Below are 227,361 nucleotides of genomic sequence, written 5' to 3'. Positions count from 1 at the left end.
GGAATTGGGTAGTCCACTCAAATGTGGTCTACCCAATTCGGGATCAAGCCGCTTCCGGCGCCTGCGCGCGACGCACGTCCGGTTGCTTCCACGAGTCGGCTGCCGCTTCTTCGATCGCCTGCTGGATCGCACGACGACGGCTCTCTTCGGCGCGACGGCTGAAGAACCAGACGAGGAAGGTCACGATGGACACCGCCAGCAGGATCAGGCTGGCCACGGCGTTGATCTCGGGTTTGACCCCCAGACGGACCGCCGAGAACACTTCCATCGGCAGGGTCGTGGAGCCCGGGCCGGACACGAAGCTCGCCAGCACCAGGTCATCCAGCGACAGGGCGAACGACATCATGCCGCCCGCTGCCAGCGATGGCGCGATCATCGGGATGGTGATCAGGAAGAACACCTTCCACGGCCGTGCACCGAGGTCCATGGCCGCTTCTTCGATGGACAGGTCCAGCTCACGCAAGCGTGCCGAGACCACCACCGCCACATAGGCCGCACAGAACGTGGTGTGGGCGATCCAGATGGTAACGATGCCGCGTTCCTGCGGCCAGCCGATCATCTGCGCCATGGCCACGAACAGCAGCAACAGCGACAGACCGGTGATCACCTCAGGCATGACCAGCGGCGCGGTGACCAGGCCACCGAACAGGGTACGGCCCTTGAAGCGCGTAATGCGCGTCAGGACGAACGCCGCCAATGTACCCAGCGCCACCGCCGCGATGGCGGTGTAGCAGGCGATTTCCAGCGAGCGCACCACCGAGCCCATCAGTTGGCTGTTGTCGAGCAGGCCGACGTACCACTTGATCGACCAGCCGCCCCACACCGTTACCAGTTTGGAGGCGTTGAACGAGTAGATGACCAGGATCAGCATCGGCAGGTAGATGAACAACAGACCCAGTACCAGCATCAGGCTGGAGAAACGGAAGCGCTTCATTCTTTACCCTCCATTTCCTTGGCCTGACTGCGGTTGAACAGGATGATCGGCACAATCAGGATCGCCAGCATCACTACCGCCAGGGCAGACGCCACCGGCCAGTCACGGTTGTTGAAGAACTCTTGCCAGAGCACTTTACCGATCATCAGGGTTTCCGGACCACCGAGCAGTTCCGGGATCACGAACTCACCCACCACCGGGATGAACACCAGCATGCAGCCGGCGATGATGCCGTTTTTCGACAGCGGCACGGTGATTTTCCAGAAGCTGTTGAACGTGCTCGAACCCAGGTCCGACGCAGCTTCCAGCAGGCTCTGGTCGTGCTTCACCAGGTTGGCGTACAGCGGCAGGATCATGAACGGCAGGTAGGAATAAACCACGCCGATGTAGACCGCCAGGTTGGTGTTGAGGATCTGCAGCGGCTCGTCGATCCAGCCCATGCTCATCAGGAACCCGTTGAGCAGGCCGTTGTTGCTGAGGATGCCCATCCACGCGTAAACGCGGATCAGGATCGCGGTCCAGGTCGGCATCATGATCAGCAGCACCAGCACCGTTTGCACTTCCTTGCGGGCAACGGAGATGCCGTAGGCCATCGGGTAGCCGATCAGCAGGCAGAGGATGGTGCTGAAAAACGCCATCTTCAACGAGCCGAGGTAAGCGGCGATGTACAGCTCGTCACCGGCCAGCATCGCGTAGTTGCCCAGGTTAAGCAGCAACTGCAGCTTCTGCTCGGCGTAGCTGTAGATCTCGGTGTATGGCGGAATGGCCACGTCCGCTTCGGCGAAGCTGATCTTCAGTACGATGAAGAACGGCAGCATGAAGAACAGGAACAGCCAGATGAAGGGAACCCCGATGACCATCTGACGGCCACCGGGAATTATTCGATTGAGTCGACGCTTGAATTTGCGCATGTTCATGAGCGCAGTACCACGCCGCTGTCGTCTTCCCAGTACACGTAGACCTGATCACCCCAGGTCGGACGCTGCCCGCGACGCTCGGCGTTGGCCACGAAGGACTGCACCAGCTTGCCGCTTGGCAATTCGACGTAGAACACCGAGTGCCCACCCAGGTAGGCAATGTCGTGCACCTTGCCGCTGGACCAGTTGTACTGGCAGGTCGGCATGTCGGCGGTGACCAGCAGTTTTTCCGGACGGATCGCGTAGGTGACCGACTTGTCCTGCACCGAAGTGCTGATGCCGTGGCCGACGTAGATCTGACGATCCAGGTCTTTGCAGGTAATGATCGCGTGACCTTCGGCGTCGTCGATCACTTCGCCTTCGAAGATGTTCACGTTACCGATGAATTCGCAGACCAGGCGACTGGTCGGGGTTTCGTAGATGTCGATCGGGCTGCCGATCTGGGCGATCCAGCCCAGGTGCATGATCGCGATACGCTCGGCCATGGTCATGGCCTCTTCCTGATCGTGGGTCACCATCACGCAGGTTACGCCGACGCGCTCGATGATCTCCACCAGCTCCAACTGCATTTGCGAACGCAGTTTTTTATCCAGTGCGCCCATCGGTTCGTCGAGCAGCAGCAGCTTCGGGCGCTTGGCCAGGGAACGGGCCAGGGCCACACGCTGACGCTGACCACCGGACAACTGATGCGGTTTGCGCTTGGCGTACTGGCTCATCTGTACCAGCTTGAGCATGTCGGCCACGCGGGCGTCGATCTCTGACGCCGGCAGTTTGTCCTGCTTGAGGCCAAAGGCGATGTTCTGCGCCACGGTCATGTGCGGGAACAAGGCGTAGGACTGGAACATCATGTTGATCGGCCGCTCGTATGGCGGCATATCAGTGATGTCTACGCCATCGAGGAAAATGCGCCCCTCCGTGGGCCGTTCGAAACCTGCGAGCATGCGCAGCAAAGTGGATTTGCCCGATCCCGAACCGCCGAGCAGGGCGAAAATCTCGCCTTTCTTGATTTCCAGGGACACATCGTCCACGGCAATCGTCTCGTCGAACTTCTTCGTGACCCGGTCGATTTTGACCAGCACCTGTTTAGGTGACTGGTCGCCCTCGAGGGCTTTCTTATAGGCGCCGGAGGCAACTGCCATTTACGAAACTCCCGAAAAAAAGAGTGCAGTTCGCTCAAGGTGAGCCAACCTTGGATAGTTTGAGCCTTGAAACTATTTACCCGACTTGACCTTGGTCCAGCTGCGGGTCATCAAACGTTGAATATTCGACGGTAACTCGACCGACACGTAGGTCTTGTCGAGCACCTCTTGCGGTGGATAAACCGCTTCGTCGGTGCGAATGGACTGTTCCATCAGTTTGTCCGACCCCGGGTTAGGGTTGGCATAGCCGACGTAATCGCTGACCTGGGCAATCACCTCAGGCTTGAGCAAATAGTTGATGAAGGCGTGGGCCTGCTTGACGTTGGCCGAGTCCTTCGGAATCGCCAGCATGTCGAACCAGAGCGCACCGCCCTCTTTCGGAATCGAGTAGGCGATGTTCACGCCTTTCTTGGCTTCTTCGGCGCGGTTCTTGGCCTGGAAGATGTCGCCGGAGAAACCGATCGCCACGCAGATATCACCGTTGGCCAGATCCGCGATGTACTTGGAGGAATGGAAGTAGGTCACGTAAGGCCGCACTGCAAGCAACTTGGCGGTGGCCTTTTCGTAGTCCTTGGGGTCAGTGCTGTTAGCGTTCAGGCCCATGTAATTGAGCACTGTCGGCATCATTTCATCGGCGGAGTCGAGGAACGCGACGCCACAGCTTTGCAGCTTCTTGATGTTCTGCGGCTCGAACAGCACGCCCCACGAATCAATCGTATCGACGCCCAGCACAGCCTTGACCTTGTCGACGTTGTAACCGATGCCGTTGGTGCCCCACAGGTACGGCACGGCGTACAGGTTGCCCGGATCGTTCTGTTCCAGGCGCTTGAGCAGCACTGGATCGAGGTTCGAATAGTTCGGCAACTGCGACTTGTCGAGCTTCTGGAATGCCCCGGCCTTGATCTGCTTGCCGAGGAAGTGGTTCGACGGCACGACCACGTCGTAGCCAGTACGCCCGGCCAGCAATTTACCTTCCAGGGTTTCGTTGGAATCGAAGACGTCATAAACCGGCTTGATACCGGTCTCTTTCTGGAAATCGGCCAGGGTGGTCTCGCCGATGTAGTCGGACCAGTTATAAATATGCACGGTACCGGCGGCCTGGACACTGACAGCAACTGTCAGCCCGGCACTCACCAGCATGGCATTGCGCAACATAGAAAAAATAGGCAAGTGGAGGTCCTCTGAAATTAGTTGGGCCCAAGTTGCCCCGCGCTACATGACAACCGTGGTTGCCCGGCAACAAAACCGGCGCGCAACTTACCCTCGAAAAACCGTTCCAGCAAAACTTTCTGTCATTTAATTACACCTGCTGCCGCCACCGCGCGGGCGGCGACAACAGGTTGTTGCATCAAACCGGCTTATTTACCGGATTTGATCTTGGTCCAGCTGCGGGTCATGATCCGCTGGGTCGCGGCCGGCAAGTCGGCAATCGCGTACAGCTTGGCCAGCACGTCCGCCGGCGGGTAAACGCCCGGGTCGCTGGTGATGTCTTTATCGACCAACGCAGTTGCAGCCGCGTTACCGTTCGGGAAACGCACGGCGTTGGTGATTTCAGCCATGATTTCCGGCTTCTGCAGGAAGGTCATGAACTTGTAGGCGCCTTCGACGTTTTCGGCATCTTTAGGGATGGCGACCATGTCGTAGAAGCTGCCGGCACCTTCTTTGGGAATGTTGTAGCTGACTTTCACCTTGCCACCGGCTTCTTCCGCGCGGGACTTGGCCTGGTAAATGTCACCCGAGTAACCCACGGCCACGCAGATGTTGCCGTTGGCCAGGTCGGAGATGTACTTGGACGAGTGGAAGTAACCTACCGAAGGACGAATTTTCAGGAACAGCGCTTCGGCTTCGGCCAGTTGTTTCTTGTCCTGGCTGTCGGTTGGATAGCCCAGGTAGTGCAATGCCACCGGAATCATCTCGGTTGGCGAATCGAGGAAACTGATACCGCACGCCTTCAACTTCGCGGCGTTTTCAGGTTTGAACAGCAGGTCCCAGGAGTTGGTCGGTGCGTCGGCACCCAGCGCAGCCTTGACCTTCTCGGGGTTGAAGCCGATACCGATCGAACCCCACATGTACGGGAAGGCATGCTCGTTACCCGGGTCGCTCACGGAAACGGCCTTGAGCAGGTCGGTGTTCAGGTTCTTCCAGTTAGGCAGCTTGGACTTGTCCAGCTTCTGGTAGACGCCAGCCTTGATCTGCTTGGCCAGGAAGTTGTTCGACGGTACAACGATGTCGTAACCGGACTTGCCTGCCAGCAACTTGGCTTCAAGGGTTTCGTTGCTGTCAAAGACGTCATAGACAACCTTGATACCCGACTCGTCTTCAAACTTCTTGACGGTGTCCGGTGCGATGTAGTCGGACCAGTTGTACACGTGCAGTACTTTGTCATCGGCCTGAACCGCGCCGGCCATCAAACCCATTACGGACATGGCAAGCAGAGTCTTGCCAGCGAGCTTTTTACCTAGTGCCTTCATGCGTAATGCTCCAAATTTTTCTTTTTTGAACCACTTGTTCAGCGACCGAACCCGGGCAACTGGAACCGCGGCTAGTCTGGCAAGATCCACATCGGTCTTTCAAGGAAACGGCCACGCTTTCTGACAGTTCTGAGCGAAAGTTCCTACTTCATATGTAGAACTTTGAACCTCCGCTCAGAGCCTAGCACTTAGCCCCGCAATGCACTCAGGGTCAGGTCAAGACACTTGCGAGCCTTGGTCACCAGTTCATCGATTTCCGCCGGTGTAATCACCAGTGGCGGAGCGATGATCATGGTGTCGCCGACGGCGCGCATGATCAGGCCGTTATCGAAGCAGAACTGACGGCAGATCATGCCGACGCCCTTGCCTTCGAAACGCTTGCGTGTGGCCTTGTCCTGGACCAGTTCGATGGCCCCCAACAGACCCACCCCACGAACTTCACCCACCAGCGGGTGATCGTTCAATTCCCGCAGACGCTTTTGCAAATACGGTGCCGTTTCGGACTTCACGCGCTCGACAATTTTTTCGTCGCGCAGGATGCGGATGTTTTCCAGCCCCACAGCCGCCGCCACCGGGTGCCCGGAGTAGGTGAAACCGTGGTTGAAGTCGCCGCCCTCATTGAGCACGTCCACCACTTCGTCACGCACAATCAGACCACCCATCGGGATGTAGCCCGAGGTCAGCCCCTTGGCGATGGTCATCATGTCTGGCTTGAGGTCGTAGAAATCGCTGCCGAACCACTCGCCGGTACGACCGAAACCGCAAATCACTTCGTCAGCCACGAACAGAATGTCGTACTTGGCGAGGATTTCCTTGATGCGCGGCCAGTAGGTCTCTGGCGGAATGATCACGCCACCGGCACCCTGGATCGGCTCGGCAATAAAGGCACCGACATTGTCGACGCCGACTTCCAGAATCTTTTCTTCCAGCTGATTGGCCGCCCACACACCGAACTCTTCCGGGGTCATTTCGCCGCCTTCGCCGAACCAGTACGGCTGGGCAATGTGAACGATGCCCGGGATCGGCAAGTCGCCCTGTTCGTGCATGTACGTCATACCGCCCAGGCTCGCGCCGGCCACGGTGGAACCGTGATAGCCGTTCTTGCGGCTGATGATGACTTTCTTGTTCGGCTGACCCTTGATCGCCCAGTAGTGACGAACCATACGCAGCATGGTGTCGTTGCCTTCGGAGCCGGAACCGGTGAAGAACACGTGGTTCATGCCTTCAGGCGCGATGTCGGCGATAGCCTTGGCCAGTTCCAGTACCGGCGGATGCGCAGTCTGGAAGAACAGGTTGTAGTAAGGCAGTTCGCGCATCTGTTTACTGGCGGCATCGGCCAGTTCATCGCGACCATAACCAATTGCGACACACCACAGGCCGGCCATGCCATCGAGGATCTTGTTGCCTTCGCTGTCCCAGAGGTAAACGCCCTTGGCGTTGGTGATGATCCGCGGGCCTTTCTCTTTCAGCTGCTTGAAATCGCTGAACGGAGCCAGGTGGTGATCATTGCTCAGGGTTTGCCATTCACGGGTTTGCGGATTGTTGCTGGTCATACGAATCTCCTAAAAAAATCACGTGAAGGCGCCGCCAGGCAGCGGCGGCGCCCGGCGTATCAGACGGCAAAGAGCAGGAATTCCCTTTCCCACGAACTGATCACGCGCTTGAAGTTTTCATGCTCGGCCCGCTTGACCGCAACGTAGCCAGTGATGAAATTTTTGCCCAGGTAACGCTCGATGGTCGCGCTGTTTTCCATGCGTTCCAGCGCGTCTTCGATGGTCAGCGGCAGGCGCAGGTTGCGGCGTTCATAGCCACGCCCCACTACCGGCGCACTCGGGTTCAGGCCTTCGACCATGCCGATGTAACCGCAGAGCAGGCTCGCGGCAATCGCCAGGTACGGGTTGGCATCGGCGCCCGGCAGGCGGTTTTCCACCCGACGGTTTTGCGGCCCCGCATCCGGCACCCGCAGGCCCACGGTACGGTTCTCTTCGCCCCACTCCACGTTCACCGGCGCCGAGGTATCCGGCAGGAAGCGGCGGAATGAGTTGACGTTGGGTGCGAACAGCGGCAACAGCTCGGGAATGAGTTTCTGCAAGCCACCGATGTGGTGCAGGAACAACTGGCTCATGGTCCCGTCGTCATTGGAGAAGATGTTCTTGCCGGTCTCGATGTCGATGACGCTCTGGTGCAAGTGCATGGCGCTGCCCGGCTCGCCGGTCATCGGCTTGGCCATGAAGGTCGCGGCTACATCGTGCTTGAGCGCGGCTTCGCGCATGGTGCGCTTGAACACCAGGATCTGGTCGGCCAGGGACAGGGCATCGCCGTGACGGAAGTTGATTTCCATCTGCGCCGTGCCGTCCTCGTGGATCAGCGTATCGAGGTCCAGGTCCTGCAATTCGCACCAGTCGTAGACGTCTTCGAACAACGGATCGAATTCGTTCGCGGCTTCAATGGAGAACGACTGGCGACCGATTTCCGGGCGACCGGAACGGCCGATTGGCGGTTGCAGCGGGTAGTCCGGGTCGTCACTGCGCTTGGTCAGGTAAAACTCCATTTCCGGCGCCACGATCGGCTGCCAGCCTTTGTCGGTATAGAGTTTCAGGACTTTCTTGAGCACGTTGCGCGGCGACAGCTCGATCGGGTTGCCTTGCTTGTCGTAGGTATCATGGATGACGATGGCGGTCGGCTCGATGGCCCACGGCACCAGGTACACCGCGCTCTGGTCGGGGCGGCAGATCATGTCGATGTCGGCCGGGTCGAGCAGTTCGTAATAGATGTCGTCTTCGACGTAATCGCCGGTCACTGTCTGCAACAGAACGCTTTCTGGCAGGCGCATGCCTTTTTCGGCGATGAATTTGTTGGTCGGCGAAATCTTGCCCCGGGTAATCCCGGTCAAGTCGGCGATCATGCATTCGACTTCTGTGATCTTGTGGTTTTTCAACCAATCGGTGAGCTGGTCGAGGTTGTTACTCATAAATGCCTCTAGGCTTGAGTTGTCTGACCCTTTTGAGGTCAGGCGTTGTTTGACGCATCGGCGTCGCGTTGTAGAGCGTTTGCGCGGCAGATTATCGTGCTTGGCAACACGGCTGCAGAGGCCGGGCGTGCAGAATCGCGAGCGGTGCCCTGAACAATGGTCAGGCCGCTATTGTGAATCGGTTCTATATTGAATGGAGTAACCGTAATGGGGGTGCCATCGCGACCGTCCAGAATATCGGACGGGGACGGTTGAACCGTCACGGATGGGAGGATCACCAGAACCGCCGGGGCCACGGAACGGACGGACGTGTCATCACTGATGTGACAAGCATGCCGACCGACCTGTCTTGAGCAGTCGGTGACGCCGATTATCGGCAGGCGAGACATGAAGCACCCCGGTATTATTGCTGTTATGGGTTTGATTCGAGCTTAGCCTTGTTCATTTTTTTACACAACACCCCCGTAAAAAATACAACACGGCCCGCTCAAGCCTGCGGGCGCCATAGAGGCCAAGGGCATAAAAACGCCCCAAAGTGCCTCAAAAAAGCCACACGGGCGCTTTTTTAGGGCAAAAAAGGCCTCGCTTGACTTCGGCATGCCGTTCGGGTTGACTGGAATCTGAAAAGATCAATGATTGATATTTTTAACAACAAAGGTGTTGCATCATGTCGGTACCCCCGCGTGCCGTTCAGCTTAACGAAGCGAACGCGTTCCTTAAGGAACATCCTGAGGTTCTGTACGTTGACCTTCTGATTGCGGATATGAATGGTGTGGTGCGCGGCAAGCGCATCGAACGCACCAGCCTCCACAAGGTTTACGAGAAAGGCATCAACCTGCCGGCCTCTCTATTTGCTCTGGATATCAATGGCTCGACGGTGGAAAGCACCGGCCTGGGCCTGGACATCGGCGATGCTGACCGAATCTGCTATCCAATCCCCGATACCCTATGCAACGAGCCATGGCAGAAGCGCCCGACCGCGCAACTGTTGATGACCATGCACGAACTCGAAGGCGAACCATTCTTCGCCGACCCGCGTGAAGTGCTGGCCAATGTGGTGCGCAAGTTCGACGAAATGGGCCTGACCATCTGCGCCGCGTTCGAACTGGAGTTCTACCTGATCGACCAGGAGAACGTGAACGGTCGTCCGCAACCGCCGCGCTCGCCGGTTTCCGGCAAACGTCCGCACTCGACTCAGGTCTACCTGATCGACGACCTCGACGAATACGTCGACTGCCTCCAGGACATTCTGGAGGGTGCCAAAGAGCAAGGCATTCCGGCCGACGCCATCGTCAAGGAAAGTGCCCCGGCGCAGTTCGAAGTCAACCTGCACCACGTGGCTGACCCGATCAAGGCCTGCGACTACGCGGTCCTGCTCAAGCGCCTGATCAAGAACATCGCCTACGACCATGAAATGGACACCACCTTCATGGCCAAGCCTTACCCAGGCCAGGCGGGTAATGGTCTGCACGTCCACATCTCGATTCTCGACAAAGACGGCAAGAACATTTTTGCCAGTGAGGATCCCGAGCAGAACGCCGCACTGCGTCACGCGATCGGCGGTGTGCTCGAGACCCTACCGGCGCAGATGGCTTTCCTCTGCCCGAACGTCAACTCCTACCGTCGTTTCGGCGCACAGTTCTATGTGCCGAACTCGCCGTGCTGGGGTCTGGATAACCGCACCGTGGCGATTCGCGTACCGACCGGCTCCGCCGACGCCGTGCGCATCGAACATCGTGTAGCCGGCGCCGATGCCAACCCGTACCTGCTGATGGCTTCGGTCCTGGCAGGCGTGCACCACGGCCTGACCAACAAAATCGAGCCTGGCGCCCCGGTCGAAGGCAACAGCTACGAGCAGAACGAGCAGAGCCTGCCGAACAACCTGCGCGATGCACTGCGCGAGCTGGACGACAGCGAAGTCATGGCCAAGTACATCGATCCGAAATACATCGATATCTTCGTGGCCTGTAAAGAGAGCGAGCTGGAGGAGTTCGAACACTCCATCTCCGACCTCGAGTACAACTGGTACCTGCATACCGTGTAAGCGGTTGCAGTAGTGAAGAAACGCCGCCGGCCTCACAGCCTGCGGCGTTTTTTATGGCCAACATTGTTCCCTGTGGCGAGGGGGCTTGTCGGGACGCCGCACCGCCCCGTTGGGCTGCACAGCAGCCCCAAAAAATACACCCTCATGTGTATCAGACATACCGCGATTACCGGGTTTGGGAGTGCTTCGCCCTCCAACGGGGGCAAGCCCCCTCGCCACAGGGTATGGATCATCCTCGCGCTCTGCGTACAATGCCCGCAGCCCCGCAGGAGACTCCCATGACACGCGTAGCCACCCCCCGCAAACCCCGCGCACGCAGCCAGGCCCGGATCGATTCGATACTCGATGCGGCCCGCACGCTGCTGGCTGCCGAGGGCGTGGCCAGCCTGTCGATCTACAGCGTCGCCGAGCGCGCGGAGATTCCGCCCTCCTCGGTCTACCACTTCTTCGCCAGCGTGCCGGCGTTGCTCGAAGCCTTGACCGCCGACGTCCATGCGGCCTTCCGCGCCTGCCTGCAAGCCCCTATCGACCACCACGCCTTGAATGGCTGGCGCGATCTGTCGCGACTGGTGGAACAACGCATGCTCGACATCTATGCAGAGGACGCCGCCGCCCGCCAACTCATTCTGGCCCAGCACGGCCTGACCGAAGTCACCCAGGCCGACCGCCAGCACGACATCGAACTGGGCGACCTGATGCACAAGCTGTTCGACCATCACTTCGAGCTGCCGACCTTGCCGAGTGATGTCGATGTGTTCGCCCTGGCCATGGAGCTGGGCGACCGGGTGTATGCGCGCTCGGTACAGCAGCACGGGCAGATTACGCCGCGCATGGCCGAGGAAGGGATGCGGGTGTTTGATGCTTATGTGGGGTTGTATTTGCCACCGTATCTGCCCAAGCGGAACCTCTACTGCGCTCACTGACCTCATCGCGAGCAAGCTCGCTCCCACAAGGATCTTCAGTGAATTCAGATTCTGTGAACGACAAATAATCCTGTGGGAGCGAGCTTGCTCGCGATGGCCGCACCGCTCAGCTCAAGACAAACACACATGAAAAACCCCGAAGGGCTCAAACCCTTCGGGGTTGTTGTTTACGCATGTGGCTTACAACTTGGCGATCGACACCTCGGTGGATTTCACAAACGCGATCACTTCACTGCCGACCGCCAGTTCCAGCTCTTTCACCGAGCGTGTGGTGATCACCGAAGTGACAATGCCGGACGCGGTCTGCACGTCGATTTCCGACAGCACGTCGCCGAGGACGATTTCCTTGATGGAGCCTTTGAACTGGTTGCGAACGTTGATGGCCTTGATAGTCATGATGTTGATTCCTGTCGTTGGGTAAGACTTGAGTTATTGAGCCCAGCGCAATTGCGTAGGCAAGGGTGAAACAGGTTCCGGTTCCGGCGGTTGGCCGGGCAGCGCCAGCACGCGATTGAGGACCTCGGTTTCCAATGCCGCCAGCCGATGGGAGCCACGAACCCGAGGGCGCGGCAGTTCCACGTGCAGGTCGAGGCCGACTTCGCCGTCTTCGATCAGGATCACCCGATCGGCAATCGCCACGGCCTCACTGACGTCATGGGTCACCAGCAACACCGTGAAACCGTGCTGCTGCCAGAGCCGTTCAATCAGTTGCTGCATTTCAATTCGGGTCAGGGCATCCAGCGCACCCAAGGGCTCGTCGAGCAGCAGCAGGCGCGGCTGATGAATCAACGCACGGGCCAACGCCACGCGTTGCTTCTGTCCACCGGACAGCGCTGCCGGCCACTCGTGGGCGCGATCGGCCAGGCCCACCGCTTCCAAAGCTGCAAGCGCTTGCGGCCGCCAGTTGCCCTTGAGGCCCAGACCGACGTTGTCGATGATCTTTTTCCAGGGCAGCAAACGCGCTTCCTGGAACATCAGCCGCGTGTCTTCCCGCGCGTCGCTCAATGGCGCGGCACCGGCGAGCAACTCACCGCCGGTTGGTTGATCAAGACCGGCGAGCAAGCGCAGCAAGGTACTTTTGCCGCAGCCACTGCGACCGACCACGGCAACAAACTGGCCCGCCGGAATGTGCAGGTCGATCTCGCGCAGCACCTGCCGCGAGCCGAAGGTCTTTTGCAGCTTGCGCACCGCCAGCGGAATGCCGCGCAGCAAGCGTGGAGGTTGCTCCGCAATCATGCCGCACCTCCCTTGGCAACCTGATAGGCCGGGTGCCAGCGCAGCCAGACACGTTCAAGTCCACGGGCCGCGAGATCGGCCAGTTTGCCGAGCGCCGCGTACAGCAGAATCGCCAGCACCACCACGTCGGTCTGCAAGAACTCCCGGGCGTTCATGGCCAGATAGCCGATGCCGGAACTCGCGGAAATGGTTTCCGCCACGATCAACGTCAGCCACATGAAGCCCAGGGCGAAGCGCACGCCGACCAGAATCGAAGGCAGCGCCCCCGGCAGAATCACCTGCCAGAACAGGCTAAAACCGCTCAGGCCATAGCTACGCGCCATCTCCACCAACGCCGGGTCGACGTTGCGGATGCCGTGATAGGTGTTGAGGTAGATCGGGAACAACGTGCCCAGCGCCACCAGGAAAATCTTCGCCGACTCGTCGATGCCGAACCACAGGATCACCAGTGGAATCAGCGCCAGGTGCGGCACATTGCGGATCATCTGCACCGAACTGTCGAGCAGGCGTTCGCCCCACTTCGACAGGCCGGTGATGAAGCCAAGGGTCAGGCCGATACCACCACCGATGGTGAAGCCCAGCGCGGCACGCCAGCCACTGATCGCCAGGTGTGTCCAGATTTCGCCACTGCGCACCAGACTTACACCGGCCTCGATGACGGCGATGGGTGCCGGCAGGATCCGTGTCGACAACCAACCCGCCGACACACTCAATTGCCATACCGCCAGCAGCAACACCGGCAACGCCCAGGGCGCCAGGCTGTGGATGATTTTCTTCATGACCGCGCCTCAGCTCTGGGACGCGGCTTTGGGAAGAATGTCGTTGGCGACCATCTCGCCGAACGGGCTGACGTAACCGGCGCTCTTCGGTAGTTCAGGACGCTCGACATCGAGGTGCGGGAACAGCAACTCAGCCACCCGGTACGACTCTTCCAGGTGTGGATAACCGGAGAAGATGAAGGTATCGATGCCCAGGTCCGCGTACTCCTTCACGCGGGCGGCCACGGTCGGACCATCGCCCACCAGCGCCGTACCGGCACCGCCGCGCACCAGACCGACGCCGGCCCACAGGTTAGGGCTGACCTCCAGGTTGTCGCGATTGCCGCCGTGCAATGCGGCCATGCGTTGCTGACCGACCGAATCGAAACGCGCCAGCGAAGCCTGGGCACGAGCGATGGTCTCGTTGTCGAGATGGGAGATCAGCCGATCCGCGGCTTTCCAGGCTTCATCGTTGGTTTCGCGCACGATCACGTGCAGGCGAATGCCGAAGCGCACGGTGCGTCCGAGCTTGGCGGCCTTGGCTCGGACCTGTTCGATTTTTTCCGCGACGGCGGCCGGTGGCTCGCCCCAGGTCAGGACCATTTCCACCTGTTCGGCGGCCAGGTCTTGCGCGGCTTCAGAGGAGCCGCCGAAGTACAGCGGCGGACGCGGCTGCTGGATCGGCGGATAGAGTAACTTCGCGCCCTTCACGCTGATGTGCTGGCCGTCGTAATCGACGGTTTCACCTTCCAGTACCCGGCGCCAGATGCGGGTGAATTCCACCGAGGCCTGATAGCGTTCTTCGTGGCTGAGGAACAGACCATCGCCCGCCAACTCTTCCGGATCACCGCCCGTCACCAGGTTGAACAGCGCACGACCGCCGGACAGTCGATCCAGGGTCGCGGCCTGACGCGCCGCCACCGTCGGGGAAATGATCCCGGGGCGCAGGGCGACAAGAAACTTCAAACGCTGGGTCACAGGAATCAGCGATGCCGCCACCAACCAAGAGTCTTCGCAGGAGCGTCCGGTCGGAATCAGTACCCCGCCAAAACCCAGGCGGTCAGCGGCTTGCGCGACTTGTTGCAGGTAACCGTGATCAACGGCGCGGGCGCCTTCGGCGGTGCCAAGGTAATGGCCGTCGCCGTGGGTAGGCAGGAACCAGAAAATATTGAGGCTCATGGAGTGGTCTCCTTGGGGAATCGATTTATTGGGCTTTGGCAACGGCGGCCGGCGGCGTCCAGATCACGTCTTTGATGCTCAACGGCTTGGGAATCAACTTGAGCTGGTAGAAGCTGTCGGCAATTTTCTGCTGCGCCGCGACCACTTCCGGAGTCAGGAACAACGCGCCATAGCCCTGGCGTTTCACCGAGGTCAGGGTGATGTCGGCTGGCAGGCCGAGCAGCGGTGAAACCTGTTGGGTCACCTCTTGCGGGTTAGCCTTGGACCACTCGCCCACCGCGCGCACTTCTTCCACCAGGGTCTTGATCACCTCGGGATTTTTCTGCGCATAAGGTTTGGTCGCCAGGTAGAACTGATGGTTGTCGACAATGCCCTGGCCATCGCGCAGGGTGCGCGCTTGCAGCTGTTGTTCGGCGGCGGCCTGGTAGGGGTCCCAGATCACCCAGGCGTCGACACTGCCACGCTCGAACGCGGCGCGGGCATCGGCCGGCGGCAGGAATACGGTCTGGATGTCGGTGTATTTGAGGCCGGCGTCTTCCAGTGCACGCACCAGCAGGTAGTGCACGTTGGAGCCTTTGTTGAGGACGACTTTCTTGCCCTTGAGGTCCGCTACCGATTTGATCGCCGAGTCCTTCGGCACCAGGATCGCCTCACTGTGCGGCGCTGGCGGTTCGTAGGCGACGTAGAGCAAATCAGCACCGGCCGCCTGGGCGAACACTGGCGGAGTTTCACCGGTGACACCGAAGTCGATGGAGCCGACGTTCAAGCCTTCAAGCAGTTGCGGGCCACCGGGGAATTCAGTCCATTGCACGTCCACGCCTTGGGCGGCGAGGCGTTTTTCCAGGGTGCCTTTGGCTTTGAGCAGCACCAGGGTGCCGTATTTCTGATAGCCGATTCGTAAAGTCTCGGCCTGAGCTTGAGTAATGGCGCCGAAGGTGACAGCCGCAGCAAACAGAGCGACCAGACCACGACGCAAAATGACAGGGCGCATGGCGCTCTCCTTTTTGCAGTTGGGTTTTGGCTGCACCTGCTTGCCCGTTGGCGGGCGAGTAAGGCCAGTACTTCAATTTTCGGTGAGGCTTAAATGCTCCAGCGAGCACTCAACAAACGATCATTCAACAGGTTCGGATCGAGCGGCTTGGGCCGTCGCGCCATGGCGCTGAAAAACAGCTCAAGCGATTCATTCAGTCGTTGTTCCAGCTCCGGCGCCAACTGCGCCAGGGCGCTGCCTTCGCCGTAGGCGATCTGGCTGTCGACGGCAAAAATGCCTTGCAGCATTTCCTGAGCCTTCAATGCCGACAGCACCGGCTTGAGCGCGTAATCCACCGCCAGCATGTGGGCGATGCTGCCGCCAGTGGCCATCGGCAGAACCACCTTGTGGCTCAAGGCGCGTTCGGGCAGCAAATCCAGCACGACCTTCAGTGCTCCGGAAAACGATGCCTTGTAAACCGGTGTGGCGATCAGCAGGCCATCGGCGTTTTCAATTTGTTGCAACAAGTCGATCACCTTGGGGCTGTCGAAGCGTGCGTGCAGCAAGTCCTCGGCCGGGAAGTCCCGTACCTGATAACTCACCACTTCCACGCCCTGCCCCTGTAACCAACGCTGGGAGCGATCCAGCAGCACCCCGGATCGAGAGCGCTGACTGGGACTGCCACCGAGTGAGACAACCAACATTCAGACGATTCCTTGCACGGTGTTGGCGATTCGCGGTTTGCGATCTCGCTTCGATGGAGTGACCTTAACAGTTGATTTATATATCCATAAATCATATTTATTCATTTGGTTATACCTTAAAGAAATATAGAAAGCTGTTTCTTCCAGGCAAAAAAACAGGCCGTCGAAACGGCCTGAAATCCCCTGCTTTGTGGATGCTGTTAACTGTGAAACCTGTGGTGTCTGACCCGACGCCTTCGCGAGCAAGCTCGCTCCCACAGGGGTACGCGGACAAATGTGGGAGCGGGCTTGCTCGCGATGGCGGCATCAGTTGCGCCAAAAATGCTGAAGACTTACCGGTTCGGCTGCGGCGTCAGGCGCAAGTAAGGCTTAACCGCTCGATAGCCCTTGGGAAAACGCTGTTTGATTTCATCCTCATCTTTAAGCGACGGCACGATCACCACCTCATCACCGTCCTGCCAGTTGGCCGGTGTGGCCACCTTGTAGTTGTCGGTGAGTTGCAGCGAGTCGATCACCCGCAGGATTTCATTGAAATTGCGGCCGGTGCTCGCCGGGTAGGTAATCGTCAGCCGGACCTTTTTCTTCGGGTCGATCACGAACAGACTGCGCACGGTCAGGGTGTCGTTGGCGTTGGGGTGGATCAGATCGTAAAGGTCCGAGACTTTGCGGTCGGCGTCATCCAGGATCGGAAAGTTGACCACGGTGTCCTGGGTTTCGTTGATGTCCTCGATCCACCTGTGGTGCGAATCCACCGGGTCCACCGACAAAGCGATGGCCTTGACGCCGCGCGCTGCGAACTCATCCTTGAGCTTGGCGGTGAAGCCCAATTCAGTCGTGCACACCGGCGTGAAATCCGCTGGATGGGAAAACAGCACACCCCAACTATCGCCCAGCCACTGATGGAAACGAATGGTGCCGGCGCTGGAGTTCTGTTCGAAATCGGGGGCGATATCGCCAAGTCTGAGACCCATGGTGCTGCTCCTTGTGAGTGCTTGATGGGTTCAACTGTGCCTGTGTTTTTTATCTATTAAAAAGAATAAATATCGATTTATTTATATCATAAAGAAATATTAAATATCTATTCACTGGACGTGCCCGCACAACCGGCCGAACATCGCCCCCAAGGTTCGAGAAGGCCTTGAGTTGCTGCAAAGAGGGAAGTTCAAGGCGGGATTACGGGGGTGAACCCGTCTTGAAAATGTAAAAGCCCCGCCCGGTGCAATACCGGGCGGGGCTTTTTTTGTCTCGGTTACGCGAGCGCTATTACAACAGCGGGATCGAGTAGCTGACGATCAGGCGGTTTTCGTCCTGCGAACGCGTGTTCGGCAGGTCGGTACGCCAGGTCGCGTTTTTCCACGCCAGGCCCAGGTTTTTCAGCGGACCTTCCTGAACGACGTAAGCCACGCTCAGATCGCGCTCCCACTCGGAAGCACCATTGGCCGCCTCGCCACCCTTGGCGTTAACGGTATCGATGTTGTCGCCGTGCAGGTAAACCAGACCCGCCGTCAGGCCAGGTACGCCAACCTTGGCGAAGTCATAGGAGTAGCGTGCTTGCCAGGTACGCTCGCCGGCACGGCCGAACTTCTGGATTTGCGCATCGGTGATGGTGTAGTTCGACGAACCGTCGCCCTGGTTCAGCCAAGGGAAATCGCTGCTGCCGTTGCTGACCTGATAACCGCCACCGAAGGTGTGACCGGCAACGGTGTACAGGAACAGGCCGCTGTACAGGTTGTTGTCGACCTTGCCTTTACCGTTTGGCGCGTTGTAGTTGCCAGTGGTGAAGTACAGCGGGTCGTGACCGTTGGCACCATCATCAGAGCTGTTGAAATAACGGAAATCCGACTTCAACACGCCAGGGCCGATTGCCCAGTTGTGCACCAGACCCAGGAAGTGTTGCTTGTAGAACTCTTCCAGGTTGCCGTAGTAGTACTGGGCCGTCAGGTCCTTGGTGATCTTGTAGTCGCCACCGGCATAGATGAACTTGTTGCTGTCGCGGAATTTGGTGCCGCGAGTGTTCGCGCCGGAAATCGACATCTGCTCATTGTTGCTGGAGTTACGGCCTTTAACGGCTTCGATCTGGCCACCAACCAGGGTCAGATCCTTGATGTCGCCGGACGTGATCTGGCCACCCTGCCAGGTTTGCGGCAGCAGACGACCATCGTTGGTCACGATCACCGGGTTTTTCGGCTGCAGGGTGCCCAGCTTCAATTCGGTCTGGGAAACCTTGGCTTTGGCCGTCAGGCCCAGGCTGGAGAAATCATCAACTGCCTCGCCGTTGGATTTGCTCGGGAAAACCGTGCCGCCGTAAGAGGTCGCCGTGGCGCCGTTGGTACCGCCGCCCGAATCCAGTTTCACGCCCAACAGGCCGATCGCATCGATGCCGAAGCCGACGGTGCCCTGGGTGTAACCGGAGATGAAACGCAGATCGAAGCCTTGGCCCCACTCTTCGTTTTTGTTGGCACCGGCTCCGTCACGGTAGTCGGTGTTGATGTAGAAGTTACGCAGCCCCAATGTTGCCTTGCTGTCTTCGATAAAACCCGCGGCGCTTGCCTGCTGGGTCAAAACCCCGACGGCCACAGCCATGGCCAAGGTGGACTTGTTCATGTTTCGCTCCTCTCGTTTCTAGTTCTGATGTTCCTGGTCCCGAATCGATTGCCCGGGATCCTGAATGCATAAATTCGCGGCAAACCGTCTAGGCCGGTCATTTGGCGGGCCGCAGGATACACGGCCTTAAAGCCAAAAAGAATTTTTTGATATTTTTTAATATCGCTTTGGAATATGACTTCCCACGACAGATCCGAGGTATCGGCGGCAAGGCCGATTCCTGCACCTGAACTATTGTCGAGGGACGAAATCGCCAAATCCGGGCTCAGGGATGAGTGCCGGACAGGCGCACTTTAAGCGGGATATTTAAAAACTAAAAAGAATAATAAATAATCAGTAAAGATCTTTATGGAATATAAAAAACAGGCAAAAAAAACCTCGCCAGCAGGCGAGGCTTTTTTACAAGGCTTGTTACAGGAAGCTGTAGGTGTAGTTGAAGATCAGACGAGTCTGGTCAACATCAGGGTTGTTGGAGACTTCACTGCCGCGGTAGACACCATTACGCAGCGTTACGCCGAAGCCTTTGAGAGCGCCCTGCTGGATGGTGTAGTCGATCCGCATGTCGCGTTCCCACTCGGAGCCATCAGGGCCGCTGCCGTTGGTAGCCTTGATGTTGTCGCCATGCAGGTAGGCGATCGAAGTTTTCAGGCCCGGCACGCCCAGTCCGGCGAAGTCATAGGAGTACTGACCGAAGGTGGTGTTTTCACCGGCACGAACAAATCCGTTGATCATGGAGTCGGTGAACAGGTAGAAGCTGGCGCCGCCGTTGCCTTCCGGACGGCCATTGCCATCAACCACGTTGCCCTGGTTCAGGTAGACAAAACCACCGTCATCGCTGACGCGCTGATGACCGAGCAGGAAGGCGTTGCCACCCAGGGTATAGGTGAACATGGCGCTCCAGGTCTTGTTATCGACCTCGCCCGGGGTCTTGGCGAAACCGTTGTTATTGTTGAAACGGAAACCCGGATCACCGTTCTTGCCGTCGGAGCTGCTGTCGAAGTAGCGAATATCAGTCTTGAAGGACTGTTTGGCGTCGATCGGAAACACGTGGATCAAGCCAAGGAAGTCCTGCTTGTAGTAGTCCTTCAGATTCGAGTGGTAGTACTGCAGGGTCAGGTCCTTGGTGACCTTCCAGTCAGCACCACCGTAGTAGAACTTGTTGCTGTCCTCTGTGCCGCCAGCCACGGCAAGGCCGGTGGAGTTCGAAGAGGCGCGACCCGCCGAATGCTCCAACTGACCTGCGTTGAAGGTCACGTTGTCGATTTCTTTCGAAGTGATGGTGCCACCGTCAAAGGTCTGTGGCAGCAGACGGCTGTCATTCGCGACCAGAATTGGCAAGTTGGGTGCCAGGGCGCCACCCAGGTGGGCTTCGGTCTTCGAGAAGCGCGCCTTGACGTTAGCGGCTGCACGGCTCCATTCGGACACGGCCGAACCATCGCTGTCGCTTGGGAAGAAGGTGTTGTTGTCCGGGTGGTGACCCTTGCCGCCGTCCAGGTGGATACCCAGCAGTGCCTGGGCGTCGATACCGAAACCGACAGTGCCTTGGGTGAAACCGGACAGATAATCGAATTTCAGGCCTTCTGCGGACTCTTTCTGATCCGCACCGCCTTCACGGTTATCGTTGTTGTAATACATGGTCCGGGAACTGATGGACGCCTTGCTGTCTTCCAGGAAACCTGCGGCGCCTGCCTGCTGCGCCAAAACCCCTACGGCCACGGCCAAAGCCAAGGTGGACTTGTTCATTGTGTAGCTCCTCTCGATTCTAGTTCTTGTATTCCTGATCTCGAGTCGTCGCCCGAAATCCTAAGATGCGCGATTAGCGCCAGACCGTGACCCACAAGTCAATCGTAACCATGTGTGTCTACGACCTTTGTCTAACCCCCGATTTTTTGGTCCCTGCCGGGTCATGAATTCGTCATGAACCTGAAAAGAATTACCCGATTCTTTTCTAATACCGTTTAGGAATTTAGCGCTCAATTTCCAGCCTCCCCAGAACAAAGGGTTCGGCTCATAAGCTAATTCCTAAACGGTATTTATTTTTGCTTTTTTAGATCGATTAGTTTCTGACGCAATCCGGAAACAAATCCTTACCGAAAGGCAGCCCCATGACGATCAAGCGCGCACTATCCAGACCAATTGTTACAGTTTGTGTATCTCTCGCATTTTCTTTCACCGCCCAAGCGGCGAACCTCACCGTCGGTTATCAAACCGGAATCGACCCCAGCAAAGTCCCCCAGGCCGATGGCCTTTATGAAAAAACCATCGGCCAGCCCATCGACTGGCGACGCTTCAACAGCGGCCCGGAAGTGGTCACGGCGATTGCCTCCGGCGATGTACAAATCGGCAATCTCGGCTCCAGTCCGCTGGCCGCTGCCGCTTCGCGCAACCTGCCGATTGTCGCGTTCATCGTCTCGGCCCAGATCAATGCCGCCGAAGCGCTTGTGGTGCGCAATGGCAGCGGCATCGAAAAACCACAAGATCTGATCGGAAAGACCATCGCCACGCCTTTCGTTTCAACCTCCCACTACAGCCTGCTTGGTGCGTTGAAGCACTGGGGCCTGGACAGTTCGAAAGTCAAAGTGGTGAACCTGCAGCCGGCGGAAATCGCGGCAGCCTGGAAGCGGGGAGATATTGATGGCGCGTTTGTCTGGTCGCCCGCCCTGGGGGAAATCCGCAAGAGTGGCAAGACCCTGACCGACGCTGCACAGGTAGGCCAATGGGGAGCACCCACCTTCGAGGTCTGGGTGGCACGCAAGGACTACGCCGAGAAGCACCCGGAGGTGGTGGCCAGATTCGCCAAGGTCACCCTCGACGCCTTTGCTGATTACGCGGTGCATAAAGCCAGCTGGACTGCCGACTCGGTACCGGTGCAGAAAATCGCCAAACTGACCGGTGCCAATGCCGCCGATGTGCCGGAGTTACTGGCCGGTTCCGCATTCCCGGATGCCAAGGCGCAACAGAGCGCCGCGCTGCTGGACGGCGGCACGGCCAAGGCCATTGGCGAGACGGCGAAATTCTTGAAGGAACAAGGGAAGGTGGAGACGGTGCTGCCGGATTACTCGCCGTATGTCAGCGCGAAGTTTGTCGCCGAGTAACATCACCGACCTCTGTAGGAGCGAGCCTGCTCGCGAAAAACCCAAGGACGCCAAGGGGCATCTGGTTTTACGCGTTATCGTTCACGATTTTCGCGAGCGAGCTCGCCCCTACAAGGACCGTATCCTGATCAAAGGGCTTTTTCGAAAATCTTCGAATTACGCTGATAGTTGTACAGCGACGCCCGCGCCGACGGCAGACGATCAACGCTGCTCGGCACAAAACCACGCTCGCGGAACCAGTGAGCGGTGCGGGTAGTAAGGACGAATAATGTCTTCAAACCCTGAGTCCGGGCGCGGGTCTCGATGCGCTCCAGCAATTCATCACCGCGACCGCCATGGCGATACTCTGGATTCACCGCCAGGCACGCCAGTTCACCGGCATCCGAATCGGCAATCTGATACAGCGCCGCACAGGCGATGATCATGCCTTCGCGCTCGACCACACTGAACTGTTCGATCTCGCGCTCCAGCACCTCGCGGGAACGGCGCACCAGGATGCCCTGCTCTTCAAGCGGGCTGATCAAGTCCAGCAAACCACCGACGTCTTCAATGGCCGCTTCGCGCACCACTTCGAACTGTTCCTGGGCCACCAGCGTACCGCCACCGTCGCGGGTGAACAGCTCAGTCAGCAGTGCACCGTCTTCGGCATAACTGACGATATGGCTGCGGGCCACGCCGCCACGGCAAGCTTCAGCCGCTGCATCAAGCAATTCTGCCTGGTAGTTACTGCCCAACCGTTGCAGATGCGCCGGCACCTGCTGCGGACGCAGTTCACGCACCAGGCGCCCGTGTTCGTCGATCAGGCCCAGGTCGGCGCCGAACAGCAGCAGCTTGTCCGCGCCCAGGTCGATGGCTGCGCGGGTGGCGACGTCTTCGCAGGCCAGGTTGAAAATCTCCCCGGTCGGCGAATAGCCCAGCGGCGACAACAGCACGATGGAGCGCTCGTCCAGCAGACGGTTGATGCCCTTGCGGTCGACCCGGCGCACTTCGCCGGTGTGGTGATAGTCGACGCCTTCAAGCACGCCGATCGGTCGTGCCGTCACCAGGTTGCCGCTGGCCACCCGCAGGCGCGAACCCTGCATCGGCGACGAAGCCATGTCCATCGACAGGCGAGCCTCAATGGCAATGCGCAACTGGCCAACCGCGTCGATCACGCACTCCAGGGTCGCGGCATCGGTGATGCGCATGCCGTGGTGGTAATGCGGGGTCAGGCCACGGGCCGCGAGGCGCGCTTCGATTTGCGGGCGAGAACCGTGAACCAGCACCAGACGCACACCCAGGCTGTGCAACAGCACCAGGTCGTGGACGATATTGCCGAAATTCGGGTGTTCAACGCCGTCGCCGGGCAGCATGACGACAAAAGTGCAATCGCGGTGGGCGTTGATGTAAGGCGAAGCGTGACGAAGCCAATTGACGTATTCGGGCATGAACCTGGGCCTGTAATAAATAGCAGCCGAAAAAAGGGCGAAACTGAAAACGCACAGCGGGCTGATGGTTATCGTCGGAACAGGCTTGGCGACACGCGCGCTCTCCTCATGAATACGGGTTGGGACATCGGCAATTTAACTGCAAAACCCTGTAGGAGCGAGCTTGCTCGCGATGGATATGAGGACGCCGCGCTCATCCAGGCAGCCCTCGTCATCGTTAACGTCCATCGCGAGCAGGCTCGCTCCTACACGGGTGTCAGGCAATAGTGTTCGATCAGTTGCCTTAATAGATGCACCGTAGGCTGCAAACGTGACATTTCGAGGTATTCCCCCGGCTGATGGGCGCAGGCGATATCACCCGGGCCAAGCACCAGCGTTTCACAGCCAAGACGCTGAAGATAAGGTGCTTCGGTGCCGAACGCCACTGCTTCGGCGCTGTGGCCGGTGAGCTTTTCGGCAATGCGCACCAACTCTGCGTCCTCGGCCTGCTCGAACGGCGGCACTTCGGGGAACAACGGCGCGTAATCGATTTTGACCTGATGCCGCTCGGCAACCGGCTTGAGCTTCTGCAGGATCTCGGCGCGCAGGACCTTGGGGTCCATGCCGGGCAGCGGCCGCAAATCGAATTCCAGCGAACACTGGCCGCAGATGCGGTTGGGGTTGTCGCCGCCATGGATGCAGCCGAAATTCATCGTTGGCGTCGGCACGCCAAACTGTGGATTGCGGAATTCGCGCTGCCATAACAAGCGCAGGCCACGCAGTTCACCGATGGCATCGTGCATGGCTTCCAGGGCGCTGTGCCCCAGGCGCGGGTCGGAGGAATGACCGCTCTGACCAAGGATGTCGATGCGCTCCATCATGATGCCCTTGTGCATGCGGATCGGCTTGAGCCCTGTCGGCTCGCCGATCACCGCCGCCCGCCCCAGCGGTCGCCCCGCTTCGGCCAGCGCGCGGGCACCGGACATCGAACTTTCTTCATCGCAAGTGGCGAGAATCAGCAACGGCTGTTTGAACGGCTGATCGAGCAGCGGTATGACCGCCTCGATGGCCAGGGCGAAAAAGCCCTTCATGTCGCAACTGCCCAGGCCGACCCAACGACCGTCGACTTCAGTGAGCTTCAGCGGGTCGGTTTGCCACAGCGCACCGTCGAACGGCACGGTGTCACTGTGCCCGGCCAGTACCAGGCCGCCGGGGCCGGAGCCGAAACTGGCCAGCAGGTTGAACTTGCCGGGGCTGACTTGCTGGATATCGCAGGTAAAACCCAGCTCACCGAGCCATGTCGCCAGCAGATCGATGACCGGGCGGTTGGTTTGATCGAGACTGGGTTGGGTGCAACTGACGGACGGTGCAGCGATCAACGCAGCGAATTGTTCTTTCATCGACGGCAATGGCATCGCTGACTCCCGGCACCTGAATTGAAGTCCATCATAGAACCAACCGATGACAGGAATAAACCGTCTCGGCGCGTACTAACCTTGAGTCCTGTACACTGCACGACCTTGGCAGCCACACATTCCCCCGGCTGCGCTCCCGATCCTGGATTTTCCGGCCATGCAGAAAGAAACCGAAATCAAACTCCGCGTCAGCCGCGAAACCCTCGCCGCACTGCGCGAGCACCCGTTACTGAAAAAACGCAACAAAAGTGGCTGGGAACGCCGTGAGTTGATGAATCAGTACTTCGACACGCCCGAACGTGACCTGGCCCAGGCCAAAGTCGCCCTGCGCCTGCGCAAGGATGGCGAAGAAGTGATTCAGACCCTCAAGACCCGCGGCCAGAGCGTCGCCGGTCTGTCCGTTCGTAACGAATACGACTGGAACCTGCCCAAGGCCAAGCTCGACCTGAAGAAACTCGACGGCGAATGCTGGCCCGAGGAACTGGCCGAGCTGGACAAGAAGACCCTGAAGCCAATCTTCACCACCGACTTCGTCCGCGAACGCGCGGAACTCGCCTGGGGTCGCGGCAAGACCAAAGTGGTCATCGAAGCCGCGCTGGACCTGGGTCACGTCGTGGTCGGCAAGCAGAAAGAAGAAATCTGCGAGCTGGAACTGGAACTGCGCGAAGGCGAACCGGCAGCCCTGCTGGAACTGGCCGCCGAGCTGGCCGAGAAACTGGCCCTGATGCCATGCGATATCAGCAAGGCCGAGCGCGGTTATCGCCTGTACGACGCCCACAGCTATTCGTTGAGCCTGCCGGCACCGCAAATCACCGCTGAAACGCCGCTGGACGACGCGTTCGCCGCGCTGAGCTGGCATTTGCTGGGCAGCAGCCAGCGTCTGGCCGAGCAGTATCGCTTCAACGGTCACTGGCGCCTGTTGCAGGACTGGGTCGAGTGCCTCGCGGAAATGCGCGCGCTGATCAGCAGCCTGGGCCAGGCCGCTCCGCGTCAGTCGACCCACGATCTGCGTATCGCCCTCGATGCCTTGCTGGAAGACTGGCGCCCGCTGGTCCAGGCCGGCCTGGAAGATGAAGACGTGCGCAAAGCCGCGCCCGAGCAGTTCCTCGAAGAACTCGAAGACCCGCGCTGGGGCCTGTTCTCCCTGACCACCTCGCGCTGGCTGCTGGCCCGCACCTGGGCCGCCGACCGCAACACCCGTGGCAATCGCCAGGGCGCTGCGCAACTGGGCAGCTGGTTGCCGCGCCTGCTGGGCGAAGAAGCCACTTCGTTGCAACTGCAACGTTACCAGCAACAACCGGAAGACCTGGCCGAGCAACTGCCGCGCATCGAACGCATCCAGGTCTGGCTGCACCATGCGCGTAACGTGCTGGAGATCCCGGAAATGGATCGCCTGTACGGCGAGTTGAACAAGCTGGCGCAACTGGCCAACGAGTCGATCACCGACGAAGTCCTGGATGCACGTAAGCAGCAGGCGATTGCGGTGTATCAGAACCGCGCCTGGAAAATGTTGCTGCGCCTGTAATACCGCCATCGCGAGCAAGCTCGCTCCCACAGGATTTATGCGGTCCTTGTGGGAGCGAGCTTGCTCGCGATGAGGCCGGCACAGTCACCGCAAAATTTCAGACCGGCAAACTGGTGGTCGACTTGATCTCCGACAACGCCACGATCGAATTGACCTCCTGAATCCCCGGCACCATCGACAGCTTCTCGAAGAAGAAGCGCTCGTACGCCTCGATGTCCGCCGTGACAATCCGCAGCAAGAAATCCACCGCCCCCATCAGCACGTAACACTCCAGCACCTCCGGAAAGCCGCGAATCGCCTCGGTGAATTCGGTGAAGTTCGAACGCCCGTGGGCATTGAGTTTCACCTCCGCGAAGATCTGCGTGTTCAGGCCGATTTTCTTGCGGTCGAGCAAGGTCACCTGGCCGCGAATGATGCCCTCCTCTTTCATCCGCTGAATCCGCCGCCAGCACGGCGATTGCGAGAGCCCCACCTGCTCGGCGATCTGTGCGCTGGAAAGCGAAGCGTCCTCTTGCAGCAAGGCGAGGATCTTGCGGTCGTAGCTGTCCAGTTCGCTATGCATAAAAAAACCCTTAGCCGCGTAATAAGTGAATTGATTTATTCTTCATTCCTGCAATACAGCCAATCATAGAGAAGAAATACCCGGCACAGGATGTAAACATTTCTCCAATGATTCTGGAGCCTGACCATGCCGTATCTCGAAGCCGCGAACACCCCACCTGCCCGCGCCGATGTCTGGAACGTCGGCAACGCCCATTGCCGGGTTCGCTATCAAATGACGGCCGAGGCTGAACCGGACCTGCTGTGTCGCGCCCTCAATCTGTTCGCCCTGCAATTGCTCACGCCGGAGCAGGTCAGCGCGCAGCGCCAGGACGACTGGTTGACCATCGAAGTTGTCATCGACGGTTTGAGCTGGCACCGCGCGCAAGTGATTGCGGAAAAACTTCGCAACCTGATCAGCGTCTGCTCAGTGGAGCTGCAAGAAGCTGATGCCCCATGGACCGAAGCGGTTCAAGCGGCGGGCTGAAAAACTCCGAAACGGCTTTGTCGGGTAGTGGCCCAGCGGTCAGCCGGGCCACGGCTATCCTTTGCGCACTGTCGTTCAAAAGGAGCCCGCATGTCCGTACAAATCGCCCTTCAGGACCGCTGGCTGGATCTCAATGATCTACTGCGCGAACTCGTCGCCCAGGGCTTTATCAGCCAGGATTCGGCCGAACACGCACTCAATGCCCGCCGCCGCAACGCCTCCCTTGGGCAGATGCATCCGCTGGAGTTCATTGCCAGCCAACAGCTGGACGATCTCAGCCGCCCCGGCAAACCGCTGGACCTCGAGAGCCTGACCCTGTGGCTGTCCCGGCAGGCCGGCCAGCCTTACCTGCGCATCGACCCACTGAAAATCAACGTCGCGGCCGTGACCCCGCTGATGTCCTATGCCTTCGCCCAGCGCCACAAGATCCTCGCGGTAGCCATCGACCGCGAGGCGGTAACCGTGGCCAGCGCCCAGCCTTATGTCAGCGGCTGGGAGGCTGACCTGACCCACGTGCTCAAATTGCCGATCAAGCGTGTAGTGGCCAACCCCGTGGACATCCAGCGCTTGAGCGTCGAATTCTTCCGCCTGGCCAAGTCGGTCACCGGGGCGAACAGCGCCGACCCGCAAGTCAGTACCCTCGGCAATTTCGAACAGCTGCTCAACCTCGGCGCCAGCGACCAGGAGCCGGACGCCAACGACGCCCACATCGTCAATATCGTCGATTGGCTGTTCCAGTACGCGTTCCAGCAACGCGCCAGCGACATCCATATCGAGCCCCGGCGCGAGCAAGGCACGGTGCGCTTTCGCATCGACGGCGTGCTGCACAACGTCTATCAATTCCCGCCCCAGGTCACCATGGCCATCGTCAGTCGCCTGAAAACCCTGGGGCGCATGAACGTCGCGGAGAAACGCAAACCCCAGGACGGCCGGGTGAAAACCAAGACTCCGGACGGCGGTGAAGTCGAATTGCGTTTGTCGACACTGCCCACGGCCTTCGGCGAAAAAATGGTCATGCGGATCTTCGATCCGGAAGTATTGCTCAAGGACTTCGACCAGCTTGGTTTCTCCGCCGACGACCTGCGCCGCTGGCAAGACATGACCCGCCAGCCCCACGGCATCATCCTCGTTACCGGGCCGACGGGTTCGGGCAAGACCACCACCCTCTACACCACCCTGAAAAAACTGGCGACGCCGGAGGTCAACCTCTGCACCATCGAAGACCCGATTGAAATGGTCGAGCCGGCGTTCAACCAGATGCAGGTCCAGCACAACATCGACCTGACCTTCGCCGCCGGCGTGCGCGCACTGATGCGGCAAGACCCGGACATCATCATGATCGGCGAGATCCGCGACCTCGAAACCGCGGAGATGGCGATCCAGGCGGCGCTCACCGGGCACCTGGTGCTGTCGACCCTGCACACCAACGACGCGCCCAGCGCCATCAGCCGTCTTCTGGAGCTCGGCGTGCCGCATTACCTGATCAAGGCCACAGTGCTTGGCGTCATGGCCCAGCGACTGGTGCGAACCCTGTGCCCGCACTGCAAGGCGCCGCTGACGCTGGGCGAAGACGACTGGCAAACCCTGACCCGTCCCTGGCAAGCACCGTTGCCGGCCAATGCCCAGCGTGCCATCGGTTGCGTGGAATGCCGCGACACCGGTTATCGCGGTCGCGCCGGGGTCTACGAAATCATGCAACTGAGCGATGGCATCAAGGCGTTGATCAGTCCCGACACCGATCTGCTGGCCGTGCGGCGCCAGGCATTCAAGGAGGGCATGCGCAGCCTGCGGTTGTCAGGAGCGCAAAAGGTCGCCGCCGGGCTGACGACTATCGAGGAGATTCTGCGCGTGACTCCCCAGAGCGAGCAGAACTGAGCCTGGCTGTACTGATCCGGCATCGGCACAGCTACACTTCAGCCATTGCAACTCCACAGATCCACACATCAACAAGGAATCGTTATGCAGATCGGTAGTGTGCTTTTGCTTTTTGTCGGCCTGGTGGTCGCCATTCTGTTCATGGGTTTCAAGGTCGTGCCCCAAGGCTTTGAATGGACCGTCGAGCGTTTCGGTCGCTACACCAACACGCTCAAGCCGGGGCTGAACGTCATCATTCCGGTCATGGACCGCATCGGCCGCAAGATGAATGTGATGGAAAGCGTGCTGGATATTCCGCCACAGGAAGTCATCACCGCCGACAACGCCACGGTGCAAATCGACGCCGTGTGCTTCTTCCAGGTGGTCAACACCGCCCAGGCGGCCTACGAGGTCAACAACCTCGAACACGCCATCCGCAACCTGCTGCAAACCAATATCCGCACCGTGCTCGGCTCGATGGAGCTCGACGCCATGCTCAGCCAGCGTGACGGGATCAACGAAAAACTGCTGCGCACCGTCGACGAAGCGACCGCGCCTTGGGGCATCAAGATCACCCGGATCGAGATCAAGGACATCAGCCCGCCCGCCGACCTGATGGCGGCGATGTCGGGGCAGATGAAAGCCGAGCGAATCAAGCGTGCGCAGATCCTCGAGGCCGAGGGCCTGCGCGCCGCAGCGATCCTGACCGCCGAAGGCAAGAAGCAGGCGCAGATCCTCGAAGCCGAAGGCAGTCGCCAGGCCGCATTCCTGGAAGCCGAAGCCCGCGAGCGGCAAGCCGCGGCAGAAGCCCAGGCCACTAAAGTCGTGTCCGAAGCCATCGCCAGCGGCAACGTGCAGGCGGTGAACTACTTCGTGGCGCAGAAGTACATCGATGCGCTGGGCAAGTTGTCCTCGGCCAACAACAGCAAGGTGATCCTGATGCCGCTGGAAGCCAGTTCGATGATCGGTGCGGTGGGCGGCATTGGCGAAATCGTCAAGGCCACTTTCGATAACAAGAAAGCCTGAGGCACGCCATGTGGGCATTTTTGCAGCACCTTTCATTCTGGGACTGGTTGGCGCTGGGCACGGTGCTGTTGATTCTCGAAGTGTTCGGCGCCGGCGGTTATCTGCTGTGGATCGGTATGGCCGCGGCAACCGTGGGCGTCTTGACCTTCCTGATGCCGGACCTGTCTTGGGAATGGCAGTTTCTGTTGTTCGGCCTGCTGTCGATCACCACCGCGTTGTACTGGTGGCGGCGTCAGCGCACGGCGATGCGTCCCAGTGATCAGCCGCACCTGAATCTGCGCGGCCAGGAACTCATCGGCAAAACCTTCGTGGTGCATGAAGCGATTGTCGACGGTCGCGGCAAGATCAAGGTGGCTGACGGCGTGTGGATGGCCCGCGGGCCGGACACCGCCACTGGCAGCCGCGTGCGGGTGGTCGGCCAGCAAGGCGCCATCCTGCTGGTCGAAGCGGCGGATTAAGCGACCACGGAACTCGATTGGGGGTTGGCAATCCAACCGCGTACTCAACCCAGTGGAGTCACCTTGTCATGCGTTTCAAACTTGCTGTCGCTACCGTCGCGCTGTTGTCCCTGCCTGTCGGTTCGGCGATGGCCGATACTTTTTGGCGTAACGTTCTTACGTCCGGTGCAACCACCGGTTCGAGCTATCTGACATCCAAGGATAACAAGCTGGTCGTCGCGGCCCAGGACGATGCCAGCAGCTTCGTCGCCAGTGACGGCGGTATCCGCGGTCCGTACCTGGAAGCGGCCATGCAGAAGGTCCGCGCCGAAAACCCGGGCCTGCAAGCCACGGACATGGAACTGGCGAACGCGATCCTGGCGAAGAATGCCGTGGCTTCGGAGTAACCGTTGCGAATGAAAAATGCCGCTCAATTGAGCGGCATTTTTTTGCCTTGCGAACACAAATCTCATGTTCACCGAGCCGCCCTGTGGGAGCGAGCTTGCTCGCGATAGCGGTGGATCAGTAAAAACTTCATTGACTGTCACACCGCAATCGCGAGCAAGCTCGCTCCTACAGGGGTTATGTGTTGCCTGAGATGTCAGCGGTAATCATCCACCGGCACACACGCACAAAACAGGTTCCGGTCCCCATACACGTTGTCCACCCGGTTCACCACCGGCCAGTATTTGTGAGCCTTGGTGTGCGCGTCCGGCGTGACCGCTTGCACGATGCTGTAGGGTCGTTCCCACACGCCGGTGATATCGGCCAACGTATGCGGCGCACCTTTCAACGGGTTTTCTTCAGCCGGCCAATTACCGTTCTGCACCTCGTTGATTTCCGCGCGGATGCTCAGCATCGCCCCGATGAACCGGTCCAGCTCCGCCTTCGATTCACTTTCGGTCGGCTCGACCATCAGCGTCCCCGGCACGGGAAACGACATGGTCGGGGCATGGAAGCCGTAATCCATCAGACGCTTGGCCACGTCCTCCTCGGTAATGCCGGTCAACGCCTTGAGCGGTCGCAGGTCGAGGATGCATTCGTGGGCCACCCGTTCGTTGCGCCCGGTATAGAGCACCGGGAAAGCACCGGACAAATGCCGCGCCAGGTAATTCGCGGCCAGGATCGCCACTTCGCTGGCGTCCGCCAGTTGCGGCCCCATCATGGCGATGTACATCCAGCTGATTGGCAGAATGCTTGCGCTGCCCCAAGGCGCTGCGCTGACGGCGCCATTTTGCGGGTGCGGCCCGTCGATTGGCACCACCGGATGGTTGGCCACGAACGGCGCCAGATGCGCCCGAACACCAATCGGCCCCATGCCCGGCCCACCGCCACCATGGGGAATGCAGAAGGTCTTGTGCAGGTTCATGTGCGAGACATCGGCACCAATATCGGCCGGCCGCGCCAACCCCACCTGAGCGTTGAGGTTGGCGCCATCCATGTACACCTGCCCCCCGTGCTGGTGGATCACCTCACAGATTTCGCTGATGCCTTCCTCATACACCCCATGGGTCGAAGGATAGGTCGCCATCAGGCAGGCGAGTTTTTCGGCGGCTTGCGCGGCTTTTTCCTTGAGGTCATCCAGGTCGACGTTGCCCGCCTCGTCGCACTCGACGATCACCACGCGCATCCCGGCCATTTGCGCCGACGCGGGATTGGTGCCGTGAGCCGACGAAGGAATCAGGCAGATATCGCGGCCGCCCTGTTGCCGGCTCTCATGGTATTTGCGGATCGCCAGCAGCCCGGCGTATTCGCCCTGGGCACCGGAGTTGGGTTGCATGCAAATCGCGTCGAAACCGGTGATCGCGCACAACCAGCGCTCCAGTTCCTCGATCATCAGCCCATAACCGGCGGCCTGCTCCTTGGGCACGAACGGGTGCAGGTTGGCGAACTGCGGCCAGGTAATCGGGATCATCTCGCTGGTGGCGTTGAGCTTCATGGTGCAGGAGCCCAATGGGATCATCGATTGATTGAGCGCCAGGTCCTTGTTTTCCAGCTGCTTGAGGTAGCGCAGCATCTCGGTTTCGCTGTGATGGGCGCTGAACACGGGGTGACGCAGATAAGGTGAAGTTCGCACCAGCCCTTGGGGAATTCCGCCAGGCAAGACTTCGGCATCCAGGTCGTCGATGCTGAGCCCGTGATCGGCCCCCAGGAACACGTCGAACAGCTTCGCCACGGTGCCTTCGTCGCAGGTCTCGTCGAGACTCAAGCCCAGTTGGCCGCGCCCGAGAATGCGCAGGTTGATCTGCGCAGCCCGGGCACTTTCGATGATGGCGGTCTGGGTTCCGCCGACTTCCAGCGTCAGGGTGTCGAAGAAGTGCCGGTTGACCCGGACGATACCGTTGCGCTCAAGCCCGGCGGCAAGGATGCAGGTCAGCCGATGAACCCGCTGGGCAATTCGCTTGAGCCCTTCGGGGCCGTGGTAGACCGCATAGAAACTGGCGATATTGGCCAGCAGCACCTGGGCCGTGCAGATGTTGGAGTTGGCCTTCTCCCGGCGAATGTGTTGCTCGCGGGTTTGCAGGGCCATGCGCAGGGCGGTGTTGCCCCGCGCATCTTTCGAAACACCGATGATCCGCCCGGGAATCGCACGCTTGTATTCATCGCGGCTGGCAAAAAACGCCGCATGAGGCCCACCGTAGCCCATGGGCACACCAAATCGCTGGGACGAGCCGAACACCACATCGGCACCCAGTTCACCCGGCGGAGTCAACAACAACAGGCTCAGCAAATCCGTGGCGACACAGGCCAGGGCCTGTTGCGCGTGCAGGTGATCAATCAGCGGTCGCAGGTCGTGGATTTCACCGTGGGTGTCAGGGTATTGCAGCAGCGCGCCGAACACCTGGTGCCGCTTCAAGTTATCCACAGTGTCGACGATCAGATCGAAGCCGAAACCTTCAGCGCGGGTCTGCACCACGGAAATGGTTTGCGGGTGGCAGTTTTCGTCGACAAAGAACAGGTTGCTTTTGGACTTGGCGACCCGCTTGGCCAGGGCCATGGCCTCCGCAGCGGCGGTGGCTTCATCGAGCAGCGAGGCATTGGCCAGTTCCAGGCCGGTCAGGTCGATGGTCAGTTGCTGGAAGTTCAGCAGCGCTTCAAGTCGCCCTTGGGCGATCTCTGGCTGATAGGGGGTGTATGCGGTGTACCAGCCGGGATTTTCCAGCACATTACGCAGAATGACCGCAGGTGTGAGGGTGCCGTGGTAGCCCATGCCGATCAGGCTGGTCCAGACCTGGTTCTGCTCGGCATAACCGCGCAGCTTGGCCAGCGCGGCCTCTTCATCGAGTGCCGGGGGCAGGTCCAACGGTCGGTTGAGGCGGATGCCCGGCGGCACCGTCTGCTCGATCAAATCGACCCGACTGCCCAGGCCGAGGCTGTCGAGCATCGCCTGTTGCTCGGCGGCATCGGGCCCGAGGTGGCGGCGCAGAAAGGCATTGGGGTCGCGTAACTGGCTCAGGGACGGCAATTGGGACATGACGGGCTCTCTCTTGACTGGCGCTCAGCGTCGATGCAACACGGTCAAACCAGCATAGCAGCCACTCTGTAGGAGCGAGCTTGCTCGCGATGACCCCGAGCGCGCCGCGGGGTCTCAGGTTGCAGCGTTATCGTTAACGACCATCGCGAGCAAGCTCGCTCCTACAAGGGAAATTCGCCAGACAACAAAAAGCCCCGACGAGTCGGGGCTTTGGATGACGCTGAAGGCTTACTCGCCGATGGCGGCCTTGTAGCCGGCGGCATCCAGCAGTTTTTCCAGGTCTGCAGCGTTGCTTGGCTTGATCTTGAAGATCCACGCGCCGTACGGGTCGCTGTTGAGCAGTTCCGGCGAAGCGCTCAAGTCTTCGTTGACCGCGATCACTTCACCGGCAATCGGGGAGTAGATGTCGGAAGCGGCTTTCACCGATTCAACGACACCGGCCTGATCTTCAGCGGCAAACACGTTGCCGACTTCAGTCAGCTCGACGAACACCACATCACCCAGCGCTTCCTGCGCGTGATCGCTGATGCCCACGGTGACGGTGCCATCGGCTTCCAGACGTGCCCATTCGTGACTTTCGGCAAAACGCAGGTCGGCAGGGATATCGCTCATGTTCTGTGTCCTCAGGAAATGGTCGGCGGTCATGTCCGCCAGAAAAGATTAGATCAAGGTTTTGCCGTGGCGTACGAAGGTCGGTTTGACCACCCGGACCGGGTACCACTTGCCACGGATTTCCACTTCAGCGCGGTCGGCTGTTGCCATCGGCACGCGCGCCAGTGCAATCGACTTGCTTAGCGTAGGAGAGAAACTACCACTGGTGATCTCCCCTTCGCCAACATCGGCGATGCGGACCACCTGATGAGCACGCAAAACACCACGCTCCTCAAGGACCAGACCGACCAGTTTGTGCTGTACACCGGCGGCCTGCTCGGTTTCCAGCGCCTTGCGCCCGATGAACTGCCGGGTGGCAGGTTCCCAGGCAATGCTCCAGGCCATATTGGAGGCCAAGGGTGAAATATCCTGCTGGATGTCCTGACCGTAAAGGTTCATGCCGGCTTCGACCCGCAAGGTATCCCGCGCGCCGAGGCCGATGGGAGAAATCCCGGCTCCGACCAGATCGTTGAAAAAGCCTGGCGCCTGATCGGCCGGCAGAATGATTTCCAGGCCGTCTTCGCCGGTATAACCGGTGCGTGCGATGAACCAGTCACCATCGGACAGGCCTTCGAAAGGCTTGAGGAGCTGGATCAGGTTGCCGCGGGACTGACTGACCAATTCGGCAATTTTCAGTCGGGCGTGGGGGCCCTGGATGGCCAGCATCGCCAACTCGGAACGCTCGCGAAGTTGCACATCGAAACCGTCGAGATGCGCTTGCATCCAGGCCAAGTCCTGATCGCGGGTGGAGGCGTTGACCACCAGGCGATAACCCTCATCGAGACGGTAGACGATCATGTCGTCGACAATCCCGCCCTGCTCGTTGAGCATGGTGCTGTACAACGCACGGCCTGGGCTGTGCAGGCGTTCGACATCATTGGCCAGTAAATGCCGGAGCCAGGCTTTGGCCTGGGCGCCACCGACATCGATTACGGTCATGTGGGATACATCGAAGACACCGCAATCGCGGCGCACCTGATGGTGTTCCTCGACCTGCGATCCATAATGCAGAGGCATGTCCCAACCGCCAAAATCGACCATCTTCGCGCCGAGTGCGAGATGAAGGTCATACAGAGGCGTACGCTGTCCCATGGGTTTCTCCTTCCGGGCGTGGCGAAGGTGCGGGCAGGTGCTACACGGACTGAATGCCTTGAAACAAAGGACCTTCAGCCAATTTCAGCTACCTGGTCTGTCAGACGGACCGCACCGAATGCCGCGCATTGTAGCCGCAAGGTGTAGGACTGACACCTAGCTGTTTCGATGAGCTGAGCGTCGGATCAATCCGATGACCGGTAACAGCCCGACCAGCACCAGGGTCAATGCCGGCAAAGACGCCCGCGCCCATTCGCCTTCGCTGGTCATTTCGAAGATTCGCACCGCCAGCGTGTCCCAGCCAAACGGGCGCATCAGCAAGGTTGCGGGCATTTCCTTGAGCACATCGACGAACACCAGCAGCGCTGCGCTCAACGTGCCGGGTAGCAATAGTGGCAGATACACTTTGAAAAACAGTCGTGGCCCACTGACGCCAAGGCTACGTGCCGCTTCGGGCAAAGATGGCCGTATACGCGCCAGGCTGCTTTCCAGCGGTCCGTAAGCCACCGCAATGAAGCGCACCAGATAGGCCAGCAACAACGCCGACAGACTGCCCAGCAGCAGCGGTTTACCCGCACCACCGAGCCAGCTCGAGAGCGGGATCACCAGTTCGCGGTCCAGGTAACTGAACGCGAGCATGATCGACACCGCCAGCACCGAACCGGGCAAGGCGTAGCCCAGGTTGGCCAGACTGACCCCGGAACGAATGACCCGGGTGGGCGCCAGTCGTCGGGCAAACGCCAGTAACAAGGCGACGCTGACGGTGATCAACGCCGCCATCGCCCCCAGGTACAAGGTATGGACGATCAACCCGGTGTAGCGCTCGTCGAGATCGAAGCGCCCACGCAGCCAGAACCACACCACCAATTGCAGCAAAGGGATAACGAAAGCACAGGCGAACACCAGGCAGCACCACGTCGTGGCCGCCAGTGCCTTGACGCCTCGCAGGTGATACAGCGCCTTGACCCGTGGTCGCTCGTTACTCGCCCGGTTCGCCCCACGGGCACGCCGTTCGCCGTAGAGAACGAGCATCACCACCAGCAGCAACAAGCTGGCCAGTTGCGCGGCGGACGACAGGCTGAAAAAACCGTACCAGGTCTTGTAGATGGCCGTGGTGAAGGTATCGAAGTTGAATACCGACACTGCGCCGAAGTCCGCCAGGGTTTCCATCAGTGCCAATGCCACGCCCGCACCGATGGCTGGCCGCGCCATGGGCAATGCCACCCGCCAGAACGCTTGCCAGGGCGATTGACCAAGGACCCGCGCGGCTTCCATCAGGCCTTTGCCCTGGGCGAGGAAGGCGGTGCGCGCCAGCAGGTAAACATAGGGATAAAAGACCAGCACGAGCACGACGATCACGCCACCCGTGGAGCGCACGCGCGGCAGCCGCAGGCCACTGCCAAACCACTCGCGCAGCAGGGTTTGCACGGGCCCGGCAAAATCCAGCAGGCCGACGAAGACGAAGGCCAGCACATAGGCCGGGATCGCGAAGGGCAGCATCAATGCCCAGTCCAGCCAGCGCCGACCGGGGAATTCGCAAAGGCTGGTGAGCCAGGCCAGGCTGACACCCAGGACTGTCACGCCGACACCGACGCCTAGCACCAGGGTCAGGGTATTGCCCAGCAAACGCGGCATCTGCGTGTCCCAGAGATGAGACCAGATCTGTTGATCGATGGTTTGCCAGGACAGCAGCAACACGCTCAGGGGCAACAGGACCAGCGCAGCAATGGCGAAGACGACTGGATACCAGCGGCGTTGGGCGGGATGGGCCACAGGCTTGGTTCTCTACTATCTAATGGATGAGATCGACACTGGTAGGAGCGAGCTCGCTCGCGAAAAACGTCAACGATAACTCGGGAAGCCTGACGGTCCGCGGTGCCCTGACGTTCATCGCGAGCAAGCTCGCTCCTACAGCGTCAGGGGTGCGTAACGCAAAAACAAACGCCCCGCCTAGGCGGGGCGCAGCATAACAGCTGGCTCAGTTCCAGCCAGCCTTGTCCATCATGCGAATAGCCTCAGCCTGGCGCTTGCCGGCGATTTCCACAGGCAAGGTATCAGCGATGAACTTGCCCCATGCGGCGACTTCAGCCGATGGCTGCACGGCCGGATTCGCCGGGAACTCCTGGTTCACGTCGGCAAAGATTTTCTGCGCTTCAGGGGTGGTCATCCACTCCACCAGAGCCTTGGCCGCTTCCGGGTGTGGCGCGTGTTGTGTCAGGCCGATACCCGACAGGTTGATGTGTACGCCACGGTCAGCCTGGTTCGGCCAGAACAGTTTCACCGGCAGGTCTGGCTTCTGCTTGTGCAGGCGGCCGTAGTAGTAGGTGTTGACGATACCGACGTCACACTGGCCGGCGTTGATCGCTTCCAGCACGGCAGTGTCGTCGGAGAACACGTCAGTGGACAGGTTCCTGACCCAGCCCTTGAGGATTTCCTCGGTCTTCCCGGCGCCGTGTACTTCGATCATGGTCGCGGTCAGGGACTGGTTGTAGACCTTCTTCGCCGTGCGCAGGCACAGGCGGCCTTCCCATTGTTTGTCGGCCAGCGCTTCGTAGGTGGTCAGTTCACCCGGCTTCACCCGATCTGTGGAGTAGGCAATGGTCCGCGCCCGCAGGCTCAGGCCGGTCCAGGCGTGGGAGGCTGCCCGGTATTGCAGCGGAATATTGGTGTCGATGGTTTTCGAGGTGAACGGCTGGAGGATGCCCATCTGCTCGGCTTGCCAGAGGTTGCCGGCATCGACGGTGAGCAGCAGGTCGGCCGGCGTATTCGCGCCCTCGGCCTTGAGCCGCTGCATCAGCGGCGCTTCCTTGTCGGTGATGAACTTCACCTTCACGCCGGTCTTGGCGGTGTAGGCATCGAATACTGGCTTGATCAGCTCGTCGATTCGCGAGGAGTAGACCACCACTTCGTCAGCGGCCTGGGCGGCGGTGCTGCCGATCAGGGTCAAGGCCAGTGCAGTCAGTAGACGCTTCGGTGCCAACATGGGAGCGGTCTCTCGATTGAAAAATGAGGACAAATGATAAGGACTCACATTTAGCTTCTCAATCGAACCCGCTTGCGGAGGAGTTACCAGATGTTGCACAAGCTGGAATATTGGGTGGCCGAACTGTCGCCATCGCGAGCAAGCTCGCTCCCACAGGGTTCTCCAGCGTTCACACAAATTGCATTAACACCCGAATTCCTGTGGGAGCGAGCTTGCTCGCGATGGGGCCTTTAACCTCAACAAAAATCTCAGGCCTTGGCGAGTGCCGGTAAATCCCCGATCAACCCCAGCGCTTCACGCACAAACAACGCCTTGGCCTCCGGCATTTTCTCCACCATTTTCAACCCGGTATTACGCAACCAGCGCACCGGCAACGGATCGGCCTGGAACAACCGCTCGAAGCCTTCCATCGCCGCCATCAACGCCAGGTTGTGGGGCATGCGCCGACGCTCGTAACGGCTGAGGACTTTCACATCCGCCAGGCGTTCGCCACGTGTTGCCGCTTGCAGCAACACTTCGGCCAGCACGGCGGCATCGAGGAATCCGAGATTCACCCCCTGCCCGGCCAACGGGTGAATGGTGTGGGCCGCGTCGCCGATCAATGCCAGGCCTTCAGCCACATACCGCTTGGCATGCCGCTGACGCAGGGGCACACACAGGCGCGGATCGGCGCTCAGTACTTCGCCGAGCCGACCTTCAAAGGCCCGCTCCAATGCCTTGCAGAAACCTTGCTCATCCATCGCCATCAGACGTTCGGCTTCGCCGGGTGTGGTCGACCAGACGATCGAACACCAATCCTGTTGGCCGTCCCGCTCAAGGGGTAGAAACGCCAACGGGCCGGTGTCGGTGAAGCGCTGCCACGCCGTCATTTGATGCGGTTTGGCGCAACGCACGCTGGTGACGATGGCATGGTGCATATAATCCCATTCGCGGGTCGCCACTCCGGCCAAACGTCGCACCGCCGAGTTGGCGCCATCTGCCGCGATCACCAGCGGCGCGCGCAGGGTGCGGCCATCGGCCAGGGTCAGCAGCCAGTCATCGCCGGAGCGGCGCATCTGCTCCAGGCGAGCATTGGCCAGCAATCCCAGGTCGCAATCGTGCAAGCGCTCGAGCAAGGCATCCTGGACCACGCGGTTCTCGACGATATGCCCCAGCACCTCGGCATGCACGCTGGGCGCCGAGAAGTGGATTTGCCCGGTGCCGCTGCCATCCCAGACCTGCATGTCGGTGTAGGGGCTGCTGCGCCGCCCGGCGATGCCGTCCCACACGCCCAGGCGCTCGAGAATCCGCTGGCTGGCAGCCGACAAGGCGCTCACCCGTGGCTCAAACGCTGCCTGAGCGTTGAACGGTTTGACGCTCATGGGGCTGCCGTCCAGCAGCAGGACTTCCAGCCCGCTGTCCTGCAACGCCAGCGCCAGGGCGCTGCCGACCATTCCGGCCCCGACAATCAGCAGATCTGCGCGCATTTCCATGCTTTAAGCCTGTCTCTCTTGCGGCTTGAGCCGCACGTAAAGGGTTTTCCCGACCCGCGCCACCAAGTGGCCGGCGCTGTCATGAATGTCGAACCTGCAAGGCAGGTATTTTATCAATCGCGCCTTGCCGAATCGGCGGATCAGCCAGTTACGCATCTGGACGCGTACCCAGCCCCATCGCCTGCCGGGCAAACCAGCGTTTGGCCGGTGGCAGAAGATCGAGGCCGAGCAAGCCGATGTTGCGCCCCAGGGACACCAGCGGCTGGGTACTGCCGAACAGGCGCGTAACCTGATCGGAGAAACCCACGGTGAGGTCCTGATCGAGACGCTGGTGTTCGCGATAGGCCTGCAACGTGGCGAAGTCGCCCAATGGTTTTTCACTGGCGAGCAAGGCATTGGCCAGGGCCTGGGCATCGCGCAGGGACAGGTTGAATCCCTGGCCGGCAATCGGATGCAGGCTGTGCGCCGCGTTGCCGAGGACCGCCAGATGCGGGCGCACCTGTTCTTCGGCCTCAACCAGTGTCAGCGGATACAGATGCCGCGCACCCACCTGCTTCAATGTGCCAAGGCGATAACCGAACACACCCTGCAACTCGCTGAGGAAGCTGCGCTCGTCGAGGGCTGCCAGACGTTGCGCGTCCATGCCCAGGCGGGTCCAGACCAATGCGCAGCGATTATCCGGTAGCGGCAGCAACGCCATCGGGCCTTCGTCGGTGAAGCGCTCGAAAGCCATGCCGTTGTGGGCTTCGCTCGGGGTGATGTTGGCGATCAGCGCGCTCTGGTTGTACGGACGCTTGCGGATGCCGATCCCAAGTTGCTCGCGCAGGCCGGAGCGGCCACCATCGGCGAGCACCGCGAGGTCGCATTCCAGGGTGGTTTCATCATTGAGGGTCAGGCGGTAGCCGTCGGTCAGCGGCTCCATGCGGGTGACTTCTGCCGGGCAGTGCCATCTGATCACGTCCTTGTCCAGGCCTTGCCACAGGCATTGGCCGAGCCAGGCGTTTTCAACGACATAACCCAGCGCTGGAACACCCTCTTCCATCGCCGACAGCCGCGCCGTCGAGAATCGACCACGGTCGGAAACATGAATCTGCTTGATCGGCTCGGCGCGGCGCGAGACTTCCTGCCAGACACCCAACCGTTGATAGATTTGCCGCGAGCCGAAGGACAATGCCGAGGAGCGGGCATCGTAACTCGGTTGCCAGGTGTCGCCAGGAGCGAACGGTTCGATCAACACGATCTTCCAGCCTCGGGCCTTGGCCCCGGCCTGAAGCGCCAGTGCCAGGCTTGCACCGACCAGCCCGCCACCGATGATTGCCAGATTGACTCGACTCATGCTGCCTGTGCCCGCGCGGCGGCCATCAGGGCCTCTATCTCGGCGACGGTTTTCGGCACGCCGCTCGTCAATATTTCACAGCCGGTTTTAGTGACCACTACGTCGTCCTCGATGCGCACGCCGATGCCGCGCCATTTCTTCGCAACATTCTGGTTGTCCGGGGCGATATAGATCCCCGGTTCCACGGTCAGCGCCATGCCGACTTCCAGCACGCGCCACTCGCCGCCGACCTTGTATTCGCCGACGTCATGCACATCCATGCCCAGCCAATGGCCGGCGCGGTGCATGTAAAACGCCTTGTAGGCTTCGCTGGCGATCAGTTCGTCAACGTCACCACGCAGCAGACCCAGCTTGACCAGCCCGGCCGTGATGACCCGGACCGTGGCCTCGTGCGCCTGATTCCAGTGCTTGTTCGGGGCGATTTCGGCAAAGGCGGCTTCCTGGGAGGCCAGCACCAATTCGTAGATCGCTTTCTGTTCCGCTGAATATTTGCCGCTGACCGGAAAGGTCCGGGTGATGTCGCTGGCGTAGCAGTCGATCTCGCAACCGGCATCGATCAGCACCAGATCCCCGTCCTTGAGCAGCGCGTCATTCTGCTGGTAATGCAGGATGCAGCTGTTGCGCCCCGCCGCGACGATCGAGCCGTATGCCGGCATCTTCGCCCCGCCCTTGCGGAATTCGTAATCGAGCTCGGCTTCCAGGCTGAATTCGTGCAATCCGGCGCGACAGGCCTGCATTGCCCGTACGTGCGCCTGGGCGGAAATCCGCGCCGCCTCGCGCATCACTTTCACTTCTGCCGCCGATTTATACAGGCGCATGTCGTGCAGCAGATGATCCAGGGCAACGAATTCGTTCGGCGGCTGGGCACCGAGGTTGGCCTTGGAGCGGATCACGTTGATCCACTCCATCAGGTGGCGATCGAATTCGGGGTTGCTGCCCATGGCCGAATACACCCGGTCACGGCCTTCGATCAGGCCCGGCAGGATGTCGTCGATATCAGTGATCGGAAAGGCATCGTCGGCGCCGAAGTCGCGAATCGCGCCTTCCTGCCCGGCACGCAGGCCATCCCACAGCTCGCGCTCGGCATTGCGTTCGCGGCAGAACAGGATGTATTCGCCATGCACGCGCCCCGGCATCAATACCAGTACGGCCTGGGGCTCGGGAAAGCCGCTGAGGTACTGGAAGTCGCTGTCCTGGCGGTAAACATGCTCGACGTCGCGGTTACGAATGGCCACCGCGGCGGCGGGCAGGATGGCGATGCTGTTGGGTTCCATCTGCGCCATCAGGGCCTTGCGGCGACGGCTGTATTCCGATTTCGGGATATGGATCATGGGCAGATGGCGTTCCCTGGCAAACGATTAGTGCAGCGACGGTTTGGCGGCGGCCGGTACGTCTTTTTTGGTCTCGGAGAACAGCAGCAGCGGTGCGACGCGCAGGTACTCCATGACTTCCATGTAGTCGTTTTCGCCGTCGTCGGACTCTTCCAGGGCATCCTGCACCTGGGAAATGGCCGCCAGATCCTGCAGCACCTCGGTGGCCTCGGTACTCAGGGCGCTGCTGTCACGGCAGTTCAGGCCGAAGCCGCTGAGGAAACCCTGGCACCACTGGCCCAGTGCGACGGCACGGTCGGTGAGGGGGGCGTCATCGGTCGGCAACAGCAGAACGACGGTCACGTCATCGCCCGTTAGCTCGCCCTTGACCATCTCTTGCAAGCCGATCAAGGCGTTGCGAACGTTGTCCTGCGGCTCGCTTTCGAGCAGTTCGGCGGCGTCGATCAACCACTCTTCGGCATTGAAACCGGCGCCGGCACAGCTGCGGCCGAGCAGCAGGCCATGCAGTTCGGCAGGCGAGACGTTATGACCGCTGGAAGTCAGCAGGGTGGCGAAGGCTTGGTACGGGGAATTCTGAATGGTCATGGGCAGCTAGGCGCCAGACGGCGCTATGTCTAGAATGAAGGCCTTGTATCCTACATCGACTACCCCTGTAGGAGCGAGCTTGCTCGCGATGGTCGTCAATGATAACGCTGGGTACCTGACACCCCGCGGCGTTCTCGGGTTCATCGCGAGCAAGCTCGCTCCTTCAGTCCGACACCCATCAGACAGTGAAGACAATGGAAGACACCGACCTGCAAGCGCTGATGGCCAGACTCGAACTGCTGATTACCCGAGTCGAGCAACTTAAGAGTCAAAACGGACTCTTACTAGCTCAGGAAAAGACCTGGCGCGAGGAACGCGCGCACCTCATTGAAAAAAACGAAATCGCCCGGCGTAAGGTCGAATCGATGATTTCGCGCCTCAAGGCCCTGGAGCAAGACTCATGAGTTCAAGCAATAGCGTCACCGTGCAGATCCTCGACAAAGAGTATTCGATCATCTGCCCTCAGGAAGAGCGCAGTAATCTGATCAGCGCCGCCCGTTATCTGGACGGCAAGATGCGCGAGATCCGCAGCAGCGGCAAAGTCATCGGCGCCGACCGTATCGCCGTGATGGCCGCGCTGAACATCACCCACGACCTGTTGCACAAGGAAGAACGGCCGGATATCCAGGCCAGCGGCTCGACCCGCGAACAAGTGCGTGACCTGCTCGATCGCGTCGATCTGGCGCTCGCCACCGATCCGGATGTCACCAAAGGCTGATTCGCGCCGCCGCTTGCGGTATAATCCCCTCACTCCCTGGGGTGCTTGCCAGTTGGCGATGTCCCTGAGCCGATTTGCTATACCCTGGAGGTTGCACGTTGGGCTGGTGTGCATGTCCGCTAGACGGAAAGCCTTAAAGCCTACTGCATCTTCCACCTTGAACTTTCGGGTTCAAGGGCTAAGTCGACAGCGGCACATTCGGGGAGCCTGATTTCAGTCCAATGCCGGTTTTGATACCGGCATTGGCGTTTTTACGGGTACGCTTCACGTATCCGCATTGTTGAAGCCCGAATACATGACCGAACCTGCGCTGCTCCCCCGCCCGCAACTTCGACGCATGCTGCGCAAGGCCCGCCGCGCACTGACACCCAGTCAGCAACGCCAGGCCGCTCGCGGGCTGTACAAGCAATTGGCCCAGCAACCGCTGTTCCGCCGCGCCCGACACATCTCGCTCTATCTGCCGACCGATGGTGAAATCGATCCGCGTCTGTTGCTGCGCGCCGCGCAACGCCGGGGCAAAGCCACCTATCTACCGGTGCTGAGCGCCTGGCCGCGAACCAAAATGGTGTTCCAGCGCATCCGTCCCGGGGAAAAACTCAAACCCAACCGCTTCCGTATTCTCGAACCACGGGCCAACCTCGCCCGGCAGCGCAAGATCTGGGCGCTGGATCTGGTGCTGTTGCCATTGGTGGGTTTTGACGATGTCGGCGGACGCCTGGGAATGGGCGGTGGTTTCTACGACCGGAGCCTGGCCTACCTGGCACGACGAAATGACTGGCGCAAGCCGACGCTGTTGGGGCTGGCCCATGAATGTCAGAAAGTGGCGCGATTGGCTCAGGCGAGCTGGGATGTGCCGCTGCAAGGAACGGTGACGGACAAGGCCTGGTATTACGCAGGCTAGGCGCCACTTCGATCAGTGGCGCCGAGGCAACAGGATCAGCGCTTGAAGGCTGTCGACTGTTGCTGCAATTGGGCGAGTTCGACCGGCGCATCGGTCTTGTTGGCCCATAGGCTTTGGGCATAGCCAGTGGTCACGACGCCAAGGCCAAACAAAATGACCAAAATCCATAGTAAATCCGGTTTGCGTTTCATCGATTGCCCCCCAAAGGCACATCAACACGATGACAGCAGCGGTTTCCGTTTGTAGGCCGTGCAGCAGCGTCAAGCTTTAAAGGCCGGCATTTTGCGACAACGTGAACCGCTGCGCAAATGCTGACGTCAACCGACTGTCGGTTTGTCATAAAATCGCCGACAAGCTGCTCAATCACCACGCAAGGAGCAAAAGACATGGCCTATTGGCTGATGAAATCCGAGCCCGACGAACTCTCGATCAAAGGGCTGGAAAAGCTCGGCAAAGCGCGCTGGGACGGGGTTCGCAACTATCAGGCGCGTAATTTTTTGCGTGCCATGGCGGTGGGGGATGAGTTCTTTTTCTATCATTCCAGCTGCCCCGAGCCTGGCATCGCCGGAATCGGCAAGATTGTCGAAGCCGCGTATCCGGACCCGACGGCGCTGGAGCCAGAGAGCCATTATTTTGACCCTAAGGCCACCCCGGATAAAAACGCCTGGAGTGCGATCGACGTAGCACATGTGGAAACGTTTGCCCGGGTGCTGAAACTGGATTATCTGAAACAGCAGACGGCGCTGGCCGAGTTGCCACTGGTGCAGAAAGGCTCGCGGTTATCGGTGATGCCGGTGACGGCGGAGCAATGGGCAGCGGTGATTGCCTTAAAGCCTTGAGTCATTTGTCGCCTGGACTGGCCTCATCGCGAGCAAGCTCGCTCCCACAAGGTTCTGCGGTGGACATGTGATTGTGCTTCAACACCAATCCACTGTGGGAGCGAGCTTGCTCGCGATGACGCCAGCTCAAGCAATTGAAGTCTTACTGAATGATCAAGTTGTTGAACAACAAATCCTCAACCACCGGCTTACCGGTTTCGTCGTTCATCACCTGTTGGGTCTGTTTCAGGGCTTCCTGACGCAGCTTTTCCTTGGCCTCGACGTTGTTCATCGTCTCGGTGGTCTGCTGGGCGAACAGTGCGACCAATTGATTGCGGATCAAGGGTTCATTGGCCTTCACCGCCTTGGCAGCCTCGTCACCGGTCACCCGCAACGCCACATCGGCCTTGTAGACCTTGAGTTTCGGCGTGCCGTCCAGTCCGTAGTTACCCACGAACGGCGGGCTCAGGGTGATGTAACTGACCTTCGGAGCTGCATCTTCTTTGGCTTCTTCGGCCACCGCTGCCACAGGCAGAGACAGGGCCAGCATCAACATGATCCACGCTTTCAAAATTCGCTCCTTATCCGGTTTGCGGCCTAGCATAACGACCCGCCGCGCAAGCACAAGCTTATGGCTGACTATCAGGGCCGGGCATGCTCGTTGACCCATCGACCCACACACCTACACTTATCGGCCATCACTCCCAAAGGAATAGCCCTGATGAAAGCCGTGCTGTGCAAAGCCTTCGGCCCTGCCGAATCGCTGGTGCTGGAAGACGTCGCCAGTCCTGTCGCGAAGAAGAATGAAATCCTGCTGGACGTGCACGCCGCCGGGGTGAACTTCCCCGACACGTTGATCATCGAGGGCAAATACCAGTTCAAGCCGCCCTTCCCGTTTTCGCCGGGTGGTGAAGCGGCCGGCGTGGTCAGCGCAGTGGGTGAAAAAGTCAGCCACTTGAAAGTCGGTGACCGGGTCATGGCCCTGACCGGCTGGGGCAGCTTTGCCGAGCAGGTCGCCGTGCCGAGCTACAACGCACTGCCGATCCCGCCATCGATGGACTTCAACACCGCCGCCGCCTTCAGCATGACCTACGGCACCTCGATGCATGCCCTCAAGCAACGCGGCAACCTGCAACCGGGTGAAACCCTGCTGGTACTGGGTGCTTCCGGTGGTGTCGGCCTGGCGGCGGTGGAAATCGGCAAAGCCATGGGCGCCCGGGTGATCGCGGCGGCCAGCAGCGCAGAGAAACTCGCCGTGGCCAAGGCCGCCGGCGCCGACGAACTGATCAACTACAGCGAAACCAGCCTGAAGGACGAAATCAAGCGTCTGACCGACGGCCAGGGTGCCGACGTGATCTACGACCCGGTCGGCGGCGACCTGTTCGACCAGGCCATCCGCGCCATCGCCTGGAACGGCCGCTTGCTGGTGGTCGGCTTCGCCAGCGGTCGCATTCCCGAATTGCCGGTCAACCTGGCCTTGCTTAAAGGTGCGGCAGTGCTCGGCGTGTTCTGGGGCTCGTTCGCCCAACGCCAGCCGCAGGACAACGCGGCGAACTTCCAGCAGTTGTTTGGCTGGTTTGCCGAAGGCAAGCTCAAGCCTCTGGTGTCCCAGGTGTATCCGCTGAGCAATGCGGCGCAGGCGATCAATGACCTTGGCCAGCGTAAAGCGGTGGGGAAAGTGGTGGTGCAGGTTCGCTGAATCCCTCTGCTAAAAAGCGCGGCCATGTAGCCGCGCTTTTATTGCCGTCAAAGCAACACCCGAATCTCCTCCGGCAAAAACCGCACATACCGACTCGCCGGATGTGCGCTACACCGCTGCACAATCGAACGGACGCTGGCATTGAGCTTGGCAATCAGAGCCAGACGTTTCTCTTCCGGCAATTGAGTCGGTGAAAGCGAGTGGGTCAGGTAACTGCGAGTCCAGCTGAAAACCGAAAGCAGGTAACGCTTCCTACAACGCCCTTCACTTACATCTGAGCGACATGTTCATAAAGGAACGCGCGACTTCCAACATTTCCGCTGTTTTGCTGATGAGAACCGGTGCTATTTTCGGTAACGAAACTGTAATATTCGTATCCGCAGTCAAAACAAGAAATCTGGAGCTCTTGAATGTTTGCTTTCTTTCGTCCTGCCGCACATCAGGCTCCATTGCCTGAAGAAAAAATAGACAGCACCTACCGACGCCTTCGCTGGCAGATTTTCGCCGGCATTTTCATTGGCTATGCCGGTTACTACCTGCTGCGCAAGAACTTCTCCCTGGCCATGCCGTATCTGATCGATGAGGGCTACTCCCGTGGCCAGCTGGGTCTGGCGATGTCCGCCATCGCGATTGCCTACGGTCTGTCGAAGTTTCTCATGGGCCTGGTGTCCGACCGTTCCAACCCGCGCTTCTTCCTGCCATTCGGTCTTCTGGTATCGGCTGGGGTGATGTTCATTTTCGGTTTCGCGCCCTGGGCGACGTCCAGCGTGACCATGATGTTCATTTTGCTGTTCATCAACGGCTGGGCGCAGGGCATGGGTTGGCCGCCGAGTGGCCGGACCATGGTGCACTGGTGGTCGCAGAAGGAACGTGGCGGCGTGGTGTCCGTCTGGAACGTGGCGCACAACGTCGGCGGTGGCCTGATCGGCCCGTTGTTCCTGATCGGCATGGGGCTGTTCAATGACTGGCACGCCGCGTTCTACGTGCCGGCAGCCGTGGCGCTGGCAGTAGCGGTGTTTGCCTTTGTGACCATGCGCGACACCCCGCAATCGGTTGGCCTGCCGCCGATCGAGCAATACAAGAACGACTACCCGGAAGGCTACGACGCCAGCCACGAAGAGGAATTCAGCGCCAAGGAAATCTTCGTCAAATACGTGCTGCGCAACAAAATGCTCTGGTACATCGCCTTGGCCAACGTCTTTGTCTATCTGCTGCGTTACGGCGTGCTGGACTGGGCACCGACTTACCTCAAGGAAGCCAAGGGTTTCACTGTGGATAAAACCTCGTGGGCGTACTTCTTCTACGAGTGGGCAGGTATCCCGGGCACGCTGCTGTGCGGCTGGATGTCGGACAAGATCTTCCGTGGCAACCGTGGCCTGACCGGCATGGTGTTCATGGCGTTGGTGACGGTCGCGACGCTGGTTTACTGGCTCAACCCGGCCGGTAATCCGATGGTCGACATGATCGCGCTGCTGTCCATTGGCTTCCTGATCTACGGCCCGGTGATGCTGATCGGCCTGCAGGCGCTGGAACTGGCACCGAAGAAAGCTGCCGGTACGGCGGCGGGCTTTACCGGTCTGTTCGGTTACTTGGGTGGGTCGGTCGCGGCCAGTGCAGCGATGGGCTACACCGTGGACCATTTCGGTTGGGACGGCGGTTTCGTGCTGCTGGTCGGTGCCTGCCTGTTGGCGATGGCCTTCCTGGCCCCGACACTACGGCACAAACAAATCGCCAGTCAGGGCCGCGAAGCACTCGCTTGATCGGCCTTTGATTTACAGCGCTTGAGCCGCGCCTCCAGATTCCGGTCTGGCATGGCGTGGCTACGAAGGGCGTGCGCGGTCTGCTCGACATAATCGCGAGTGGTGCCGTAGCGCCCGCAGGCGTTTTCGAACACATGGCTCAGCACATGGTCCGGCAAGTTACCGGCATAGCTGGGCAGGTGTCGCTCCAGCACAAAGCCCAATGCCTGAACCTGGCTGCCATCGTCGAGGCGGCAGTTGAGCCAGTGCGGGCGGTAGGAAGGGAAAGGCATCTCGCGCTGCCAAAGTGCGTAGAGCGAGGCTTCGAGTTGCTCTTCGGGCAAGCGATAGGCGAAACCGCTGCAAGAACCGCCGCGATCCAGGCCAAACACCAGGCCGGGCATTTCCGGTGTGCCGCGATGTTCGTGGGACCACAGGTACAACCCGCGATGGTAGCCATGCACCCGGCCGCGAACCCGCTCAACCGCCGTGCATTCAGGGCGCCAGATCAGCGAGCCATACGCAAACAGCCACACCGGCCCGCCCTTGTGGCGCGCCATGGTCGATTGCATCGAGCTGAGCAGTTGTTCGTGAGTGAGCTGCGGCCCCAGATCGAGCCGCGGAGGGTAAGCCAGATTCAAAAAAGCAGATTCAATGGCGCTCATGGCGAATAGCGTTCAGCTCCCCGCGGGTGAAGAATTACTTAATAGAACGCACGGCTGTAACAATAAGGCACATAAGTTTTAAGGCAATTTAAATGCCATGGCACAGTTCTTAATGAATTGCCTGGACAACATATAACCTACCGATATTTATAAAAATTTATAAATGCCGATTGGCTATATGTGGAGTTATATACCTGTAGGAGCGAGCTTGCTCGCGATGGAGTCAAGAACGCTGCGGGCAGCCTGACTTCCCGCGTAATCGTTAACGACCATCGCGAGCAAGCTCGCTCCTACAGGGAGTGCAGCATCAGGATCTTGGTGCGTAGGCAAATACGTCGGCACGCATCTGGTGGGCATCCATTCCCGCTTCCACCAGCGCATCCAGCGTGCCGTAGACCATGGCCGGAGAGCCACTGGCGTACACGTGTAGCGGCTTGAGGTCAGGGAAGTCTTCACAGACCGCTTCATGCAACATGCCGCACCGCCCTTCCCAACCGCATTGATCGCTGACGACCTTGTGCAGGAACAGGTTGGGCAACTTCAGCCATTCGTCCCAATGCTCGATTTGATAAAAATCTTCAGGACGACGCACGCCCCAATACAGATGCACCGGGTGCTTGAAACCCGAGGCCCGGCAATGCTCGATCAGACTGTGGATCTGGCCCATGCCGGTACCCGCGGCGATCAGCACGAGAGAACCTTCCGGCAACTCCTCCAGGTGGGTATCGCCGAACGGCAATTCGACCCGCACCATACTGTTGCGCTGGAGCTGTTCGATCAGGCTCAGCGCACTGGATTCGCGCGCCAGTACGTGGATTTCCAGGTCGCGTCCCGCATGCGGTGCCGAGGCGAGGGAGAATGCGGACTTTTCGCCGTTCTCCCGTTCGATCATCAGGTACTGGCCAGCGTGGTAGCGCGGCGGTTTGCCGGCCGGAGCCCGCAGACGCACGCGCCAGGTGTCGCCGCCCACCTCCTTGCACTCAATGACCTGACACGACACGCTGCGCACCGGCAGTTCTCCCAGCGCGAGCACGCCATCCCACAGCACGATGCAGTCTTCCAGCGGCTCCGCTATGCAAGTGTAGAACTCGCCATGGTCACGCACATTGCCAGCCTGCTCGACCCGGCCTTCTACCAGCAGCGCCGCGCACACGTGGCAATTGCCGTTGCGGCAGCTTTGCGGGCATTCGTAGCCCAGACGTCGGGCGCCATCGAGAATCCGCTCGCCGGGCAATATCTCAAGCACTGCTCCGGAGGGCTGCAAGGTTACACGCATCAATCTATTCCTAACTGATTCCAGATGGCATCGATCCGCTGGGTCACGGCATCATCCTTGACGATGACCCGGCCCCATTCGCGAGTAGTTTCGCCCGGCCATTTATGCGTGGCATCGAGGCCCATTTTCGACCCCAGGCCGGAAACCGGCGAGGCGAAGTCGAGGTAGTCGATCGGCGTGTTGTCGATCATCACGGTGTCGCGCTTGGGGTCCATGCGCGTGGTGATGGCCCAGATCACGTCGTTCCAGTCCCGGGCGTTGATATCGTCGTCGGTGACGATAACGAACTTGGTGTACATGAACTGTCGCAAAAACGACCAGACACCCAGCATTACCCGCTTGGCGTGGCCCGGATACGACTTTTTCATGGTCACGATGGCCATGCGGTACGAGCAACCTTCGGGCGGCAGGTAGAAATCGGTGATCTCCGGGAACTGCTTCTGCAGGATCGGCACGAACACTTCGTTCAATGCCACGCCGAGGATCGCCGGCTCATCCGGCGGACGGCCGGTGTAGGTACTGTGGTAGATCGGCTTGATCCGATGGGTAATGCGCTCGACGGTGAACACCGGGAAGCTGTCGACTTCGTTGTAGTAACCGGTGTGGTCGCCGTATGGGCCTTCATCGGCCATCTCGCCCGGATGGATCACGCCTTCGAGGATGATTTCCGCGGTGGCCGGCACTTGCAGGTCGTTGCCGCGACACTTCACCAACTCAGTGCGGTTACCGCGCAAGAGGCCTGCGAAGGCGTATTCGGAAAGGCTGTCGGGCACCGGGGTCACGGCACCGAGGATGGTCGCCGGGTCAGCGCCCAGGGCCACGGAAACCGGGAACGGCTGGCCCGGATGCTTTTCGCACCACTCGCGGTAATCCAGCGCGCCGCCACGGTGGCTCAGCCAGCGCATGATGACCTTGTTGCGGCCGATCACTTGCTGACGGTAGATACCGAGGTTCTGGCGATCCTTGTTCGGGCCTTTGGTGACGGTCAGGCCCCAGGTGATCAGCGGACCGACGTCGCCCGGCCAGCAGGTCTGCACCGGCAGCATGGCCAGGTCGACGTCGTCGCCTTCGATGACCACTTCCTGGCACACCGCGTCCTTGACGACTTTCGGCGCCATCGAAATGATCTTGCGGAAGATCGGCAGCTTGGACCAGGCATCCTTCAGGCCTTTGGGCGGCTCGGGTTCCTTTAGGAACGCCAGCAGCTTGCCGATCTCGCGCAGCTCGCTGACCGACTCGGCACCCATGCCCATGGCGACCCGCTCGGGGGTACCGAACAGGTTGCCGAGCACCGGGATGTCATAGCCTGTCGGCTTTTCGAACAACAGCGCCGGGCCTTTGGCACGCAGCGTGCGATCACACACCTCGGTCATCTCCAGCACTGGAGAGACGGGGATCTGGATGCGTTTCAACTCTCCGCGCTGCTCAAGCTGCTGCACGAAATCCCGAAGATCCTTGAATTTCATTGATGATGGCACCCGAAAAATAGGCGTACATCCTACCTGCTCTGCCGGCCGCTGGCAGCTTATCGCTGCTTATCTGGATGCATTCACCTGCGGTTTCCCCGGGTTTGCCCTGGCTTGCAGGCTGACAAACAGCGGTTCGAGGATCGGCGCCACGAACCGCGCACCGACTTCCGAGAGGTGATTGTCATCGGTGTACAACGAGTAGCCGCCGCGTTCGGCGCGGCACAGGCCGCTCGCATCACACAGTCTTGGCGCCGGGTCCACCACCTGTACCGCCGGGTCCTGCGCCAATTGTGCGAACAATTGACTGATGAATGCCTGGCGCTTGTGATGCTCTGCGAGCGCCAGCCCGACATCGTCGACCGGACGGGCCAGCATTGCCAGACGGGTGAGGCGATACGGTGGGCTGAAGGCCTGCAACGGCGCCTCTTTTACCAGCCAGACCCGATGCCCACCGGCACGCAATTGCGCGACTCGGGTACGCAAGCCATCGGCCAGACGTTGTTCGGCAATTGCGCGGTCGTAATGCCCGTCAGCGCTTTTCAGAACGTGGCCCAGATCACCTTTGGCATCGCCGTAGAGGTATAGGCTCCAGTGCGCAACCAGCACCACATCGCTGACAGCTTGCGGCTTCAGGGCCTGTTCAACGCGTCGATTGAACCGCGCACAACGCGCATCGTGCTCCAGGCCTTCGACAGGCAAACAGCCAGCAGAACTGGCGAGCATCACATTGACGCCATGGGCCTTGGCACCCTCGTCGAAAACCGGAATCAACGCCGTGGCATGGCTATCGCCCCAGACAAGCGCTGGGGGCAGGCGGTTTTGCGCGCCATAACGGCAGAACAACTTGTCATCCGGCGTCTTGTCATCGGCCAGGCAGGCCATCAGCTCTGGCCGCCATTCGCGACCCTTGGCGTATTGCAGGGCCTGGTCAGACAGACGCCATGGCAAGCCGTCGGTCCATCGCAAGGCTTGTCCGGCCAGGCCGAGCACCAGGACGCCGCAGGCGCCAGCGAGCAGAATCTGCCGGCGCCCGGCGAGCAGGCGACGCTCACGAAACGGGGTCTCGACGAATTTCCAGGACAGATAACCCAGCAACAGCGTCAGTAAAATCAACCCGGCACTGTCGAAAACACTCGTTTCACCGACGCTGGCATAGCTGGAGAATACGAACACCGGCCAGTGCCACAGGTACCAGGAATATGAAATCAGACCGAGGCCGACCATTATCCGACTGCTCAAAAACTGACCAACCCAGGTTTCACGATGACCGTTGGCCAGAATCAGCAGCACCACACCTGACACCGGCAGCAACGCCGCGACACCCGGGAATGGCGTGGCCTTGTCATAACCGAACACCGCCAACAGGATCAGCAACATACCGAGCAGGCTCAGCCACTGCGCCGCCATCGGCTTGAGACGCCATGCAGACTTGGGCGCTACCGCCAGCATCGCACCGGCCAATAGCTCCCACGCACGCATAGGCAACAGGAAGAAAGCTTTTTCCGGATGATGGGCGACAGCCCACACGCTCAAACCAAAGGACAGCAGCAATACGCAGAACAGCGCCAGTCGCCAATGCTTGAGACGGCTCGACAGCAGTGTCAGCATCAACGGGAAGACGATGTAAAACTGCTCCTCCACCGCCAGCGACCAGGTGTGCAGCAGAGGCTTGAGATCGGAGGCGACATCGAAATAGCCGTCCTGGCGCATGAACAGGATGTTGGAGACGAACATCACCTGGTAACGCACCGATCGCCCCAGCTCTTCGTAATCCTTCGGTGCCAGCAAAAACCAGCCGACCGCCAGCACCGCAATGATCATCGCGAACAACGCCGGCAAAATCCGCCGCGCACGCCGGGCCCAGAAATCGACGAAGCTGAATTGCCCGGCCTGGCGCTGATTCCAGATGATCGACGTGATCAGGTAACCGGAAATCACGAAAAACACGTCCACGCCGACAAAGCCGCCGGTAAACCCAGGAACGCCAAAGTGAAACAGCACGACGGCGATCACCGCCACTGCGCGCAAGCCGTCGATATCCCTTCGATAAGCCAGTGAGCTCATAAGCATTAAACCAGTCAGATCGTTATTTTCAGCGCGCTTGAGCATCGCCCCCGGAGATGACTGCAAACGCGGCTGGTTGAAGTGCTAACCAACTGACCTTGGCCAATCAAAAACCTCCCATGGCCCAGGTAAAAAAAAGGCGCCCCACTGGGGCGCCATTCTCTTGAACTCAACGGGCGATGTTACTTGCGCTTCATCGACAGGAAGAATTCGTCGTTGGTCTTGGTCGTTTTCAGCTTGTCGACCAGGAACTCGATGGCAGCAATTTCATCCATCGGGTGCAGCAGTTTGCGCAGAATCCACATGCGCTGCAGCTCGTCGTCGGCGGTCAGCAACTCTTCGCGGCGGGTGCCGGAACGGTTGATGTTGATGGCCGGGAACACGCGTTTTTCAGCGATGCGGCGATCCAGAGGCAGCTCCATGTTGCCGGTGCCTTTGAATTCCTCGTAGATCACTTCGTCCATCTTCGAGCCGGTTTCAACCAGCGCGGTGGCGATGATGGTCAGCGAGCCGCCTTCTTCGATGTTCCGCGCGGCGCCGAAGAAACGCTTCGGTTTCTCCAGGGCGTGGGCATCGACACCACCGGTCAGTACCTTGCCGGAGCTCGGGATCACGGTGTTGTAGGCGCGAGCCAGACGAGTGATGGAGTCAAGCAGGATCACCACGTCTTTCTTGTGCTCGACCAGGCGCTTGGCCTTCTCGATCACCATTTCGGCAACCTGCACGTGACGGGTTGGCGGCTCGTCGAACGTCGAGGCAACCACTTCACCGCGCACGGTGCGCTGCATTTCGGTTACTTCTTCCGGACGTTCGTCGATCAGCAGCACGATCAGGTGAACTTCAGGGTTGTTACGCGCGATGTTCGCGGCAATGTTCTGCAGCATGATCGTCTTGCCGGCTTTCGGCGGTGCAACGATCAGACCGCGCTGGCCTTTACCGATCGGGGCGCACAGGTCGATGACACGACCGGTCAAGTCTTCGGTGGAACCGTTACCGGCTTCCATCTTCATGCGCACGGTCGGGAACAGCGGGGTCAGGTTCTCGAAGAGAATCTTGTTCTTCGCGTTTTCCGGACGGTCGAAGTTGATCGTGTCGACCTTGAGCAGCGCGAAATAACGCTCGCCTTCCTTTGGAGGGCGGATCTTGCCAACGATGGTGTCACCGGTGCGCAAGTTGAAACGGCGGATCTGGCTCGGCGAGACGTAGATATCGTCTGGACCTGCGAGATAGGAAGCATCAGCGGAGCGCAGGAAGCCGAAGCCGTCCTGGAGAATCTCCAGCACGCCATCACCGGAGATTTCCTCACCGCTTTTCGCGTGCTTCTTGAGCAGGGAGAAAATCACGTCCTGCTTGCGCGAACGGGCCATATTTTCTATGCCCATCTGTTCGGCCAATTCGAGCAGTTCGGTAATCGGCTTTTGCTTGAGTTCAGTCAGATTCATATAGGAATGACGTAATCATTTATGGAGGGGGGAAATTAAGCTTTTGGCTTAATGAGGCCGCGCCGCGGAGAAGGCGACAGGATCGCGTACTTATTCGAAAAGGAGTGCGTCGGCGACGGCTAGCAGGGGGCAATGGAGAAACCAGTGCGGGGCCGAATGTACCACCTGAGTTTAGGAGCGTCTAGCCCTGAATACGCAAAAAGCCCCGCTATTTGCGGGGCTTTTTCAGGACACTTTGCAACGACGCTTAGATGTTGGCGTCGAGGAAGGCAGCCAGTTGCGACTTCGACAGTGCGCCGACCTTGGTCGCTTCAACATTGCCGTTCTTGAACAGCATCAGGGTCGGGATACCGCGCACGCCGTGCTTGGCCGGGGTTTCCTGGTTTTCGTCGATGTTCAGCTTGGCAACGGTCAGCTTGCCTTTGTAAGTCTCGGCAATCTCGTCCAGAACAGGAGCGATCATTTTGCAAGGGCCGCACCATTCAGCCCAGTAATCGACCAGTACAGCGCCTTCGGCCTTGAGTACGTCGGCCTCGAAGCTAGCGTCGCTAACGTGTTTGATAAGATCGCTGCTCATGGAATTCTCCAGGTTGTAAGCAAAAAAACGTGGCCCATCATAGCGGTCCTTCCCCCGTTCAGGAAGGTGCAGATGATTGAGTCTCGCTATGGTGATCCATGAGTTTGGGTATAGCTCAGGTCATGAAGTGGCGGGAGCGATGAACGCGATTCCGGTGCGCAACGCGGCGTTACGTACGTGCTCTTGCATGGCCTTTTGCGCGGCGCCAGACGCTCGGCGAGCCAGCGCACGAAGGATTTTGCGGTGTTCCTGCCAGGTTTCCATGGCCCGCTCGACCCGGATGAACGGTAGCTTCTGGCTTTCCAGGAAGATGTCGGCGCTGGCGGTCAGGATGCTCAGCATCGCCTGATTGCCGCTGGCCAGCAGGATGCGGCGGTGGAATTCGAAATCCAGGCGGGCCGCGGCTTCGAAGTCGCCGGACTTCAGCTCATTGCGCATGGCGGCGACATTGTCTTCCAGCGCATCGAGTTCGTCGGTGCTCAAGGTTACGGCCGCCAACCCCGCAGCAAAACCTTCCAGCGCATAGCGCAACTGAAAGATGTCCAACGGCGAAGCCTGCGCCGCGAACGGCCAGCCCGGCGCCGCATCGCCCCGCGGCAGCTCCACGGGCGATTGCACGAATACGCCTTTGCCCGGCTGGATACTGATGACCCCCAGCGCACTCAGCGATGACAACGCCTCGCGCAACGACGCCCGACTGACTCCCAATTGCACCGCCAGGTCCCGTTGCGAGGGCAAGGCATCCCCCGGCCCGAAGCCCTGTTCGGTAATCAGTTTGCGGATGGCTTGCAGCGCCACTTCAGGTACGGCGCGGGAGATCGAGTTCATGGTTTTCCAGACGAACCAGCCAATGTGCGCTCAGTTGTAAAGCTATTCGCGACGTCCGGCAAGTCGTGCCCCATGGGGGTTCGGAGATTTTCACGGCTGCGCCATCGGGGTGCGAAAAGCAACCTGACTGTTCAGACCAGTAAGACCGTGCGACGCCAGTAAAACCGTGCCCTGGCGCCCTCAAAACCCCATGTTGGCATGGCCCATGCTCTGTCGATCCGCAGAAATCACTTCTTGCCGATCCGGAGATTTGCCATGACCCAGCGTTACAGCGCCCTCCTCGCAGCCTTGTTCGCCAGCCTGATGCTGAGCCAGGCACCCGCCCACGCCGATGGTCTGGAGGATGTGGTCAAGCGCGGCGTCCTCAAGGTGGCCGTGCCCCAGGACTTCCCGCCATTCGGCTCGGTCGGCCCGGACATGAAACCTCGTGGCCTCGATATCGACACCGCGAAACTGCTGGCCGACCAGCTCAAGGTCAAACTCGAACTGACGCCGGTCAACAGCACCAACCGCATCCCGTTCCTCACCACCGGCAAGGTCGACCTGGTGATCTCCAGCCTCGGCAAGAACCCGGAGCGCGAAAAAGTCATCGACTTCTCCCGCGCCTACGCGCCGTTCTACCTCGCCGTGTTCGGTCCGCCAGACGCCGACATCAAGGGCCTGGACGATCTCAAGGGCAAGACCATCAGCGTCACCCGTGGTGCCATCGAAGATATCGAGCTGACCAAGGTCGCCCCCGAAGGCGTGACCATCAAGCGTTTCGAAGACAACAACTCGACCATTGCCGCGTACCTGGCCGGGCAAGTCGACCTGATCGCCAGCGGCAACGTGGTGATGGTCGCCATCAGCGAGAAGAGCCCGAAACGCGTGCCGGCGCTGAAAGTGAAGCTCAAGGACTCACCGGTCTACGTCGGCGTGAACAAGAACGAGTCGGCGCTGCTGGACAAGGTCAACCAGATTCTGGTGACCGCCAAGAGCGACGGAGCGCTGGAAAAGAACGCCCTGACCTGGCTGAAAGAACCGCTGCCGGCCGATCTCTGATTCGGCGCGCTGGAGACGTTTTATGGCTTATCAGTTCAATTTCCTGCCGGTGGTGGACAACACCGATCTGTTGCTGCGCGGTGCGTTGTTCACCCTTGAGCTGACCGCCATCGGCGCTGTGCTCGGCGTGGGGCTGGGCATCGTCGGGGCGCTGGTGCGGGCGTGGAACATCCGGCCTTTCGCGGGGATTTTCGCGGTCTACGTCGAGTTGATCCGCAACACGCCATTTCTGGTGCAGTTGTTTTTCATCTTCTTCGGCTTGCCGTCCCTGGGCGTGCAGATTTCCGAATGGCAGGCGGCGGTGCTGGCGATGGTCATCAACCTCGGCGCCTATTCCACCGAGATCATCCGCGCCGGCATCCAGTCGATCCACCGGGGTCAGCTGGAAGCCGCAGCGGCACTGGCGATGACACGCTTCGAAGCGTTCCGCCATGTGGTGCTGCTGCCGGCACTGGGCAAAGTCTGGCCGGCCCTGAGCAGCCAGATCATCATCGTGATGCTCGGCTCGGCGGTGTGTTCGCAAATCGCGACGGAGGAGCTGAGCTTCGCCGCCAACTTCATTCAGTCGCGCAACTTCCGCGCCTTTGAAACCTACGCCCTGACCACACTGCTGTACCTGTGCATGGCGCTGCTGATCCGTCAGTTGCTGAACTGGCTTGGCCACCGCTTCATCGCAAGGAGCAGCCGATGAGCGACTTCACTTTCTGGGACATCGTGCGCAACCTGCTCACGGGCCTGCAGTGGACGCTGGCGCTGTCGCTGGTGGCGTTCATTGGCGGCGGACTGATTGGCTTACTGATCATGGTCATGCGCATCTCGAAAAAATCCCTGCCGCGCAGTTTCGCCCGCACTTACATCGAACTGTTCCAGGGCACACCGCTATTGATGCAACTGTTCCTGGTGTTTTTCGGCGTGGCGTTGGCCGGGATCGAGATTTCGCCGTGGATGGCCGCGGCGATTGCACTGACGTTGTTCACCAGTGCTTATCTGGCGGAGATCTGGCGCGGTTGCGTCGATTCGATTCCCAACGGTCAGTGGGAAGCCTCATCGAGCCTGGCGCTGAACCCGCTGGAACAATTGCGCCATGTGATCCTGCCCCAGGCCCTGCGCATCGCCGTGGCGCCGACAGTGGGGTTTTCGGTGCAAGTGGTCAAAGGCACCGCCGTCACCTCGATCATCGGCTTCACCGAGCTGACCAAGACCGGCGGCATGCTCGCCAACGCCACCTTCGAACCGTTCATGGTCTACGGCCTCGTCGCCCTCGGCTACTTCCTGCTCTGCTACCCCTTGTCGCTCAGTGCGCGATACCTGGAAAGGAGACTGCATGCCTCTGCTTAGAATTTCCGCCCTGCATAAATACTATGGCGATCATCATGTGCTCAAAGGCATCGACCTGAGCATCGAGGAAGGCCAGGTGGTGGCGATCATCGGCCGTAGTGGCTCGGGCAAGTCCACCTTGCTGCGCACCCTCAACGGCCTGGAGTCAATCAACGACGGTGTGATCGAAGTCGACGGCGAGTACCTCGACGCCGCCCGCGCCGACCTGCGCAGCCTGCGGCAGAAAGTCGGCATGGTGTTCCAACAGTTCAATCTGTTCCCGCACCTGACCGTGGGCGAAAACGTCATGCTCGCGCCGCAAGTGGTGCAAAAAGTGCCGAAAGCCAAGGCCGCCGAACTGGCGCGGCAGATGCTGGAAAGGGTCGGACTGGGGGAAAAGTTCGATGCCTTTCCTGATCGGCTGTCGGGCGGGCAGCAACAGCGGGTAGCGATTGCCCGGGCACTGGCGATGTCGCCGAAGGTTTTGCTATGTGACGAAATCACCTCGGCACTGGACCCGGAACTGGTCAACGAAGTGCTGAGCGTGGTCCGGCAACTGGCCAGGGAAGGCATGACGCTGATCATGGTCACCCACGAAATGCGCTTCGCCCGGGAGGTTGGGGATAAGTTGGTGTTCATGCACCAGGGCAAGGTGCATGAGGTTGGGGATCCGAAGATTCTGTTCGCGAATCCGCAGACGGCGGAGCTGGCGAATTTCATCGGGACGGTTGAGGCTGTGGGCTGACAGAGCTTCAGCACCAGCGAGACCGTCATCGCGAGCAAGCTCGCTCCCACAGAGGGCCTGCGTCGGTCGCGGGATTAGAGACACCCTGGAACCCTGTGGGAGCGAGCTTGCTCGCGATTGACCGCGAAGCGGTCACCGGTTTTCATGCACTGGATCAAGGCTTTGAACACTGCGCGTTGGCGCCAGCCTTTGATCGTGGCACGATGTCGAGGTTATCGACCGAGACCCCAGACCATGCCGCAATCCCAAGCCAAGAATCTGTCCCTGATCGCCGCAATCGACCTGGGCTCCAACAGTTTTCACATGGTCGTGGCCAAGGCCCAGAACGCTGAAATCCGCATTCTCGAGCGCCTCGGGGAGAAGGTTCAGCTGGCCGCCGGCATCGACGAAGAGCGCCATCTCAACGAAGAATCGATGCAACGCGGGCTCGATTGCCTCAAGCGCTTCGCCCAACTGATCAGCGGTATGCCCACCGGCGCCGTGCGAATCGTGGGCACCAACGCCTTGCGTGAAGCCCGCAACCGCGCCGAATTCATCCGTCGCGCCGAAGAAATTCTCGGCCACCCGGTGGAAGTCATTTCCGGTCGTGAAGAAGCGCGCCTGATCTATCTCGGCGTGTCCCACACCCTCGCCGACACCCCGGGCAAGCGCCTGGTGGCCGACATCGGTGGCGGCAGTACCGAGTTCATCATTGGCCAGCGCTTCGAACCGCTGCTGCGCGAAAGCCTGCAGATGGGTTGCGTCAGCTACACCCAGCGCTATTTCAAGGACGGCAAGATCACCCCGGCCCGTTACGCCCAGGCGTACACGGCAGCACGGCTGGAGATCATGAGCATCGAGCATGCCCTGCATCGCCTGACCTGGGATGAAGCCATCGGCTCCTCGGGCACCATCCGCGCCATCGGCCTGGCGCTGAAGGCTGGCGGCTACGGCACCGGGGAGGTCAACGCCGAGGGCCTGGCCTGGCTCAAGCGCAAACTGATCAAGCTGGGCGACGTCGAAAAAATCGATTTCGAAGGTATCAAGCCGGATCGCCGGGCGATCTTTCCGGCGGGCCTGGCGATCCTCGAAGCGATCTTCGACTCCCTGGAACTGCAACGCATGGATCACTGCGAAGGTGCCCTACGCGAAGGCGTGCTCTATGACCTGCTGGGCCGCCATCATCACGAAGACGTGCGCGAACGCACCCTCACTTCGCTGATGGAACGCTACCACGTCGACCAGGAACAGGCGGTACGGGTCGAGCGCAAGGCGCTGCATGCGTTCGATCAGGTGGCCGAGGACTGGGATCTGGAAGACGGCGTCTGGCGCGAACTGCTCGGCTGGGCGGCCAAGGTCCATGAGGTGGGCCTGGACATCGCTCACTACCAGTACCACAAGCACGGCGCCTACCTGATCGAGCACTCGGACCTCGCCGGGTTCTCCCGCGAAGACCAGTTGATGCTCGCGCTGTTGGTACGCGGCCACCGACGCAACATTCCCAAGGACAAGTTCGCCGATTTCGGCGATGACGGCATCAAGCTGATTCGCCTGTGCGTACTGCTGCGCTTTGCGATCCTGTTCCACCACATCCGTGGCACCCAGCAAATGCCCCAGGTGGAACTGAATGCCAATGGCAATAGCCTGGAAGTGGTGTTCCCGGAGAACTGGCTGGACGAAAACCAGCTGACCCAGGCCGACTTCGAAATCGAAGCGCAATGGCTGACCCGGGTCGACATCGTGTTGAGCGCTCGCTGAAATTGAAAAAAGGCCTTCTTCGGAAGGCCTTTTTTGTCTGCGATTCTGCAAACGCCACTATCCCCTGTGGGAGCGAGCTTGCTCGCGATGGCGGATGGTCAATCAACACATCGTTGCCTGACACACCGTCATCGCGAGCAAGCTCGCTCCCACAGGTTGCAGTCGTTACCGAACAGCCAGGATCGGACTGCCCAAACGCTCCAGCAATGTCGCCTGGGCGCTGCGCGGGTTCTGGTTGCCGGTCGGAGTGTTACGGATGTAACGGCCGTCCGACTGCAGGCTCCAACTGTGGGTGTTATCGGTCAGATACAACTCCAGCTCTTTCTTGACCCGCATGATCAGCTTCTTGCCCTCCACCGGGAAGCAAGTCTCGACGCGCTTGTCGAGGTTGCGCTCCATCCAGTCGGCACTGGACAGGAACATCTGCTCGTCGCCACCGTTGAGGAAATAGAAGACCCGGGTGTGTTCCAGGAAGCGGCCGATGATCGAACGCACGTGGATGTTGTGGGAAACCCCGGCGATGCCCGGTCGCAGGCAGCACATGCCACGCACCACCAGATCAATGCGCACGCCCGACTGGCTGGCCTTGTACAGTGCGCGGATGATCTTCGGATCGGTCAGCGAGTTGAACTTGGCAATGATGTGCGCCGGCTTGCCATCGAGGGCGAACTGGGTTTCGCGGGCAATCATGTCGAGCATGCCCTTTTTCAGGGTGAACGGCGCATGCAGCAGTTTTTTCATGCGCAGCGTCTTACCCATGCCGATCAACTGACTGAACAGTTTGCCGACGTCTTCGCACAAGGCGTCGTCGGAGGTCAGCAGGCTGTAGTCGGTATACAGGCGGGCGTTGCCGGCGTGGTAGTTACCCGTACCGAGGTGCGCATAACGCACGATTTCACCCGCTTCGCGCCGCAAAATCAGCATCATCTTGGCGTGGGTCTTGAAGCCGACCACACCATAGATCACCACCGCACCGGCCGCTTGCAGACGGCTGGCCAGTTGCAGGTTGGACTCTTCGTCGAACCGTGCGCGCAGTTCGATCACCGCGGTGACCTCTTTGCCGTTACGCGCCGCATCCACCAGCGCATCGACGATTTCCGAGTTCGCGCCGGAGCGGTACAGGGTCTGGCGCACAGCCAGCACATGCGGGTCCTTGGCGGCCTGGCGCAGCAGGTCGACCACCGGAGTGAACGACTCAAACGGGTGCAGCAACAGGATGTCCTGCTTGCTGATCACGCTGAAAATGTTCTCGCTGTTCTGCAGCAGTTTTGGAATCTGCGGGGTGAACGGCAGGTATTGCAGCTCGCGCTGGCTGTCCAGGCCGGTAATGCTGAACAGCCGCGTCAGGTTCACCGGACCGTTGACCTGATACAACTCCGTCTCGCTCAGGTTGAATTGCTTGAGCAGGTAGTCGGACAGGTGTTTCGGGCAGGTGTCGGCCACTTCCAGACGCACCGCATCGCCATAGCGACGGGAGAACAGTTCGCCGCGCAAGGCACGGGCCAGGTCTTCGACGTCTTCGGAGTCCAGCGCCAGGTCGGCGTTACGGGTCAGGCGGAACTGGTAGCAGCCCTTGACCTTCATCCCCTGGAACAGGTCATCGGCGTGGGCGTGGATCATCGACGACAGGAAGACATAGTTGTCGCCGGCGCCGCCGACTTCTTCCGGCACCTTGATGATGCGCGGCAACAGGCGTGGCGCCGGGATGATCGCCAGACCGGAATCGCGGCCAAAGGCGTCGATGCCTTCGAGCTCGACGATGAAGTTCAGGCTCTTGTTCACCAGCAACGGGAACGGGTGCGTCGGGTCGAGGCCGATCGGGGTGATGATCGGCGCGATCTCGTCACGGAAATAGCGACGGACCCAGGTCTTGAGCTTGGCCGTCCAGTTACGGCGACGGATGAAGCGGACCTGATGCTTTTCCAGTTCCGGCAACAGGATGTCGTTGAGGATCGCGTACTGGCGATCGACGTGACCATGGACCAGTTCGCTGATGCGGGCCAGGGCCTGATGCGGTTGCAGACCATCGGCGCCGGCCTGTTCACGGGCGAAGGTGATCTGCTTCTTCAGGCCGGCGACACGAATTTCGAAGAACTCGTCCAGGTTGCTGGAGAAGATCAACAGAAACTTCAGCCGCTCCAGCAATGGATAGGACTCGTCCAGCGCCTGCTCCAGCACACGGATGTTGAACTGCAGTTGCGAGAGCTCGCGGTGGATGTACAGGCTGCTGTCATCCAGGCCGGGAATGGCCAGCACTGGCGCCGGCGCTGTCACGGCGGTTTCGACGACCGCCGCGGGCGGAGCTGGCTCCAGCTCCGGCGGGGTCTCGTCGACTTGCTCCACCACAGGTTGAGCGTCTTTTACGGCAACTTCAGTGAGCACTTCGGTATTCATCGAATGTTCCTGGGAGGGCTATTTTTGCTCTCGTAACAATTGAGCGGCACGAACGGCGAAGTACGTCAGGATGCCATCAGCCCCTGCACGTTTGAAAGCGGTCAGGGACTCGAGGATAACCCCTTCGCCCAACCAGCCATTTTGGATCGCCGCCATGTGCATGGCGTATTCGCCGCTGACTTGATAAACAAAAGTCGGCACTTTGAATTCTTCTTTTACCCGGCACAGGATGTCCAGGTACGGCATGCCTGGCTTGACCATGACCATGTCTGCACCTTCTGACAAGTCCGCCGCCACTTCGTGCAGGGCTTCGTTGCTGTTGGCCGGGTCCATCTGATAGGAGGCCTTGTTGGCCTTGCCCAGATTCAGCGCCGAACCGACGGCATCACGGAACGGGCCGTAATAGGCACTGGCGTACTTGGCCGAGTAGGCCATGATCCGCACATTGACGTGACCGGCCACTTCGAGAGCTTCGCGGATCGCCTGGATGCGACCGTCCATCATGTCCGATGGGGCCACGACCTGAGCGCCGGCCTCAGCGTGGGACAGGGCTTGCCTGACCAGTGCGTCGACGGTGATGTCGTTCTGCACGTAGCCTTCTTCATCAAGAATGCCGTCCTGACCATGGGTAGTGAATGGGTCCAGGGCAACGTCGGTGATCACGCCCAGCTCCGGGAATTGCGCACGCAGCGCACGGGTCGCGCGCTGGGCGATGCCTTGCGGGTTCCACGCTTCGGCGGCGTCCAGGGACTTGAGTTCCGCTGGCGTCACCGGGAACAGTGCCAGCGCCGGTATCCCCAGTTCGACCCACTTGGCCGCCTCTTCCAGCAACAAATCGATGGTCAGGCGTTCGACACCCGGCATCGAAGCCACCGCTTCGCGACGGTTTTCACCGTCCAGTACGAACACCGGCAGGATCAGGTCATCGACGGTCAGGACGTTTTCACGGACCAGACGACGCGAGAAGTCGTCACGACGATTGCGGCGCAGGCGGGTTGCTGGGAACAAACGGTTGGCGGGGGTAAAGCTCACGGCAGACTCCTGAGCCCGCAGGCGTGCGAGCGTGACAGTTATAAGCGGCCATTATGACGAACGTATTACAGTTGTGTGCACCCCTGTGACAGGTAGCCGCATTCCATTGTCGTTGTAGGAAATGTTCACGTCGAGACACATTTGGACACTTTCCTGAATGTGTCCGAAGGGTTAGGCTGCGCGTTCATTTCGCCAGCACCCAGACAATGCTCCAACAATTTCTGCATGACTTCGGCTATTTTGCCCTTTTTCTAGGCACGTTCTTCGAAGGCGAAACCATCCTGGTACTCGCGGGCTTCCTCGCGTTCCGTGGATACATGGACATCAACCTGGTGGTGGTCGTGGCCTTCTTCGGCAGCTATGCCGGCGACCAACTGTGGTATTTCCTGGGACGCAAACACGGCCGCAAACTGCTGGCGCGCAAACCCCGCTGGCAAATGATGGGTGACCGGGCGCTGGAACACATTCGCAAGCATCCGGACATCTGGGTATTGAGCTTCCGCTTCGTCTACGGTTTGCGCACGGTCATGCCGGTGGCCATCGGGCTGTCGGGCTATCCGCCGGGCCGTTACCTGCTGCTCAACGGCATTGGCGCAGCGATCTGGGCCACAGCCCTGGCGGCGGCCGCGTACCATTTCGGCGCGGTGCTCGAAGGCATGCTCGGCAGTGTGAAGAAGTATGAACTCTGGGTGCTCGGTGCGCTGCTGGTCCTGGGCTTCGTGCTGTGGCTGCGTCGGCGCTTCAAGAATGCCCGCCTGGCCAAGCAGGTCTACGCCGACGAACAAGCCCTGAAGGCCGAACGAACCAAAGCCGAAGGCCCTACTACGCCAGCCGAGTGATGCGGTTTCTGCAACAGTAGAGACCGATGCCGCTCAACAGACTGTAACTGAACAGGCCGACCCAGCCCACGGCGCTGGCCGGCCACAGCCCCACCATCGGCGCCAGCCATACCAATGGCAGATTCGACGCCAGCCGCACCAGCTCCAGCTTCAACGCCCACGGGCGATTCTCCAGAGCCACGCCCAGCACAAACAGACCGAACGCCACCGCTCCCCAGCCCAACGCCAGGGCGACGACGGACAGCTTCGGCTCAAGATTCATCAAGTAACTGCCCAGCGCGATATAGACGCAGAACTGCAGGAGGACGTAGAGCTGCTGACGCCCGTCCAGCGCCACCTCGAATTTGCGAAACTGGCTCAGGTCCGGCTTGTTCATCGGGTATCTGGCAGCCACCTCCGCCGGGCGCCAGCCGGTGCGCATGAACCAGATCCGCAGCTTGTCCCAGGTGCTTTCGGCACGACGCGCATCTGCCCACAACTGCGCGTAGAACTGCACGTTCGCCCACACGGGGTTCCAGCTCGCCAGTGGCGTGGTCACGCCGAAGATCACCGGCTCGTTGTCGTCTTCTTCCTGGAACGAGCCGAACAGACGGTCCCAAATAATGAACACGCCGCCGTAGTTGCGATCCATGTAGAGAGCGTTCTGTGCATGGTGAGCCCGATGATTGGACGGCGTGACAAAGAACCATTCGAACCAGCCAAGCTTGGGAATGTGCCGCGTGTGCACCCAGAACTGGTACAGCAGGTTCAGCGCCGCGACGCTGACGAACACCAGCAGCGGCACGCCGGACACTGCCATCGGCAGATAGAAGATCCAGCCCAGCAGGAAGCCGGTACTGGACTGGCGCAAGGCCGTGGACAGGTTGTAGTCCTCGCTCTGATGATGCACCGAATGGGCGGCCCAGAGGATGTTGCGCTCGTGACCCATGCGATGCAGCCAGTAGTAGCAGAAATCGTAGAAGACAAAGGCAAACACCCAGGTCCAGATGCTGTCGGCCGACAACTCGAACAACGCCAAGTGCTTGAGGGCAAAGGCGTAGGTCACCAGCCCCACCCCCTTGGTCAACAGACCCGTCGTGGTCGACAGCACGCCGGTGCTGATGCTGTTGATCGCGTCCGCCACCCGATAATTGCTCACCCCGCGCCAACGGTCGGCCAGCAGCTCGGCGGCGATCAGCACAAAGAAAAACGGCACCGCATACAGAATGAGGTCCATGACGCGCCCTGATCGGAATCTTGAGGACAGATGCTATGTGCAGCCGTGAATTAACCCTATGGCAACGCGGGACAAATTAGTGGACATTTAACGCCATGAATCTGGAGAAAAGCCCATGAGCAAAAAAGTTGCAGTGATCCTTTCCGGTTGTGGCGTGTACGACGGCGCCGAGCTCCACGAGAGCGTCATAACCCTGCTGCGCCTGGACCAGCGCGGGGCGCAGGTGCAGTGTTTCGCACCTGACATCGTGCAGTTGCATGTGATCAACCACCTGACCGGCGAAGAAATGCCCGAATCGCGCAACGTGCTGGTGGAGTCGGCGCGGATTGCCCGAGGCAACATCAAGGATATCCGAGACGCGAACGTCGATGAGTTCGATGCGCTGATCGTGCCCGGCGGCTTCGGCTCGGCCAAGAACCTGTCCAGCTTCGCCATCGAAGGCGCCTCCTGCACCGTTCAACCGGATGTCCTGGCACTGACCGAAGCCTTTGCCGAGGCCGGCAAACCGGTGGGGTTGATGTGCATCTCCCCTGCCCTGGCGGCAAAGATCTACGGCCCTGGCGTCACCTGCACCATAGGCAACGACACCGACACGGCAGCTGCGATGAACAAGATGGGCGCGACCCATACCGATTGCGCGGTCAGTGACATCGTCGAGGACAAGGCGCGCAAACTGGTGAGCACACCGGCTTACATGCTGGCGCAATCGATCAGTGAAGCGGCTTCAGGCATCAACAAACTGGTAGACCGGGTACTGGAACTGACCCACGAAAACGACGCCTGACACCCTCCAAAACTGTGGGAGCGAGCTTGCTCGCGATGGATGTGAGAGCGCCGCGTTCATCCAGTCAGCACTCGTCATCGTTGACGACCATCGCGAGCAAGCTCGCTCCTACAGTTTGCGCGTCAGACGAGTGAGAATCCGGTCCAGCGCATTGGCAAACGCCTGCTTCTCACGGTCGCCAAACGGCGCTGGCCCTCCGCCCATTTGCCCCTGTTCGCGCAAATCGGTGAACAGGTTGCGAACCGCCAGCCGCTCGCCCATGTTCTGCGCATCAAACTCCTTGCCCCGTGGGTCGAGCGCTGCCACGCCCTTCTTCACCAGACGATCGGCCAGTGGCACATCGCTGCAGATCACCAGTTCACCAGGTACCGCGTGTTCCACCAGGTAGTCATCGGCCGCATCCGGGCCGCTCGGCACCACGATCAGCTTGACCAGTGCCAGCCCTGGTTTGGTCTGCGGCTGCCCGGCCACCAGCACCACTTCGAACTGGCGCTTGAGAGCGAACTTCACCACCAGATCCTTGACTGCCCGAGGACAGGCGTCGGCATCGATCCACACACGCATTGAATTTTCCTCTGTTGAAAAGCATCGCGGGCAAGCCACGCTCCCACAGGTTAACGCGAAACCTGTGGGAGCGTGGCTTGCCCGCGAAAGTGAGCGAAGCGAATGCCGTTTAAGAAACCTGCACCCGCTGCCTCTCAACCACCCGGCTACGACCGTACAACACGACAATCGAAATGATCGCCACAGCCTGGGCGCTCAACGAATAGGCATCGGCATGGATCCCCAGCCATTCAAAGTCAAAGAACGGTACCGGCCGCGTACCGAAGATCCCGGCTTCCTGCAGCGCTTTCACGCCATGCCCGGCAAACACCACCGACAAGGCGCACAAAAGACCGGCGTTGATGCTGAAGAACAACGCCAGCGGCAACTTCGCCGAACCGCGCAAAATCACCCAGGCCAGGCCGACCAGCAGCACCACCGCCGTGGCACCACCGGCCAGCACCGCGTTGTGCCCCGCGGGACCTGCCTGCAACCACAGGGTTTCGTAGAACAGGATCACTTCGAACAGTTCGCGATACACCGAGAAAAACGCCAGGGTCGCAAAACCGAAGCGCCCGCCACCGCCCACCAGGCTGGTCTTGATGTAATCCTGCCAGGCCGCGGCGTGACGACGGTCATGCATCCACACGCCCAGCCACAGCACCATGACGCTGGCAAACAGCGCCGTCGCACCTTCCAGCAATTCGCGTTGTGAACCGCTGACATCAATCACATAGGCTGCCAGCGCCCAGGTGCCCAGCCCTGCCACAAACGCCAGGCCCCAGCCGACGTTAACGCTGCGCACCGCCGCCTGTTGATCCGTGTTACGCAGGAAAGCAAGGATCGCCGCCAGCACCAGAATCGCTTCCAGACCTTCGCGCAGCAGAATCAGCAGGCCGGAAATGTAACTCAGCGACCAGCTCAAACCCTCGTTGCCCAACAGGCCGGCCGATGCCTTCAACTTGTCCTTGGCCACGTCCAGGCGCTGCTCGACCTCGCTCACCGGCAAGCCGTCCTGCAACGACTGACGGTAGGCCATCAGGGATTTTTCAGTGTCTTTACGCACGTTGGCGTCAATGTTATCCAGCGAGCTCTCAACCAGCTCGAAGCCTTCCAGATACGCCGCTACCGATAAGTCATAAGCCTGATCATGCTCACCGGCACGATACGCCGCGATGCTCTTGTCCAAAGTGGCCGCGGTGTAGTCGAGCAGTTGCGCCGGACCACGCTTGACCTGCGGCGGTTGCGCTCGCTGGGCACGGAAGGTCGCGGCGGCTTGCAGGCCTTCGACAGCCTGTACTTCGGCCGGGGTCTGACGAGCGAGGTCGGCGATGTTGTAGGTCTTTTCAGCCTTGGCCGTCGCCGGGTCGACACTGAAGCTGGCGATATAGGTGGCCAGGTCCCAACGCTGACGATCATCCAGTTGATCGGCAAAGGCCGGCATGTCAGTCCCTTCGACCCCCAGGCCCAGGGTGCTGTAGACCGCGTAGAGGCTCAGTCGATCCAGTCGTGTGGTATCACGCAGATTGGATGGCGGCGGCGTCATGCCGACACCTGCCGGGCCGTCGCCGGCCCCTGTATCGCCATGGCAGACCGAGCAATGCTGAGCGTACAGCGGCGCACCACGCACCGGGTCCGGCGTAATGACCGGGGCCTGGCTGACTTCATAGGCCACGGCCAGCTTCGCACCCAGTTGCCGGGCCTGGCGCGCGACGTCGGCACCGTCCTGATGGGCGTCAATGGAATTTCCCAGCGCGGCCAGGCTTTGCTCCAGAGCGGCTTTTTCCGGCTTGGCCGGCATGGCTGCAATCAGATTTCCCAGCGTCTTGACCGAGTCTTGCTGCGCGCGAAATCCGGCCTGGTCCGTGATGCTGCCCGCCTGCACCGTGTCCGGGTAATCCGCGCCGATGTAATCGAGCAAGTGCAGCGCCTGCGGCGCACCTTCGGCGGGAGCGGCCAGTAGCTGAAAACTGCACGCAGCCAACAGCGGCAGCAACAGCCAGGCCAGGAAACGGGAGGGGGCAATCATGAATGAATCTCAATTGGAAATACGAAGTTACATATTGTTAACGCCAGACGGGTTTCGCTCAAGCTTTGTTGATATCTCTTCGTAATTGCATCAGTTTCGAGAGCGGCTCCTCCAAACAAAAAAGGCGACCTCCAGGGTCGCCTTTTTTGTATATCGCCGATTTACACAGCAGCTTTGCGCAACGTCGCCATGAACGCCGCCGCCCCAATGAACAGCCCGGCAAAGGTCCGGTTCATGCGCTTTTGCTGTTTCGGTGTGCGCAACAGACGCAGCACTTTGGACGCCAGACCGGTGTAGCCGGCCATGACGATCAGGTCGACGCAAACCATGGTCACACCGATTATCAGATACTGAATCAGCAGTGGCGCATGGGGGTCGATGAACTGCGGCAACACCGCCAGCATGAACACCAGCGCCTTGGGGTTGCTGATGTTCACCAGAAAACCACGGAACACCAAGGCCATCGGCTTGCCGATCTGGCGCAGCGCCGCGTCATCGCTCATATCGCTGGGCAGCGCACGCCATTGCTTGATCGCGAGGTAAACCAGATACGCCACGCCAAACCATTTGATGGCGTAGAAGGCCGTGGCCGACGCCGTGAGAATGGCGCCGACACCGGCGCCGACGATGGCGATCTGCAAAGCCAGGCCCAGTTGCAGGCCCAGGGCGTTCCAGTAGCCGCGCCAGAAACCGTATTGCAAGCCGCTGGACATCGACGCAATGGCGCCGGCACCGGGGGACAAGCTGATCACCCAGCAGGCGGCAAAAAACGCCAGCCATGTTTGAAGCTCCATTGCACACCTCGACTCAGACTCGTGACAGATGTCTAAGCTAATGCGGCTTTGATTGGATGACTACCGATTTTTTGTAGGACATGACGACTGCTGACTTGAGGCCCCCATCGCGAGCAAGCTCGCTCCCACAGAGAAGTCTCTGGTGCTCACAAGATTTGTGCTCACTGAAGATCGACTGTGGGAGCGAGCTTGCTCGCGATGGCGATATGTCAGGCGACAAAAAACTTACTTTTCAAACCCGCTGGAAGGAAACACATCCGTCCCGCGCCAGCGCCGTACCGAACGCTGGAAGAACAAACTGTTGGGCACCTGCACCATGGCGCTGCCAGTGCCGAGTTCTTCGGCCTCGATCAGCGTGGTGTAAAGAAGATTGATCGCCACTACCCGGCCTTTGACGCCGGGCTTGTCGGTGGTGTCCACCAACTCGACCACGTCACCTATGCGAAACGGGCCGACGGTAAAGATCAGGATCGCGCACAGCAGGTTCGAGAGCACGCTCCACATGGCGAAAAACGCCACCGCCGCGACTGCGACGAATCCGGACAACGCGGTCCAGAGCACCGTGGCCGAAACACCGAGGCGCTCCAGCACGAAAATCAATGCACTGCCCATGATGAGCCAGCGCAGGCCACCGCGCAGCGGCATCAGCAACTGCGGCGGAAACGGATAGCGCTCGCCGAGACGGGTCAGGCATTTGGCGACGAAACGCTGGGCGATGTATCCGGCCAGCAGGATCAGCAGGATTTGCACGCCGAGCCAGATCGGCTCGACCCACACCGCCGGCAGCGGCAGCTTGAAGGCGTCCATCAGGACAGCTCCTCCAGCTCCGCCTGCATGTTTTCCAGCAACTCCAGGGCTTCCATCCAGGCTTCTTCCAGCTCCGCCTCACGCACCTTCAGCTTGGCCTGTTCGGCCAGCAGATCCCGCAATTCGTTCTTGCGCGCCGGCTCGTAGATGTCGCTGTCGCCGAGGCTGGCGTCGATCTTCGCCAGCTTTTCGTGGAGCTTGCCGAGTTCGGCTTCAAGCTTGTCAGCTTCGCGTTTGTGCGGCGCCAGTTGCTGACGCAACGCAGCAGCGGCCTGACGCTGGGCTTTCTTGTCGGTCTTGTCCGGGTTGACCGGCGTGTTGCTGACCGGGGCGTTGCGCTGGCGATACTCCACCAGCCAGCGGGTGTAGTCCTCCAGGTCGCCGTCGAATTCCTCGACCTTGCCGTCCGCCACCAGATAGAAATTGTCGGTGGTGCTTTTGAGCAAGTGGCGATCGTGAGAGACCACCAATACCGCACCACTGAACTCCTGCAGGGCCATGGTCAGCGCCAGACGCATTTCCAAGTCCAGGTGGTTGGTCGGTTCGTCGAGCAGCAACAGGTTCGGTCGGTCCCAGGCGATCAAGGCCAACGCCAGGCGCGCCTTTTCGCCACCGGAGAAATTCAGTACCGGCTCGTCGATTCGCGCACCACGGAAGTCGAAACCGCCGAGGAAGTCGCGCAGGGCCTGCTCACGCTCGGTCGGTGCCAGGCGTTGCAGGTGCAGCAACGGGCTGGCCTTGGAGTCCAGCGAATCCAGCTGATGCTGGGCGAAGTAACCGACAACGGTGTTCTCGCCACGGGTCAAGCGGCCGGCCAATGGCGAGAGCTCACCGGCAAGGTTCTTGATCAGGGTCGATTTACCGGCGCCATTCGGGCCGAGCAGACCGATTCGCGCACCCGGGGTCAGTTGCAGCTTGACCTTCTCCAGCACGGCCTTGTCGCCGTAACCCAGGCGGGCATCGGACAGGTCGATCAGCGGGCTGGAAATCTTCTGCGATTCACGGAAGACAAAGTCGAATGGCGAATCGACGTGGGCAGCGGTCAGCTCTTCCATCCGCTCCAGTGCCTTGATCCGGCTCTGGGCCTGGCGGGCCTTGGTTGCCTGGGCCTTGAAGCGGGCGATGTAGCTTTCCATGTGCGCACGTTGCACCTGCTGCTTCTCGTACGCCTGCTGTTGCTGGGCCAGGCGTTCGGCACGGGCACGCTCGAAAGCGCTGTAGCCACCGCGGTACAGGGTGATCTTGCGCTGATCGACGTGGGCCACGTGGTCGACCACGGCATCGAGGAAGTCCCGGTCGTGGGAAATCAGCATCAAGGTGCCGGGATAACTCTTGAGCCACTCTTCGAGCCAGATGATGGCGTCGAGGTCCAGGTGGTTGGTCGGTTCGTCGAGCAGCAGCAGGTCCGATGGGCACATCAAGGCCTGCGCCAGGTTCAGGCGCATCCGCCAGCCACCGGAGAAATCCCCGACCTGGCGATCCATCTGCTCGTTGGTGAATCCAAGCCCGGCCAGCAGCTTGCGCGCCCGGGCATCGGCGGTGTAACCGTCGGCGCTGTCGAGTTCCGAGTGCAGTCGGGCCTGAGCGGCACCGTCATGAGCCGCTTCGGCTGCCGCCAGGTCGCGTTGCACCTGGCGCAGGCGCAGGTCGCCATCGAGCACGTAGTCGACCGCCAGGCGTTCGAGGGTGTCGACCTCCTGGCGCATGTGGGCGATACGCCAGTCGGCCGGCAGGAAGCAATCACCCGAGTCCGGGTGCAGCTCACCCCGAAGCAAGGCGAACAGGCTCGATTTGCCGGCGCCGTTGGCACCGATGAGGCCGGCTTTCTGGCCGGCGTGCAGGGTCAGCTCGGCGTCTTCTAGCAGACGTTGCGGGCCACGCTGTAAAGTCAGGTTCTGAAGTCGAATCATAATGGCGGCGGAGTCTACCAGCTTCGCTCGCAACTGGCGCGAGTAGCACTATGTCCTCTGACCTGTGGAGCTTTTCCCTAAGTACTTATGCCCAGCCCGGCGTTGAACCCGCATGCCTGCAATTGCAGTCGGCGGGCATCAATGTGTGCTTGCTACTCTGCGGACTGTGGCTGGGAGAACGTGGCGTCGCCTTTAACGAACACCGATTGCAGCAACTGCGTAGCGTGGCCGAGCCATGGGACGCAGACGTGGTGCGACCGCTGCGAGCCTTGCGGGTGAATTGGAAGGTCGTTGCCGCCGACGACGGCGAACTGAATGCTTTGCGCGAGCAAGTGAAGGCACTCGAACTGGAAGCCGAGCGACATCTGTTGGTACGACTGGAACGAACGGCGTTGAGTTGGCCGCAAGGTGAGGCGACCGATCTATCGGCCTGGCTCAATGGTGTGACGGCAGGCGCCGCCCACCTGGACCGCGACGCGCTGCATCAGCTGCGCGTCGCGGTAACCGGCACTTAGGAAGCGCTGGTTGGGGTGGTTGCTGCGATCGATGCAGCGGCCGGCGTTGGCGCTGGCGTGGCTGTCGAGGTGGCTGCTGCTAAAGCAGACGTTGCTACCGGAGCCGGGTTGGCTGGCTTGGCAACTGGCGCGGCGGCCGGCTTGGCGGCAACAGGTTTCACTGCTGGTTTTGCAGCTGGCTTCGCCGCCGCTGGCTTGGCAGCGGGTTTGGCGGTGGCCGGCTTGGCAGCAGCGGCAGGTTTAGCCGCAGCAGGTTTGGCTGCCGGTTTAGCAGCTGGTTTAGCGGCCGGCTTGGCCGCTGCTTTTACAGCGGGTTTGGCCGCTGCTTTTACAGCGGGTTTGGCCGCAGTTTTCGCAGCAGGTTTTGCAGCGGGTTTAGCCGCGACAGATTTGGCGGCCGGCTTCGCAGCAGGTTTCGCTGCTGCAGTTTTGGCTGCTGGTTTTGCTGCGGGTTTAGCGGCTGGTTTTGCAGCCGGTTTCGCGGCGGCGGTTTTAGCCACGGCTGGTTTGGCAGCAGCGGCTCTTGCAGCGGTAGGTCGTGCGGCGGCTGGTTTGGCAGCCGTGGTTTTAGCCGCAGGTTTTGCAGCGCTGGCAGCAGCCGGTTTTCTCGCAGCCGGTTTGGCTGCAGGTTTGGCTGCGGCAGTTTTAGCTGCTGGCTTGGCAGCTGCAGGTTTTGCGGCAGGTTTGGCCGGTGCTTTTGCAGCAGCCGGTTTGGCAGCGGCTTTCTTCGCAGGTGCCGCAGCAGGCTTGGCCGCACGCAAGGACAACACCTTGCCGACAGCCTCTTGTACACGACCGACGCCCTGGGCCAGTTTCAGGCTTTCCTGAGCATCGCGCTTGAGTTGCAGAATGTAGCCGCGGGTTTCCGATTGACGATCCTTGAGGGCATCGAGCAGCTCCTCAAGATCGGCCACTGCGCCCTTGGCCTTGGCTTGTGCCTTGGCTTTTCCGGCCGCCGCAGCGTCCTGCAATTTGGTGCGGGATTTGTGCAGTTTTTCTTGCGCTTTTCCGCGCTGCTTTTCCAGCTTGGCGAGCAGTTTTTCAGCATCAGCCAAGGCTTCGGAACAAGCGGTTTCCAGATGCTCGAGCAGGCTGCTCGAGAGTTGTTGGAGCAAGTGCAACGGAGTGTTTACTGGCTTCTTGGTGGCCGACATGGTTTACCTCCTGGCTGAAGTGAGTGCGGCTCATACTAGACCTCTGCTGCAACCGCCGCTAGGGCATGTTGACACTATCGAAAGCGCTGTGTTGCAAAGGATTGAAAAACTTCTGCCTCGGCGCAAAAGCAGTTCACCGTTGCGCGCATTCTCGCTGGCATAATCCCCCGCAATTCAGGTCGGAGAGTGCTCATGTCGCGCTACCTTTTTTTATCGCTGTGCGTGCTTTTTTCGGTGGCCCAGGCCGGCGAAACAACGCAGGAAAATGAAGCCCACGATCTCGCTTACAGCCTGGGTGCAAGCCTTGGCGAACGCTTGCGCCAGGAGGTTCCCGACCTGCAACTCCAGGCATTGGTCGAAGGATTGCAGCAGGCCTATCAGGGCAAACCGCTGGCGCTGAAGGACGAGCAGATCCAACAGATACTGACCGAGCATGAAGCCCGCATCGCCATGCAGTCCGACGAGCCGCAAAGCGAAATGGCACTGGAAAAAGAACAGCGTTTTCTCACCACAGAAAAAGCCAGGCCCGGCGTGCGCGAACTGGCTGATGGCGTGTTGCTGACCGAGTTGACGCCAGGTACCGGCGCCAAGGCCGGACCGAACGGCAAGGTGCAGGTGCTGTATATCGGTCGATTGCCCGACGGCACTGTGTTCGATCAGAACAGTCAGCCACAGTGGTTCAGTCTCGACAGCGTGATCGCCGGATGGCGCAGTGCACTGCAAAACATGCCGGTCGGGGCGAAATGGCGACTGGTGATTCCATCGGCTCAGGCCTATGGCGCCGACGGTGCCGGTGACGTGATCGCACCATTCACACCACTGGTGTTCGAAGTCGAACTGCGCGGTGCCACCAGCTGACGATGCAAACGAAAAACGGCGTGCCTTGGCACGCCGTTTCGGGATCTTGCAGGAAGCGCTTCAGGCCTGAACCGAATCGGCTTCCTTGTGGGCGGTGTGCAGCACTTCGATCAGGCAGTCTTCCAGCTCAAAGCGCTCATGCAACAGTCCGCCGAGTGTCTTGAACTCTTCGGCGACACACTTACCTGCGTCACACAGGTCATTGAAGGCGAGCAGCTTTTCGGTGATGACGTCGATCCGCGGGTAGATGGTCTCGGCGAGCTCCAGGCCACGCTTGTCGTTGAAGGCCTTGGCCTCCCCCGTCAGCTGCTCGTAGATCTCGAAGTGCCCGGCCGATACATAATCGACCAGCACGCCGCAGAATTCCTGCAAGGGCTTGCGGTGCTCACCCAGCGCCTCAGGCTTTGCGCCGAGAGCGTCATAGGCCCCGATCAGTTCGTGTCGTTCCTGCAACCAGCGATCGATCAGCAGGTGCACTCCGCCCCAGCGTTCCTGAGCATTCTGACAACTTTCGAGCATGGTGATCTCTCTTCCCTTGTGGGTCAGCTGCTCTATGCCCGCTCGCCTCTTGTAACGTCGGTGGGCGGTCAGGCAGAGCGTCATCGAGCAACATAATTCCAATGACACGTGCGGGCCAGATTATGCCCGCACGACACTGGCTTCAAGGTACGCAGGCGATAAAGTTCATACAAGTGTTTAATCACCCGCAAAGGCCCGGTGCGACGACTCGCCGCTGAGTGGTCGCTGATAGCCGGTCCAGACCAGTCGCAGCGACTGGTAAACGGCCAGAATCATCATCGCGACGAAGAGCAGCAGGCTCCACTCGGTGAGACTCAGATCGAACAGCGTCCAGGAAATTTCCACACAATCGGCAGCGCCCTTGAACATTTGCTGTACGACCGAAAGCCACGGAGAGTTGGCCAACAGGTCCGCCAGATGAGTCGAGCACGCCGCTACCTGTTCCGCAGGAAGGCTTTGCAGCAGGACCTGTCGCCATGCAGTTACAGTGCCGGCCAGGCTGCAACAAAGACTGAACAGCCAATAGAGAACGTTTCCGATGCGACCGGGGCCATGGACCGAAGCCATCAGGCAGACGCCGGTAAGGAGCGCCAGGCAAAACCGCTGCACAAGACACAAGCCACAAGGCCGCAGGCCGACTGCATATTCCAGGTAGTAGGAAACACCCATCGCCAGGGCACCCGCAATGAAAGCCATGAAAAACAAGGAGCGTGAGCAGGCCAAAGACATGGCTTTTCCGTAAAAGTAGTGACAGACCATTACGGTAGAGGAAAGCGCGACAGCCTTTCAAGGCAAGTGCCCACAGAGACTTCAGCGCAGGTGTAGGGAAATCCCGACGCAGGCGAGAGGATAAAATGTAGTCCTCTGTAGGACTTTGTCTGCGATGAAATTTCGCGACTGAATTTCAACTAATCATCGCACTGCGGCGAGGGTGATTGCCCCCTCGTCGCAGGTCATCGCGCAGGCGCCGGAGCCCGGTGCCTGCGAGTGGGTCAAGCGCCGACTGGCGTTGGCAGAGGGGCCGCGAGCAAGCGCTCATCCAACAACCCCAGGCCTTCCTGAAACAGCTGGTTGCTGCGCTCCGCATCGCCCATTTGCGCCAGCAAGCGTGCCAGCTCGGCACAGGCTTCCGGATTGCGCTGTACACGCAGGCTGCTTTCCAGATAGTCCCGGGCCTTGCCCCACAAACTGTTTTGCAGGCATAGACGACCCAGTGTCAGCAGCAGGCCCGGATCGGCCGGGTGGTCCTTGAGCCAGCCTTCGGCGGCCTGCAACTGGCGGGCCGGATCATTTCCGCGAACCAGTCCGTAGAGACGTGCCAGATGACTGTCGTAGCTGCGCTTGAGCGCGGTGCGCAGCACTTCTTCGGCCTCGACCTGAGCCCCCAGTTGCCGCAACTGCTCGGCATACGCCAGCACCAGTTGCGGCTCCTGACGCTGTGCCGAAGTCAGTTGCTGCCAGGCACGCTCCAGCGATTGCTTCCCCACTGTTCCGTCTTCTTCCCGTTGCGCCGCCAGGGACAGGTTCGCCCCCCAGGCCCGACGCTCCAGCTCGGCGAGCTCCGCCGCCGGCAGGATTTTGTCCTTACGCAGCTCCGGCAGCAGGCGAATCACTGCCGACCAGTCACCACGCTGCTGAAGCAGGCGCTGCAATTGACGCAGGGTCTGTGCGTTATGAGGATGGCGTTCACGCATGGCTTGCAGGGTGGCCAGGGCGCCTGCGGTATCACCGCGATCGGTCTGTAACTGGGCGTGGCTCAAGGCGATCGCCAACTCGGCCTGGGGCTGACGCTCGAGGGCGCGCTCCAGCAGGTTGTCGCTTTCTTCGTGATTGCCGAGTTCGTTCGCGGCACGAGCAGCGCCGAGGTAGTAAAGCAGCGGCTGACGCTCGGCTTCGGCAGCCCGATGCAAGTGACGTTGCGCGCTGGCCCAGCGACCCTCGGCCAGGTCCAGCTGACCGTGCTCGATCGCCACCTGCACTCGACGGCTGCGGTTACGCCGTGACCACGGATTGACCACGCCACTGGAAGCCATCACCAGTTCGACCAGCGACCTGATGCCCCAGATCACCAGCCAGAGCACAGCCACCAGCGCCAAAGTAGCCCACAGGCTCGACTCATAACGGAAGGTCTTGTAGGCAATCAGCACGTAGCCGGAATGCTCGGCAATCGCCAGCCCCAGCGCAGCGGCAGCGGCGATCACGAGGAACACGATCACATAGAGGCGTCTCATGGCGTGGCCTCCGGCGCGGCGCTCGCGGCAGGCTTGGCCAGTGGCTTGACCGAATCCTCGGCGTTGACGTTGCGCCGCTCCAGGTACCCCTGCACCGCGCTCAGGGTGCCGGTCATATCCGGCGTGACGACGGTGACAGGTTGCACGCTCAACTCGGCCACCTGTTCAAGCATGACTTTGCTTTGTGCGTTGTCCGGATTGAAGTTGCCCTTGAGGATGTCCCGCGCCTCGTCCAGCACTTGGGAGTAAACCGCCGGCTGGCCATTGAGTGCGGCCCACTGTGCCTGCTCCAGCGCCAGGCTCAGGGCCAGGCGTACCTGGCTCAGACTCTGGCCTGCCAGCAATGGGCGAACGTTCTTGTCGGCATTGAAGTCGATGCGGATGTAGCGCGAAATATGATCCCACCATTGCGCCCAGCGACTGGCACCGTCGCCATCGGCAGTCAGGCCCAGCAGCGAATCGCCACGGTCCTTGTACTCCGGTGCCAGCTCGGTGAGGCTGGCCACTTGATCGCGCAGCGCGCCCAGACGCAGAAACAGCCCGGTGCGATCCGGTTGTTCGGTGCTGCGCAAGGCGATCAGGGTTTTGGCTACCTGCTCGCGAGCGGCAAAGGAGCCCGGATCGTTTTGCTCACGCAGTATCTCGTCGGCACCCTGGACCAGTGCCTGGGCACTGCTGATGTCCTGCAAGGCGGACAGTCGCAGGCTGGCCAGACGCAGCAGGTGCTCGGCCTCGGCCAGACGCCAGTCTTTGCGGCTGGCACCGAGAACGGTTTCCAGCCGCTGGTTCAACCGCTGCTGATCACCTTGCAGCTGAATCACCAGACGACTGCGTGCTTCCAGTTCATCGGCTGGAGGCAATTGCGCCAGGCGTGCGCTCAGGCGCTCCTCATTGAGCTTGAGGTTTTGCGCCTGGTCATTCAGCGCCTGCACCTGGCTCAGTTGCTGCTGATTATTGGCCTGCAGGTGACGCACCTGCCAGACACCCCAACCGCCCACCGCTACACCGGCCGCGCCCAACAGCAGCGCGATGATTGCCAGACCATTGCCTCGACGCTGCTCGGCAGCAGGTGTCGGCGGCGACATTTCATCAACAGGTGCATCAACAGGTGCATCAAGCACCGGTCGCGAGTCATCTTTAGGCAAGGCTGTTTCGCTCACGTATCCATCCTTTGCATTAGAAAACGGGTACGGGATGCTCCCGTAACGCCGTCAGCAAGGCCGCGGCACTGGCGCCACGACAATCCACAACTGTTTTGGCCCCGGCGGCACGCGCCAGCTCGGCAACCCTGGGGCTCGGTACAAACAACGGCAACCGCGCCAACTGCGGCCAGGCATCGCCGGCCAGTTGATGCAGGTGCTCAAAACCTTGTCCACTGCTGACCACCAGCCCGTTCAGGCGTTCCGCCTGGATCCGTTGCGGCAGCAGTGTCGGCGGGTAAATCGGCAATCCCCGGCGGTACAGCTCCAGATACTCGACACTAGCACCAAGCTCACGCAAACGCTCAGCCAGCAACTCGCGCCCGCCCTCCCCGCGCAGGATCAGCACTCGTGCATCGGGTTGTGCGATAGCCTCGCGCAGTCGGGAAAGTTCGAGCAAGGCTTCACTGTCATCGCCTTCTGCCGGGAAGCTCACGTCCAGCCCGTGATCCCCGAGGATCTGCGCGGTCGCCGCGCCGACGCTGAACCACTTCACACCGGGCGGTGTTGGCCAATACCGCTCGAGCAGTTCGACGCCGATCCGGGCGGCCGGCTTGCTGACCACGATGACGGCGCAGAACTGATCCAGCGCCAGAATCACCTGGCGCATTGTGTCAGTGGCCTCAATGGGCATGATGTCCAAAAGCGGCAGACTGTTACTGAATATCCCCTGCTCGGCCAAAAAACTGCTCAGCGCCGCCGCTTCTTCGGCGGGACGCGTCAGCAGCAGGCGCCAGCCGATCACTCGTGACCAGCCTCGCCATAGACCGCTTTGAGGATGGCGTCGGCACCCTGGCTGAGCAGGTCTTCGGCGACTCGTACACCCAGTGCCTCGGCATCGCCGCGAGGGGCGCGGGCTTGTGCGCTGAGCAGCAGGCCACCGCCTGGATCGCCCACCAGTCCGCGCAACCAGACCTGGTCACCCTCCAGCACGGCGTAGCAGGCAATCGGCACCTGGCAGCCGCCATTGAGGTGCTTGTTGAGGGCTCGTTCGGCGGTCACGCGGGTGGCGGTGTCCTGGTGATGCAGGGGTGTCAGCAACGCATGGATTTCACTGTCGGCGCTGCGGCATTCGATACCCACCGCGCCCTGGCCACCGGCCGGAAGGCTGTCGTCGACGCTGATGGCCGAGGTGATGCGGTCTTCGAATCCCAGGCGGATCAGGCCGGCAGCGGCGAGGATGATGGCGTCGTATTCGCCGGCATCGAGCTTGGCCAGGCGGGTGTTGACGTTGCCGCGCAGGAAGCGGATTTCCAGATCCGGGCGACGGGTCAGCAATTGAGCCTGGCGGCGCAGGCTGGAGGTACCGACGATGCTGCCCTGTGGCAACTCATCCAGGTTGGTGTAAGTGTTGGAAACGAAGGCATCGCGCGGGTCTTCCCGCTCGCAGATACAGAACAGACCGAGGCCTTCGGGGAAGTCCATCGGCACGTCCTTCATGGAGTGCACGGCGATGTCGGCTTCATTTTCCAGCAGCGCGGTTTCGAGTTCCTTGACGAACAGGCCCTTGCCGCCGATTTTCGACAGCGGAGAGTCAAGCAGCTTGTCACCACGGCTGACCATGGGGACGAGGGTCACCAGCAGGCCCGGATGGGCTGCTTCAAGACGGGCCTTGACGTATTCGGCCTGCCACAGGGCGAGAGCGCTTTTGCGGGTGGCGATGCGGATCTGGCGAGAGGACATGGATCAATCCGTACTGAATAGATATGACGGATAATAACAGCTCAGCCAAATCCACTTTGACTTGTATCAGATACTACTCGGCCTCCCTGGCCCCGGATGTCCGGCAATCGGGTGTGAAATTGGCCTGCGAACAGCTTTTTAAAGCTGTTGCATCATTTTGCGTACCCCAGCCACATGACGACGGCTGACGATCAGCGCATCACCGTTGAGGCCTTTGAGGAACAGCTGAAAATGCCCCAGGGGTGTGCGTTGCAATCGCTCGATACGCTCACGGGCGACAAGTGCATTGCGATGGATACGCACGAAACGGTCACCGAATTCATCTTCGAGGGCCTTGAGCGGCTCATCGAGCAACACTTCGCCGCTTTCGTGGCGCAAGGTCACGTATTTGTGGTCGGCAATGAAATACACCACCTGATCCAGCGGAATCAGCTCGATCCCTTTACGGGTTCGGGCGCTGATATGGCTGCGCGGGCCGTTGCCGCTTTCGGCAGCAGGGCGGGTCAGGGCGGAGAGCTGGGCACGATTGGGGCGCTCGGCTCTCTTTAATGCGTCATGTAATTGTTCAGTTCTCACAGGTTTCACCAGATAGCCTACGGCGCTGGCCTGTAAGGCTTCCACGGCAAATTCATCGGGCCCGGCGCAGAACACCACGGCGGGGGGAGTTTCGCGTTCACACAACCGAGCAGCCACTTGCAGGCCATCCAGGCCGGGCATGCGGATATCGAGCAGCACGATATCCGGCTTGTGGCTGTCGATCAGTGCCAACGCCTCTTCGCCATTCGTGGCACTAGGCTCCAGGACACTGTACCCCTCGAGTTCGCCAACCATTCGGCTCAGGCGCTCGCGGGCCAAGGGTTCGTCATCAACGATCAGGACATTCATATTGCGCTGGATTCCTGCGTGAGTCTCGCACAAGGATAGCGTAGACAGGTGAAGTGACGTCCGTCACCGCGATCCACGCTAAGACTAGCGCGAGCGTCAAAAAGTGCCGCTGGTCCGGCGGCTAAATTTTCATCTACCGGGCGATTGGCGGCCCAGGCCCGCGTTGGCGATGCATCGCCACAGGGTTTGCTGATACGCAATATGAACACCCCACTCTTCTTATAGTCAGCGGCTGCACCGAGAAAATGCGCTGATCCTACTGTCCAACTGTAGACGGTTGCCGGGACGATATTGCTCAATTGGAAAATATCGTTCGGCAAAAATGCGCGGCTCTTGCCCCGGACCGGTCCTTCTCTCCCCAAAAAAACGTATCGACCAGTGTCAGCGACAGGATTGGCAACCCTGTTATTATCCGCGCCAGCGTTCCACGCCTTCTTACTTCAAGCCGATACGAGCGAATTCATGAGCACTGACAAGACCAATCAGTCCTGGGGCGGCCGCTTCAGTGAACCCGTCGACGCCTTCGTCGCCCGCTTCACCGCCTCCGTCACCTTCGACCAGCGCCTGTATCGCCACGACATCATGGGCTCGATCGCCCACGCCACCATGCTGGCCAAGGTCGGTGTGCTGACCGATGCCGAGCGCGACAGCATCATCGATGGCCTGAACACCATCCAGGGTGAAATCGAGGCCGGTCAGTTCGACTGGCGCATCGACCTCGAAGACGTCCACATGAACATCGAGGCGCGCCTGACCGACCGCATCGGCGTGACCGGTAAAAAACTGCACACCGGCCGCAGCCGTAACGATCAGGTCGCCACCGACATCCGTCTGTGGCTGCGTGACGAGATCGACCTGATCCTGGCTGAAATCACCCGCCTGCAAAAAGGCCTGCTGGAGCAGGCCGAGCGCGAAGCCGCCAGCATCATGCCGGGGTTCACCCACCTGCAGACCGCACAACCGGTGACGTTCGGGCACCACATGCTGGCCTGGTTCGAAATGCTCAGCCGCGACTACGAACGCCTGGTCGACTGCCGCAAGCGCACCAACCGCATGCCACTGGGCAGCGCGGCGCTGGCCGGCACCACCTACCCGATCGATCGCGAATACACCGCCCAACTCCTGGGTTTCGACGCGGTTGGCGGCAATTCGCTGGACAACGTCTCCGATCGTGATTTCGCCATCGAATTCTGCTCGGCGGCCAGTATCGCGATGATGCACCTGTCGCGTTTCTCCGAAGAGCTGGTGCTGTGGACCAGCGCGCAGTTCCAGTTCATCGATCTGCCCGACCGTTTCTGCACCGGCAGCTCGATCATGCCGCAAAAGAAAAACCCGGACGTGCCGGAGCTCGTGCGTGGCAAGACCGGTCGCGTGTTCGGCGCGCTGATGGGCCTGCTGACCCTGATGAAAGGCCAGCCTCTGGCCTACAACAAGGACAACCAGGAAGACAAGGAACCGCTGTTCGACGCCGCCGACACCCTGCGCGACTCGCTGCGGGCCTTTGCCGACATGGTCCCGGCGATCAAGCCCAAGCACGCGATGATGCGCGAAGCGGCCCTGCGCGGCTTCTCCACCGCCACCGACCTGGCCGACTACCTGGTGCGTCGCGGCCTGCCATTCCGTGACTGCCACGAAATCGTTGGTCATGCCGTGAAGTACGGCGTGGACAGCGGCAAGGACCTGGCGGAAATGAGCCTGGAAGAACTGCGCAAGTTCAGCGACCAGATCGACCAGGACGTGTTCGCCGTGCTGACCCTGGAAGGCTCGGTCAATGCCCGTAACCACATCGGCGGCACCGCGCCGGCGCAGGTGAAGGCTGCAGTGGCTCGCGGTCAGGCGCTCCTCGCCAGCCGCTAAAAGCTTCGCGGGCAAGCCCGCTCCTACAAGGATCCAGTACTTGCCAAAAATCCATGGCAAACAAAGAAACCTGTGGGAGCGGGCTTGCCCGCGATGACTGACTTCAGAACGCCACAGAACTACTTTTTGGCAGCAATCATCGCCATGAACGCCGGCATCGCGGCCTCCCGGTCCGCCGCCACACGCTGCACATTCGGATTCCCCCCCAAAAACTCCAGCAGCGCCTTGGCCTTTGGCATCTCGGCCAACAGATCGATGCCAAACAACTTCTTGGCGACCCCACACGCCAGCGGCACGCTGAACAGGAAATACAGATCCGCCACGCTCAAGCTGTCGCCAGCCACGTAAGGGCTGAATTTGGCATGCCGGCCCAGCGCAGCCATCCCCAGCAACAATTCGGCTTTGGTTTTTTCCTTGATCGCATCCGGCAGGGTCATGCCGAAAAAGGCTTCGGGATAGCAGGCCCGGCCTGGCAATTCGATGTACAGCTCGATTTCCTTGGCCAGTGCCAGCACCTGCGCGCGCTCGAACGGATCGCTCGGCAGCAGCGGCGTGCCTTTCTGGCTTTGCTCGATGTATTCGAGGATCACGCTGGTTTCATTGATGAAGCCCTGCTCTACCTGCAGCACCGGGACCTTTCCGCGAGGGCTGATGGCCAGTGCCTCGGGGCTGGTGCCAGCGTAAAACGGTACTTCTTCGAAGGGCAGGCCTTTTTCCAGCAGCGCCAGTTTGACCATGTTGTAGTAGTTACTGACGGAGAATCCATAAAGCTTGATCATCACAAAGCCTCCAGGCCATGCGGGGTGGGCAGTGCCTGTTTATAGAACGCTGCCGGGATTCTTGCCAGCAGCATCACGCCGCTGAATGCGGGTAAACTGGCCGCCTTTCCCTGAGGAGCCTGCCATGAGCGAGCCAACCGATATCGACAACGACGAAGAAGAGTTCGCCGAAACCACCCTGATCCAGGCCATCGAAAACCAGATCGAAAGCGACAACCCGCCGGCTGCCAAGGCGACGTTCAACAAGCTGACGCTGGTGGGTTACGAGCGGGAAGAAATCCTCAACTTGATGGCCCACGTTTTGGCGGTAGAAATCGACGCGATCCTCGAAGAAGACCGCGCGTTCAACACCGAATGGTACGAAGCTGCCCTGCGCGCCTTGCCCGAGTTGCCGCCGGAAAAGCAGTAAGCCCACACATCCCTGTAGGAGCGAGCCCGCTCGCGAAAAACCCGAGAGCGCCACGGGGCATCTGGTTTTACGCGTCATCGTTGACGACCTTCGCGAGCAAGCTCGCTCCTACAGAGTAAAAAAAACCCTGTCGCGAGCACTGGACATGCCGGACAAGCGGGTTCACCTTAGGGGCGCTGTCGTCCAATTCCTAGAAAGTCTGGAGTCCTTATGTCGCTTACCCCTGAGTTGGTTGCCGAACTGGAAGTCCTCGCACTCTTCAACCTGGACAGTTCCCAGGAAGGTCTGAAAATTCATCAGACCGCTGCCCCGAAACACATTGCCGCCGCCAAACGCCTCTTTGAAAAAGAACTGACCGACCAGCCTGATGGCGGTTACCTGACCAGCCTGGGTCGTGACGCCGCGCAAAATGTGCAAACCGTGCTGACCATTCTTAACGCCGAAGTAACAGCCTGAATTCTGCCGCATCGCCCACGGAGACCCCGACCCAGGGATTTCCGCGGGCACATCCCCCTGATTTCTGTCTGTAGCCGATAGAAATCTGACGCCAGAAAAACAAAATCAGCTTAAAAGTCCTCGCCTCAAGGCGCTAAACTGCCCCTCATCCGAAGCCCCACGTCCGAGCCCTGCGAGCCGGTTTGAGCTGACATGACGCGCACCCACGAAATCCGCCCCGATCTGGACGAGGGAATCGACCGCAAGGTTCTCAGCCAGCTGCGCGCACGGTTTCTGAAACTCAACGAAGGACGCATGGCTCGCGCCATGGAAGGGTTGTCGACCCGCCAGCAAGGGGTCCTGACCTTGCTGCCGCTGTTTTTCCACGTTAACCATCCGCTGTTGCCCGGTTACGTTTCCGGCAGTACGCCGGCCGGGCTGTCGAATTTCGAGCCGGATGCCAATGTCCTCGCTGAAGCCCAGCGCCTGACCCGCTCGTTTTCCTACAAGCCGCGCCACGGCAGCAACCCGCCGAGGCCGATTCACGGATTGTTCCTGATGGGCAGCCTCGGCACCCTGGCCCAGGCCGACCAGAGCGACATGGATGTGTGGGTCTGCCATGGACCGGACCTGACCGAAAACGAACTCGCCGAGCTGCGCAAGAAATGCCAGTTGCTGGAAGCCTGGGCCACCAGCCAGGGCGCCGAAGCGCATTTTTTCCTGATCGACCCGAGCCGTTTCGTCCGCGGTGAGCGCGATACCCAGCTGAGTTCGGAAGATTGCGGCACCACCCAGCACTACCTGTTGCTGGACGAGTTTTACCGCACCGCGATCTGGCTCGCCGGGCGCACACCGATCTGGTGGCTGGTGCCGGTCTACGAAGAGTCGAGCTACGACCGCTACACCCATGCCTTGATCTCCAAACGCTTCATCCGTGCCGATGAAACCCTCGACCTCGGCAACCTGGCCTACATCCCGCCCGGCGAATTCATCGGTGCCGGGCTCTGGCAGTTGTTCAAGGGCATCGAGTCGCCCTACAAGTCGGTGCTCAAGCTGCTGCTGACGGAGGTTTACGCCAGTGAACACCCCAGGGTCCATTGCCTGAGCCTGCGCTTCAAGCAAGCGGTGTTCGCCAACCGCCTCGACCTCGACGAACTGGATCCGTATGTCGTGGTGTATCGGCGTATCGAGGAATACCTGATCGCCCGCAACGAACCGGAACGGCTGGAACTGGTGCGGCGCGCGCTGTACCTGAAGGTCAATCGCAAACTCACCGGCAACAGCCGCGCCCAGAGCTGGCAGCGCTCCTTGCTTGAACGCCTGGCCCATGAATGGCACTGGGACCAGCGTCAACTGACCCTGCTCGACAGCCGCAGCCAGTGGAAAGTCCGCCAGGTCGGCTCCGAGCGGCGGGCACTGGTCAACGAGCTGAACTACAGCTACCGCTTCCTCACGCAGTTTGCCCGTCACGAACAAACGGTCAGCCGCATCAACAAGCGCGACCTGAGTGTCCTCGGCCGTCGCCTGTACGCCGCTTTCGAGCGCAAGGCCGGTAAAGTCGAATTCATCAATCCCGGCATCGCCCCGGACCTGGCTGAAGACACCCTGACGCTGGTGTACGCACCGAACAGGAAAGAGCCGGGGCAAAGCCAGTGGGGCTTGTACAACGGCAGCCTGACGGCACTGGAGTGGGAGCATTTCGCGCCGATCAAACGCAGCCGTCACTTGCTCGAACTGCTGACCTGGTGCCACCGCAATGGCGTGATCGACAGCAGTACCCGCCTGGCCTTGCACCCCGGCACCAGCGACTTGAGCGAATTCGAACTGTTCAACCTGCTCGGCAGCCTGCAACAGACCATCGCCCTGCCCTTGCCCACCGTCGCCGAGGAACCTCTGTTGCGCGCCAGCGTGCCGAGTGAAGTGCTGATCCTGGTGAATGTCGGCATCGATCCGCTCAAGCACCATCGCGACCTGAACATCCTCATGACCACCGAACGCACCGACTCCCTGAGCTACGCCGGTGTCCGGGAAAATCTGGTGCTGACTCTGGACCAGGTCACGCTCAATAGCTGGAACGAAGCGCTGGTTGGCCGCTACGACGGCCCCCACGCCCTGCTCGACTGCATTCGCGACTACCTCAATAACCTGCCGGCCGGACCACAACAGCCGAAGCTGCGGGTGCGTTGCTTCTGCCATAACCGCGCGCAGTTCATTGCCCGACGGGTCGAGGAAATCCTCGATACCGCACAGAACCTGCTGCTGAGCCGGCTCAATCATCGTTACCTGATCCAGGTCCAGCAGCACTACCACGTGCTGGAGTTGGTGCCGGGCCAGGTCCAGCACATCGCGCTGGCCACTCTGCCGGCACTGATCGATTACCTGGGCGAAGAAATGGCGAGCTACAGCCCGTTGCACCTCGATCCGAAGGCACTGGAAGACCACGACCTCGCGCTGTTCCTGCCAACGGGCCAACCGGACTGCATTCAAGTGTTCTATAGGGTCAACGAAGATCAGGCTGATCTGTACGTGCTCGATGAGTTCAACGCCCTGTGGCAGCAACGCCTGCCCTGGCACGATGAGCAAAGCCTGCTGGTGCCGCTGCAGCGTTTCCTGCAATCGATCCAGTACCGTCGCGATGCCTTGTTGCCGATGGACGCAGCCCACCCGCTGAACCTCGACACCCTGTACTGCCAGTTGCTGCCGTCAGGCCCTGGCCGCGCACGCCGTATCGAAGCCCGGCCAGTGCCGCAGACGCCTGTGAACAAGCCGTTCTACGACGTGCAGGCGATCGTCGGCAAAGCCGCACCGGGTCAGGTGCAGGTGACGCTGTATTGCAATCAACGGGAATTTTCCGAGCTGGAACATGGCGACCAGTTGTTCCGCGTGGTCGCCCGGGAAATCGTCGGGCAGCGCCGGGAAACCGAACGCTACCGCTGCTACATCACCGACCTCGACCTGTCAGGCCTGCTCGGTGAAGGTCAGAGTTCCACCCATCTGTACCTGCGCTACAAAGCCGACCTGGAGCACGCATTGAACGAGGCGCTCGATCAAGTCTGAGGGGAAGTCACTCCGGGAACGCGCCGCCATTGGCCGGCTGCGATTCGACTTCCAGCAGTGTCAGCTTCAGGGTCTTGCCGCCCGGAGCCGGCCAATCGATGTGCTGGCCAACCTTCAGGCCGAGCAGCGCACTGCCCACCGGCGCCAGGATCGAGACCTTGCCTTCGTCGGCATTCGCATCCTTGGGGTACACCAGGGTCAGGTGGTAGTCCTTGCCACTGCCTTCTTCGCGGCAATGCACTCGGGAATTCATGGTCACGACATCCGCCGGCACTTCATCGTGGCCGACCACGGTATCGGCGCGATCCAGTTCGGTTTGCAGCGCAATAACGCCCGGCAGCGTGTCGTCCAGGCTGTCGATCAGACGCTCCAGACGCTGGACGTCCAGACGGGTAAGGGTGATGGAAGGTGAGGTCATGATCTGGGCAGACTCCTTTCTTCTGCACGAAAAAAGCAAAACCCCGCCAGAAAAAGGCGGGGTTTTCACAAGCCTCGATGGGTTGAGGCGTTTCTGGACACTATCACAGCTCAAAAAATATACAAGTCATGGCCAAACCGACGCTATGGACTTGTAGAGAACTCCTGTGGCGAGGGGGCTTGCCCCCGTTCGGCTGCGCAGCAGCCGTAAAAACTTGGGGCCGCTACGCGACCCAACGGGGGCAAGCCCCCTCGCCACAATGACTCACTAGACTGAAGCTTTGCGGTGGGCAGCCTGCGCACAAATCACCCGCCTACGCTCGTCATCAGCCGAGCGCCACTCACGAATATCTTCGACATGGCGGAAGCAGCCCAGACACACTTTCTGCTCGTCCAGCCGGCACACACCGCTGCAGGGCGACGGTACCGCCGGGCTGACATTGCTGTAGAGCGGTTTGGGCGCACGGACAGGCGCAGGCTGGGTCACGATCTCACAGGCCTTCGAAATCGAGTTCGACACCGGCCTGCTGCTGGACGATACGCTCAAGCATTTCACCCAACTGCTCTTCGCTCTTGTCGCACATCCAGCGCTCGCTTTCTTCGTCGTAGTCGAAGTGGAAACCACCGGATACCGCCGCCAGCCACAGCTGGCGCAGCGGCTCCTGGCGACTGAAGATCAACTGGCTGGCGTTCTCGAACTTGACCGTCAGCACACCGGCCGAGCTTTCGAGGTCGATATCCAGGTCGCTTTCGTCAAAGATGTCCTCCAGGGTTTGCTGGGTGGCATCGACCAGGTCATGGAAACGCGCTTCGGACAAACTCATTACGGCAACCTCAAAAAGTGTCTGATCAGGCTCAAGCGCCGCAAGATACGACCGAGCTCCGTCGATTGCAAAGGATAACGACCTGTGGGATTGCATGATACCGACCGGCATCGGGCCGAGCCCCGCCGGACGGGCGGTCCGTTGCATAGGCAAGCTGCCGGGTGGCCGGTATACTCCGGCGCAATTAATGCATTTTCAAGGATTTCGCCATGAAGCGCCTGATCTCTTCCCTTGCTGCGCTCCTCGCGGTTGCCTGCCTTGTGTCGGCCTGCGGTCAAAAAGGCCCGCTGTACCTGCCCGATGAAGACCAGGACCCTGTGGAGCAAGCCAAGTCGTCGCAGCAGCAGCCTGCCTCCAAAGCACACAAGCACGACGTCTACCAATAATAAGGGAACCTCATGGACGCTTTTAACTACCGTGACGGTGAACTGTTCGCGGAAGGTGTTGCCCTGTCTGCCATCGCCGAGCGCTTTGGTACACCCACCTACGTTTACTCGCGCGCACACATCGAAGCCCAATACCTGGCTTACGCCGATGCGCTGGTCGGCACACCGCACCTGGTGTGCTATGCGGTCAAGGCCAACTCCAACCTGGGCGTCCTGAATGTCCTGGCGCGTCTTGGCGCCGGTTTCGACATCGTCTCCCGTGGCGAGCTGGAACGTGTACTGGCCGCTGGCGGCAGCGCCGACAAGATAGTGTTCTCCGGCGTAGGCAAGACCCGTGACGACATGCGTCGCGCCCTGGAAGTCGGCGTGCACTGCTTCAACGTCGAATCCACCGACGAGCTGGAACGCCTGCAGGTGGTCGCCGCCGAACTGGGCGTTCGCGCGCCGATTTCGCTGCGCGTGAACCCGGACGTCGATGCCGGCACCCACCCGTACATTTCCACCGGTCTCAAAGAGAACAAGTTCGGCATCGCCATCGCCGACGCCGAAGACGTGTACGTGCGTGCCGCGCAGCTGCCGAACCTGGAAGTGGTCGGCGTCGATTGCCATATCGGCTCGCAACTGACCACCCTGCCGCCTTTCATCGACGCTCTCGACCGCCTGCTGGGCCTGGTCGATCGCCTTGGCGATTGCGGTATCTACCTGCGCCACATCGATCTCGGTGGTGGCCTGGGCGTGCGATACAAGGACGAGGAGCCGCCACTGGCTGCCGACTACATCAAGGCCGTGCACGAACGTCTCGACGGTCGTGACCTGGCGCTGGTGTTCGAGCCGGGCCGCTTCATCGTCGCCAACGCCGGCGTGCTGCTGACTCAGGTCGAGTACCTCAAGCACACCGAACACAAAGACTTCGCCATCGTCGACGCCGCCATGAACGACCTGATCCGCCCGGCGCTGTATCAGGCCTGGATGGACGTCACTGCCGTGAGCCCGCGCACCTCCGCTGCCCGCGCCTACGACATCGTCGGCCCGATCTGCGAGACCGGCGACTTCCTGGCCAAGGATCGTCAGCTGGCGCTGGAGGAAGGCGACCTGCTGGCCGTGCATTCGGCCGGTGCCTACGGGTTTGTCATGAGTTCCAACTACAACACCCGCGGCCGTGCCGCAGAAGTGTTGGTGGACGGTGATCAGGCATTTGAAGTGCGTCGCCGTGAAACGGTAGCCGAGTTGTATGCTGGCGAAAGCCTGCTGCCGGAGTAAAACCATGCTGCTGCGTTTTACCAAGATGCACGGCCTGGGCAATGATTTCATGGTCCTCGACCTGGTCAGCCAGCACGCGCACATTCTGCCCAAGCATGCCAAGCAATGGGGCGACCGGCACACCGGCATCGGTTTCGACCAGTTGCTGATCGTTGAAGCGCCGAGCAACCCGGACGTGGATTTCCGCTATCGGATCTTCAACTCCGACGGTTCCGAAGTGGAACAGTGCGGCAACGGTGCGCGCTGCTTCGCCCGTTTCGTGCTCGACAAGCGCCTGACTGCAAAACGTGTGATTCGCGTCGAGACCAAAAGCGGCATCATTGAGCTGGACGTGCGTAACGACGGGCAGATCAGCGTCAACATGGGCGCCCCGCGCCTGGTGCCAGCGGATATTCCGTTCCAGGCGCCGGAGCAGGCCAAGAGTTATCAGGTCGACGTCGACGGCACCCCGGTCGATCTGGCTGCCGTGTCCATGGGCAACCCCCATGCGGTGGTACGGGTCAGCGACATCAACAACGCGCCGGTGCATGAACTGGGCCCGAAAATCGAACATCACCCGCGCTTCCCGGCACGGGTCAATGTCGGCTTTCTCCAGGTCATCGACCGGAGCCGCGCGCAGTTGCGCGTATGGGAACGCGGGGCCGGGGAAACCCAGGCTTGCGGAACCGGCGCCTGTGCCGCCGCAGTGGCCGCGATCAGCCAGGGGTGGATGGATTCGCCGCTATTGATCGACCTGCCTGGCGGGCGCTTGTCCATCGAATGGGCAGGCCCTGGCCAACCGGTGATGATGACCGGCCCGGCAGTGCGCGTATATGAAGGACAAGTGCGTCTTTGAGTGAGCGAAATCCATGACCGACAAGCCTCAGGTACCCGCACGACAAGCTGACGAATCACCGTCCGAAAGCCTCGAGGCGGCGGCTGTAGCCGCGTACCTGGAGGCTCATCCGGACTTCTTCGTCGAGCACGAAGAACTGCTCCCGTCCCTGCGTATCCCCCATCGGCGCGGCGATACCGTGTCGCTGGTCGAGCGTCAGATGACCATCCTGCGCGACCGCAACATTGAACTGCGTCATCGCCTGTCGCATTTGATGGACGTGGCCCGGGACAACGACCGCCTGTTCGAAAAGACCCGTCGCCTGATCCTGGCATTGATGGATGCTGCCAGCCTGGAAGACGTGGTGATGTGCGTCGAAGACAGCCTGCGCCAGGAATTCCAGGTGCCCTTCGTCAGCCTCATCCTGCTCGGCGACAACGCCATGCCGGTGGGCCGCTGGGTCACCCACGCCGAAGCTCAAGTAGCCATCGGCGGTTTGCTCTCGGAAGACAAAAGCGTCAGCGGCAGCCTGCGCGAGCATGAACTGGACTTCCTGTTCGGCGAAGAACAGCGCAAGCAGATCGGCTCCACCGCGGTTGTCGCCATCAGCCACCAGGGTATCCACGGCATCCTGGCCATCGCCAGCCGTGATCCGCAGCACTACAAAAGCTCGGTGGGCACCTTGTTCCTGAGCTACATCGCTGAAGTCATGGGTCGCGTGCTGCCACGGGTCAACAATTCCCTGCGCTCGGTACGCTGAACATGGAACGACAACTGGACGCTTACTGCGAACACCTGCGCAGTGAGCGGCAGGTGTCGCCGCACACACTGTCGGCCTACCGCCGCGACCTCGATAAAGTGCTGGGCTGGTGCGTCAAACAGAATATCGGCAGCTGGACGGCGCTGGACATCCAGCGCCTGCGTAGCCTGGTTGCCCGTCTGCACGCCCAAGGCCAATCGTCCCGCAGCCTGGCGCGATTACTGTCAGCCGTTCGCGGGCTCTATCACTACCTGAACCGCGAAGGCCTGTGCGACCACGATCCGGCCAATGGTTTGGCACCGCCCAAAGGCGAACGCCGCCTGCCGAAAACCCTCGACACCGACCGTGCCCTGCAACTGCTTGAAGGCGGGGTTGAAGATGACTTTCTGGCACGTCGGGACCAGGCGATCCTGGAGTTGTTCTACTCCTCCGGGCTGCGGCTTTCGGAGCTGACGGGGCTCAATCTCGATCAGCTCGATCTGGCTGACGGCATGGTCCAGGTGCTCGGCAAAGGCAGCAAGACCCGCCTGCTGCCTGTAGGAAAAAAGGCCCGCGAAGCGCTGGAGCAGTGGCTGCCATTGCGAGCCATGGCCAACCCGACGGACGATGCGGTGTTCGTCAGCCAGCAAGGCCGCCGCCTCGGCCCCCGGGCGATCCAGGTGCGGGTCAAGGCTGCCGGCGAGCGCGAACTGGGGCAGAACCTGCATCCGCACATGTTGCGACACTCCTTCGCCAGCCATTTGCTGGAATCGTCCCAGGACCTGCGCGCGGTGCAGGAACTGCTCGGACACTCGGACATCAAGACCACACAGATCTACACCCACCTGGACTTCCAGCATCTGGCAGCCGTCTACGACAGCGCCCACCCACGGGCCAAACGCATGAAAGGCGACGATTCATGAGTATTCAGTTGATCACCTTCGACCTCGACGACACCCTGTGGGACACCGCCCCGGTGATCGTCAGCGCCGAAGCCGTTTTGCGTGAATGGCTGACCGAGCACGCGCCCAACCTGGGGGCAGTGCCGGTGGAACATTTGTGGGCCATTCGTGAGCGCGTATTGAGCAACGAGCCCAGCCTCAAGCACCGCATCAGCGCCCTGCGTCGGCGGGTACTGTTCCATGCACTGGAAGAGTCCGGTTATGGGCACGACGAAGCCTCGGACCTGGCGGACAAGAGTTTTGAAGTATTCCTGCATGCCCGGCATCAGATCGAAGTGTTTCCGGAGGTCGAACCGACCCTGGAAATCCTCGCCAATCATTACGCCCTCGGCGTGGTCACCAATGGCAACGCCGATGTGCGTCGGCTGGGCCTGGCGGATTACTTCAAGTTTGCGCTTTGCGCCGAAGACATCGGCATTGCCAAACCCGATGCGCGATTGTTCCAGGAGGCCTTGCAACGCGGTGGCGCGACCGCTGAATCGGCGGTGCATATTGGCGATCATCCAGGTGATGACATTGCCGGTGCGCAGCAGGCGGGAATGCGGGCGATCTGGTTCAACCCGGCGGGCAAGGTCTGGGAAGCCGAACGGTTGCCGGATGCGGAGATTCGCAGCCTGAGCGATTTGCCGGCATTGCTGGCGCGGTGGAATTCGGTATCGACCTGACAAAAAACCCGTGGGAGCGAGCTTGCTCGCGATGAGGGCTTAACATTCAAAATAAAATGTTGCCTGACACTCCACCATCGCGAGCAAGCTCGCTCCCACAGGGATCACCACTGGTTTCATGTTTTTTGTTTCAGGCATGAAAAAGCCCGCAGCGACGGCGGGCTTTTTCAGTAAGCGGGTAGCAGGCTCAAATAGGCCGGCTGCCGTACTTGTTGTCCGGCTTCTTGGGCGGATCGGCGACCACATTGGCCTCCACTTCCTGCACCTTGCCACCCTTGGCCAAAAACTCCTCCATGGCCCGCGCGAGAGCATCGCGTTCCTTGTTCTTGGCTTCGACACTCGGCAGCTCATCGACCGATACCGCTGCCTTGGCCTTGCCTTTGGCGGTCGGAACCGGCGCATCACCACCGTCGTCTTCAGCGACGTCTTCCGCCGCTGCTTCCAGACCTTCTTCGGTTTCGTCGTCGTCGCCTACTTCGAGGTCGTCGTTTTCCAGATCATCGTCGCTCATGTTCTACCTCATGACTTGCGAAAAGCAGATTAGTTATAGCCCAGCTTTGCCCTCTGTCGAAGGCTGCCGGAAAAAAATCAACAGCCGCTGCTGACCAGCGGTTATGCCCCTTCACCGTGCACGGTGGCGAGGACTTTACGGGCACCGCCATGATCACGGTGCTCGCCCAGATAAACGCCTTGCCAGGTCCCCAACGCCAACCGGCCTGCCGCAATCGGCAAACTGAGCTGACAGCCAAGCACGCTGGCCTTGAAGTGCGCCGGGAGGTCGTCCAGGCCTTCGTCGTTATGCTCATAGCCGTCTGTTCCTTGTGGGATCAGACGATTGAAAAATCGTTCGAAGTCGCGACGTACCGCCGGATCGGCGTTCTCGTTGATAGTCAACGACGCCGAGGTATGCTGCAGCAACAAGTGCAACAGACCGACCCGACACGCCTTGAGTTCAGGCAGGCCGGCGAGTAACTCGTCCGTTACCAGATGAAAGCCCCGGGGCCTCGCCCGCAAGGTAATCAGAGTCTGTTGCCACATACAGTTCTCCGCACGTTCGGGGCGCATTCTAGCGCGCTCTGTGAAAAAACAAAGGCCCTAATATTCCTTCAATCCTGTAAGCCTTTGGCTGCACAAAAACACCCGACGTAAACATCATAAAACCTGTAGGAAAAAACCTTTCAGCTCGGCCTTCAACGACAAATTCCAGACAAAAAAATGCCCGGCAAGCCGGGCAGTTTTTTACGCGCTTGCTTACAAGTTGTAGCCGCGTTCGTTGTGAAGCGCCAGATCGATGCCGACCGCTTCTTCTTCTTCGTTGATACGCAGGCCCATGACCGCATCCAGCACCTTGAGGATGATGTATGTAGCGATCGCGGTGTAGATCACCGTGAAGCCCACGCCTTTGCACTGAATCCACACTTGTGCGGCGATGTCGGTCACGGTGCCGAAGCCACCCAGGGACGGAGCAGCGAACACACCGGTCAGGATTGCGCCGAGGATACCGCCGATACCGTGCACGCCGAAGGCGTCCAGGGAATCGTCATAGCCGAGCTTGCGCTTGAGGGTGGTGGCGCAGAAGAAGCACACCACGCCAGCCGCCAGACCGATTACCAACGCGCCCATCGGGCCAACGGTGCCGGCAGCCGGGGTGATTGCCACCAGACCGGCAACCACGCCCGAAGCGATGCCCAGTGCGCTAGGCTTGCCGTGGGTGAGCCACTCGGCAAACATCCAGCCCAGTGCAGCAGCGGCGGTAGCGATTTGCGTCACCAGCATCGCCATGCCGGCGGTGCCGTTGGCCGCAGCGGCGGAACCGGCGTTGAAACCGAACCAGCCAACCCACAGCATGGCCGCGCCCATCAGGGTGTAACCGAGGTTGTGCGGCGCCATCGGCGTGGTCGGGAAACCCTTGCGCTTGCCCAGCACCAGGCAAGCAACCAGGCCTGCTACACCGGCGTTGATGTGCACCACGGTGCCGCCGGCGAAGTCCAGAACGCCCCAGTCCCACATCAGGCCACCGTTGCCGGACCAGACCATGTGCGCAATCGGCGCATACACCAGGGTGAACCAGATACCCATGAAAATCAGCATCGCGGAGAACTTCATCCGCTCGGCGAACGCACCGACGATCAGCGCCGGGGTGATGATCGCGAAGGTCATCTGGAAGGTGATGAACACCGCCTCGGGGAACAGCGCTGCCGGGCCGGTGAGGCTCGCTGGCGTGACACCCGCAAGGAACGCCTTGCCCATGCCGCCGAAGAACGAGTTGAAGTTGACGACGCCCTGCTCCATGCCCGTGGTGTCGAACGCGATGCTGTAGCCATAAATGACCCACAGGACGCTGATCAGACCGGTAATGGCGAAGCACTGCATCATCACGGAAAGAATGTTTTTCGACCGAACCATGCCGCCGTAGAACAGCGCGAGGCCGGGAATGGTCATGAACAGCACGAGAGCTGTCGAGGTCAACATCCAGGCGGTGTCGCCGGAGTTGAGGACTGGGGCCGCCACTTCGTCTGCCGCCAGAGCAAGGCTGGGCATTACGATGGACAACAGGGCTCCTAGCCCTGCGAATTTACGCAGAGTCATATTGTTTTCTCCTGGGGCGTTGGGTTTGTGGCGGCTTAGATAGCGTCGGTATCGGTTTCGCCGGTACGGATGCGAATCGCCTGTTCCAGATTGACCACGAAGATCTTGCCGTCACCGATCTTGCCGGTGTTGGCAGCCTTGGTGATGGCCTCGATTACCCGGTCCAGATCCTTGTCGTCGATGGCGACGTCGATCTTCACCTTGGGCAGGAAATCGACCACGTATTCCGCGCCGCGATACAGCTCGGTGTGACCCTTCTGCCGACCAAAGCCTTTGACTTCGGTGACGGTAATGCCCTGCACGCCGATCTCGGACAGCGACTCGCGTACGTCGTCCAGCTTGAACGGCTTGATGATGGCAGTGACTAGCTTCATGAAAACTCTCTCCCGAATTTGGTGGACTTGCCCCAGGAAAACAAACCCGTCTCAAGTCTAAGCGCAGTGCCTGGCTTTGTAACGCATCGTCGGCCTTACCTGCCCGTCCGACGCCAGCTAACCGCTCCTCACGAAACACTCCCCCGCGTTCCGTTTGGCGCACTGCATTCGTCACAGCGACTGCATCAGTGCATGGGTCACCAGCATCTAAGCAGAAAGCTTGCCATCTCCACAAAACCGACTGTTTTCAAGCCATTACAGGTGGATGGTGGATACTTCGCGACAAGACCCCGCACGTTACGCACAACAACGGTGCAACGCCGCCTGTCCCAATGCGCGAAAAGCGTGCATCCCTTGCCCGCGCAAATGACTATAGACACTGCGTGATACACTGCCCGTCATTGTTTCCAGGACATTGCCCATGCTCGCGCCAAAAGACTTCCTCGACGCCCTCACCGGCACCGCCTCCCGCCTTTTCAGCGGTGACACGCCACTGCCGAAAGCTGAAATCGAAAGCCAGTTCAAAATGTTGCTGCAGAGCGGCTTCAGTAAACTGGATCTGGTGAGTCGGGAAGAGTTCGATAGCCAGATGGTCGTACTGGCACGCACCCGCGCCCGCCTCGAAAGCCTCGAAGCGAAAGTCGCCGAGCTGGAAGCGAAACTGAACCCACCAACCGAATAACACCGCAAATGCTCACTGTGGAACCCAATCCACTGTGGGAGCGAGCCTGCTCGCGAAATGGTCGCCACGACCTTCAGACTCACCTGTAGGAATTGCCGCAACCTGCGCTCTTCAAGCCCGCAAGAATCCCGGCAACTTCCTACGAAGATCTCACTCCCCTTCCGATTGCGCAGCAAAGCTCCGGTTCCTAAGCTCACTCCCAACTGATTAGCCAGCAATGGGTTTAGCGACTCGAACAGCACCCGACGCACCGTGACCACGTTCGAACCAGAGATTTATTCCTTTCTCGAATTACGGCCGTGCATGGAAGACCTTCGGGCCTGCCAGTATTTCCGCAGGCTTCGGTTCGCCAATTCGCTCGAAAAAGTTTAAGCCCATGTTACATGGCTTAGATAATAGTTTGTGATGAGCACAACTTTTTAAATGGAATACTGTTAGCAACACCACAAGGAGCAACATCCATGAAAATATCCAAGTCTTTAATTGCCGCTTTCGCATTGACTGCATTTCACATAAGTTCAGCGGTCGCTGGGCCGTCTGTTACAGTCACATTCAAGAACCTTGGAACACAGACTGCTACGTATACCCCCATAACAAACAACGAAGCTATAACGAAAGCAAACGCATCACCTACTCCACAAGCGTCCGTGATTGCAAATGGCTCAGATACGTACGTCATACAAAGCCAGATATCACCTGATTACAATCATGCTAATTTGCGATATCAAATTGGCAACAAGAAATGTATTTATTTAGCTACATTTGTGACGACTCCTGGCTTTGGTGCGAGTAAAACTCCAAAATGGAATAATACGGCCACGCCTAGTGGTGGGGCCACCTGCACCATCAAAGCAACTAAAACAAATCCGTCCACCTATGCATGGTCAGTAGTACTCACCATGAAATAAAGCATGTAGCGATATTTAATTGGCTTGTAAGATCTTGATAAAGCATCAACATTTATTAGGCGATGCATCATATTTTAGTCATCGAACAGGGAGCAGAAAAGAATGGTTAATTCACTAAACAATTTTGCAGCTAACAGCGGCCAAGCGCTCACTGGAACAAAAAAATTGACAGCGACTCCCGGCAAAAACCCAGGCGTCAACCAAAGCACACCCCAAGTCCCATTTGGCAACGCACGAGATAGTAGTACCGTTTCCACCCTAGCGAGCCAATTGAGCGAAGCCTCAGTACGCGCACAGGCCCGGGATGCACGCCTAACTAGAACGGAACTGAGCTCGATGGCTAATAACACATTCAACGAGTTAGTGAGTGCTAATTATACTGCCAATAAATCAACATACGACTCTGAAGCTCCTGACACAGATAATGCCACATTACTAGCGCGCGCCAAAAGTGCGACACAGTATACAAACGGACTCGGCAAAAATCCGTTTTCGGGGATGCCCATGGATCAGCTTGCCTTAATTACTTACGATGACAGCGGCACCTTTACCATCAATGAAAGACGGGCAGCACTGGAAGAGTCAGCCAAACAAGAATTTGCATGGCGACAGAAAGTGGTGGCCGAAGCAGAGTTTGAATACAACAACACTGGAAAACTCACAAACTTCTCCAAAAGTGTCCTTGACCATTACAAGGGCTTGCCCCCAGTGCAGCAAGCACAGTATCCAAACAACTACGAAGCCAAACTTAAGCACTGGATAGATTTAGACTTCAACTATTTTACGAATGTCGCAGAAGGTAAAACGAAGATGGATGCCGAGAGCTTCGCCGGCAAAATCCTGGATGGCGATAATAGTTTGTTTGACGACACAACTTCTTCAAAACAAGCCACCTCAACATAAGTTGCTTGATTTACACGCGAAATAAATGCGCAGGGGTGTGTCAGGCTGGCTTTGTCAGTAGGTTTTACGACAGCTGTGCAGCCAAACTCAGCGTTTGGCTGCTGTTACATAGCGTGGCTTTCAGCAACATTCTGCGAAAGTTTCCCTCCTCTCCGACCGGACTCCACGACTACCCTTCAAAAACCCGCAGGAAGCGGCTCCCGTCATCTCAAGGAACGACCATGTCCCTCTCCATCGTCCACAGCCGCGCCCAGATTGGCGTGGATGCGCCCGCTGTCACCGTTGAAGTCCACCTGGCCAATGGTTTGCCATCGCTGACCATGGTCGGCCTGCCCGAGGCGGCGGTCAAGGAAAGCAAGGACCGGGTGCGTAGCGCGATCATCAATTCGGGGCTGCAGTTTCCGGCGCGGCGGATCACGCTGAATCTGGCGCCAGCCGATTTACCCAAGGATGGCGGGCGGTTCGATCTGGCGATTGCCCTGGGAATTCTCTCGGCCAGTGTGCAGGTGCCTACGTTGACGCTCGATGATGCGGAATGCCTTGGGGAGTTGGCGCTATCAGGTGCCGTGCGGGCGGTTCGTGGGGTCTTGCCAGCGGCGCTGGCAGCGCGCAAGGCCGGGCGCTGGTTGATGGTGCCGCGAGCGAACGCCGAGGAAGCGTGCCTGGCCTCGGGACTGAAAGTAATTGCGGTGGATCATCTGCTTGAGGCCGTTGCGCATTTCAATGGGCATACACCGATTGAGCCTTATGTCTCCAATGGCCTGCTCTACGCCAGCAAACCCTACCCCGACTTGAATGAAGTGCAGGGGCAACTCGCGGCCAAGCGTGCGCTGCTGATCGCTGCCGCTGGTGCTCACAACCTGTTGTTCAGCGGGCCGCCGGGAACGGGAAAAACCCTGTTGGCGAGCCGCTTGCCGGGATTGCTGCCGCCCCTGGCCGAAAATGAAGCGTTGGAAGTGGCGGCGATTCAGTCGGTCGTCAGTTGCTCGCCGTTGAGCCATTGGCCGCAGCGGCCGTTTCGCCAACCGCATCACTCGGCGTCCGGCCCCGCGCTGGTGGGGGGCGGCTCGAAGCCGCAGCCCGGTGAAATCACCCTCGCCCACCACGGCGTCCTGTTCCTGGACGAACTACCGGAGTTTGATCGCAAGGTTTGGAAGGAGGTTACCCCTAGATAGTCCTAAAATCACACAATCAACTTTAACATACTAATTAATAATGGATTTTTTTAGGACTAGTTCTAGGCTAATAAAGGTCGGGCACTCCTAAATTTCGGCTCGGTGACAGGGGAATCGGCGTAAAACCGCGCAAGGACCTCGCGCATTTCTAGCATCGCTCGTGCTCTCCCCCCGGTCCAATCTGCCACATAGCGCAGTAGGGTGACGGAGCAGGAGGCCCAGCGGGACATCAGCCATTACCTGATGCATCGCTACAACTGGATCAGGCCGCATCAATTCAATGAAGGGCTACTCCCCCGCGGTGGCCGAAGCAAAACTTAACCCACTGTCCGGGATGGGTTGACTACTACAAGCTAGATTTCCCAACTTGGTCCAGATATTTCCCCCGACGACTACAATTAGTCTTGCGCAGTCCACTACGGCCATTCCAAGTGGCATCCAACGCTCAGCCTCCCTCAGGAGATCAGTTGATGTCTGCCCTCATTTCCCAACTCAACACGCTTTGGGCACCACGCCTGCTTAGTGTCCTGCGGATCATCACGGCCTTCCTGTTCCTCCAACATGGCACCGCCAAGTTATTTGGATTTCCGCATGTCGCTTTTTTCGATGAGTTGAGCCTGTTTTCCCTGATCGGCTTTGCCGGAGTGCTGGAAGTGGTTGGCGGACTGCTGCTAGTGCTCGGCCTTTTCACGCGCCCGGTGGCCTTTATCCTGTCCGGAGAAATGGCTTTCGCCTATTTCATCGGGCACGCCCCCAAAGGGCTGTTCCCGCTGCTGAATAACGGTGAGCCGGCGACCCTGTTCTGCTTCATTTTTCTATACCTGGTTGCGGCCGGTGGTGGCGCCTGGAGTCTTGACCGTCGCCTGTGCCGAGGAAAACCTGGCTGCGATTGGGTCTAGGCCAGCCGTGGCAATCGTCGCGGGACTGGATACCTTTTCCTGCGGGTTCCTCTTGGGGCGTCAGTGCCTGGATGTACGAATGCCAGTGGGGAGCTGGTCAGAAATCTTCAAAAACTGCTCGGCTTCTAAGCTTGTTTACCGTTGTTGAGGCAAAAATCAGCAACTCACCCTGAGTCAATTTTCCATCTGCACCAACACCACCTCTAAAGCTTACGTGCATATAAGGAGGATTTTGCACGAACCCATGCTGATCCCCAACTCCTGGAGGCGATGCGCAATGCAAAACCCCATCAACACGAAGGCAAGGCTCGCATTTGTGGCGTTCCTGCTTATCTCGATTGTCATCGGGGCAATCTGGTATTTCTTTTCATTAAACCAATACACAACCTATCAGATCTATACCCAAGACCCGGTCTCTGGCCTCATGATCGATGCCCCGATTGAGTTCCACGGCGTCGATGTGGGAAAGGTGAAAAGCATCAGACTGGTCAATCCGCATTCAGTGGCCATCGTGTTGAATATCGACAAGACTGTCCCGGTCAGTTCGACCAGTGTGGCGACGATTACCTCCAGAGGACTGGCAACACGAGGATTTACCGGCTACGTATACATTGCTCTCGAAGACGTCGGCACCAACTCGGTGCAACTGACCGCATGGCCGGGCGAGCCTTATCCGATCATTCCGACGGCACCCTCGAAAATCGTGACGCTCGATACGTCGATAAATCAGGTAAACGAAAGTTTCCAGGCACTGGCCAAAGTGCTGGAATCGCTATTCGACGAGAAGACTATCGTGTCGCTGAAGCAATCAGCCGACAACATGCAGCAAGTCACCAAGGCACTGGCTGAAAATACCAAGAAGCTGGACGCTATCGTTGCCAATACCGAGCGCGCCAGTCGTGGATTTGAACCGCTCCTGAAATTGAGCCATGACACCGTAAGAACGCTCCAGATGCAAATCTTGCCGGAAACGCACAAGGCCTTGTCCGACCTTGAAAATCTCTCCACTTCCTTCTCTACTCAACTCTTGCCGGAAGCGCACAAGGCCCTGTCCGACCTTGAAAATCTGTCCACTTCCCTCTCTACGATAACGGCCAAGATCAATCGAGACCCCTCGATCCTGATTCGTGGTTCCGCGCCGCCGCCACCCGGACCGGGGGAAAACAAATGAAATACTCCATGGGCAGGGCGGCTCTCATTGCATTATGCGTCGTCTTGCTATCGGGCTGCGCTTTGCTCTCCCCGGTCAAGACTGATACGAAGAAATATGTGCTGAACTCCATCCCGCTCAATCTACCCAGCGAACAGACCGACTCCGCGACCCTGCTGGTCTTGCCCCCCGAGACTGAGCCTATCTATGCCAAAACGCAGATGGCCTATTCGACAAAGGCTTATGAAATTGCATATTTCAGCCAGAACGAATGGGGGGCAACGCCATCGCAGATGATTCAACCTTTAATCGTCGAGACACTTCGGCACACCCACCATTTCAGCGAGGTTCTACCGTCCCCTCATTTCGGCCGCCACACTTTTGCGCTTCGCACCGAAATCCTGGAGCTTAAGCAGGACTTCACTTCGGACCCCGCGATGCTGCAACTCGCGATGCGCTTCTATCTGAGCCGCGAGGCAACGAATCAAGTTATCGCTACCAAGGAATTGTCGGTTCGGGAACCCATGCGGGAAAGGACCCCCTATGCGGGAGTCGTGGCGGCCAATGAGGCCATGGGAAAACTATTGCGGGAATTAGCCAGATTTGTAGTCGAGAAAGCCCATTAAGGCAGCATTCTGCGCAAGGTATCGTCCTTGAAAACAAAGTGATGCCACAGTGCTGCCCCCATATGGATCAATATGAAAAAACACAGCATGTAACCCAACCATCTGTGGATGTCGATGAATCGCTGAAACAGATAGCCGTCGTAACGAATCAAATCAGGCAGCGTATATAGACCAAAGAGCGATACTGGAATGCCAGCGGCGGAAGACATGAGCCATCCAGTCATCGGCAAGGTGAGCATCAGTGCATAAAAGGAAAGATGGACAAATTGAGCGGCGATTTTTTGCCAGTCAGGCAGGTGTGCAGCCAGTTTCGGCAGTATTTGAGTTAAACGCCATGCCAAGCGCGGTACGAGTAGCATTAGCACCAATATGCCGAACGCCTTATGGTAGAAAATCAGGTAGATCTTTTCCGTATTAAAACCGACATCAGGAAGCGTGACCATGTAGAGACCCAATATTACGAGGCCAATAACAAGAAGAGCCATCGACCAGTGGAACAGGATCGCGATCACTCCATAACTTTCCTCGGTGTTCTCGATCGGCGACATCGCTGGTGCTCCGTTCATCAAGTGCTCTACCGGCGCAAGGCTAACCCAATTTCATCTCTCGTCATCAAGCAGTTGGACAGTATTTCCACTTGCTATATCCCAGCCTCTCAGCAGGTATCCGACCCGGCCTTGGTTTGATAGCGGCAACGTGAGTCAGGTTTTATGCACCTTCCCACAGCGATTCGCGCTGTTCTCAAGGCGCTGAGCTGTGCGGTATGAAGTGCGTTTACGGCTCTGGGGTTGTGCAGGGAGAGTCGTCCATGCGCCTGCGGCGTACTAACATTGACTAAACCGGTCCGCTACCAAGTCTCTGCAAGCGGCGCGAAGATACCGGGTGTGACCAGTCGCCAGGTCGTACCTGATTGGTGAGATATCCCCCGTGATACTCGCGGGGACCCTGGCGATTCTGCGCGAGAGAGCCCTCAGCCATGTTGCGCCACAAGTACCTCCCCCTGTTGCTCGCCCTTGTCAGCTCACTGCTCGTCTCGGTTACGCAGGCGGAGGAGTTGCCAGCGCCCATCAAAGGGTTTGAGGCTCGCGGAGCGACGATCGTGGGGGAGTTCACGGCACCCGGTGGTCTGCGAGGCTATGCCGCGCGCTATAACGACCAAGGGCTGGCTCTTTACCTCACGGCCGATGGCCAGCACGTCCTGATTGGCACCCTGTTCGATGCCCAGGGTGAGGATCTGACGGGGGCAACGCTGGAGCGTCTGATCTACGAACCGATAGCCAAGGAGGTGTTGGCGCGCCTGGAAAAGAGCACCTGGATTGCCGATGGGCGCAAGGATGCCCCACGCATCGTCTACATGTTCGATGATCCGAACTGTCCCTACTGCAATAAATTCTGGCACAAGGCGCGCCCGTGGGTTGAGTCCGGCAAGGTTCAGTTGCGCCACATCATGGTGGGCCTGCTCAGTCCCGACAGTGCCGGCAAGTCCGCGGCGCTGTTGACGGACAAGCAACCAGAAGCCGCGCTGAAACAGCATGAGGTGGCCGGTGGCGGGAGCTTACTCAAGGCTCTGGAAACGGTGCCCAGCAATGTTCAAGAGCAACTCGACGCCAATCTTGCGTTGATGACTGGGCTGGGCAGCGAGGCAACGCCCACGATCGTCTATCGCGATTCAAAGGGCCGCCTGCAAATGCAGAAAGGCTTACGACCAGATCAGGTCATGTCGGAGCTTCTGGGGCCGGAATAAACCCCGGTCGGAGTTGACCTTCCCATCATGTCAAGGTCGAAGCTGCATGTGCGGCAAGAGATGTCGCTCTAGCATGAGAGGCCCGTTATGTTCGTCTTGGAAGTTTCCGGTATGGGGCGTGGTAGTTGTGTCAGCAAGATCACAAAGGCCATCCAGGCAGCAGATTCGGAGGCCAAGGTCACGGTCGATCGCGCTGCCGGTAAGGTGAGTGTTGAAAGTGTCATCGCAGCCGAATGCGTGAGTGAGATGGTACAGGCATTGGGCTATCCCACCAGGGTCAACGCAGAGTGACTCTGATTCCGGCCGGCTCCAAAAGAGGCCGGTGCTTACCCTGGCGCACATGTGCCCGGCTGGCCGCAGCAACACGGCTATCGGTTGAGTCCGTAGTCAGGTTGCTCGAACGTCGTTCAAACGGCCCGATCCATGCTTCAAGACTTAGTTTTTGTGCCATCCCCCACGGCATATCGAAGGGCTATTCGGCTTTCGCCGGCTTGTAGCTGATCCCGTTCGGGCCAGCGCCGACCTTGTATGTGCCGACGACCTTGCGGTTGTTCGTATCAATTACGGATACGGTGCCCGCTTCAATATTGCTGACAAACATATAAGCGCCATCTGTGCTGATGGCCACACCATGGGCGCCCCGGCCGGTGGTCACGGTGCCAATGCTGCTGCGCGTTTGGGGATCGACGATGGAGACTCGATCGTCCGGGTTCTGGCCACTGCCTTGGTTCGCGACATAGACCTGGCGGCCGTCAACGGTGGCCATCATCTGGATCGGCGTACGGCCCACATCAACCTTGCCGATCACCTCGCGCCTGGCTGTGTCGATGATGCCAAGCTGGTTCGCGGCACTGAGCGACACGAACGCCAGGTGGCCGTCGGGGGCAAAGCCCACTTGGACAGGACCTTTACCTACTGGAATTTGCGCAGTCTCCTTGAGTGTGGCGACGTCGATAAGCGATACGCTATCGCTGCGCATATTGGCGACGTAGAGTGTTTGGCCATCGGGGCTCAAGCGCAGCCCATGGGGGTAGCGCCCAGTCGGAATGCCAGATAGTTCAACCCGCTGTTTGAGGTCGAAGACCCGCACCCGATTGGCGGCGGAATCGGTAACAAAGGCGCGCTGCCCAGTGGCGTCGGTGACCACATGAGCCGGGTGATCGCCTGCCGGCAGGCTGAACTGCGGTCTATCCAGAGCGGTGGTACTGAATACCAGCAACTGTCCACTGGCCTTTTCACCACTCGAATGTCCGGCATGACCGGATATCCCAACAACCAAAAGCAAGCTGCCGTCGGGTGAAACCTGCACGTTGTGCGGGGAAATCGGCAAGGCGACCGTGCTGATCACACCGGCATCGAGGTCCACCTGGCTAATGGACGCCGCCCGCTCGTTGGCGGTGTAGACGCTGCCAGTCGGACTTGCCAGGGCAAGGCCCAGGTGTGCCCCTAGGGATATGCTTAAGACCAGAGAGGTAAACCGCTTAGCGATCATCGTGGTGTCTCCAACGAAGGACATGGTATTGAGCCAGGCAGGCCTAAACCGATGCTCAAGCTAAGCGCCAATCGCGAAGTAGTTTGTTGATCGCGGTCAACGATCTCTACCAGGCTCGATACTGAGTGATCGAACGCGCAAAATTTTCCAGAGGAGTACCGCTAGCTAGCCGATCCTGCCGAGGACCGGAAATATCTCCAGCAACCACCAGGCAAAGCCGGTCAATTGGCCGGTCACCATGGCGCTCCCCATGAGAATCAGAATGACACCAGCGCCTATGTGGATGGACCGGCTCCAACGGCGAAGACGCTTCATCTGGGCAAGAAAATGATTGGTGAACCAGGCCGTCAGCAGGAATGGGAGACCCAGGCCGAGCGAGTAGGTTGACAGCAATGCAACGCCACTGGCGCCGGTACGGCCGGTGGTAGCGCTCAGCGTCAGGATGCTGCCCAGGATGGGGCCGATACAGGGCGTCCAGCCAAAGGCGAAGGCCATACCCAACACATAGGCGGCCAGCGGTCCGCCTGTGGACTTGAACTGGTGGACGAAGCGCACGTCCATATTCAGCCAACGCGGGTTGATCAGATTGGTGATGAATAGGCCGAAGGCAATCACGATGATGCCGCCAACCAGGTTGGTCTCCTGCCGATAAGCAATCAGCAGCCGGCTGACGGCAGTGGCGCTGGCCCCCAGCGCAATGAAGATGGTGGAAAAGCCCAGCACGAAGCTCAGGCTCATGCCGATCACGGCAAGCCGCTCCCGGTGGCTTTCCAGGACCTGCAGTTCATCCACCGAGCGGCCGGCGATGAAGGACATATAGCCTGGTACCAAGGGCAGCACACAGGGCGACAGGAACGAGATCATGCCCGCTGCAAACGCGCTGAGGATGCCGATGTCGCTAAGGTTCATCGCAGACTATTTCCTCGCTGTGGAGGCCATTACTTCCTGCACAAACTCAATAACCTGCGGACTGTCCCACTCGGCCGCACCGACTTTGCGGCCAATTTCCCGTCCTTCGCGGTCCAGCAGCAGGGTGGCCGGCAAGCCGAAGGCGCCGAGACTTTGGAGGGTTTGCATCTGCTCGTCGAGGTAGATCTGGAGGTGCTGGATCCCGATCTCCCGGTAAAAGTCCCGTACCACCTGCAGTCCGCCTTGATCGAGCGAGAGCGCTACCATATGGAAGTCGTTGCCGCCCAGTTTTGCCTGGAGGCGATCCAAGGTCGGCATCTCCTGACGGCAAGGGACGCACCAGGTGGCCCAGAGGTTGAGCAGAACCACCTTACCCCGGAAGTCAACCAAGCTTCGTGGTTTTCCCTCTCCATCGACGAAACTCACATTGTCTACCGGTTTGGGCTCAGACCAGACGATCAACCCCGCCCGAGTGCTGGTTTCAGCAGTTGGCTCGGCGCCGAACGAGAGGCAAGCTCCGGCCAAAGGCAGGAGTAGGCACAGCGGCAGCCAGCAGGTCCGTAAATACCGGGACTGCCCAGTGCAGCCTGAGGCCCGGTGCGTGGCGCGGGGTAAAGCGCAGGTCATGGCACACCTCACGAGCAACTGTTGCTTTAAACTGTCGAAGCGGCGCTGGCTGGCCACAATTACCGGGGAGGCAAGGCTGCCATTGGGATTATAGCAGTGCCTAACCGCCGTTCATGTGGCCCATTGCCATTCCTCGTCGCGGACCTCTTTAATCGGCTCCTTGGGCAAGGGAGGCTGATATGGCACTGTTGGATGAGCCGGCGGGTTTCAAATACTGCACCTGACGGTCAAGAAGCGAATGCGTGCGACGCTGCTGGCTATTCCAGATGAGTTGAAGCGCCGACGTCATGACCCCATCCGGGCTAAAGGGCAATGGCTCACGTGGGTGGTGTGTGGTTACTTCAATTACCACGCGGTGCCAAGAAACTTGAAGCTGTTGAGTGGCTTCAGGAAGGCCATATGCCGATATTGGCGTCAGGCTCTCGGCGACATCGGCTGCAATGGTCTCGCTTCGGGTTGCTCACAGATCACTACATACCGAGCCCAAAGAATGCACACCCGTATCCTGAGGATCGCTTCGCGTCCACGCACCCGAGGCAGGAGCCGTATGCGGTAGTTCCCCACGTACGGATCTGTGCGGGGGGGGGTGGCAAGCGCAGCAAAAGTGTTGTGGATAGGAAGCACAGCAGGCTGATGCGCTGTTGCTGTTTTGATACAACAACTGCACACATCAGATGCAGGATGCTTGACCCAACACTCACAAACTGAATTTTGGCCTATCCCTTGGAGCGCTCAGTCTCAGGAGTTATTCCAACGTTTGCCCCGCCTGTGCAATGGCTTTCCAGGTCTTGCCTTCGTCTTGCGAGAGATAGACGTCACGCTTGAGGGTCGCCATAGCCCACTCCTGAGCATTAGTCGGACTCTGCGCCAAGTAAGCGACGGCATCCTGATTGAGGGGGGGCAAACCGAGGGCGCGGATCTCGTGGGTCTTCAGGTCCAAGATCGAGAGCTGCGGTACCTTGTTAAAACTGCCGAACCATAAGTTCTTTCCGTCGATGCTGAAGCTGACGCTTAGCACCTGAACGTTTTGGAGAACAGGTTGGAAGTGCTCGCCGGCATCGCTCGATAAGAACAGGCCGCTGCTCGTCGCCACGGCAACTGTTTTGCTGTCAGTAGGATGCACCGCCAAGGCACTCGGCTCTGGCCCCAACCCTTGAGCCGAAGCGTGCTGCCAAGCGGCTCCGTCATTCAGGCTGTAGTACAAACCCGAAGTGGTCATTTTCGAGTTCGGGTGCGTGTTGTAAACGTAAATGGCCCCGCTGTCGAAACCGCTGGCTAACAGATGAAAGTCCGACTCTCCTTGAAGCCCGAGCTGCTGCCAGGTGCTTCCGCCGTCACTGCTCTTGATTAGCCCGAGAGGGTTGACCAGGTCAGTGCCACTGGCGGGATGGCCACTGCTATAGATCGCCTGACGGCCGGCAGAAAAGCCCATGTAATCGTGCTCAGGCCCAGGTGCCTTGCTCCAGTGACCATCACGGTACAGGGCCAATCCGTCATGACTGGGTATGGATAGCTGTTGCCCATCCTGGCTGAAAGCGAGCCCGTGAACATGCTTCAAGGTGACCGTCGTCGCGGCGTCGGCAGTCAGGTGGGTGAGCCCCATCAACAATCCAATCGATACCGCCCGGCGTAGACGCTCTCCCAGATCCATAGTCCATTCTCCAATCGTGACTGAGCCCTTTCCAGTGGATATCTGGCTAACGGCCAACCTCATCTGCGGATGAACCACCGCAGATGAAATTAAAAGGGTGCCTTACGTCGGCACCCAAAGCCCGGCTCTCAACCAAAGGGGAACATAGAGCTGAGGCAATACAACTGTAGCTCACAGCCCCGTGATTGTTTTCAGCATCCACAAAACCCGTGGCAGTCAAAATAAACTGCGCTGTTTATGGTGGGGCAATTAGATACCGCGCACTGCTGCTTGACCTTCCCGCAATGACAAGGTGCAGCTTTACGGTTGAGAGGTACTTCAGACGTTGGCCGAGTCGCATCTGGCCAGCATTGCGATGACTCTGAGCAACCATCTGGGCCCGCTCTGAATGATGCCCCTCTCGACTTACCCGATAGGAGAGCATCATGACTCGTAATAAACCCTCAATGGTTCAGCTGGGCATCGGTGCAGCCATTATCCTGGCGGCTGCCTATGTTTTGTTTCCCGCTTTTCAAGCCTGGATCGCGGCGAATGCGCTGATCTTTCTGGTGCTGCTGTGTCCGCTGTCGATGGTGTTTTGTATGAGTAACATGCACAAGAATCCGCCAACGACCGATGACACGCAGAAGATCAAACCAACCAAGCGTGATCCAGACGATAGGCTGTGAGCGGTAACTTTTTCCATGGCTGAGCGAGTTGGGCTTGGCTGTTCAGCGACTCCTTGTACCCGAGGAGGAGCCTATTGATCCTCAAACTCTAGCCAATGGGCTCTTTCTTATGGGTTTGTAATTGTCCGGTTCGTTAGCAACGACTAGACTCCCCCGCATGAAACGCTACCTGCGGTGTTGTCTCATTTTCCTGATTAGCCTGGCGCTTCCCCTCAGCGGAATGGCGGGCATTCAGGCGCCGACAGAACCGTGCCCAATGAAAATGGCGGGCATGGCGATGATGGATGACATGGGCATGGACTGCTGCAACGATATGAAAAGTCCCTCCGAACACGGCAAACCCTGCAAGCCAGGCCAGGAATGCAAGACCGGCGGCATGCTGCAAGTCTCGATCATCAAGCCTCCTGTTACTTTATCCAGCCCCGTAGCGCTTTCCCTCTCCAGCGATTTCCTGCCTGCACAGACCCCGTCCGGGGTATGGCGACCGCCCCGCGCCTGATACCTGTACCACACTGAGTCTCATCCTGCCTTGGCGGGATGGCATTTCTGCGTGCATGTCTAAAAGGCGCGCAGTGGAACATCAAAGGAATCGTGAGCATGAACTTCCTACGTTATTGCGCAGGCTGGCCCCTCGTGGCCGGCCTGACAGCAGGCGTACTGGCATTGCCGAGCGTCGCCGCCCCGCTGACCCTCGATGAAGCCTTGCGGCTGGCCGACAACAACGCTCCATCACTGACGGCCCAAGCGGCCAAACTGCAAGCCGCCAGCAGCGCCGCCATTCCCGCCGGCGAGCTACCCGATCCGAAGTTACTGCTGGGTGTGCAGAACTATCCCATTGGTGGCCCGGATCGCTGGAGCATTGACCAGGACTTCATGACCATGCAGATGGTTGGGGTCATGCAGGAGGTGCCCAACCGCGACAAGCGCAAAGCGCGTATCGAGGTCGCCGAAGCGGCCGTTGATCGAGCCGCAGCTGAAAGTCGCGTCGAGCATCTGAAGGTCCGCCAAGCCACAGCACTGGCCTGGATCAGCAGCTACTCGGTTGAGCGTAAAGAGGCGCTGTTCCAGGACTTTTACAAAGAAAATCGTCTGTTGAGCGATACCGTGCGCGCCCAAATCGCCGGCGGTCGGGCCCAGCCTGTCGATGCGGTCACACCGAAACAAGAGGCAGCGCAGCTAGCGGAACAACAGGACGATCTGATCCGCCAGCGGGCGCAGGCCCGAGCGGCCCTCAAGCGCTGGATTGGCGTTGCTGCCAATGACCAGCCTGTAGGCCGTCTGCCCGAATGGCCCGTCGATACCTCAAGCTACTCCCATAAGTTGCAACACCACCCTGAACTGGCAGCGTACGCACCAATGACCCGCGAGGCCGAAGCCAAGGTGCGTGAAGCCGAGGCGGAAAAGCAATCCGACTGGAGCTGGGAGCTTGATTACCAGCGACGCGGACGGGAGTTCGGCGACATGGTCAGCGTGCAATTCTCATGGGATCTGCCGCTGTTCCCAGGCTCGCGACAAAATCCGAAGATCGCCGCCAAACACGCCGAACTCAATCAACTGGAAGCCGAGCGCGAAGCCCTGGTGCGCGAGCATACCGAGCAACTGGAGGCGGATCTGGCCGACTACGAGCGTCTGAACCGTGCTGTGAGCCGCAGCCAGGACAGCCTGGTCCCTCTGGCCAAGGAAAAGGTCGGACTGAGCATGGCCAGCTACCGCGCCGGTAAAGGCGACCTGGGGGCTGTTATCGCGGCCCGGCGTGAACTCATCGAGGCTCGCCTCAAACAAATCGACGTCGAAGAACAACGAGCGCTGACCAACGCACGTTTGTATTTCAACTATGGGGAAGCCAGCCAATGAGCACTCGAATCTGGAAAACGGCTGTGTTGACTGGCTTATCGGTCACCCTAGGGATTGCAGGTGGCTACTGGTTCGCTCAGCAGCGTATGAGCGCAACGCCTGGTACGCTCGCCGAGCAGAGTCCCAAGATGCAAGACGAACGCAAGGTGCTGTATTGGTACGACCCGATGGTCCCGCAGCAGAAGTTCGATAAACCGGGCAAATCGCCCTTCATGGACATGCAACTGGTACCGCAATACGCGGATGGCGCAACCAGCGGTGCCGCGATCAACATCGATCCAGGTCTGACTCAGAATCTGGGACTGCGCCTGGCGACCGTCACCCGTGGCGTCCTCGCTTCCAGTCTGGACGTTGTCGGCGTGCTGGCGTTCAACGAGCGGGACGTTGCCGTGATCCAGGCGCGTACCGCCGGTTTTGTCGAGCGGGTTTATGCCCGTGCTGCCGGCGATGTGCTCAAGGCCAATGCGCCATTGGCGGATATCCTGGTACCGGAGTGGGCTGCTGCTCAGGAAGAATTCCTTGCGCTTAAACGTAATGGCGATGCCGACTTGTTGGTGGCGGCCCGCCAACGGTTGCGCCTCACCGGGATGCCAACGGCACTGATTACCCAGGTGGAACGCAGCGGCAAGACTCAGCCGTACCTGACCCTCACCAGCCCCATCAGTGGTGTGCTGCAAGAGTTGGATGTCCGTACGGGCATGACCGTGGCGGCCGGCGAGACGCTGGCTCGCGTCAATGGCTTGAGCAGTGTCTGGCTGGCAGTGGCGGTTCCAGAGTCGGAAACTGGATCGATCGTTGTCGGGCAAACGGTCGAAGCACGCCTGCCAGCCTTCCCGGGGACTGTACTCAAGGGCACGGTCAGCGCAATTCTGCCCGAGACCAATCCGGACAGCCGCACCGTTCGCGTACGCGTCGAGCTGCCCAACCCTGACGAGCGTCTCAGACCCGGATTGACGGCGCAGGTGCGCCTGAACCACACGACCGACCAAAGTGCGTTGTGGGTGCCGAGCGAGGCGGTTATTCACACCGGCCGGCGCACGCTTGTGATGCTCGCTGAAGATGCGGGTCGCTACCGTCCGGTAGAGGTGCAACTCGGGCAGGAAAACGATGGTAAGACGGCGGTATTGAAAGGCTTGCAAGAAGGTCAACAGGTGGTCAGCTCCGGCCAGTTTCTGCTCGACTCCGAGGCCAGCCTCAAGGGCATCGTCGCCAGCACACTGGAAATACAAGCACCTCCCACCGCAGCCCCGGCCCTTCATGAGTCGGAGGGACAGGTCTTGCAGATCAATAGCAAAGACGTGACGCTCGCCCACGGACCCTTCAAGACATTGGGCATGCCCGGCATGACCATGACCTTTCCGTTAGCCAACCCTGCGCTCATGCAGGGGGTCAAGTCGGGTGACAAGGTTCGTGTATCAGTCAGTCAAACCGATGATGGTTTGCGCGTTGAGCGCCTGGAAAAACTAGGGGGCCAGCCATGATCGCGGCCCTCATACGTTGGTCAGTGGCCAACCGCTTCCTGGTTCTGCTGGCCACGCTCTTCGTCACGGCCTGGGGGATCTGGTCGGTGCAGAGCACGCCCATCGATGCACTGCCAGACCTCTCCGACGTTCAGGTGATCATCCGTACCCCCTACCCGGGACAAGCTCCACAGATCGTTGAGAACCAGGTGACCTACCCGTTGGCCACCACCATGCTCTCGGTACCCGGCGCCAAAACCGTGCGCGGCTATTCCTTTTTCGGCGACAGCTTCGTGTACGTGCTGTTCGAAAACGGTACCGATATGTATTGGGCCCGCTCGCGGGTGCTGGAGTACCTGAGCCAGATCCAAAGTCGCCTGCCCGCCAGTGCCAAACCGGCGTTGGGGCCAGATGCTACTGGGGTGGGCTGGATTTATCAGTACGCCTTGGTGGATCGCACGGGTGGACACGATCTGGCGCAGCTACGCGCGCTGCAGGACTGGTTTCTCAAGTTCGAGCTCAAGACCCTTGCCAACGTCGCCGAGGTGGCCACGGTCGGCGGCATGGTCAAGCAGTATCAGGTGCAGCTCGATCCGCTCAAACTCGCCAGCCAAGGCATCACCCAGGCGCAGGTCACCGAGGCGATTGGCAAGGCCAACCAGGAAACCGGTGGTGCGGTGCTGGAGATGGCGGAGACCGAGTTCATCGTGCGCGCTTCCGGTTACCTGAAGACCCTCAATGACTTTCGTGCAATCCCGCTGAAGCTCGGTGCCGGTGGCGTGCCAGTGACCCTTGGCGATGTGGCCACGATCCAGCTGGGGCCGGAGATGCGTCGTGGCATCACCGAACTCGACGGTGAGGGTGAAACCGTCGGCGGCGTGGTGATTCTGCGCAGCGGCAAGAATGCCAGCGAGACCATCGCAGCAGTCAAAACCAAGCTCGACGAGTTGAAGAAAAGCCTGCCGGCCGGGGTGGAAATCGTCACCACCTACGATCGCAGCAAGCTGATCGACCGCGCCGTTGAAAACCTCAGTCACAAGCTGCTCGAAGAGTTCATCGTCGTCGCCTTGGTCTGTGGGATATTTCTTTGGCATCTGCGCTCATCCCTGGTGGCTATTATCTCGCTGCCGGTCGGGGTACTGATGGCCTTCATCGTCATGCGCTACCAGGGAATTAACGCCAACATCATGTCCCTCGGTGGGATTGCCATCGCCATCGGCGCCATGGTCGATGCCGCGGTGGTGATGATCGAGAACGCTCACAAGAAGATCGAGGCCTGGCACGTGGCCCATCCAGGGGAAGAGCTCAAGGGCGAACATCACTGGCATGTAATGACCGAAGCGGCGGCCGAGGTGGGTCCGGCACTGTTCTTCTGCCTGTTGATCATCACGCTGTCGTTCATCCCGGTGTTCACTTTGGAGGCGCAAGAGGGACGGCTGTTCGGTCCGCTGGCTTTCACCAAGACCTATGCCATGGCCGCGGCGGCCGCCTTGTCGGTGACCCTGGTGCCTGTATTGATGGGTTACTGGATTCGTGGACGGATTCCCAATGAGGAACAGAACCCGCTGAACCGCTGGCTGATCAGGCTCTATCAACCCGCCCTGGACGCGGTGCTGCGTCGACCCAAAGTCACCATGCTGGCCGCACTGCTGGTATTCCTCAGCGCGCTATGGCCCATGTCCCGATTAGGGGGCGAGTTCCTGCCGCCGCTGGATGAGGGCGACCTGCTCTACATGCCTTCGGCTCTGCCAGGGTTGTCGGCGCAGAAAGCCGCGCAGCTGCTGCAACAGACTGACCGCCTGATCAAGACTGTCCCCGAAGTCGAACATGTCTTCGGCAAGGCTGGCCGCGCCGAAACCGCCACCGACCCGGCGCCACTGGAGATGTTCGAGACCACCATTCAGTTCAAGCCGCGTGAGCAATGGCGACCCGGCCTGACCCAGGAGAAGCTGGTGGAAGAACTGGATCGGGTGGTCCGCGTGCCGGGGTTGACCAATATCTGGATCCCGCCGATTCGCAACCGCATCGACATGCTCGCCACCGGGATCAAGAGCCCGATCGGGGTGAAAATTGCCGGTAGCAATCTGACGGACATCGATGCGGCCACTCAGGCGGTCGAGCGCGTGGCCAAGGACGTGCCTGGGGTCAGTTCGGCCCTGGCCGAACGCCTGACCGGGGGACGCTATATCGACGTCGATATCGACCGCAAAACTGCTGCTCGCTATGGGTTGAATATCGATGATGTGCAGTCCATCGTCGCCGGCGCCATCGGTGGTGAAAATGTCGGGGAAACCATTGAGGGGCTGGCACGCTTCCCGATCAATGTGCGATATCCGCGTGAGTGGCGTGATTCGCTCGGCGCCCTGGAGCAATTACCGATCTACACCCCACTGGGCAGCCAGATCACCCTGGGCACGGTGGCGAAGATCAAGGTCAGCGACGGTCCGCCGATGCTCAAGAGCGAGAATGCGAGGCCTTCCGGCTGGGTGTACATCGATGTACGCGGGCGGGATATAGCCTCGGTGGTTGCCGACCTGCGCCGGGTCGTCAGCGAGCAGGTCAAGTTGCAGCCAGGCATGAGCCTGAGCTACTCGGGGCAGTTCGAATTTCTTGAGCGAGCCAATGCACGGCTCAAGCTGGTGGTGCCGGCCACGCTGCTGATCATTTTCATCCTGCTCTACTTGACCTTTGCTCGCTTCGACGAGGCCTTGCTGATCATGGCCACGTTACCATTCGCTCTCACCGGCGGAGCGTGGTTCCTCTATCTGCTGGGCTTCAACTTGTCGGTGGCCACCGGTGTCGGCTTTATCGCCCTGGCCGGTGTATCAGCTGAATTTGGGGTGATCATGCTGCTCTACCTGAAGAACGCCTGGGCCGAACGTGAAGACCTTGGTGACAGCACCGAGCGCGGGCTGGTCGCCGCGATTCGCGAAGGTGCAGTGCTGCGCGTTCGACCCAAGGCGATGACTGTCGCCGTGATCATCGCCGGCCTATTGCCGATACTCTGGGGCAGTGGCACCGGTAGCGAAGTCATGAGTCGGATCGCCGCGCCCATGGTCGGTGGCATGGTCACTGCTCCCTTGTTATCCCTGTTCGTTATTCCGGCGGCCTACCGTTTGATGCGTCGTCGGCACCTCCCCGTTGTATCCACCAACCCTCAAGGAAAAGTCGTATGAAACTGACCCTGATCACCGTTGCAAGCACCGTTGTCGCTCTGTCTCTTTCCGCCCAGGCAGAGGACATGCCGGGTATGAAGATGGACGCTACGCCCATGGAAGGCATGCAGATGAAGCAGGAGACCAAACAGGCTCCAGTGGCCAAAGCGGAGGGCACGATCAAGGCCATCGACACAACGAAACATACAGTGACTATCGCCCATGGCGCCGTACCGGCTGTGCAGTGGCCAGCCATGACCATGGCATTCAACGCTACAACCAAACAACTGGCAGGCCTGAAGGCTGGGGATCAAGTAGCGTTTGAGTTTCGTGCCGAGGGCATGGGGGCCACCATCGTGTCGATCAAGACGCTCAAGTAACAATGGCATGGGTGGCTGGTTCGACCTTCGCAAGCTGATACCGGACCAGCTATCCACCATTCATGGCGGACCACACCATAAACGCCCTGTGTCACCAGCTTCCCTTCCAGACCTGTGCGGTAAACCTGCACTCCTCCAGTCACGTCAACTGTGTGGAACAACAAAACGGTAGGAGCCCCCGGAAGCAATGAGCACCATGATTAGCCCCCCAGCGCCCGTAGTGTATGGTGAAGTCACTCATGGCCGGATGTATTCTTAGACTGCCGCAGTGAAATGGCATCTCATGCTTAAAAGCCTAGGGAATCGGGATGGCGACTCTCCAAAAGCGCCACCTCCCAGGGAGCAACAGCCCATATCGCCCGGGGCGGGAAACAGAGACGGCAGACGTGAACCAGACTGCTATTGGGCCTTGCTATCGCCCTTCGGAGGCTCAGTGCCCATGTGTTGGTTCATGTTCTCCATCATGGCATTGCAGTTTTTCATCATCTTGGACATCTCCTGCATGTCCATCATCGGCATATGGTTGCCGTCCATTATGTGCATGTCCTCACCCTTTTCAGTCTCGGAACTGCCTTGGGCGGGGGCTTTGGTCTGTTCGGCAAATCCCGTGGCAACAGTTCCAAGGGCTATGAAGGTAGCAAGGGCGGTGTGGGTAATGGCGTTGCGCATGGCGGCTCTCCTCATCTACTACCTTGGTTTCTGGCAGGTGCCGGCAAGAGACTGCGGATTTGCCAGAAGGTAAGGACAGTGGCAGCTGTAGAGGGGCGTACGTAGGTTACGATTAACCTCTGACCGCCCCTTTTATTATTCTGGACCTTGCCGCTGGGGTAAGGTCAAGCGTCGTTGTGCTCATGCCCAGTTCAATAGCAATGAGCCGTTAAGCTGAAGCACCCAACACTGGCTACTTTCTCAGTCGCCTCGGCGTTCAACTTGGTGCGACGCGGTAAACATTTTACCCTCGAGGGCCCTTGTGACAAACCTACTTAATCTGTGACAAAGCTAGATATCTTGTGACAAACCTAATTGTTAAAGACACCCATATCCATCTCTGGGCTCAAGGTTCCAAGCCAAGCGACTAGACACACTATGATTATTGCCACTGAGAACTCCAGGGCCATACTGCGCCGCAAAGCATTAACGGCACCCGTGTATTCTCCACTCTGGATCGATCGCGCTAAAAGTGGGCTCAAGTGAAAACGGTTCATCGTGGCTAATACGAGCATCGCTGCAAATAGTAAAATTTTCAGACAAAGCAGCACGCCATAAGTGCTAAACACCATACCATCGAGTGTTGGGCCTACAATGAACAGATAGTTCACTACGCCGGTGAAACCTAGGCTCACTACGATCAATGCACCCGCTGACTCAAAGCCGGTAAGCACTCGAGAGAGAATTCGCACTTCTTGTTCACCATTCAGTATCTTCGTACGCAGCAATAAAGCGAATGCCGCCAGGGCGCCGAGCCAGCCTCCTGCTGCCAACAGGTGGAAGATGTCGCTGGCGAAATGCATGTAACGCTTATTGCCTTCGTCCATAGCGCCATGCCCAGTCCAAGCGAGGGTGGCTAACGCGACGGCACCGCACAAGGTAACTACCCACAAACTGAGGGTCGGAAAGCGTTTGTTTAGCGTCAAGCTGATACCCGCTAAAACAAGGGCAGCTATGCGGACCATCCACATGAGCCCGACATCGGTCCCCATAAGCACCATTTCGAAGATATGGCGCTGAAGCTCCATAAATTCGGAAACACCACTCATTGCCTTGGCAAGTAACAACATGGCCGCGAGAGACAGAAGTACACCAACAACGACTGTGCCGAAAACTAGCGACTCAAAGTTCAAGACGGCGCCGGATATTCGCTCTTTTCCCCTGAGGCTGTACAAACCAAAAATGGCCAATCCGAACAGCAGCATGAGGTCCATGTAAAGAGCGAAGCGAACGGCGATATTGATTGAGTCGCTCATGGATCATTTCACTTTAAAAACAAGGTTACCTGTTACTGGGTGAGTGTCTGAAGAGACTGCCCGCCATTCAACCTTGTAGGTACCAGTGGTGAGTGGAGCGGAGGGCGTGATGACCATCGTTTTCGGATCGTCGCTGCCGGAGACACCCGCTTTAACAGCCATTGGAGAGTTTGGCATGCCCGGCATGTCGGTCATGATCAGCTTCGCACCGGAGAACTGGGTTGCGAGGTTTTCCGAGAAATGCAGTTCAATTTTGGAAGGTGCTGCGGAGGTCGAACCTTCCGAAGGGGTAGCGGACACGAGCTTTGGATGTGCTTGGGCCATAGCGCTCAATAGCAAACCAGCGGTAAGTGCAGCAGCTACGGTAGTAGTTTTAAAGAAAGACATGCAGGGCTCCTCACAGCAGAAGCTGTTGGTTTGAGGTTTGGTGGGGAAGTTCTAGTTTTTATTTCTCGATGCTGGTTATAACCACTGGCAAATACCAAGCGAATACCGCGTCCTGGTACGCACTGAGCCCAGGTAATGGATCAAGGTAGCCACGTCATTGAGCCAGGACACGATGCCACATGACCGCCGACGGTTCGATTACAATTCAGTAAGCTTCGCGGCTGCTCTCTGGTCCAACGCTGAGGGCAGGCAATGCGGTTTTTCACGTGCACGATCAGCGTTACGTTGACTTTCTGACGGAGCTCTCAGTCCCTAGACGGCTCACTCCTTCTAGGAGAAGCAAGGGGGGGCAATCTTTGTTCCAATGAGGCGTTTTGTTTACCTGTGGTAAGTGCCTATGTCCTCTACCTATGCGTTTCCGGATTTACGCATGTTCCAGTCCGGAGCTAGGGAGCTCCATATGAAACGAGGTTTCCCCATTGAATGAAGTGCACCAGATCCTGCCTTCATGAGCTTCGATAATGGACCGAGTTATTGCTAATCCCAGCCCTGCGTTACTTGGACTTCCTTCGCGCCGTGCGGGGTCAGCGCGATAAAATCGATCGAAGAGCTTTTCAAGGTGCTCGGGGGCAATGGTCTCCCCTGGGTTTTCCACCGTCACGATTGCTTTCTTCCGTTCCTGGCGGATATCCACGCTGATGGTTTGTCCCTCCGGGGTATAGCGCAGGGCATTCGAAAGCAGGTTCGAGATGGCTCTGTGCAGCATCAGCACATCGCCTCGGACACTGCCTTGGCCTGAAACCGTGAGGCTGATACCGCGCTCATCGGCTAGCAGGCGGTAGTACTCCAGCAACTTTTCCACTACCTCCAATAGGTCTATTGGTTTGTCCTCATGCGTCATCAGGCCATTGTCAGATTTCGCCAGAAAAAGCATGTCATCGATCATTCGCGCCATACGCTTCAAGTCATCGAGATTTGAGTACAGATTGTCTTCATAGTCCTCGATGTCCCGTTTTCTGGAGAGGACCACTTCCGTATGAGTCATCAGATTGCTGACCGGTGTACGCAGTTCGTGAGCAATGTCCGCAGAAAAATTTGATAGCCGGACAAAAGCATCATCCAGTCGGGACAACATCGCGTTGAACGAAGAGACCAATTGTTGAAGCTCTTTGGGAACGGGCGCTAATGGAATGCGCTCTTTGAGTGATTTAGCCGACATCGAAGCCGCGACCCTGGTCACCTGATGAATTGGACGCATACCACTGCTTGCAACCATCCATCCCAACCCCGCACTGACGAGCGCACTGATTACCAAGCCTATCCAGAACCAGCGCTGAAGCGTCGTGAAGAAGGACATATGCTGAGTGACATCAAAGATCAAGATGACCGTAAATGGCTTTTCCTGGCCGGTAACCATCGCTTCCGCCGTCATCCCGCGGAACATTTGCTCCTGTTCCTGCCACTCCCACACATTGCTGTTTGACGTCGTGCGAAACTGTTGTGGAACGTTGATTGGTCTTGGATCAGCGAAAAGCAGCGTTCCTTCACTGTCCAGGATGATGGCTGTCAAATCACGGTGGGCCCCGAGCAAAGCCTGTAACTCGGGCTTTATCTCGTTGAATTGATCGACGCTGGTCAGATCTCCCAGGATTCGCTGAGTGGATTCGAGCTTTTCGGTCAGGGCCTGCTGATCCAGCATTTTGAAATGATGCTGGCTGAGGTGGTTGAAGCTGAGCCCGGCGACAGTGAGGACGGCCGTCACCGCAAGCATGAACATCAGGCTCATGCGTGTCGTTAGGGATAGACGGTTCATTCCGAGTCTGAATCCGGTGAGTCGATCATATAGCCCATACCACGTGCGGTGTGGATCAGCTTGACTTCAAAGTCGTCATCAATCTTCGCTCTGAGCCTTCTAACCGCGACCTCGATCACGTTGGTATCGCTGTCGAAGTTCATGTCCCAGACTTGCGAGGCGATGAGCGATTTTGGCAGCACTTCGCCCCGGCGTCGGAGCAGCAACTCCAATAGCGCAAATTCCTTGGCCGTAAGGTCTATGCGTTTACCTCCTCGAATGGCCCTGCGCTTGAGCAGGTCGACTTCAAGATCAGCCAGTTTCATGCTGGGAAGAGCGGGAGCACTATTGCCGCGACGCAACAGCGTTCTGACCCGAGCCAGCAATTCAGAAAATGCGAAGGGTTTGATCAGGTAATCATCAGCGCCGGCTTCAAGTCCCTTGACCCGATCTTCAACGCGGTCGCGAGCGGTCAGGAAAAGCACGGGGACATCTTTGCCGGAGGCGCGGACCTTCCGGAGTACTTCCCACCCGTCCATACCCGGCATCATGACGTCCAGAATCAGCAGGTCATACGCTTCGCTCAAGGCATGTTGAAGAGCCTCGGTACCATTGGTATAGCGATCCACGTTGAAGCCCGCCTCAGTGAGGCCTTGCTGCAAATAGATACCTATCTTTGGCTCGTCTTCCGCAACCAAAAGTCTCATGGGGGTGGCTCTCAAGTGATGATAGGAGTGAGTTTGCAACGAATCCGTCCAGCCAACCAGCAACTGACAGAAATGTAATATTGGGCTCAGGTAGATGTCAGCGAGCGTTGTCTAGGGTTCGAGCATGAGCACTTTGAAGTGTTCATCCGCCTCTCCGGTGAGCAAGGTCCTGTCGAGCCGGACAACATTCCTACGAAGGAGCGCCCCAATGAACTACCTCAAAACCTTGTTTTTTGCTGGCTCAATTCTGCTCTCGGCCTCGGTCTGGGCTGAAGGGGGTGGAGACCGAGTGATCGACCGCATTAGCACTATGCGAGACAAAGCCGAAGCCGTCCTGGTTCAGGCCGAAAAAGCCCCTGCTGGAAAGCGTGATGCGCACATGGCAGAGCACATAAAAATGCTCGGAGAAATTTTGGGCCAGCTGCATCAGGACCACCCCGATGCAGCAATGGCACCCGTGCAGCACCTCGCCTGGATGGAAAAGCACGACAAAGTCGTTGATGACGTTTTGAACCAAATGCAACGTGAACACAAACTCATGGTTTCAGAAAGTCAGTAATAGCGGCTCTACCTTGAAGCTTTACGCATTCAATCTAGATGAAATGGCGTTGTTTAGGCCCCGTACTTTATTTCAGGAAACTGACAGAAATGTAGTGTTCAGGTCAGTTAGCTGGCAGCTCCGTTTCCTTAACATAGCCAGCGCCTACTCATTCTCGTTCTTGAGGTCGTTATGAAAGCAAAATTTGCCACACCGCTGATTGCTGTAATGGTTCTGCTCCTGGGAACTTCAGCCATGGCCAGCGTAGGCCATGGAAAAGATGACACTGGCCAACTGGGAGCGGCCGCCGACGTGAATCGCACCATTGAAGTGAGGATGGGCGACATCTTCTTCGTATCCGAAAACATCAGTGTCAAACCAGGAGAGACGGTTCGATTTGTCCTGCGCAATGAGGGCTCGCTGCTGCATGAGTTCAACATTGGTAAAGCTGCTGCCCATGCCGCCCACCAAAAAGAAATGGCAACCATGTTTCAAAACGGCACCCTTACCCCCAGTGGGCACGGGCAAGCAATGGCCGACATGGAGCACGGCAGCGGGGGTATGAAAATGGTTGGTATGGAACACAACGACCCGAACAGCGTTCTGATCGAGCCAGGCGCAACCAAAGAACTTATCTGGACCTTTTACAAAAGCACCAGTTTGGAGTTCGCCTGTAACGTTCCGGGGCACTACCAGTTGGGAATGGTGGGTCAGCTTGAGGTGAAGTAACAGAGGCTTGATCAGTATCAAAGCCTTCAAACGAGCATTGACTACTCTCAGTTGCAGACGTCGCAGCAACGTTGTCCGGACAATGGAGACCGCACCATGCCAAACCATTCACATGTGTCTGAAAAAGTTCGTTCACCATTTTGGAGAAGTAAGGCCGGCGTGATACTGATTATGCTGGTTGCAATCGGTGCGTTCTACCTGGTTCGGGAACACTTCGGCCATGTTTCGCCTTACCTGCCGTATCTGATTCTGTTGGCCTGTCCTTTGATGCATTTTTTGGGGCATGGCCATGGTGGTCACAGCCGAGATGGTCATCCAACCGAGGCCAACAAGGATGAGAAAGGAAGCTAGTCATGCCCGACGCGACGAGTCATCACGACCATCATCATTCTCACTCTGTAAAACCCCTGGATGGAGGTTTGCGCGACCCGGTGTGCGGCATGGCCGTTACCCCACCGAGCCTGTTCAACGAGCTTTATGAGGGGCAGACGTATCAGTTTTGCAGCCTGAAGTGCCAAGAGAAGTTTCGAGCTGAGCCTGGCCGTTATGCGGGTAATTCGTCGGATGCCAAACCTGCTAGCGATCCGAAGCCGGTAAATGAGTCACTGATGGACGCAGAATTCACCTGCCCGATGCATCCGGAGATACGCCAGTCCGGGCCCGGTACCTGCCCAAAGTGCGGCATGGCATTGGAACCGGTCATGCCTGGGCTTGAGGAGGAAGAGAACCCCGAACTCAAGGACTTCGCTCGCCGCTTTTGGTGGTCGTTGCCACTCACCATTATTGTCACAGTACTGGCCATGGCGGGACACTCGCTGCAACTGGTCCATGGGGCGACACAGAACTGGATTGAGCTCATCCTTGCCACCCCGGTGACCCTGTGGGCGGGCTGGCCATTTTTTGTGAGGGGCATCGACTCTATTCGTCATCGCAGTCCAAACATGTGGACCTTGATTGGCCTGGGCACAGCGGCAGCCTATCTGTACAGCGTCACAGCCACACTATTCCCCCAGAGTTTTCCCGCTACCTTCATACAAGACGGTCGCATCGGGGTCTACTTCGAAGCCGCAGCAGTGATCATTTCACTGACGTTGTTGGGCCAGATGCTTGAGCTCAAAGCGCGATCACAAACCTCTGCCGCGATTAAGTCCCTTCTGGGGCTGTCACCCAAGACGGCACGCAGGCTCAATGCCGATGGCCAAGAGGAAGATATTCCGCTGACACATGTGCACAAGGGGGATCACCTGCGGGTAAGGCCGGGGGAAAAGGTTCCCGTTGATGGCTCCGTCCTGGAGGGTGAAAGCGCGGTCGACGAGTCGATGCTAACGGGTGAACCCGTGCCGGTGATGAAGAGGATCGGAGATAGCCTGATCGGGGCTACGCTCAATACCCATGGCAGCCTGGTGATGGAAGCGCAGAAGGTGGGTGCTGAGACCGTGTTGTCGCAGATCGTACAGATGGTTGCCCGTGCCCAGCGCTCCAAAGCGCCCATGCAACGCATGGCCGATGCCATCGCCGGCTATTTTGTGATGGGCGTCATCACCGTGGCCATCCTGACTCTTGTGGGGTGGGGGCTCTTCGGTCCTGAACCCAGTTGGGTCTTCGGTCTGATCAATGCGGTCGCCGTGCTGATCATTGCCTGTCCCTGTGCGTTGGGGTTGGCAACGCCGATGTCGATCATGGTTGCCACAGGTAACGCGGCCAGCATGGGTGTGCTGTTCAGAGATGCCAGCGCGATCGAGAACCTTTGCAAAATCGACACGCTGATCGTTGATAAAACAGGAACCCTGACGGAGGGGCGCCCGGAATTTCACAGCGTGGAGGCCACGCAGAAGTTCACTGCCCATGAAGTCCTTCAACTGGCCGCCAGCCTCGATCAGGGCAGTGAGCATCCCCTGGCTCACGCAATCGTTGATCACGCCCGAGCTGAAAAACTTGTACTGACCAAGCCTGAATCGTTCGAGTCCGGATCTGGGATTGGCGTCAGCGGAATGGTGAACGGTAAGAGAGTCCAACTGGGTAACACGGCCTTGATGGCAGATGCCGGTGTGGATATCAGCCCCCTGAGAAACTGTGCAGAGCAGTTACGGCTTGAGGGAATCAGCATCATCTACGTTGCTATCGACGGATTATTGGCAGGGTTGCTGGCAGTGTCAGACCCAATCAAACCAACCTCCAAAGAGGCTGTCACCAAGCTCAAGGCCGACGATGTGAAAATCATCATGGCTACTGGTGATGGTCTTACTACGGCCCGTGCAGTAGCCAAAGAGATGGGCATCGAGGAGGTGCACGGTGAAGTAAAACCTCAGGACAAAGAACGTCTAGTCGCAGACCTTCAGCAATACGGTCGCCGGGTTGCCATGGCTGGCGACGGTATCAATGATGCGCCGGCTCTGGCACGAGCAGATGTGGGTATCGCAATGGGGACGGGGACAGATGTCGCGATGAACAGCGCACAGCTTACCTTGGTAAAAGGCGACTTGATGGGGATTCTTCGGGCGAGAGCCCTTTCTGTCGCGACAGTAAAAAACATGCGGCAGAATTTGGCTTTCGCGTTTCTCTACAACTCGATGGGCATTCCGCTCGCCGCAGGCCTTCTTTACCCAATGACTGGACATCTGTTATCACCGATAGTCGCGGCCATCGCCATGAGTGTGAGCTCTGCATCCGTCGTCCTCAATGCATTGAGGCTGAGGAACATACATATAAAGTGAAGTCACGGCACAGCTGAAGGTGCCGCGCAGACAACGGTCAAATTCCAGCGGACCAGCGTCGATCTTACTGTTGAACGTAACCCTTCCCAATAGGGCTACTTTCAACATGCCAAGTCGGATATTCAGCAGTCTAACGCCCCGGGGCCAAGTCATGATCTCCAGACGATTGACTAGACTGACGTGAGTAGTTCGTTGACGACGAACGGAGGGAGTCATGCTTGATTACTTCGCTTTGGGCCTCTTAATTTTTGTCGGGTTAGTCTTGTTTTACGGAATCCTCGTGCTGCATGACATCCCCTATAACATCGCCGTGAGCCGCAATCACCCTCATCAGGACGCGATCCATGTGACCGGTTGGGTCAGCATGTTCACCCTGCATGCGATCTGGCCGTTCCTGTGGATCTGGGCAATGTTGTACAAGGAAGATCGAGGGTGGGGCTTCAGCGATGGAAAGTCGCCGCAAAGCCATGTCGTTCACCTAGAGCACCAGGTGGCCGAACTGCAACGGCGCATCGAGCGGCTGGAAGATGCAGCGGCGTCGCCACCAGCATCGGCGATGACTAACTCCGGTGAGGGCAACTGAACTCTACCCACTCGCCGCAGGCCTCCATACCCACTGACCGGACATCTTTTATCACCGATGAGGTCAACGTTGAAAGCGACGGAAAACCGGAGCGTGTACGTGCGGTAATTGAAGGGGGGGGCTTTCCTGCCAGCATCAGAGCCTGAGGGCGCTGATCTGCTTCAGGGGGCTCACGCTGCTCATTTGCTTGCACATCCTGAGTTTGACGACGGACCAAAATGCACCGCCCGCTTACTTCAAGGATCTCTTGTCAGCGCATGAGGAGTTGGTTCACATTACCGTTGAACTTAGCCCTTCCCAATAAGCCTGCTTCAACAGTTCAAGTCGGATATTCAGCACACTTCCACGGATTAGCGAGCACGACTTCCAGTAAGGGGGATTTGTGCGACCAATTATTAGCCGAACATGAACTGAAGCATCAAAGCGCTATCATTTTTGAGCAATTGGGAGCGGCCTGCTCTCGCTTGTTCTTTCAAAATATTGTCAGAAAATCAAAACCTTACAGAACTGTAATTTTCACCTAAGGTTCCTGACAGGGGGAGAGTCTTAAAGTTACATCGAGCTTTGAGCTCACTCCCCCCCGCGAATCATCTCTTGATGTGGGTTCAACGGGTTAAGCAAATCTTATTTGAGGATACCCCCAATGAAATCCATGAAAACACTGTTGATCGTTGCCGCTTTGACCGCCTCCTCTCTGGCTATGGCCTCAGGCGGTGGCGACCGGACATTCGCTCGTATGGAAGCAGCAAAGAAGAACGCAATGGAAGTGTACCAAGCTACCCAAAAGCGAGCTGATCAAGCACCTGTAGCTCAGAGCAACGTCAAGGCTGTCAACCAAGCCAAATACTCAGCGAATTGATGCGATCCCAAGCTGACAGAAATGTAATCACTTCGGTGGTTAAAGTGTGGCAATTTCAGCGCTCGCCTGCCGTATGAATTTTGTCATTTGCGGCGGCGGGCAAGGCTCATCTGGATTCGCGACGCACTCCTGAGAGCACGCCCCTAACCGATAAGCACAACGCTCAGTGTGTTTCGCACGGTTTCCCTTTTGACTGATTGGATATAAACGGCATGCATTCCAAAACCTCTAGGCGGACCTTCGTCAAAGGCCTGGCCGCTGGTGGCATTCTCGGCGGTCTTGGTCTGTGGCGCACTCCTGTATGGGCCGTAACCAGCCCGGGTCTGCCGAGTGTTCTCACCGGTAACGAATTTGACCTGTTCATTGGCGAAACCCCCGTAAACATCACCGGTTCGCCGCGTACAGCCATGACCATCAATGGCACTTTGCCGGGGCCTCTGCTGCGGTGGCGTGAAGGGGATACGGTCACACTGCGGGTGAAGAACCGCCTGGATCAGGACACCTCCATCCATTGGCACGGGATCATCCTGCCGGCCAATATGGATGGCGTGCCGGGCTTGAGCTTTCACGGCATCGCGCCCGATGGCATGTATGAGTACAAATTTAAGGTGCATCAGAACGGCACCTACTGGTATCACAGTCACTCGGGCATGCAGGAACAGGTCGGTGTCTACGGGCCGATCGTGATCGATGCCAAAGAGCCTGAGCCTTTCCAATACGACCGCGATTACGTGGTGATGTTGTCTGACTGGACCGATGAAGATCCTGGCCGAGTCATGGCCAAGCTCAAGAAGCAGTCGGACTACTACAACCACCACAAGCGGACCGTAGGCGACTTCATCGGCGATGTGAGCCAGAAGGGTTGGTCCGCGGCGGTGGCGGATCGGAAAATGTGGGCCGAAATGAAAATGAACCCCACCGATCTCGCCGACGTCAGTGGGGATACCTACACCTACCTAATGAACGGCCAGGCCCCTAACGGCAATTGGACCGGGATTTTCAAACCGGGGGAAAAACTTCGCCTGCGCTTCATTAACGGCTCAGCCATGAGCTACTTCGACGTCCGTATTCCAGGCTTGAAAATGACCGTCGTGGCGGCCGACGGCCAGCACGTCAAACCGGTCAGCGTCGATGAGTTTCGCATTGCCGTGGCGGAAACCTATGACGTGATCGTCGAACCTGCCAGCGCAGAGGCTTACACCATTTTCGCCCAGTCCATGGATCGCACCGGCTATGCCCGCGGCACCTTGGCCCTGCGCGAGGGGCTGAGCGCACCAGTACCGGCAACTGATCCGCGCCCGCTTTTGACCATGGATGACATGGGGATGGGGGGGATGGACCATGGCAGCATGGCCGGTATGGACCACAGCGCCATGAAGCAAGGTGACATGTCCGGTATGGCCGGCATGGATCACAGCAAGATGGCCAGCATGGACCAAGGTGACATGTCTGGCATGGCCAGTATGGATCACAGCAAGATGACTGGCATGGACCAGGGCGGCATGGCCGGGATGGCCGGTATGGACCACAGCAAGATGGCCGGTATGGGCCAAGGTGACATGTCCGGCATGGATCACAGCAAGATGGCCGGTATGGGCCAAGGTGATATGTCCGGCATGGCCGGGATGGATCACAGCAAGATGACTGGTATGGACCAGGGCGGTATGTCCGGCATGGCCGGCATGGACCACAGCAAGATGGCTGGTATGGACCATGGTGACATGTCAGGAATGGCTGGCATGGGTGGCATGGAGATGCAGTCGCACCCAGCCTCTGAGACCAATAACCCATTGGTCGATATGCAAGCCATGAGCACTACGCCGAAGCTCAACGACCCGGGTATTGGCCTACGGAACAACGGCCGTCGCGTGCTCACTTACGCGGATCTGAAGAGCACTTTCCAGGACCCTGATGGCCGCGAGCCCAATCGGACGATCGAGTTGCACCTGACTGGCCATATGGAGAAGTTTTCCTGGTCATTCAATGGCATCAAATTCTCCGACGCCGAGCCATTGCGCCTCAAGTATGGCGAGCGCCTGCGCATCACGCTGGTGAACGACACCATGATGACCCACCCCATCCACCTCCACGGCATGTGGAGCGACCTCGAGGATGAGCACGGAAAATTCATGGTGCGCAAACACACGATCGACATGCCACCCGGTACCAAACGCAGCTATCGCGTCACCGCCGATGCCCTGGGACGCTGGGCCTATCACTGCCACCTGCTGTTTCACATGGAAATGGGCATGTTCCGTGAAGTACGGGTTGATGAGTAAGGGAAACGGATTATGAGCAGATATCTGAATCGTCAGTCATTGATTGGTTGCGCCCTTGCCATCGGCATATTGAGTGGAGTGCCCTTGGTACAAGCTGGGGAAGGCAATGCCGAGCACGCTTACGCTGCTGCCGACACAGACAAGTCAGCAACAAAGCATAAGACCAAGACAAGTGAGTCCAAGTCTGATCACGGTTCTATGGGCCATGGAACGATGGACCACAGCAAAATGAATCACGAGTCGATGGATCATGACTCAAACACTAAAAAAGCGGATTGAGACCATGACCCTTAAGCTTTTACGTCCGACCCTGATGGCGTTGACGGTTTCAGTCAGCTCTGTGTTTGTTGGTATCGCTTCCGCGGCTGAAGAGATGGATCACTCCAAGATGGATCACGGTTCGATGGGAACCATGGACCATAGCAGCATGGGGGCAATGGATCACGGCAATATGAACATGGACCAAGGCCAAATGGAGGGCATGGATCACAGCACCATGAATATGGATGCTGGGGTAACCACCATGAGTCGGACGCCCATTCCTGTATTGACCGATGCTGATCGTAAGGCCGCCTTTCCGCCTGTCGCAGGTCATGGCGTGCATGACAAGAAACTCAACTCTTTCGTCCTCCTGGATAAATTTGAATATCAAGACGCGGATAACGGCAGCGCTCTGAGTTGGGATGCCAAAGGTTGGATCGGAGGCGACGTCGATCGTTTGTGGCTACGCTCGGAAGGTGAGCGTACTAATGGTGTGACGGAAGATGCCGAACTCCAGGCGCTTTGGGGCCATTCCATCGGTCCATGGTGGGATGTTGTCACCGGTGTGCGCCAGGACTTCAAACCCGGTTCACCGCAGACGTGGGGGGCTGTTGGGATCCAGGGCATGGCCCTCTACAACTTCGAAACTGAAGCAACCGCTTTCATAGGCGAGAACGGCCAGACCGCCGCTCGACTAGAAGGTGATTACGACATTCTGCTCACCAACCGCTTAATCTTGCAGCCGACCGCCGAAGTGAACTTCTACGGGAAAAACGACCCACAGCGCGGCATTGGCTCTGGATTAGCCAATACCGAAGTGGGCTTGCGGTTGCGCTATGAGATTGTTCGTGAGTTTGCCCCTTATATCGGGGTTACCTGGAATCGCTCCTACGGCAAGACCGCCGACCTGGCCAGCGATGAAGGGGAAGATACCAACGAAGCTCGCTTTGTAGCCGGTATTCGCATGTGGTTCTAAGGGGCTGACATGAAAAGAACAATAAAAACGTTGACTGCTGCCAGTGTGGTCGCCGCCATTGTAGGCGCCGGTGTCGTGTATTTCGGGGTGTTTAATGTGGGCGCCGATGACCCCCATTCGCAGGCCGTGCACTCCCTACTCTCAACCGCTCGGGATCGATCGATCGAAGTACGCTCCCGAGACATTGAAGTCCCCGACCTGACAGACGAAGCGCTCATTCGTGCAGGTGCTGGCAACTACAATGCTATGTGCATTGGTTGCCACTTGGCTCCAGAGCTCGCGCAAACCGAGTTGAGTAAGAGCCTCTATCCGGCACCTCCCAACTTGTCGAAGCTTGGTGTCGATGGAAACCCAGCAGCAGCGTTCTGGATCATCAAGCACGGTATCAAGTCCACGGGCATGCCTGCCTGGGGTAAAAGCATGTCTGATCCCTATATTTGGGGAATGGTTGCTTTTCTTCAGCAGCTTCCGGGTATGGATGCTCAGGAATACAGAGCGTTAGCCGCGAGCAGCGGTGGCCATCAGCACGGTGGGGGTGAGTCCATGATGCATAACCACGAAGGTCAGCATGATGGTCAAGAAGAAGCGACTTCTTCACATCACCATGATGCAGGCGGAGCTGAAGAACTCGCCGAAGCTGACGTTCACCACGGCGACACAAGCGGCGCCCATGCTCCTGCACCTTCAGCCGCTCAGCCAAAGACTCATACCCATGCCGATGGCAAGGAGCACACTCATGCGCAATAATTTTCGTCGTTCCGGCCGGGCACTTCGCCTCGCGACATTTGCGGTTCTGTTTATCGGCTCGGCTGCCCACGCTGCTGAACCTCTGACGATTGATGTCTATCGAGAGCTTTACTGCGGATGCTGCAAGAAGTGGATTAAGCACCTTGAAGCGAACGGCTTCACCGTCATTGATCATGTAGAAACAAACACAAACATGAGCGCGGTCAAGCAGGAGCTGGGCGTCGCTCCGCGCCTCTCGTCCTGCCACACTGCGGTGATCAATGGGAAATTTGTTGAAGGCCACGTGCCTGCCGAGCAAATAGTCGAGTTGACTAAGCGCACCGACCTTCTCGGGATTGCTGTACCCGGCATGCCGGCAGGCTCGCCCGGGATGGAGGGCGAGGGACCGCAGGAAGTCTACCAAGTCATCGGCCTGACCAAAGCAGGTACTGATGAAGTACTCGCTGAGTACCCAGCACACTAGTTTTCAAACTGCCCGTCATCCCTGCATGATCACTGCTCGTGACCATGCAGGTGAAGCGAGCCCTTACCCAAGAACGCAGAACGCTGTGTGATGGAAAGCATGAGCAAGCGTAAGGGCGCATGCCGAATGTCCGATTCTGGCCGTTTTCTGCCTCTCGCCAAGGGCAGTAATCGGCCGATTCTGTTGAAAAAGTCGACCATGGTTTCCGCAGCAGAAAAGTATGCGTCCGAGATTGAAATCTTTACTTTCGGCAGAGGCTTCCGGACTCAGATTTCACGTAGCAGTGTGTAAAAAAGGCGTTTTAACCAGTCAATGACCAGGCTGTTTGGGCGAACCGACTTTTTCAACAGAATCGGCCATTAGCGGACATCCGCCAATGATCTGATCACTTCTATGCCCAGGCGCCCAGCGCGCGAAATTCAGTTCGCCCGCACAGCCGTGCAGCTAGCTCTGGGTACTCATTCCTTTTGGCCGCAAGCTTTCTGATGCGGGCGACTGCCCAATAGACAAGGCCGCACTGCCATCTGCCAAGGGCGTAGCGCGTTAGGTGCGCCGTCCCTCAACTGCATTCTTTATTGATTTAATCTCATCGTACCAGGTGCCAAATTGATAGATGGATTTGGTGGAGTAATAGTTGCGCACATCATCATGCTCAAGCGGGCTCAGATTAGCGTATAAATCCTTGAGCCTGTCCGCCTCTACCGGAAGCAATGGCACCAACTTCACGAAGTCCTTAAAGTTGGAAACCTGCAACGTTCTGATTTTGTACTGGTGACGTTGCTCATTGAATACGTAGGAGTTCGTTAACCTCTCCACCAAGCGTCTTAGCAGAGCAGAAAGCTTGGATTTTTCATCAGGACTGATCTCGACTTGTGGGCCAATGTAGCCATCAATTTGCCCACATAGCTCCTCCCATTTCTCTACGTACTCAGATACCGTCGCACAGTCTTCCAGCACCTGCACGGAGAAGGCGCCACTCAGTCCTGAACCATTTAACGTATTCTGGAGGTTCGCAAAGAAGTCCCAATTGTGTGTCAATACGATCAGTTGCGACTGTGCATTATCCTTCGCATAGTCACGCAGGCGCTCACAAAAATTAGAGATATAGTTGTAGTCAAAGCTAGTGACTGGATCATCCAGAATCAGGACTTGGTGCGGTGCGACGCTCGCCTCACACATGAACAAGGCAAGTGCGTGAACCTTAAGCTCGCCTTCACTCAGCACGCGATGCACCAGCTCATCTCCGATTTTCGGAAGAACTATCGCATCAGCTCCTTGGTTGGCCAGGCGGACACCAATTTGTTCCAGCGAGGCACCACAGAGACGGCGATACTCTCCATCCAAATACGGTACAAACGAACCTAGAACGAGCGCTGTGTGCGCATCCTTCTTTCGTGCGGTCAGCGCGGACAGGCGTGATGTGAAGTTATAGGACTCCACCACATTGGCGACGCCAGCAAAGGAAATCGCATTTTGGCAAATCGTCTCGATTTGAGGGCGCACGGAAGATGCGGTTTCATCGATGCTCAGTACACCAATTTCTGTTGCGAGCTTTGAAATCTCCTCGTTCAGCGCTTGCAACCCATTCGACGCTAACGTCAAAGCGGAGTCAGCGTTGTTGTACTCTGTATTAACCGCTTCGATATAAGCATTCAGCTCGGCGTAACGAGAGTAAGCATCGAGCGCAGCCTGATCAATTAGAGGTGCCTGCAATGAGGCTTTGACTGAGGTGATCAGATCCGAGGCTGCGCGCAAGAAATCGGCATTCAACACATTCGAATATTGTGAGTAATTTATCTCTGCGAAGCCCTCGATCATTCTTTTCTTGGAGTGCTCAGCCTGCTGTTTAGTATTTAGGGCGTATAGCTCCGTTTGAACCGTTGAAATCAAGTGATTATGGAAGGCCAGGAAGAGTGCCTTAGCATCATTTTCTAGTGTCTGACGGCACAGCGGGCAGTTTTCAGCAGGAACAAATGGCCGCAATGCAGCAGCTGCGGAGAGAAGCTTCTGCTGGCCTGCCACATCCAGGTCTTTGGAAAATACAGCACCTGCAAGCTCAATGCTTGCAGCCTGCTTTTGCTGGATTGAAAGCAGAATCTGATTGTAGGCAGAGTATGAAAAACCTCCGCACTGCTGAACGAAATTTGCCAATGATTGTTTTACTTGGCCTAGCAGGCTTTTCCTCAGAGTGAGGGCTTGTTGCCCCTCCGCGCTCGTCGCACCCTTAAGCTGCTCAAGCCGTGCCTGCTTTTCTACCTTTTGCAGGCGCTTTTCTTCACCAAAGCTCACCGTCCCTATCCAAGAAAGCATAGGCTCGCAATTGGTTGCACTCCAATCCTTAAAAACCCCAGTATTTGTATCTATAACTGCATGAGCGCCCAGCTTAATTTCGGCAATCTTCCTATCGGCATCCTGCCGGTACTCAGCAATTTTAGATCCACCGTAAGCCTGAAACTGCTTCAAATACTCACGTGCATAATCGAAGCACTCTAATCGAAACGCACTCAACTCCACGACAGCTTCTGGTGAGATAGAGCTATTGACGTGTTTGTATGCAACTGCGGAGTCAAAATATTTCAGAGCCTGAGCCTGGCCACCAAAACCGTCCAGCTCTGTCCAATTTTGTACAGAGCCGCCCCGCAGCTTATAGCTAAAGGACGGAAGAACCTTGCTAGAAGAACGAACATTATTCAGGGGCTCTTTTGGCTTCTCAGGATTTGCCAGGATTTTAAATGCCTGGCATAGGCTCGATTTCCCTGCGCCATTCCGACCAAACACTAGTGTTATACGCTTCGATAGATCCAACCTTAGCATGCCGCCTAATTTCTTAAATCCGGAGAAGTCCGACAGACTCTCCAGATGAAACGGTTGGATTGCGTCGCGTGCATTTGCCTTCAGCGCCGGGGGAGTAGCTGCCGCAGGTGCAAAGGTTTCCAGCTCGCAAAACAGCCTCCAGAGGCGCTCAAGCTCATCTGGAGATAGGTTGCCTCCGTCTGAGTTGATTGCGGCTTCACACACCGCGTGAAACCACGCTTCGTTGACCGAATCTCGGTGAGCTAAAAGATAACCTGTTGCATCACTATGCGCTGCCATTTTGACCTCCCTTTCCTGATGACTCAGCCACTATAGAGCACATTGCCATTAGCGCTATGACTCACAGTGTAGTGGCCTGATGAAACCCGACACCCAATTAGGCGAGAGTTCTCGCCAGATAACCGCTTCGAGGGGACTATATGAATGACTGCAAAGGGTCCAGGCCGTGTGAAAACGTTTTAGAGCAGGTTTGACAGTCAGGACTGAAACGAAAATCGCGTTCCTACGCAATTTTCCGGTCTGCTGGTTAACCAAACGCTGGCAGATTTTACGTAGCAACGCAGACTTCAAAACGGTGCATGCGTTTTCACACAGCCTGGGTCGGTTGCAGCCCTTCGAGACAGGCAGCCACAGCCAAAAGCTGACATTCAAAAATATTACTGGCCAGTAGTTTCCCATCGCTGCCAGGCGCCTGCACACGATACTACGAGCGTCACCTTTTCTAGCTCTGCGACAATGGCGTGGGCGTAGTCGCTTTAATTCGGGCGTTCCTTTCCCTCGTTTTTTTCGTCACGTCTCGGTATTGGCCCTTGGCGGATCTAAGGATGAAATGCCGAGCAAACCTGTCCTCACTACTCAAAACTATCGAAATATAGTGGTTTATAGCAAAAAACACTATAACACCCTATATTATGGTAGAGATCATAGGAGGTAAGAACGATGGATCCGTACCGCAACCCTTTTGCGCCAGGCGCGGGAAGTAGGCCGCCTGAGCTCGCGGGGCGTGATGCAGTCCTTGAGACCGCGAGAATTTCATGTGGCCGAGCCATCAATGGACGGAGCGCCCGGTCGATCATGCTTCTTGGATTGAGAGGAACCGGCAAGACGGTTCTGCTTAATGAAATTGGCAGAATTGCTCAGGAAGAAGGCCTTCTCGTCTCGAAGGTTGAGTCCCCGGAAAGCGAGAGTCTTGCTCGTCTTCTCTATCCTGAAATGCGCAAAGTCATGCGCTCACTGTCGGGTGTAGCGGCTGCGAAACAAATTGCTACTCGTGGACTAAAGGGGCTGCGCGGATTCGCGTCTATTTTCAAGATCGCAATCGCGGGTGTCGAGATCGGCCTCGAACCAGAGCCTGGACTCGCTGATAGTGGAGATCTTCAATATGATCTTCCCGATCTCTTCGACGTGATCGGCCGTGCAGCAAAGGCTGCGGGCAAAGGCTGGATTCTTCTTATTGATGAAGTGCAGTACCTTTCAGAGGCTGATCTTTCTGCACTAATCGTTGCCATCCATCGTATGTCTCAAGAAGGCCACCCGATACTTCTCGTCGGTGCTGGTCTTCCGCAGGTTGCTCGGCTCGCGGGAGATGCAAAGTCATACGCCGAACGTCTTTTTCTTTACCCAAGAATTGGTGCGCTGGAGCCGGCATCTGCTACTCAGGCCATTGAAAAACCGATACTGAATGAAGGTGTATCAATCGCACCTGCTGCACTTAGCGCCATCGTTAATCAAACACAAGGGTATCCCTTCTTTCTTCAAGAATGGGCCTCAGTTGCCTGGAACAATGCCGAAGGGTCAGAAATCACCCTCGATGACGTAAGTCATTCTTATGCTGAGACATTGGCTTCACTTGATGAGGGTTTTTTCAGGGTCCGTATTGATCGACTGACCAAGGCAGAGGTTCAGTTCGTGAAGACCATGTCGGAGCTGGGCGATGGACCATATGCCATGGCTGATATCGCAAGGACAATGGGACGCGCCCTGTCATCGCTCGGTCCAACCCGGGCGAACATTATTTCTAAAGGGATGATCTACAGCACCGATCACGGCTATCTGGATTTTACCGTTCCACTTTTCGCGGGATATATGCGGCGTCAGGGGTGAGCCCCTCGTCGTGATTTTCACGCGCACTTGTCAAAGCCGCATTTCTCCACTGCCCTGTATCTGCTGTAGGTAGTAGTGATAGCAGTCTGTTTATGGATGCACGGGGACTCCTGAACAAGATGAGCATGGATCGCTCCCCGAAGTATCTGCATCTGGCCGAAAGTTATCTCTCGCAATGGGCATATGACGAGGGTCTTCAGTGGGATAGTCAGTGGCATTGGGGCATTGGACATGAGCCACATGATTCAGGGATTGCTGGAAGAGCTGCCGTAGAATACTAAGTCATCGGGCAGCGCCGCATTCAGGTGTTTTGCTATCAGTTTCGAGTCCCAAGGGGGGCATTGGGGGGGCAAACGGCTACCATGACATAACCATTAGGCCGAGCTACGGATGCGAAGCGACTGCCGAACAGCGTTGCTGTCACTTTAGGAGTAATAGAGGCGCTCCTTGACGGTAAAGTCTCGCTCTACTCCATTCCTAGCTGGCTGGTAGCCGACAATCGATCTCAATAAATCAGATTGACTGCTCTTGGCGTTCGGTAAAAATCACGCTTCGTTGGGTACACATCCGTGTCGTCAAACCGCGATCGCCATCGACGTAGGTGGTGTTATTTTTTACTACATAGAGATGAGCGACGGAGTCTTGTTCGCTCAGATGCTCTATGCGCAGCAAACGCTCCATACGCCAGTCGCCAGTCCCATTTAGTCTGCCAGGCGTGACCACGTAAATGCTCTCCACGGTGCGCCCGGAGTATGGCGCTGACAGAAGATCTTCTAAAAGCGCGACGCTATCGATCATCAGGATGCTTCTTACTTCGATAGTTTGGACCCTCTCCACAATGGTCACATAGAACCAAACATGGGGGAGCGTCAGCTCAACATACTTCCAAACTCGGTAATCCTCGCCGAATAGCTGGCCAAATAATGGCTCTTCTGCTGCGATAGGGGTTCTGAACATGACATCATTTCCTTAATATACTCTATAGAGTATAGAGATTTTTCCTTTGCAAAGGCTTCATCTTTCCTTTTGCGAGCATGGCAAATGGAACTGAAGAAGGCTTTCGGGTTAGCAGTTCGCGAAATCAGACTTAGCAAAGGTCTGCCCCAAGAGGCCATAGGGCCGAGCCAACCCTTCGTGAGCGATCTAGAGCGAGGTATGAAATCGCCGAGCCTCGAAAAAATCCATGAGTTAGCGTCTTCGCTGGGTATCCACCCCTCAACTTTATTTGTTTATTGCTGTATCAAAGCTGATGAGGCGAAAGTGCCGCAGGAGGATATTCTGGCTCGCGTTAAGGATGAGCTAAGGGCTATTGGAACGAGCCTGAAAAACAGTCGATAGAATTGGTTATAGCAAAGTTTTAAAAAGCATGTCCCATCACTACTGCTAACTCATGTGCAGGGGTTAGCCTGAAAGAAGCGCGAACTTGCTCGACCTTCCTGTGCCGAGGATGCGAAGACCGAACACTAAGTAGAAAGCCGTCACAGATGATGCTCCTGCGTCAAAGGCTTTGCAGCGCGGGGGCTATTTTGCTGGGCAACTAAGTCGCGGTGACTGCTTCGAGTGGCAGCTTCTGGCCTTTCTTTGCCGATCATGGTAACAAAGCGTGATGGTCAAATCCGATGCAAAAGACTGGTCAGATCAAATGCAAACGGGTGGTCAAGTTGAGTGCAATTCCGCAGCGGGGTCATTCTGCCGACTAATTGGCTTTTCATTTCACCTGCCCCGACAGAATTTTTTCAATGGCATCGCGGAAACCTGGTTTGTGAATTTGTCTTCCGGATGCATCAATCACTTCGCCCCGATTACCAATCGACAACCCAACAAGTCTGAGGGCCGCCGGCTCGATTGCCGCTTGCAGCGCCGCCAACTCCGCACCGTTCAGATGTTGCTGTAATGCAACGGCCTGCGCCGCCGCATTGCTCAAAATTATCGGAGCTCCACTCTGTTGGCTCTTTCGTCCTTCCTTCGACTTGAGCGCTCGCAGCTCCTTGGCCAGCAAGGTGACACTCATGCGTAGCACTGGGTCTGCAATATGCTCGATCCAGTCGTTGGGGTGGGCTTTGGTTTTACCTGGCACCGAAGCCAACTTCCATGCTTGGATGAGCTCTCGATAATGCGTGCCAGTCGAATTCACGATGGATTTTTCGCCGGGTACGGGCAACCCCCGATCCTTGCCAAGAGTAATAACCGATTTGTAAGAGAAGTCTGAAGAATTACGCTCATGCAGCAGCCTGCACGTCTCATTTAACGCTTCCAAACTACGCTTGCGCCGGCTGTCGCTAGCCTCACTCATAAGCCGCTCGTAGGTTTCAAGCGGCAATGTCAGTAGCTCACTCATGGCGTTTTAACTCGTGACTAAGCGGGTGAGTGGCGCCATGCAAAAGAAGATTTTGAATCTCCATCGAAATGCGCGTCAGCTTGGGTTCGTGCGCGTCAATGTCAAGCAGCATCAAGTCACCTGAAAACAGGTCTTCGATCCGCTCCCAGGAACCAAGACGCTCTAGGAGTAGTTTGTTCAGTTCGTTGATTACGATCAGCTTTTGCTCATCGGTGAGGCGGAACATAGCAGGTGCCAAGTTATTATTTTCCGCCATTCTGTCGATAGCCTGGGAAATAAGCGGAATCGCACGCGAAGGATTAGCCGATTGGTAGATAGTCGCGTTCTGACATATTTCGGCCAACAGGTGATACTGTGTCCTGGACTCCTCAACTGCCACGCCAATCTCCTGTAGGTCGCCAGAGATAATCAACCTAATCTCTTTGACGCGCTCACCGCTCTGATTGGTCTTCTTTATTAGCTTCAGGCAGCTTTGGACGTAGTGATTGATGGCTGCGTAGTCTGTCAGCAGGCTATCGAGTTTCCCAGCGCTTTGTTGCTCATTGGCAATCGCCTGCTTGCGTTGTGACTGTTTCATATCCGGCTTGTTCGCTTGGCAGGTGTCGTAAAATTCCTGCTCCAATGCCACGACTGCTGCCGCATAGCCTTGGAAGCGCCCGCTTTCAGTGTGAATCTCTAGTGCTATTTCGTTGGCAAGTGCCACCAGGCCTGCCAAGAAAGGAATACCAGTTATAAAGAATCGGCAACGTAGGCAATTTTTTTGCCCGAGGTAACCTGCTTCAACGGCACCATACATTTTTTGCCCCTTACTCTCGTGCAGAAGCTCACCACCCATATGGCAAGCCGCTGCCGACATTGGGCAAATTCCCCAATCGAATACTACGCATGCTGAGTTCGGCACATCGTTTTCGATCAGAGAGCGATTTCCGTCGGTGGCAATCAGGACTTGGCGAAGCGGGTGTAGCCCTTGGGTCCTGACTGTCTCGCATTGACGCTCAGTGGCTAATTGGGCGGCGCGCTTTTCAGTCTCGCCCATGGTTCGCCTCATCTGCTCGCTGTTTAGCTTGGTGTAATAGATCGTCATTACCAGAGATGAATGACCGACCAGTTTTGACATCAAGTGGATGGGGGCATCGCCGTCTACGATAAAGGCGGTAATCAAACTGACCCGCAGGCTATGCGGGGTGTAGGGGGTGATCAAACGCAGGCCGGTGACATTACGGTTTTCCGCCGCGAGATTTTCACCCTCACGCTGAATTTGATAGAGCAACGCAGGCAACGAGTAGTCGAAAGCTGTCTTGGCACTAAGCGGTCGACCCGAAGAGTCTGTACGAAAGAGAAAACACTGGGTTCCTCGCGCTTTTAGGATCTTGCTATTGGCCTTTATGCGCCCTTCCAACGACAACCACGGCGTCGGCTCCGTTAGAGGGTTGTATTTGGCTTGCCAGTTACGCAGTAGCACGAACCAGTAGACAAGTTCGTCAGGTATCCACTCAACTTCGTAGCCGCCCTCCCAGCGCCCTGTTTTGTTGGTGGTTACGTACAAATTGGGTGCACCTTTGTAGCCGCGTTGTATGACTCCCTGCGGGCGGCGCTTTTTGCTCCCTTTTCCCGCCAAGGGGCCGATGTTTTTCACCCACCGAGCATTGGCGTTCTCAGCCTCCAGAACAGCAATCTCGTCATCTGCCTCGCCGCTATCGAGCCACATGATTTGTTGGCCGCGTAGCGGCAAACGCAGCAGCGTGTAATTAGCTAAAAATCGAACGGGTGACCAAATCTGGTAAACGTCGATCTTCTGTCGTTCTCCATCGACGACTCGAAGTACACCTGTTAGGACGCGCCAGACGCAGTTCGGATCGGTCTGGTCAATTTGCGACTCATCAACTTCCATCCAGTCGGAATCAAAAAACGTTTGGAGGTGGGGTAAGTCCTTTAGTGTTGGTCGACTTTGCAAAGCTTGTTCGCCGTTCGGCACAAGGAATCGACGCGCCCGAAGAATGTACTCATAGCCAAGTACCACCTTTGTAGACTCGTTGGGCCGATAAAACTGCAAGCTATCCGCATAACCGGCAAGAATCGTCTCGAAAGGGTTGCGATAGATTGGCAGTATATTGCGCTCCTCGGCAGTTATGTCGGTGCAGTGCTCGTTCAGCACCCACTTGAAGAATGCAGTGATAGAGCTATGTACCGACCTTTTTGTAGATTCGGCCTGTGCCTCAATGAGTTGCTGATAAGCCTCTATGTTGAAGGGACTCGTTCGCAACAAGAGGTATTTTGGGTCATCAGGTATACCTTGGGGTTTGAGATAGCCACTCAAAAAGAGTTTCAAGGAAAACGTCTTCTTATCTAGGTTTGTTTCATCCTCCAACCACTTTTGAACGACAGACCATACCTTTGGGTAGTCAGGCGATATTCCGAGAGGTTTTTCGGTTCCCAAAAAATCGTACCAGCTTGCCCAGCCAACTTCAGAGTAGACAGCTTCCGGGTTGGAAGGAAGTTTTGGATCTTCCCGATACCGCTGATGGTAATCCTTCTGGCCTTTCGCGCCCAGCGCCTGGACTGCCGTCTGCGCCTCAGCATAAGTGTCATAAATTTGGTGCTTTTCAGCACCTAAAAAGTCGTGCCAGTCTTTCCAGCCCAACTCGGCATAGCACCGAAAAGGATTAGCGGGTAACTTTGAATCTTTCTGGCGGCATCTTCTATATTCATAAATGCTTTTAACGCCTAGTGCATGAACTGCCGCCTGTGCCTCGGCATAAGTTATATATAAAGATCGCTTTTCCCTGCCTAAGAATTCGTACCAGTCGGTCCAGCCAGTTTTGGCATAATGTGATGCGGGACTAACAGGCAGTCTTGGGTTTTCGCGAAAGCGCGCCAAGTAATCTCTATAGCCCTTGATGCCCAGTGCTTGAGCTGCCAATTGCGCTTCGGTATAGGTAGAGTATTTTTTCGTTTTGCCCAAGTACGTGTGCCAATCCGTCCAGCCTGTTTCGGCATAAACCCGACTCGGAGTCGCAGGCAGCATTGGATCTAGTCGATAGCGCACGTAGTAATCATGGACCCCCTTGATGCCCATCGCTTGGGCTGCCGACTCTGCCTCCGCATACGTGGGGTAAAACTCACGCTTTTCCTTGCCTAGGAAGGTGTACCAGTCCGTCCACCCCGCGTCGGCATAAAATTGCTGCGGGTTGGCAGGAAGCCTCGGGTCGGTCTGATGCCGCGTCCGATAGTCCACCCCATTTTCGACTCCCAGCACCTGGGCAGCCGCCTGCGCCTCGAGGTAGGTGGGGTAAAAAGGAGCTTTTTCATTCCCCAGAAACTTGTGCCAATCGATCCAACCAGCACCCGCATAGCACTGATTTGGATTGGAAGGCAGCCTTGGGTGTTTGAGGAAGCGCACTCGGTAATCGTCACGGCTTTTGCACCGCATAGCTTGAGCTGTCGCTTGCGCCTCATCGTAGGTGGGGTATAAATCGCGTTTTTCGTTACCCAGAAACTCATACCAGTTTTCCCAACCTGCAAAGGCATAAACAACTTCGGGATGGCGCCGTAATCGTGGGTCTCTCCGATAGTGCGCCAGGTACTCTTCTTGACCTTTGATACCCAGTGCCTGCGCAGCAGCCTGCGCCTCGGCGTAAGTGGCATAGATGGGTGTCCGGGTTTTGCCCAGAAAGTCATACCAGTCAGTCCAGCCGGCATTAGCATAGGTATGATTAGGGGTATGAGGCAGCCTTGGATCTTGTCGGTAGCGTGCCCTGTAATCACCCCGGCTCTTCAGGCACAACATTTTGGCAGCTGTCTGCGCTTCAGCGTAGGTAGTGTAGATCTGTGATTTTTCGTTACCCAGAAACTCGTACCAATCCATCCAGCCGGCATTCATATAGTGTTGAGAGGGTTGAGTAGGTAGCCTTGGGTCTTGGAAACGCCGCATGCGGTAGTCTTTCGCGCTTTTAATGTCCAAGGACTGAGCCGCCACCTGCGCCTCGTTGTAGGTGGGGTACAAGTCAGGTTTTTTATTCCCCAAGAAATCATACCAGTCCCTCCAGCCTGTTCTCGCGTAGGTGTGGTGAGGCGCGGCAGGCAATCGTGGATGGTCAGCATAATGTGCCTGGTAGTCTTTTATACTCCTGATGCCCATCGCTTGGGCTGCCGCTTGCGCCTCCTTGTAGGTGATATAGATATGCCGCTTTACTCTGCCCAAAAATTTGTGCCAGTCAGTCCAGCCCGCTTCGGCATATTCAGTTTCAGGGTGACACGGTAACTTTGGATCGTTTCGGAACTTTCTCTTGTAGTCATTCGAGCTCGTGACCCCCAGGGTTTGGGCAGCCTTCTGTGCCTCGGCGTAAGTGGCGTAGAACGGTGATTTTTCTTTGCCTAGGAAGTCATACCAATTTGTCCAGCCCGCACCAGCATAGAACTTGTGAGGTTCGTAATGCAGCCTAGGATGTTGCCGACAATTCGATAGGTAATCCCTTCGGTTTTTGAAGCCTAGTGATTGAACAGCTGACTGCGCCTCAGCATAAGTGGCATAGAAAGATGATTTTTCTTTGCCTAGGAAGTCATACCAATTTACCCAGCCTGAACCTGCATAGACGTAGTAAGGTTTTGCAGGCAGTCGGGGGTGCTCACGATAACGCGCTTGGTAGTCTTTCATGCCCCTGATGCCCAGCGTTTGGGCTGCCGCTTGCGCCTCGGTGTAGGTGGTAAATAAATGCCGCTCGTCTTTGCCCAAAAACTGGTGCCAGCCAAGCCAGCCCGCGCTGGCGTAAACCCTATCCGGGTGACTTGGTAGCCTTGGATCGTTTTGATAGTGCGCTTTGTAGTCTTTTTGATCCCTGATGCTCAATGCTTGAGCTGCCACTTGCGCCTCGGTATAGGTCGAGTAAACATCGCGCTTTTCCTTGCCGAGGAACGCGTACCAATTTGTCCAGCCAGTACCGGCATAGAACTTTTCAGGAGCAACGGGTAGCCTTGAGTAAAGCTGGCTGCTCGCTTGGTAATCCCGCCCGCATTTAATACCGAGCGCCTCGCTTACCGTCTGCGCCTCGGTGTAAGAGTAAAAATCCGTCCTTTTTCGAGGCATCACCGTCACCCCTTACTAGCATCAATCACCGAATCATCAATGTGCTGCAATTGCAGCTGCGCCTCCACGTTGCGTAGGTTTTGACGTATTTGTGTCGCGGTTGGTTGTGTATAGGTTTGGCTTGATGTGATAGATGCATGGTGCATCGCGTTTTTGATCAGCAGCGGATCTGCGCCATTTTCTGCTAAGCGTTGACCATAGGCATGTCGATGGCCATGTGGAGTCGTGCCCTGAAGCTTGGCGTACTTCAAACCTATGCGTTCAATGGCCAATTTATGAGCCTTGCGGAACATGCGGTGCGAGTAAGGCTGGCCATACTTATTAGTAACGGCATATGGATGGTTTTCACCGGCGATTGGCCCCACTCTTTGTTTTAAGTGGTAGTCACGCCACAGCTCGGCGAAGACGAGCCCGGCGTCGTGCGGGTAAAAGTACACCTCGAAGCAACGCCGGTGCGGGTCGGTGATGAGACAGTTTTTCCAGCCTAGGAAAAGTGGGTCGGTGGCCTTTACCAGCGTATTTCTGGGTTGTAGTCCGTAACGCTGCCGCAAGATTACGGAACGTTTGGTTCCGTCATCCGCTCTGCCATATTGAGGATGAAATACACGGACGATTACCTCCCCGGCTTCAATACTTACGTCATCGCTCCAAAGCGATAGCGCTTCGGACAACCTCAGCCCACCAAAGTGCATGAGGTAGGTAAGTAGGACATTGCGGAGGTCCGTCGACCCAAGCGTGTCCCGTGCCCGTCTTCGAAAACCCGCCTCTAGCAACAATTCAAATTTTTCATCGGGAAAGGTTTTGGCTGGGGTTTGGCGATCAATTGGTAGTGTCGACGCACGATTCAAACGGGAGAATTCCGTCGGAGGTTTCTCTCGCCAAAGATGAGACAGAAAAGCGTTATCCCTCCGGTGCGAGTAGGCAGCCCAGTTTAGCCGCTGCTCATGCCGAGTAGCTTGCTTCCAGGGATTGAGTTGCAGATGGGCGTCTTCATTAATTACTGACAACCAATCGGCAAAACGTGTGATATGGCCAATCAGTTTACTCGCGTCCTCAGGTTGCCGAGGCTGCCACCAAAGGCCTGACGGATCGCTGAACCTCTCAATCGTTCCAGTGAAGAGCGCATTTGAAAATGCCGAAAACAACGCCCTTGGTGCATCAAAGAAGCTTTGGTTGGCTTCCATGAACTCTAGGAGCAGTTGAACGGCGAAAGTCACTGAGTCTTGCCATGAGCGACTTTTGAGTCGATTGAGATGAATGTACCGAGCGAATTGATCCAGCACGCCATGCTCGGTGACGATGATTGGTAATACTGACCGAACGCCGGTTGCGTCAGCTACAAAGGTTCTGTATTCGCGATGGGAGCATTCAAGAATGGTTTTCATCTCGACCATCCACTGCAATTTTGGATTTATTGTCCTTTTTGGGGGTTCCTTTAGTTATAGGGAGCGCACTGCCTAACTCATCGTACTCCTGAAACGAAAATATTCGACTCTTAAAAATGAGAAGACAAAGTTTTTTTGGTGGTTAGATCGGGGTAACTAATTGGAGGTGCTCCGGGAACCACTGGAATCCGGCCACATCGTGATCTCCCGTGCCAAGGACCGCGTACGCTTCCCGGCGCGCTTTCAACTGGTCGCCGTCATGAAGTGTACTCTCGAATCATGTACCTACCGACCGAGCACATTCATGTTATTAATATTAATGATATTTCTCGGAAGGCTACTATTTTTAGCGCTAGGTCCAGGGATGAAAGCATGTCAAAAAGCGATTTCATTACGTTCTCCGTGTTGCGAACAAGATCCGGGAGTCAAAGGGAAGGCAGCAGCACGCTGGATGTTGGTCAATGGTTACAATCATCCATTGTTCGCCAAGGAATAGAGGCACTTGCGCATAACTCTATGCTTTCTCCTATAGAGTGCAATGTAATTAGTCATACCCGTCGAGCTATACAATGCTTGAGTGAATCAACCAAAAAAATACTTAATCGCTCTGCCATGCAGCTCGTAGAAAACGATATAGTGGCTCTCCTACACGCCTTTGAAACAGATTTTTTTAATACTCCCGATATAACATCCGATACAGCTTCCAAATTTTCTACTGCCGCGCGGCGCATTATCGCGCTTGGGCCTGACACGCTGGGAGATGGCAAGAGTCTCAGAGAGATCGTCCAAGAGCACTCCCCCCGCTTGAGACGTCGGAAACACTTACCAAAGAACGAACTCCCAAACGAGCTAGCGCTTCAGCCCCACATCGACTGGGACGACTTAGTACGCCATACGCACGAGAACTTACTTCAGCGGCAGATCGCTATTGAAGACGCGATAGCTGAAGAATTTTATTTCTATGAAAAAGTTATCACACTACAAGAACAATGGCTGACCACTTCCATTTCGGCAGACACTTGGCAACGGGTCATTGATTGGATTGAATCGAAGGAAAAAAGACTCAAAAATAAACCAGAGCCTAATGATCTAGCAGCGGTAATACTGCAGCAGCAAAAACAGAACAATCCGGTGTTCGATCAAACCGGATTTCCAGAGGGGATTTATCCTACCTGTTACGTAGCAACCTGCATAGAAGGATTACCCGCCTATCAGTTTCGCACCAGCTCAGCCCCTTGGTTCTATGCCCGCCACCGACTTCCTAACGCCGTACTGGTCGCCATATTTATTGCGCTTCTTATTCATACTGGCTGGAACCCAGGCGCCGTTGGCACACTCACTTTATCCGATATCCAACCTCAACCTCATGGTGGCTATCAATTGCAAGGATACAAGGGAAAAACTGATGACGACACCCCGATAGTAGATGTTTTCCAATCTTCAAGACTGATATGCAAAGCTATTGCGCTCTTACTTTGGAACCACCGTCAACTCAAAGAACAAGGGTTGATTGCTGCATCAGAATCACGCGTATGGTTTGGCTGGCAGACTGATGGGTTCAAGCATACATCCAGCTTCTCTGACACTCCGCGTATTAAAAACTTTTGCCGCCGCCATCACTTGGAAATATTCAAACCCTCGCAGCTTCGCCCCCTCAAATCAGCACTAACCTATCTTCCACAACGTGACGTTGAGGCTGTACGCGTCCTGCTGGGTCATAAACAACTGTTAGTAACGGATGGCTATCTCCAAAACACTCTATTTTTTCGCATGAATGAAGCCAATATGCTGCAATTCCAACGCCGCATAGAATCATCATTGACCTATTCTATAGGTGGTGACGATCTCGTCACGACCCGTAAGTTAAACCGCGCGGATGTGGACCCAACGCTACTATTTCCAACCGGTGATGGCGGATCCTGCGCAAACCCGTATGCCGGCCCTCCTGATGAACGATTGTCTATTGGTGAACCTTGCTCTGGAATACTCTGCCAACAAGGCCTTGGCTGCCCCAATTATCGGCTGACGGTCACAGAGCGTACGCTCGAAATGGCTTTGAGGACCCTGCGCTACTATCAGTCTCGATGGTCTGAGCTGAATCGAACAAATCCCAGGGCTTTTTCCCATCTACACATTCCTCGACTGCTCTATATACACGTCCTGCTTTCTATTATTCAGGAGCAACGCCCCGACTTGCTCCAAAAGGCAAAGGAAAAGCTCTCATGAATATTTCCGTTGCAGAACTTTTCGATTTTCCGCTGAAAGATACCGAAGCAAACTACTGTTATATACCGATTTCAAAAAAAATAGCCTACAGGGGAACAAGTATTCAGTTCCAAGACGATATCAAAGTTCACAACATTGACTTGGCGGCTCTTATCCTACCCCCAACACTAGGACAACCTTCGTTTATTCGCCTGAGTGATGAGCAGAGTTATGTAAATACGGCAATGGCGATCGCTGATCGAAAATTGCTTAACGCGAAGATGGACCGGCCTTCAGCAAGGATGATCACTCGACAATTGTACCTACTTCGTCATGTCTTAGACTGGCTTAGAGCGCGGGGCGTATACCACCTAAGTGATGCAACGAAACATGACATGGATGATTTGATGAAAACCTACGCCGAAGGTGGCTGGGTCGCAACTCTCAACATCAGTGAGCGTTGGCATCGCGCCTTAGACCTGACGACTTCGCTGGAGCTGAAATCTGCTTTTCATTACAAAACTCGTAATGGTGTGCCGCATATCGAAACAATGCGCCAACCGTTTTGGCGTGAACGTATTGGCTGGGGCGGCATTCTGCCGCTCCCTACGACTATCAAAACGCGACTGGAAAGCACGCTGAAAATACCGTTCACTCCAGGGTGGAAGGACCGTCAGACCACTGATGCGGGCCCAGTCGGCCGTCAAGTAGTGCGCAATATTTTAAGTTCGTTGAATGACTGGTGCTTGCTACCATCAGTGGTTGATCGATTGCAGCAACGCTCTGCTGTACAACCTGCAAAGACATCCAGACGCTTATCTACAAAGGCGGCAACCAGAACAGCTAACCTGAAATTGGAAGTTGCCGTTCGAGTAATCAGTGCGGCACTACGCATGCTATATGAAATTGCACCATCGCTGATCGAGTTACTAAGAGAGGCTGCTTCTGCAGAGAGTCAATTTTCTAAGCCTACGTCTCTGTCAGACTCTTGGCTAGCGGCACAGTCATCTACTCAAAAACTGAGCAATTTCCTGGAAAAGCCTCTAGTTCGATGGCTAACCTCCGGCACCTATGCTAAGAGCGAACAAAGTCACACAGTTGACCAAGTGCTAAGTGCCGTACAGTGTTCCTGCGCGATAATTTTGGCGGCCATGAACGCTCGGCGAAACCGCGAAATATGTGATGCCCACTTCGGTCTACGGGTGAACGATTTGACCGTACTCGACGACGATATTGGGATTTACCAGACACTGTTTTACATCGAAAAAACATACTTCGAACGACATGCGTTTTATATAAACCGCACCTCAGCTGATGCCATCCGCTGTCTTGAAACATTACAAATGCTCTGCCTGCCGGCTGGTAATAACATGAAGCCAGGAACCAGTATCTTTACCTGCGGCCGGCGTAGCCAACTCGGTATCCAAAGTGAAGCACACCTCAGTTTTACCAACGACACGAACCGGACCAGATCTCTTATCAGTTTTTTCCAAGTGGCCCTTGATGGCAATGCTACTGATCTAAGTTTATCGGCACATATGTTTCGTCGTTTTTACGCCATTTTGTATTTCCACCAGTACGAGCATGCGGACCTACGCGCCTTAAAGCAGCAATTACGACACATAGATATAGCGATGACGCGGATATACGTCACAGATCCGTCAACTCGGCCCTTGGCAGAACAGATTCGCACGACCCTCGGCCAAACCCGTTTTTCGGTGGCAAATGAGCATTTGCGGTCAGCTTTGGATGAAAGCCATCAAGACCTTGCGGACGCGATGGCCGAAGTGGAGCAAGAGAAACTGGTGCAAGCTCTAGAACAGATCCTATCAGGACAAGCTACAGCGGGTGGATTTAGCCGCATCGTCCGAAAACTATATCGCCAAATGCAACCCAATCTAACAATTGAGCCCAGTGGGGCGTCCTCGCCAATAGCAAAAAAGCTATTGAGCCGGGGCTATCGCGTGGAGCCCATGGCACACGGTCAATGCCATGCCCCCAGTGCAAGGCGCCACTTAAAGGCGAGGTGCGAGCGCAGTGGTGATTTGGCGCGTGAGCACGCTTGTGCTCACCTTTGCCAAGGGTGCCCTTACCATTTCAACAATGAAGCCTATCTCGAAAATCTAAGGGAGGATCTGAAGCAACTGGAGAGCGATGCCTACGACATCCTGCTACCACCTCTGCAGCAAGCCCGAGCAGCCTTTGATCATGACAACTTGATCCACTTGATTTCCATCACCGAAGAGCAAATGCGGAAAAATGTTGAACAGATAAAAAATCTCAATACTGAGCGGAAGATCGACTCGTGAGCCAAACACTGCATCAATCTCAAGTCGCAAAACAAATCGCCCAAGCAGCCATAGACCGTAAGCTGGCTCTGTTACAAGAGTGGGTTGATAAAGGCATTCCATATCGGATGGACGAGGACGGGCATGTTTTGCTTGATGCGCAGGACCGTAAGGTATTGGAGTTCTTTCCGACCAGCTTGCGCCAGTTCAAGCTCTGGGATGGTTCCCAGAACTCTCCCCGCCTGCAAGCAAATCTTCCGTCATTGACCGTAACTGGAAACGACACATTATCCAAGCGCCCAGCCAGCGCCGAGCAAGCTGCCCGCCTTATCGCTACATTACGTCAGTGTGCCAAAAACCAACAAGAGGCTGGCAGTGCGACCACCGCACGTAGACTTCAGCAAGCACTGAGGGTAGCCCAGCACACAATTGGTTTACGCGTGGCAGAGCTTCGGGAACAGCAGCGGGAACTGCGTCAGCTGAAGCGCGAACATGTGCAACTGTGTGCGAAATACGAAGGGGATAACCTCGAGCTCAGGAAAAACTTGGATCGCACATCCATTGCGCTTAGCCAGGAGCGTCAACGAAACGCCGAGCTAACAGCATTGTTGTCAAAGGTGAGCCCCCTGAGAGCCCCCCATGGTAACTAGTTCTCATGCCAAAGCCGATGCTGCCGTGAAGCGGTTACGAGCATGGCTGTCGGCCGGCAATACGATTCCCAGACGTCACGGTCGGGTCAATAAAACAGCCTTGTGCAATGCCGTGGGCATAACCCGTTCGACACTGGATTCCAACCCTAGACTACGCGCTTTGGTCGCATCTTTGGACGAGTTAAATCCCTCACGCCCACGGCGCGAGCCAACACCCGAAGCTTCGTCACTAGAGTGCGAAATTACCGCGCTGAGGGAAGAAAATGCTGCACTGAAGCGGAAATTGCGATCCGTAACGCTCCTATTGACCACCGGTCGTTGTCTTCATCCATGATCCCTGCACCGGTTGGGGAAAGTTTATTGTCTCAGCATGTCGGACTCGTGGAGAGTGTGTTCGACACGAGCGATGGCGCCGTCTCTATGCGCTGGCGGACCGCATCGGGAACATGGCGCGCCAGAATCCCTGCACACGCACTCAACTCTCGCCCGTCCCCTGGACAGGTATGGACTTTCAACGGTATGAGCCACTATCACCCTGAGGCGGGCGAGCAATGGGAAATTGTCCAAGGTGAAAGGTGTGTACCTTCAACCGCACTCATCATCCCCTTCCTTTGCTTCAACGTTCCAGGCCTCCTAGAGCATCGTGCTAACCGCTGGCTAGCACGATGGAATGATTCGCTGGTCGAGATCCTATCTATGTCCAACATCAACTCGTTGGCGGAGACGTTGGGTGGCCCCTCAGGTCATCGAATCGCTGAGAGGACGATCAGATTCTGGCAAACATATGCACATCGCTTGCCCTTGATCAAAACCATGCACATATCGAACAGAGCTGACCAACTGGCCGAGCAACTGCAAGATCATTACGGTTGCGAGGCCTACGAAAAGCTATTGGTAAACCCCTATCGATTGCTGGCATTTACGTCTTTTGAGGAGACTGATGCAATCGCAAGGAGTATGGGAATTCATAACGAAGACCCGCGGCGCCTGAAGGCCGCGGTAGAGGCAGCGATGCATCACAGCCATGACTGCGGCCTGCTTGGGTTGCAGAATGCAGAGTTGCAAAAGGCCGTAGCTGCACTGCTGAGCATTGAAGTGGACGAAACGAGTACCGCTATTCGGCTCGCAGAAGAAGCTGGCGAGATATCGCGCTTAGCCACTGACATTTGGCTGAACGATGCAACAGCAAGACAATTGGCCTTTGTGACCAGAACACTGGCGATCCTAACCAATGTCAAAGCCCCCAAAATAACAAGTCAACGACCAATGTCTGTTGGGGACGTAATCCAGTACACGTTAGGGGGTCGGATCAGTTGGGTGCGCGGTCAGTCAGCCACACTCCGTGATACCTACCTCGTATCATTAATCGACGCACTGATCATCAAAAACGAAACTGCCCAGATAATCGTTGAAAGTCCGTTACTTGCAGATCGCTTGCGTAAGAAATCGGCAAAAACTCTAATTACCACCTCCAAAGAAGGCTTATCTGGGGTTACGTCATCCGAAAACCGTACCGTCATTTGGGTTTCATCATCACAGCGTCTGGACGCACTGACTCGCGCATTAGTTTGCGCCGCTGATGCCAACCGTTTGATTGTGATTGATGACGGATTAGCATCAGCAAATAGCGCTGTGGTGGCAGCACTTTTAACGTACAGCGGATTGGCGGCCGTTCACCTGAGAGATCACTTCACCTTAAACGAACTCGAAAAGCGTCACTCCAGCGAACCGAATATTTCCGTTCTGAAGAATGCTCCGATCTATTGCTCAAAAAAATCACAACAAACCGGAATATCAGTGCTTAGAGTAAAACTAGAGGACTACGAACGCGCCCTAATAGGAGTATGTTTTCAACAATCAAAAAATGGCTCAGTCGCGGTGTTATTTGCTGACCAAAATGCATGCACTGCCTTCGAGCTGCACTGGCGAAAGGCTCGCGCGCAAGTACCAGCTATGCCCACCGATGAAACCCTCACCGTCACGACGTTAGATTCCATTGAGTCCGAGGATGTGGCGACCGTAATTCTTCCTTGGCCGATAAGCAGGCTTCCATTTCCCCTTTCGTCAGCATTACGCACGTTGGCACGTGAGCGTGTCGTAATTGTGGCTGCCGTCGACGCCTCACCGATAGATCCAGATCAAGACCCTGCATCTGTGAGCCGCGACGCTGTACTAGCACTGAGTAAACAGCTAATGACCGAGGCACATGCTCAAATTGTGAGTGATTCTGATGGCTATCAGTGACTCCCCGATTGTATTGCGTCGAGATGTCGCGGGGGATGGCAACACGTACTGGCATTTGTGTGACCTAAACGGCTACACCATTTGGCCATTTGTGGACTACATCATCGATTGTGTCGATGTCAGCGAGCTCAATCCGAAAACAATCGAAAACCGGGCATATGCATTGGTGAAGTGGTTTCGTTTTCTGCATGGCCAACGATTGGGGATGTGGGATGTAACGGATTCAACTTTAAAGCTATTTCGTAATGAACTGATGGAAAAGCGAGCGGCTAATTGCGGCAAAAGCCCTCAAGCACGGCGACGTTCGATTAACTTGGATCTACGTAATGTGTATATGTTCTACGCATGGCTGCAGCAAGATCCAGGCTATGGCGCAGATCGACACCTGTTGGGGAGCCATCATTGCCAGATCACGAGCACGTTAATGTCGGACACCAACCCTCGGGATCGTAACCGCCAGCGTTATCCTCTGACGTTTGCACATGCTGGTGAGCGCAGCAAGCATCGCTTGGGATTTGTGCCCGGTGAGTCCCATCGATCAGCACTTACTGCGTATTTTTACGACACATATCCTTCGCACCTGGCACTACGCAACTGCCTGATTTTCGAGCTCGCCTGGTCAGTTGGCTGGCGAAGAGGCTCGATACTGAGTTTAACGGTAACCGATTTCGCAGCCGCGCGTGCACAGCCCCATGAGGACTTTTCAGTGACCCCGACGCATCAGAAATTTGGCTATAGCAATAGCTTTGATTTACCTGGTCGTATGGTCGTTCGACTACTGGACTTCATCGACAAAGAGCGTGCTGATTGTGTCGTGCAGACCGGAAGCTCGCGATCCGAGATTTTCCTTAATGATCGAACTGGTCAGCCTCTTACAGCAGGGGCGGTATCAACCTTGTTCAACCGAGCCAGACATGCCTTAGGGTGGCCTTGGGGGGCGGGACTGCACGCTTGGCGCAGAGGCTTCACCAACGCTTATCTGGAACGTGATTTAGACGCTCGAATAGAACTTGGGTTGGATACCAGCGGAGAATCGCTGTCCATGTCGCTCGCGCAGGCATTGGGCCAGGAAAGTTTAGGCAGCCAGGCTGCGTATGTTCGGGATACACAACGACGCATTCGTGGCAGCGCCACTTACCGAGACAAAGAAGAACATGCACGGCTCGCCGACGAAAATAATCGCCTGCGAGCGGATGTCGCGTCCCTATTGAAAGAATTGGCCGCCCTGGATGCGAAATAGCACACCACTTTTGAGCGCACAAGAAACACACCTTGGGCCGCCTCGACTGGATCGATCTTATGATCACAGTCGCAAATTTGCCGCTATGTAATGAGCCTACAGGGTCAAATCAGCATTGGTACCAACACCCAATCCGAGCGGAGAGGTTTTGTGGCTGCCTTCCGAAGTGCTCGTTTGATGGTCTTTACTCTAGTGAGATTTGGAAACGGTGCTTCAACCGTTCTATCGTCCAGCGCCACTTAGGAGTGATCGGACGAAATACTGTGTTCTGGTTACCGAACATACCGACCTCCTTTATGGCTTGTTCGACCGGGACCGTGTGTAGCCATTCAACCGGCACGAAGTATTCGGACAGGTCTGGGTCATTGATATGCTCGAAATGGTAGTGCACGGACTTGACCACCCATTTGCATCGGACTTGACCAGCACCTTCCGTCACCATGACCGGCAGAAAACGGCCAAAAGCGGACGGTTACCCAGGTGAAACGAGGCGGGGGAATTTTAGCGCGCACAGCAGTACGCAGCGGACTGTGTAATTGCCTCGACGTGACCACCCATTTGCACTCCATTTGACCAGGCGCTTGCATCCGACCTGACCACGAGTAGGCATTCACGATGGGGCTGGTCCGGCAGGATCTAACAATTTGCAACCGATCGCGTGCCCCAGACGAAACGCTTCGTCAACACTAACAACAATCGCCGTCTCGCCGTGTTGCGACATCCATTTGTCGGCCACAGCGGCAGAGGCGAAAAAATGCACATGGCAGCAAAAGGAGCGGCGGATGTCGGACGATTCATCCGGCAGCAGCAGCGATACCACTGCTTCCGCAGGCTCAATATGACTGACTTGATCCGGTGTCACGATGAGCGACACTGGCGCTCCTGTCGCGGGGCAGCGCGAAAGCACGCGCGCCTCCTTGCCAATTATCATGGGGAACATCAAGGAGTCCAGTGCACACCAGGTGTAGAGGCGTCGGCCATCGATTTCAAAAGCATGAGGCGTCTTGCGCAGCGTCAAGCCATAGCCGACGATGTTCCCCTCCTCGTCGTTCTCGGTGCCGGGTATCTGGTCAAGTGCCGCCGCGGTTCTTTCGGTAGACCAACTGAGCGCAGCTCCAAGCGTCTCTCGTGAAACTGGACTTCCCAAGGCAATCTGGCGAAGAAGAGCAACGAAGAGGTCCGCGAAATCATCAGTGCTATTCGCAGACGAGAGGCTTTCAACGATTTTGGTGATGTACAGCGTGTTTTCCATAGTTCCTGTCCCATTTCATTGCTGTTTTAGCCGTCGTGACGGGTACTGACCTTTGGTGTGCAAGGATGGCCAGGCTCGGATGCCGCGCTCTCATCCACGCGCGACTTGGAACGCTGAAAGCACTCCAGGCCAAAGAAGTGCACGACGTACTCGGTACCTTCTGGAATAAGCGCGGTGTCAAGGGAACCTTCCTTGCAACATTCGCAGCAATTGATGGTGGGGTGTGGTTTGCGTTCATGATGGGGTTCCTCCATCGTCCAAGAAAACCTAGTAACCCTTCCGCACCGGTGCACAGATCGACCTCCGGCTGGTAGTGCAGCAAAAATTCCCGACGCTCCCGAGCCTGCCGCAATTCGGTAGCGGAGACCGCGCAGTGTCTGAGCTGGTCACCGCCGCTCCTGAAAGGCCCGCAGTGCCGCTCTCAGGAAAAGGATGAAGACAACCGCCAGTGCGAGCGCGGCAAGGCTCCAATGTTCGCTGACAAAGGCCCCGGCCGCAGTCCCTGAAAGCAGCAATGCCAACACCGGCAAATGACAGGAGCAAGTGAGCGCGGCGAGCACACCCCATGTGTAGGCGCGCCAGCGGGGCATTTTGATTGATTCGAATTGGTTGGTATTACGCATGGGTGTGACCTTCGACGGCGCGATGGGTCAGTCCGACCAACTCCGTTTTCACTGCGGCTAAAGCTGCCAGCCGTGTCGCGATTTGCACAAGCAAGCGGTCGATACACCCGATCACATCGGTACTATCGTCTGCATCGAGCGCTCGACAGAGCCGTGTCAATTCGTCGAGTCCGATACCGGACTCGAAGGCGGCACGCACAAAGCACAGCCGCGCCAGGGACCGCTCATCGAAAATGCCGTAACCGCTTTCCGTGCGCCGCGCGGGATGCAGCAAGCCGCGCAGCACATAATCGCGGACTATATGGACACTGACGCCCGCGTCCTCGGCCAATTTGGATATGGAGTAGGAATTCATCACCGACACTCCCGGTCTTCAACGTAAACTGGGGCGCCCAGATATTTCCTTCCAGCCAAGCGCTCAGGTAGCCAGAGGAGCAACGGTGTAGCCCCCAGAGCCAGTAGCAGTCTGGACACGACGGCAGGCAGCCCCCAGATGCTGATCACCTGCCATGTCTTGCGTAGGCTGTCGCACCTACCGAGATCGTCTGCCGTGTTGCTCATGTTTCAACCTCCCTCTCTCATTACCCGGCGCAGCAGGACAATTGTTTGACGTCCTTGTTAAAGGTCTGTGCGGCGAGCTTCAGCCCCTCGACCATCGTCAGATAGGGGAACAACTGGTCAGCCAGTTCCTGCACGGTCATCCGGGCACGGATGGCGAGCACCGCCGTCTGGATCAGTTCGCCCGCTTCCGGGGCCACCGCCTGCACGCCCAGCAGCCGGCCGGAGCCCGCTTCGGCGACCAACTTGATGAAACCCCGCGTGTCGAAGTTGGCCAGCGCGCGCGGCACGTTGTCCAGGGTCAAGGTGCGGCTGTCGGTTTTGAGGCCGGCGTGCTGCGCCTCGGCTTCGCTGTAGCCGACGGTGGCCACCTGCGGATCGGTGAACACCACGGCCGGCATGACGTCGAGATTGAGCTTGGCCTCGCCGCCGGTCATGTTGATTGCCGCGCGGGTACCAGCCGCTGCCGCCACATAGACGAACTGCGGCTGGTCGGTGCAGTCGCCGGCCGCATAGATATCCGCTGCGCTGGTGCGCATGCCCTGGTCGATCTGGATGCCACCGCGCTCGTCCAGCTGCACGCCGGCCGCGTCCAGGTTCAGGCCCTGGGTATTGGGCGTGCGGCCGGTGGCGACGAGCAGTTGGTCGGCACGTAACTCACCATGGTTGGTGGCCAGTACGAACTCGCCGTTGGCGTGGGACACCTGGCTGGCTTGCGTTTGCTCCAGCACTTCGATGCCCTCCATACGGAAGGCCTCCGTCACCGCCGCGCCGATGGCCGGGTCTTCGTGGAAGAACATCGCACTGCGTGCCAGGATCGTGACCTCGCTACCCAGCCGGGCGAAGGCCTGCGCCAGTTCCACCGCCACTACGGAGGCGCCGATCACGGCGAGCCGCTTAGGGATTGTGTCGCTCGCCAGTGCCTGGTCCGAGGTCCAGTACGGCGTGTCTTTCAGCCCTGGAATCGGCGGAACGGCCGCGCTTGCGCCGGTGGCAACCAGGCAGCGGTCGAAGGCCACGATGCGCTCGCCACCCTCGGCCAGTTCCACGCTGAGCGTGTGGCCGTCCTGGAAACGGGCGGTGCCGCGCAGCACGCTGATGTCCGGCGTGCTCTCCAGGATGCTTTCGTACTTGGCGTGGCGCAGTTCGGCGACACGGTCTTGTTGCTGCGCGAGCAGACGTTCGCGCAGGACGGTCGGCGTCATGGCGGAAAGCCCGGCGTCGAACGGGCTTTCGCGGCGCAGATGGGCCACATGCGCGGCGCGAATCATGATCTTGGAGGGCACGCAGCCCACGTTGACGCAGGTGCCGCCGATGATGCCGCGCTCGATCAGCGTGACGCGCGCACCGCCTTCCACCGCCTTGAGCGCGGCCGCCATGGCGGCGCCACCGCTGCCGATGACCGCAACGTGCAGTCTGTCACCCTCTTTCCCGGCGTCAGTGCCACCGCTCAGCCAGCTCCGAGCCTTGTCGAGCAGGCCGTGACGGACTGGTGTTGTGGCGTCTTCGAACGTCGCTCGATACCCCAGGGCCTCGACGGCGGCCTGCATTTGCTCTCGGCTTACGCCCTTGTCGGCCTTCAATTCAGCCTGCCCGCTGGCGTAGGCAACATCCGCCTGATGCACGCCCGGAATCTTCTCCAAGGCATCTTTCACATGCTCGACGCAGGAGGCACAGGTCATGCCAATGATTTTTAGTTTGGTCATAGCGATATTCCTCAGATGGATCTCTTGTCGGGATTATTTTTTCTGCGGAGTCGGACAGGAATCCGGCCCGCAATGGCGGTTGGCAGGCGACACAAAATCCCATATCGACAAACCAAACATGAGGGCCAGGCCGATATAAAGCAGCCAGCCGCTCCGCCAGCCGTAAGCCCGCATAAAAAATACCGCTGCCAGCACCAGGGTAGGACCGATCAGGCCGAGCGCAGTCCGTTTCCACTGCCGATGATTGAGCCAGCCAAGGGCGTTAACGAGCAGAGCCAGTCCAGCAAACAGGGGCAGCAGCGTGGTGATGAACAGGCCTTCCCACTGGCTCAAAAAGCCCAGACCGATTGCGGCCCCCAGACTAGCAAGGGCGGGAAAGCACATGGCGCAGCCTATTGCAGAAATCAGCACGCCGACGGAACCGGCCTTGTCACCGATTCGAGTGAACAGATTGAGAGGGTTTGCCATCAGAATGGCCTCCTATTGATAGATATTGGACGGATAACCAGCGTCCTCGGTCGCCTTTTTCAGCGCCAGGGCATTGGTCTTGGTATCGTCGAAGGTGACGATGGCCTCGCGGTTCTCGAAACTCACTTCAGCCTTGGTCACGCCATCGACCGTGGTCAACGCCTTCTTCACCGTAATCGGGCAGGCAGCACAGGTCATGCCCGGTACCGCCAGGGTGATGGTCTGCATGGCCGCCCAGACAGGTGTGGCGACGAGAGTGGCGAGGGCTAAGGATGCAAGCAGTTTTCTCATGGTTTACTCCTGATCAGTAGAACAAGGGAAGGATGTAAGGGAAGCCGAGCGCGACCAGCGTCAATGCCACAACCACCCAAAAAAGCAGCTTGTAGGTGGTACGTACCTGAGGGATCGCGCAGGTTTCGCCCGGCTTACAAGCGTGTTGCGGTCGAAAAACTCGCCGGTAGGCAAAAAACAGCGCGATCAGCGCCCCGCCGATAAAGATCGGGCGGTAAGGTTCCAGCACGGTCAGGTTGCCGATCCAGGCCCCGCTGAATCCCAGTGCGATCAGTACCAACGGCCCAAGACAGCAAGTCGAGGCGAGAATCGCTGCAAGCACCCCAGCGACAAGAGGGGTGCGCCCGTTTGATGGTCCAGACATGCATTTCTCCTATCGAGTATTCGGTCGATGGTTTAAGGTTACTTCCGTAGTCATGTACGGAATCAAGCGATATGAAAAACAATTTTGAAAGACTGACCATCGGCGCTTTCGCCAAGGCGGCCGGGGTCAACGTGGAAACCATCCGGTTCTATCAACGCAAGGAGCTGTTGCCCGAACCGGACAAGCCCTACGGCAGCATTCGCCGCTACGGCGAGGCGGATGTTGCACGGGTGAAATTCGTCAAATCCGCGCAACGGCTGGGCTTTAGCCTCGAAGAAGTGGCGGGGCTATTGAGGCTGGATGACGGCGCTCACTGCGATGACGCGCGTGTGCTCGCTGAGCAGAAGCTTGGGGATGTGCGCGGGAAACTTGCGGATTTGAAGCGGATCGAGTCAGTTTTGGAGCAACTGGTTCAGGACTGTTGTGCGAGCCACGGGACTGTTTCCTGTCCGCTGATCCTTTCACTGCATAGCAACAAAGTGCCGCGTTGACCTACGATCAGCCGTTTCGTAAGGCGCCCCTGTTGGTCGGCTGGGGGCTTAAAAAAAACGACGCTCAATGAGCGCCGCTGAATGGCCGAAGGAGCACTTGCAGAGGCCACAGATGGGTAACTGACATCTACGCTCGCGCCTTATCAGGACGGCTCACGCTGAGTCTGGTTGAGTGGAGCGTGCGGCGGTCGCTCATGTCCTACCCTGCAGGTGAACAGGCGGGCTGCTCTTCGACACGGCTAGCCGCCGTGCCCCCTCGTTGCTCAATCTTCACCACCAAGGCCGCCTCAGCCTTGTCGTGCATAGAGGCGGCCCGCTCAATCGAACGATCGCTCCCGCCCTCGGCCCATATCGTGGATGACAGCAGAGTCGAACCAACTATCAGCAGTAGTCTTAGGTATTTCATAACAGCCTCCTCTCGGGTTTTATTTCCACGAGTCGACTCTATCTCCGTAGTTAAGTACGGAATCAAGGAAGGGATGGGGTTGAAGAGAACCTAGATTATGGCGCTGAGAGAAGATGGTAGGGCTTAAGTGCACTTACTGTTCCGTTGCTCCACAAACCCCAGCGAGCAAGCAGCAAGTCAGATGATTCCTATACGCAAGTGGCTATCGAAACTCACCCTGGTGACGACCTTGGTCATGGCGATCTCGGCAATTGTCGGGGCAGCCGAAAGATCCAACATTCTTGCGATCTTCGGTGGTGACATTGGCCAGACCAACATCAACGCCTAAGTGTCTGATCCGAAGCAGGATCGGAACCAAGCGCTTCTGGCGGGAAGCAGACCTGCGTTGACAGTCGCTTCTGGCCTTGTGCTGCCTGTCGCGACCGGCTGCAATGGGTCCAGAGTGTGTAAAAACGCTTCACAAAAATTGAAGTATGCGCATCTACGTTAAATCTGAAATTTATCGGCACGTCAGCAGATGTGGATTTCGCGTAGAAACGCGATTTCCAGTCCGATTTTGAGTACCTGTCGCGCTCAAAAACGTTTTTACACAGCCTCGGTCGTTTTTTGACTATCGCCACCGGCTGCAATGGGTCGGTTTCAGCCGGTCAGGGTTGCAACGTTCACTGGACCAGTGGTTAGCCGTAAGTAAAGAAATATTGTCTTTAAGGCTATTTTCAGCACTTAAAGGAAACATTTCTTTTCCTTGCCGCTGGCATTTTTTGGACAAGGGTAAAGCCCGACACAGTAATCCGCATGCGACCATAAACCATCACCCTGTCACGCTTCGGGACAAATTATGAATTTTTGCATAATTGCGCATAAAGCTAGCTTTGTAGATTTTTTAGCCGATCACGACGGACTAACTGACACCAAAATCTAATAATCCATGCTTTCACACTATTTTGACGGACAAAGAAGCTGAGAGCCTAGACACATGGATGAATCAAAAATCAGGTCATGGCCTTCAGACCGAGCCGGATCAAGAGTCGGATCACCCACCAAATAGCGCCGACCACTATCGACCTCGTAAAGAACGCCCTTCTTTCTTTTTTGGTAGAGATGTTCAGCTTTGACTAGTGGCTCCATCATTAGCCGTCCACTGTTGTTAACCTCACTAGCGCTAACTAGCTGTACGTCGACTACTACCAGGTCCTCAGACTGCCGGGCAATCAAAGATCGCAGTGCAAATTCGCCGCTAATCATGAGATTAAAACGACGCCATTTTGTACGTACACGCTCCTCGATCTGGACGTGAAACCAAACCCCGCCGACGTCGTACTCGACATAAGTCCAAACGCGAAAATCATCCTCGAAAAGAGGTACTGAAATGGCTTCAGCCCAGTCATAAGTGCGGAACACGGTGCACCCCCGTCGCTATAATATCGCTATCGAGTATAGTCCTTTCCATGCTTGAACGGCTTCATCGTTCCTTTTGTGAGTCGTACAAATGGAACGGAAGATCGCGTTTGGGTTAGCGCTAAGAAAAAGTCGACTGCACAGAGGGTTGTCGCAGGAGACGCTAGCTCCCAGCCAAGCGTATGTAAGCGAGGTTGAGAATGGAAAGAAAAGCCCTTCAATCGAAAAGGTTGAAGACCTCGCGAAGGCCTTAGGCATCCACCCAATTACCCTTTTGGCAAAAAGTTACTTATTGGAGGGGGAAGATGTATCCACGCTTTTGAAGCGTGTTGAGCTGGAGCTTAATGACCTTGCTGCTAGCTGACCTAGGTTCTGGGACCACCACCGACAGCATTCGGCCAGCGGCAACAGTGAGCTGCAGCTAGGAGCACCGTTGAGCCCGGCGGGGTCATACCGTGCAGAGCCTCAGCTCTGCTGTGACGGCGTTTAAGTCTATGCTTGCTCCATTGCACTCTGCCCAATGCCGCAGTAATTCAGGCGAAGGCCAAAGGGCTTCAGCAACTGGCCGCTGTATGCCGCACAACGTACATCAATGAACAGTGACAGGTGATTCCACTGAAATTGAAGTGCACACCGGATCTTGGCTTAACAGAGCGTTCTAGATGCCTTTGTCATACGCATACGATTAGTCAGCTCCACTATTGGCCGATCATCAAGGCTGGCCAAAATGCCTGATTGATTACCAAACTCACGGCTTGGGTTGAGTTCTTTTTCACTCCATCCATGAGCGCTTTATTGTAGCTAAAGTCATAGATGAATTTAGGATCATCTGAGTTGATTCGGATACCAAGAAACCCATACCACAGGAGCAAATCTACCGCGCGGGTAGCTCTCTCTTGGTCAAGCCCTGACTTTGCTAGCTTTTCCATAACCTGTGCTTCAGATAGATCGGCCGACGATGCGACGAAGGCATAGAGAAGGCCGTCCGTCTCCTCTGAAACATCACGTAGCTCGTAGCCAATATCACGCAACAGATCCGCAGAGTATGCAGATATTCCCTTTTCAATATCACTTCCCTCAATAACTTCGTGATTGAGGTTGATAGCAAAGCTCTTGCAGTGATTGATCAAGTTGAGAAGGAAGCGTGGCCTCATCAACGAGCGCTCAATCAGAAACTGTGAGGTCTCTTCCCCTTTGTAATGGCTAGCGAAGAGCCGAAGCCAAGCCGATTTGAAGTCAAGGTCCTCTTCTAGACCGTTGGATACGATCCGTAAACGAACCAACTCTCGCAAGAGGTCCGGATCCGTCCAGTCCAACAGAACGCTAGCTTCTTTTCCACGGTCAGACGTTTCCTTGACCAGCAATTCGTAAACGTCATTTCGCAGGAACACTACCGACCGCACTTTAATATTGGCGCTGCTGAATTGGCGTTCAATTTTGCGCGTCGCGTCAATCAGAGCCCTGATCATCAGCAGGTCTTCATGCTTCAATCCGGAGGTTGGCCAGCCATTATCAATGTTGTCGAACAGGAGCCACAGCACCTCTTTGTTCTCCAGGTAGCGGCCCAGCTTCTGTTTCAACTGCTTGACGTCATGCTTGTAAAGAAGCTCAGTGACCTCGGACGAACTGAGACTGACGCTTTCGGTAGAACCATATTTAGACTGGTACTCCGAGTAGATCTTCTCCATCAGCATCGACATACGCTCGGAGAAATCCCCCTCTGAATCGTAACCTTCTCCGCGATACAGTTCCGCCAGCTCACGATAGCCTTCATACAGCCGGTGATCATGGATGTGGCGCTGCTTATCCTTTTCGAGGATTTTGTAGCAAATTTCCAGCAGGAGTACGTACTCCCAGAACGCCGTAATCGTGTGCTGGTAGGTGCCCTCGGCGAGAAATTGAAGAATGCGCTCTTTGAATTTTATTAGCTTGTAGCCGTCGGGCTTCAGGTCCAAAACAATATTCTTGTTACGGTTCTTATCCCGCTCCGCATCCCTAATCTGAAGGAAAATCGCTGATTTCCCAGAGCCTTTTCGGCCGACAACCATATGCGCTTCGCCACGTAGCGACTTCAGAAACTGATCGGTTTCCAGATAGTACCGTTCCAGATCCCGCATTTCGTTTTCCGCGGATGTTGCGCCTAGGTTGAGCTTTTTGATGAATGAGCGCTCTGGTCTGCCTCCCGAAACCTCAAGACGTTGAAACGCTTGAGTAACGTCGGAGGCAAACACCTCAATTGCTCGATTGACGTCATTCGGGTGGTAGGTGACTTGGACAAAGTCGCGGTAATCCAGCGGGACTGGCTCGTCACCGTATTGGAGAATGCAAAGCGCCTTGCCCATGCCATCCGCCAGGCCTGCGATGAAGGCTGCGCGCATGTTATGAATTGCTGCTCCGATTGCCCCTGTGGAAAGCAGCGGTACCACTACCCCGTAAGATCCAGCCACTTGCGTAATGGCGTCGTAAGCGGATAAGCGGGGGGATTCATTGGGATCAAAATTACGGAAGGTAAAGCCGGCCTTCTTGATCCGGGAAATGATGCGGGTTGACCAATCGGTCTTGTGCGGCGTATCCAGCAGATAGACCGGGGCTTTGATATTGAGAGCAGCAGAAACATCAATGGGCTTCAGAGCTGAAGCGTTATTCAGCAACACGCTCAGCTCTGAGGAGTTCTGATACTCCTGGTACCCCAGCGTGTCGAAAATGCCAACATCCGAGATTTTTAATCCTCGTGGCTGGAGGCTTCTGTTTTTGACCAGCAATATCCGCTTCGACTTTCCAAGGGCGTAGCCGATTTCATAGGTAACGTTAAAATTCAGCTCGCTGATATCCGCCACTAGAAAATCGGCGGCATCAATGCCTGCCAGCACCTCACCGGAAATGAAGTGCCCAGCGATATCCAATGCCTTCCACGTGGATACAGCCGTTGCTGCATTCGTCCTGGAGCTGCTTGCAACAGCTATGTCGATGGTCTGTCCAATTTCTGCAGGCGCTGACGCGTAAGCGAAAAAGCCGATGACGTCCTTCATGTCATTTTCCCTGAAAATAACGACGGAATACCTTGAGAGTCAGATTAGCGAGCCCCGCCGTAATGGTAAATGGCTATTGATGAATCACCAGAAAACCTCTCAACTCGGACCGGCCAAGGCCAAGTCAACGATTCCGACGTCACATGCAATGGAGATAGCTGCTAGGATCATTTTCTTATAGAAAAGCGTTGAAAACCCTAGCGATGAATCCCTGCCCCTGTGGATATCTTGGCGAACCGAGCGGCCGTTGCTCCTGTACGCCGGACATGGTTCAGCGCTATCGCAACAAATTGTCGGGGCCGCTGCTGGATCGTATCGATCTGCACCTTACGGTTGCTCGCGAAGCCACGGCGCTGAATCCTGCGTTGAAACCCGGCGACGATACTGCCACCGCCGCCGAGTTGGTTGCCGATGCACGAGAACGGCAACAAAAGCGCCAAGGCTGCGCCAATGCATTCCTCGATTTGCCGGGCCTGCGCAGACACTGCAAGTTATCCACAGTTGACGAAACCTGGTTGGAAACGGCGTGTGAACGGCTGACCTTGTCGCTGCGAGCGGCCCATCGACTGCTCAAGGTTGCTCGCACCTTGGCGGACCTTGAGCAAGTCGATGGCATCACCCGTGAACACTTGGCCGAGGCGCTGCAATATCGGCCGACAACACTCTAGTCAGCATCACCCCTTGTTGAGGTCAACCAACGGCGTCTGCCGCACCTCAGTCTCCCGCCCACCCTGAATTTCGCTCACCTGCTTCAAGGCCTTATCCACAGCCGCCTTATCCGCCAACAAGCTGTAGTTGATGCGGAACTGCTTGTGTTCCTTCGGGCCAATCGTCGGCACCAGGTTCAATGGCCGCTGATACCGGCGGTTGTAGGAAAAACTCGTCCCCGGTTCCAGCCCCGTGACATAGCCCTGCCCCTGGGTATCGGTGTTTTTCCACAGGGAGAACACGGGCAGTGTTTGAGTATTGAAGCCGACCGAAACCCCCAGGCTGCCGGCCTTGTTATGTAACACGGTCAACGTATCGCCCTTGGCATCGGCATACGGCACCACGTTATAAACCGTCTCGTCGTAGTCCTTGGTCGGTGCGCGGTAGGTTTGCCAGTCGGGCAGATCGCCTTTGGCTTTGTCGTTGAACGGTGAGACCTGTTTCACCGGCGCGGCGAAGCGGGCGCCCTGTTCCAGGAACGGCGTGCTGAAGTTGCTGTGATACAGCGCCTGGTATTCCTTCGGATAGTCACCGTTGTTGGTCAGGGTGTCGTTGAGGGCGAACGTTACGCTGCCGGGTTCGGTGACCAATTCGGTCGCCACGGAGAAGTCGACTTTCTTGAACGCCTGCTCTTTCAGCTCGCCACGCAGGCTGATGGCGTATGGCGGTTTTTCATCGATGTGCAGGGTGACTTTGTTGGCCGGAATGTTGGCGGCGCGGCCGTGCAGGGTCAGCAGTTCACCGTTGTCCATGCCGGGATGGCCGACCCATTCGTAGCCGCAGCGGGTGACCAGCTCATTGAAACCTTCCAGCCAGCCCAAGCCACCGCGACCATTGAGTTCGATGAAGGACGGGTTGACCACTTCCTTGACCGGCGAATCCCAGCCCATGCGCACATTGCCGACCGAGGCCTGCAAGACGTTCATGCCGCGAGTCGGCACCACCGAGAGTTTCATCGTGCCGTTATCGATGTCGACGATGCTGACGCCCTCCTGCCGACCGCCGTGCAAGGTGCGCAGGGTCACGGAGAAGGGTTTGTCGGTTTTCACCCCGAGTTGCTGGCTGGTGATCTGCCAGCTCTGGGCGGCTTTGTCGGTGTCGAGCAGGACGTAATCCCAGGCCATGGCGTGGGAGGCAGCGGACAGCGCGCTGAGGGCAACGAAGAGTTTGAGCGGGGACATGGGGAAAGCCTTTCTTGGAGTTGTGCATTTTTTATAGCGCTGATGAAACGATTCAGCAAGCATAAAAAAGCTTACGCCCGAGCCTTCCCAAGCTAATTAAATTTGACCTTATGCAACCTCCGCACGCTTACGTTAGTCTCATAAGGTTTGAACCTCCGGCAGATTGACGGCGATATCATTATGACACTAATGTCGCCCGCTAAATGCAGGAGCAAGTACAGACACATTTGTCTGTCATTTTTGCGCAACGGATCGTATGGAGTTTGAATGCGCGGGGCACTATTACGCAGCGGTAAGAGCGGGTCATTCACTGCCCTCGGCGAAACAGGTCAACCGGTCTACCGAGCAGCCCTGCAATTGCGCGAAGCCATTCGCCGCAAGAACCCCGAGTTGGTCGATCATCTGGCCATCCCTCAAAGCGATGAACTCGGGAACCAGATCGATTGGTACAGCGCTCTCGACGGCGATGTGATTCCGTGGAGCAGCGCGACCGAAGAAGAACGTGCCCCTGCCCGCCGCCAGCTTGAAGCGCTGAAGACCGCGCTCGAAGAATTGAGCCAGCGTTTCCTGGGTACGGACTCCGCCGAACAGCCGCAAGGCGACAAAGCCGTGTTCGGTAAGCTACTTAAGCGCGTGATTCATTTCCCGGACGAAAACTTCGTCTACCTGGTGCAAGGCAAACCGGTGCTGACTTTCTGGGGTTTCGAGCATGCCGGCACCGGCAATGGCGATCCCCTGCACTGCCTCTATCAGGTACCACCCGCGTTCACGCTGCCACCCGAAGTCGAAGCGCCTGTTGTTCCGCCCGTTGTGCCGGTGGTTGCTCGTCCGTGGTGGCGTCGTTGGTGGTGGCTGTTGCTGCTGCCGCTCCTGCTGCTGCTTTTGTGGCTGTTGCTCGGCCTGCGAGGGTGCGTACCGATTCCGTTGGTGGCGGTAGATTTGCTGCCTGACGGCGTTGTGCCAGTAGAAAAACAACTGGAAGAGCCGCCACTGACCGGAAATGTCACGACACTCAACAACGTTCCGGTGACAGGCACCGTTATAGGCTCGACCACTGGAACCGGCACCGCCGTGACTGGAACGCATGGTGTGGAAACGCCGGCCGTCGAGGGTAACGAGGCTGACATGGCACCCGCCGACTTGACCAAAGACCCGGCCATAGACCCGGCAGCTGAAAACAAAACTGCGCCACCCGAAAACAAAACTGAGCCACCAGAAAACAAAACCGCGCCGCCGGATGTCACATCGCCCGAGGCAGAAAAACCCGCCGCTGCCAAACCCGGCCCGCCCCTGAGCATCCCGCCAGACGCCGCCGACGGTGCCGCCAAGTTTCTCGATGGACAGTACAGCGCAGGCGCCGGGATTCAGGATCGCCGAACCGGCAAACCGCTACGTCTGGAGTACCAACTCAAGGACGGTAAGGGCCAAGTCACCGTACATCAGGCCGACGGCTCGAAATGCAGCGGGCCGGTGAGCGCTACTATGAAGGGTGGCAGCCTGGCCATCGACAGCCAGGGCCAGGCCGTTTGCGGCGATGGCAGCACTTACGACATGCCCAAGGTCAGCTGCCGCCCAGGGGCAACCACGATCGCAGACTGCACCGGTGGTTACGGAAAAGAACAATTCCCCATGTCCATGCGGCAAGTGGCCGAATAAAAACGGAATAACCCGACATGTTGCCTGAAGTCACTCAATTCGAAGACACCGTCACACTGGTCAGCGACACCGGCATCCAGTTCATGGATTTCGCCCTGCGCCTGGATCCCCGCAAGGAACCGGCGGGCGAGTTCGCACCGATGATCAGCGGGCTGATCTGTCGCCTGGCGTACAACGAAGAGAAAGACTTCTTTTTCTACGAACCCGAACCGGAAAAGGTCGAAAAAGCCAAACCTGCGTTCAGCGTCGACATGAAAAGCAGCCTCGATTTGCTCGACGGTATCTGGCTACCGATCCCGTTTTTCCGCTTCATGCCGCCGCATCGCTTCGACGAAGGTCCGACCAACTGGTCGCGCATGCGTTTGGTGAAATTGGCAACTCCTGACATCGACGGTAATACCCACCGCCTGACGATGGCGTTCGACAGCCGTGTGATGCCCAAACGTGACGGCACTGCCTATCTGGCGCCGAACGATGAAGACATCAGCTCCGGCGTGTCTTTCAAACTGGCGACCAAGGCTAGCGAAACCCGCTGGTTCCTGGCGCAGCCGTGGGTCAACGAGTGGTTGCTGGAAGTGTTCAATGAGGGCAATGCCCACCGTTCGCGCGCAGAGCTGGACATCGATATTCGCGCTAACCATCACCTGGCGCACTACCTCAACTTGCTCAGCCTGTTGAGCAAACCGTCAGCCGCCCAGGAGTCGAAGGCCCGGGCGAAAGTTGAAATCCCCGAGCTGAAAGTGGTCGCCAACGACAGCAATGGCCTGGTCAAACCCATACCGGTGGACCTGGTGCTGGACGTCGGCAACTCGCGCACCTGCGGCATCCTGATCGAAAACCACGGTCAGGCCGGCTCCGGCCTGAAGCAGAATTATGTGCTGGAACTGCGTGACCTGATCACCCCGGAACACACCTATAACCTGCCGTTTGAAAGCCGCGTGGAGTTCTCCCAGGCGTACTTCGGCAAGGACCACTGCTCGGTCAAGAGCGGTCGCCACGATGCGTTCCAATGGGCGACGATTGCCCGTGTCGGCAATGAGGCCAGTCGTCTGGCCAGTCGTCGTCGCGGCACCGAAGGCTCCACTGGCCTGTCCAGCCCGAAACGCTATCTGTGGGACGAAAACGCCTATGGCCACGGCTGGCGTTTCAACTGCTCGTATATAAAGACCGACAATGAGCCGTACGCCACCGCCGCGCCGTTCTCGCACCTGATCAACGAAACCGGCGAGGCGCTTTACAGCCTCGAAGAAGACGATCGTCTGCCGGTGTTCATGCCGCGTTACTCACGCAGCTCGCTAATGACCTTCATGCTCGCCGAAGTACTGGCCCAGGCGCTGTCGCAAATCAACAGCCCGGCCCAGCGTTCGCGCCAGGGTCACACCCGCGTGCCGCGCCAGCTCAACAGCATTACCCTGACTGTGCCACCGGGCATGCCACAGGCCGAGCGCAGCATCCTCAACGAACGCATGCTGCAAGCCATCGGCCTGGTGTGGAAAAGCCTCGGCTGGCATGCCGGCGAGGAAGATCCACATCAGGATCAGGCCGTCAGCCCGCGCACGCCGATCCCGAGTATCCGCGTGGAATGGGACGAAGCGTCCTGCGGCCAGTTGGTGTACCTGTACACTGAGGTCAACGAGAACTTCGCCGGTCACCCGGAAGAGTTTTTTGACACCATCGCCCGGCCGGACAAAGTCGACCGCCAACGCATCACCCTCGCGACCATCGACATCGGCGGTGGCACCACCGACCTGGTGATCACCGACTATCGCCTCGACCGTGCGGGCAATACCGGCAGCGGCAGCAACGTGCACATCGTGCCGGAACAGCGTTTTCGCGATGGCTTCAAAGTGGCCGGCGACGACATCCTGCTGGACGTGATCCAGGACTTCATCCTGCCGAGTTTCGAAAAAGCCTTGCAGAACGCCGGCGTAAAGGCCCCGAATTCACTGATGTCACGGCTGTGTGGCGATGAATCGGTCAGCGCCCAGGACATGATCTTGCGTCAACAATTGAACCTCCAGGTGTTCGCCCCGCTGGGCCTGGCGCTGCTCAAGGCGTATGAGCATTACGATCCGCAGGTCCCGCAAGAAGTCATCCCGCAAAGCTACCGCCAATTGCTCGGTGACAATGCCATCAGCCAGACCGTGCTCGACTACGTCAATGTCGCCGTGCGTCGCGATGTCGGCGCTCAGAGCGGTTTCGACCTGTATGACGCGCCGATCAGCTTCGACCTGCAAAAGCTCCATGCCGCGTTTCTCAACGACCAGATCAACATCACCAAGATCCTTGGTGCGCTGTGTGAAGTGGTCGCGCATTACCCCTGTGATGTCTTGCTGCTGACCGGCCGCCCTTCGCGCCTGCCCGGCATCCAGGCGTTCATTCGCAAGCTGTTGCCGCTGCCACCGGGGCGTATTCTGGCGCTGCAAAACTACCGCACCGGCGGCTGGTATCCGTTTCACAAGAACGGCCGGATCGACGACCCGAAAAGCACCGCCTCGGTCGGCGCCATGCTCTGCCTGTTGTGCGCCAACCACAGCGTGCCGAACTTCTACTTCCGGGCATCGGCGCTCAAGCCGTATTCAACGGTCAAGCACATCGGCGTCATCGATCTGAACAACGTGATCAAGGATGCCGACGTGCTGTACCGCGACATCCAGTCCGAAGACTACAAAATCAAGCTACCGGAAATTGGCGTTGGCGACGCCGCCGACACGCCGCAGCTGGAAATGCGCGGCGACCTGCGCCTCGGTTTCCGCCAGTTGGCCGCTGACCGCTGGGCCGCTTCGCCGTTGTATACCTTGCGGTTCACCAAGGCGGGTCGGGAGAAGTTTTCCCGGGCAACCGGTGAAAACGGCAGCGCCCCGCTGCTCAAGGTGCGGTTCGAGGTCAAACCGGCGGACAAATACACGCGCAAGCAGGATCTGGTCAGCGACCGCCTCTCAGTTCGCGACATCGAATCCAACAGTAACAACGTCAACTTCAACCCGCGCAGCGACCTCGAGCTGGAACTCAACACCATGCTCGACGCCGGCCTGAGCGAGACCAAGTACTGGCTCGACAGTGGAAGTGTGAAACGCAAATGAAAGACCTGACCCCCGATCAAACTCAGCTCTCTGCCAGTTGGGCCGCTGTTTATGAAGGCGCCGGTCAGGCGCTGGACTGGATTGACCAGACGCGCGGCAATGCGCCGCGCCTGGACAGCGAAGCCGACAACCTGAACATCCGCCTGCACCGCGCCCGCAACCTGGCTCAAAGCCTCGGTCGCGTGGCCTGCACGCCGATGACCATTGGCTTTTTCGGCTTGTCCCAGGCCGGCAAGTCCTACCTGATTTCGGCCCTCGCCGCCGGTCAGAACGGTAAGCTGGAAACCGAGTTCGGCGATCATCGCCTGGACTTCATCAAGCACATCAACCCGGTGGGTGGTGGCAAGGAAGCCACCGGCCTGGTAACGCGCTTCAGCCGTCGGGCGACGGAAAGTCAGGACAAGGACTTCCCGGTAGAACTTACGTTGTTCAAGGAAATCGAGCTGGCGAAGATTCTCGCCAACGCCTGGTTCAAGGATTTCGACCTTGAGCGGATTTCCTACGAGATCGACGAGGAGCGCATCCAGCGCGTGCTCAAACCGTTCGAAGGTCGCGAAACCGGGCCGCTGCAAACGGGCGTCAACGCCGACGATCTGGTGTCGCTGTGGGATTACCTGCGCGACAATTTTCGCAACTCGGTGAAGAAGCTTGAGCACCTGTTCTGGCCCAAAGCGTTGCAGCTGGCGCCACGCCTGAATTTCCAGGAACGGGCCGAGCTGTTTTCGATCCTCTGGGGTGAGCAAAGCGAGTTGACACGCGTGTACCAGAAACTGGCCGGCGCGCTGCACAAGCTGGGGCTGCCCGAGACCGTGTTCGCACCGTTGAAGGCCTTGGTGAGTTTCGACAACGACACCTACAGCCAGCGCGACAGCATCATGAACGTCGACATCCTCGAACGCTTCGGCAGCCCGCTGGACTTACCGATCGATGTTCGACCGCTGGTTGGCGATCGCCTGCAAAACAGTCAGGCGATTGCGGTCGCGCAACTGGCGGCACTGACCGCCGAAATGACCTTCCGCCTGATCGAAGCGCCGGTGGATGACATCGTCAATCAGGTCGACCTGCTGGATTTCCCCGGTTATCGCGGGCGCCAGAAACTGCACGAGATCGCCGATTCCAACGACCCGCAATCCAGTACCAAGGACAACTCCGTTTCCCAGCTGATCCTGCGCGGCAAGGTCGCCTACCTGTTCGAACGCTACACCGACAACCAGGAAATGAACGCACTGGTGGTCTGCACCAGTTCGACCAAGCAGAGCGACGTCAACGACGTGGGTCCGGTGCTGACCCGCTGGATCGAAAAAACCCAGGGCGCCGACTCGGCTGCTCGCAGCAAGCGCGATACCGGCCTGATCTGGGCGCTGACCATGCTCGACCTGCGCATTACCAACTCCCTGAGTCTGACACCCGATCAGTACGACGAGAGCTGGAACGGCATGGTCAAGTTGACCATGCTAGAGCGTTTCGGCAGCCTGAGCTGGATGAACGACTGGGCCGGTACACCGTTCCAGAACACCTACCTGGTGCGCAAGCCGCGTATGGATGCGGCGTTCATCGGGCAAGACGCGACCGGTGCGGAAACCGGCCTCAATGCCATTTATCAGGAACGTGTCAGCGCGCTGGGCACCAGCTTCGCCAGCAACGCTCTGGTGTGCAAACACATCAAGAATCCGGTCAACGCCTGGACAGAAATGCTGCGCAACGATGACGGTGGCATCAGCCACTTCAGCGGCAGTTTCAAAGGCGTGGCCAATATAGAATTTAAATTGCAGCGTATCCGCGAGCAATTGAGCGAATGCCTCGAAGGCCTGACCACTCACGGTCTGAGCACCTGGTACCACGCTGACGACGACGGCGCCGCAGCCGCCAAGAAAGCCAAAGCGCAAATGATTCTGACGAGCTTGGGCCGTCGCCCGGCGGTACTTGGCGAATTGATCGATCAACTCGACATACCGAGCGAAGAGGTGCGCGACCTGTACCTCAGCGGCGTGTACGAAACCGATGACGAGCCGGCCGTGAACGACGATCCGGTCACCCCGACACCGAGCCAGAGCCTCTACGGCAATGACACCGGTTTCAATTTCGATTTCAGTGACGACCCGGGCCACGACGCGCCAGTCAGCAGCAAAACCGGCACCCCGGCGCCCGAACCGCAAAGCAACGAGCACCGTTTCGCCAAAGCAGCGTTCAAGGCCTGGATCGCGCACTTGCGTGAACTGACCACCCGGCAAAGCCTGCTCAACCTGCTGGGGCTGGAAAAGGCCTTGCTGGAAGCGGTGGTCGATGAACTGATCACCGCCGGCTATCGCCAGGATTTGCCGGGGCAACTGAGCCGCGCCGTCCTCAAGCGCGCACAAAGTGGCGCGCGGCGCGATCAACTGGTTGAGCGCCAGGTGCTGGAAGTGCAGCGCGTGCTGCGCGATTTCGTGTCCTGGTTCGGCTACCTCCAGAAACCGGTAAGCGAGCGTCCGAACAGCCGCGCCGGTGCCAAGGAGCCCTTGTTTTCGTTCTACACCGACATTGGCCCTGGACAAGTGCCTGTACTGCCGGCGCAACCGGCGAATCAGGCGCAACGGTATCTAGGAGACTGGCTTTCGGGCCTGGCCTACATCACGCAGGACAATGCTGGCCATGGTGCTGGACGTGAAATCACCCCTGAACAGAACGAACGGCTGGGCCAAGTGCTCACAGCCTTCGCAGCGAGATAAGCAATGCCAATTCGTGTCGACCTGCTCGCGTTAGAGCCCAATGTGCCTGGCCAGGCCCGCCTCACTGTGAAGAAATGGCAGGGTGACGAGGAACAGCTGGAGTTTTCCATTCAGCGCAACCAGGACGGTTTTTACCTTCAGGACCACAAGGCCTGGAGCAACAATCCATTCTGGTTCAAGGTCTCGCGTTTCAACCTCGCGGCCAACGGCGAAGCTTTGGAAACCCAGGTCGGACCGGACGTGGTTGACCCACTGCTGGAAGGCGGCGCCAACTCGCAATTCCAGATCGAACTGCGTGAACAGAGCCAAGGCCACGCCGACAAAGGCGTGGTTCGGCCAGGCGTCGGCTTGCTGCCGTCCACGGCCGGCGGCCAGACACGCTCGACTTACGGCGGTGCCGAACTGACGGCGCCGAGCGCACCGGCACCGGAGATCCCGGAGATCCCGGATTTGCCTGAACTGACCCTGTCCACCGCCGAGCCAGAAGTGGAGTTGGAATCGGTACTCACCGAGCGCGCCTATACGCCGCCTCCCGCACCGGTAAAGAAAAGCAACAAAGGTCTGATCGGCCTGTTGATTGTGGTGTTGTTGCTGGCGGCGGGCGCCGGATTCTGGTTCTACAAGCGCACCCCAGCGCCTGCGGTTGCAGCCACTGCCAGCGCACCTGCCGGCGCCAATGCTCAAGCCTGCACCCTCGACAGTATGAACAGCCTGCCCGAGTTGACCTTCGTCCAGACCTGCATCAAGGCGGCACCTGACAGTGCCAGGTTGTTGGAGATCATCGACCAGGCCAAGGCCAGTAAACATTGCGGCGTCGCCCAGCGCCTGTACGCCAACCGTGCCCAGGCTGGTGACGTGCTGATCGCCAACGCCTATGCCCGTGAATACGACCCTAAATACCTGAAGGCCAGCGAGTGCTTCCCGGCTGCGGACAACGCCACCGCCGCCTACTGGTATGAAACCATCCTCACCCAGGACCCGAACAATGCCGAAGCCAAGCAGCGTTTCGAGGAGTTGCAGAAGTGATGCGTTCACCCATGAGTCGACTCCTGCTGAGCGGTGCCGCCTTGCTCGTGCTGTGCATCAGCCCGCTGTCCCAGGCCGATGACAAACCGCTGATCCAGGCCGGTAAAAAGACCCTGTTCCAACGCGTGCTGACCACGCCGGGCTGCAAAATCAGCCCGGCGGCGGGCGGTGCGGCAGGCGACGCACAACCGGTCTTCAGCCGCTTTTATGTGTACGAGCGCGCCCAGGCGAACAATGCCGAGTGGCTGAAAGTCGGCCCCGACAGCTACGGCAAAACCATTGGCTGGCTGCCTGCCAGCTGCACCACCGACTGGAAGATGCAGCTGACGCTGGCCTTCACTAACCCGGCCAACCGCGACCGGCTGCTGTTCTTCAAGGACCGCGCCACCGTCGAAGGCATCCTCGATGCACCGGACCCGGTCAGCAAAGTCGCGCCGCTGCGGGCCACGCTGAAAAAGGGCCTGCAAGCACCGGGCGTACTGGCTGAAGAACCTGAATACTTCGTCGACCTGCAAAAGCAGTTCTACCTGCTGCCGGTGCTCAGTGGCGAAGAAGTCATGACCGAAAGCGGTTTCCGCACGCGCCTGCTCAATGTGGCCTCCGTCAGCAAGCCGGATGACAAGAACGCCAAGGGCGGGGCTGCAAACAGCCCTGCCGGCAGCAAGGAAGCCGAAGAGAAAAAGGCCAACCAGCTGAAGGAATTCAGCGCGGCCGTGGTATTTGTCATCGACTCGACGATCTCGATGGACCCCTATATCGACCGCACCCGCGAGGCGATCCGCAAGGTTTACCAGAAGATCGAAGCGCAGAACCTCGGCAAGCAGGTCAAGTTCGGCCTGGTGGCTTTCCGCTCCAACACCCAGGCAGTACCGGGGCTGGAATACACCACCAAGATGTACGCCGACCCTACCAAGGTGAAAGACAGCGCCGACTTTTTCGCCAGGATCAAAGACCTCAAACAGGCTAACGTGTCGAGCAGCAGCTTCGATGAAGACTCGTTTGCCGGGGTCATGGAGAGCATCGACAAGGTCGACTGGAGCCAGTTCGGCGCACGCTACGTGGTGCTGATCACCGATGCGGGCGCCATCGAAGGCGACGACAAGCTGTCGAAGACCGGCTTGAGCGCTGCACAGGTACGTATCGAAGCCGCCAACCCGGGTGTGGCGATTTACACGCTGCACCTGAAAACCCCGGCCGGTGCCAAGGACCATGCCAAGGCCGAGGCGCAATACCGGAATCTGTCGACCTACCCGGGTACCAACACTTCGCTGTACTACCCGGTAAACGCAGGCGATGTGCAAGAATTCGGGCGCAAGGTCGACACACTGGCCGCAGCGATCACTACACAAGTCAAAGCCGCCTACATGGGCGAAGACGCCATCGGCAGCGCGGCGAACGCCAAGCAGGACCCGGCCGAGAAAAAAATGCTCGAAGACGCGGCGCTGATCGGCCACGCCATGCAACTCGCCTATCTCGGCGAGAGGACCAACAGCAAGGCCCCGCCAGTGTTCAAGGCATGGATCACCGACCGCGACCTGATCAAGCAGAACATTCCGACCACCGACGTGCGGGTGCTGTTGACCAAGTCACAGCTCAGCGACTTGAGCGACGTGATGAAGCAGATTCTCGATGCCGCCAACGAGGGCCTGATTTCGCCAACGGACATGTTCAATCGCCTGCGCTCGGTGGCGGCGACCATGGGCGCCGATCCCAATCAGCTCAAACAGAACAGCAATGCCAAACTGGCGGACATGGGCGTGCTCGGTGAATACCTTGAAGACCTGCCTTATCAGAGTGAAGTGCTGAACCTGGATGAAGAGACCTGGAAGAGCTGGGATGGTCTGGCACAAGAAAAATTCATCCGCACGCTGAACACCAAACTGCGGCATTACCAGCGTTACAACGCCGATGTCGACCGTTGGGTAGCCTTAGCCAAAGACAGCGATGCGCGGGACAACGTCTACCCCGTCCCGCTGGAAATGATGCCCTGACGAGACGCCGATGCTCGAAATCAAGAACATGCTGGTGCGCCGTGGAGAAGGCGCACAGGCTCATCACGTGCGACTGCCGCACCTGCGGATCGGCGCCGGAGAAATCCTCGCCGTCACAGGTGAGAGCGGCAGCGGCAAAAGCACGTTGCTCGAAGCCATCGGTCTGTTGCTCGCACCGGTAGAACTCGAGCGCTTCCGGCTGGGCCCGACGCACGCTCAGGATATCGCCCAACTGCTGGCCACTGACGATCAGCCTGCGCTTGCAGCGGTGCGTTCACGGCACTTGGGATTCATTTTGCAGAGCGGCGGCTTGCTGCCGTTCCTGAGCGTGAGAGACAACATCAGCCTGCCGCGCCGTTTGCTCGGGATGCAGGCGAAGAGCGATCACATCGACCACGCCGTTGACGTATTGCGCCTGCAAGGCTTGTTGGACAAACAACCCCAGGCCTTGTCGATTGGCGAGCGCCAGCGCGTCGCCTGCGTTCGGGCAATTGCCCATGAACCGCTGCTGCTGTTGGCCGATGAGCCGACCGCCGCGCTCGACCCTCACAGTGCCCGGCGATTGTTTGAGTTACTCCTGAGCCTGGTGTCGAGCATGGGCCTGAGTGCGCTCGTTGTATCCCATGACTGGGCCCTGCTGAAGGATTTCGGGTTGCCGCGACTCGGTGCTATCAACCATCTGGGAGAGACTCTGTTTGAACCGATGGACTGATCGCTTGCGCCTGCTGGGCTCACTGGCACTGCAAGACCTCTGGCACGACCGCAAGGTCTCGCTGTGTATCGCCGCTTCCCTGGTGGCGGTGATCGCGCCGTTGTTGTTGCTGTTCGGGCTCAAACACGGGGTGGTCAGCCAGCTGCAGGACGAACTGCTGCGCGACCCGCGCAACCTTGAAGTGAAGATGCTCAGCAACGGTAACTACGACGCAGCCTGGATCGAGCGTTTGCGCCTGCGCCCCGAGACCGGCTTTGCCCTCGGCCAGACCCGCTCGCTCAATACCCAGGCGGACCTGCTGATCGGCATGCAACGCTTTGTCGAAGGCGCGGAAATCATCGCCACCGAGCCCGGCGACCCACAGCTGAATCTGGCGTCCCTCAACCCCGTCGGCAATCAGGTGATCCTCAGTGCCAGCGCAGCGCAACGCTTGCAGGCCAAGGCCGGCGACAGCGTGCAGCTACGGGCCTTGCGCCGCCTGGAAGGTGTCAATGAACGCGGCGAGATGACGCTGACGGTACTGGCCGTGCTCGACGGTGCCCGCTTCGGTCGCGCGGCCGGGTTCGTCGCCCCGCCGCTGTTACTGGATCTGGAGCGCTTTCGCGACGGTTATCAGGTCAGTGAGTTCGGCGTTACCACCGGCAAGCCTCAGGGGAATCTACAACCGCTGTATGCCCGCGCCCGCGTGTATGCGCGCGACATCGACCAGGTCGCGCCGCTGGAACACTGGCTCAACGAACAACACATCGAAACGTCGAGCCGACTGGCCGACATCGACAACGTCAAAGCCATCAACCATGTGCTGGGGTTGATCTTCGGTGTGATCGCCATGGCGGCACTGATCGGCTGCGTGGCGTCCATGGTTGGCGCGTTCCTGGCCAACATCGATCGTAAACGCAAAAGCCTGGCGGTCCTGCGTCTGCTGGGCTTCAAGCGCAGGTCCGTCGGCGGTTTCGTGGTCCTGCAAGCGCTGGTGCTGAGTTTGGCCGGCTACGTGGGCGGGCTGGGGTTTTATACCGTGGGCAGTCATTTGTTCGACTCCCTGCTCGGCAGCAGCCAGGCCACCGGTACCTTCGTTTGCCACATCACGGTCTGGCACGGCGTTGCCGCCCTGCTCCTGACCTTTCTGGTCGCTGCCCTGGTGGCCATGATCGGCGCGCTGAGAGCCATCAACATCCAACCTGCGGAGAGTCTGCGTGAGCTATAAACGTTTTGGCTTGCTGTTACCCCTGAGCCTCGGCTACTTGCTCGACGCCTCGGCGGCGGGCTGGGAAGAGAAGTATTACAACCCGATGCCCGAGGCTGGCGACGTCGTGCTGCCGATGCCCTGCGAAGGTTCGATGGTGTTTCGCAAAGTGTTCATTCCGGTCGCAGGTCCCTTGGATGACTACCCGATCAACATCGGTCAGGACGGCGCGGAATACGGCTATGTCGAGCAGACCCGCCCGACCTTTATCGCCGGCAGTTTTACCGGGGCCAGGAACGACAAGTCCCGCTACTACCTGATGGCCAAGTACGAGATGAGTCAGTTGCAATACGCCGCGCTGACCGAAGCGACCTGCCTCACCGCTGCCACCAAAATGCGCTTGCCGCAAACGGCGGTGAGCTGGGTGCAAGCCATCGACGCCGCCGACAAGTACAACCTGTGGCTGCGCAAAAACGCCGCCGGCAAGCTGCCAAAGGAAGACGGCGCCCTGGGATTCCTGCGCCTGCCGACCGAGGTCGAGTGGGAGTTCGCCGCGCGCGGCGGGCTGGAAGTCGGTGCCGCTGAATTCCGCGACACGCACTACCCGATGCCAGAAGGCATCAACGCCTACGAGTGGTTCGCCGGGGCGCAATCGTCCAACGGCAAAGTGCAATTGACCGGCCTGCAAAAGCCCAACCCGCTGGGCCTGCATGACATGCTCGGTAACATCGACGAAATGATGTTCGAGCCGTTTCGCCTGAACAAACTCGACCGCCAGCACGGTCAGGCCGGCGGCTATGTCGTCCGTGGCGGCAACTACCTGACCGCCCAGGCCGACCTGCGTACGGCATTGCGTAAGGAAGAGCCGTATTACAACGCCGAAGGCCAGGTGAAAAACAAGACCACCGGCCTGCGACTGGTGCTGGTCTCCCCGACCCTAACCTCTCGCGAACGGGTCGCCAGCATCGAAAGCAGCTGGAAGAAACTCGGCACCGGCAGCAAGGAAACCGAATCCGCCGACAAAGGCACCGTACAATCGCTGAACAGCCTCGCCTCGGGTGTCGAAGACAAAGCGCTCAAGGAAAAGCTCCAGGCCCTGGAGAACCAGCTGCGCGCCAGCAACCAGCAGCAGGAAGAAACCCGCGACCAGGCGATCCGCGCCAGCCTCAACCTGGGTGCGTTCCTGTGCACCAAGATGCTCGACGACGGCCAGTACGTCGACTTCCTGCAAAAGAACTACAAGCTCAACTGCGAAAGCGCAGACAAAGATGCCAGTTGCGACATGCGTAAAGGCAAGCTCGAGGAGCAAAAGGATCGCCTGCACAAACTCAGCCGTTACTACGCCAGCAGCCTGGTGGAGTCGGCTACTTTGTACGGCCAGCCACTGCTTGAAACACAAGTCCCGGTGATGGAAGAAATCATCACCCGCAACAAGCAACTGCAAGACCTGAAACCTTATTTGCGCACGCACTGGGCCAATCAGAAAGCGTTCCTGCAAAAGCAGAAAATCGACACTGCAGCCTGGCTGAACAGCTGCAAAACCGTCACTCAATAACAACGCGTCAACACCGTTACGTAGGAGTTTCACCATGTCGCGCAGCCTTTGGACTCGCTTCAAACTACAGATCGCTTTCGTAGTCGCCAGCAGCCTGCTAATGACCGGTTGCGCCAACACTGGCAGTTCCATGCTCGGCGATGGCGAAAGTGAAGGTCCCGACCCGCGCCTGACCCAGGGCAATGACGCAGAGTTCTTCAGCAAGTCCGGATACCAGGCCTGTGCCGTCGGCGCCGGTGTCGGCATCCTTGCTTGCGCGCTATCCAACAGCAACAACAAAACCGTGTGCGTCATCGCCGCCGGTATTACCGCGTGTGGCGTGGCCATGGGCGCGAACTATTACCTGGATCAACGTCGCGCCGAATACGCCGACACCACCACCCGCCTGGCGAAGATGAACAGCGACGTCGAACAAGACACGCAGAAAGTGATCGCCCGGACTGAGACCGCTCAGCAAGTGATCAATGATGACCGTGCGCAAATTGCCCAGATCAAAAAGGACATCGCCAACAGGAAAGTCGACAGGAGCAGGGCCCAGGCGCAAATCGCCGGGATCGATTCGGACATCGCGCGCCTGCGCAAAGACCTTGCCAACATGCGTACCAAAGTCACCGAGTACCGCAAGGTGGCAGACGCCGAGCGCTCACAAGGCTCCAGCGCCGAGATCCGGCAAGTGGAGATGAACATCCAGAGAATGAACCAGAAAGTCGTCAGCCTGCAGAAGGAAGTCGACGCCCTGTACAGCCAACGCTCCGCAATCACCCTGGGTTAAGCACATGACGTTACGACAACTGATGATCATCACTGCCGTCCTGGCCCTGAGCGGTTGCGCGACCCAGCCCGGCGAATGCGATGCAACCAATCGCGACAGCAGCATGCTGACCAAGATGAACTGCGACTATTCCGGTGGTTACAGCGATCAGGTCAAGCAGAAGGAAGAGGCCCTGAGCGAATCCCGACAGCAAAACGCAATGTTCCGTCAGGTGTACGAGAACATTCAGGCCCAGCAGCTCAGCACCAAGACCGATCTGGCCAGCCAGCAGAAATCCCAGGCGGCGCTAAATCAGTCGCTGGCGCAACTGCTGACCTCGCTCAAGGCTCGGCGTGGCAATGAGGCTCAGGTGCAGAAGCAGATTGCCGACCTCGAGAAGCAGCTCAAGGCTACGCAAGTAGCGCCAACGGCCAAACCAACGCCAGCGGCACTGGCGGCCAAGCAGCAAGAGCTGAAAACGTTGCAGAAGAAGGTCAATCAGCTGCAATTCAGCCTCGGCTACGAAGAGTAACTTTTCACCCCGCAGGGCATCCCGACGGATACCTGCTTTTTTCAGGAATCATCGTCATGCAGCGGGTCATCAGGGATGCGCAAGCCACATCGGAGGGGATGAGTGCACTGCAAGCCAAAGTCGCCCTCATCCAGAAACACTTTCCGCCGACCGTCGCCAGTCTGTTTGCTATCCCGCGGATGGGCAGCGGCGACGTGCTGGAATGGTGGACCGAACTGGGTGGCCAACCCACGCCTTATGCCGATCTCAACGAGGACGCGCAACGACGTTTGCTGGAAACCTATGAAGTGCGTCAGACGTCCCTCGGACAGCTGGCGGATGAACTGCAAAAACGCGGTCAAACGACGGAAGCGAATGACCTGCGCAGCCTGCTCGGTACGCCTGAGCTGGACAAACTCTACAGCCTCAACGGTGAGCCTTTGGTGGTGCGGTGGAACCAGCGTCCGCCCAAACCGATCGTGCCGCCAGTGGTGCCCGTTCTACCGCCGTCGCGTCGTGGCTGGTGGATCGCGGCAGCCTTGCTCGCGCTGCTGTTGCTGCTTCTGGCGCTCTGGCTCTGGTGGTTCCTGCACCGTGAGCCGGTTGTCGTGGTTCCGCCTGTAGCGCCTGTGGCACCGGTAGTGACGCCTGTTGAGAAACCGGTTGAACCTGTCCCCGAGCCTGTCGTGGAACCGGAACCGAAACCTGTTCCGGCACCAGAACCCACGCCAGAGCCGGTAGCGGAACCCAAGTCGGTCCCGCCACCAAAGCCGGCACCGGCACCGGAACCCAAGCCGACCCCGCCACCCAAACCGGTTCCACCACCAAAACCGGTAGTGGCTGCCCCGCCACCCGCCCCGACGCTGGACAACTTCGCATGCCGCAAAACAGCGCCGAAGTCAGAGGTCCCGCAGTTCGTGGTGGTGCTCGACACCTCGGGTTCGATGGATTTGAACATCAAGTCAGTGAAATCCGACGAGGACTGGTTCTTCGGTCCTGACATCAACAAGCTCCTGGACCCGAACCGCACCATGCGGCTTACCGCCAAACCCAGCCGCATGGACGTCGCCAAGGACTCGCTGGCCGGCATGATCAACGGGCTGGACCCGAAGATCGACACACGCCTGATCACCTTCGCCGGCTGCGAAAGAACACCGGACCAGGGTTTGTTCAAGTTCGGCGACCGCCCGCGGCTGATCAACGGGATTCGAGGCCTGGTTCCCGACGACGGCACACCGCTGGCCGACAGCCTGGCCCACGCTGCGAGTACCGTCGACGGGCGCAATAACGATGCGGTGATCGTGATGTTCGTCGACGGTGAAGACGGTTGCGGGCAGGACGTTTGCGCGGTATCCCGTCGAATCGCCAGGGAACAACCGCGCCTGCGGGTCAACGTGGTGAAAATCGGTGCTGGCGGCCCGTCACGCTGTATCGCTGAAAACACCGGAGGTCGGGTTTACAACAGCACCAATGCGGCTGAGTTGGGTAACCTGTTGAAACAGGCGAGCAAGGAAGTATCCAGCAATGCCAAGTGCGATTAGCTTGGGGACTGATCCGACTTGCCTGCGATGATTCAACTCAGGTGCTTGACCGCCGGTAACTCCATGGCCCGAACCTCACCCAAAAGAAAATCGCTGAGGCGGCGCAAACGCTCGCCTCCGGGGCGGGTTTTCGGCCAGACCAGGAAATAATTCTCACCGCTGGCGACGGCTGTCGGCCACGGCAAACTCAGACGTCCCTGCGCGACATCCTCCGCGACCATCAGCAAATCGCCCATGGACACGCCGTAGCCACGGGCGGCTGCAATCATGCCCAGTTCCAGCGTGTCGAACACCTGACCGCCCTTGAGCGAGACCTGATCGGTCAGGCCCATGCGCTCCAGCCAGTTGCGCCAGTCACGGCGGTCCGGTGTCGGGTGCAGCAGCTCGGTACTGGCCAGGCGCGCGACGTCCCATGGTTGATCCTTCAGAAGATTCGGCGCGCCCACCGGAATCAGCTCTTCGGGGAACAGGAGAGTCGCCTCCCAGTCCGGTGGAAAATGCCCATTGCTGAGGATGACGGCGCAGTCGAACGGTTCGTCATTGAAATCCACTGAATCGACGTCCATCCACGCACTGGTCAATTGCACTTCGTTGCCCGGCTGCAGATGACGGAAGCGGCTGAGGCGCGCCAGCAACCAACGCATGGTCAGGGTCGACGGGGCTTTCATGCGCAGGATGTCGTCTTCGGCGCGCAAGGTATTGCAGGCACGTTCAAGCGCGGTGAAGCCTTCGCGAATGCCCGGCAACAGCAACCGGGCCGACTCGGTCAGTTGCAGGTTGCGGCCACTGCGATGAAACAAGCGGCAGGCAAAATGCTCTTCGAGCGTACGAATATGCCGGCTGACCGCACTTTGGGTAATCGACAGCTCTTCGGCCGCGCGGGTAAACGAACTGTGTCGCGCCGCCGCTTCGAATGCGCGCAGGGCATACAAGGGAGGAAGACGACGGGACATTGGGAAAGCTCCTACTGCGGGGTTCGCCTACCCTAGCAGAAACTCCCCAGCATGAGTTTGAATCATGCTATCCATCCTTTTTATCCCTTTGTGCAAACCATGCAGAGCGCCGAGAATCGGTGCTTTCCTGTTCCCTTTGATAATCGAGCGTGATGACCATGCAGCATCCAGCACGTACTGAACTCTGGGCCATCCTGCGGCTGGCGGGGCCGTTGATTGCCTCGCAGTTGGCGCACATGCTGATGGTCCTCACCGACACTCTGATGATGGCGCGCCTGAGTCCCGAGGCCCTGGCCGGTGGCGGGCTCGGTGCGGCGACCTATTCGTTCGTGTCGATTTTCTGCATCGGCGTGATTGCGGCGGTCGGCACCCTGGTGGCGATCCGTCAGGGTGCCGGCGATATTGTCGGGGCCACTCGACTGACCCAGGCCGGGTTGTGGCTGGCGTGGCTGATGGCGCTGGTCGCCGGTTTGCTGTTGTGGAACCTCAAACCGGTGCTGCTGCTGTTCGGCCAGACTGAAAGCAACGTCAACGCAGCCGGGCAGTTTTTGATCTTCCTGCCGTTCGCCCTGCCCGGCTACCTGAGCTTCATGGCCCTGCGCGGGTTCACCAGCGCCATTGGCCGTGCAACGCCAGTGATGGTCATCAGTGTTGGCGGTACGGTCGCCAACTTCCTGCTCAACTATGTGCTGATTACCGGCATGTTCGGCCTGCCGAAACTGGGGCTGACGGGCATCGGGCTGGTCACGGCGATTGTCGCCAACCTGATGGCACTTGCGCTGGCGTGGCACATTCGTCGGCATCCGGCTTATGAGGCCTATCCGCTGCGCCAGGGCCTGTCGCGGCTGAACCGCCAGTACCTGAAGGAGCTGTGGCGTCTGGGGCTGCCGATTGGCGGTACCTACGCGGTGGAAGTCGGGCTGTTTGCCTTCGCCGCGCTGTGCATGGGCACCATGGGCAGCACACAGCTGGGGGCTCATCAGATTGCCCTGCAAATCGTTTCGGTGGCGTTCATGGTCCCGGCGGGGATTTCTTATGCGATCACCATGCGCATCGGCCAGCACTACGGCGCCGGGCAATTGCTGGATGCGCGGCTGGCCGGGCGGGTCGGCATTGCCTTCGGGGCGGCGGCGATGCTGTGTTTCGCCATGGTCTTCTGGCTATTGCCAAACCAGTTGGTCGGCCTGTTCCTCGACCACAACGACCCGGCGTTTCGCGATGTCATCAACCTCGCCGTGAGCCTGTTGGCGGTGGCGGCATGGTTCGAACTGTTCGACGGCACGCAAACCATTGCCATGGGCTGTATCCGCGGACTCAAGGATGCCAAGACCACTTTCCTGGTCGGCCTGGGTTGCTATTGGCTGATTGGCGCACCGGCGGCGTGGTGGATGGCGTTCCACCTGGACTGGGGGCCAACGGGCGTCTGGTGGGGCCTGGCGCTGGGGCTGGCGTGTGCGGCGGTGAGCCTGACGCTGGGATTTGAGTGGAAGATGAAGCGGATGATCAAGCGCGACACGACGTCAGTGCAGCGTTTCGAGGTTGCTCAGCCTGACTGAGCCCCCTGTAGGAGCGAGCTCGCTCGCGATGGTCGTCAACGATAACGCTGGTTGGCAGGTGCCCCGCGGCGTTCTCAGGTTTATCGCGAGCAAGCTCGCTCCTACAGGGCTCTGTGGCAACCTCAGCCCACGATTTCCAGCATCGGCTGCTGATTGCTGCCAAACGTCAGATACTCCACCAGTTCGGCCAGCGGCAAAGGCCTGCTGATCAAATACCCCTGCACCTGATCGCATTCAAACCCACGCAGCAGATCCAGTTGCTCCGGCGTTTCCACGCCTTCTGCGACCACCTCGAGGTTGAGGTTGTGCGCCAGGTTGATCATCGCGTGGACCAGTTTGCGGTTTTCCTCACGCTGCTCCATGCCGCCGACAAAGCTCTTGTCGATCTTCAGCAAGGTGATCGGCAGGCTGTTGAGGTGCACGAACGACGAGAACCCGGTGCCGAAGTCGTCGAGGGAGAAGCGCACACCGAGGCGCCCGAGGGCGTCCATGGTCTGCTTGACCAGATCGCTGCGACGCATCACGGCGGTTTCGGTCAGTTCGAACTCCAGCCACTGCGCCTCGACACCGCGCTCGGCAATCAGACGACTGAGGGTCGAAAGCAACTGGCTGTCCTGGAACTGCCGGAATGACAGGTTGATCGCCATGTGCAACGGTGGCAATCCCAGCTCGAGCAGCGCCTGCATGTCGCGCAAGGCCCGGGAAATTACCCAGTAGCCCAGCGGCACGATCAGACCACTTTGCTCGGCCAGCGGCACGAATTCACTCGGTGGAAGCAAGCCGCGCTCGGCATGCCGCCAGCGCACCAAAGCTTCGAGGCCGACGATCTGCCCGTCTTCGAGGTTCAGCCGTGGCTGGTAATGCAGTTCCAGCTCATCGCGGCGCAGTGCCCGACGCAACTCGGTTTCGAGGTCGGCGATGCTGCGGGCATTGCGGTTGATGCGTTCGTTGAAAATGTGAAAAGTGCAGCCCTGGGTGCTTTTGGCCTGCTGCATGGCGATGTGCGCATGCCACATCAGCGGATCCGCACCGGCCTGGGCCCGGGCGTAGGCAATGCCCAGGCTGGAACCGATCAACAGGCTTTCGCCATCGACCCAATAAGGTTCGGCCAGTACTTCGCTGATGCGCTCGGCCATCCACTCGGCACGCTGGGGAGCACGACGGGTGTCGATCAGCAGAGCGAATTCATCACTGCCCAGGCGCGCCAGTTGATCGCCGGCCTCAAGCTGACTCTTGAGCCGCGCCACCACTTGCAGGATCAGGCGATCACCGGCCTGATGGCCGAGGGCGTCGTTGGCATAACGAAAGTTGTCGAGGTCGAGATGACCGAGGGCCAGGCCGCGACCGTCGTTTTCCGCCAGGCGCGCCGTCAGCAGAGTCTGGAAGCCCTGGCGGTTAGCGATGCCGGTCAGCGGATCTTGCTCGGCCAGACGTTGAAGGGTGTTTTCCAGAACGCCACGTTCGCGCACATGGCGTAGGCAACGGCGCAACATGCCGGGATCGAGATGATCGCGCACCAGCCAGTCACTCACGCCGTCGGGCGGGATCAGCGGCTCATGGTCGAGCAACAACACCGTCGGCAGGCTGCAACGGCCCGGCGCCGGCTGAAGTTGCGGGATGGTCAATAACACCGCGCTGCGGTTGTCATCGAACAGGCTGCTGACCGACTCCCAACTCGGCGCGCTGATGAGCACGACCGAGCTCCCCATAGGAGCCAGACACTCGCGCAACAACGCTGCCCACGCTGGCTCTTCGGCCAGTAGCAGCAAACGCAAGGGTTCGACAGGCGTAGACAAGCTAGCTCCCTAGACTCTGCAAAGATGTAGGCGACGGGCATTATGCCGTTCCGATGACCAATGACAATGACATCGGTGAGCAAAACGAGACCTTTGTATCCGGAATTACGAACATTAGCCGCAAATTCGTTGCGCATCCTGCGTGAAAGTAACAAAACCGGCAATTACAGATAGCGTGGTACGTCACAAGTCGGACAGAGCAGCACAATTCGCTGAGCCTGTTAAAATGCCGGCCCATTTCGTGACTGACTCCTGAATTTACCTATGTCCCGACTCAATCCCCGGCAGCAAGAAGCCGTGAGCTACGTCGGCGGCCCTCTTTTGGTGCTCGCCGGTGCTGGCTCCGGCAAGACCAGCGTGATCACGCGCAAAATCGCGCACCTGATCCAGAACTGCGGCATCCGCGCCCAGTACATCGTCGCCATGACCTTTACCAACAAGGCCGCCCGCGAGATGAAGGAACGGGTCGGCACCCTGCTGCGCGCCGGCGAAGGTCGTGGCCTGACGGTCTGCACCTTCCACAACCTGGGCCTGAACATCATCCGCAAGGAACACGTGCGGCTGGGCTACAAACCGGGCTTCTCGATCTTCGACGAGACCGACGTCAAGGCCCTGATGACCGACATCATGCAGAAGGAATACTCGGGCGACGACGGCGTCGACGAGATCAAGAACATGATCGGCGCCTGGAAAAACGACCTGATCCTGCCGGCCCAGGCCCTGGAAAACGCGCGCAACCCCAAGGAACAGACTGCTGCCATCGTCTACACCCACTACCAGCGCACGCTCAAGGCGTTCAACGCGGTGGATTTCGACGACCTGATCCTGCTCCCGGTGAAGCTGTTCGAAGAACACGCCGACATCCTGGAAAAATGGCAGAACAAGGTGCGCTACCTGCTGGTCGATGAATACCAGGACACCAACGCCAGCCAGTACCTGCTGGTGAAAATGCTCATCGGCAAACGCAACCAGTTCACCGTGGTGGGCGACGACGACCAGTCGATCTACGCCTGGCGCGGCGCGCGCCCGGAAAACCTGATGCTGCTCAAGGACGACTACCCTTCCTTGAAAGTGGTGATGCTGGAGCAGAACTATCGCTCCACCAGCCGCATCCTGCGCTGCGCCAACGTGCTGATCTCGAACAACCCGCACGAATTCGAAAAGCAGCTGTGGAGTGAAATGGGTCACGGCGACGAGATCCGCGTGATCCGGTGCCGCAACGAGGACGCCGAGGCCGAGCGCGTGGCCATGGAAATCCTCAGCCTGCACTTGCGCACCGACCGCCCGTACAGCGATTTCGCGATCCTGTATCGCGGCAACTACCAGGCCAAGCTGATCGAGCTGAAATTGCAGCACCACCAGGTGCCGTATCGCCTGTCCGGCGGCAACAGCTTTTTCGGTCGCCAGGAAGTAAAGGACCTGATGGCCTACTTCCGCCTGATCGTGAACCCGGACGACGACAACGCGTTCCTGCGGGTGATCAACGTGCCGCGCCGCGAGATCGGCTCGACCACGCTGGAGAAGCTGGGCAACTACGCCACCGAGCGCAAGATCTCGATGTACGCCGCCACCGACGAAATCGGCCTGGGCGAGCATCTCGACAGCCGCTTCACCGATCGCCTGTCGCGCTTCAAGCGCTTCATGGACAGGGTGCGCGAGCAGTGTGCCGGCGAAGACCCGATCTCGGCCCTGCGCAGCATGGTCATGGACATCGACTACGAGAACTGGCTGCGCACCAACAGCTCCAGCGACAAGGCCGCCGATTACCGCATGGGTAACGTCTGGTTCCTGATCGAGGCGCTGAAGAACACCCTGGAAAAAGACGAAGAAGGCGAGATGACCGTCGAGGACGCCATCGGCAAACTCGTCCTGCGCGACATGCTCGAGCGCCAGCAGGAAGAGGAAGACGGCGCCGAAGGCGTGCAGATGATGACTTTGCATGCGTCCAAGGGCCTGGAATTCCCCTACGTGTTCATCATGGGCATGGAGGAGGAAATCCTCCCGCACCGCTCCAGCATCGAAGCCGACACCATCGAAGAAGAACGTCGCCTGGCCTACGTGGGCATTACCCGTGCGCGCCAGACCCTGGCCTTCACCTTCGCCGCCAAGCGCAAGCAGTACGGCGAGATCATCGATTGCGCGCCGAGCCGCTTCCTCGATGAGTTGCCGCCGGACGACCTGGCCTGGGAAGGCAACGACGACACACCGACCGAAGTCAAAGCCGTGCGAGGCAACAACGCATTGGCGGATATACGCGCGATGTTAAAGCGCTAGAATTGACCACTTTTTTAAAACCTTAGGGCGCACAAGGCGCCAACAGAGGACAGCTTCATGGAAGCCCTGCACAAGAAAATTCGCGAAGAAGGCATCGTGCTTTCCGACCAGGTCCTGAAAGTCGACGCCTTTCTGAACCACCAGATCGACCCGGCCCTGATGAAGCTGATCGGCGACGAATTCGCCACGCTGTTCAAGGATTCGGGCATCACCAAGATCGTCACCATCGAAGCCTCGGGCATCGCCCCGGCGATCATGACCGGTCTGAACCTTGGCGTGCCGGTGATCTTCGCCCGCAAGCACCAGTCCCTGACCCTGACCGAAAACCTGCTGTCGGCGACCGTGTACTCGTTCACCAAGCAGACCGAAAGCACCGTGGCCATCTCTCCGCGCCACCTGACCAGCAGCGACCGCGTGCTGATCATCGATGACTTCCTGGCCAACGGTAAGGCGTCCCAGGCACTGATTTCGATCATCAAACAGGCCGGCGCCACCGTCGCAGGCTTGGGGATCGTGATCGAGAAATCGTTCCAGGGCGGCCGTGCGGAACTGGACTCGCAGGGTTATCGCGTAGAGTCCCTGGCGCGCGTGAAGTCGCTGGCCGATGGTGTCGTGACCTTCATCGAATAAAGGCCACACTGCACATCCCCCTGTGGGAGCGAGCTTGCTCGCGATTGCATAGTGTCAGTCGACATCTTCGTTGACTGATACACCGCTATCGCGAGCAAGCTCGCTCCCACAGTTGTTTTGGGGGGCAGTTACTGCGCAGTCGCCTTGAGGCCTGTGAGCAGCAAGCGCTGAAACAAGTCTTCCTTCAGCCCTTCCGGACTGGCCAACTGCATGCGCTCCAGATGCTCTGGAAACAACGCAGGCTCCGGCGCATCCAGCGCTGCCTTGCCCAACTCCAGCACCTCGCTCAGCTTGAACTTGCTCTTGAGCCAGTTCAGCGCCCGCAACACATCCCGCTCGACCTCGGTGAAATCACAACCCAGTGGGTACTCTGGAAATAGCTGCGGATGCCGCGCCTGAATCTCCTGCAAACGCTGCGGGCTGTTATCGGTAAAGCGCGGATCGAGACGGAAGTCCTTGGGCAATTTGCCGACTTTCTGTGCCTGCGCGATCAGCCCCGACTGGAAACGTGAGTCGCTGATATTCAACAGTGCTTCAATCACCGCCGCATCGGTCTTGCCCCGCAGATCGGCAATGCCGTACTCGGTGACCACGATGTCCCGCAGATGCCGCGGAATCGTGCAGTGACCATACTCCCAGACGATGTTCGAGCTGACGTCGCCTCCAGACTCACGCCAGCTGCGCAGCAGCAACACCGAACGCGCGCCTTGCAACGCATGCCCCTGCACCACGAAGTTGTATTGCCCGCCTACGCCGCTGAGCACACGTCCGTCTTCGAGCTGATCCGCCACCGCGGCACCGAGCAAGGTCACGGTGAACGCGGTGTTGATGAACCTCGCATCCAGGCGCTGCAAGCGCTTGAGTTCTTCCTGGCCGTAGAGCTCGTTGATGTAGCTGATGCGGGTCATGTTGAATTCAAGCCGCTTGCTCTGCGGCAACTCACGCAAGCGTTCATAGTAGCTGCGCGGCCCAAGGAAGAATCCGCCGTGCACCGAGATGCCATCGGTTTGCGCAGCCTCGTCGAGGGTGCCGGCATTCGCCTGCTTTTGGGTCGCCGCGTCCGGATAAACCTTGCGCCGCACGATCCCGGCATCGGCCAGCACCAACAAGCCGTTGACGAACATTTCGCTGCAGCCATACAGGCCTTTGGCGAAGGGCTCGATGCCGCCTTCGCGCTCGATCAGTTGCGCCCAGTGGCTGAGGTTTACGTCTGCCAGCAAAGCCCTGTATCCGTTGTTGTCGGCTTGCCGCGCCAGCAACGCTGCCGTCAGCGCATCACCCATGGAACCGATGCCGATCTGCAAGGTGCCGCCGTCACGCACCAGAGTGCTGGCGTGCAGGCCGATGAAATGGTCCTGAAAGCCCACCGGCATGTTTGGCGTGGAAAACAGCGTGGTGTTGTCCTTCTCATCGATCAGCAGGTCAAAGGTGTCGATGCCCAGTTCCGCATCGCCGGGCATGTAAGGCAGATCGTTGTGTACTTGGCCGACCATCAGGATGGTTTCTCCGGCGGCGCGGCGCTTGGCGATCATCGGCAATAGGTCGAGGGTGATGTCCGGGTTGCAGCTCAGACTCAAGCGGTCGGGATGCTCGGCATGGCTGGCCACCAGTTGCGCCACCAGATTCAACCCGGCGGTGTTGATGTCCCGGGCCGCATGGCTGTAGTTGCTGCTGACGTAATCCTGTTGCGCCGTAGCACTGTTGAGCAGGCTGCCAGGCTGCATGAAGAACTGCTGGATGTGGATGTTGCCCGGTAAACCGTCGCGACGCAGGTCGGCGAGAAATTCCAGCTCCGGATAATCGCCGAACACCCGCTCGACAAAGGGTTCGAGAAATCGCTTTTGCAAACCATCGCCCAAGGGTGGGCGCCCCAGACACAACGCGGTGTAGATCGTCAGTCGTCGCTCGGGCGACTGTGCGATTCGTCGATACAGCGCGTTGACGAAGTGATTAGGTTTGCCCAACCCCAGAGGCAGGCCCATGTGGATATGCGTCGGCAACCGTGCCAAGACGTCATCGACCGCTTGCTCGATTGAACACAGCTGCACCATCAGGTCCTCCCTTACATTCCATGACGTGGGGTTAGACCGAGCTTGCCGGGGATTCGCTGCAATGAACAGCCCGTTAATGCCAATCGGCTGCCACAAAAACCTTGTAGGAGCGAGCTCGCTCGCGAAGAACCTGAGAGCACCGCGGGGTGCCAGGTTTCCAGCGTTATCGTTGACGACCATCGCGAGCGAGCTCGCTCCTACAAGGGTCAGCGCGGAATTGCAGGCACAAAAAAACCGTCCTGGGACGGTTTTTTGCGAACGATGCGGCGCCTTATTTCAGGCCGGACATCTTCTGGATGGCGCCTTTGAGCTCGGCGTCTGCACAATCGGCGCAGGTGCCTTTTGGCGGCATCGCGTTGATGCCGGAGATCGCCTTGGCGAGCAAGCCGTCAACACCACCTTCTTTCTTGGCACGTTCGCCCCAAGCGGCGGCATCACCGACTTTCGGCGCGCCCAACAGGCCTGTACCGTGGCAAGCGTTGCAATGCTTTGCAATCACTTCATCCGGGGTTTTCGCACCACCACCGCCGCCAGCGGAAGCGGCCACTTCCATGCCCTTGCACTCTTTACCCTGAACACAAACCTGGCCGACTGGCTCAAGGCGTTTGGCAATATCGTCGTTGGTCGCAGCCTGAGCGCTGACACTGACAGCCCATAGGGCCAATACGGTTGCTGGTGCAGCCAGCATTTTCATAATTAGGTTCACGCGTTCACCCTCAATGGTGGCTAGTCACGCCTACGGCCACGGTTCGCAGGCGGGCGCAAGTATAGCGGTAAGCCCGCCGCACTGAAACAACCCCAAAGTCGGAGGGGTCTTAGGTCGCGACGGAAAAACAGCCCGGGCACCTCTGCGATGCTGGCAGGACGCCTCTTTTCTTAGAAATTCGCTGGTGTGGCTGCGCTGATTAGTCGCGCCGGCACATCGAACGGATTACGGAAACGGTGTGGCTTGGTACTTTCAAAGTAGTAGCTATCGCCGGCTTCGAGGACAAAAGTTTCGAGACCGACCACCAGTTCCAGTTTTCCTTCGACCAGGATGCCGGTTTCCTCGCCCTCATGGGTGAGCATCTCGTCACCGGTATCGGCGCCTGGCGGATAGATTTCATTGAGGAATGCGATGGCCCGGCTCGGGTGCGCCCTACCGACCAGCTTCATGGTCACGGCACCATCGGAAATATCGATCAGCTCGTTGGCCTTGTAGACGATCTGGGTCGGTTTTTCCTGCAGGATTTCTTCGGAAAAGAACTCGACCATGGACATGGGAATCCCGCCCAACACCTTGCGCAGCGAACTGATCGAAGGGCTAACGCTGTTCTTCTCGATCATCGAAATCGTGCTGTTGGTGACCCCCGCCCGTTTGGCGAGTTCACGCTGGGAAAGGCCTTTGAGCCTACGGATGGATTGCAGTCGTTCACCGACGTCCAAAGCTTGCGCCTCCAGGATTCAGATTGTTGGAATATTGAGCGTTATCATGGCGACAGCGTTCAGTATTTACAACACCTTGACCTGAATCCTGCTCAGCGAGGCGACTTCCGGTCTGGAGCCCTGCTCACTAAGCCCCGGAATAGAGCAGTGGCACTCGGCGCAGGTTGCAGAAGATCTGGTAAGGAATCGTGCCGGCAGCCATGGCCACATCACTGGCGAGGATGTTTTTGCCCCACAACTCGACGGTCGAACCGAGACCGGCCTGCGGCACATCGGTCAGGTCGATACAGAGCATGTCCATCGATACCCGGCCGATCAACTGGCTGCGCTGCCCGGCAACCAGCACTGGCGTGCCGGTCGGTGCCAGTCGTGGGTAGCCGTCGGCGTAACCCATGGCCACCACGCCAATGCGCATCGGTTTGGGGGTGATGAATTTGGCGCCGTAACCGACGGGCTCGCCGGCCGGCAACTCGCGCACACTGATCACCTTCGATTCCAGGGTCATGACCGGTTGCAGCCGCGATGCTACTTCGTTGGCCTCTTCGAACGGCGTGGCGCCATAGAGCATGATGCCTGGGCGCACCCAGTCACTCGGTATCTGCGGCCAACCGAGCACCGCCGGCGAGTTACGCAGGCTGACCTCGGCGGACAAGCCTTTGCGCGCCGCTTCAAATACCGCCACCTGTTCGGCGCTGGCCTGTTCGTGCAGTTCATCGGCACGCGCAAAGTGGCTCATCAGCACCACTTTCGCGACCTTGCCGCTGGCAAGCAGCCGTTGATAGGCCGCTTGATAATCCGTCGGGTGCAGCCCCACGCGATGCATGCCCGAGTCGAGCTTCAGCCACACGGTGATCGGCTTGCTCAACGCGGCGTTTTCGATGGCTTCGAGCTGCCACAGCGAATGCACCACGCACCAGAAATCATGCTCGACGATCAGCGCCAGCTCGTCGGCTTCGAAAAAGCCTTCCAACAGCAGGACCGGCGCACGAATGCCCGCCGCCCGCAGCTCCAACGCCTCTTCGATGCAGGCCACGGCAAACCCGTCCGCCTCGGCTTCCAGCGCCTGGGCGCAACGCACCGCGCCATGGCCATAGGCATCGGCCTTGATCACCGCGAGGGCACGAGCCCCCGTGAGTTCACGGGCGATCCGGTAGTTGTGACGCAGGGCTTGAAGGTCGATCAGGGCACGGGCAGGACGCATGGCGGCAGACTTCTGGTCGGGTTATCGGGAAGAAAAACCGGTGCTGGCTGACAGCGTTAACCACCAACAGCACCGGGAGAGGGATCTTTTCTGACAGGCTTATGGCAGAGCGGCGACAACCGACAACTCGACCAGGATTTCCGGTTCGCACAATTTCGCTTCAACGGTGGCTCGGGCGGGAGCGACGCCTTTTGGCAGCCACTTGTCCCACACCGCGTTCATGCCTTCGAAATGCGCGTCGATGTCCTTCAGGTAAATCGTCACCGACAGCAGATTGTGCTTGTCGGTGCCGGCCAGATCGAGCAACCGCTCGATGTTGGCGAGAGTTTCACGGGTCTGCTGTTCAATCCCGGCGTTCATGTCGTCGCCCACCTGTCCGGCCAGGTAAACCGTGCCGTTATGGGTGACGATCTGACTCATGCGCTCATTGGTGAGCTGGCGCTGGACTGACATGCTTAGCAGACTCCTGGGTTTTGTTGCCGTAACGGGAAATATCGAGGCCTTCGGCGCTGATCTGCGGCTTTCTCTTGGCCATCAAGTCAGCAAGCAAGCGACCGGAGCCACAGGCCATGGTCCAGCCGAGCGTGCCGTGACCGGTGTTCAGGAACAGGTTCTTGAACGGTGTGGCGCCTACGATTGGCGTGCCATCTGGAGTGGTCGGGCGCAGGCCGGTCCAGAAGCTCGCTTCGGCCAGATTGCCGCCCTGAGGATAAAGGTCGTTGACGATCATCTCCAGGGTTTCGCGCCGGCGCGGATTCAGCGACAGGTCAAAACCGGCGATCTCCGCCATGCCGCCAACGCGGATGCGGTTGTCGAAACGGGTGATCGCGACCTTGTAGGTCTCGTCGAGAATGGTCGAAGTCGGGGCCATTGCCGGGTTGGTGATCGGCACGGTCAGGGAGTAGCCCTTGAGCGGGTACACCGGCGCCTTGATCCCCAATGGTTTGAGCAGTTGCGGCGAGTAGCTGCCGAGGGCCAGCACGTAGCGGTCGGCGGTTTCCAGCTTGCCGTCGATCCATACGCCGTTGATGCGGTCACCGGCGAAGTCGAGGCGCTGAATGTCCTGGTCGAAACGGAATTGCACACCGAGGTTCGCGGCCATCTCGGCGAGCTTGGTGGTGAACATCTGGCAGTCGCCGGTCTGGTCGTTCGGCAGGCGCAAGGCACCGGCGAGAATGTCAGTAACGCTGGCCAGCGCCGGCTCAACGCGGGCAATACCTTCGCGGTCGAGCAATTCGAACGGCACGCCGGACTCTTTCAGCACGGCAATGTCTTTCGCGGCGCCGTCCAGTTGAGCCTGGGTGCGGAACAGTTGGGTCGTACCAAGGCTACGGCCTTCGTAGGCAATGCCGGTTTCGGCACGCAGTTCATCGAGGCAGTCACGGCTGTACTCGGACAGACGGACCATACGCTCCTTGTTCACCGCGTAACGGCTGGCGGTGCAGTTGCGCAGCATCTGTGCCATCCACAGGTACTGGTCGATGTCGGCCGTGGCCTTGATCGCCAGTGGCGCGTGGCGCTGCAACAGCCACTTGATGGCCTTGAGCGGCACGCCCGGCGCGGCCCACGGCGAGGCATAACCCGGCGAGACCTGCCCGGCATTGGCGAAACTGGTCTCCATGGCAGCGGCCGGCTGCCGGTCCACAACCACCACTTCAAACCCGGCACGGGCCAGATAATAAGCACTGGTGGTACCGATGACGCCGCTACCCAAGACCATGACGCGCATTTTCATATCCCTCATCGCGGCTAACCGCTGACGTTTGTTATTCAGAGCTTCAGATGTGCGCAGTGTAAAAAAGATTTGCCAGTGCATTTCACTATATAAGCGCCTATATTTGGCGACAATTCTCGGCAAAAACCCTTTTCGCGGAGGCGCATCCCCTATGCGTACCAACACTCAGACCAGACGTGAGCTGGACAAGATCGACCGCAACATCCTGCGGATCCTGCAAGCGGACGGGCGGATTTCCTTTACCGAGCTTGGAGAAAAGGTCGGGCTCTCGACCACGCCCTGTACCGAGCGGGTCCGGCGTCTGGAGCGCGAAGGGATCATCATGGGCTACAACGCCAGGCTCAATCCGCAGCACCTGAAGGGTAGTCTGCTGGTGTTCGTCGAGATCAGCCTGGACTACAAATCCGGCGATACTTTCGAAGAGTTCCGGCGTGCGGTGCTGAAGTTGCCCCATGTGCTGGAGTGCCACCTGGTGTCAGGGGATTTCGACTACCTGGTGAAGGCGCGGATTTCCGAGATGGCCTCCTACCGCAAATTGCTGGGAGACATCCTGCTCAAGCTGCCCCACGTGCGCGAGTCCAAGAGTTACATCGTGATGGAAGAGGTGAAAGAGAGCCTGACTCTGCCGATTCCGGATTGAAGATTTTCCGGTGTCTGTTCCGACCCCATCGCGAGCAAGCTCGCTCCCACAATGAACCGGTTTTGAACACAAAATTCAGGCAGACTCAAATACCTGTGGGAGCGAGCTTGCTCGCGATTGAGGCAACTCGGTCCACCTGAAGACCCGCTGTTTTAAACCAACACCTGCCGGGTACTGGCCATGTACTCGAACACCTGCTTCTCCACCCGCGGATGAATCAACTCCACCGGCCCCCGCCCATTGGGGCACGGCAGGGTCTTGGTGGTGCCGAACAACCGGCAGATCAGCGGCCGTTCGTCATACACCGTGCAACCATTGGGCCCCAGGTGCACACAGTTGAGTTCTTCCATGGCGGCATCCTGCTCGGCGCGGGTCTTGCGCGGCAGGCGTGACATTTCTTCCGGCGAGGTGGTCACCGGCCCGCAGCAGTCATGGCAGCCGGGAACGCACTCGAACGAGGGAATCTGCTGTCGCAATGTGCGGATTGTCTGACTGTTGCAGCTCATTGCAGCGGTGACCAATAGCGGAATAGAGCGCGATTCTGACGCAAAAGCCCCGATCCAGACAGCACCAGCCGACCAATGTTGCCCGTCCGGGAAGGTCCGGCTTATGCTCCGTCAAGTTTTCTAAGCGCAAGCATCAGGAACACACACATGAATGCCCGTGCTCAACAGCCTGCAATGAACCACACCGCGTCCTACTACGCCGCCAGCAGTCTGCCGCAGCCTGAACTTCCGGCGCTCAAAGGCGAAGTGCTGGCCGATGTCTGTGTGGTGGGCGGTGGGTTTTCGGGGTTGAACACGGCGCTTGAGCTGGCCGAACGCGGCCTCAGTGTAGTGTTGCTTGAAGCCCATAGAATCGGCTGGGGCGCCAGTGGTCGAAATGGCGGGCAACTGATTCGCGGCGTCGGCCACGGCCTCGATCAGTTCACCAACGTCATCGGTGTCGAAGGTGTTCGGCAAATGAAACTCATGGGCCTGGAAGCCGTGGAAATCGTCCGGCAACGGGTCGAGCACTTCCAGATCCCCTGTGACCTGACCTGGGGTTACTGCGACCTCGCCAACAAACCCCGAGACCTGGAAGGTTTCGCCGAGGATGCCGAAGAACTGCGCAGCCTCGGTTATCGCTACGAGACCCGTTTGCTGCAAGCCAACGAGATGCACACCGTGGTCGGCTCTACGCGTTACGTCGGCGGCCTGATCGACATGGGCTCGGGGCACCTGCATCCACTGAACCTGGCCCTGGGCGAAGCATCCGCGGCACAACGACTGGGGGTCCAGTTGTTCGAGCACTCGGCCGTGACCCGCATCGACTATGGCCCAGAGGTCAAGGTCCATGCCGCCGAGGGCTCGGTGCGCGCCAAGACCCTGGTACTGGGTTGCAATGCTTACCTCAATGACCTCAACCCGGAACTCAGCGGCAAAGTCCTGCCCGCCGGCAGCTACATCATCGCCACCGAACCATTGAGCGAAGAACGGGCCCACGCCCTGCTGCCGCAGAACATGGCGGTCTGTGACCAGCGCGTGGCGCTGGACTACTACCGACTCTCGGCGGACCGGCGCCTGCTGTTTGGTGGTGCCTGCCATTACTCCGGCCGCGACCCCAAAGACATCGCTGCGTACATGCGTCCGAAAATGCTGGAGGTCTTCCCGCAACTGAGTGCGGTGAAGATCGATTACCAATGGGGCGGCATGATCGGTATCGGCGCCAACCGCCTGCCGCAGATCGGGCGACTCAAGGACCAGCCGAATGTGTATTACGCCCAGGCCTATTCCGGTCATGGCGTGAACGCCACGCACCTGGCCGGCAAGCTGTTGGCCGAAGCCATCAGCGGCCAGCACAGCGGCGGCTTCGATCTGTTTGCCAAGGTGCCGCACATCACATTCCCGGGTGGCAAGCATTTGCGTTCGCCGTTGCTGGCATTGGGGATGTTGTGGCATCGGTTTAAAGAGTTGGTCTGAAGGTTTAGCTGGGCCTGTACCGACGCCATCGCGCGCAAGCTCGCTCCCACAGTGTTTGGCGGTGCTCACAAAATTTGTGTTCACCACCGTTCCTTGTGGGAGCTAGCTTGCTCGCGATGAGGCCCTGAAGAACACCGCAAAACTCAGATCCGCCAGAAAGGCTTCAGCCCCTCCTCCCGCGCCTGCTCCCGCGTCAGCCCGATGTCCTTGAGCTGGTCAGCCGTCAGGGCCAGCAACGCCTTGCGCGTGTGCAGGCGACGCCAGAACCGGTCCCAGCGATTCAGGCCGGACGACGCATTGCCCATGCCCCCCTCCCGCGTGCCGTTGTTCTGCCCGGTCGCCAGCTCCTGACTGTGTAACGTCAGCCGCACATCGCTCAAACCGTTCATCTTGGATGCTCCTGTTTACTTGGGTAGCCAGAGGTTCCATGATGCGTGGGCGCGCAAGAGCATTACAGATTCAAAACAACTGTATTAACTCCATACAGTTTTGCCGATTCCGCCACTGAATCCCGATTTTTCGCCCGATCTGTACTGGTTAACCGAATCACCCTTATCGAGGCTGCACCATGACCCTTTACGTCAACCTCGCCGAATTGCTCGGCACACGTATCGAACAGGGCTTCTATCGCCCCGGTGACCGGCTGCCTTCGGTTCGGGCGCTGAGCGTCGAGCACGGCGTCAGCCTGAGCACAGTGCAGCAGGCCTATCGGGTGCTGGAGGACAGCGGGCTGGCCATGCCTCGGCCCAAGTCGGGGTACTTCGTCCCGGCCAGCCGCGAACTGCCGGATTTGCCGGCAGTCGGCCGCCCGGCCCAACGGCCGGTGGACATTTCCCAATGGGATCAAGTGCTGGAGTTGATTCGCGCCGTTCCGCGCAAAGACGTGGTGCAACTGGGTCGCGGCATGCCGGACATCACCAGTGCGACCATGAAACCGCTGCTGCGTGACCTGGCGCGAATCAGCCGTCGGCAGGACATGCCCGGCCTGTATTACGACAACATCCACGGCAACCTTGAACTGCGCGAACAGATCGCTCGCCTGATGCTCGATTCCGGCTGCCAGTTGAGTGCCAGCGAACTGGTGGTGACCACTGGATGCCATGAAGCGCTGTCCACCAGTATTCGCGCGATCTGCGAGCCCGGCGACATTGTCGCGGTGGACTCGCCGAGCTTTCACGGCGCGATGCAGACCCTCAAGGGCCTGGGCATGAAGGCCCTGGAAATCCCCACCGATCCACTGACCGGCATCAGCCTCGAAGCGCTGGAACTGGCCCTGGAACAGTGGCCGATCAAGGTCATACAGTTGACCCCCAACTGCAACAACCCGTTGGGCTACATCATGCCGGAGTCGCGCAAACGCGCGTTGTTGACGCTTGCGCAGCGCTATGACGTGGCGATCATCGAGGACGATGTGTATGGCGAACTGGCCTACACCTACCCGCGTCCGCGCACGATCAAGTCCTTCGACGAGGACGGTCGCGTCCTATTGTGCAGTTCGTTTTCCAAGACCCTGGCACCCGGCCTGCGCATCGGCTGGGTCGCGCCCGGTCGCTATCTGGAACGGGTACTGCATATGAAATACATCAGCACCGGATCCACCGCGCCACAACCGCAGATCGCCATCGCCGAATTCCTTAAAGGTGGCCACTTCGAACCGCATTTGCGGCGGATGCGTACGCAATACCAGCGCAATCGCGACATGATGATTGATTGGGTGACCCGCTACTTCCCGGCCGGCACCCGCGCCAGTCGCCCACAGGGTAGCTTCATGCTGTGGGTCGAATTACCGGAAGGTTTCGACACCCTGAAACTGAATCGTGCATTGCACGACCAGGGCGTACAGATTGCCGTGGGCAGTATTTTTTCCGCCTCGGGCAAGTACCGCAATTGCCTGCGCATGAACTACGCTGCCAAGCCAACACCGCAGATCGAAGACGCAGTACGCAAGGTCGGTACGACAGCGATCAGACTGCTGGCGGAAAACGATCAGCTCAGCGACTGAGCTTTCTTCGGGAATCAGCGTCCATATGCCTATCTGCGCCGCCAAACGGAGTTGGCGGCGGCGTTTCAATGCCTGGCTGAGCAATTCGGTTGGCTGAGGAAGATGTTGTAAGACTCGACCGCCACAGTTCTGCGATGCTCATCAGGCTGGCTGAGCGGCGCCAAACGCCCCTTGCCTCGACACCACAATCAGCACGCCCAAGGCCCCCACTGCCATCAGCAACGGCAACGCATGGCCGTTGATCCACTGGCTGCCGGCACCCGCCAGCAGCGGCCCGACCAAGCAACCAATCCCCCACAGCTGTGCAATATGCGCGTTGGCCCGCACCAGTGCATCGTCGCGATAACGCTCGCCGATCAGGATCAGTGACAAGGTGAACAAGCCACCGGCACTGGCGCCAAACAAGACCCACAGCGGCCAGATCAGCAGTGTGTCGATCAGCATCGGAATCGCCAGGCTCGACACCAGCAAGACGACTGCGCAGCCGGTAAACAACGCCCGGCGCGACAAACGATCGGCCAACGCACCAATCGGCAATTGCAGCACCGCATCGCCGACGACCACCGTACTGACCATCGCCAGAGCGATCTCCGTGGTGAAGCCCTGGCGCAGGCAGTAGACCGGCAACAGCGTCAAAATCATCGCCTCGAACGCGGCGAACAGCGACACCGCCCAGGCAATCGCCGGCAGGCCACGACAAAACTCAAGCAAATCACGCAGGGTCACGCTGCTGGCTTCACTGCTCGGCGCGCCACTGCGGCCCAGCAACAGGAACGGAGCCGCCATCAGCAAACCGACGCCCACCCAAAAGCCATAGTCATGCTCGGTACCGAGGAAGCCCAACAACACCGGCCCCGCCAGCTGACTCAATGCGTAGCTGCTGCCATACAGCGCCACCAGCCGCCCGCGCCATTGCTCGACCACCAGTTGATTGATCCAGCTTTCACCGATGATGAATACAAGGGTCAGGATCACCCCGATCATCAGCCGCAGCACCAACCAGATCGGATAGCTCGGCAACAGCGCCAGCAAACCGATCGAAATCGCCCCGGCCCAAAGGCACAGGCGCATCAGATTGGCCGTGCCGAATCGCGCCGCCAGATGGCTGGAGATTTTCGCCCCCAGCAGGACGCCGATGGCTGGCATCGCGGCCATCACGCCAATGGCAAACGAGCCGTAGCCCCAGCTTTCCAGGCGAAACGACACCAGCGGCATGCTGACACCCAGGGCCAGACCGACACTCAGGACAGATGCCAAAACGGCGAAATAAGTCGCCCAACGCATGTTCCACGCTCCTGTGGATATTTTTATGTACAACACAAAACATTGTGGGAGCGAGCTTGCTCGCGATGACGGAGCAACATTCAACATTGAAGTCGACTGTTACACCGCTATCGCGAGCAAGCTCGCTCCCACAAGGGATCTGTGTCGTTCGGGAGGCCTGCTCTACAACAGACCTCCCTTAACGGCTTACAACTTGATCCAGGTCGCCTTCAGCTCGGTGTATTTGTCGAACGCGTGCAGGGACTTGTCGCGGCCGTTGCCGGATTGCTTGAAGCCACCGAACGGAGCGGTCATGTCGCCGCCATCGTACTGGTTGACCCACACGCTACCGGCACGCAGTGCGCGGGCGGTGAGGTGGGCCTTGGAAATGTCGGCCGTCCAGACCGCAGCAGCCAGGCCGTACGGTGTGTCGTTGGCAATCGCGATGGCTTCTTCGGCGCTGTCGAATGCGATGACCGACAGTACCGGGCCGAAGATTTCTTCCTGGGCGATTTTCATCGCGTTGCTTACGCCATCGAAAATCGTCGGCTCAACGTAAGTGCCGCCAGTTTCCTGGAGCGTACGCTTGCCACCGGCCACCAACCTGGCGCCGTCGGCATGACCGGACTCGATGTAAGACAGTACGGTATTCATCTGTTGGGTATCGACCAGCGCGCCAACATTGGTCGCCGGATCCAGCGGATTGCCCGGCTTCCAGGCCTTCAGCGCCTCGATCACCAGCGGCAGGAATTTATCCTTGATCGAACGCTCCACCAGCAGGCGCGAACCGGCGGTGCAGACTTCGCCCTGGTTGAAGGCGATGGCGCCAGCAGCGGCTTCGGCAGCATCCTGCAGATTCGGCGCATCGGCGAACACGATATTCGGGCTCTTGCCGCCGGCTTCGAGCCAGACGCGCTTCATGTTCGACTCGCCGGAGTAGATCAGCAATTGCTTGGCGATTTTGGTCGAGCCGGTGAATACCAGGGTGTCGACGTCGTTGTGCAGGGCCAAGGCCTTGCCGACGGTGTGACCGTAACCCGGCAGCACGTTCAGCACGCCTTTCGGGATGCCGGCTTCGACAGCCAGTTCAGCGATGCGAATGGCGGTCAGCGGGGATTTTTCGGACGGCTTGAGGATCACCGAGTTACCGGTGGACAGCGCAGGACCGAGTTTCCAGCACGCCATCATCAGCGGGAAGTTCCACGGCACGATGGCGCCCACAACACCCACCGGCTCACGGGTCACAAGACCCAACTGATCGTGCGGAGTGGCTGCCACTTCGTCGTAGATCTTGTCGATGGCTTCGCCGCTCCAGCTCAAGGCTTGCGCCGCGCCGGGAACGTCGATGTACAGGGAATCGCTGATCGGCTTGCCCATGTCCAGGGTTTCAAGCAGGGCCAGCTCTTCGGCGTGCTGTTTCAGCAGGCCGGCAAAACGGATCATGGTGGACTTGCGTTTGGTCGGCGCCAGACGCGACCAGACACCGGAATTGAACGTGGCGCGAGCGTTTTCCACGGCGCGCTGGGCATCGGCGGCGTCACAACTGGCAATCTTGCCGAGCAGACGGCCATCGACCGGGCTGATGCACTCGAATGTCTCGCCGGAAACGGCGTCGGTGTATTCGCCATTGATATAGGCGCGGCCTTCGATTTTCAGGTCGCGGGCACGTTGTTCCCAGTCGGCACGGGTCAGGGTGGTCATGCGAGTGTCCTCCTCTTATTGATACGACACCCGCGTTCTTCGCGGGCGCTGTCAGGAATTCTGCCCGGCCAGCCTGCTTTTCGGCCCAAGGCATCCACCACCCTAAACCAGCGGCAGGTGAAGTTTCAATATATTTGACATAACACTGGCAAACGGCCTTGCGATGTTCATTTTAATAAACATAGACTTTGGCGATACCCGTGTCCGGTCTGACCGGACACCCACCACTCGCACCGCAATGACGGGGGAATACAACAATGAGCATCCAGAATATCGTCGACTTCAGCCAGGCCACCACCGCCGCCGAACGCTATCGCCCGGATCCGACCAAAGTACTGAAGGGTGATCCCGAGCAAGCGGTGTACAACCACTACAACAGCCCTTGCGGCCAATTGAACGCCGGCGTGTGGGAAGGGGCTGTCGGCCAGTGGACGGTAAACTTCACCGAACACGAATACTGCGAAATCGTGCAGGGGGTTTCCGTGATACGTGACCTCGACGGCAACGCCAAGACGCTGCGTGTGGGTGATCGCTTCGTGATCCCGGCAGGCTTTCGCGGCACCTGGGAAGTGCTGGAGCCATGCCGCAAGATCTATGTGGCGTTTGAACAGAAGGCTTGAAGCAAGATCATCGAAATACCCCAAAGCCCGTCCCCGGTGACGGGCTTTTTCACGGGCGGGCCCCGGCAAACATCGCGACACAGTACAACAGGTGATAAATGACCGGAGCTGCTCCAGTATTTCTTCACGGCATCCAAGACGGATGACGGGAGCAATTTCGCTCACTCACCAATTGCAAGGAAGCGGTAAATGACCATTGATTTGAAACAACACCTGGATACAGCCATTCAGTACATCGGCCGACAATACTCCGAAGAGCTGCGTGGAGAGCTCGCCAACAAGACCGGGCTGGCGGTACGTCCGAGGGGCATCGGGTTCATCATGACCAAAGACTACAATCCCGCACGGATCAATCTGCTGGTTGAAAACGAAATCATCACCCATGTCACCATGGGCAATTGATTTGCGCCAAACCATGCATCGCTCTACTCAGCACTGAAGCGCAATGACTTGATCAGGCTGAAAAGCTGTCCGTTTTTTCAAGCACAACAAAAAAGGCCCGTATCTCGCGATACGGGCCTTTTTCGTAAGAGGGAAAAATCAATTACTTGATTTTGCCTTCTTTGTAGATCACGTGCTTGCGAACAACCGGATCATATTTCTTGATCTCGATTTTGTCCGGAGTAGTACGCTTGTTCTTGTCGGTAGTGTAAAAGTGACCAGTACCGGCGCTCGAAATCAAACGAATCAATTCACGCATGATTAGCTCCCTTAAACCTTGCCATCGCGGCGAAGTTCGGCCAGCACGACAGTGATGCCACGCTTGTCGATGATACGCATGCCTTTGGCAGATACGCGCAGACGCACAAAACGTTTCTCTTCTTCAACCCAGAAGCGGTGATGCTGCAGGTTCGGCAGGAAACGACGACGGGTTTTGTTGTTTGCGTGGGAAATGTTATTCCCAGTCACCGGACCCTTACCGGTAACTTGACAGACTCTAGACATGCCTCAGCCCTCTAAAACCACATGCCCAACCCGGCATGGGTTGGCCGCTTAATCTCTCAGTCATTTGGCGCCAGGCGCCGCGTTTCTTTAGAGGTCTTACCGGCTACACCTACAGTGAAGGAACCGGGCCCCTAGAAAAGAGCGCTGCTTTATACCAGAAAGACTAGAGAGCAACAACATTCAGTGTGCGTTGAATTCACAAAAACCCCGTTTTTCTGGCTCCGAGCGCCTTGGACAAAGGCTATCGTCGATGGCGACCGCTCGTCGCAGAAAATCGTTCAGCGAGCCATCCAGGGGGTTTGCTCAACCGCTGCACAGCAAAATCAGTCGCCTATAGTCCCCTTAAAATGAAAAAGGGGATAGTCATTTGCAAAAGAGCCCACTAGGGTAAGCCTTTTCCAGACTGCACTTGCAGATGGGCCTTCGACCTGTATAGGAAGCCGACCATGCGCCTTGCTGCCCTACCGCTGTTGCTCGCCCCGCTTCTGCTGAGCCCACAGGCATTTGCCGCCGCCCTGAGCGTCTGCACCGAGGCCAGCCCTGAAGGGTTCGACGTGGTGCAGTACAACTCGCTGACCACCACTAATGCCTCGGCCGATGTGTTGATGAATCGCCTGGTGGACTTTGACACGGCCAGTGGCAAGGTGGTCGCCAGCCTCGCCGACAGCTGGGAAGTCAGCCCCGATGGCCTGATCTACGTGTTCAAGTTGCACCCGCAGGTGAAATTCCATCGCACCGAGTACTTCACTCCAACGCGCGACTTGAACGCCGAAGACGTGATTTTCAGCTTCGACCGTATGCTCGACCCGGCCAATGCGTGGCACAAAGTCGCCCAGAGCGGCTTCCCGCATGCGCAATCGATGCAGTTGCCTGCATTGATCAAGAAAATCGACGCCCTCGATCCGCAGACCGTGCGCTTCACCCTCGACCACCCGGATTCGACCTTCCTGGCGACCCTGAGCATGGGTTTCGCCTCGATCTATTCGGCCGAATACGCCGACAAACTGATGAAGACCGGCACACCCGAGAAGCTCAACAACCAGCCGATCGGCACAGGGCCGTTCGTTTTCACTCGCTTCCAGAAGGACGCCTCGGTTCGCTACAAAGCCAACCCCGACTACTTCGGCGGCAAACCCTCTGTAGATCCGCTGATCTTTGCCATCACCCCGGACGCCAACGTGCGCCTGCAGAAATTGCGCCGCAACGAATGCCAGATCGCCCTGTCGCCCAAGCCTCTGGACGTACAGGAAGCGCTGAAAGAGCCGACGCTGAAAGTCGAAAAGACTGACGCGTTCATGACCGCATTCGTCGGCATCAACAGTCAGCATCCGCCACTGGACAAGCCTGAAGTCCGCCAGGCCATCAACCTTGCCTTCGACAAGGCCAACTATGTCAAAGCCGTGTTCGAAGACACTGCCGAGGCGGCCAACGGTCCGTATCCGCCCAACACCTGGAGCTACGCGAAAGGCCTGCCGGGTTACCCTCACGACATCGCCAAGGCCAAGGCCTTGATGGCCAAGGCCGGACTCAAGGACGGCTTCCAGACCACCATCTGGACCCGCCCTTCCGGCAGCCTGCTTAACCCCAATCCAAGCCTTGGTGCCCAACTGCTGCAGTCTGACCTCGCGGAAATCGGCATTCAGGCCGAAATCCGCGTGATCGAATGGGGCGAACTGATCCGCCGCGCCAAGGCCGGTGAGCACGACTTGCTGTTCATGGGCTGGGCCGGTGACAACGGTGACCCGGACAACTTCCTCACGCCGCAGTTTTCCTGCGCGGGGGTCAAGTCTGGCACCAACTTCGCCCGCTACTGCAATCAGGACCTGGACAAGCTGATCAGCGCCGGCAAGACCACCGGCGAGCAAGGTGTGCGTAGCAAACTCTACGAACAGGCCCAGGCGCAGATCCAGCAGCAGGCGCTGTGGCTACCACTGGCTCACCCGACAGCCTTCGCGCTGACGCGCAAGGATGTCGAGGGGTATTCGGTCAGCCCGTTCGGCCGGCAGGATTACTCCAAAGCGACCCTGAAATAAACGGCTGAAACCCTGTAGGAGCGTGCTCTGCTCGCGATGGACTTCAACGATGACGAGGGCTGCTTGAATGAAAACGGTGCCCCGGCCGCCATCGCGAGCAGAGCTCGCTCCTACAGTGAATCATTCACATCCAGCCATACTCCGCCATCGACAACGGGTCGCCATCGCCGATGATGAAATGGTCGAGCACCCGCACGTCAATCAACTCCAGCGCCTTTTGCAGGCGCTTGGTCAGCACCCGGTCGGACTGACTTGGGTCGGTGTTGCCCGAAGGATGGTTGTGACAGAGGATCAATGCCGCTGCGTTGTTGGCCAGGGCGCGCTTGACCACCTCTCGCGGATGAACGCTGGTGTTGTCGATGGAGCCGCGGAACAGCGTCTCGAACGCCAGTACCTGATGCCTGGAATCGAGAAACAGGCAACCAAACACCTCGTGTGGCTCGTGGCGCAGCATCGATTTCAGATACTCGCGAACCGCGTGCGGACTCTCCAGTGCCGACTTATGGCGCGCACGCTCGGCCAGATGACGCCTGCTCATTTCTTGCGCAGCCTGCAACTGCGCAAATTTCGCCGGCCCAAGTCCCAACTGCTTGCTGAACGCTTCCTGATCGGCTTCAAGCAACAAACGCAGGCTGCCAAACTGATTCAACAGGTGTCGCGCCAGATCTACTGCACTTTTACCCACCACGCCGGTGCGTAAAAAGATCGCCAGCAATTCGGCATCCGAAAGGCTTCCCGCACCCCGCTCAAGCAACCTCTCCCGCGGCCGTTCCGCCGCCGGCCAATCGCGAATACTCATAGCACCTCCCTGTCTGTGGGCACCGCTGTTCCGTAGCGGTCGCTGTGATATCGTAGCCCATCTTTTTTGCGGGCGAATTCACCCTGGGGAGGGGGGTTCGCCACGTATGTCACCAACGAATTGAAAGGCAGGCCTATGCAGCGGCTGTATCGGAAACGCATTGTTCTGGGCGTCGGCGGCGGTATCGCTGCCTACAAGAGCGCCGACCTGGTTCGCCGCCTGATCGATCAGGGCGCCGAAGTGCGCGTGGTCATGACCCGTGGCGGCGCAGAGTTCATCACCCCGTTGACCATGCAGGCCCTGTCCGGGCACCCGGTCCACCTGGACCTGCTGGACCCGGCGGCCGAGGCGGCCATGGGCCACATCGAACTGGCCAAATGGGCCGATCTGGTGCTGATCGCCCCCGCCACGGCGGACCTGATCGCCCGCCTGGCCCAAGGCATCGCCGATGATCTGCTGACCACGCTGGTGCTGGCCACCGACGCAGTGGTCGCCGTCGCGCCGGCAATGAACCAGGCGATGTGGCGCGATCCGGCGACCCAGGCCAACCTGCAAACCCTCGAAAGCCGCGACATCAAGGTTTTCGGCCCAGCCTCCGGCAGCCAGGCCTGCGGCGACGTCGGCCTGGGACGCATGCTCGAAGCCCTTGAACTGGCCCAGTGCGCCGCCGACTGCTTCCAGCGTCAGGCACTGACCGGCAAACACGTGCTGATTACGGCCGGCCCGACCCAGGAAAACATCGACCCGGTGCGCTACATCACCAACCACAGCTCCGGAAAAATGGGCTTTGCCCTAGCCGAAGCCGCTGTGGAAGCCGGTGCCCGCGTGACCCTGATCACCGGCCCCGTGCACCTGCCGACTCCGGATCGCGTCAACCGCATCGACGTGGTCAGCGCCCGCGACATGCTGGCCGCGTGTGAAGCGGCGATCCCTTGCGACCTGTTCATCGCCTCGGCAGCGGTCGCGGATTACCGTCCGGAAGTCGTCGCCCCGCAGAAACTCAAGAAAGATCCTACGAACGGCGACGGCTTGTTGCTACAGATGGTGCGTAACCCGGACATCCTGGCCACCATCGCCACCCGCCCCGACCGCCCGTTCAGTGTCGGTTTTGCCGCCGAGACCGAACACCTGCTCGATTACGCTGCACGCAAGTTGAAAGACAAGAACCTCGATCTGATCGTCGCCAACGACGTCGCCAACCCGAGCATTGGCTTCAACAGCGAAGAAAACGCCTGCAGCGTCATCGATCGTGAGCTTCACGCCACACTTTTCGCCCAGACCAGCAAGAGCAAGATTGCTCGCCAGCTGATCACTTTTATCGCCGAACGTCTGAACCAGGTTTAATTTACATGCACGCTTTGCAAGCCAAGATCCTCGACCCCCGCATCGGTACCGAATTCCCGCTGCCGCAATACGCCACACCGGGCTCCGCCGGCCTCGACCTGCGCGCCATGCTGGAACAGGACACCGTGATCAAGCCGGGTGAAACCGTGCTGATCCCCACCGGCCTGTCGGTCTATATCGGCGACCCGAACCTGGCGGCGCTGATTCTGCCGCGCTCGGGGATGGGCCATAAGCACGGCATCGTGCTGGGCAACCTGGTGGGGCTGATCGACTCCGACTACCAAGGCCCATTGATGGTTTCCTGCTGGAACCGTGGTCAGACCGAGTTCACCATGCCGGTTGGCGAGCGCCTGGCGCAGCTGGTGCTGGTACCAGTAGTGCAGGCTCACTTCGAGATGGTTGAAGAGTTTGTTGAAACCGAGCGCGGCACCGGCGGCTTCGGCCATACCGGCACCAGCTGATCCGGCCTTGTTCTTCTTGTGGCGGGGGGATCTGGCTCCCTCGCCACAAAATTCAAATTGTCATCTGCAAGGTTTAGCTCCGAAAATCAAGGCATTGCCCGGTCAAACCCTTGTCGTCAGGGGCGTCATGGCCCTTTCACACCACGAACTCTCTGTGGAAAACGCCGTCATACCCTTCAGTTTGAACCTGCCGCCGAGTGAATCGGCGGCCTGTCCAGCCACTTTCGAGATGGAGCATTCCCACAGATGAACACCCCGGCCAAAATCGCACCCAAGTTCCCTGACAGCATCTTCCGCGCCTACGACATCCGCGGTACCGTCCCGGAATTCCTGAACGCCGAAACCGCTTACTGGATCGGCCGCGCCGTCGGCTCCCAAAGCCTGGCCCAGGGCGAACCGAACGTGTCCGTCGGTCGCGATGGCCGCTTGTCCGGCCCGGAACTGGTCGCGCAACTGATCAAAGGCATCGCCGACAGCGGCTGCCACGTCAGTGATGTCGGCCTGGTCCCGACTCCGGCGCTCTACTACGCCGCCAACGTACTGGCCGGCAAATCCGGCGTGATGCTCACCGGCAGCCACAACCCGTCGAACTACAACGGTTTCAAGATCGTCATTGCCGGCGACACCCTGGCCAACGAACAGATCCAGGCCCTGCACGACCGCCTCAAGACCAATAACCTGAGCAGCGGCCAGGGCAGCATCACCCAGGTCGAGATTCTCGACCGCTACACCACCGAAATCGTCCAGGACATCAAGCTGGCCCGTCGCCTGAAAGTGGTCGTCGATTGCGGTAACGGCGCGGCCGGTGTGATCGCTCCGCAACTGATCGAAGCGCTGAACTGCGAAGTCATCCCGCTGTTCTGCGAAGTGGACGGCAACTTCCCGAACCACCACCCAGACCCGGGCAAGCCTGAAAACCTCGTGGACCTGATCGCCAAGGTCAAGGAAACCAACGCTGACATCGGCCTGGCCTTCGACGGCGATGGCGACCGCGTCGGCGTGGTGACCAACACCGGCAGCATCGTCTACCCAGACCGGTTGCTGATGCTGTTCGCCCGCGACGTTGTGGCGCGCAACCCGGGCGCCGAAATCATCTTCGACGTCAAATGCACCCGCCGCCTGATTCCGCTGATCAAGGAATACGGTGGCCGGTCGTTAATGTGGAAGACCGGTCACTCGTTGATCAAAAAGAAAATGAAACAATCCGGCGCCCTGCTGGCTGGCGAAATGAGCGGGCACATCTTCTTCAAGGAGCGCTGGTTCGGTTTCGACGACGGCATTTACAGCGCCGCGCGGTTGCTGGAGATCCTCAGCAAGGAAAAATCCTCGGCCGAAGAGTTGTTCGCGACCTTCCCGAACGATATTTCTACGCCGGAAATCAATATCCATGTGACCGAAGAGAGCAAATTCAGCATCATTGATGCATTGCACGATGCGCAGTGGGGCGAAGGCGCCGACCTGACCACCATTGACGGCGTGCGAGTCGACTATGCCAAAGGCTGGGGCCTGGTACGCGCATCCAACACCACACCGGTGCTGGTGCTGCGTTTCGAGGCCGATGACGAGGCTGAATTGCAGCGCATCAAGGACGTTTTCCACGCCCAGTTGAAGCGTGTTGCACCTGATCTCCAACTACCGTTCTGATTCACCCGGAGCCCTGAATGACCCTCGAACGCGAAGCCGCCGCCAACACCGCCAAGGTCCTGTCCGAAGCGCTGCCTTACATCCGCCGTTATGTCGGCAAGACACTGGTGATCAAATACGGCGGCAACGCGATGGAAAGCGAGGAGCTGAAAACCGGCTTCGCCCGCGACATCGTGCTGATGAAGGCCGTGGGCATCAACCCGGTGGTGGTTCACGGTGGCGGCCCGCAAATCGGTGACCTGCTCAAGCGCCTGTCGATCGAGAGCCATTTCGTCGACGGCATGCGCGTCACCGACGCCGCGACCATGGACGTGGTTGAAATGGTCCTCGGCGGCCAGGTCAACAAGGACATCGTCAACCTGATCAACCGTCATGGCGGCAGCGCCATCGGCCTGACCGGTAAAGACGCCGAGCTGATTCGCGCGAAGAAGCTCACCGTTACCCGTCAGACGCCGGAAATGACCACCCCGGAAATCATCGACATCGGCCACGTGGGCGAAGTAGTCGGCATCAATACCGACCTGCTGAACCTGTTGGTCAAGGGCGATTTCATCCCGGTGATCGCGCCCATCGGCGTCGGCGCCAACGGCGAGTCGTACAACATCAACGCTGACCTGGTGGCCGGTAAAGTCGCCGAGGCATTGAAAGCCGAGAAGTTGATGCTGCTGACCAACATCGCCGGCCTGATGGACAAGTCGGGCACGGTCCTGACCGGCCTGACAACCCAGCAAGTCGACGACCTGATCGCCGATGGCACCATCTATGGCGGCATGCTGCCGAAGATCCGTTGCGCACTGGAAGCGGTCCAGGGCGGCGTGGGCAGCTCGCTGATCATCGACGGTCGCGTGCCGAACGCGATCCTGCTGGAAATTTTCACCGATACCGGCGTGGGCACCCTGATCAGCAATCGCAAGCGTCACTGATTCAAGAACGTCATAAAGATCGCAACCTTCAGCGGCACCTACGGAAGTATGAATTTTCCGTAGGTGCTGACGAAGTCTGCGATCTTTTTTATGCGTGCAGGAAATGCCTCACTTCAGATAACGAAACGTCCGACATCATTAAGGAATCAATCTGCATAGGATCTTCCCTGCATCCACAGGAGATCTACCCATGCAAAAAGACCATGTTCCATACGGCAGTGACATTTCAGCAGGCACCTACGCCTGCGTAGACTGCGGATTTGAGTATTCAGGCCCGTCGCAAACATCAATGCCACCCTGCCCTGATTTCAAAAAGACCCCTCACACGCGCAAAGCCTGGAAAGTATTGACCGGCCAGGGCGACGCCCCGAATGACCCGTATCCGGAAAAAACCGACAAATCCGTCGAGAACAAAAAGGCCGAGACAACCAGCCCTGCGAGCAAAAAATAGCCACGGAGGCACTGAGCCATGCAGATCTCGTTCACGATCGACGCCCAGGCTTTCGAGCAGGAGCAGAAGGAACCGGTCAAGAAAACCCTGAAGATTTCCGACACGGAAATTGCTCATGCCTTACAGCGTATAGCCAAGGCGAGCCTGACTGAATATTTGAAAATGCTGGTTGAAGGCGGCATGCCGAGCCGGGCCGATGAAGCAAAACAGGACCGTTTGTTGTATCTGATTCAAAACTACTTCGGGCAGACCCTGCCAACCGAATCGCAGATATCGACGATTTTCCAGCTGACTCAGAGCCAAAGCAAAACCCTGCTGAAAAACACGGTTTCACGCTTCCGCAATCAATTGGACGAGATCCTGCAACACAGCATGCGAGCCGTGATCGAGTCTGCGGAGCACGCGCAGACCGTGTATCTGGTGGTGATCAGCTCGGACGTCATCCGCGATGAACTGAACATGCTGATCACCCAGAACGAGCCGACTTTCAAACCCATCATCAAACGCAAAGGCAGTGCCGGGCAGTTCGAAATCAGCGAGGATTCCCACGCGCTGCTGTGCCGGACACTGGGCCTGAATGCCGTTCAGTGACATCGTCGCGGTCAGTGGTTTGCTGCTGACCCTGACCACCTTCATGTTCAACCTGGCATGGCCAAAATTGCATGAAGCGTTGGAACTGGATGAAAAACAACCAGGCCCACTGGCCAGAAAACGTAGCCGAGAGAAGGTTTCAGGCGTTCTGCTCGGCTGCGCCCTGCCCCTGACCTGCGCCTTCACAGCACTTTTTTACGTCAACCTGCCGGCCGCCGCTCGAATCATGCGTGGCAGCAGACTGGATCTGTGGGATTTCGATGTGGACCGCACGCTTTACGTTCTAGTCGTCGTGGCACTGCTGGTGTTCGCGCTATTCAATCTGGGATTGGCACTAAAACTGATAGGAAAATGGCGAAGACTGCACTGACAGCACAAACAAAAAGCCCCTTGTAGGAGCAGCCGGTCGACGCTCGATTGCTCGCGATGGGCGCCAGAGCAACGCGGGCTGCCAGGCACTCCGCATTATCGTTGACGTTTTTCGCGAGCAAGCTCGCTCCTACAGGGTCGGTGTGTCAGACGCCGAACTGGGCGCGGTAGGCTTCCACAGCTGGCAGATGCTGCTTGAGCTGCGGATCGTCCGCCAGGAATTCCAGCACCTGGTTCAGCGAAACGATGCTGATCACCGGGATGCCGAAGTCACGCTCGACTTCCTGGATCGCCGACAACTCGCCGTTGCCACGCTCCTGACGGTTCAGGGCGATCAGCACGCCAGCGGCCTTGGCGCCGTCCTGGGAGGCGATGATCTGCATCACTTCACGGATGGCGGTGCCGGCGGTGATCACGTCGTCGATGATCAGCACTTCACCGGTCAGCGGTGCGCCAACCAGGCTGCCGCCTTCGCCGTGGGCCTTGGCTTCCTTGCGGTTGAAGCACCATGGCAAGTCACGGTTGTGATGCTCGGCCAGGGCCACGGCGGTAGTCGCCGCCAGCGGAATGCCTTTGTAGGCCGGGCCAAACAGCACGTCGAACGAAATGCCGCTCTCGGCAATGGCGGCGGCGTAGAAACGACCCAGCTGCGCCAGGGCCGAACCCGAGTTGAACAGGCCGGCATTGAAGAAGTAAGGACTGGTGCGCCCGGACTTCAGGGTGAACTCACCGAAGCGCAAAACGCCGCGATCGATGGCAAAACGGATGAAATCGCGCTGATACGCTTGCATGAAAAAACCCCAAATACCACGGATTTAGCTAATTAGCTTGACGCCGTGTATCATACACGCACGCGATTTTTGGGGCCATTTATGCGGATCATCAGTGTGAACGTCAATGGTATTCAGGCTGCAGTCGAGCGTGGTTTGCTCAGTTGGCTGCAAGCACAGAATGCCGACGTCATCTGCCTGCAGGACACCCGTGCCTCCGCCTTTGAACTGGATGACCCAGCCTTCCAACTGGATGGCTACTTCCTTTATGCCTGCGATGCTGAAGTCCCCGCCCAAGGTGGCGTGGCTTTGTATTCGCGGCTGCAACCGAAGGCTGTCATCAGCGGTCTCGGTTTCGAGACGGCCGACCGCTACGGGCGCTACCTGCAAGCAGATTTCGACAAAGTCAGTATTGCCACCTTGCTGCTTCCTTCGGGGATGAACGGCGATGAGGATTTGAACCAGAAGTTCAAGCTCATGGACGACTTCGGCAAGTACCTGGACAAGCAGCGGCGCAAACGCCGCGAGTACATTTATTGTGGCTCGCTGTACGTGGCGCAGCAGAAGCTCGACATCAAGAACTGGCGCGACAGCCAGCAATCTCCGGGCTTCCTGGCACCTGAACGTGCCTGGATGGACGAGATTGTCGGCAACATGGGTTATGTCGACGCCCTGCGGGAAGTCAGCCGGGAAGGCGACCAGTACAGCTGGTGGCCGGACAACGAACAGGCGGAGATGCTCAACCTCGGTTGGCGCTTCGACTATCAGTTGCTGACCCCTGGCCTGCGCCGCTTCGTACGCAGCGCACGCCTGCCACGCCAGCCGCGGTTCTCGCAACACGCGCCGCTGATCGTGGACTACGACTGGACGCTGACGATCTAAGTGATTTTTCACTGAGCAGTATGACGGATGGTCGAAAAAATGCCCGTATCGCAAGATACGGGCATTTTTTTATGCACTCTATCCAGAGGTTCCCATCGACCAGAACTTCAAGCCGCGGCGAAAAACGGCAGAGCGAGATACAACTTGATCACAATGACATTAATGATGTCGATGAAGAAAGCGCCCACCATGGGCACCACCAGGAACGCTATCTGCGAAGGCCCGTAGCGCTGCGTCACCGCTTGCATGTTAGCGATGGCAGTTGGCGTGGCCCCCAGTCCAAAACCGCAGTGTCCTGCCGCCAGTACAGCCGCATCGTAGTTACTACCCATGACCCTGAACGTCACGAAAATCGCAAACAGCGCCATGACCAGCGTTTGCGCCGCCAGGATGATGAAGATCGGCAAAGCCAATGCGGCCAGATCCCAGAGCTTGAGTGACATGAGAGCAATTGCCAGAAACAGCGACAAGCTGACATTCCCAAGCACGGAGACTTCACGCTCAAACACTTGATACAAGCCAAGCGCTGAAAGCCCGTTTCGCAAAAGTACACCCACGAACAAGACACAAACGAACGTCGGCAACTCGAATGCGCTTCCGTGGAGCATCTCGCTCAGAAGAGTACCTGCCAGCAGGCTGACGGCGATCAGCGCGAGCGTCTCGATAAACGAAAAGGGTGTGATCGAGCGCTCTTTGTTTGGCTGTTCAAAGCCTTTTGGCACCCGTGGTTTTTCTTGATCAACGCAGCCGGGTACTTGTACGCGCTTGATGAGGTGGCGAGCAACTGGCCCACCGATCAATCCGCCCAGCACCAATCCAAACGTCGCAGAGGCCATCGCAAGCTCGGAGGCAGATGCCAGACCGTACTTCTCACTGAACGTAGCCCCCCATGCAGCACCCGTACCGTGACCGCCGGCCAACGTAACCGAGCCTGTCAGCAGGCCCATCAAGGGATCGAGCCCCAAGAGACTCGCAAGACCGATACCCATGGCATTCTGGACCAGTAAAAACCCGGTGACCGCCAGTATGAAAACACCCACCACCCGCCCGCCCTTCTTCAGGCTGGCGAAATCTGCACTCAAGCCAATGGTGGCGAAAAACGCCAACATCAAGGGTGTCTGCAATGAAGTGTCGAACCGGACCTCAACATCAAAGCCGCGCAAAGCCAGGAGAACCAAGGCAACCACCAGGCCACCCGCTACAGGTTCGGGGATATTGTAGGCGCGTAAAAAACCGACACGCGTGACAAGTCCGCGCCCCAGCAAAAGTACTAAAGAGGCTGCTACTAATGTTCCATAAAAATCGAGCTGAAGCATTCTGGATATTCTTGCTTATATATTCAGGGGCGAACTTTTTACCTGGACACGCCTCTTGAACAGGTTGATGGATCTCAACACTGATTGGTATTAGATTCAGGAGCCGTCAATGGTCTGAATATATCGAAATATTTCTTGATAAATATTACTCGGGGCAACCTTATCAACCGCCAAGTCCAATTGCCAAGCATACAAGCGGCACTGAGCTTTGCAGTTTGTGTCTAAACGTGTAAAAAATATTATGCGCACGAATTAACTTAGTTTGAATAGCGAGCGACCAAGCACGCAATAATAGAGATTAATCTGATTGCAAAAAAACAAATGCCCCGACATGTCGGGGCATTTGTTTTGAATTACGCTGAAGTGTGCGTCAAACAACAGCAGTGTCTTGGCTTACTTGATCAACCGCCATGTGAACGGATACCGATAAGGCTGCCCTTCATTGGCCTTCACCCCGGCAATGATCGTTAGCACCAGCGCACCGATCGCGATCAGGCCAAACAGGAAGAACCCGATAATCACCAGCATCAGCAAGAAGCAGATAGCCGAGGCGATCGCCACGGTTATCTGAAAGTTCAGCGCTTCCTTGCCCTGGGCATCGATGAACGGGTCCATCTCGCGCTTGATCTGCCAGAGAATCAGCGGGCCGATGATCGTACCGAACGGAATCCAGATCCCCAGCAAGGCGGACAAGTGGCAAAACATGGCCCACTGACGCGCCTCTTGGCTCGGCGTGGGCAGCGGCAGTTGCTCGTCACTCATAGTGTCCTCCTTGTCTGGAGCAGCCCGGTCAGTCGGCCAGGGCGGCCTTTTGCAGTTCGAAGATCTCGTTCATGCCTTTCTTGGCCAGCTCGAGCATGGCGTTCAGCTCTTCAGGCTGGAACGGCGCGCCTTCGGCAGTGCCCTGGACTTCGATGAAGCCGCCAGCGCTGGTCATTACCACGTTCAGGTCAGTCTCGGCGGCCGAGTCTTCCAGGTAATCGAGGTCGAGCACCGGCTCACCCTTGTACATGCCCACGGAAACCGCAGCGATCATCTGCTTGACCGGGTCGCCGCCTTTCAGGCCGCCACGCTTCTTGATCACTTTCAAGGCATCGATCAGCGCAACCATGGAACCGGTAATCGAAGCCGTGCGGGTGCCGCCATCGGCCTGGATCACATCGCAGTCGACGTACAGGGTGACGTCACCCAGCTTGGACATGTCCAGCGCAGCGCGCAGGGAGCGACCGATCAGACGCTGGATTTCCAGGGTGCGGCCGCCTTGCTTGCCACGGCTGGCTTCACGCTGGTTACGCTCTCCGGTAGCGCGCGGCAGCATGCCGTACTCGGCGGTCAGCCAACCCTGGCCCTGGCCTTTCAGGAAACGCGGTACGCCCGGTTCAACGCTGACGGTGCAGATGACCTTGGTATCACCGAACTCGACCAGCACAGAACCCTCGGCGTGCTTGGTGTAGTTGCGGGTGATGCGGATCGAGCGGAGCTGATCGGCAGCGCGACCACTTGGACGTATCATAGGGAGTACCTGTACTGGGGACGGAAAACTGCGGAGCATTATAGAGCCGACGGCCGCCACTGGGCACTTCTAAAAAAATCCGCCGACGACCGAGGGCTCTGTACCGCGCGCCGGTGCAGGCCTGCCGCTCTTTGTCACACTGTGTGTTTGGGCGCATCCGCGCCACTGCGCTACAATCCTGCGCCTTTGCTGCCAGTCGGCTTTAATTCATTGATATCGGATTCCCGGAACCTCGGTTCTGTGCCGATCTGCCTTGCGAGGTACCTCCATGGTGCACAGCATGACCGCCTTCGCCCGCGTCGAGAAAGCCGGCGTCCAGGGCACCCTGAGCTGGGAACTGCGCTCGGTCAACAGCCGCTACCTGGAACCCCACCTGCGCCTGCCGGAGTCCTTTCGCGACCTCGAGGGCGCTGTTCGTGAAGCCCTGCGCCAGGGTGTATCGCGGGGCAAGCTTGAATGCACCCTGCGCTTCACCGAAGAAAACACCGGCAAAGCGCTGCAAATCGATCAGGAGCGCGCCGCGCAACTGGTCGCCGCCGCAGAGACCATCGCCAGCCTGATCAAGAACCCGGCAGCGCTGAACCCGCTGGAAGTCCTTGCCTGGCCCGGCGTACTGGTAGGCGACGCCACCGACCCGCAAGCCTTGAACGCCGAAGCGCTGGCACTGTTCAATCAGGGCCTCAAGGAGCTGAAGGCCGGCCGCGAGCGCGAAGGCGCGGAGCTGGCGCGGCTGATCAACGAGCGCCTGAGCGCCATCGAAGAAGACGTGGTGACCTTGCGCGAACTGGTCCCGCAAATGCTCGCCACCCAGCGCCAGAAAGTCCTCGACCGTTTCGCCGACATGAAGGCCGAGATGGATCCGCAGCGCCTGGAGCAGGAAATGGTCATGCTCGCGCAAAAAAGTGACGTCGCCGAAGAACTGGATCGCCTGAGCACTCACATCATCGAAGTTCGCCGGGTGCTCAAATCCGGCGGTGCCGCCGGTCGGCGCCTGGACTTCCTGATGCAGGAACTCAACCGCGAAGCCAATACACTGGGCTCCAAAGCCTTCGACCCGCGCAGCACCCAGGCTGCGGTCAACCTCAAGGTGTTGATCGAGCAGATGCGCGAACAAGTGCAGAATATTGAGTAAGGCTACCCCGACATGACACACAGCACCGGCACCCTGTACATCATTTCCGCTCCTTCGGGCGCGGGCAAGAGCAGTCTGGTCAAGGCTTTGACCGACGCAAATCCGGAGATCCGCGTCTCGGTCTCCCACACCACCCGCGCCATGCGCCCCGGTGAAGTGAATGGCGTGAACTATCACTTCGTCGACCGCAGCGAGTTCGTGAAGATGATCGAGCACGGGGACTTCCTCGAGCGCGCCGAAGTGTTCGGCAACCTCTACGGCACCTCGCAAAGCCACCTGCAGCAAACCCTGGACGAAGGCCACGACCTGATTCTGGAAATCGACTGGCAAGGTGCCGAGCAAGTGCGCAAGCTGATGCCTCAGGCCCGCTCGATCTTCATTCTGCCGCCGTCATTGCAGGCCCTGCACCAGCGCCTGACCAATCGTGGCCAGGACAGTGACGAAGTCATTGACGGCCGGATGCGCGAAGCCGTCAGCGAAATGAGCCACTACGTCGACTACGACTACCTGATCATCAACGACGATTTCGCCCACGCGCTGCACGATCTGAAGGCGATTTTCCGCGCCAATCAGCTGATTCAAAAGCGTCAGCAACAGCGTCACGGCAAATTGCTGGCTGAATTGCTCGGTTAATCAGCTCTTCCCAAAACCGCTGCAAGGGCTTTACATTGGTACTTGCAGCGCGTTGAAGGGCTTGGTCAAAAAATCAGCGCTTCCCTAAACGCTGGTGATTTTTTAAACTGTCGAGTCCGCTCGCCCATCCGGGCAGCGCGCATATTGCATTTGCTACGAGGAAGACCATGGCCCGCGTAACCGTTGAAGACTGCCTAGAACACGTGGATAACCGCTTTGAGCTGGTCATGCTCTCTACCAAGCGTGCCCGTCAACTGGCCACCGGCGGCAAAGAGCCGAAAGTAGCATGGGAAAACGACAAGCCTACCGTCGTTGCCCTGCGCGAAATCGCTGAAGGCCTGATCGACTACGCAGCTATCGCCGAAGCCGAAATCGTTGAAGATGAACCGCTTTTTGCTGCATTCGAGGACGAGTCCAACGAGGCCGTCTAAGCCTATGCCTGGTCGACGTAGCACGGCGCGGGATAAAAGCTTACGGCAGGAGACATCATGCCGAGCATAGACGCCCTCGCCGATCGCTTATCGACCTACCTCGGCAAGGACCAGGTCAACCTGGTCCGCCGGGCGTATTTCTACGCCGAACAAGCCCACGACGGCCAACGCCGCCGTAGCGGCGAGGCGTACGTCACGCACCCACTCGCGGTTGCGAATATTCTTGCCGACATGCACATGGACCATCAGAGCCTGATGGCCGCGATGCTGCATGACGTGATCGAAGACACCGGTATTGCCAAGGAAGCGCTGCAAGCGCAGTTCGGCGAAACCGTGGCCGAACTCGTCGACGGGGTCAGCAAACTGACCCAGATGAATTTCGAGACCAAGGCCGAGGCCCAAGCCGAAAACTTCCAGAAAATGGCCATGGCCATGGCTCGCGACATTCGCGTGATCCTGGTCAAGCTGGCCGACCGCCTGCACAACATGCGCACGCTGGAAGTGCTGTCCGGCGAAAAACGCCGGCGCATCGCCAAGGAAACCCTGGAAATCTATGCGCCCATCGCCAACCGGCTGGGCATGCACGCCATCCGCATAGAGTTCGAAGACCTCGGTTTCAAGGCCATGCACCCGATGCGTTCCGCGCGGATCTACCAGGCCGTCAAACGCGCCCGGGGCAACCGCAAGGAAATCGTCAACAAGATCGAAGAATCCCTAAGCCACTGCCTGGCCATCGATGGCATCCAGGGCGAGGTCAGCGGTCGCCAGAAACACCTCTACGGCATCTACAAGAAAATGCGCGGCAAGCGTCGGGCCTTCAACGAGATCATGGACGTCTACGCGTTCCGGATCATCGTCGACAAGGTCGATACCTGCTACCGCGTGCTGGGCGCTGTACATAACTTATATAAACCATTGCCGGGGCGCTTCAAGGATTACATCGCGATCCCCAAGGCCAACGGCTATCAGTCACTGCACACCACGCTATTCGGCATGCACGGTGTTCCGATCGAGATCCAGATCCGAACCCGTGAAATGGAAGAGATGGCCAACAACGGCATCGCCGCCCATTGGCTGTACAAATCCAGCGGCGACGAGCAGCCAAAAGGCACCCATGCCCGCGCCCGCCAGTGGGTCAAGGGCGTGCTGGAAATGCAGCAACGCGCCGGCAACTCGCTGGAATTCATCGAAAGCGTGAAGATCGACCTGTTCCCGGACGAGGTCTACGTGTTCACGCCCAAAGGCCGGATCATGGAGCTGCCCAAAGGCTCCACGGCGGTCGACTTCGCTTACGCGGTGCACACCGACGTCGGCAACAGCTGCATCGCCTGCCGGATCAACCGTCGACTCGCGCCGTTGTCCGAACCGCTGCAAAGCGGCTCCACGGTCGAGATCGTCAGCGCTCCCGGCGCACGGCCGAACCCGGCCTGGCTCAACTTCGTGGTCACCGGCAAGGCGCGCACACACATACGCCACGCACTGAAGCTGCAACGCCGCTCCGAATCCATCAGCCTCGGCGAGCGCCTGCTGAACAAGGTCCTCAACGGCTTCGACAGCTCGCTGGAGAAAATCCCGGCCGAGCGCGTCAAGGCCATGCTGGTCGAGTACCGCCTGGAACTGATCGAAGACCTGCTGGAAGATATCGGCTTGGGCAATCGCATGGCCTATGTAGTGGCCCGCCGGTTGCTGGGCGAAGGCGAACAGTTGCCAAGCCCTGAAGGCCCGCTGGCGATTCGCGGCACCGAAGGCCTGGTGCTCAGCTACGCCAAGTGTTGCACTCCGATCCCGGGCGACCCGATTGTCGGCCACCTGTCCGCCGGCAAGGGCATGGTCGTGCACCTGGACAACTGCCGCAATATCAGCGAAATCCGCCACAACCCGGAAAAATGCATCCAGCTCTCGTGGGCCAAGGATGTCACCGGCGAATTCAACGTCGAGCTGCGCGTCGAGCTGGAGCACCAGCGCGGCCTGATCGCCCTGCTGGCCAGCAGCGTCAACGCCGCCGACGGCAACATCGAGAAAATCAGCATGGATGAACGCGATGGTCGCATCAGCGTGGTCCAGTTGGTGGTCAGCGTGCACGACCGCGTGCACCTGGCCCGCGTGATCAAGAAACTGCGCGCCTTGACCGGGGTGATTCGCATCACCCGCATGCGCGCCTAAGCCCCTAATTACAAGGAGTCCTACATGACCAAGACTGTTATCACCAGCGACAAGGCCCCGGCCGCCATCGGTACTTACTCCCAGGCGATCAAGGCTGGCAACACCGTTTACATGTCGGGTCAGATTCCCCTGGACCCAAAAACCATGGAACTGGTTGAAGGCTTCGAAGCCCAGACCGTCCAGGTATTCGAGAACCTCAAGGCCGTGGCTGAAGCTGCCGGCGGTTCGTTTAAGGACATCGTCAAGCTGAACATCTTCCTCACCGACCTGAGCCACTTCGCCAAGGTCAACGAGATCATGGGCAAGTACTTCGACCAGCCTTACCCTGCACGCGCCGCCATCGGCGTAGCCGCCCTGCCAAAGGGTTCGCAGGTCGAAATGGATGCCATCCTGGTCATCGAGTAATGCGTACGGCGCAGCCTCGGGCTGCGCCGACTGCTCTGCTGTAAAGAAAGCTTGAAAGGATTCCACCATGCGCAACGCGCTTGTTCTCTCGCTGCTTGCCCTGTTCCTGGGCGGATGTGCCAGCAACCCTGCCGACCGTGACATCAGCGGCACCTGGATCAACCAGGTGGCGATCGATGCTGCCGCCAAAGGCGTCCCCCTGCGTGAAGCGCTCCAGGCCTATGGCCCGAACCTGGAATGGGACATCAACACCAAGGCCGGTCAGGCCCGCTACACCAACGGTTTTGAAAATGTCGATGGCAAGCTGCTGGGTGAAGAGTCCGGCGCCTGGAAAGTCGACTTTTATGGCAGCTCGGCCAGTGAACT

General features: G+C 58.4%; 209 protein-coding genes, 1 other RNA gene and 8 pseudogenes (1 of these 218 cut by a window edge). 108 read left to right on the top strand and 110 right to left on the bottom strand.

Annotated features, from left to right (window positions below; all coding sequences use genetic code 11):
- Positions 1-43: 43 nt before the first annotated feature.
- The 7 genes from AC1RDQ_RS05880 to AC1RDQ_RS05850 form a co-directional block, all read right to left on the bottom strand.
- Positions 44-934 carry an ABC transporter permease subunit gene (locus AC1RDQ_RS05880; protein ID WP_057712854.1) on the bottom strand — a complete coding sequence of 297 codons (891 nt, stop codon included), beginning with the start codon at positions 932-934 and terminating at the stop codon, positions 44-46.
- Positions 931-1,812, bottom strand: coding sequence for an ABC transporter permease subunit (locus tag AC1RDQ_RS05875; protein WP_173677919.1), 882 nt, complete (start codon positions 1,810-1,812; stop codon positions 931-933). The genes AC1RDQ_RS05880 and AC1RDQ_RS05875 overlap by 4 nt, the downstream gene beginning before the upstream one ends.
- A 35-nt stretch (positions 1,813-1,847) precedes the next feature.
- Complete coding sequence (locus AC1RDQ_RS05870; RefSeq protein ID WP_090452027.1) at positions 1,848-2,990, bottom strand: ABC transporter ATP-binding protein; 1,143 nt, start codon at positions 2,988-2,990, stop codon at positions 1,848-1,850.
- Positions 2,991-3,062: 72 nt separating this feature from the next.
- Entirely contained in the window at positions 3,063-4,160 is a 1,098-nt protein-coding gene (locus AC1RDQ_RS05865) for a polyamine ABC transporter substrate-binding protein (RefSeq protein ID WP_492586705.1), read from the bottom strand.
- A 188-nt stretch (positions 4,161-4,348) separates the two neighbouring features.
- Positions 4,349-5,461: a polyamine ABC transporter substrate-binding protein gene (locus AC1RDQ_RS05860; protein WP_090452031.1), complete on the bottom strand. Its 1,113-nt coding sequence runs from the start codon at positions 5,459-5,461 to the stop codon at positions 4,349-4,351.
- 188 nt (positions 5,462-5,649) lie between these two features.
- Positions 5,650-7,014 carry an aspartate aminotransferase family protein gene (locus AC1RDQ_RS05855; protein WP_492586704.1) on the bottom strand — a complete coding sequence of 455 codons (1,365 nt, stop codon included), beginning with the start codon at positions 7,012-7,014 and terminating at the stop codon, positions 5,650-5,652.
- Between the two features lie 59 nt (positions 7,015-7,073).
- The gene (locus tag AC1RDQ_RS05850; protein ID WP_150813754.1) at positions 7,074-8,432 is read right to left on the bottom strand and encodes a glutamine synthetase family protein; all 1,359 of its coding nucleotides are present in this window, start codon (positions 8,430-8,432) and stop codon (positions 7,074-7,076) included.
- A gap of 667 nt (positions 8,433-9,099) precedes the next feature.
- Between AC1RDQ_RS05850 and AC1RDQ_RS05845 the strand changes: the two genes are divergently transcribed.
- Together AC1RDQ_RS05845 and AC1RDQ_RS05840 are read left to right on the top strand one after the other, a co-directional pair.
- Positions 9,100-10,476: a glutamine synthetase family protein gene (locus tag AC1RDQ_RS05845; protein ID WP_053163627.1), complete on the top strand. Its 1,377-nt coding sequence runs from the start codon at positions 9,100-9,102 to the stop codon at positions 10,474-10,476.
- A 278-nt stretch (positions 10,477-10,754) separates the two neighbouring features.
- On the top strand, positions 10,755-11,399 hold the full coding sequence (locus AC1RDQ_RS05840; protein WP_492586702.1) for a TetR/AcrR family transcriptional regulator: 645 nt from the start codon (positions 10,755-10,757) through the stop codon (positions 11,397-11,399).
- Positions 11,400-11,579: 180 nt separating this feature from the next.
- On the opposite strand, the gene AC1RDQ_RS05835 is transcribed toward AC1RDQ_RS05840, so the two are convergent.
- The 9 genes from AC1RDQ_RS05835 to AC1RDQ_RS05795 all read right to left on the bottom strand — a co-directional run bounded on the left by AC1RDQ_RS05835 (position 11,580) and on the right by AC1RDQ_RS05795 (position 20,593).
- On the bottom strand, positions 11,580-11,795 hold the full coding sequence (locus AC1RDQ_RS05835) for a TOBE domain-containing protein (RefSeq protein ID WP_007967989.1): 216 nt from the start codon (positions 11,793-11,795) through the stop codon (positions 11,580-11,582).
- A gap of 33 nt (positions 11,796-11,828) precedes the next feature.
- Positions 11,829-12,635, bottom strand: coding sequence for an aliphatic sulfonates ABC transporter ATP-binding protein (gene ssuB, locus AC1RDQ_RS05830; protein ID WP_090452038.1), 807 nt, complete (start codon positions 12,633-12,635; stop codon positions 11,829-11,831).
- The gene (ssuC, locus tag AC1RDQ_RS05825) at positions 12,632-13,414 is read right to left on the bottom strand and encodes an aliphatic sulfonate ABC transporter permease SsuC (protein WP_492586701.1); all 783 of its coding nucleotides are present in this window, start codon (positions 13,412-13,414) and stop codon (positions 12,632-12,634) included. Before ssuC ends, ssuB begins: the two co-directional genes overlap by 4 nt.
- 9 nt (positions 13,415-13,423) lie before the next feature.
- Entirely contained in the window at positions 13,424-14,572 is a 1,149-nt protein-coding gene (gene ssuD / locus AC1RDQ_RS05820) for an FMNH2-dependent alkanesulfonate monooxygenase (protein ID WP_057712845.1), read from the bottom strand.
- 25 nt (positions 14,573-14,597) lie between these two features.
- Positions 14,598-15,563: a sulfonate ABC transporter substrate-binding protein gene (locus AC1RDQ_RS05815; RefSeq protein WP_057712844.1), complete on the bottom strand. Its 966-nt coding sequence runs from the start codon at positions 15,561-15,563 to the stop codon at positions 14,598-14,600.
- Positions 15,564-15,652: 89 nt separating this feature from the next.
- Positions 15,653-16,246, bottom strand: a complete 594-nt coding sequence (ssuE, locus tag AC1RDQ_RS05810) for an NADPH-dependent FMN reductase (protein ID WP_007993145.1) — start codon at positions 16,244-16,246, stop codon at positions 15,653-15,655.
- A gap of 332 nt (positions 16,247-16,578) precedes the next feature.
- Positions 16,579-17,217 (bottom strand): peroxiredoxin, encoded by a 639-nt coding sequence (locus AC1RDQ_RS05805; protein ID WP_218494664.1) that lies wholly within the window; start codon positions 17,215-17,217, stop codon positions 16,579-16,581.
- A 292-nt stretch (positions 17,218-17,509) separates the two neighbouring features.
- Positions 17,510-18,850: an OprD family porin gene (locus AC1RDQ_RS05800; protein WP_154860928.1), complete on the bottom strand. Its 1,341-nt coding sequence runs from the start codon at positions 18,848-18,850 to the stop codon at positions 17,510-17,512.
- Between the two features lie 411 nt (positions 18,851-19,261).
- On the bottom strand, positions 19,262-20,593 hold the full coding sequence (locus AC1RDQ_RS05795) for an OprD family porin (protein ID WP_150813751.1): 1,332 nt from the start codon (positions 20,591-20,593) through the stop codon (positions 19,262-19,264).
- A gap of 362 nt (positions 20,594-20,955) precedes the next feature.
- Between AC1RDQ_RS05795 and tauA the strand changes: the two genes are divergently transcribed.
- Positions 20,956-21,945: a taurine ABC transporter substrate-binding protein gene (tauA, locus tag AC1RDQ_RS05790; RefSeq protein ID WP_492586699.1), complete on the top strand. Its 990-nt coding sequence runs from the start codon at positions 20,956-20,958 to the stop codon at positions 21,943-21,945.
- Between the two features lie 128 nt (positions 21,946-22,073).
- Here the strand turns inward: tauA and argA are convergent, their stop codons facing one another.
- A complete protein-coding gene (gene argA / locus AC1RDQ_RS05785) occupies positions 22,074-23,372 on the bottom strand; it encodes an amino-acid N-acetyltransferase (protein ID WP_492586697.1) in 1,299 nt (432 codons plus the stop codon).
- A gap of 245 nt (positions 23,373-23,617) precedes the next feature.
- Entirely contained in the window at positions 23,618-24,766 is a 1,149-nt protein-coding gene (gene argE / locus AC1RDQ_RS05780) for an acetylornithine deacetylase (protein WP_057712837.1), read from the bottom strand.
- Positions 24,767-24,923: 157 nt separating this feature from the next.
- Here argE and AC1RDQ_RS05775 point away from each other — a divergent pair, with 157 nt between their 5' ends.
- A complete protein-coding gene (locus AC1RDQ_RS05775; RefSeq protein ID WP_340312837.1) occupies positions 24,924-26,291 on the top strand; it encodes a CYTH domain-containing protein in 1,368 nt (455 codons plus the stop codon).
- A 97-nt stretch (positions 26,292-26,388) separates the two neighbouring features.
- Here the strand turns inward: AC1RDQ_RS05775 and AC1RDQ_RS05770 are convergent, their stop codons facing one another.
- Positions 26,389-26,853, bottom strand: coding sequence for an Lrp/AsnC family transcriptional regulator (locus tag AC1RDQ_RS05770; protein ID WP_007978926.1), 465 nt, complete (start codon positions 26,851-26,853; stop codon positions 26,389-26,391).
- Between the two features lie 126 nt (positions 26,854-26,979).
- Between AC1RDQ_RS05770 and AC1RDQ_RS05765 the strand changes: the two genes are divergently transcribed.
- From AC1RDQ_RS05765 to AC1RDQ_RS05745, 5 genes are all read left to right on the top strand, one after another.
- Complete coding sequence (locus tag AC1RDQ_RS05765; protein WP_429521749.1) at positions 26,980-27,318, top strand: ACT-like domain-containing protein; 339 nt, start codon at positions 26,980-26,982, stop codon at positions 27,316-27,318.
- A gap of 90 nt (positions 27,319-27,408) precedes the next feature.
- On the top strand, positions 27,409-29,193 hold the full coding sequence (gene tfpB / locus AC1RDQ_RS05760; protein ID WP_090452058.1) for a type IV pilus assembly ATPase TfpB: 1,785 nt from the start codon (positions 27,409-27,411) through the stop codon (positions 29,191-29,193).
- An 84-nt stretch (positions 29,194-29,277) separates the two neighbouring features.
- On the top strand, positions 29,278-30,198 hold the full coding sequence (locus AC1RDQ_RS05755; RefSeq protein WP_057712833.1) for an SPFH domain-containing protein: 921 nt from the start codon (positions 29,278-29,280) through the stop codon (positions 30,196-30,198).
- Positions 30,199-30,206: 8 nt separating this feature from the next.
- Positions 30,207-30,656 (top strand): NfeD family protein, encoded by a 450-nt coding sequence (locus tag AC1RDQ_RS05750; RefSeq protein ID WP_057712832.1) that lies wholly within the window; start codon positions 30,207-30,209, stop codon positions 30,654-30,656.
- A gap of 68 nt (positions 30,657-30,724) precedes the next feature.
- Positions 30,725-31,042: a DUF2388 domain-containing protein gene (locus tag AC1RDQ_RS05745; RefSeq protein ID WP_057712831.1), complete on the top strand. Its 318-nt coding sequence runs from the start codon at positions 30,725-30,727 to the stop codon at positions 31,040-31,042.
- A 194-nt stretch (positions 31,043-31,236) separates the two neighbouring features.
- Here the strand turns inward: AC1RDQ_RS05745 and gcvP are convergent, their stop codons facing one another.
- The 10 genes and pseudogenes from gcvP to AC1RDQ_RS05695 all read right to left on the bottom strand — a co-directional run bounded on the left by gcvP (position 31,237) and on the right by AC1RDQ_RS05695 (position 43,560).
- Positions 31,237-34,110 (bottom strand): aminomethyl-transferring glycine dehydrogenase, encoded by a 2,874-nt coding sequence (gene gcvP / locus AC1RDQ_RS05740; protein ID WP_492586696.1) that lies wholly within the window; start codon positions 34,108-34,110, stop codon positions 31,237-31,239.
- Between the two features lie 228 nt (positions 34,111-34,338).
- Positions 34,339-34,722, bottom strand: a complete 384-nt coding sequence (gcvH, locus tag AC1RDQ_RS05735; RefSeq protein ID WP_057712829.1) for a glycine cleavage system protein GcvH — start codon at positions 34,720-34,722, stop codon at positions 34,339-34,341.
- A 48-nt stretch (positions 34,723-34,770) separates the two neighbouring features.
- Positions 34,771-35,853: a glycine cleavage system aminomethyltransferase GcvT gene (gene gcvT, locus AC1RDQ_RS05730; protein ID WP_492586694.1), complete on the bottom strand. Its 1,083-nt coding sequence runs from the start codon at positions 35,851-35,853 to the stop codon at positions 34,771-34,773.
- Between the two features lie 156 nt (positions 35,854-36,009).
- Complete coding sequence (locus AC1RDQ_RS05725) at positions 36,010-37,626, bottom strand: ABC transporter permease (protein ID WP_492586692.1); 1,617 nt, start codon at positions 37,624-37,626, stop codon at positions 36,010-36,012.
- A 205-nt stretch (positions 37,627-37,831) separates the two neighbouring features.
- Complete coding sequence (locus AC1RDQ_RS05720) at positions 37,832-38,836, bottom strand: extracellular solute-binding protein (RefSeq protein WP_057712826.1); 1,005 nt, start codon at positions 38,834-38,836, stop codon at positions 37,832-37,834.
- Between the two features lie 248 nt (positions 38,837-39,084).
- Positions 39,085-40,302 carry a 2-octaprenyl-3-methyl-6-methoxy-1,4-benzoquinol hydroxylase gene (locus tag AC1RDQ_RS05715; RefSeq protein ID WP_489846475.1) on the bottom strand — a complete coding sequence of 406 codons (1,218 nt, stop codon included), beginning with the start codon at positions 40,300-40,302 and terminating at the stop codon, positions 39,085-39,087.
- 9 nt (positions 40,303-40,311) lie between these two features.
- A pseudogene (locus AC1RDQ_RS05710) lies at positions 40,312-40,419 on the bottom strand (tetrameric acyl-CoA thioesterase); the annotation flags it as partial.
- Between the two features lie 37 nt (positions 40,420-40,456).
- A complete protein-coding gene (gene ubiH / locus AC1RDQ_RS05705) occupies positions 40,457-41,644 on the bottom strand; it encodes a 2-octaprenyl-6-methoxyphenyl hydroxylase (protein WP_150813740.1) in 1,188 nt (395 codons plus the stop codon).
- Positions 41,641-42,975 carry a Xaa-Pro aminopeptidase gene (gene pepP, locus AC1RDQ_RS05700; RefSeq protein ID WP_349735729.1) on the bottom strand — a complete coding sequence of 445 codons (1,335 nt, stop codon included), beginning with the start codon at positions 42,973-42,975 and terminating at the stop codon, positions 41,641-41,643. Before pepP ends, ubiH begins: the two co-directional genes overlap by 4 nt.
- 27 nt (positions 42,976-43,002) lie before the next feature.
- Complete coding sequence (locus tag AC1RDQ_RS05695; protein WP_057712822.1) at positions 43,003-43,560, bottom strand: YecA/YgfB family protein; 558 nt, start codon at positions 43,558-43,560, stop codon at positions 43,003-43,005.
- Positions 43,561-43,754: 194 nt separating this feature from the next.
- On the opposite strand from AC1RDQ_RS05695, the gene AC1RDQ_RS05690 reads away from it, so the two are divergent.
- The 4 genes from AC1RDQ_RS05690 to AC1RDQ_RS05675 all read left to right on the top strand — a co-directional run bounded on the left by AC1RDQ_RS05690 (position 43,755) and on the right by AC1RDQ_RS05675 (position 45,179).
- A complete protein-coding gene (locus AC1RDQ_RS05690) occupies positions 43,755-43,964 on the top strand; it encodes a TIGR02449 family protein (RefSeq protein ID WP_007982902.1) in 210 nt (69 codons plus the stop codon).
- Positions 43,961-44,278: a cell division protein ZapA gene (locus AC1RDQ_RS05685; protein ID WP_057712821.1), complete on the top strand. Its 318-nt coding sequence runs from the start codon at positions 43,961-43,963 to the stop codon at positions 44,276-44,278. The genes AC1RDQ_RS05690 and AC1RDQ_RS05685 overlap by 4 nt, the downstream gene beginning before the upstream one ends.
- Positions 44,279-44,308: 30 nt before the next feature.
- Positions 44,309-44,487: non-coding RNA, 6S RNA (gene ssrS, locus AC1RDQ_RS05680), on the top strand.
- Between the two features lie 86 nt (positions 44,488-44,573).
- The gene (locus AC1RDQ_RS05675; protein ID WP_008048703.1) at positions 44,574-45,179 is read left to right on the top strand and encodes a 5-formyltetrahydrofolate cyclo-ligase; all 606 of its coding nucleotides are present in this window, start codon (positions 44,574-44,576) and stop codon (positions 45,177-45,179) included.
- A gap of 35 nt (positions 45,180-45,214) precedes the next feature.
- On the opposite strand, the gene AC1RDQ_RS05670 is transcribed toward AC1RDQ_RS05675, so the two are convergent.
- Positions 45,215-45,370, bottom strand: coding sequence for a hypothetical protein (locus AC1RDQ_RS05670; RefSeq protein ID WP_007982896.1), 156 nt, complete (start codon positions 45,368-45,370; stop codon positions 45,215-45,217).
- A 195-nt stretch (positions 45,371-45,565) separates the two neighbouring features.
- On the opposite strand from AC1RDQ_RS05670, the gene AC1RDQ_RS05665 reads away from it, so the two are divergent.
- Positions 45,566-46,018: an EVE domain-containing protein gene (locus AC1RDQ_RS05665; protein WP_057712820.1), complete on the top strand. Its 453-nt coding sequence runs from the start codon at positions 45,566-45,568 to the stop codon at positions 46,016-46,018.
- 142 nt (positions 46,019-46,160) lie between these two features.
- Here AC1RDQ_RS05665 and AC1RDQ_RS05660 read toward each other — a convergent pair whose 3' ends face one another.
- On the bottom strand, positions 46,161-46,568 hold the full coding sequence (locus tag AC1RDQ_RS05660) for a flagellar basal body-associated protein FliL (protein ID WP_032829534.1): 408 nt from the start codon (positions 46,566-46,568) through the stop codon (positions 46,161-46,163).
- A 150-nt stretch (positions 46,569-46,718) separates the two neighbouring features.
- On the opposite strand from AC1RDQ_RS05660, the gene AC1RDQ_RS05655 reads away from it, so the two are divergent.
- Together AC1RDQ_RS05655 and glpT are read left to right on the top strand one after the other, a co-directional pair.
- The gene (locus AC1RDQ_RS05655) at positions 46,719-47,696 is read left to right on the top strand and encodes an NADPH:quinone oxidoreductase family protein (RefSeq protein ID WP_218494655.1); all 978 of its coding nucleotides are present in this window, start codon (positions 46,719-46,721) and stop codon (positions 47,694-47,696) included.
- A gap of 410 nt (positions 47,697-48,106) precedes the next feature.
- The gene (glpT, locus tag AC1RDQ_RS05650) at positions 48,107-49,456 is read left to right on the top strand and encodes a glycerol-3-phosphate transporter (protein WP_008048696.1); all 1,350 of its coding nucleotides are present in this window, start codon (positions 48,107-48,109) and stop codon (positions 49,454-49,456) included.
- Here the strand turns inward: glpT and AC1RDQ_RS05645 are convergent.
- From AC1RDQ_RS05645 to AC1RDQ_RS05615, 7 genes are all read right to left on the bottom strand, one after another.
- Positions 49,432-50,100: a gamma-glutamylcyclotransferase gene (locus AC1RDQ_RS05645; RefSeq protein ID WP_090452075.1), complete on the bottom strand. Its 669-nt coding sequence runs from the start codon at positions 50,098-50,100 to the stop codon at positions 49,432-49,434. The two genes, glpT and AC1RDQ_RS05645, sit on opposite strands and share 25 nt — an antisense overlap.
- Positions 50,101-50,407: 307 nt before the next feature.
- The gene (locus tag AC1RDQ_RS05640; RefSeq protein ID WP_090452076.1) at positions 50,408-51,376 is read right to left on the bottom strand and encodes a CDP-6-deoxy-delta-3,4-glucoseen reductase; all 969 of its coding nucleotides are present in this window, start codon (positions 51,374-51,376) and stop codon (positions 50,408-50,410) included.
- The gene (gene ubiD / locus AC1RDQ_RS05635) at positions 51,376-52,842 is read right to left on the bottom strand and encodes a 4-hydroxy-3-polyprenylbenzoate decarboxylase (RefSeq protein WP_008048693.1); all 1,467 of its coding nucleotides are present in this window, start codon (positions 52,840-52,842) and stop codon (positions 51,376-51,378) included. The genes AC1RDQ_RS05640 and ubiD overlap by 1 nt, the downstream gene beginning before the upstream one ends.
- A 69-nt stretch (positions 52,843-52,911) precedes the next feature.
- Positions 52,912-54,909, bottom strand: coding sequence for an acyltransferase family protein (locus tag AC1RDQ_RS05630; RefSeq protein ID WP_492586689.1), 1,998 nt, complete (start codon positions 54,907-54,909; stop codon positions 52,912-52,914).
- Between the two features lie 182 nt (positions 54,910-55,091).
- A complete protein-coding gene (rho, locus tag AC1RDQ_RS05625; RefSeq protein ID WP_057712815.1) occupies positions 55,092-56,351 on the bottom strand; it encodes a transcription termination factor Rho in 1,260 nt (419 codons plus the stop codon).
- A gap of 247 nt (positions 56,352-56,598) precedes the next feature.
- Positions 56,599-56,928, bottom strand: a complete 330-nt coding sequence (gene trxA / locus AC1RDQ_RS05620) for a thioredoxin TrxA (protein WP_003206727.1) — start codon at positions 56,926-56,928, stop codon at positions 56,599-56,601.
- A 120-nt stretch (positions 56,929-57,048) separates the two neighbouring features.
- Complete coding sequence (locus tag AC1RDQ_RS05615) at positions 57,049-57,756, bottom strand: FadR/GntR family transcriptional regulator (RefSeq protein ID WP_154909838.1); 708 nt, start codon at positions 57,754-57,756, stop codon at positions 57,049-57,051.
- A gap of 255 nt (positions 57,757-58,011) precedes the next feature.
- Between AC1RDQ_RS05615 and AC1RDQ_RS05610 the strand changes: the two genes are divergently transcribed.
- The 5 genes from AC1RDQ_RS05610 to ppx all read left to right on the top strand — a co-directional run bounded on the left by AC1RDQ_RS05610 (position 58,012) and on the right by ppx (position 62,596).
- Positions 58,012-58,797 carry a transporter substrate-binding domain-containing protein gene (locus AC1RDQ_RS05610; protein WP_057712813.1) on the top strand — a complete coding sequence of 262 codons (786 nt, stop codon included), beginning with the start codon at positions 58,012-58,014 and terminating at the stop codon, positions 58,795-58,797.
- Positions 58,798-58,819: 22 nt separating this feature from the next.
- A complete protein-coding gene (locus AC1RDQ_RS05605) occupies positions 58,820-59,488 on the top strand; it encodes an amino acid ABC transporter permease (RefSeq protein ID WP_492586687.1) in 669 nt (222 codons plus the stop codon).
- Positions 59,485-60,135 carry an amino acid ABC transporter permease gene (locus AC1RDQ_RS05600; RefSeq protein ID WP_057712811.1) on the top strand — a complete coding sequence of 217 codons (651 nt, stop codon included), beginning with the start codon at positions 59,485-59,487 and terminating at the stop codon, positions 60,133-60,135. Before AC1RDQ_RS05605 ends, AC1RDQ_RS05600 begins: the two co-directional genes overlap by 4 nt.
- Complete coding sequence (locus AC1RDQ_RS05595) at positions 60,122-60,859, top strand: amino acid ABC transporter ATP-binding protein (protein WP_090452085.1); 738 nt, start codon at positions 60,122-60,124, stop codon at positions 60,857-60,859. The genes AC1RDQ_RS05600 and AC1RDQ_RS05595 overlap by 14 nt, the downstream gene beginning before the upstream one ends.
- 234 nt (positions 60,860-61,093) lie before the next feature.
- On the top strand, positions 61,094-62,596 hold the full coding sequence (gene ppx / locus AC1RDQ_RS05590; protein WP_223500622.1) for an exopolyphosphatase: 1,503 nt from the start codon (positions 61,094-61,096) through the stop codon (positions 62,594-62,596).
- Positions 62,597-62,761: 165 nt separating this feature from the next.
- On the opposite strand, the gene ppk1 is transcribed toward ppx, so the two are convergent.
- Both ppk1 and hemB read right to left on the bottom strand, forming a co-directional pair.
- Positions 62,762-64,990, bottom strand: coding sequence for a polyphosphate kinase 1 (gene ppk1, locus AC1RDQ_RS05585; protein WP_057712808.1), 2,229 nt, complete (start codon positions 64,988-64,990; stop codon positions 62,762-62,764).
- Between the two features lie 18 nt (positions 64,991-65,008).
- Entirely contained in the window at positions 65,009-66,022 is a 1,014-nt protein-coding gene (gene hemB, locus AC1RDQ_RS05580) for a porphobilinogen synthase (protein WP_102669342.1), read from the bottom strand.
- A 206-nt stretch (positions 66,023-66,228) separates the two neighbouring features.
- On the opposite strand from hemB, the gene AC1RDQ_RS05575 reads away from it, so the two are divergent.
- Entirely contained in the window at positions 66,229-66,861 is a 633-nt protein-coding gene (locus tag AC1RDQ_RS05575) for a DedA family protein (RefSeq protein ID WP_057712806.1), read from the top strand.
- Here AC1RDQ_RS05575 and AC1RDQ_RS05570 read toward each other — a convergent pair.
- Positions 66,845-68,077: a sterol desaturase family protein gene (locus tag AC1RDQ_RS05570; protein ID WP_492586685.1), complete on the bottom strand. Its 1,233-nt coding sequence runs from the start codon at positions 68,075-68,077 to the stop codon at positions 66,845-66,847. The genes AC1RDQ_RS05575 and AC1RDQ_RS05570 overlap by 17 nt on opposite strands.
- A gap of 115 nt (positions 68,078-68,192) precedes the next feature.
- Here AC1RDQ_RS05570 and elbB point away from each other — a divergent pair, with 115 nt between their 5' ends.
- Positions 68,193-68,861 carry an isoprenoid biosynthesis glyoxalase ElbB gene (gene elbB, locus AC1RDQ_RS05565; protein ID WP_492586683.1) on the top strand — a complete coding sequence of 223 codons (669 nt, stop codon included), beginning with the start codon at positions 68,193-68,195 and terminating at the stop codon, positions 68,859-68,861.
- Positions 68,862-68,969: 108 nt separating this feature from the next.
- On the opposite strand, the gene AC1RDQ_RS05560 is transcribed toward elbB, so the two are convergent.
- The 5 genes from AC1RDQ_RS05560 to AC1RDQ_RS05540 all read right to left on the bottom strand — a co-directional run bounded on the left by AC1RDQ_RS05560 (position 68,970) and on the right by AC1RDQ_RS05540 (position 74,944).
- On the bottom strand, positions 68,970-69,425 hold the full coding sequence (locus tag AC1RDQ_RS05560; RefSeq protein ID WP_492586681.1) for a YaiI/YqxD family protein: 456 nt from the start codon (positions 69,423-69,425) through the stop codon (positions 68,970-68,972).
- A 109-nt stretch (positions 69,426-69,534) separates the two neighbouring features.
- Positions 69,535-71,433 (bottom strand): FTR1 family protein, encoded by a 1,899-nt coding sequence (locus AC1RDQ_RS05555; RefSeq protein WP_489339433.1) that lies wholly within the window; start codon positions 71,431-71,433, stop codon positions 69,535-69,537.
- 161 nt (positions 71,434-71,594) lie between these two features.
- Positions 71,595-72,227: a homoserine/homoserine lactone efflux protein gene (gene rhtB / locus AC1RDQ_RS05550; RefSeq protein ID WP_057712801.1), complete on the bottom strand. Its 633-nt coding sequence runs from the start codon at positions 72,225-72,227 to the stop codon at positions 71,595-71,597.
- Positions 72,228-72,452: 225 nt separating this feature from the next.
- Positions 72,453-73,034 carry a mechanosensitive ion channel family protein gene (locus AC1RDQ_RS05545; RefSeq protein WP_150813724.1) on the bottom strand — a complete coding sequence of 194 codons (582 nt, stop codon included), beginning with the start codon at positions 73,032-73,034 and terminating at the stop codon, positions 72,453-72,455.
- Positions 73,034-74,944: an ATP-binding cassette domain-containing protein gene (locus AC1RDQ_RS05540; RefSeq protein WP_057712799.1), complete on the bottom strand. Its 1,911-nt coding sequence runs from the start codon at positions 74,942-74,944 to the stop codon at positions 73,034-73,036. The genes AC1RDQ_RS05545 and AC1RDQ_RS05540 overlap by 1 nt, the downstream gene beginning before the upstream one ends.
- Before the next feature lie 50 nt (positions 74,945-74,994).
- Here AC1RDQ_RS05540 and AC1RDQ_RS05535 point away from each other — a divergent pair, with 50 nt between their 5' ends.
- Positions 74,995-75,459, top strand: a complete 465-nt coding sequence (locus AC1RDQ_RS05535; RefSeq protein ID WP_492586679.1) for a TIGR02444 family protein — start codon at positions 74,995-74,997, stop codon at positions 75,457-75,459.
- Here the strand turns inward: AC1RDQ_RS05535 and AC1RDQ_RS05530 are convergent.
- On the bottom strand, positions 75,456-76,613 hold the full coding sequence (locus AC1RDQ_RS05530; protein ID WP_492586678.1) for an AlgP family protein: 1,158 nt from the start codon (positions 76,611-76,613) through the stop codon (positions 75,456-75,458). The two genes, AC1RDQ_RS05535 and AC1RDQ_RS05530, sit on opposite strands and share 4 nt — an antisense overlap.
- A gap of 192 nt (positions 76,614-76,805) precedes the next feature.
- Here AC1RDQ_RS05530 and AC1RDQ_RS05525 point away from each other — a divergent pair, with 192 nt between their 5' ends.
- A complete protein-coding gene (locus tag AC1RDQ_RS05525; protein ID WP_492586677.1) occupies positions 76,806-77,471 on the top strand; it encodes an FKBP-type peptidyl-prolyl cis-trans isomerase in 666 nt (221 codons plus the stop codon).
- A gap of 60 nt (positions 77,472-77,531) precedes the next feature.
- On the opposite strand, the gene rsd is transcribed toward AC1RDQ_RS05525, so the two are convergent.
- The 8 genes and pseudogenes from rsd to AC1RDQ_RS05485 form a co-directional block, all read right to left on the bottom strand.
- On the bottom strand, positions 77,532-77,990 hold the full coding sequence (gene rsd, locus AC1RDQ_RS05520) for a sigma D regulator (protein ID WP_090452103.1): 459 nt from the start codon (positions 77,988-77,990) through the stop codon (positions 77,532-77,534).
- A gap of 177 nt (positions 77,991-78,167) precedes the next feature.
- Positions 78,168-78,719 (bottom strand): disulfide bond formation protein B, encoded by a 552-nt coding sequence (locus AC1RDQ_RS05515; RefSeq protein ID WP_057712793.1) that lies wholly within the window; start codon positions 78,717-78,719, stop codon positions 78,168-78,170.
- 263 nt (positions 78,720-78,982) lie between these two features.
- The gene (locus AC1RDQ_RS05510) at positions 78,983-80,221 is read right to left on the bottom strand and encodes a heme biosynthesis protein HemY (RefSeq protein WP_090452105.1); all 1,239 of its coding nucleotides are present in this window, start codon (positions 80,219-80,221) and stop codon (positions 78,983-78,985) included.
- The gene (locus AC1RDQ_RS05505; protein WP_492586675.1) at positions 80,218-81,381 is read right to left on the bottom strand and encodes a uroporphyrinogen-III C-methyltransferase; all 1,164 of its coding nucleotides are present in this window, start codon (positions 81,379-81,381) and stop codon (positions 80,218-80,220) included. The genes AC1RDQ_RS05510 and AC1RDQ_RS05505 overlap by 4 nt, the downstream gene beginning before the upstream one ends.
- A gap of 16 nt (positions 81,382-81,397) precedes the next feature.
- The gene (locus AC1RDQ_RS05500) at positions 81,398-82,165 is read right to left on the bottom strand and encodes a uroporphyrinogen-III synthase (RefSeq protein WP_218494643.1); all 768 of its coding nucleotides are present in this window, start codon (positions 82,163-82,165) and stop codon (positions 81,398-81,400) included.
- On the bottom strand, positions 82,162-83,103 hold the full coding sequence (hemC, locus tag AC1RDQ_RS05495; RefSeq protein ID WP_057712789.1) for a hydroxymethylbilane synthase: 942 nt from the start codon (positions 83,101-83,103) through the stop codon (positions 82,162-82,164). Before hemC ends, AC1RDQ_RS05500 begins: the two co-directional genes overlap by 4 nt.
- Positions 83,104-83,241: 138 nt before the next feature.
- Positions 83,242-83,988, bottom strand: coding sequence for a LytR/AlgR family response regulator transcription factor (locus AC1RDQ_RS05490; protein ID WP_057712788.1), 747 nt, complete (start codon positions 83,986-83,988; stop codon positions 83,242-83,244).
- Positions 83,985-84,107: pseudogene (locus tag AC1RDQ_RS05485) on the bottom strand (sensor histidine kinase); the annotation flags it as partial. The pseudogene AC1RDQ_RS05485 and the gene AC1RDQ_RS05490, both read right to left, overlap by 4 nt.
- Before the next feature lie 343 nt (positions 84,108-84,450).
- Here AC1RDQ_RS05485 and argH point away from each other — a divergent pair.
- Complete coding sequence (gene argH, locus AC1RDQ_RS05480; RefSeq protein ID WP_008001478.1) at positions 84,451-85,845, top strand: argininosuccinate lyase; 1,395 nt, start codon at positions 84,451-84,453, stop codon at positions 85,843-85,845.
- Positions 85,846-85,964: 119 nt separating this feature from the next.
- Here argH and AC1RDQ_RS05475 read toward each other — a convergent pair whose 3' ends face one another.
- Positions 85,965-86,624: a glutathione S-transferase family protein gene (locus tag AC1RDQ_RS05475; RefSeq protein ID WP_057712787.1), complete on the bottom strand. Its 660-nt coding sequence runs from the start codon at positions 86,622-86,624 to the stop codon at positions 85,965-85,967.
- A gap of 124 nt (positions 86,625-86,748) precedes the next feature.
- Here AC1RDQ_RS05475 and AC1RDQ_RS05470 point away from each other — a divergent pair, with 124 nt between their 5' ends.
- The 3 genes from AC1RDQ_RS05470 to AC1RDQ_RS05460 all read left to right on the top strand — a co-directional run bounded on the left by AC1RDQ_RS05470 (position 86,749) and on the right by AC1RDQ_RS05460 (position 90,525).
- A complete protein-coding gene (locus AC1RDQ_RS05470) occupies positions 86,749-87,033 on the top strand; it encodes a hypothetical protein (protein WP_057712786.1) in 285 nt (94 codons plus the stop codon).
- 210 nt (positions 87,034-87,243) lie between these two features.
- The gene (locus AC1RDQ_RS05465) at positions 87,244-87,489 is read left to right on the top strand and encodes a TIGR02647 family protein (RefSeq protein ID WP_057712785.1); all 246 of its coding nucleotides are present in this window, start codon (positions 87,244-87,246) and stop codon (positions 87,487-87,489) included.
- A 192-nt stretch (positions 87,490-87,681) separates the two neighbouring features.
- A complete protein-coding gene (locus AC1RDQ_RS05460; RefSeq protein WP_492586673.1) occupies positions 87,682-90,525 on the top strand; it encodes a class I adenylate cyclase in 2,844 nt (947 codons plus the stop codon).
- A gap of 7 nt (positions 90,526-90,532) precedes the next feature.
- Here AC1RDQ_RS05460 and rnk read toward each other — a convergent pair whose 3' ends face one another.
- From rnk to cyaY, 3 genes are all read right to left on the bottom strand, one after another.
- Positions 90,533-90,943 carry a nucleoside diphosphate kinase regulator gene (gene rnk, locus AC1RDQ_RS05455; protein ID WP_057712783.1) on the bottom strand — a complete coding sequence of 137 codons (411 nt, stop codon included), beginning with the start codon at positions 90,941-90,943 and terminating at the stop codon, positions 90,533-90,535.
- A gap of 267 nt (positions 90,944-91,210) precedes the next feature.
- A complete protein-coding gene (locus AC1RDQ_RS05450) occupies positions 91,211-91,429 on the bottom strand; it encodes a DUF1289 domain-containing protein (RefSeq protein ID WP_079246817.1) in 219 nt (72 codons plus the stop codon).
- A gap of 4 nt (positions 91,430-91,433) precedes the next feature.
- The gene (gene cyaY / locus AC1RDQ_RS05445; RefSeq protein WP_090452113.1) at positions 91,434-91,766 is read right to left on the bottom strand and encodes an iron donor protein CyaY; all 333 of its coding nucleotides are present in this window, start codon (positions 91,764-91,766) and stop codon (positions 91,434-91,436) included.
- Positions 91,767-91,975: 209 nt separating this feature from the next.
- On the opposite strand from cyaY, the gene lptM reads away from it, so the two are divergent.
- From lptM to AC1RDQ_RS05415, 6 genes are read left to right on the top strand one after another with little or no spacing between them, the layout of a single operon-like run.
- On the top strand, positions 91,976-92,152 hold the full coding sequence (lptM, locus tag AC1RDQ_RS05440) for an LPS translocon maturation chaperone LptM (protein WP_007980804.1): 177 nt from the start codon (positions 91,976-91,978) through the stop codon (positions 92,150-92,152).
- 12 nt (positions 92,153-92,164) lie between these two features.
- Positions 92,165-93,412, top strand: a complete 1,248-nt coding sequence (gene lysA / locus AC1RDQ_RS05435; protein ID WP_492586671.1) for a diaminopimelate decarboxylase — start codon at positions 92,165-92,167, stop codon at positions 93,410-93,412.
- A 4-nt stretch (positions 93,413-93,416) separates the two neighbouring features.
- On the top strand, positions 93,417-94,247 hold the full coding sequence (dapF, locus tag AC1RDQ_RS05430; protein WP_008015513.1) for a diaminopimelate epimerase: 831 nt from the start codon (positions 93,417-93,419) through the stop codon (positions 94,245-94,247).
- A gap of 13 nt (positions 94,248-94,260) precedes the next feature.
- Positions 94,261-94,986, top strand: coding sequence for a DUF484 family protein (locus AC1RDQ_RS05425; protein ID WP_015097340.1), 726 nt, complete (start codon positions 94,261-94,263; stop codon positions 94,984-94,986).
- A gap of 2 nt (positions 94,987-94,988) precedes the next feature.
- Positions 94,989-95,888 (top strand): tyrosine recombinase XerC, encoded by a 900-nt coding sequence (xerC, locus tag AC1RDQ_RS05420; RefSeq protein WP_090452116.1) that lies wholly within the window; start codon positions 94,989-94,991, stop codon positions 95,886-95,888.
- Entirely contained in the window at positions 95,885-96,592 is a 708-nt protein-coding gene (locus AC1RDQ_RS05415; RefSeq protein ID WP_492586670.1) for an HAD family hydrolase, read from the top strand. Before xerC ends, AC1RDQ_RS05415 begins: the two co-directional genes overlap by 4 nt.
- A gap of 187 nt (positions 96,593-96,779) precedes the next feature.
- On the opposite strand, the gene sutA is transcribed toward AC1RDQ_RS05415, so the two are convergent.
- The 4 genes from sutA to glnK form a co-directional block, all read right to left on the bottom strand.
- Complete coding sequence (sutA, locus tag AC1RDQ_RS05410) at positions 96,780-97,103, bottom strand: dormancy-specific transcriptional regulator SutA (RefSeq protein ID WP_008050867.1); 324 nt, start codon at positions 97,101-97,103, stop codon at positions 96,780-96,782.
- A gap of 101 nt (positions 97,104-97,204) precedes the next feature.
- Positions 97,205-97,630, bottom strand: a complete 426-nt coding sequence (locus AC1RDQ_RS05405) for a secondary thiamine-phosphate synthase enzyme YjbQ (protein WP_492586668.1) — start codon at positions 97,628-97,630, stop codon at positions 97,205-97,207.
- A 213-nt stretch (positions 97,631-97,843) separates the two neighbouring features.
- Complete coding sequence (locus AC1RDQ_RS05400) at positions 97,844-99,181, bottom strand: ammonium transporter (RefSeq protein WP_057712776.1); 1,338 nt, start codon at positions 99,179-99,181, stop codon at positions 97,844-97,846.
- Between the two features lie 35 nt (positions 99,182-99,216).
- The gene (gene glnK, locus AC1RDQ_RS05395) at positions 99,217-99,555 is read right to left on the bottom strand and encodes a P-II family nitrogen regulator (protein WP_002555808.1); all 339 of its coding nucleotides are present in this window, start codon (positions 99,553-99,555) and stop codon (positions 99,217-99,219) included.
- Between the two features lie 421 nt (positions 99,556-99,976).
- Here glnK and AC1RDQ_RS05390 point away from each other — a divergent pair, with 421 nt between their 5' ends.
- From AC1RDQ_RS05390 to AC1RDQ_RS05355, 8 genes and pseudogenes are all read left to right on the top strand, one after another.
- Entirely contained in the window at positions 99,977-100,237 is a 261-nt protein-coding gene (locus AC1RDQ_RS05390; protein WP_046038993.1) for an accessory factor UbiK family protein, read from the top strand.
- A 461-nt stretch (positions 100,238-100,698) separates the two neighbouring features.
- Positions 100,699-101,145 (top strand): hypothetical protein, encoded by a 447-nt coding sequence (locus AC1RDQ_RS05385; RefSeq protein ID WP_492586666.1) that lies wholly within the window; start codon positions 100,699-100,701, stop codon positions 101,143-101,145.
- A 102-nt stretch (positions 101,146-101,247) separates the two neighbouring features.
- Positions 101,248-102,048 carry a hypothetical protein gene (locus AC1RDQ_RS05380; RefSeq protein ID WP_492586664.1) on the top strand — a complete coding sequence of 267 codons (801 nt, stop codon included), beginning with the start codon at positions 101,248-101,250 and terminating at the stop codon, positions 102,046-102,048.
- 221 nt (positions 102,049-102,269) lie between these two features.
- Positions 102,270-103,199 (top strand): annotated as a pseudogene (locus tag AC1RDQ_RS05375) (YifB family Mg chelatase-like AAA ATPase); the annotation flags it as partial.
- Between the two features lie 225 nt (positions 103,200-103,424).
- Positions 103,425-103,566 (top strand): annotated as a pseudogene (locus AC1RDQ_RS05370) (IS3 family transposase); the annotation flags it as partial.
- Positions 103,567-103,693: 127 nt separating this feature from the next.
- Positions 103,694-104,122: a DoxX family protein gene (locus AC1RDQ_RS05365; RefSeq protein WP_492586662.1), complete on the top strand. Its 429-nt coding sequence runs from the start codon at positions 103,694-103,696 to the stop codon at positions 104,120-104,122.
- A gap of 277 nt (positions 104,123-104,399) precedes the next feature.
- The gene (locus AC1RDQ_RS05360; RefSeq protein WP_492586660.1) at positions 104,400-105,293 is read left to right on the top strand and encodes an MlaD family protein; all 894 of its coding nucleotides are present in this window, start codon (positions 104,400-104,402) and stop codon (positions 105,291-105,293) included.
- Positions 105,290-105,898, top strand: coding sequence for an ABC-type transport auxiliary lipoprotein family protein (locus tag AC1RDQ_RS05355; RefSeq protein WP_492586659.1), 609 nt, complete (start codon positions 105,290-105,292; stop codon positions 105,896-105,898). The genes AC1RDQ_RS05360 and AC1RDQ_RS05355 overlap by 4 nt, the downstream gene beginning before the upstream one ends.
- Here the strand turns inward: AC1RDQ_RS05355 and AC1RDQ_RS05350 are convergent.
- Positions 105,895-106,464 (bottom strand): cytochrome b, encoded by a 570-nt coding sequence (locus AC1RDQ_RS05350; protein WP_492586657.1) that lies wholly within the window; start codon positions 106,462-106,464, stop codon positions 105,895-105,897. The genes AC1RDQ_RS05355 and AC1RDQ_RS05350 overlap by 4 nt on opposite strands.
- 410 nt (positions 106,465-106,874) lie before the next feature.
- Between AC1RDQ_RS05350 and dsbG the strand changes: the two genes are divergently transcribed.
- Both dsbG and AC1RDQ_RS05340 read left to right on the top strand, forming a co-directional pair.
- Entirely contained in the window at positions 106,875-107,642 is a 768-nt protein-coding gene (gene dsbG / locus AC1RDQ_RS05345) for a thiol:disulfide interchange protein DsbG (RefSeq protein WP_492586655.1), read from the top strand.
- Between the two features lie 87 nt (positions 107,643-107,729).
- Positions 107,730-107,933 carry a heavy-metal-associated domain-containing protein gene (locus AC1RDQ_RS05340; protein WP_492586653.1) on the top strand — a complete coding sequence of 68 codons (204 nt, stop codon included), beginning with the start codon at positions 107,730-107,732 and terminating at the stop codon, positions 107,931-107,933.
- 181 nt (positions 107,934-108,114) lie between these two features.
- Here the strand turns inward: AC1RDQ_RS05340 and AC1RDQ_RS05335 are convergent, their stop codons facing one another.
- From AC1RDQ_RS05335 to AC1RDQ_RS05320, 4 genes are all read right to left on the bottom strand, one after another.
- Positions 108,115-109,134 carry a YVTN family beta-propeller repeat protein gene (locus AC1RDQ_RS05335; protein ID WP_492586651.1) on the bottom strand — a complete coding sequence of 340 codons (1,020 nt, stop codon included), beginning with the start codon at positions 109,132-109,134 and terminating at the stop codon, positions 108,115-108,117.
- A 165-nt stretch (positions 109,135-109,299) separates the two neighbouring features.
- Positions 109,300-110,043 (bottom strand): cytochrome c biogenesis CcdA family protein, encoded by a 744-nt coding sequence (locus AC1RDQ_RS05330; protein ID WP_492586649.1) that lies wholly within the window; start codon positions 110,041-110,043, stop codon positions 109,300-109,302.
- Between the two features lie 6 nt (positions 110,044-110,049).
- A complete protein-coding gene (locus AC1RDQ_RS05325) occupies positions 110,050-110,670 on the bottom strand; it encodes a TlpA family protein disulfide reductase (protein WP_492586647.1) in 621 nt (206 codons plus the stop codon).
- 745 nt (positions 110,671-111,415) lie between these two features.
- Positions 111,416-112,321 carry a F510_1955 family glycosylhydrolase gene (locus AC1RDQ_RS05320; RefSeq protein WP_492586645.1) on the bottom strand — a complete coding sequence of 302 codons (906 nt, stop codon included), beginning with the start codon at positions 112,319-112,321 and terminating at the stop codon, positions 111,416-111,418.
- A gap of 425 nt (positions 112,322-112,746) precedes the next feature.
- Between AC1RDQ_RS05320 and AC1RDQ_RS05315 the strand changes: the two genes are divergently transcribed.
- The 6 genes from AC1RDQ_RS05315 to AC1RDQ_RS05290 all read left to right on the top strand — a co-directional run bounded on the left by AC1RDQ_RS05315 (position 112,747) and on the right by AC1RDQ_RS05290 (position 119,838).
- Entirely contained in the window at positions 112,747-112,989 is a 243-nt protein-coding gene (locus tag AC1RDQ_RS05315; protein ID WP_492586644.1) for a DUF2933 domain-containing protein, read from the top strand.
- 157 nt (positions 112,990-113,146) lie between these two features.
- On the top strand, positions 113,147-113,488 hold the full coding sequence (locus AC1RDQ_RS05310) for a hypothetical protein (protein ID WP_492586643.1): 342 nt from the start codon (positions 113,147-113,149) through the stop codon (positions 113,486-113,488).
- Between the two features lie 98 nt (positions 113,489-113,586).
- Positions 113,587-114,843: a TolC family protein gene (locus AC1RDQ_RS05305; protein ID WP_492586641.1), complete on the top strand. Its 1,257-nt coding sequence runs from the start codon at positions 113,587-113,589 to the stop codon at positions 114,841-114,843.
- Positions 114,840-116,324: an efflux RND transporter periplasmic adaptor subunit gene (locus tag AC1RDQ_RS05300; protein ID WP_492586639.1), complete on the top strand. Its 1,485-nt coding sequence runs from the start codon at positions 114,840-114,842 to the stop codon at positions 116,322-116,324. Before AC1RDQ_RS05305 ends, AC1RDQ_RS05300 begins: the two co-directional genes overlap by 4 nt.
- On the top strand, positions 116,321-119,479 hold the full coding sequence (locus AC1RDQ_RS05295; RefSeq protein WP_492586638.1) for an efflux RND transporter permease subunit: 3,159 nt from the start codon (positions 116,321-116,323) through the stop codon (positions 119,477-119,479). The genes AC1RDQ_RS05300 and AC1RDQ_RS05295 overlap by 4 nt, the downstream gene beginning before the upstream one ends.
- Positions 119,476-119,838, top strand: coding sequence for a copper-binding protein (locus AC1RDQ_RS05290; protein ID WP_492586636.1), 363 nt, complete (start codon positions 119,476-119,478; stop codon positions 119,836-119,838). The genes AC1RDQ_RS05295 and AC1RDQ_RS05290 overlap by 4 nt, the downstream gene beginning before the upstream one ends.
- A gap of 399 nt (positions 119,839-120,237) precedes the next feature.
- On the opposite strand, the gene AC1RDQ_RS05285 is transcribed toward AC1RDQ_RS05290, so the two are convergent.
- The 5 genes from AC1RDQ_RS05285 to AC1RDQ_RS05265 form a co-directional block, all read right to left on the bottom strand.
- The gene (locus AC1RDQ_RS05285; RefSeq protein ID WP_492586634.1) at positions 120,238-120,507 is read right to left on the bottom strand and encodes a hypothetical protein; all 270 of its coding nucleotides are present in this window, start codon (positions 120,505-120,507) and stop codon (positions 120,238-120,240) included.
- A 350-nt stretch (positions 120,508-120,857) separates the two neighbouring features.
- Positions 120,858-121,802 (bottom strand): copper homeostasis membrane protein CopD, encoded by a 945-nt coding sequence (gene copD / locus AC1RDQ_RS05280; RefSeq protein ID WP_492586632.1) that lies wholly within the window; start codon positions 121,800-121,802, stop codon positions 120,858-120,860.
- Between the two features lie 3 nt (positions 121,803-121,805).
- The gene (gene copC / locus AC1RDQ_RS05275) at positions 121,806-122,189 is read right to left on the bottom strand and encodes a copper homeostasis periplasmic binding protein CopC (RefSeq protein WP_108231543.1); all 384 of its coding nucleotides are present in this window, start codon (positions 122,187-122,189) and stop codon (positions 121,806-121,808) included.
- Between the two features lie 424 nt (positions 122,190-122,613).
- Positions 122,614-124,002, bottom strand: coding sequence for a heavy metal sensor histidine kinase (locus tag AC1RDQ_RS05270; RefSeq protein WP_492586630.1), 1,389 nt, complete (start codon positions 124,000-124,002; stop codon positions 122,614-122,616).
- On the bottom strand, positions 123,999-124,688 hold the full coding sequence (locus AC1RDQ_RS05265) for a heavy metal response regulator transcription factor (RefSeq protein WP_175388670.1): 690 nt from the start codon (positions 124,686-124,688) through the stop codon (positions 123,999-124,001). Before AC1RDQ_RS05265 ends, AC1RDQ_RS05270 begins: the two co-directional genes overlap by 4 nt.
- A 208-nt stretch (positions 124,689-124,896) precedes the next feature.
- Here AC1RDQ_RS05265 and AC1RDQ_RS05260 point away from each other — a divergent pair, with 208 nt between their 5' ends.
- From AC1RDQ_RS05260 to AC1RDQ_RS05210, 11 genes are all read left to right on the top strand, one after another.
- Positions 124,897-125,247, top strand: coding sequence for a co-regulatory protein PtrA N-terminal domain-containing protein (locus tag AC1RDQ_RS05260; RefSeq protein ID WP_492586629.1), 351 nt, complete (start codon positions 124,897-124,899; stop codon positions 125,245-125,247).
- A gap of 171 nt (positions 125,248-125,418) precedes the next feature.
- Positions 125,419-125,955, top strand: coding sequence for a cupredoxin domain-containing protein (locus AC1RDQ_RS05255; protein WP_492586627.1), 537 nt, complete (start codon positions 125,419-125,421; stop codon positions 125,953-125,955).
- A gap of 96 nt (positions 125,956-126,051) precedes the next feature.
- On the top strand, positions 126,052-126,306 hold the full coding sequence (locus tag AC1RDQ_RS05250; RefSeq protein ID WP_492586626.1) for a DUF2933 domain-containing protein: 255 nt from the start codon (positions 126,052-126,054) through the stop codon (positions 126,304-126,306).
- Between the two features lie 2 nt (positions 126,307-126,308).
- The gene (locus AC1RDQ_RS05245; RefSeq protein ID WP_492586624.1) at positions 126,309-128,669 is read left to right on the top strand and encodes a heavy metal translocating P-type ATPase; all 2,361 of its coding nucleotides are present in this window, start codon (positions 126,309-126,311) and stop codon (positions 128,667-128,669) included.
- A 214-nt stretch (positions 128,670-128,883) separates the two neighbouring features.
- Positions 128,884-129,252, top strand: coding sequence for a DUF3302 domain-containing protein (locus AC1RDQ_RS05240; RefSeq protein WP_492586622.1), 369 nt, complete (start codon positions 128,884-128,886; stop codon positions 129,250-129,252).
- 643 nt (positions 129,253-129,895) lie between these two features.
- On the top strand, positions 129,896-130,111 hold the full coding sequence (locus AC1RDQ_RS05235) for a co-regulatory protein PtrA N-terminal domain-containing protein (protein WP_492586620.1): 216 nt from the start codon (positions 129,896-129,898) through the stop codon (positions 130,109-130,111).
- 212 nt (positions 130,112-130,323) lie between these two features.
- Positions 130,324-132,390, top strand: coding sequence for a copper resistance system multicopper oxidase (locus AC1RDQ_RS05230; RefSeq protein WP_492586618.1), 2,067 nt, complete (start codon positions 130,324-130,326; stop codon positions 132,388-132,390).
- Between the two features lie 12 nt (positions 132,391-132,402).
- On the top strand, positions 132,403-132,669 hold the full coding sequence (locus AC1RDQ_RS05225) for a hypothetical protein (RefSeq protein ID WP_492586616.1): 267 nt from the start codon (positions 132,403-132,405) through the stop codon (positions 132,667-132,669).
- Positions 132,641-133,627, top strand: coding sequence for a copper resistance protein B (locus AC1RDQ_RS05220; RefSeq protein ID WP_492586614.1), 987 nt, complete (start codon positions 132,641-132,643; stop codon positions 133,625-133,627). The genes AC1RDQ_RS05225 and AC1RDQ_RS05220 overlap by 29 nt, the downstream gene beginning before the upstream one ends.
- Positions 133,628-133,636: 9 nt before the next feature.
- Entirely contained in the window at positions 133,637-134,374 is a 738-nt protein-coding gene (locus AC1RDQ_RS05215) for a c-type cytochrome (RefSeq protein ID WP_492586612.1), read from the top strand.
- On the top strand, positions 134,364-134,837 hold the full coding sequence (locus AC1RDQ_RS05210) for a DUF411 domain-containing protein (protein ID WP_492586610.1): 474 nt from the start codon (positions 134,364-134,366) through the stop codon (positions 134,835-134,837). Before AC1RDQ_RS05215 ends, AC1RDQ_RS05210 begins: the two co-directional genes overlap by 11 nt.
- 543 nt (positions 134,838-135,380) lie before the next feature.
- Here the strand turns inward: AC1RDQ_RS05210 and AC1RDQ_RS05205 are convergent.
- Positions 135,381-137,930 (bottom strand): AAA family ATPase, encoded by a 2,550-nt coding sequence (locus AC1RDQ_RS05205; protein WP_492586608.1) that lies wholly within the window; start codon positions 137,928-137,930, stop codon positions 135,381-135,383.
- Positions 137,931-138,590: 660 nt separating this feature from the next.
- On the opposite strand from AC1RDQ_RS05205, the gene AC1RDQ_RS05200 reads away from it, so the two are divergent.
- Entirely contained in the window at positions 138,591-139,754 is a 1,164-nt protein-coding gene (locus AC1RDQ_RS05200) for a DUF8462 domain-containing protein (protein WP_492586606.1), read from the top strand.
- 513 nt (positions 139,755-140,267) lie between these two features.
- Here AC1RDQ_RS05200 and AC1RDQ_RS05195 read toward each other — a convergent pair.
- Entirely contained in the window at positions 140,268-140,711 is a 444-nt protein-coding gene (locus AC1RDQ_RS05195; protein WP_492586604.1) for a hypothetical protein, read from the bottom strand.
- Between the two features lie 84 nt (positions 140,712-140,795).
- On the opposite strand from AC1RDQ_RS05195, the gene AC1RDQ_RS05190 reads away from it, so the two are divergent.
- Positions 140,796-141,092 carry a helix-turn-helix domain-containing protein gene (locus tag AC1RDQ_RS05190; protein WP_492586603.1) on the top strand — a complete coding sequence of 99 codons (297 nt, stop codon included), beginning with the start codon at positions 140,796-140,798 and terminating at the stop codon, positions 141,090-141,092.
- Between the two features lie 370 nt (positions 141,093-141,462).
- Here AC1RDQ_RS05190 and gmtX read toward each other — a convergent pair whose 3' ends face one another.
- From gmtX to gmtY, 3 genes are read right to left on the bottom strand one after another with little or no spacing between them, the layout of a single operon-like run.
- A complete protein-coding gene (gene gmtX, locus AC1RDQ_RS05185; RefSeq protein WP_492586602.1) occupies positions 141,463-142,092 on the bottom strand; it encodes a gamma-mobile-trio protein GmtX in 630 nt (209 codons plus the stop codon).
- Complete coding sequence (gmtZ, locus tag AC1RDQ_RS05180; protein WP_492586600.1) at positions 142,085-147,175, bottom strand: gamma-mobile-trio integrase GmtZ; 5,091 nt, start codon at positions 147,173-147,175, stop codon at positions 142,085-142,087. The genes gmtX and gmtZ overlap by 8 nt, the downstream gene beginning before the upstream one ends.
- Positions 147,176-147,180: 5 nt before the next feature.
- Positions 147,181-148,560 carry a gamma-mobile-trio recombinase GmtY gene (gene gmtY, locus AC1RDQ_RS05175; protein ID WP_492586599.1) on the bottom strand — a complete coding sequence of 460 codons (1,380 nt, stop codon included), beginning with the start codon at positions 148,558-148,560 and terminating at the stop codon, positions 147,181-147,183.
- 160 nt (positions 148,561-148,720) lie between these two features.
- Here gmtY and AC1RDQ_RS05170 point away from each other — a divergent pair.
- The 6 genes and pseudogenes from AC1RDQ_RS05170 to AC1RDQ_RS05145 form a co-directional block, all read left to right on the top strand.
- A pseudogene (locus AC1RDQ_RS05170) lies at positions 148,721-148,822 on the top strand (ATP-binding protein); the annotation flags it as partial.
- A 110-nt stretch (positions 148,823-148,932) separates the two neighbouring features.
- A complete protein-coding gene (locus AC1RDQ_RS05165) occupies positions 148,933-150,786 on the top strand; it encodes a hypothetical protein (protein ID WP_492586847.1) in 1,854 nt (617 codons plus the stop codon).
- Positions 150,783-153,074 (top strand): hypothetical protein, encoded by a 2,292-nt coding sequence (locus tag AC1RDQ_RS05160; protein WP_492586598.1) that lies wholly within the window; start codon positions 150,783-150,785, stop codon positions 153,072-153,074. The genes AC1RDQ_RS05165 and AC1RDQ_RS05160 overlap by 4 nt, the downstream gene beginning before the upstream one ends.
- Positions 153,071-153,703: a hypothetical protein gene (locus AC1RDQ_RS05155; RefSeq protein WP_492586597.1), complete on the top strand. Its 633-nt coding sequence runs from the start codon at positions 153,071-153,073 to the stop codon at positions 153,701-153,703. The genes AC1RDQ_RS05160 and AC1RDQ_RS05155 overlap by 4 nt, the downstream gene beginning before the upstream one ends.
- A gap of 696 nt (positions 153,704-154,399) precedes the next feature.
- Positions 154,400-155,947 carry a helix-hairpin-helix domain-containing protein gene (locus AC1RDQ_RS05150; protein ID WP_492586596.1) on the top strand — a complete coding sequence of 516 codons (1,548 nt, stop codon included), beginning with the start codon at positions 154,400-154,402 and terminating at the stop codon, positions 155,945-155,947.
- Positions 155,934-157,187, top strand: coding sequence for a site-specific integrase (locus AC1RDQ_RS05145; protein ID WP_492586595.1), 1,254 nt, complete (start codon positions 155,934-155,936; stop codon positions 157,185-157,187). Before AC1RDQ_RS05150 ends, AC1RDQ_RS05145 begins: the two co-directional genes overlap by 14 nt.
- A gap of 184 nt (positions 157,188-157,371) precedes the next feature.
- Here the strand turns inward: AC1RDQ_RS05145 and AC1RDQ_RS05140 are convergent.
- The 9 genes and pseudogenes from AC1RDQ_RS05140 to merT all read right to left on the bottom strand — a co-directional run.
- Positions 157,372-157,575 (bottom strand): annotated as a pseudogene (locus AC1RDQ_RS05140) (nuclease); the annotation flags it as partial.
- Between the two features lie 222 nt (positions 157,576-157,797).
- Positions 157,798-158,439, bottom strand: coding sequence for an organomercurial lyase MerB (merB, locus tag AC1RDQ_RS05135; protein ID WP_168758820.1), 642 nt, complete (start codon positions 158,437-158,439; stop codon positions 157,798-157,800).
- A 26-nt stretch (positions 158,440-158,465) separates the two neighbouring features.
- Positions 158,466-158,693, bottom strand: a complete 228-nt coding sequence (locus AC1RDQ_RS05130; protein WP_168758821.1) for a DUF3330 domain-containing protein — start codon at positions 158,691-158,693, stop codon at positions 158,466-158,468.
- A 132-nt stretch (positions 158,694-158,825) separates the two neighbouring features.
- Positions 158,826-159,062, bottom strand: a complete 237-nt coding sequence (gene merE / locus AC1RDQ_RS05125) for a broad-spectrum mercury transporter MerE (protein ID WP_492586593.1) — start codon at positions 159,060-159,062, stop codon at positions 158,826-158,828.
- Positions 159,055-159,417: a mercuric resistance transcriptional repressor MerD gene (gene merD / locus AC1RDQ_RS05120; RefSeq protein WP_492586591.1), complete on the bottom strand. Its 363-nt coding sequence runs from the start codon at positions 159,415-159,417 to the stop codon at positions 159,055-159,057. The genes merE and merD overlap by 8 nt, the downstream gene beginning before the upstream one ends.
- A 226-nt stretch (positions 159,418-159,643) precedes the next feature.
- On the bottom strand, positions 159,644-161,326 hold the full coding sequence (gene merA, locus AC1RDQ_RS05115) for a mercury(II) reductase (protein WP_492586589.1): 1,683 nt from the start codon (positions 161,324-161,326) through the stop codon (positions 159,644-159,646).
- Between the two features lie 33 nt (positions 161,327-161,359).
- A complete protein-coding gene (gene merC, locus AC1RDQ_RS05110) occupies positions 161,360-161,794 on the bottom strand; it encodes an organomercurial transporter MerC (RefSeq protein WP_168758826.1) in 435 nt (144 codons plus the stop codon).
- A 12-nt stretch (positions 161,795-161,806) separates the two neighbouring features.
- Entirely contained in the window at positions 161,807-162,085 is a 279-nt protein-coding gene (merP, locus tag AC1RDQ_RS05105; protein ID WP_492586587.1) for a mercury resistance system periplasmic binding protein MerP, read from the bottom strand.
- Between the two features lie 13 nt (positions 162,086-162,098).
- Positions 162,099-162,449: a mercuric ion transporter MerT gene (gene merT / locus AC1RDQ_RS05100; protein WP_492586585.1), complete on the bottom strand. Its 351-nt coding sequence runs from the start codon at positions 162,447-162,449 to the stop codon at positions 162,099-162,101.
- 71 nt (positions 162,450-162,520) lie between these two features.
- On the opposite strand from merT, the gene merR reads away from it, so the two are divergent.
- A complete protein-coding gene (gene merR, locus AC1RDQ_RS05095) occupies positions 162,521-162,940 on the top strand; it encodes a mercury resistance transcriptional regulator MerR (RefSeq protein WP_168758829.1) in 420 nt (139 codons plus the stop codon).
- A gap of 199 nt (positions 162,941-163,139) precedes the next feature.
- Here the strand turns inward: merR and AC1RDQ_RS05090 are convergent, their stop codons facing one another.
- Complete coding sequence (locus tag AC1RDQ_RS05090) at positions 163,140-163,346, bottom strand: co-regulatory protein PtrA N-terminal domain-containing protein (RefSeq protein ID WP_277352211.1); 207 nt, start codon at positions 163,344-163,346, stop codon at positions 163,140-163,142.
- A gap of 181 nt (positions 163,347-163,527) precedes the next feature.
- Here AC1RDQ_RS05090 and AC1RDQ_RS05085 point away from each other — a divergent pair, with 181 nt between their 5' ends.
- A complete protein-coding gene (locus tag AC1RDQ_RS05085; RefSeq protein WP_492586583.1) occupies positions 163,528-163,674 on the top strand; it encodes a hypothetical protein in 147 nt (48 codons plus the stop codon).
- A 611-nt stretch (positions 163,675-164,285) separates the two neighbouring features.
- Here the strand turns inward: AC1RDQ_RS05085 and AC1RDQ_RS05080 are convergent.
- Positions 164,286-164,747: a hypothetical protein gene (locus tag AC1RDQ_RS05080; protein ID WP_492586581.1), complete on the bottom strand. Its 462-nt coding sequence runs from the start codon at positions 164,745-164,747 to the stop codon at positions 164,286-164,288.
- An 88-nt stretch (positions 164,748-164,835) separates the two neighbouring features.
- Between AC1RDQ_RS05080 and AC1RDQ_RS05075 the strand changes: the two genes are divergently transcribed.
- On the top strand, positions 164,836-165,108 hold the full coding sequence (locus AC1RDQ_RS05075; protein WP_137220039.1) for a helix-turn-helix domain-containing protein: 273 nt from the start codon (positions 164,836-164,838) through the stop codon (positions 165,106-165,108).
- 334 nt (positions 165,109-165,442) lie between these two features.
- Here AC1RDQ_RS05075 and AC1RDQ_RS05070 read toward each other — a convergent pair whose 3' ends face one another.
- Positions 165,443-167,773: a P-loop ATPase, Sll1717 family gene (locus tag AC1RDQ_RS05070; protein WP_492586579.1), complete on the bottom strand. Its 2,331-nt coding sequence runs from the start codon at positions 167,771-167,773 to the stop codon at positions 165,443-165,445.
- Between the two features lie 200 nt (positions 167,774-167,973).
- Between AC1RDQ_RS05070 and AC1RDQ_RS05065 the strand changes: the two are divergent.
- Positions 167,974-168,441 (top strand): annotated as a pseudogene (locus AC1RDQ_RS05065) (magnesium chelatase subunit ChlI family protein); the annotation flags it as partial.
- A 6-nt stretch (positions 168,442-168,447) separates the two neighbouring features.
- Here AC1RDQ_RS05065 and AC1RDQ_RS05060 read toward each other — a convergent pair.
- Positions 168,448-169,662, bottom strand: a complete 1,215-nt coding sequence (locus AC1RDQ_RS05060; RefSeq protein WP_090452124.1) for an aldose 1-epimerase family protein — start codon at positions 169,660-169,662, stop codon at positions 168,448-168,450.
- 267 nt (positions 169,663-169,929) lie between these two features.
- Between AC1RDQ_RS05060 and AC1RDQ_RS05055 the strand changes: the two genes are divergently transcribed.
- Genes AC1RDQ_RS05055 through AC1RDQ_RS05005 form a run of 11 tightly spaced genes read left to right on the top strand, consistent with a single transcriptional unit; the run spans position 169,930 to position 186,382 of the window.
- The gene (locus AC1RDQ_RS05055) at positions 169,930-171,318 is read left to right on the top strand and encodes an SrfA family protein (protein ID WP_340312815.1); all 1,389 of its coding nucleotides are present in this window, start codon (positions 169,930-169,932) and stop codon (positions 171,316-171,318) included.
- A 17-nt stretch (positions 171,319-171,335) separates the two neighbouring features.
- Entirely contained in the window at positions 171,336-174,401 is a 3,066-nt protein-coding gene (locus AC1RDQ_RS05050) for a virulence factor SrfB (protein WP_102669372.1), read from the top strand.
- Positions 174,398-177,109, top strand: coding sequence for a putative virulence factor (locus tag AC1RDQ_RS05045; protein ID WP_492586577.1), 2,712 nt, complete (start codon positions 174,398-174,400; stop codon positions 177,107-177,109). The genes AC1RDQ_RS05050 and AC1RDQ_RS05045 overlap by 4 nt, the downstream gene beginning before the upstream one ends.
- A 3-nt stretch (positions 177,110-177,112) precedes the next feature.
- Complete coding sequence (locus AC1RDQ_RS05040; RefSeq protein WP_154909803.1) at positions 177,113-178,135, top strand: hypothetical protein; 1,023 nt, start codon at positions 177,113-177,115, stop codon at positions 178,133-178,135.
- Positions 178,136-178,146: 11 nt separating this feature from the next.
- Positions 178,147-180,126, top strand: coding sequence for a vWA domain-containing protein (locus AC1RDQ_RS05035; RefSeq protein WP_492586575.1), 1,980 nt, complete (start codon positions 178,147-178,149; stop codon positions 180,124-180,126).
- A 10-nt stretch (positions 180,127-180,136) separates the two neighbouring features.
- On the top strand, positions 180,137-180,838 hold the full coding sequence (locus tag AC1RDQ_RS05030; protein WP_090452130.1) for an ABC transporter ATP-binding protein: 702 nt from the start codon (positions 180,137-180,139) through the stop codon (positions 180,836-180,838).
- Positions 180,822-182,045, top strand: coding sequence for an ABC transporter permease (locus tag AC1RDQ_RS05025; protein ID WP_090452132.1), 1,224 nt, complete (start codon positions 180,822-180,824; stop codon positions 182,043-182,045). The genes AC1RDQ_RS05030 and AC1RDQ_RS05025 overlap by 17 nt, the downstream gene beginning before the upstream one ends.
- The gene (locus AC1RDQ_RS05020; RefSeq protein ID WP_492586573.1) at positions 182,035-183,579 is read left to right on the top strand and encodes an SUMF1/EgtB/PvdO family nonheme iron enzyme; all 1,545 of its coding nucleotides are present in this window, start codon (positions 182,035-182,037) and stop codon (positions 183,577-183,579) included. The genes AC1RDQ_RS05025 and AC1RDQ_RS05020 overlap by 11 nt, the downstream gene beginning before the upstream one ends.
- Positions 183,580-183,613: 34 nt before the next feature.
- Positions 183,614-184,351: a hypothetical protein gene (locus AC1RDQ_RS05015; RefSeq protein WP_492586571.1), complete on the top strand. Its 738-nt coding sequence runs from the start codon at positions 183,614-183,616 to the stop codon at positions 184,349-184,351.
- A gap of 4 nt (positions 184,352-184,355) precedes the next feature.
- Positions 184,356-184,862, top strand: coding sequence for a hypothetical protein (locus AC1RDQ_RS05010; protein ID WP_492586569.1), 507 nt, complete (start codon positions 184,356-184,358; stop codon positions 184,860-184,862).
- Positions 184,863-184,918: 56 nt separating this feature from the next.
- Positions 184,919-186,382 carry a vWA domain-containing protein gene (locus AC1RDQ_RS05005; RefSeq protein ID WP_492586568.1) on the top strand — a complete coding sequence of 488 codons (1,464 nt, stop codon included), beginning with the start codon at positions 184,919-184,921 and terminating at the stop codon, positions 186,380-186,382.
- 32 nt (positions 186,383-186,414) lie between these two features.
- On the opposite strand, the gene AC1RDQ_RS05000 is transcribed toward AC1RDQ_RS05005, so the two are convergent.
- Positions 186,415-187,335, bottom strand: coding sequence for a LysR substrate-binding domain-containing protein (locus AC1RDQ_RS05000; RefSeq protein WP_218494628.1), 921 nt, complete (start codon positions 187,333-187,335; stop codon positions 186,415-186,417).
- 158 nt (positions 187,336-187,493) lie between these two features.
- Here AC1RDQ_RS05000 and AC1RDQ_RS04995 point away from each other — a divergent pair, with 158 nt between their 5' ends.
- Positions 187,494-188,891, top strand: coding sequence for a NorM family multidrug efflux MATE transporter (locus AC1RDQ_RS04995; RefSeq protein WP_492586566.1), 1,398 nt, complete (start codon positions 187,494-187,496; stop codon positions 188,889-188,891).
- 122 nt (positions 188,892-189,013) lie between these two features.
- Here the strand turns inward: AC1RDQ_RS04995 and AC1RDQ_RS04990 are convergent, their stop codons facing one another.
- A complete protein-coding gene (locus tag AC1RDQ_RS04990; RefSeq protein ID WP_429521726.1) occupies positions 189,014-190,687 on the bottom strand; it encodes a putative bifunctional diguanylate cyclase/phosphodiesterase in 1,674 nt (557 codons plus the stop codon).
- 264 nt (positions 190,688-190,951) lie between these two features.
- Between AC1RDQ_RS04990 and rep the strand changes: the two genes are divergently transcribed.
- Positions 190,952-192,961 (top strand): DNA helicase Rep, encoded by a 2,010-nt coding sequence (gene rep, locus AC1RDQ_RS04985; protein WP_007989511.1) that lies wholly within the window; start codon positions 190,952-190,954, stop codon positions 192,959-192,961.
- 57 nt (positions 192,962-193,018) lie between these two features.
- Positions 193,019-193,591 (top strand): xanthine phosphoribosyltransferase, encoded by a 573-nt coding sequence (locus AC1RDQ_RS04980; RefSeq protein ID WP_046038985.1) that lies wholly within the window; start codon positions 193,019-193,021, stop codon positions 193,589-193,591.
- Between the two features lie 128 nt (positions 193,592-193,719).
- Here the strand turns inward: AC1RDQ_RS04980 and AC1RDQ_RS04975 are convergent, their stop codons facing one another.
- The 6 genes from AC1RDQ_RS04975 to dadA all read right to left on the bottom strand — a co-directional run bounded on the left by AC1RDQ_RS04975 (position 193,720) and on the right by dadA (position 199,997).
- Positions 193,720-195,642 (bottom strand): acetyl-CoA hydrolase/transferase C-terminal domain-containing protein, encoded by a 1,923-nt coding sequence (locus AC1RDQ_RS04975; protein WP_492586564.1) that lies wholly within the window; start codon positions 195,640-195,642, stop codon positions 193,720-193,722.
- Between the two features lie 271 nt (positions 195,643-195,913).
- On the bottom strand, positions 195,914-196,336 hold the full coding sequence (locus tag AC1RDQ_RS04970; RefSeq protein ID WP_057712758.1) for a c-type cytochrome: 423 nt from the start codon (positions 196,334-196,336) through the stop codon (positions 195,914-195,916).
- Between the two features lie 182 nt (positions 196,337-196,518).
- Positions 196,519-197,067 (bottom strand): cupin domain-containing protein, encoded by a 549-nt coding sequence (locus AC1RDQ_RS04965; protein WP_008023455.1) that lies wholly within the window; start codon positions 197,065-197,067, stop codon positions 196,519-196,521.
- Positions 197,068-197,194: 127 nt separating this feature from the next.
- Positions 197,195-198,268: an alanine racemase gene (gene alr / locus AC1RDQ_RS04960; protein ID WP_218494625.1), complete on the bottom strand. Its 1,074-nt coding sequence runs from the start codon at positions 198,266-198,268 to the stop codon at positions 197,195-197,197.
- A 99-nt stretch (positions 198,269-198,367) separates the two neighbouring features.
- The gene (locus tag AC1RDQ_RS04955; RefSeq protein ID WP_057712756.1) at positions 198,368-198,721 is read right to left on the bottom strand and encodes a RidA family protein; all 354 of its coding nucleotides are present in this window, start codon (positions 198,719-198,721) and stop codon (positions 198,368-198,370) included.
- A complete protein-coding gene (dadA, locus tag AC1RDQ_RS04950; protein ID WP_218494623.1) occupies positions 198,693-199,997 on the bottom strand; it encodes a D-amino acid dehydrogenase in 1,305 nt (434 codons plus the stop codon). Before dadA ends, AC1RDQ_RS04955 begins: the two co-directional genes overlap by 29 nt.
- Before the next feature lie 157 nt (positions 199,998-200,154).
- Here dadA and AC1RDQ_RS04945 point away from each other — a divergent pair, with 157 nt between their 5' ends.
- Positions 200,155-200,643 carry an Lrp/AsnC ligand binding domain-containing protein gene (locus tag AC1RDQ_RS04945; RefSeq protein ID WP_492586562.1) on the top strand — a complete coding sequence of 163 codons (489 nt, stop codon included), beginning with the start codon at positions 200,155-200,157 and terminating at the stop codon, positions 200,641-200,643.
- A 152-nt stretch (positions 200,644-200,795) separates the two neighbouring features.
- Here AC1RDQ_RS04945 and AC1RDQ_RS04940 read toward each other — a convergent pair whose 3' ends face one another.
- A complete protein-coding gene (locus tag AC1RDQ_RS04940) occupies positions 200,796-201,149 on the bottom strand; it encodes a YkgJ family cysteine cluster protein (RefSeq protein ID WP_007975156.1) in 354 nt (117 codons plus the stop codon).
- Between the two features lie 147 nt (positions 201,150-201,296).
- Here AC1RDQ_RS04940 and AC1RDQ_RS04935 point away from each other — a divergent pair, with 147 nt between their 5' ends.
- Positions 201,297-202,604 (top strand): NAD(P)/FAD-dependent oxidoreductase, encoded by a 1,308-nt coding sequence (locus tag AC1RDQ_RS04935; RefSeq protein WP_429521723.1) that lies wholly within the window; start codon positions 201,297-201,299, stop codon positions 202,602-202,604.
- 143 nt (positions 202,605-202,747) lie between these two features.
- Here AC1RDQ_RS04935 and AC1RDQ_RS04930 read toward each other — a convergent pair whose 3' ends face one another.
- Positions 202,748-202,993: a DUF1127 domain-containing protein gene (locus AC1RDQ_RS04930; protein WP_090452154.1), complete on the bottom strand. Its 246-nt coding sequence runs from the start codon at positions 202,991-202,993 to the stop codon at positions 202,748-202,750.
- Between the two features lie 179 nt (positions 202,994-203,172).
- Here AC1RDQ_RS04930 and AC1RDQ_RS04925 point away from each other — a divergent pair, with 179 nt between their 5' ends.
- Positions 203,173-204,606, top strand: coding sequence for an aminotransferase-like domain-containing protein (locus AC1RDQ_RS04925; protein WP_218494620.1), 1,434 nt, complete (start codon positions 203,173-203,175; stop codon positions 204,604-204,606).
- Between the two features lie 141 nt (positions 204,607-204,747).
- Here the strand turns inward: AC1RDQ_RS04925 and AC1RDQ_RS04920 are convergent, their stop codons facing one another.
- Both AC1RDQ_RS04920 and AC1RDQ_RS04915 read right to left on the bottom strand, forming a co-directional pair.
- Entirely contained in the window at positions 204,748-205,890 is a 1,143-nt protein-coding gene (locus AC1RDQ_RS04920) for an MFS transporter (protein ID WP_057712752.1), read from the bottom strand.
- A gap of 186 nt (positions 205,891-206,076) precedes the next feature.
- Positions 206,077-207,570: an aldehyde dehydrogenase gene (locus tag AC1RDQ_RS04915; protein WP_492586560.1), complete on the bottom strand. Its 1,494-nt coding sequence runs from the start codon at positions 207,568-207,570 to the stop codon at positions 206,077-206,079.
- 257 nt (positions 207,571-207,827) lie between these two features.
- Here AC1RDQ_RS04915 and AC1RDQ_RS04910 point away from each other — a divergent pair, with 257 nt between their 5' ends.
- Together AC1RDQ_RS04910 and AC1RDQ_RS04905 are read left to right on the top strand one after the other, a co-directional pair.
- Positions 207,828-208,190 carry a cupin domain-containing protein gene (locus AC1RDQ_RS04910; RefSeq protein ID WP_057712750.1) on the top strand — a complete coding sequence of 121 codons (363 nt, stop codon included), beginning with the start codon at positions 207,828-207,830 and terminating at the stop codon, positions 208,188-208,190.
- A 189-nt stretch (positions 208,191-208,379) separates the two neighbouring features.
- A complete protein-coding gene (locus tag AC1RDQ_RS04905; RefSeq protein WP_057712749.1) occupies positions 208,380-208,592 on the top strand; it encodes a hypothetical protein in 213 nt (70 codons plus the stop codon).
- Between the two features lie 142 nt (positions 208,593-208,734).
- Here the strand turns inward: AC1RDQ_RS04905 and rpmG are convergent, their stop codons facing one another.
- Both rpmG and rpmB read right to left on the bottom strand, forming a co-directional pair.
- Positions 208,735-208,890 (bottom strand): 50S ribosomal protein L33, encoded by a 156-nt coding sequence (gene rpmG / locus AC1RDQ_RS04900; protein ID WP_003177274.1) that lies wholly within the window; start codon positions 208,888-208,890, stop codon positions 208,735-208,737.
- 11 nt (positions 208,891-208,901) lie between these two features.
- Complete coding sequence (rpmB, locus tag AC1RDQ_RS04895; RefSeq protein WP_007975166.1) at positions 208,902-209,135, bottom strand: 50S ribosomal protein L28; 234 nt, start codon at positions 209,133-209,135, stop codon at positions 208,902-208,904.
- Positions 209,136-209,581: 446 nt separating this feature from the next.
- On the opposite strand from rpmB, the gene AC1RDQ_RS04890 reads away from it, so the two are divergent.
- Positions 209,582-211,168, top strand: a complete 1,587-nt coding sequence (locus AC1RDQ_RS04890; protein WP_492586558.1) for an ABC transporter substrate-binding protein — start codon at positions 209,582-209,584, stop codon at positions 211,166-211,168.
- A 124-nt stretch (positions 211,169-211,292) separates the two neighbouring features.
- On the opposite strand, the gene radC is transcribed toward AC1RDQ_RS04890, so the two are convergent.
- Complete coding sequence (gene radC, locus AC1RDQ_RS04885; protein ID WP_057712747.1) at positions 211,293-211,967, bottom strand: RadC family protein; 675 nt, start codon at positions 211,965-211,967, stop codon at positions 211,293-211,295.
- A gap of 135 nt (positions 211,968-212,102) precedes the next feature.
- On the opposite strand from radC, the gene coaBC reads away from it, so the two are divergent.
- The 7 genes and pseudogenes from coaBC (at position 212,103) to AC1RDQ_RS04850 (ending at position 217,751) form a co-directional block, all read left to right on the top strand.
- Complete coding sequence (gene coaBC / locus AC1RDQ_RS04880) at positions 212,103-213,311, top strand: bifunctional phosphopantothenoylcysteine decarboxylase/phosphopantothenate--cysteine ligase CoaBC (RefSeq protein ID WP_090452162.1); 1,209 nt, start codon at positions 212,103-212,105, stop codon at positions 213,309-213,311.
- A 5-nt stretch (positions 213,312-213,316) separates the two neighbouring features.
- A complete protein-coding gene (gene dut / locus AC1RDQ_RS04875) occupies positions 213,317-213,772 on the top strand; it encodes a dUTP diphosphatase (RefSeq protein ID WP_492586556.1) in 456 nt (151 codons plus the stop codon).
- A gap of 267 nt (positions 213,773-214,039) precedes the next feature.
- Positions 214,040-215,416: pseudogene (locus AC1RDQ_RS04870) on the top strand (phosphomannomutase/phosphoglucomutase); the annotation flags it as partial.
- A 17-nt stretch (positions 215,417-215,433) separates the two neighbouring features.
- On the top strand, positions 215,434-216,339 hold the full coding sequence (argB, locus tag AC1RDQ_RS04865; RefSeq protein ID WP_053163877.1) for an acetylglutamate kinase: 906 nt from the start codon (positions 215,434-215,436) through the stop codon (positions 216,337-216,339).
- A gap of 190 nt (positions 216,340-216,529) precedes the next feature.
- Positions 216,530-216,790: a hypothetical protein gene (locus AC1RDQ_RS04860; protein WP_057712744.1), complete on the top strand. Its 261-nt coding sequence runs from the start codon at positions 216,530-216,532 to the stop codon at positions 216,788-216,790.
- An 18-nt stretch (positions 216,791-216,808) separates the two neighbouring features.
- Positions 216,809-217,381, top strand: coding sequence for a hypothetical protein (locus AC1RDQ_RS04855; RefSeq protein WP_407515841.1), 573 nt, complete (start codon positions 216,809-216,811; stop codon positions 217,379-217,381).
- Positions 217,368-217,751 carry a hypothetical protein gene (locus tag AC1RDQ_RS04850; RefSeq protein WP_150812730.1) on the top strand — a complete coding sequence of 128 codons (384 nt, stop codon included), beginning with the start codon at positions 217,368-217,370 and terminating at the stop codon, positions 217,749-217,751. The genes AC1RDQ_RS04855 and AC1RDQ_RS04850 overlap by 14 nt, the downstream gene beginning before the upstream one ends.
- Before the next feature lie 145 nt (positions 217,752-217,896).
- Here the strand turns inward: AC1RDQ_RS04850 and pyrE are convergent, their stop codons facing one another.
- A complete protein-coding gene (gene pyrE / locus AC1RDQ_RS04845; RefSeq protein WP_034147724.1) occupies positions 217,897-218,541 on the bottom strand; it encodes an orotate phosphoribosyltransferase in 645 nt (214 codons plus the stop codon).
- An 81-nt stretch (positions 218,542-218,622) separates the two neighbouring features.
- On the opposite strand from pyrE, the gene crc reads away from it, so the two are divergent.
- On the top strand, positions 218,623-219,402 hold the full coding sequence (gene crc, locus AC1RDQ_RS04840) for a catabolite repression control protein Crc (protein WP_003229491.1): 780 nt from the start codon (positions 218,623-218,625) through the stop codon (positions 219,400-219,402).
- A 107-nt stretch (positions 219,403-219,509) separates the two neighbouring features.
- Here the strand turns inward: crc and gltS are convergent, their stop codons facing one another.
- From gltS to rph, 3 genes are all read right to left on the bottom strand, one after another.
- A complete protein-coding gene (gene gltS, locus AC1RDQ_RS04835) occupies positions 219,510-220,718 on the bottom strand; it encodes a sodium/glutamate symporter (protein WP_492586554.1) in 1,209 nt (402 codons plus the stop codon).
- A 393-nt stretch (positions 220,719-221,111) separates the two neighbouring features.
- Positions 221,112-221,480: a DUF4870 domain-containing protein gene (locus AC1RDQ_RS04830; protein ID WP_057712740.1), complete on the bottom strand. Its 369-nt coding sequence runs from the start codon at positions 221,478-221,480 to the stop codon at positions 221,112-221,114.
- 28 nt (positions 221,481-221,508) lie between these two features.
- Positions 221,509-222,231, bottom strand: coding sequence for a ribonuclease PH (gene rph / locus AC1RDQ_RS04825; protein WP_007989575.1), 723 nt, complete (start codon positions 222,229-222,231; stop codon positions 221,509-221,511).
- A gap of 268 nt (positions 222,232-222,499) precedes the next feature.
- On the opposite strand from rph, the gene AC1RDQ_RS04820 reads away from it, so the two are divergent.
- The 6 genes from AC1RDQ_RS04820 to AC1RDQ_RS04795 all read left to right on the top strand — a co-directional run.
- Complete coding sequence (locus AC1RDQ_RS04820) at positions 222,500-223,363, top strand: YicC/YloC family endoribonuclease (protein ID WP_057712739.1); 864 nt, start codon at positions 222,500-222,502, stop codon at positions 223,361-223,363.
- Between the two features lie 12 nt (positions 223,364-223,375).
- The gene (gene gmk / locus AC1RDQ_RS04815; RefSeq protein ID WP_046038947.1) at positions 223,376-223,996 is read left to right on the top strand and encodes a guanylate kinase; all 621 of its coding nucleotides are present in this window, start codon (positions 223,376-223,378) and stop codon (positions 223,994-223,996) included.
- Positions 223,997-224,163: 167 nt separating this feature from the next.
- Positions 224,164-224,427: a DNA-directed RNA polymerase subunit omega gene (gene rpoZ, locus AC1RDQ_RS04810; RefSeq protein WP_007921129.1), complete on the top strand. Its 264-nt coding sequence runs from the start codon at positions 224,164-224,166 to the stop codon at positions 224,425-224,427.
- A gap of 57 nt (positions 224,428-224,484) precedes the next feature.
- Positions 224,485-226,590 carry a bifunctional GTP diphosphokinase/guanosine-3',5'-bis pyrophosphate 3'-pyrophosphohydrolase gene (spoT, locus tag AC1RDQ_RS04805; protein ID WP_008047084.1) on the top strand — a complete coding sequence of 702 codons (2,106 nt, stop codon included), beginning with the start codon at positions 224,485-224,487 and terminating at the stop codon, positions 226,588-226,590.
- 24 nt (positions 226,591-226,614) lie between these two features.
- Complete coding sequence (locus AC1RDQ_RS04800) at positions 226,615-226,995, top strand: RidA family protein (protein ID WP_003229509.1); 381 nt, start codon at positions 226,615-226,617, stop codon at positions 226,993-226,995.
- Positions 226,996-227,062: 67 nt separating this feature from the next.
- On the top strand, positions 227,063-227,361 hold the start of the coding sequence (locus AC1RDQ_RS04795; protein ID WP_057712738.1) for a hypothetical protein. The gene runs 442 nt beyond the window's last position; 299 of the gene's 741 nt are visible here — the first part of the coding sequence; the start codon lies at positions 227,063-227,065; its stop codon lies beyond the right edge, outside the window.

Source organism: Pseudomonas sp. GW823-FHT02E01 (assembly GCF_058797535.1).
Note: the sequence above shows the minus strand (reverse complement) of the source record. Positions and strands in the feature narration are given on the sequence as shown.

Excerpts from the sequence above, each read along its gene's own strand:
- AC1RDQ_RS05300 (WP_492586639.1), top strand. The coding sequence starts at position 114,840 with ATGAGCACTCGAATCTGGAAAACGGCTGTGTTGACTGGCTTATCGGTC.
- AC1RDQ_RS05225 (WP_492586616.1), top strand. The coding sequence starts at position 132,403 with ATGAGCAGATATCTGAATCGTCAGTCATTGATTGGTTGCGCCCTTGCC.
- AC1RDQ_RS05385 (WP_492586666.1), top strand. The coding sequence starts at position 100,699 with ATGAAAATATCCAAGTCTTTAATTGCCGCTTTCGCATTGACTGCATTT.
- pyrE (WP_034147724.1), bottom strand. The coding sequence starts at position 218,541 with ATGCAAGCGTATCAGCGCGATTTCATCCGTTTTGCCATCGATCGCGGC.
- merA (WP_492586589.1), bottom strand. The coding sequence starts at position 161,326 with ATGACCAAACTAAAAATCATTGGCATGACCTGTGCCTCCTGCGTCGAG.
- sutA (WP_008050867.1), bottom strand. The coding sequence starts at position 97,103 with ATGAGCGACGATGATCTGGAAAACGACGACCTCGAAGTAGGCGACGAC.
- AC1RDQ_RS05270 (WP_492586630.1), bottom strand. The coding sequence starts at position 124,002 with ATGAACCGTCTATCCCTAACGACACGCATGAGCCTGATGTTCATGCTT.
- AC1RDQ_RS04820 (WP_057712739.1), top strand. The coding sequence starts at position 222,500 with ATGGTGCACAGCATGACCGCCTTCGCCCGCGTCGAGAAAGCCGGCGTC.
- rph (WP_007989575.1), bottom strand. The coding sequence starts at position 222,231 with ATGATACGTCCAAGTGGTCGCGCTGCCGATCAGCTCCGCTCGATCCGC.
- gcvH (WP_057712829.1), bottom strand. The coding sequence starts at position 34,722 with ATGAGCGATATCCCTGCCGACCTGCGTTTTGCCGAAAGTCACGAATGG.
- AC1RDQ_RS05755 (WP_057712833.1), top strand. The coding sequence starts at position 29,278 with ATGCAGATCGGTAGTGTGCTTTTGCTTTTTGTCGGCCTGGTGGTCGCC.
- rho (WP_057712815.1), bottom strand. The coding sequence starts at position 56,351 with ATGAATCTGACTGAACTCAAGCAAAAGCCGATTACCGAACTGCTCGAA.
- AC1RDQ_RS05010 (WP_492586569.1), top strand. The coding sequence starts at position 184,356 with ATGACGTTACGACAACTGATGATCATCACTGCCGTCCTGGCCCTGAGC.
- rpmG (WP_003177274.1), bottom strand. The coding sequence starts at position 208,890 with ATGCGTGAATTGATTCGTTTGATTTCGAGCGCCGGTACTGGTCACTTT.
- gcvT (WP_492586694.1), bottom strand. The coding sequence starts at position 35,853 with ATGGGACAGCGTACGCCTCTGTATGACCTTCATCTCGCACTCGGCGCG.
- AC1RDQ_RS05510 (WP_090452105.1), bottom strand. The coding sequence starts at position 80,221 with ATGAGACGCCTCTATGTGATCGTGTTCCTCGTGATCGCCGCTGCCGCT.
- AC1RDQ_RS04995 (WP_492586566.1), top strand. The coding sequence starts at position 187,494 with ATGCAGCATCCAGCACGTACTGAACTCTGGGCCATCCTGCGGCTGGCG.
- gcvP (WP_492586696.1), bottom strand. The coding sequence starts at position 34,110 with ATGTCCCAATTGCCGTCCCTGAGCCAGTTACGCGACCCCAATGCCTTT.
- tfpB (WP_090452058.1), top strand. The coding sequence starts at position 27,409 with ATGTCCGTACAAATCGCCCTTCAGGACCGCTGGCTGGATCTCAATGAT.
- AC1RDQ_RS05215 (WP_492586612.1), top strand. The coding sequence starts at position 133,637 with ATGAAAAGAACAATAAAAACGTTGACTGCTGCCAGTGTGGTCGCCGCC.
- argE (WP_057712837.1), bottom strand. The coding sequence starts at position 24,766 with ATGCCATTGCCGTCGATGAAAGAACAATTCGCTGCGTTGATCGCTGCA.
- AC1RDQ_RS05645 (WP_090452075.1), bottom strand. The coding sequence starts at position 50,100 with ATGAGCGCCATTGAATCTGCTTTTTTGAATCTGGCTTACCCTCCGCGG.
- merP (WP_492586587.1), bottom strand. The coding sequence starts at position 162,085 with ATGAGAAAACTGCTTGCATCCTTAGCCCTCGCCACTCTCGTCGCCACA.
- argH (WP_008001478.1), top strand. The coding sequence starts at position 84,451 with ATGAGCACTGACAAGACCAATCAGTCCTGGGGCGGCCGCTTCAGTGAA.
- AC1RDQ_RS04920 (WP_057712752.1), bottom strand. The coding sequence starts at position 205,890 with ATGCGTTGGGCGACTTATTTCGCCGTTTTGGCATCTGTCCTGAGTGTC.
- rpoZ (WP_007921129.1), top strand. The coding sequence starts at position 224,164 with ATGGCCCGCGTAACCGTTGAAGACTGCCTAGAACACGTGGATAACCGC.
- ppx (WP_223500622.1), top strand. The coding sequence starts at position 61,094 with ATGCCGCAATCCCAAGCCAAGAATCTGTCCCTGATCGCCGCAATCGAC.
- AC1RDQ_RS04855 (WP_407515841.1), top strand. The coding sequence starts at position 216,809 with ATGCAGATCTCGTTCACGATCGACGCCCAGGCTTTCGAGCAGGAGCAG.
- AC1RDQ_RS05210 (WP_492586610.1), top strand. The coding sequence starts at position 134,364 with ATGCGCAATAATTTTCGTCGTTCCGGCCGGGCACTTCGCCTCGCGACA.
- merC (WP_168758826.1), bottom strand. The coding sequence starts at position 161,794 with ATGGCAAACCCTCTCAATCTGTTCACTCGAATCGGTGACAAGGCCGGT.
- AC1RDQ_RS05765 (WP_429521749.1), top strand. The coding sequence starts at position 26,980 with ATGCCGTATCTCGAAGCCGCGAACACCCCACCTGCCCGCGCCGATGTC.
- AC1RDQ_RS05075 (WP_137220039.1), top strand. The coding sequence starts at position 164,836 with ATGGAACGGAAGATCGCGTTTGGGTTAGCGCTAAGAAAAAGTCGACTG.
- AC1RDQ_RS05425 (WP_015097340.1), top strand. The coding sequence starts at position 94,261 with ATGACCGACAAGCCTCAGGTACCCGCACGACAAGCTGACGAATCACCG.
- gmtZ (WP_492586600.1), bottom strand. The coding sequence starts at position 147,175 with ATGCCTCGAAAAAGGACGGATTTTTACTCTTACACCGAGGCGCAGACG.
- ubiD (WP_008048693.1), bottom strand. The coding sequence starts at position 52,842 with ATGAAATTCAAGGATCTTCGGGATTTCGTGCAGCAGCTTGAGCAGCGC.
- AC1RDQ_RS05720 (WP_057712826.1), bottom strand. The coding sequence starts at position 38,836 with ATGTTGGCACCGAAGCGTCTACTGACTGCACTGGCCTTGACCCTGATC.
- merD (WP_492586591.1), bottom strand. The coding sequence starts at position 159,417 with ATGAATTCCTACTCCATATCCAAATTGGCCGAGGACGCGGGCGTCAGT.
- AC1RDQ_RS04945 (WP_492586562.1), top strand. The coding sequence starts at position 200,155 with ATGCGTACCAACACTCAGACCAGACGTGAGCTGGACAAGATCGACCGC.
- AC1RDQ_RS05030 (WP_090452130.1), top strand. The coding sequence starts at position 180,137 with ATGCTCGAAATCAAGAACATGCTGGTGCGCCGTGGAGAAGGCGCACAG.
- AC1RDQ_RS05795 (WP_150813751.1), bottom strand. The coding sequence starts at position 20,593 with ATGAACAAGTCCACCTTGGCTTTGGCCGTGGCCGTAGGGGTTTTGGCG.
- AC1RDQ_RS05060 (WP_090452124.1), bottom strand. The coding sequence starts at position 169,662 with ATGTCCCCGCTCAAACTCTTCGTTGCCCTCAGCGCGCTGTCCGCTGCC.
- AC1RDQ_RS04905 (WP_057712749.1), top strand. The coding sequence starts at position 208,380 with ATGACCATTGATTTGAAACAACACCTGGATACAGCCATTCAGTACATC.
- AC1RDQ_RS04850 (WP_150812730.1), top strand. The coding sequence starts at position 217,368 with ATGCCGTTCAGTGACATCGTCGCGGTCAGTGGTTTGCTGCTGACCCTG.
- dapF (WP_008015513.1), top strand. The coding sequence starts at position 93,417 with ATGCTGCTGCGTTTTACCAAGATGCACGGCCTGGGCAATGATTTCATG.
- AC1RDQ_RS05640 (WP_090452076.1), bottom strand. The coding sequence starts at position 51,376 with ATGCGTGTAACCTTGCAGCCCTCCGGAGCAGTGCTTGAGATATTGCCC.
- AC1RDQ_RS05490 (WP_057712788.1), bottom strand. The coding sequence starts at position 83,988 with ATGAATGTCCTGATCGTTGATGACGAACCCTTGGCCCGCGAGCGCCTG.
- AC1RDQ_RS05715 (WP_489846475.1), bottom strand. The coding sequence starts at position 40,302 with ATGCGCGCAGATCTGCTGATTGTCGGGGCCGGAATGGTCGGCAGCGCC.
- AC1RDQ_RS05460 (WP_492586673.1), top strand. The coding sequence starts at position 87,682 with ATGACGCGCACCCACGAAATCCGCCCCGATCTGGACGAGGGAATCGAC.
- AC1RDQ_RS05570 (WP_492586685.1), bottom strand. The coding sequence starts at position 68,077 with ATGGACCTCATTCTGTATGCGGTGCCGTTTTTCTTTGTGCTGATCGCC.
- AC1RDQ_RS04975 (WP_492586564.1), bottom strand. The coding sequence starts at position 195,642 with ATGGTGCAGCTGTGTTCAATCGAGCAAGCGGTCGATGACGTCTTGGCA.
- AC1RDQ_RS05055 (WP_340312815.1), top strand. The coding sequence starts at position 169,930 with ATGCGCGGGGCACTATTACGCAGCGGTAAGAGCGGGTCATTCACTGCC.
- AC1RDQ_RS05615 (WP_154909838.1), bottom strand. The coding sequence starts at position 57,756 with ATGAACTCGATCTCCCGCGCCGTACCTGAAGTGGCGCTGCAAGCCATC.
- copD (WP_492586632.1), bottom strand. The coding sequence starts at position 121,802 with ATGAGCGACTCAATCAATATCGCCGTTCGCTTCGCTCTTTACATGGAC.
- AC1RDQ_RS05390 (WP_046038993.1), top strand. The coding sequence starts at position 99,977 with ATGCTCGCGCCAAAAGACTTCCTCGACGCCCTCACCGGCACCGCCTCC.
- AC1RDQ_RS04800 (WP_003229509.1), top strand. The coding sequence starts at position 226,615 with ATGACCAAGACTGTTATCACCAGCGACAAGGCCCCGGCCGCCATCGGT.
- ssuC (WP_492586701.1), bottom strand. The coding sequence starts at position 13,414 with ATGAAGAAAATCATCCACAGCCTGGCGCCCTGGGCGTTGCCGGTGTTG.
- AC1RDQ_RS05000 (WP_218494628.1), bottom strand. The coding sequence starts at position 187,335 with ATGTCCCGTCGTCTTCCTCCCTTGTATGCCCTGCGCGCATTCGAAGCG.
- AC1RDQ_RS04860 (WP_057712744.1), top strand. The coding sequence starts at position 216,530 with ATGCAAAAAGACCATGTTCCATACGGCAGTGACATTTCAGCAGGCACC.
- AC1RDQ_RS05835 (WP_007967989.1), bottom strand. The coding sequence starts at position 11,795 with ATGACTATCAAGGCCATCAACGTTCGCAACCAGTTCAAAGGCTCCATC.
- AC1RDQ_RS04925 (WP_218494620.1), top strand. The coding sequence starts at position 203,173 with ATGACCCTTTACGTCAACCTCGCCGAATTGCTCGGCACACGTATCGAA.
- AC1RDQ_RS05310 (WP_492586643.1), top strand. The coding sequence starts at position 113,147 with ATGAAACGCTACCTGCGGTGTTGTCTCATTTTCCTGATTAGCCTGGCG.
- spoT (WP_008047084.1), top strand. The coding sequence starts at position 224,485 with ATGCCGAGCATAGACGCCCTCGCCGATCGCTTATCGACCTACCTCGGC.
- AC1RDQ_RS05200 (WP_492586606.1), top strand. The coding sequence starts at position 138,591 with ATGGATCCGTACCGCAACCCTTTTGCGCCAGGCGCGGGAAGTAGGCCG.
- AC1RDQ_RS05350 (WP_492586657.1), bottom strand. The coding sequence starts at position 106,464 with ATGAACGGAGCACCAGCGATGTCGCCGATCGAGAACACCGAGGAAAGT.
- AC1RDQ_RS05840 (WP_492586702.1), top strand. The coding sequence starts at position 10,755 with ATGACACGCGTAGCCACCCCCCGCAAACCCCGCGCACGCAGCCAGGCC.
- AC1RDQ_RS04910 (WP_057712750.1), top strand. The coding sequence starts at position 207,828 with ATGAGCATCCAGAATATCGTCGACTTCAGCCAGGCCACCACCGCCGCC.
- AC1RDQ_RS05815 (WP_057712844.1), bottom strand. The coding sequence starts at position 15,563 with ATGCGCCCTGTCATTTTGCGTCGTGGTCTGGTCGCTCTGTTTGCTGCG.
- AC1RDQ_RS05360 (WP_492586660.1), top strand. The coding sequence starts at position 104,400 with ATGCAAAACCCCATCAACACGAAGGCAAGGCTCGCATTTGTGGCGTTC.
- AC1RDQ_RS05070 (WP_492586579.1), bottom strand. The coding sequence starts at position 167,773 with ATGAAGGACGTCATCGGCTTTTTCGCTTACGCGTCAGCGCCTGCAGAA.
- AC1RDQ_RS05515 (WP_057712793.1), bottom strand. The coding sequence starts at position 78,719 with ATGTCTTTGGCCTGCTCACGCTCCTTGTTTTTCATGGCTTTCATTGCG.
- AC1RDQ_RS05855 (WP_492586704.1), bottom strand. The coding sequence starts at position 7,014 with ATGACCAGCAACAATCCGCAAACCCGTGAATGGCAAACCCTGAGCAAT.
- AC1RDQ_RS05290 (WP_492586636.1), top strand. The coding sequence starts at position 119,476 with ATGAAACTGACCCTGATCACCGTTGCAAGCACCGTTGTCGCTCTGTCT.
- alr (WP_218494625.1), bottom strand. The coding sequence starts at position 198,268 with ATGCGTCCTGCCCGTGCCCTGATCGACCTTCAAGCCCTGCGTCACAAC.
- rpmB (WP_007975166.1), bottom strand. The coding sequence starts at position 209,135 with ATGTCTAGAGTCTGTCAAGTTACCGGTAAGGGTCCGGTGACTGGGAAT.
- AC1RDQ_RS05295 (WP_492586638.1), top strand. The coding sequence starts at position 116,321 with ATGATCGCGGCCCTCATACGTTGGTCAGTGGCCAACCGCTTCCTGGTT.
- cyaY (WP_090452113.1), bottom strand. The coding sequence starts at position 91,766 with ATGAGTTTGTCCGAAGCGCGTTTCCATGACCTGGTCGATGCCACCCAG.
- AC1RDQ_RS05050 (WP_102669372.1), top strand. The coding sequence starts at position 171,336 with ATGTTGCCTGAAGTCACTCAATTCGAAGACACCGTCACACTGGTCAGC.
- AC1RDQ_RS05245 (WP_492586624.1), top strand. The coding sequence starts at position 126,309 with ATGCCCGACGCGACGAGTCATCACGACCATCATCATTCTCACTCTGTA.
- AC1RDQ_RS05415 (WP_492586670.1), top strand. The coding sequence starts at position 95,885 with ATGAGTATTCAGTTGATCACCTTCGACCTCGACGACACCCTGTGGGAC.
- AC1RDQ_RS05860 (WP_090452031.1), bottom strand. The coding sequence starts at position 5,461 with ATGAAGGCACTAGGTAAAAAGCTCGCTGGCAAGACTCTGCTTGCCATG.
- lptM (WP_007980804.1), top strand. The coding sequence starts at position 91,976 with ATGAAGCGCCTGATCTCTTCCCTTGCTGCGCTCCTCGCGGTTGCCTGC.
- AC1RDQ_RS05845 (WP_053163627.1), top strand. The coding sequence starts at position 9,100 with ATGTCGGTACCCCCGCGTGCCGTTCAGCTTAACGAAGCGAACGCGTTC.
- AC1RDQ_RS05465 (WP_057712785.1), top strand. The coding sequence starts at position 87,244 with ATGTCGCTTACCCCTGAGTTGGTTGCCGAACTGGAAGTCCTCGCACTC.
- AC1RDQ_RS05335 (WP_492586651.1), bottom strand. The coding sequence starts at position 109,134 with ATGATCGCTAAGCGGTTTACCTCTCTGGTCTTAAGCATATCCCTAGGG.
- crc (WP_003229491.1), top strand. The coding sequence starts at position 218,623 with ATGCGGATCATCAGTGTGAACGTCAATGGTATTCAGGCTGCAGTCGAG.
- AC1RDQ_RS04930 (WP_090452154.1), bottom strand. The coding sequence starts at position 202,993 with ATGAACGGTTTGAGCGATGTGCGGCTGACGTTACACAGTCAGGAGCTG.
- merB (WP_168758820.1), bottom strand. The coding sequence starts at position 158,439 with ATGGAAAACACGCTGTACATCACCAAAATCGTTGAAAGCCTCTCGTCT.
- AC1RDQ_RS05675 (WP_008048703.1), top strand. The coding sequence starts at position 44,574 with ATGACCGAACCTGCGCTGCTCCCCCGCCCGCAACTTCGACGCATGCTG.
- AC1RDQ_RS05320 (WP_492586645.1), bottom strand. The coding sequence starts at position 112,321 with ATGGATCTGGGAGAGCGTCTACGCCGGGCGGTATCGATTGGATTGTTG.
- dadA (WP_218494623.1), bottom strand. The coding sequence starts at position 199,997 with ATGCGCGTCATGGTCTTGGGTAGCGGCGTCATCGGTACCACCAGTGCT.
- AC1RDQ_RS04935 (WP_429521723.1), top strand. The coding sequence starts at position 201,297 with ATGAATGCCCGTGCTCAACAGCCTGCAATGAACCACACCGCGTCCTAC.
- AC1RDQ_RS05560 (WP_492586681.1), bottom strand. The coding sequence starts at position 69,425 with ATGCGTGTGTGGATCGATGCCGACGCCTGTCCTCGGGCAGTCAAGGAT.
- AC1RDQ_RS05535 (WP_492586679.1), top strand. The coding sequence starts at position 74,995 with ATGTCCTCTGACCTGTGGAGCTTTTCCCTAAGTACTTATGCCCAGCCC.
- AC1RDQ_RS05540 (WP_057712799.1), bottom strand. The coding sequence starts at position 74,944 with ATGATTCGACTTCAGAACCTGACTTTACAGCGTGGCCCGCAACGTCTG.
- AC1RDQ_RS05315 (WP_492586644.1), top strand. The coding sequence starts at position 112,747 with ATGACTCGTAATAAACCCTCAATGGTTCAGCTGGGCATCGGTGCAGCC.
- AC1RDQ_RS05265 (WP_175388670.1), bottom strand. The coding sequence starts at position 124,688 with ATGAGACTTTTGGTTGCGGAAGACGAGCCAAAGATAGGTATCTATTTG.
- ubiH (WP_150813740.1), bottom strand. The coding sequence starts at position 41,644 with ATGAGTCGAGTCAATCTGGCAATCATCGGTGGCGGGCTGGTCGGTGCA.
- AC1RDQ_RS04915 (WP_492586560.1), bottom strand. The coding sequence starts at position 207,570 with ATGACCACCCTGACCCGTGCCGACTGGGAACAACGTGCCCGCGACCTG.
- AC1RDQ_RS05015 (WP_492586571.1), top strand. The coding sequence starts at position 183,614 with ATGTCGCGCAGCCTTTGGACTCGCTTCAAACTACAGATCGCTTTCGTA.
- AC1RDQ_RS05525 (WP_492586677.1), top strand. The coding sequence starts at position 76,806 with ATGTCGCGCTACCTTTTTTTATCGCTGTGCGTGCTTTTTTCGGTGGCC.
- AC1RDQ_RS05035 (WP_492586575.1), top strand. The coding sequence starts at position 178,147 with ATGAGTCGACTCCTGCTGAGCGGTGCCGCCTTGCTCGTGCTGTGCATC.
- AC1RDQ_RS05330 (WP_492586649.1), bottom strand. The coding sequence starts at position 110,043 with ATGAACCTTAGCGACATCGGCATCCTCAGCGCGTTTGCAGCGGGCATG.
- elbB (WP_492586683.1), top strand. The coding sequence starts at position 68,193 with ATGAGCAAAAAAGTTGCAGTGATCCTTTCCGGTTGTGGCGTGTACGAC.
- radC (WP_057712747.1), bottom strand. The coding sequence starts at position 211,967 with ATGAGTATTCGCGATTGGCCGGCGGCGGAACGGCCGCGGGAGAGGTTG.
- AC1RDQ_RS05230 (WP_492586618.1), top strand. The coding sequence starts at position 130,324 with ATGCATTCCAAAACCTCTAGGCGGACCTTCGTCAAAGGCCTGGCCGCT.
- AC1RDQ_RS05775 (WP_340312837.1), top strand. The coding sequence starts at position 24,924 with ATGCAGAAAGAAACCGAAATCAAACTCCGCGTCAGCCGCGAAACCCTC.
- dsbG (WP_492586655.1), top strand. The coding sequence starts at position 106,875 with ATGTTGCGCCACAAGTACCTCCCCCTGTTGCTCGCCCTTGTCAGCTCA.
- AC1RDQ_RS05475 (WP_057712787.1), bottom strand. The coding sequence starts at position 86,624 with ATGATCAAGCTTTATGGATTCTCCGTCAGTAACTACTACAACATGGTC.
- glpT (WP_008048696.1), top strand. The coding sequence starts at position 48,107 with ATGTTTGCTTTCTTTCGTCCTGCCGCACATCAGGCTCCATTGCCTGAA.
- AC1RDQ_RS05205 (WP_492586608.1), bottom strand. The coding sequence starts at position 137,930 with ATGGCAGCGCATAGTGATGCAACAGGTTATCTTTTAGCTCACCGAGAT.
- rhtB (WP_057712801.1), bottom strand. The coding sequence starts at position 72,227 with ATGGAGCTTCAAACATGGCTGGCGTTTTTTGCCGCCTGCTGGGTGATC.
- gmtY (WP_492586599.1), bottom strand. The coding sequence starts at position 148,560 with ATGAAAACCATTCTTGAATGCTCCCATCGCGAATACAGAACCTTTGTA.
- AC1RDQ_RS05870 (WP_090452027.1), bottom strand. The coding sequence starts at position 2,990 with ATGGCAGTTGCCTCCGGCGCCTATAAGAAAGCCCTCGAGGGCGACCAG.
- AC1RDQ_RS05190 (WP_492586603.1), top strand. The coding sequence starts at position 140,796 with ATGGAACTGAAGAAGGCTTTCGGGTTAGCAGTTCGCGAAATCAGACTT.
- AC1RDQ_RS05220 (WP_492586614.1), top strand. The coding sequence starts at position 132,641 with ATGACTCAAACACTAAAAAAGCGGATTGAGACCATGACCCTTAAGCTT.
- gmtX (WP_492586602.1), bottom strand. The coding sequence starts at position 142,092 with ATGAGTGAGCTACTGACATTGCCGCTTGAAACCTACGAGCGGCTTATG.
- glnK (WP_002555808.1), bottom strand. The coding sequence starts at position 99,555 with ATGAAGCTAGTCACTGCCATCATCAAGCCGTTCAAGCTGGACGACGTA.
- AC1RDQ_RS05255 (WP_492586627.1), top strand. The coding sequence starts at position 125,419 with ATGAAAGCAAAATTTGCCACACCGCTGATTGCTGTAATGGTTCTGCTC.
- AC1RDQ_RS05150 (WP_492586596.1), top strand. The coding sequence starts at position 154,400 with ATGTCCAACATCAACTCGTTGGCGGAGACGTTGGGTGGCCCCTCAGGT.
- AC1RDQ_RS05665 (WP_057712820.1), top strand. The coding sequence starts at position 45,566 with ATGGCCTATTGGCTGATGAAATCCGAGCCCGACGAACTCTCGATCAAA.
- AC1RDQ_RS05250 (WP_492586626.1), top strand. The coding sequence starts at position 126,052 with ATGCCAAACCATTCACATGTGTCTGAAAAAGTTCGTTCACCATTTTGG.
- AC1RDQ_RS05235 (WP_492586620.1), top strand. The coding sequence starts at position 129,896 with ATGAAATCCATGAAAACACTGTTGATCGTTGCCGCTTTGACCGCCTCC.
- AC1RDQ_RS05005 (WP_492586568.1), top strand. The coding sequence starts at position 184,919 with ATGCAGCGGGTCATCAGGGATGCGCAAGCCACATCGGAGGGGATGAGT.
- AC1RDQ_RS05690 (WP_007982902.1), top strand. The coding sequence starts at position 43,755 with ATGGAAGACACCGACCTGCAAGCGCTGATGGCCAGACTCGAACTGCTG.
- AC1RDQ_RS05800 (WP_154860928.1), bottom strand. The coding sequence starts at position 18,850 with ATGAACAAGTCCACCTTGGCCATGGCTGTGGCCGTCGGGGTTTTGACC.
- AC1RDQ_RS05770 (WP_007978926.1), bottom strand. The coding sequence starts at position 26,853 with ATGCATAGCGAACTGGACAGCTACGACCGCAAGATCCTCGCCTTGCTG.
- AC1RDQ_RS05145 (WP_492586595.1), top strand. The coding sequence starts at position 155,934 with ATGGCTATCAGTGACTCCCCGATTGTATTGCGTCGAGATGTCGCGGGG.
- AC1RDQ_RS05365 (WP_492586662.1), top strand. The coding sequence starts at position 103,694 with ATGTCTGCCCTCATTTCCCAACTCAACACGCTTTGGGCACCACGCCTG.
- AC1RDQ_RS05165 (WP_492586847.1), top strand. The coding sequence starts at position 148,933 with ATGTCAAAAAGCGATTTCATTACGTTCTCCGTGTTGCGAACAAGATCC.
- AC1RDQ_RS05195 (WP_492586604.1), bottom strand. The coding sequence starts at position 140,711 with ATGTTCAGAACCCCTATCGCAGCAGAAGAGCCATTATTTGGCCAGCTA.
- AC1RDQ_RS05040 (WP_154909803.1), top strand. The coding sequence starts at position 177,113 with ATGCCAATTCGTGTCGACCTGCTCGCGTTAGAGCCCAATGTGCCTGGC.
- hemC (WP_057712789.1), bottom strand. The coding sequence starts at position 83,103 with ATGTCCTCTCGCCAGATCCGCATCGCCACCCGCAAAAGCGCTCTCGCC.
- AC1RDQ_RS05305 (WP_492586641.1), top strand. The coding sequence starts at position 113,587 with ATGAACTTCCTACGTTATTGCGCAGGCTGGCCCCTCGTGGCCGGCCTG.
- AC1RDQ_RS05130 (WP_168758821.1), bottom strand. The coding sequence starts at position 158,693 with ATGGAGGAACCCCATCATGAACGCAAACCACACCCCACCATCAATTGC.
- AC1RDQ_RS05400 (WP_057712776.1), bottom strand. The coding sequence starts at position 99,181 with ATGACTCTGCGTAAATTCGCAGGGCTAGGAGCCCTGTTGTCCATCGTA.
- AC1RDQ_RS05530 (WP_492586678.1), bottom strand. The coding sequence starts at position 76,613 with ATGTCGGCCACCAAGAAGCCAGTAAACACTCCGTTGCACTTGCTCCAA.
- AC1RDQ_RS04980 (WP_046038985.1), top strand. The coding sequence starts at position 193,019 with ATGGAAGCCCTGCACAAGAAAATTCGCGAAGAAGGCATCGTGCTTTCC.
- AC1RDQ_RS04830 (WP_057712740.1), bottom strand. The coding sequence starts at position 221,480 with ATGAGTGACGAGCAACTGCCGCTGCCCACGCCGAGCCAAGAGGCGCGT.
- AC1RDQ_RS04890 (WP_492586558.1), top strand. The coding sequence starts at position 209,582 with ATGCGCCTTGCTGCCCTACCGCTGTTGCTCGCCCCGCTTCTGCTGAGC.
- AC1RDQ_RS05555 (WP_489339433.1), bottom strand. The coding sequence starts at position 71,433 with ATGATTGCCCCCTCCCGTTTCCTGGCCTGGCTGTTGCTGCCGCTGTTG.
- AC1RDQ_RS05090 (WP_277352211.1), bottom strand. The coding sequence starts at position 163,346 with ATGAAATACCTAAGACTACTGCTGATAGTTGGTTCGACTCTGCTGTCA.
- AC1RDQ_RS05380 (WP_492586664.1), top strand. The coding sequence starts at position 101,248 with ATGGTTAATTCACTAAACAATTTTGCAGCTAACAGCGGCCAAGCGCTC.
- argA (WP_492586697.1), bottom strand. The coding sequence starts at position 23,372 with ATGCCCGAATACGTCAATTGGCTTCGTCACGCTTCGCCTTACATCAAC.
- AC1RDQ_RS05470 (WP_057712786.1), top strand. The coding sequence starts at position 86,749 with ATGAGCGAGCCAACCGATATCGACAACGACGAAGAAGAGTTCGCCGAA.
- AC1RDQ_RS05695 (WP_057712822.1), bottom strand. The coding sequence starts at position 43,560 with ATGACCATTCAGAATTCCCCGTACCAAGCCTTCGCCACCCTGCTGACT.
- AC1RDQ_RS05340 (WP_492586653.1), top strand. The coding sequence starts at position 107,730 with ATGTTCGTCTTGGAAGTTTCCGGTATGGGGCGTGGTAGTTGTGTCAGC.
- AC1RDQ_RS04955 (WP_057712756.1), bottom strand. The coding sequence starts at position 198,721 with ATGTCAGTCCAGCGCCAGCTCACCAATGAGCGCATGAGTCAGATCGTC.
- AC1RDQ_RS05045 (WP_492586577.1), top strand. The coding sequence starts at position 174,398 with ATGAAAGACCTGACCCCCGATCAAACTCAGCTCTCTGCCAGTTGGGCC.
- AC1RDQ_RS05685 (WP_057712821.1), top strand. The coding sequence starts at position 43,961 with ATGAGTTCAAGCAATAGCGTCACCGTGCAGATCCTCGACAAAGAGTAT.
- tauA (WP_492586699.1), top strand. The coding sequence starts at position 20,956 with ATGACGATCAAGCGCGCACTATCCAGACCAATTGTTACAGTTTGTGTA.
- AC1RDQ_RS05600 (WP_057712811.1), top strand. The coding sequence starts at position 59,485 with ATGAGCGACTTCACTTTCTGGGACATCGTGCGCAACCTGCTCACGGGC.
- AC1RDQ_RS05545 (WP_150813724.1), bottom strand. The coding sequence starts at position 73,034 with ATGGACGCCTTCAAGCTGCCGCTGCCGGCGGTGTGGGTCGAGCCGATC.
- argB (WP_053163877.1), top strand. The coding sequence starts at position 215,434 with ATGACCCTCGAACGCGAAGCCGCCGCCAACACCGCCAAGGTCCTGTCC.
- merR (WP_168758829.1), top strand. The coding sequence starts at position 162,521 with ATGAAAAACAATTTTGAAAGACTGACCATCGGCGCTTTCGCCAAGGCG.
- gltS (WP_492586554.1), bottom strand. The coding sequence starts at position 220,718 with ATGCTTCAGCTCGATTTTTATGGAACATTAGTAGCAGCCTCTTTAGTA.
- rep (WP_007989511.1), top strand. The coding sequence starts at position 190,952 with ATGTCCCGACTCAATCCCCGGCAGCAAGAAGCCGTGAGCTACGTCGGC.
- AC1RDQ_RS05605 (WP_492586687.1), top strand. The coding sequence starts at position 58,820 with ATGGCTTATCAGTTCAATTTCCTGCCGGTGGTGGACAACACCGATCTG.
- lysA (WP_492586671.1), top strand. The coding sequence starts at position 92,165 with ATGGACGCTTTTAACTACCGTGACGGTGAACTGTTCGCGGAAGGTGTT.
- AC1RDQ_RS05880 (WP_057712854.1), bottom strand. The coding sequence starts at position 934 with ATGAAGCGCTTCCGTTTCTCCAGCCTGATGCTGGTACTGGGTCTGTTG.
- xerC (WP_090452116.1), top strand. The coding sequence starts at position 94,989 with ATGGAACGACAACTGGACGCTTACTGCGAACACCTGCGCAGTGAGCGG.
- gmk (WP_046038947.1), top strand. The coding sequence starts at position 223,376 with ATGACACACAGCACCGGCACCCTGTACATCATTTCCGCTCCTTCGGGC.
- ppk1 (WP_057712808.1), bottom strand. The coding sequence starts at position 64,990 with ATGAATACCGAAGTGCTCACTGAAGTTGCCGTAAAAGACGCTCAACCT.
- AC1RDQ_RS05240 (WP_492586622.1), top strand. The coding sequence starts at position 128,884 with ATGCTTGATTACTTCGCTTTGGGCCTCTTAATTTTTGTCGGGTTAGTC.
- pepP (WP_349735729.1), bottom strand. The coding sequence starts at position 42,975 with ATGATCCATATCCCGAAATCGGAATACAGCCGTCGCCGCAAGGCCCTG.
- AC1RDQ_RS04940 (WP_007975156.1), bottom strand. The coding sequence starts at position 201,149 with ATGAGCTGCAACAGTCAGACAATCCGCACATTGCGACAGCAGATTCCC.
- copC (WP_108231543.1), bottom strand. The coding sequence starts at position 122,189 with ATGTCTTTCTTTAAAACTACTACCGTAGCTGCTGCACTTACCGCTGGT.
- AC1RDQ_RS04970 (WP_057712758.1), bottom strand. The coding sequence starts at position 196,336 with ATGAAAATGCTGGCTGCACCAGCAACCGTATTGGCCCTATGGGCTGTC.
- AC1RDQ_RS05655 (WP_218494655.1), top strand. The coding sequence starts at position 46,719 with ATGAAAGCCGTGCTGTGCAAAGCCTTCGGCCCTGCCGAATCGCTGGTG.
- rnk (WP_057712783.1), bottom strand. The coding sequence starts at position 90,943 with ATGACCTCACCTTCCATCACCCTTACCCGTCTGGACGTCCAGCGTCTG.
- AC1RDQ_RS05610 (WP_057712813.1), top strand. The coding sequence starts at position 58,012 with ATGACCCAGCGTTACAGCGCCCTCCTCGCAGCCTTGTTCGCCAGCCTG.
- AC1RDQ_RS05750 (WP_057712832.1), top strand. The coding sequence starts at position 30,207 with ATGTGGGCATTTTTGCAGCACCTTTCATTCTGGGACTGGTTGGCGCTG.
- AC1RDQ_RS05670 (WP_007982896.1), bottom strand. The coding sequence starts at position 45,370 with ATGAAACGCAAACCGGATTTACTATGGATTTTGGTCATTTTGTTTGGC.
- AC1RDQ_RS05575 (WP_057712806.1), top strand. The coding sequence starts at position 66,229 with ATGCTCCAACAATTTCTGCATGACTTCGGCTATTTTGCCCTTTTTCTA.
- AC1RDQ_RS05745 (WP_057712831.1), top strand. The coding sequence starts at position 30,725 with ATGCGTTTCAAACTTGCTGTCGCTACCGTCGCGCTGTTGTCCCTGCCT.
- trxA (WP_003206727.1), bottom strand. The coding sequence starts at position 56,928 with ATGAGCAGCGATCTTATCAAACACGTTAGCGACGCTAGCTTCGAGGCC.
- AC1RDQ_RS05285 (WP_492586634.1), bottom strand. The coding sequence starts at position 120,507 with ATGCGCAACGCCATTACCCACACCGCCCTTGCTACCTTCATAGCCCTT.
- merE (WP_492586593.1), bottom strand. The coding sequence starts at position 159,062 with ATGCGTAATACCAACCAATTCGAATCAATCAAAATGCCCCGCTGGCGC.
- AC1RDQ_RS05085 (WP_492586583.1), top strand. The coding sequence starts at position 163,528 with ATGATTCCTATACGCAAGTGGCTATCGAAACTCACCCTGGTGACGACC.
- ssuB (WP_090452038.1), bottom strand. The coding sequence starts at position 12,635 with ATGATTGCGGAGCAACCTCCACGCTTGCTGCGCGGCATTCCGCTGGCG.
- AC1RDQ_RS05405 (WP_492586668.1), bottom strand. The coding sequence starts at position 97,630 with ATGTGGCAACAGACTCTGATTACCTTGCGGGCGAGGCCCCGGGGCTTT.
- AC1RDQ_RS05355 (WP_492586659.1), top strand. The coding sequence starts at position 105,290 with ATGAAATACTCCATGGGCAGGGCGGCTCTCATTGCATTATGCGTCGTC.
- AC1RDQ_RS05595 (WP_090452085.1), top strand. The coding sequence starts at position 60,122 with ATGCCTCTGCTTAGAATTTCCGCCCTGCATAAATACTATGGCGATCAT.
- merT (WP_492586585.1), bottom strand. The coding sequence starts at position 162,449 with ATGTCTGGACCATCAAACGGGCGCACCCCTCTTGTCGCTGGGGTGCTT.
- AC1RDQ_RS05160 (WP_492586598.1), top strand. The coding sequence starts at position 150,783 with ATGAATATTTCCGTTGCAGAACTTTTCGATTTTCCGCTGAAAGATACC.
- AC1RDQ_RS05260 (WP_492586629.1), top strand. The coding sequence starts at position 124,897 with ATGAACTACCTCAAAACCTTGTTTTTTGCTGGCTCAATTCTGCTCTCG.
- ssuE (WP_007993145.1), bottom strand. The coding sequence starts at position 16,246 with ATGTTGGTTGTCTCACTCGGTGGCAGTCCCAGTCAGCGCTCTCGATCC.
- ssuD (WP_057712845.1), bottom strand. The coding sequence starts at position 14,572 with ATGAGCCTCAATATTTTCTGGTTCCTGCCTACCCACGGCGACGGCCAT.
- coaBC (WP_090452162.1), top strand. The coding sequence starts at position 212,103 with ATGCAGCGGCTGTATCGGAAACGCATTGTTCTGGGCGTCGGCGGCGGT.
- AC1RDQ_RS05325 (WP_492586647.1), bottom strand. The coding sequence starts at position 110,670 with ATGACCTGCGCTTTACCCCGCGCCACGCACCGGGCCTCAGGCTGCACT.
- AC1RDQ_RS05850 (WP_150813754.1), bottom strand. The coding sequence starts at position 8,432 with ATGAGTAACAACCTCGACCAGCTCACCGATTGGTTGAAAAACCACAAG.
- dut (WP_492586556.1), top strand. The coding sequence starts at position 213,317 with ATGCACGCTTTGCAAGCCAAGATCCTCGACCCCCGCATCGGTACCGAA.
- AC1RDQ_RS05805 (WP_218494664.1), bottom strand. The coding sequence starts at position 17,217 with ATGGGTCTCAGACTTGGCGATATCGCCCCCGATTTCGAACAGAACTCC.
- AC1RDQ_RS05630 (WP_492586689.1), bottom strand. The coding sequence starts at position 54,909 with ATGAGCTCACTGGCTTATCGAAGGGATATCGACGGCTTGCGCGCAGTG.
- rsd (WP_090452103.1), bottom strand. The coding sequence starts at position 77,990 with ATGCTCGAAAGTTGTCAGAATGCTCAGGAACGCTGGGGCGGAGTGCAC.